At 58.8% G+C, this 230,686-nt stretch carries 151 protein-coding genes, 2 tRNA genes and 2 pseudogenes (2 of these 155 only partly in view); 81 read left to right on the top strand and 74 right to left on the bottom strand.

Annotated features, from left to right (window positions below; genetic code table 11):
- The 4 genes from Enr13x_RS25855 to Enr13x_RS25840 all read left to right on the top strand — a co-directional run.
- Positions 1 to 851 carry the 3' portion of an aldehyde dehydrogenase family protein gene (locus Enr13x_RS25855; protein ID WP_231743788.1) on the top strand. Its footprint begins 670 nt before the window's first position, so only the last 851 of its 1,521 coding nucleotides appear in the window; the start codon falls outside the window, past its left edge; the stop codon is at positions 849 to 851.
- A 71-nt stretch (positions 852 to 922) separates the two neighbouring features.
- A complete protein-coding gene (locus Enr13x_RS25850; RefSeq protein WP_145389680.1) occupies positions 923 to 2,512 on the top strand; it encodes a phytoene desaturase family protein in 1,590 nt (529 codons plus the stop codon).
- A 46-nt stretch (positions 2,513 to 2,558) separates the two neighbouring features.
- A complete protein-coding gene (locus tag Enr13x_RS25845) occupies positions 2,559 to 3,383 on the top strand; it encodes a lysophospholipid acyltransferase family protein (RefSeq protein WP_145389679.1) in 825 nt (274 codons plus the stop codon).
- Positions 3,380 to 4,546 (top strand): glycosyltransferase, encoded by a 1,167-nt coding sequence (locus Enr13x_RS25840; RefSeq protein ID WP_145389678.1) that lies wholly within the window; start codon positions 3,380 to 3,382, stop codon positions 4,544 to 4,546. Before Enr13x_RS25845 ends, Enr13x_RS25840 begins: the two co-directional genes overlap by 4 nt.
- Positions 4,547 to 5,041: 495 nt before the next feature.
- Here the strand turns inward: Enr13x_RS25840 and Enr13x_RS25835 are convergent, their stop codons facing one another.
- From Enr13x_RS25835 to efp, 4 genes are all read right to left on the bottom strand, one after another.
- The gene (locus Enr13x_RS25835; RefSeq protein ID WP_145387615.1) at positions 5,042 to 6,037 is read right to left on the bottom strand and encodes an IS110 family RNA-guided transposase; all 996 of its coding nucleotides are present in this window, start codon (positions 6,035 to 6,037) and stop codon (positions 5,042 to 5,044) included.
- Between the two features lie 530 nt (positions 6,038 to 6,567).
- The gene (locus tag Enr13x_RS25830) at positions 6,568 to 7,992 is read right to left on the bottom strand and encodes a class II fumarate hydratase (protein WP_145389677.1); all 1,425 of its coding nucleotides are present in this window, start codon (positions 7,990 to 7,992) and stop codon (positions 6,568 to 6,570) included.
- 214 nt (positions 7,993 to 8,206) lie between these two features.
- A complete protein-coding gene (gene mgtE / locus Enr13x_RS25825) occupies positions 8,207 to 9,553 on the bottom strand; it encodes a magnesium transporter (RefSeq protein ID WP_145389676.1) in 1,347 nt (448 codons plus the stop codon).
- The gene (gene efp, locus Enr13x_RS25820) at positions 9,554 to 10,123 is read right to left on the bottom strand and encodes an elongation factor P (protein WP_145389675.1); all 570 of its coding nucleotides are present in this window, start codon (positions 10,121 to 10,123) and stop codon (positions 9,554 to 9,556) included.
- Positions 10,124 to 10,282: 159 nt separating this feature from the next.
- Between efp and epmB the strand changes: the two genes are divergently transcribed.
- Both epmB and Enr13x_RS25810 read left to right on the top strand, forming a co-directional pair.
- On the top strand, positions 10,283 to 11,326 hold the full coding sequence (gene epmB, locus Enr13x_RS25815; RefSeq protein ID WP_145389674.1) for an EF-P beta-lysylation protein EpmB: 1,044 nt from the start codon (positions 10,283 to 10,285) through the stop codon (positions 11,324 to 11,326).
- Positions 11,327 to 11,487: 161 nt separating this feature from the next.
- Entirely contained in the window at positions 11,488 to 13,122 is a 1,635-nt protein-coding gene (locus tag Enr13x_RS25810; RefSeq protein ID WP_145389673.1) for an ABC transporter permease subunit, read from the top strand.
- Positions 13,123 to 13,226: 104 nt separating this feature from the next.
- On the opposite strand, the gene Enr13x_RS25805 is transcribed toward Enr13x_RS25810, so the two are convergent.
- Positions 13,227 to 13,898, bottom strand: coding sequence for a glycine zipper domain-containing protein (locus Enr13x_RS25805; RefSeq protein ID WP_145389672.1), 672 nt, complete (start codon positions 13,896 to 13,898; stop codon positions 13,227 to 13,229).
- A 617-nt stretch (positions 13,899 to 14,515) separates the two neighbouring features.
- Here Enr13x_RS25805 and Enr13x_RS25800 point away from each other — a divergent pair.
- Complete coding sequence (locus Enr13x_RS25800; RefSeq protein WP_145389671.1) at positions 14,516 to 16,969, top strand: YidC/Oxa1 family insertase periplasmic-domain containing protein; 2,454 nt, start codon at positions 14,516 to 14,518, stop codon at positions 16,967 to 16,969.
- Positions 16,970 to 17,159: 190 nt separating this feature from the next.
- On the opposite strand, the gene Enr13x_RS25795 is transcribed toward Enr13x_RS25800, so the two are convergent.
- Positions 17,160 to 18,461, bottom strand: a complete 1,302-nt coding sequence (locus tag Enr13x_RS25795) for a PHP domain-containing protein (protein ID WP_231743787.1) — start codon at positions 18,459 to 18,461, stop codon at positions 17,160 to 17,162.
- Between the two features lie 211 nt (positions 18,462 to 18,672).
- Positions 18,673 to 19,434, bottom strand: a complete 762-nt coding sequence (locus Enr13x_RS25790) for an exodeoxyribonuclease III (RefSeq protein WP_145389670.1) — start codon at positions 19,432 to 19,434, stop codon at positions 18,673 to 18,675.
- Between the two features lie 183 nt (positions 19,435 to 19,617).
- On the opposite strand from Enr13x_RS25790, the gene Enr13x_RS25785 reads away from it, so the two are divergent.
- A complete protein-coding gene (locus Enr13x_RS25785) occupies positions 19,618 to 20,370 on the top strand; it encodes an RNA polymerase sigma factor (RefSeq protein ID WP_145389669.1) in 753 nt (250 codons plus the stop codon).
- 131 nt (positions 20,371 to 20,501) lie between these two features.
- Complete coding sequence (locus tag Enr13x_RS25780) at positions 20,502 to 22,361, top strand: serine/threonine-protein kinase (protein ID WP_145389668.1); 1,860 nt, start codon at positions 20,502 to 20,504, stop codon at positions 22,359 to 22,361.
- A gap of 33 nt (positions 22,362 to 22,394) precedes the next feature.
- On the opposite strand, the gene Enr13x_RS25775 is transcribed toward Enr13x_RS25780, so the two are convergent.
- Together Enr13x_RS25775 and Enr13x_RS25770 are read right to left on the bottom strand one after the other, a co-directional pair.
- A complete protein-coding gene (locus Enr13x_RS25775; protein WP_145389667.1) occupies positions 22,395 to 23,144 on the bottom strand; it encodes a ThuA domain-containing protein in 750 nt (249 codons plus the stop codon).
- A 209-nt stretch (positions 23,145 to 23,353) separates the two neighbouring features.
- A complete protein-coding gene (locus Enr13x_RS25770) occupies positions 23,354 to 24,718 on the bottom strand; it encodes a DUF4912 domain-containing protein (protein ID WP_145389666.1) in 1,365 nt (454 codons plus the stop codon).
- A gap of 978 nt (positions 24,719 to 25,696) precedes the next feature.
- Here Enr13x_RS25770 and Enr13x_RS25765 point away from each other — a divergent pair.
- The 10 genes from Enr13x_RS25765 to Enr13x_RS25720 all read left to right on the top strand — a co-directional run bounded on the left by Enr13x_RS25765 (position 25,697) and on the right by Enr13x_RS25720 (position 33,927).
- Positions 25,697 to 26,071, top strand: coding sequence for an AtpZ/AtpI family protein (locus Enr13x_RS25765; RefSeq protein ID WP_145389665.1), 375 nt, complete (start codon positions 25,697 to 25,699; stop codon positions 26,069 to 26,071).
- A 115-nt stretch (positions 26,072 to 26,186) separates the two neighbouring features.
- Positions 26,187 to 26,627: a hypothetical protein gene (locus Enr13x_RS25760; protein ID WP_145389664.1), complete on the top strand. Its 441-nt coding sequence runs from the start codon at positions 26,187 to 26,189 to the stop codon at positions 26,625 to 26,627.
- Between the two features lie 20 nt (positions 26,628 to 26,647).
- Entirely contained in the window at positions 26,648 to 27,694 is a 1,047-nt protein-coding gene (gene atpB, locus Enr13x_RS25755; protein WP_145389663.1) for a F0F1 ATP synthase subunit A, read from the top strand.
- A 105-nt stretch (positions 27,695 to 27,799) separates the two neighbouring features.
- Positions 27,800 to 28,030 (top strand): ATP synthase F0 subunit C, encoded by a 231-nt coding sequence (gene atpE, locus Enr13x_RS25750; protein WP_390621001.1) that lies wholly within the window; start codon positions 27,800 to 27,802, stop codon positions 28,028 to 28,030.
- A gap of 119 nt (positions 28,031 to 28,149) precedes the next feature.
- On the top strand, positions 28,150 to 28,830 hold the full coding sequence (atpF, locus tag Enr13x_RS25745) for a F0F1 ATP synthase subunit B (RefSeq protein ID WP_231743786.1): 681 nt from the start codon (positions 28,150 to 28,152) through the stop codon (positions 28,828 to 28,830).
- A gap of 33 nt (positions 28,831 to 28,863) precedes the next feature.
- The gene (gene atpH / locus Enr13x_RS25740; RefSeq protein ID WP_145389662.1) at positions 28,864 to 29,490 is read left to right on the top strand and encodes an ATP synthase F1 subunit delta; all 627 of its coding nucleotides are present in this window, start codon (positions 28,864 to 28,866) and stop codon (positions 29,488 to 29,490) included.
- An 86-nt stretch (positions 29,491 to 29,576) separates the two neighbouring features.
- Positions 29,577 to 31,091 carry a F0F1 ATP synthase subunit alpha gene (gene atpA, locus Enr13x_RS25735; RefSeq protein ID WP_145389661.1) on the top strand — a complete coding sequence of 505 codons (1,515 nt, stop codon included), beginning with the start codon at positions 29,577 to 29,579 and terminating at the stop codon, positions 31,089 to 31,091.
- Between the two features lie 40 nt (positions 31,092 to 31,131).
- Positions 31,132 to 32,016 carry an ATP synthase F1 subunit gamma gene (atpG, locus tag Enr13x_RS25730; RefSeq protein ID WP_145389660.1) on the top strand — a complete coding sequence of 295 codons (885 nt, stop codon included), beginning with the start codon at positions 31,132 to 31,134 and terminating at the stop codon, positions 32,014 to 32,016.
- 72 nt (positions 32,017 to 32,088) lie between these two features.
- Positions 32,089 to 33,537 carry a F0F1 ATP synthase subunit beta gene (gene atpD / locus Enr13x_RS25725; RefSeq protein WP_145389659.1) on the top strand — a complete coding sequence of 483 codons (1,449 nt, stop codon included), beginning with the start codon at positions 32,089 to 32,091 and terminating at the stop codon, positions 33,535 to 33,537.
- 3 nt (positions 33,538 to 33,540) lie between these two features.
- Positions 33,541 to 33,927, top strand: coding sequence for a F0F1 ATP synthase subunit epsilon (locus Enr13x_RS25720; protein WP_145389658.1), 387 nt, complete (start codon positions 33,541 to 33,543; stop codon positions 33,925 to 33,927).
- Positions 33,928 to 34,067: 140 nt separating this feature from the next.
- Here the strand turns inward: Enr13x_RS25720 and Enr13x_RS25715 are convergent, their stop codons facing one another.
- The 4 genes from Enr13x_RS25715 to Enr13x_RS25700 all read right to left on the bottom strand — a co-directional run bounded on the left by Enr13x_RS25715 (position 34,068) and on the right by Enr13x_RS25700 (position 39,195).
- Complete coding sequence (locus Enr13x_RS25715) at positions 34,068 to 35,258, bottom strand: tetratricopeptide repeat protein (RefSeq protein ID WP_145389657.1); 1,191 nt, start codon at positions 35,256 to 35,258, stop codon at positions 34,068 to 34,070.
- A 28-nt stretch (positions 35,259 to 35,286) separates the two neighbouring features.
- Positions 35,287 to 35,886, bottom strand: coding sequence for a DUF456 family protein (locus tag Enr13x_RS25710; RefSeq protein ID WP_145389656.1), 600 nt, complete (start codon positions 35,884 to 35,886; stop codon positions 35,287 to 35,289).
- Between the two features lie 46 nt (positions 35,887 to 35,932).
- Complete coding sequence (locus Enr13x_RS25705; protein ID WP_145389655.1) at positions 35,933 to 37,576, bottom strand: hypothetical protein; 1,644 nt, start codon at positions 37,574 to 37,576, stop codon at positions 35,933 to 35,935.
- Between the two features lie 209 nt (positions 37,577 to 37,785).
- The gene (locus Enr13x_RS25700; protein WP_145389654.1) at positions 37,786 to 39,195 is read right to left on the bottom strand and encodes a polysaccharide biosynthesis protein; all 1,410 of its coding nucleotides are present in this window, start codon (positions 39,193 to 39,195) and stop codon (positions 37,786 to 37,788) included.
- A 259-nt stretch (positions 39,196 to 39,454) separates the two neighbouring features.
- On the opposite strand from Enr13x_RS25700, the gene Enr13x_RS25695 reads away from it, so the two are divergent.
- On the top strand, positions 39,455 to 39,943 hold the full coding sequence (locus tag Enr13x_RS25695; RefSeq protein ID WP_145389653.1) for a hypothetical protein: 489 nt from the start codon (positions 39,455 to 39,457) through the stop codon (positions 39,941 to 39,943).
- Positions 39,944 to 40,001: 58 nt separating this feature from the next.
- Positions 40,002 to 41,246, top strand: coding sequence for a M20 family metallopeptidase (locus Enr13x_RS25690; protein WP_145389652.1), 1,245 nt, complete (start codon positions 40,002 to 40,004; stop codon positions 41,244 to 41,246).
- Between the two features lie 19 nt (positions 41,247 to 41,265).
- On the opposite strand, the gene Enr13x_RS25685 is transcribed toward Enr13x_RS25690, so the two are convergent.
- The 4 genes from Enr13x_RS25685 to Enr13x_RS25670 form a co-directional block, all read right to left on the bottom strand.
- Positions 41,266 to 42,210 carry a CHAD domain-containing protein gene (locus Enr13x_RS25685; RefSeq protein ID WP_145389651.1) on the bottom strand — a complete coding sequence of 315 codons (945 nt, stop codon included), beginning with the start codon at positions 42,208 to 42,210 and terminating at the stop codon, positions 41,266 to 41,268.
- 130 nt (positions 42,211 to 42,340) lie between these two features.
- The gene (locus Enr13x_RS25680) at positions 42,341 to 42,928 is read right to left on the bottom strand and encodes a hypothetical protein (RefSeq protein ID WP_145389650.1); all 588 of its coding nucleotides are present in this window, start codon (positions 42,926 to 42,928) and stop codon (positions 42,341 to 42,343) included.
- Positions 42,929 to 43,166: 238 nt separating this feature from the next.
- A complete protein-coding gene (locus Enr13x_RS25675) occupies positions 43,167 to 43,886 on the bottom strand; it encodes a hypothetical protein (protein ID WP_145389649.1) in 720 nt (239 codons plus the stop codon).
- Positions 43,887 to 44,249: 363 nt separating this feature from the next.
- Entirely contained in the window at positions 44,250 to 44,948 is a 699-nt protein-coding gene (locus Enr13x_RS25670; protein ID WP_231743785.1) for an AraC family transcriptional regulator, read from the bottom strand.
- Positions 44,949 to 45,532: 584 nt separating this feature from the next.
- Between Enr13x_RS25670 and Enr13x_RS25665 the strand changes: the two genes are divergently transcribed.
- Together Enr13x_RS25665 and Enr13x_RS25660 are read left to right on the top strand one after the other, a co-directional pair.
- Positions 45,533 to 48,709, top strand: coding sequence for a PSD1 and planctomycete cytochrome C domain-containing protein (locus tag Enr13x_RS25665; RefSeq protein ID WP_231743784.1), 3,177 nt, complete (start codon positions 45,533 to 45,535; stop codon positions 48,707 to 48,709).
- A 3-nt stretch (positions 48,710 to 48,712) separates the two neighbouring features.
- A complete protein-coding gene (locus Enr13x_RS25660; protein WP_145389647.1) occupies positions 48,713 to 50,116 on the top strand; it encodes a DUF1501 domain-containing protein in 1,404 nt (467 codons plus the stop codon).
- A 668-nt stretch (positions 50,117 to 50,784) separates the two neighbouring features.
- Here the strand turns inward: Enr13x_RS25660 and Enr13x_RS25655 are convergent.
- The 7 genes from Enr13x_RS25655 to Enr13x_RS25625 all read right to left on the bottom strand — a co-directional run bounded on the left by Enr13x_RS25655 (position 50,785) and on the right by Enr13x_RS25625 (position 61,632).
- The gene (locus tag Enr13x_RS25655) at positions 50,785 to 51,603 is read right to left on the bottom strand and encodes an SH3 domain-containing protein (RefSeq protein ID WP_145389646.1); all 819 of its coding nucleotides are present in this window, start codon (positions 51,601 to 51,603) and stop codon (positions 50,785 to 50,787) included.
- Complete coding sequence (locus Enr13x_RS25650; RefSeq protein WP_231743783.1) at positions 51,600 to 53,582, bottom strand: BatD family protein; 1,983 nt, start codon at positions 53,580 to 53,582, stop codon at positions 51,600 to 51,602. The genes Enr13x_RS25655 and Enr13x_RS25650 overlap by 4 nt, the downstream gene beginning before the upstream one ends.
- Before the next feature lie 5 nt (positions 53,583 to 53,587).
- Positions 53,588 to 57,283, bottom strand: coding sequence for a VWA domain-containing protein (locus tag Enr13x_RS25645; RefSeq protein ID WP_145389644.1), 3,696 nt, complete (start codon positions 57,281 to 57,283; stop codon positions 53,588 to 53,590).
- 1 nt (position 57,284) lies between these two features.
- Positions 57,285 to 58,316 carry a VWA domain-containing protein gene (locus Enr13x_RS25640; protein ID WP_197455358.1) on the bottom strand — a complete coding sequence of 344 codons (1,032 nt, stop codon included), beginning with the start codon at positions 58,314 to 58,316 and terminating at the stop codon, positions 57,285 to 57,287.
- Positions 58,309 to 59,370, bottom strand: a complete 1,062-nt coding sequence (locus Enr13x_RS25635) for a DUF4381 family protein (RefSeq protein ID WP_145389642.1) — start codon at positions 59,368 to 59,370, stop codon at positions 58,309 to 58,311. The genes Enr13x_RS25640 and Enr13x_RS25635 overlap by 8 nt, the downstream gene beginning before the upstream one ends.
- A 179-nt stretch (positions 59,371 to 59,549) precedes the next feature.
- Entirely contained in the window at positions 59,550 to 60,440 is an 891-nt protein-coding gene (locus Enr13x_RS25630) for a DUF58 domain-containing protein (RefSeq protein WP_231743782.1), read from the bottom strand.
- Between the two features lie 205 nt (positions 60,441 to 60,645).
- The gene (locus Enr13x_RS25625; protein WP_145389640.1) at positions 60,646 to 61,632 is read right to left on the bottom strand and encodes an AAA family ATPase; all 987 of its coding nucleotides are present in this window, start codon (positions 61,630 to 61,632) and stop codon (positions 60,646 to 60,648) included.
- A 157-nt stretch (positions 61,633 to 61,789) separates the two neighbouring features.
- On the opposite strand from Enr13x_RS25625, the gene Enr13x_RS25620 reads away from it, so the two are divergent.
- Positions 61,790 to 62,626, top strand: coding sequence for an FkbM family methyltransferase (locus tag Enr13x_RS25620; RefSeq protein WP_145389639.1), 837 nt, complete (start codon positions 61,790 to 61,792; stop codon positions 62,624 to 62,626).
- A 402-nt stretch (positions 62,627 to 63,028) separates the two neighbouring features.
- Positions 63,029 to 64,096, top strand: coding sequence for an alpha/beta hydrolase (locus tag Enr13x_RS25615; RefSeq protein WP_145389638.1), 1,068 nt, complete (start codon positions 63,029 to 63,031; stop codon positions 64,094 to 64,096).
- A 435-nt stretch (positions 64,097 to 64,531) separates the two neighbouring features.
- Here the strand turns inward: Enr13x_RS25615 and Enr13x_RS25610 are convergent, their stop codons facing one another.
- From Enr13x_RS25610 to Enr13x_RS39120, 6 genes and pseudogenes are all read right to left on the bottom strand, one after another.
- A complete protein-coding gene (locus tag Enr13x_RS25610) occupies positions 64,532 to 65,224 on the bottom strand; it encodes a phospholipase D-like domain-containing protein (protein ID WP_145389637.1) in 693 nt (230 codons plus the stop codon).
- Between the two features lie 36 nt (positions 65,225 to 65,260).
- A complete protein-coding gene (locus Enr13x_RS25605) occupies positions 65,261 to 67,528 on the bottom strand; it encodes a sulfatase-like hydrolase/transferase (protein ID WP_197455357.1) in 2,268 nt (755 codons plus the stop codon).
- A 567-nt stretch (positions 67,529 to 68,095) separates the two neighbouring features.
- The gene (locus tag Enr13x_RS25600) at positions 68,096 to 68,686 is read right to left on the bottom strand and encodes a YdeI/OmpD-associated family protein (protein ID WP_145389635.1); all 591 of its coding nucleotides are present in this window, start codon (positions 68,684 to 68,686) and stop codon (positions 68,096 to 68,098) included.
- Between the two features lie 4 nt (positions 68,687 to 68,690).
- Positions 68,691 to 69,875, bottom strand: coding sequence for a hypothetical protein (locus Enr13x_RS25595; RefSeq protein WP_145389634.1), 1,185 nt, complete (start codon positions 69,873 to 69,875; stop codon positions 68,691 to 68,693).
- A gap of 75 nt (positions 69,876 to 69,950) precedes the next feature.
- Entirely contained in the window at positions 69,951 to 71,435 is a 1,485-nt protein-coding gene (locus tag Enr13x_RS25590; protein WP_197455356.1) for a sulfatase, read from the bottom strand.
- 498 nt (positions 71,436 to 71,933) lie between these two features.
- Positions 71,934 to 72,257: pseudogene (locus tag Enr13x_RS39120) on the bottom strand (IS4 family transposase); the annotation flags it as partial.
- Between the two features lie 589 nt (positions 72,258 to 72,846).
- Between Enr13x_RS39120 and Enr13x_RS25575 the strand changes: the two are divergent.
- Positions 72,847 to 73,224: a hypothetical protein gene (locus Enr13x_RS25575; protein WP_145389631.1), complete on the top strand. Its 378-nt coding sequence runs from the start codon at positions 72,847 to 72,849 to the stop codon at positions 73,222 to 73,224.
- Positions 73,225 to 73,634: 410 nt separating this feature from the next.
- Here Enr13x_RS25575 and Enr13x_RS25570 read toward each other — a convergent pair whose 3' ends face one another.
- From Enr13x_RS25570 to Enr13x_RS25555, 4 genes are all read right to left on the bottom strand, one after another.
- Positions 73,635 to 74,426 (bottom strand): hypothetical protein, encoded by a 792-nt coding sequence (locus tag Enr13x_RS25570; RefSeq protein ID WP_145389630.1) that lies wholly within the window; start codon positions 74,424 to 74,426, stop codon positions 73,635 to 73,637.
- A 14-nt stretch (positions 74,427 to 74,440) separates the two neighbouring features.
- Complete coding sequence (locus Enr13x_RS25565) at positions 74,441 to 86,704, bottom strand: putative Ig domain-containing protein (protein WP_231744444.1); 12,264 nt, start codon at positions 86,702 to 86,704, stop codon at positions 74,441 to 74,443.
- A 1-nt stretch (position 86,705) separates the two neighbouring features.
- Positions 86,706 to 88,292: a hypothetical protein gene (locus Enr13x_RS25560; RefSeq protein WP_145385934.1), complete on the bottom strand. Its 1,587-nt coding sequence runs from the start codon at positions 88,290 to 88,292 to the stop codon at positions 86,706 to 86,708.
- 134 nt (positions 88,293 to 88,426) lie between these two features.
- Positions 88,427 to 92,815 (bottom strand): Ig-like domain-containing protein, encoded by a 4,389-nt coding sequence (locus Enr13x_RS25555; protein ID WP_315857112.1) that lies wholly within the window; start codon positions 92,813 to 92,815, stop codon positions 88,427 to 88,429.
- A 439-nt stretch (positions 92,816 to 93,254) separates the two neighbouring features.
- Here Enr13x_RS25555 and Enr13x_RS25545 point away from each other — a divergent pair, with 439 nt between their 5' ends.
- Complete coding sequence (locus Enr13x_RS25545; protein WP_231743739.1) at positions 93,255 to 94,175, top strand: ISAzo13 family transposase; 921 nt, start codon at positions 93,255 to 93,257, stop codon at positions 94,173 to 94,175.
- Between the two features lie 14 nt (positions 94,176 to 94,189).
- On the opposite strand, the gene Enr13x_RS25540 is transcribed toward Enr13x_RS25545, so the two are convergent.
- The 9 genes from Enr13x_RS25540 to Enr13x_RS25500 all read right to left on the bottom strand — a co-directional run bounded on the left by Enr13x_RS25540 (position 94,190) and on the right by Enr13x_RS25500 (position 115,770).
- Complete coding sequence (locus tag Enr13x_RS25540; protein WP_145389627.1) at positions 94,190 to 101,893, bottom strand: tandem-95 repeat protein; 7,704 nt, start codon at positions 101,891 to 101,893, stop codon at positions 94,190 to 94,192.
- Positions 101,894 to 102,476: 583 nt separating this feature from the next.
- Entirely contained in the window at positions 102,477 to 104,117 is a 1,641-nt protein-coding gene (locus Enr13x_RS25535; RefSeq protein WP_145389626.1) for a Glu/Leu/Phe/Val dehydrogenase dimerization domain-containing protein, read from the bottom strand.
- Between the two features lie 207 nt (positions 104,118 to 104,324).
- Positions 104,325 to 107,051 carry a hypothetical protein gene (locus Enr13x_RS25530; RefSeq protein ID WP_145389625.1) on the bottom strand — a complete coding sequence of 909 codons (2,727 nt, stop codon included), beginning with the start codon at positions 107,049 to 107,051 and terminating at the stop codon, positions 104,325 to 104,327.
- The gene (locus tag Enr13x_RS25525; protein ID WP_145389624.1) at positions 107,052 to 108,527 is read right to left on the bottom strand and encodes a sulfatase family protein; all 1,476 of its coding nucleotides are present in this window, start codon (positions 108,525 to 108,527) and stop codon (positions 107,052 to 107,054) included.
- Positions 108,528 to 108,590: 63 nt separating this feature from the next.
- Positions 108,591 to 109,883: a glycoside hydrolase family 117 protein gene (locus Enr13x_RS25520; protein WP_145389623.1), complete on the bottom strand. Its 1,293-nt coding sequence runs from the start codon at positions 109,881 to 109,883 to the stop codon at positions 108,591 to 108,593.
- 74 nt (positions 109,884 to 109,957) lie between these two features.
- Positions 109,958 to 111,547 (bottom strand): alpha-L-fucosidase, encoded by a 1,590-nt coding sequence (locus tag Enr13x_RS25515; protein ID WP_145389622.1) that lies wholly within the window; start codon positions 111,545 to 111,547, stop codon positions 109,958 to 109,960.
- 163 nt (positions 111,548 to 111,710) lie between these two features.
- Positions 111,711 to 113,741, bottom strand: a complete 2,031-nt coding sequence (locus Enr13x_RS25510; protein WP_145389621.1) for a glycoside hydrolase family 127 protein — start codon at positions 113,739 to 113,741, stop codon at positions 111,711 to 111,713.
- Between the two features lie 281 nt (positions 113,742 to 114,022).
- Positions 114,023 to 115,114 (bottom strand): sugar kinase, encoded by a 1,092-nt coding sequence (locus Enr13x_RS25505; protein ID WP_145389620.1) that lies wholly within the window; start codon positions 115,112 to 115,114, stop codon positions 114,023 to 114,025.
- The gene (locus Enr13x_RS25500; RefSeq protein ID WP_145389619.1) at positions 115,111 to 115,770 is read right to left on the bottom strand and encodes a bifunctional 4-hydroxy-2-oxoglutarate aldolase/2-dehydro-3-deoxy-phosphogluconate aldolase; all 660 of its coding nucleotides are present in this window, start codon (positions 115,768 to 115,770) and stop codon (positions 115,111 to 115,113) included. The genes Enr13x_RS25505 and Enr13x_RS25500 overlap by 4 nt, the downstream gene beginning before the upstream one ends.
- A 130-nt stretch (positions 115,771 to 115,900) precedes the next feature.
- Between Enr13x_RS25500 and Enr13x_RS25495 the strand changes: the two genes are divergently transcribed.
- Together Enr13x_RS25495 and Enr13x_RS25490 are read left to right on the top strand one after the other, a co-directional pair.
- The gene (locus Enr13x_RS25495; RefSeq protein ID WP_197455354.1) at positions 115,901 to 118,135 is read left to right on the top strand and encodes a transglutaminase family protein; all 2,235 of its coding nucleotides are present in this window, start codon (positions 115,901 to 115,903) and stop codon (positions 118,133 to 118,135) included.
- Between the two features lie 188 nt (positions 118,136 to 118,323).
- Positions 118,324 to 119,607: a lactonase family protein gene (locus Enr13x_RS25490; RefSeq protein ID WP_231743781.1), complete on the top strand. Its 1,284-nt coding sequence runs from the start codon at positions 118,324 to 118,326 to the stop codon at positions 119,605 to 119,607.
- Positions 119,608 to 119,689: 82 nt separating this feature from the next.
- Here Enr13x_RS25490 and Enr13x_RS25485 read toward each other — a convergent pair whose 3' ends face one another.
- Positions 119,690 to 120,916 carry an outer membrane protein assembly factor BamB family protein gene (locus tag Enr13x_RS25485; RefSeq protein WP_145389616.1) on the bottom strand — a complete coding sequence of 409 codons (1,227 nt, stop codon included), beginning with the start codon at positions 120,914 to 120,916 and terminating at the stop codon, positions 119,690 to 119,692.
- A 611-nt stretch (positions 120,917 to 121,527) separates the two neighbouring features.
- Here Enr13x_RS25485 and Enr13x_RS25475 point away from each other — a divergent pair.
- Positions 121,528 to 122,784, top strand: a complete 1,257-nt coding sequence (locus tag Enr13x_RS25475; protein WP_145389614.1) for a hypothetical protein — start codon at positions 121,528 to 121,530, stop codon at positions 122,782 to 122,784.
- Between the two features lie 93 nt (positions 122,785 to 122,877).
- On the opposite strand, the gene Enr13x_RS25470 is transcribed toward Enr13x_RS25475, so the two are convergent.
- Positions 122,878 to 123,969, bottom strand: coding sequence for a hypothetical protein (locus Enr13x_RS25470; RefSeq protein WP_145389613.1), 1,092 nt, complete (start codon positions 123,967 to 123,969; stop codon positions 122,878 to 122,880).
- Positions 123,970 to 124,044: 75 nt separating this feature from the next.
- Positions 124,045 to 125,748: an outer membrane protein assembly factor BamB family protein gene (locus Enr13x_RS25465; RefSeq protein ID WP_145389612.1), complete on the bottom strand. Its 1,704-nt coding sequence runs from the start codon at positions 125,746 to 125,748 to the stop codon at positions 124,045 to 124,047.
- Between the two features lie 170 nt (positions 125,749 to 125,918).
- Between Enr13x_RS25465 and Enr13x_RS25460 the strand changes: the two genes are divergently transcribed.
- From Enr13x_RS25460 to Enr13x_RS25450, 3 genes are read left to right on the top strand one after another with little or no spacing between them, the layout of a single operon-like run.
- The gene (locus Enr13x_RS25460) at positions 125,919 to 126,815 is read left to right on the top strand and encodes an AAA family ATPase (RefSeq protein WP_145392696.1); all 897 of its coding nucleotides are present in this window, start codon (positions 125,919 to 125,921) and stop codon (positions 126,813 to 126,815) included.
- Between the two features lie 13 nt (positions 126,816 to 126,828).
- Complete coding sequence (locus Enr13x_RS25455; RefSeq protein ID WP_145389611.1) at positions 126,829 to 127,860, top strand: Gfo/Idh/MocA family protein; 1,032 nt, start codon at positions 126,829 to 126,831, stop codon at positions 127,858 to 127,860.
- A gap of 44 nt (positions 127,861 to 127,904) precedes the next feature.
- Complete coding sequence (locus Enr13x_RS25450; protein WP_145389610.1) at positions 127,905 to 128,255, top strand: P-II family nitrogen regulator; 351 nt, start codon at positions 127,905 to 127,907, stop codon at positions 128,253 to 128,255.
- 311 nt (positions 128,256 to 128,566) lie between these two features.
- Here the strand turns inward: Enr13x_RS25450 and Enr13x_RS25445 are convergent, their stop codons facing one another.
- Both Enr13x_RS25445 and Enr13x_RS25440 read right to left on the bottom strand, forming a co-directional pair.
- The gene (locus Enr13x_RS25445; RefSeq protein WP_145389609.1) at positions 128,567 to 129,391 is read right to left on the bottom strand and encodes a hypothetical protein; all 825 of its coding nucleotides are present in this window, start codon (positions 129,389 to 129,391) and stop codon (positions 128,567 to 128,569) included.
- Positions 129,392 to 129,689: 298 nt separating this feature from the next.
- Positions 129,690 to 133,697 carry a DUF7133 domain-containing protein gene (locus Enr13x_RS25440; RefSeq protein ID WP_231743779.1) on the bottom strand — a complete coding sequence of 1,336 codons (4,008 nt, stop codon included), beginning with the start codon at positions 133,695 to 133,697 and terminating at the stop codon, positions 129,690 to 129,692.
- 315 nt (positions 133,698 to 134,012) lie between these two features.
- Between Enr13x_RS25440 and asnS the strand changes: the two genes are divergently transcribed.
- Complete coding sequence (gene asnS, locus Enr13x_RS25430) at positions 134,013 to 135,407, top strand: asparagine--tRNA ligase (protein ID WP_145389608.1); 1,395 nt, start codon at positions 134,013 to 134,015, stop codon at positions 135,405 to 135,407.
- Positions 135,408 to 135,585: 178 nt separating this feature from the next.
- Here the strand turns inward: asnS and Enr13x_RS25420 are convergent, their stop codons facing one another.
- Positions 135,586 to 136,746 carry an acyl-CoA dehydrogenase family protein gene (locus Enr13x_RS25420; protein ID WP_145389606.1) on the bottom strand — a complete coding sequence of 387 codons (1,161 nt, stop codon included), beginning with the start codon at positions 136,744 to 136,746 and terminating at the stop codon, positions 135,586 to 135,588.
- Positions 136,747 to 137,025: 279 nt separating this feature from the next.
- On the opposite strand from Enr13x_RS25420, the gene glgP reads away from it, so the two are divergent.
- The 4 genes from glgP to Enr13x_RS25400 all read left to right on the top strand — a co-directional run bounded on the left by glgP (position 137,026) and on the right by Enr13x_RS25400 (position 142,712).
- Positions 137,026 to 139,248, top strand: a complete 2,223-nt coding sequence (gene glgP, locus Enr13x_RS25415) for an alpha-glucan family phosphorylase (RefSeq protein ID WP_145389605.1) — start codon at positions 137,026 to 137,028, stop codon at positions 139,246 to 139,248.
- Between the two features lie 48 nt (positions 139,249 to 139,296).
- Positions 139,297 to 140,427, top strand: coding sequence for a glycerate kinase (locus tag Enr13x_RS25410; RefSeq protein ID WP_145389604.1), 1,131 nt, complete (start codon positions 139,297 to 139,299; stop codon positions 140,425 to 140,427).
- A gap of 171 nt (positions 140,428 to 140,598) precedes the next feature.
- Complete coding sequence (locus Enr13x_RS25405; protein WP_145389603.1) at positions 140,599 to 140,781, top strand: hypothetical protein; 183 nt, start codon at positions 140,599 to 140,601, stop codon at positions 140,779 to 140,781.
- 665 nt (positions 140,782 to 141,446) lie between these two features.
- Complete coding sequence (locus Enr13x_RS25400; protein ID WP_145389602.1) at positions 141,447 to 142,712, top strand: DUF1559 domain-containing protein; 1,266 nt, start codon at positions 141,447 to 141,449, stop codon at positions 142,710 to 142,712.
- 293 nt (positions 142,713 to 143,005) lie between these two features.
- On the opposite strand, the gene Enr13x_RS25395 is transcribed toward Enr13x_RS25400, so the two are convergent.
- A complete protein-coding gene (locus Enr13x_RS25395; RefSeq protein ID WP_231743778.1) occupies positions 143,006 to 144,211 on the bottom strand; it encodes a multiheme c-type cytochrome in 1,206 nt (401 codons plus the stop codon).
- A gap of 198 nt (positions 144,212 to 144,409) precedes the next feature.
- Between Enr13x_RS25395 and Enr13x_RS25390 the strand changes: the two genes are divergently transcribed.
- The 3 genes from Enr13x_RS25390 to Enr13x_RS25380 all read left to right on the top strand — a co-directional run bounded on the left by Enr13x_RS25390 (position 144,410) and on the right by Enr13x_RS25380 (position 149,395).
- The gene (locus Enr13x_RS25390; protein WP_145389601.1) at positions 144,410 to 145,852 is read left to right on the top strand and encodes a tetratricopeptide repeat protein; all 1,443 of its coding nucleotides are present in this window, start codon (positions 144,410 to 144,412) and stop codon (positions 145,850 to 145,852) included.
- Positions 145,853 to 145,989: 137 nt separating this feature from the next.
- Positions 145,990 to 148,524 (top strand): polysaccharide biosynthesis tyrosine autokinase, encoded by a 2,535-nt coding sequence (locus tag Enr13x_RS25385; RefSeq protein ID WP_145389600.1) that lies wholly within the window; start codon positions 145,990 to 145,992, stop codon positions 148,522 to 148,524.
- A gap of 430 nt (positions 148,525 to 148,954) precedes the next feature.
- Positions 148,955 to 149,395 (top strand): universal stress protein, encoded by a 441-nt coding sequence (locus tag Enr13x_RS25380; protein WP_197455353.1) that lies wholly within the window; start codon positions 148,955 to 148,957, stop codon positions 149,393 to 149,395.
- Between the two features lie 186 nt (positions 149,396 to 149,581).
- Here the strand turns inward: Enr13x_RS25380 and Enr13x_RS25375 are convergent, their stop codons facing one another.
- The 3 genes from Enr13x_RS25375 to Enr13x_RS25365 form a co-directional block, all read right to left on the bottom strand.
- Positions 149,582 to 151,432 (bottom strand): Xaa-Pro dipeptidyl-peptidase, encoded by a 1,851-nt coding sequence (locus Enr13x_RS25375; protein ID WP_197455352.1) that lies wholly within the window; start codon positions 151,430 to 151,432, stop codon positions 149,582 to 149,584.
- A 752-nt stretch (positions 151,433 to 152,184) separates the two neighbouring features.
- Entirely contained in the window at positions 152,185 to 153,669 is a 1,485-nt protein-coding gene (locus Enr13x_RS25370) for a DUF1501 domain-containing protein (RefSeq protein ID WP_145389598.1), read from the bottom strand.
- 1 nt (position 153,670) lies between these two features.
- Positions 153,671 to 156,001 carry a PSD1 and planctomycete cytochrome C domain-containing protein gene (locus Enr13x_RS25365; RefSeq protein WP_197455351.1) on the bottom strand — a complete coding sequence of 777 codons (2,331 nt, stop codon included), beginning with the start codon at positions 155,999 to 156,001 and terminating at the stop codon, positions 153,671 to 153,673.
- 429 nt (positions 156,002 to 156,430) lie between these two features.
- Here Enr13x_RS25365 and Enr13x_RS38245 point away from each other — a divergent pair, with 429 nt between their 5' ends.
- The 25 genes and pseudogenes from Enr13x_RS38245 to Enr13x_RS25260 all read left to right on the top strand — a co-directional run bounded on the left by Enr13x_RS38245 (position 156,431) and on the right by Enr13x_RS25260 (position 184,327).
- Entirely contained in the window at positions 156,431 to 156,628 is a 198-nt protein-coding gene (locus Enr13x_RS38245; protein WP_197455350.1) for a hypothetical protein, read from the top strand.
- A gap of 1,847 nt (positions 156,629 to 158,475) precedes the next feature.
- On the top strand, positions 158,476 to 158,622 hold the full coding sequence (locus Enr13x_RS38240; RefSeq protein WP_197455349.1) for a hypothetical protein: 147 nt from the start codon (positions 158,476 to 158,478) through the stop codon (positions 158,620 to 158,622).
- 750 nt (positions 158,623 to 159,372) lie between these two features.
- Positions 159,373 to 159,519 carry a hypothetical protein gene (locus Enr13x_RS38235; RefSeq protein WP_197455348.1) on the top strand — a complete coding sequence of 49 codons (147 nt, stop codon included), beginning with the start codon at positions 159,373 to 159,375 and terminating at the stop codon, positions 159,517 to 159,519.
- Positions 159,520 to 159,718: 199 nt separating this feature from the next.
- Positions 159,719 to 160,030, top strand: a complete 312-nt coding sequence (locus Enr13x_RS25355; protein WP_145389595.1) for a hypothetical protein — start codon at positions 159,719 to 159,721, stop codon at positions 160,028 to 160,030.
- Between the two features lie 48 nt (positions 160,031 to 160,078).
- The gene (locus Enr13x_RS25350) at positions 160,079 to 160,510 is read left to right on the top strand and encodes a hypothetical protein (protein ID WP_145389594.1); all 432 of its coding nucleotides are present in this window, start codon (positions 160,079 to 160,081) and stop codon (positions 160,508 to 160,510) included.
- Between the two features lie 410 nt (positions 160,511 to 160,920).
- Positions 160,921 to 161,841: a tyrosine-type recombinase/integrase gene (locus Enr13x_RS39105; protein ID WP_231743777.1), complete on the top strand. Its 921-nt coding sequence runs from the start codon at positions 160,921 to 160,923 to the stop codon at positions 161,839 to 161,841.
- Complete coding sequence (locus Enr13x_RS25340; protein WP_261344210.1) at positions 161,760 to 163,268, top strand: IS91 family transposase; 1,509 nt, start codon at positions 161,760 to 161,762, stop codon at positions 163,266 to 163,268. Before Enr13x_RS39105 ends, Enr13x_RS25340 begins: the two co-directional genes overlap by 82 nt.
- Before the next feature lie 112 nt (positions 163,269 to 163,380).
- Positions 163,381 to 163,899: a hypothetical protein gene (locus Enr13x_RS25335; RefSeq protein ID WP_145389592.1), complete on the top strand. Its 519-nt coding sequence runs from the start codon at positions 163,381 to 163,383 to the stop codon at positions 163,897 to 163,899.
- A gap of 375 nt (positions 163,900 to 164,274) precedes the next feature.
- The gene (locus Enr13x_RS39100) at positions 164,275 to 165,195 is read left to right on the top strand and encodes a tyrosine-type recombinase/integrase (RefSeq protein ID WP_231743776.1); all 921 of its coding nucleotides are present in this window, start codon (positions 164,275 to 164,277) and stop codon (positions 165,193 to 165,195) included.
- Entirely contained in the window at positions 165,114 to 166,127 is a 1,014-nt protein-coding gene (locus Enr13x_RS25325; RefSeq protein ID WP_261344209.1) for an IS91 family transposase, read from the top strand. The genes Enr13x_RS39100 and Enr13x_RS25325 overlap by 82 nt, the downstream gene beginning before the upstream one ends.
- A pseudogene (istA, locus tag Enr13x_RS39905) lies at positions 166,085 to 167,179 on the top strand (IS21 family transposase); the annotation flags it as partial. The gene Enr13x_RS25325 and the pseudogene istA, both read left to right, overlap by 43 nt.
- Before the next feature lie 355 nt (positions 167,180 to 167,534).
- The gene (gene istB, locus Enr13x_RS39900; RefSeq protein ID WP_390621100.1) at positions 167,535 to 168,443 is read left to right on the top strand and encodes an IS21-like element helper ATPase IstB; all 909 of its coding nucleotides are present in this window, start codon (positions 167,535 to 167,537) and stop codon (positions 168,441 to 168,443) included.
- A gap of 50 nt (positions 168,444 to 168,493) precedes the next feature.
- Positions 168,494 to 169,207: a transposase gene (locus Enr13x_RS25315; RefSeq protein ID WP_145389590.1), complete on the top strand. Its 714-nt coding sequence runs from the start codon at positions 168,494 to 168,496 to the stop codon at positions 169,205 to 169,207.
- 25 nt (positions 169,208 to 169,232) lie between these two features.
- Positions 169,233 to 169,607, top strand: coding sequence for a hypothetical protein (locus Enr13x_RS25310; protein WP_197455345.1), 375 nt, complete (start codon positions 169,233 to 169,235; stop codon positions 169,605 to 169,607).
- A gap of 495 nt (positions 169,608 to 170,102) precedes the next feature.
- The gene (locus tag Enr13x_RS25305; protein WP_145385934.1) at positions 170,103 to 171,689 is read left to right on the top strand and encodes a hypothetical protein; all 1,587 of its coding nucleotides are present in this window, start codon (positions 170,103 to 170,105) and stop codon (positions 171,687 to 171,689) included.
- A gap of 120 nt (positions 171,690 to 171,809) precedes the next feature.
- On the top strand, positions 171,810 to 171,956 hold the full coding sequence (locus Enr13x_RS38230) for a hypothetical protein (RefSeq protein WP_197455344.1): 147 nt from the start codon (positions 171,810 to 171,812) through the stop codon (positions 171,954 to 171,956).
- A 105-nt stretch (positions 171,957 to 172,061) separates the two neighbouring features.
- Positions 172,062 to 172,814 carry a HEAT repeat domain-containing protein gene (locus tag Enr13x_RS25300; protein ID WP_145389589.1) on the top strand — a complete coding sequence of 251 codons (753 nt, stop codon included), beginning with the start codon at positions 172,062 to 172,064 and terminating at the stop codon, positions 172,812 to 172,814.
- 717 nt (positions 172,815 to 173,531) lie between these two features.
- Positions 173,532 to 174,080 carry a hypothetical protein gene (locus tag Enr13x_RS25295; protein WP_145389588.1) on the top strand — a complete coding sequence of 183 codons (549 nt, stop codon included), beginning with the start codon at positions 173,532 to 173,534 and terminating at the stop codon, positions 174,078 to 174,080.
- A 1,943-nt stretch (positions 174,081 to 176,023) separates the two neighbouring features.
- Positions 176,024 to 176,530: a TIGR03067 domain-containing protein gene (locus tag Enr13x_RS25290; RefSeq protein ID WP_145389587.1), complete on the top strand. Its 507-nt coding sequence runs from the start codon at positions 176,024 to 176,026 to the stop codon at positions 176,528 to 176,530.
- Between the two features lie 90 nt (positions 176,531 to 176,620).
- Positions 176,621 to 177,124 (top strand): hypothetical protein, encoded by a 504-nt coding sequence (locus Enr13x_RS25285; RefSeq protein ID WP_145389586.1) that lies wholly within the window; start codon positions 176,621 to 176,623, stop codon positions 177,122 to 177,124.
- Positions 177,125 to 177,312: 188 nt separating this feature from the next.
- Entirely contained in the window at positions 177,313 to 177,765 is a 453-nt protein-coding gene (locus Enr13x_RS25280; RefSeq protein ID WP_145389585.1) for a hypothetical protein, read from the top strand.
- A 207-nt stretch (positions 177,766 to 177,972) separates the two neighbouring features.
- The gene (locus tag Enr13x_RS25275; protein WP_145389584.1) at positions 177,973 to 178,404 is read left to right on the top strand and encodes a hypothetical protein; all 432 of its coding nucleotides are present in this window, start codon (positions 177,973 to 177,975) and stop codon (positions 178,402 to 178,404) included.
- Positions 178,405 to 179,207: 803 nt separating this feature from the next.
- Entirely contained in the window at positions 179,208 to 180,242 is a 1,035-nt protein-coding gene (locus Enr13x_RS25270) for a hypothetical protein (RefSeq protein WP_145389583.1), read from the top strand.
- Complete coding sequence (locus Enr13x_RS25265) at positions 180,239 to 181,213, top strand: CsgG/HfaB family protein (RefSeq protein WP_145389582.1); 975 nt, start codon at positions 180,239 to 180,241, stop codon at positions 181,211 to 181,213. Before Enr13x_RS25270 ends, Enr13x_RS25265 begins: the two co-directional genes overlap by 4 nt.
- A 3-nt stretch (positions 181,214 to 181,216) precedes the next feature.
- On the top strand, positions 181,217 to 184,327 hold the full coding sequence (locus Enr13x_RS25260) for a hypothetical protein (RefSeq protein WP_145389581.1): 3,111 nt from the start codon (positions 181,217 to 181,219) through the stop codon (positions 184,325 to 184,327).
- A 163-nt stretch (positions 184,328 to 184,490) separates the two neighbouring features.
- Here Enr13x_RS25260 and Enr13x_RS25255 read toward each other — a convergent pair whose 3' ends face one another.
- Genes Enr13x_RS25255 through Enr13x_RS25245 form a run of 3 tightly spaced genes read right to left on the bottom strand, consistent with a single transcriptional unit; the run spans position 184,491 to position 189,405 of the window.
- Entirely contained in the window at positions 184,491 to 185,807 is a 1,317-nt protein-coding gene (locus Enr13x_RS25255) for a hypothetical protein (RefSeq protein ID WP_145389580.1), read from the bottom strand.
- A complete protein-coding gene (locus Enr13x_RS25250; RefSeq protein WP_145389579.1) occupies positions 185,804 to 188,776 on the bottom strand; it encodes a serine/threonine-protein kinase in 2,973 nt (990 codons plus the stop codon). Before Enr13x_RS25250 ends, Enr13x_RS25255 begins: the two co-directional genes overlap by 4 nt.
- Positions 188,773 to 189,405 carry a sigma-70 family RNA polymerase sigma factor gene (locus Enr13x_RS25245; RefSeq protein ID WP_145389578.1) on the bottom strand — a complete coding sequence of 211 codons (633 nt, stop codon included), beginning with the start codon at positions 189,403 to 189,405 and terminating at the stop codon, positions 188,773 to 188,775. Before Enr13x_RS25245 ends, Enr13x_RS25250 begins: the two co-directional genes overlap by 4 nt.
- A 609-nt stretch (positions 189,406 to 190,014) precedes the next feature.
- On the opposite strand from Enr13x_RS25245, the gene Enr13x_RS25240 reads away from it, so the two are divergent.
- A complete protein-coding gene (locus tag Enr13x_RS25240) occupies positions 190,015 to 190,233 on the top strand; it encodes a BON domain-containing protein (RefSeq protein WP_197455342.1) in 219 nt (72 codons plus the stop codon).
- Between the two features lie 163 nt (positions 190,234 to 190,396).
- On the opposite strand, the gene Enr13x_RS25235 is transcribed toward Enr13x_RS25240, so the two are convergent.
- On the bottom strand, positions 190,397 to 191,704 hold the full coding sequence (locus tag Enr13x_RS25235; protein WP_231743774.1) for a hypothetical protein: 1,308 nt from the start codon (positions 191,702 to 191,704) through the stop codon (positions 190,397 to 190,399).
- A 113-nt stretch (positions 191,705 to 191,817) separates the two neighbouring features.
- Positions 191,818 to 192,561 (bottom strand): penicillin-binding protein activator LpoB, encoded by a 744-nt coding sequence (locus Enr13x_RS25230; RefSeq protein ID WP_145389576.1) that lies wholly within the window; start codon positions 192,559 to 192,561, stop codon positions 191,818 to 191,820.
- Between the two features lie 414 nt (positions 192,562 to 192,975).
- On the opposite strand from Enr13x_RS25230, the gene Enr13x_RS25225 reads away from it, so the two are divergent.
- Entirely contained in the window at positions 192,976 to 193,434 is a 459-nt protein-coding gene (locus Enr13x_RS25225) for a hypothetical protein (protein ID WP_231743773.1), read from the top strand.
- Between the two features lie 192 nt (positions 193,435 to 193,626).
- On the opposite strand, the gene Enr13x_RS25220 is transcribed toward Enr13x_RS25225, so the two are convergent.
- The 3 genes from Enr13x_RS25220 to Enr13x_RS25210 form a co-directional block, all read right to left on the bottom strand.
- Entirely contained in the window at positions 193,627 to 194,976 is a 1,350-nt protein-coding gene (locus Enr13x_RS25220; protein WP_145389575.1) for a DUF2201 family putative metallopeptidase, read from the bottom strand.
- Positions 194,973 to 196,061, bottom strand: coding sequence for an AAA family ATPase (locus Enr13x_RS25215; protein ID WP_145389574.1), 1,089 nt, complete (start codon positions 196,059 to 196,061; stop codon positions 194,973 to 194,975). Before Enr13x_RS25215 ends, Enr13x_RS25220 begins: the two co-directional genes overlap by 4 nt.
- Before the next feature lie 604 nt (positions 196,062 to 196,665).
- Positions 196,666 to 197,373 carry a hypothetical protein gene (locus Enr13x_RS25210; RefSeq protein WP_145389573.1) on the bottom strand — a complete coding sequence of 236 codons (708 nt, stop codon included), beginning with the start codon at positions 197,371 to 197,373 and terminating at the stop codon, positions 196,666 to 196,668.
- Between the two features lie 89 nt (positions 197,374 to 197,462).
- Between Enr13x_RS25210 and Enr13x_RS25205 the strand changes: the two genes are divergently transcribed.
- From Enr13x_RS25205 to Enr13x_RS25180, 6 genes are all read left to right on the top strand, one after another.
- Positions 197,463 to 198,410 carry an alpha/beta fold hydrolase gene (locus Enr13x_RS25205; protein ID WP_231743772.1) on the top strand — a complete coding sequence of 316 codons (948 nt, stop codon included), beginning with the start codon at positions 197,463 to 197,465 and terminating at the stop codon, positions 198,408 to 198,410.
- Positions 198,407 to 199,282, top strand: a complete 876-nt coding sequence (locus Enr13x_RS25200) for a triphosphoribosyl-dephospho-CoA synthase (RefSeq protein WP_145389572.1) — start codon at positions 198,407 to 198,409, stop codon at positions 199,280 to 199,282. The genes Enr13x_RS25205 and Enr13x_RS25200 overlap by 4 nt, the downstream gene beginning before the upstream one ends.
- A 49-nt stretch (positions 199,283 to 199,331) precedes the next feature.
- On the top strand, positions 199,332 to 199,826 hold the full coding sequence (locus Enr13x_RS25195) for a 6-pyruvoyl trahydropterin synthase family protein (protein WP_145389571.1): 495 nt from the start codon (positions 199,332 to 199,334) through the stop codon (positions 199,824 to 199,826).
- Positions 199,827 to 199,996: 170 nt separating this feature from the next.
- A complete protein-coding gene (locus Enr13x_RS25190; protein ID WP_145389570.1) occupies positions 199,997 to 200,257 on the top strand; it encodes an acyl carrier protein in 261 nt (86 codons plus the stop codon).
- A gap of 61 nt (positions 200,258 to 200,318) precedes the next feature.
- On the top strand, positions 200,319 to 201,062 hold the full coding sequence (locus Enr13x_RS25185; protein WP_145389569.1) for an alpha/beta hydrolase family protein: 744 nt from the start codon (positions 200,319 to 200,321) through the stop codon (positions 201,060 to 201,062).
- Entirely contained in the window at positions 201,059 to 201,655 is a 597-nt protein-coding gene (locus Enr13x_RS25180) for a GNAT family N-acetyltransferase (protein ID WP_145389568.1), read from the top strand. The genes Enr13x_RS25185 and Enr13x_RS25180 overlap by 4 nt, the downstream gene beginning before the upstream one ends.
- 30 nt (positions 201,656 to 201,685) lie before the next feature.
- On the opposite strand, the gene Enr13x_RS25175 is transcribed toward Enr13x_RS25180, so the two are convergent.
- The 6 genes from Enr13x_RS25175 to Enr13x_RS25150 all read right to left on the bottom strand — a co-directional run bounded on the left by Enr13x_RS25175 (position 201,686) and on the right by Enr13x_RS25150 (position 214,182).
- Positions 201,686 to 206,983, bottom strand: a complete 5,298-nt coding sequence (locus Enr13x_RS25175; RefSeq protein ID WP_145389567.1) for a DUF4011 domain-containing protein — start codon at positions 206,981 to 206,983, stop codon at positions 201,686 to 201,688.
- A gap of 486 nt (positions 206,984 to 207,469) precedes the next feature.
- The gene (locus tag Enr13x_RS25170) at positions 207,470 to 209,032 is read right to left on the bottom strand and encodes a sulfatase family protein (protein ID WP_145389566.1); all 1,563 of its coding nucleotides are present in this window, start codon (positions 209,030 to 209,032) and stop codon (positions 207,470 to 207,472) included.
- 23 nt (positions 209,033 to 209,055) lie between these two features.
- Positions 209,056 to 209,829, bottom strand: a complete 774-nt coding sequence (locus Enr13x_RS25165; protein WP_145389565.1) for a hypothetical protein — start codon at positions 209,827 to 209,829, stop codon at positions 209,056 to 209,058.
- Positions 209,830 to 210,605: 776 nt separating this feature from the next.
- Entirely contained in the window at positions 210,606 to 211,910 is a 1,305-nt protein-coding gene (locus Enr13x_RS25160) for an HTTM domain-containing protein (protein WP_145389564.1), read from the bottom strand.
- On the bottom strand, positions 211,907 to 212,803 hold the full coding sequence (locus Enr13x_RS25155) for a hypothetical protein (RefSeq protein WP_145389563.1): 897 nt from the start codon (positions 212,801 to 212,803) through the stop codon (positions 211,907 to 211,909). The genes Enr13x_RS25160 and Enr13x_RS25155 overlap by 4 nt, the downstream gene beginning before the upstream one ends.
- 200 nt (positions 212,804 to 213,003) lie before the next feature.
- A complete protein-coding gene (locus Enr13x_RS25150) occupies positions 213,004 to 214,182 on the bottom strand; it encodes a TIGR03000 domain-containing protein (RefSeq protein WP_145389562.1) in 1,179 nt (392 codons plus the stop codon).
- Positions 214,183 to 214,516: 334 nt separating this feature from the next.
- Here Enr13x_RS25150 and trpS point away from each other — a divergent pair, with 334 nt between their 5' ends.
- Both trpS and acpS read left to right on the top strand, forming a co-directional pair.
- A complete protein-coding gene (gene trpS, locus Enr13x_RS25145) occupies positions 214,517 to 215,500 on the top strand; it encodes a tryptophan--tRNA ligase (RefSeq protein WP_145389561.1) in 984 nt (327 codons plus the stop codon).
- Positions 215,501 to 215,567: 67 nt separating this feature from the next.
- Positions 215,568 to 215,945 carry a holo-ACP synthase gene (gene acpS, locus Enr13x_RS25140; protein ID WP_145389560.1) on the top strand — a complete coding sequence of 126 codons (378 nt, stop codon included), beginning with the start codon at positions 215,568 to 215,570 and terminating at the stop codon, positions 215,943 to 215,945.
- Positions 215,946 to 216,066: 121 nt separating this feature from the next.
- Here the strand turns inward: acpS and Enr13x_RS25135 are convergent, their stop codons facing one another.
- Entirely contained in the window at positions 216,067 to 218,967 is a 2,901-nt protein-coding gene (locus Enr13x_RS25135) for a tetratricopeptide repeat protein (protein ID WP_145389559.1), read from the bottom strand.
- 199 nt (positions 218,968 to 219,166) lie between these two features.
- Between Enr13x_RS25135 and Enr13x_RS25130 the strand changes: the two genes are divergently transcribed.
- Entirely contained in the window at positions 219,167 to 220,465 is a 1,299-nt protein-coding gene (locus tag Enr13x_RS25130; RefSeq protein WP_145389558.1) for an outer membrane protein assembly factor BamB family protein, read from the top strand.
- A 117-nt stretch (positions 220,466 to 220,582) separates the two neighbouring features.
- Here Enr13x_RS25130 and Enr13x_RS25125 read toward each other — a convergent pair whose 3' ends face one another.
- Positions 220,583 to 221,425 carry a TrmH family RNA methyltransferase gene (locus Enr13x_RS25125; protein ID WP_231743771.1) on the bottom strand — a complete coding sequence of 281 codons (843 nt, stop codon included), beginning with the start codon at positions 221,423 to 221,425 and terminating at the stop codon, positions 220,583 to 220,585.
- A 158-nt stretch (positions 221,426 to 221,583) separates the two neighbouring features.
- Here Enr13x_RS25125 and Enr13x_RS25120 point away from each other — a divergent pair, with 158 nt between their 5' ends.
- Together Enr13x_RS25120 and Enr13x_RS25115 are read left to right on the top strand one after the other, a co-directional pair.
- Positions 221,584 to 222,750, top strand: coding sequence for a GNAT family N-acetyltransferase (locus tag Enr13x_RS25120; RefSeq protein ID WP_390620997.1), 1,167 nt, complete (start codon positions 221,584 to 221,586; stop codon positions 222,748 to 222,750).
- Positions 222,751 to 222,931: 181 nt separating this feature from the next.
- Positions 222,932 to 224,269 carry a beta-ketoacyl-[acyl-carrier-protein] synthase family protein gene (locus Enr13x_RS25115; protein WP_197455341.1) on the top strand — a complete coding sequence of 446 codons (1,338 nt, stop codon included), beginning with the start codon at positions 222,932 to 222,934 and terminating at the stop codon, positions 224,267 to 224,269.
- Positions 224,270 to 224,413: 144 nt separating this feature from the next.
- On the opposite strand, the gene Enr13x_RS25110 is transcribed toward Enr13x_RS25115, so the two are convergent.
- Positions 224,414 to 224,486 (bottom strand) — tRNA-Lys (locus Enr13x_RS25110).
- Between the two features lie 106 nt (positions 224,487 to 224,592).
- Positions 224,593 to 224,681: transfer RNA gene (locus Enr13x_RS25105), tRNA-Ser, on the bottom strand.
- Positions 224,682 to 224,952: 271 nt separating this feature from the next.
- Here Enr13x_RS25105 and Enr13x_RS25100 point away from each other — a divergent pair.
- Entirely contained in the window at positions 224,953 to 225,921 is a 969-nt protein-coding gene (locus tag Enr13x_RS25100; protein ID WP_145389554.1) for an FAD:protein FMN transferase, read from the top strand.
- 138 nt (positions 225,922 to 226,059) lie between these two features.
- Complete coding sequence (locus tag Enr13x_RS25095) at positions 226,060 to 226,299, top strand: hypothetical protein (RefSeq protein ID WP_145389553.1); 240 nt, start codon at positions 226,060 to 226,062, stop codon at positions 226,297 to 226,299.
- A gap of 52 nt (positions 226,300 to 226,351) precedes the next feature.
- On the opposite strand, the gene Enr13x_RS25090 is transcribed toward Enr13x_RS25095, so the two are convergent.
- The 3 genes from Enr13x_RS25090 to Enr13x_RS38225 all read right to left on the bottom strand — a co-directional run.
- On the bottom strand, positions 226,352 to 227,317 hold the full coding sequence (locus Enr13x_RS25090) for an SRPBCC family protein (protein WP_145389552.1): 966 nt from the start codon (positions 227,315 to 227,317) through the stop codon (positions 226,352 to 226,354).
- 498 nt (positions 227,318 to 227,815) lie between these two features.
- Positions 227,816 to 228,865 (bottom strand): hypothetical protein, encoded by a 1,050-nt coding sequence (locus Enr13x_RS25085; protein ID WP_145389551.1) that lies wholly within the window; start codon positions 228,863 to 228,865, stop codon positions 227,816 to 227,818.
- 155 nt (positions 228,866 to 229,020) lie between these two features.
- On the bottom strand, positions 229,021 to 230,686 hold the 3' portion of the coding sequence (locus Enr13x_RS38225; protein ID WP_197455340.1) for a hypothetical protein. The gene runs 179 nt beyond the window's last position; only the last 1,666 of its 1,845 coding nucleotides appear in the window; the start codon falls outside the window, past its right edge; the stop codon is at positions 229,021 to 229,023.

Below are 230,686 nucleotides of genomic sequence, written 5' to 3'. Positions count from 1 at the left end.
GAAAGGTGTTGCACGGCGCCGCGGACACGTTATCCGCCTCCATCATGGAACTCAGCGGCTGCGATGCCGTGATCGCGTTGCCGGACGTAGACGAGCGGCGATTGATGGACGCATTGCGGTTTGGGGTGAGTTTCAACGGCAGTGCGACCTGCATCGCGCCGAGGCGATTGATCGTTCAACGAGACCAGCATGATGCGATTGTTGACAGGCTGCGGGAAACACTCGCTGATCTGTCAGCGATAGCCGTCCATCCGGCGGCCCGTCACTCGGTCGCCGACCAGATTGAGCTGGCGCTGGAGGCCGGTGCCGTCGACTCGACGGGGCGATACTGCGAAACCAGGCTGCGAGATGAGGGAACGATGTATCCGTTGTTGTTGGACCAAGTCACCGAAGACCACGAAATCGCATCGGCGGACATTTTCGCGCCGGTGCTGTCGGTGATCTCGGCCGACGGCATCGATGATGCGATTCGGCTGGTCAATGATTGTCCGTACCGGTTGGCCGCCGGCGTGTTTGGGCCGAACTCGGCGGCGGCCGACGTGGCGACCCGATTGAATGTCGGTACCGTCACGGTCAATGACTTGATCGCACCGACGGCGGACCCGCGATTGCCGTTCGGCGGGCGGGGGCAAAGTGGATTTGGGGTGACGCGTGGACCGGAAGGCTTGCTGGCGATGACCGCGGCCAAGGTGATCAGCCGGCGACGCGGGTCGATCGCGCCGCATTTGCGGCCCCGATCCGAATCCGACCAACGCATCCTACACGGTGTTTTGCAGCTCATGCACGGTGGCGGAATCCGAAAACGACTCGCCGGGTTGCGGCGGATGGTCGGGGGCGTCAAAAAGAAGTAAGCGACCAGCGTGTGCGGCCAAGGCTTCCTCCCCGGCTATAGTCCAGGGTACCCATCCCATCGAGATCAAAGATGATTGCAGCCGATTCCAACAGTTTGAACGTCATCGTCGTCGGTAGCGGCTTGGCGGGTTTGTCGAGTGCTTGCGTGTTGGCCGCTCGGGGACATCGCGTGACCTTGTTGGACAAGAACGATTGGGTGGGGGGGAAAGCCGCTCAGCACTGCGCCGACGGCTTTCGATTCGACATGGGGCCGACGATCTTGACCGTGCCCAGTGTGCTGAAACGCGTCTTCGCCGAAGCCGATCGCAAGCTGGAAGATTACTTGGAGATCTTGCCGCTGGACCCGCAATGGCGCTGCTTCTTTGAAAGCGATGGCAAGGGCGGCAAGGTCCAAGAAAACACGGTCCTGGATTTGGTTTCCAGCACCCCCGAAATGAAAGCCCGGCTGAAATCGTTCACCGGCGGCGATGCGAACTCGGAGGGCTATGAAAAATTCATCCAGTTGAGCGAACACTTGCACGGCGTGTCGGATCGATTTTTCTTCTGGCGATCGATCGGCGGTCTGGGCGACACGATGGACGTCGGCGGAGCGTTTTCGTTGAAAGTGCTCAAGGATGTGTTGTCGTTAAGGATGGGGAAAAGCGTCGCCTCGGTGGTGCGGTCGCACGTTCCCGACTCCCGGGTCGCCCAGATGATGGACCACTTCACCCAGTACGTCGGTTCGTCGCCCTACGCGTCACCGGCCGTGCTGTGCAGCATCGCCCACATGCAGACCGAAGAAGGGATTTGGTATCCGGTCGGAGGAACCCGCGCCGTTCCCGAAGCGCTCTGCAAACTGGCCCTTGAGTTGGGAGTCGAGGTCCGCACCGGCGTCGACGTGATGAGGATTCAAACCAGCGGCAATCGGGTGACCGGGGTGATCACGGCGTCGGGTGAGACGCTGCCGTGCGATGCGGTGGTCAGCAACTGCGATGCCGTCCGCACCTACCGCGAACTGCTGCAAGACACGCCGCAATCGGCCAAGTTTGAAAAGAGCAACGGGTATTCCCCGGCTTGCAGCGGCGTCGTGCTGTACTTGGGGCTGAACCGACGATACGAGCAACTGCTGCACCACAACTTTGTGTTTTCCAAAGACCCCGAGACGGAGTTTGAATACATCTATGATCGCGGCGAACCGGCTCCCGACCCGACCGCATATGTTTGTGCCCCGGCAATCAGCGAGCCCGAGGTGGCGCCGCCGGGTTGCGAGTCGTTGTACATCCTGGTCCACACGCCGTATCTGCGCGAGCATCATGATTGGAAAAAAATGCTGCCAGAGTATCGCGAGGTGATACTCGACAAGATGGAATCTTGCGCAGGGACCAAGGGGATTCGCGATGCGATCGTGCACGAGTCGGCGCTGACGCCGGAAGGAATCCACAACCGCTATCGCGTGCTCAACGGTGCGATCTATGGGCTGGCCAGCCACGGCAAGTTTTTGGGCGCGTTCAAACCGGGCAATCGACGCAAAGATCTCAGCGGACTGTACTTGGCCGGCGGCGCCGCACACCCCGGTCCGGGCATGCCGATGGTGATGATGAGCGGCTGGATTGCGGCGGATTCGCTGGACCAGGATGTCCGCGGTGGCAAACTGACACCGCTTCGAACAAGTACAACTTGAATCTGTTCTCCTGACCACACCGACACCATTGCCCCCAACGGACTCCATGACGAAGGCTCGTGTGCGAGAACCGCAGGGCGACGAATTGCTGGTCAAGAAATCGGCCGCCTGGTTTCTGGGCGGCTTCCACGCTTTCTTGCGACCTTATCTCCGTCGTCACTTTCATTCCATCGCCATCGATCGCTCGACGCACCCCGCGGTCGACTTTGCCAGCGACGCGCCGTTGATCGTCTACGCCAATCATCCTTCGTGGTGGGATCCGCTGATCGCGCATTTCCTGCACCGGACGCTGTTTCCCCAGCGTCACTTCTTTGCCCCGATCGATGCCGATGCCCTGGAACAATACCGCGTCTTTGAAAAACTCGGCTTCTACGGCGTCAAACTCTCCAGCACATCGGGGGCCGCGTCGTTTCTTAAGAAGAGCGTCTCCATCTTGAATCAACCGGACTCGGCCATCTGGATCACTCCCGAAGGTCGGTTCGCCGACGTGCGTGACCACGGCGCCGAACTGATGCCCGGCCTTTCGCACCTGTGTAAACGGTCGGACCATGCCGTTGCGCTGCCGTTGGCATTGGAGTATGTGTTTTGGGAGGAGCGGTTGCCGGTTTGCCTGGTTTCGCTGGGCGTGCCCTTGCGAACGGGCGATCATCCGGAGTGGTCCAAGCCGGACTGGGCCAAACACTTGGCCGGCGGGCTTCGCGACGCCCAGACACGGCTGGCCGAATTGACGATCTCGCGATCGTGTGAACCGTTCGACAACCTGCTCAGCGGCACCAGTGGAAGTGGCTGGGTTTACGATTCCTGTCGGCGTGTCAAAGCGATGCTGACGGGCAAGAGTTTCAAGGCCGGTCACGGAGACCAATTTCAATGATCCTGTTTCTGGCGATCGTCGCGTTGGTGTTGACGAGCTTTCCAGCCGCGATGTTCGTGGCCAACCTGCGGCTGTTTCAATGTCTCCGCACTGATGACGATCCTTCCTCCAACACGGATCCCAATTCGGCATCGCCAGTGTCGGTACTCGTCCCCGCGCGTGACGAGGCGTCCGGAATCGGCGATTGCATCCGAGCGGCCTTGTCGAGTGACAACGTTTTGATCGAAGTCATCGTGCTCGATGATGAATCGTCGGATTCCACCGCCGAAATCGTGACCGGGATTGCCCAGTCCGACCAACGCGTGCGACTGATTCGCGGCCGGCCGTTGCCGACCGGGTGGAACGGAAAGCAACACGCCTGTCGGCAGTTGGCTGATGCGGCCACCAGCGACCGATTTGTCTTCATCGACGCCGATGTTCGTTTACAGCCCGACGCGTTATCGCGATTGATGCGGTACCAAGATCAAACCGGCGTCGGACTGCTGAGCGCGTTTCCCCACCAAGTCACCGGGACGTGGTCGGAGAAATGGTTGATCCCGATGATGCATTTTATTTTATTGTGCTACCTGCCGTTTTCGCGAATGCGCTCCCATGCCGACGCCAGTCTCGCCGCCGGTTGCGGGCAACTGTTTCTTTCCACACGCGATGCCTACAACACGGCCGGCACGCACGAAGCGATCAAGCAATCGCGGCACGATGGAGTGAAATTGCCGCGAGCGTATCGATCGGCGGGCATCATGACGGACGTGGTCGACGGGACCGAGCTGGCGGATTGCCGGATGTACCGTGGAGCGGCGGAGGTGGTTCGCGGGGTGCTCAAGAACGCGATCGAAGGGATCGCCAATCCGCGCCTGATCGTCGTGTTCAGCGTCTTGCTGCTCGGCTGCAGCGTGCTGCCGTTGGTTGCCCTGGTGGTTTCGATGGTGGATCAGAATCCGGTCGCGATTGCGGTTGCAACGGTGGCGCTGGTGTTGGCCCACGTGCCGCGACTGGTCGCGGCAGCGCGGCTGCGACAATCGTGGTTCGGAGCGTTGTGCCACGTGCCGGCGACGATGTTTTTTGTGGTGCTGCAGTGGATTGCATTCGCCAATCACATCGCCGGACACCAGATCGCCTGGCGAGGACGAACCGAATCGACGATCCAAGGACCGTCGGGAGGATGAATCGCGGTCCTAGAAAGTGGCGTATGCTTCCAGCTTGCGATTCCGGCATCGACAGGCTGGAGGCCTGTCCCACTAATTTGCGCTCGTTCCAAGGCTCGGGACGTCGATTGTATTACCGACGGGGAATTAATAACAAACGGGCACCCTTCTCCCCCACAAATCGTTAACAAGCTTGCTTGTCGATTTGTGGGGGAGAAGGGCTGGGGATGAGCGACGGTCTTAAATTGTGGCAAGAGGTCAGATCGAAAATCTTGGATTTTTCGATTCCGAGATCCAGTGTGGTCAGGGGCCAGCCCCCGAACCCCCGAGATTTTCTTAGGCATTGCGCCGGTGTTCAATGATTTTTGGAAATTTGGGTGACGCGATTGTTGCGCAGCAGTAAACTTGAGCCGCTGGGTGAAACGCAACAGGGCTCTGCAGAGATGCAACCGTGCCAGGGATAACTCAGTCGCCGGTGTGTCAATGACGCATCGAGCACGTATGGCGACTACGGTCCTAGTTTAGCGACGGTGCCGTAGTCGCCTTTTGCTCCTTCTTCGCATTGACCTGAGGGTTCTTCCATGATTCGCCGCAGTGAATCATGTTGTTGAGAATCGTCAGGAATTTGCGCATGCTCGCTACCAAAGCTAACTTTTTGATTTTACCTTTGGCGATAAGCCGATCGTAGAAACGTTTGATGACTGGGTTGTGTTTCGTTGCAACCAGTGTCGCCATGTAGAGCACGCTTCGGACTTGTGAACGTCCACCTCGGACCTTTCGTTTCTTGTCGCTCTTGCCTGTTTGGTTGGCCAACGGAGCAACACCGACAAGTTTGGCAATTTGACCTCGGTTGAGTTGTCCCAGTTCTGGCAGCTCGGCCAGGAGTGTCGCAGCGGTGACTGGACCAACTCCACTGACGCTGAACAAGATTTCTACTTTGGGATCGACTTTACTGAGGTCCTTGAGCATCTTTTCGATGCGTTTGTCGAGGCTTTTTAGCTGCTTTTTCAGGTGCGAAATCGTTTCCTTGATTTGTTGAGCGGCAAACTTGTCACGGGTTTGACTGAGTCGGTTTTGCTCCTGGGAGAGCAAATCTTTCACTTGGGTTCGACGCCGCACTGTTGAAAGAAATTCTTTCTCTTGCGCCGTGCGAGGAGGTGTCAGATGGATTTCCACATCTTCGCCAAAACGGCGGATCATGAATGCATCGATCACATCGGTCTTCTCCAAATAGCCATGCCCTTTGGCAAAGTCACGGACCTGCCTCGGGTTGGCCACGCAAATCGGTACACCAGCGTCGTGAGCAGCCTCCACAATCAGATATTCGTAGCCGCCAGTTGCTTCACAGACAACCAATGTATTTTCAGTGTCTTGGATTCTCTTGAACAGCTTTTTGCTGATCGCTGAAATCGTGTTGGGCAATTGTTTGGCAATCTTTCCTGCGGAGTCATTGACATCAATTTTGTCTGACGCGACGTCAATACCAATGACACGGTTGTACTTCTGTTTCATAGTTAAGTCCCATCCTAGTGAATACGATCTGACCACATGCGATAACGCGATTGGGTCGATCAAGCGACGGTTCGGGTTCAAAACGAACTGCTGTGCGACTCAAGCTCATCCACGGCGTTGAATACCACCTAGGGGAAATTACGATCTACACAGCAGTGTTGGGAAACCGCTGCAGGCAGCCACCCAACATCGACAGCCCAAACGATGATCAAATCGCCTGGAATTGCCAGTCAGGCGAGATACTAGGGGGCTGGTGAATCGACGTTGGAACCCACATCGCTCGTCGTCGAGCACACGACCGGGAGGCTGTCCTCGATGCCATTGCGGCACAGGTGTGTTGCCCCTCACCCCCAACCCCTCTCCCCAAAAAACTCTCGACGCTTCGCGACTTCGGCGTTTTTTGGGGAGAGGGGAGCCAGTGTATTTCTTAGGTATCCGTCAGTCATACAATCGACGTCCCAGAGGATCACAGACAGTAGCCCCGGATCGCGATAGCGTATCCGGGGGGCACAACGCAAGCGGCGAAACGCTCAGCCCTGCGGCTCGGTCATCTTCCACGGGTCGAGCGCATCGGCCAGTACGTCTTCGGCCAAGATCCCTTTTTCCAGGCACAGCTCGCGGATCGTCTGGCCGCTCGCGAACGCTTCCTTGGCCAGTTTCGCGGCCTGTTCGTAGCCGATCAACGGATTCAAGCTGGTGCACATCGACAGACTTTGTTCGACCGCGGCGTTGCAGGATTCCTCGTTGGCCTGCATCTCCTCGACACAGAATTCGACGAACGCATTGGCACCGCTGCTGAGCAGGGCGATCGATTCGAGCACGGTATGGGCCATCACCGGCATCATGATGTTGAGCTGGAAATTGCCGCCGGCGGCGCCGCTGATCGTCATCGTCGCGTCGTTGCCGATCACGCGGGCGGTCAATTGCATCATCGACTCGCACATCACCGGATTGACTTTTCCGGGCATGATCGAGCTGCCGGGCTGCCGCGTGGGGAGTTGCACCTCATAAAATCCACAGCGCGGACCGCTGCCCAGCCAGCGAATGTTGTTGGCCAGGTTGAACAGCGTTTGTGCGATGCACTTCAATTCGCCGTGCGATTGAACCAAGGCGTCGCGTTGGGCATTGGCTTCGAAATGGTTGACTGCGTCGATGAACGCGATGCCCGTTCTCTGTTGCAGTGCGGCGGCGACGCGGGCGCCGAATTCGGGGTGGGTGTTGATTCCGCTGCCGACCGCGGTTCCGCCGACGGGCAATTCCAACACGGCATCCCGCGCCACTTTGGCCCGCGTGATCGACAATTCCACTTGCCGGGCGAATCCGCCGAACTCTTGACCGAGTCGCAGCGGGGTGGCGTCCATCAGGTGGGTGCGTCCGATCTTCATCACCTTGTCCCAGGCTTTGGCCTTGGTGACCAAGGACGCGTGTAGCGATTCCAGCGCCGGGATCAATGCGGTCTGGATTTGGACGGCGGTGGCGACATGGATCGCGGTGGGGAAGGTGTCGTTGGTGCTCTGCCCCATGTTGACGTGGTCGTTGGGGTGGATCGTTTTATCCAACGCCATCCGATCACCGCCGACGATTTCGATCGCACGATTGCTGATCACTTCGTTGACGTTCATGTTGCTGCTGGTACCGCTTCCGGTTTGGAACACGTCGATCGGGAATTCGGCGGCCAGTTTGCCTTCGATCACTTCTTCGGCGGCGGCCAGCATGGCGTCGACTTGTGAATCCGTCAGCGGGTTTTTGCCGCTGCCGGTCAACTTGCCGAGGTCTCGGTTGGCGACACCGCAGGCGTGTTTGACCATGCCCATCGCGCTGATCATGGTTTGTGGCAGTCGCCACCCGCTGATCGGGAAGTTTTCGACGGCGCGTTGGGTCTGGGCGCCGTAATAGGCGTCGGCCGGCACCTGAACGTCACCCATGGAGTCGTGTTCGGTTCGATAATCCGTCATGGCAGCTGCGGTTCGGTTGGGGGGGGAGAATTGAACGAACCGAAGTTTACCGTCAGCGCAATGACTTGAGAATTGGTGTGCGGGCACGCACGCTCGTTGCTTAGCAACGAGCGGAATAGAAGTGTCGGATCTCTTGCAGTGGGATAGGCTTCCAGGGAGTCATTTCAGCATCGACAGGCTGGAAGCCTATCCCACTTTTTCTTCCGTGCGTTGCTTAAAGCATGACCCGCGCGATGTTGATGTAGATCACGATCCCCAGGATGTCGACGATTCCGGCGACGAAGGGGTTGCTCATCATGGCGGGGTCCAGGCCGAGTTTCTGGAAGATCAGCGGCAGTGCGGCGCCGAAGAAACATCCGACGATGATCACGGCCAGCAAGGTCAGCGGGATCACCAAGGCGGCAAAGGGTGTCGGCGCCATGAAGATCGCGACCGAATAGCCGATCGTGGAAAGGAAAACGCCCAGCACGCAGGACACCACGATTTCACGCTGCATCACGGTGCGCCAATCCGTCAACTCCAATTGACCGCCGGTCAGCGCGGTGATCACCAGGGTCGCCGACTGGCTGCCCGAGTTTCCGCCGGCGCTGATGATCAGGGGAATGAACGAGACCAGCCAGATATAGTTTTGCAGTTCTTCGTGATAGTGTTCCAACGCGAACGCGGTCAGCAGCGCGGCGAAGAACAAGATGATCAGCCAGATGCCCCGTTTCCAGGACAGATTCAGCAAACCGATCCGCAAGTAGTCTTGTTCCAGCGGTTCGACGGCGGCGATTCGGTGGGCGTCTTCGGTCAATTCTTCTCGAACGACATCGATCACGTCATCGTGGGTGATGATGCCCAACAACTGACGTCCCGAATCGACGACCGGGATCGCGAGCAAGTTGAATCGCTCGACTTTTTCGGCGACCGATTCCTGGTCTTCGTCGACTTCGGCGACAATGACATCGGTTTCCATCATTTCCCCGAGCGTTCGATCGGGATGTGATAACGAGGAAACGAGTTGCCGCGTCGACACGATCCCCCGCAGCAGGTTGTCGTTGTCGACGACGTACAGGTAGTAGATGGTTTCCAGCTCGCTGGCCTGTTTGCCGAGTTCCTTGAGTGCCTCGGCGACCGTCAGTGACTCGGCGAGCATCGCGACTTCGGACGTCATCAACGCGCCGGCGGTGCCCTCTTCGTAGGAACACAGTCGCAAGATGTCGCGGCGGTCTTCGACCGGCAACAGCGGCAAGATCGCCTTGACGCGTGCCGGGGAGAGTTGCTGGATCAGGTCGACGCGGTCGTCCGATGCGATCCGGTCCACCAGCGTGGCGACTTCGCGCGGCTCCTGGCCTTGCAACAGATCGACTTGTCGCTGTTCGTCGAAGTAGGAGAAGATCTCCGCACGCCGATCCAGATCCGCGTACTGCAACACCGACCACAGGTCGACGTCATCGAGCCCCTCCATGAACTCCGCGGTCCGTCCGGGATTGAGCGCCGTGCAGAACTCGACCAGCTCGGCCGAATTGCTTTCGGCCAACATCTCTCGAAGTTCGGGCAGCAGGAGCGGGTTGACCATTTAGTTGCTGACGCGTTCGCTGTACTCGCCCGTCCGCGTGTCCACTTTGATCACATTGCCGGTCTTGATGAATCCGGGAACGATGAACTCCGCACCGGTTTCGACCATCGCCGGCTTGGTCACGTTGGTTGCGGTGTCGCCCTTGGCGCCGGGGGCACAATCGGTGACTTCCAGTTCGACCATGGTGGGCGGTTCGACGATGATCGGGTTGCTGTTGTACGTCGTCATCGTGCAGATCATGCCGTCCTTGAGGTACTTCCAAATGTCTCCGGCGACATTCTCGGGCACTTCATATTGCTCGAACGTTTCCTGGTGCATGAAGACGTAGTCTTGACCTTGGCGATACAGGAACGACACGTCGGTGGTCTGAACGTCGGCGGCTTCCAACGAATCGCCGCCTTTGTAGGTTCGGTCCAGGGTGGTGCCCCGAATCAAGTTCTTCAGTTTGCACTTGTAAAGCGCGTTGCCTTTGCCCGGCTTGACGAACTGCATGTCCGTCATCAGGTAAGGTTCTCCATCGATTTGGACTTTCAGCCCTTTTCGGAAATCGCTGGTGTTGTAAGTTGCCATCGGTTTGTCCGGCTCCGTGATACAGACTTCTGCGGGGGCGATCAGGAGTTTCAATGACTCCCATCGGGGCGAGAGTTTACCGAGCAGGGGCGGTTTTGTCCCGACCGGGTAGAAGCTAGTTTTCTCGAACCATCCAGAAACCGCCCCGGGAACGGATTCATGCCACCCCCTGATTGTTCGTCCACCGCCGCGCCGCAGAAAAACGGTGACCCTTGCTCCGCCGCCAACACCCGCCCGGTCGGCTGGCAGCAGGCGATGAAACGCGCCATCCGCTCTCAACGCGAGCTGCGCCGCGTGCTGGGGATCGCGGCGGACCCCCAGGCGGAGCGGGCGGAGGCGTTCCCGACGTTCGTGCCCCTGGAACTTGTTTCCCGAATCACCCCCGGCGATCCGGGCGATCCGATTTTGCGCCAGGTCCTGGCCACCGCGGACGAACTCGGCGATCAGCCGGGGTTTGTATCCGACCCCGTCGGCGATCTGCAGGCACAGCGAGGCGGCGGGTTGTTGCACAAATACGACGGCCGCGCACTGATCGTCACGCACGGGGCCTGTGCGGTGCATTGTCGCTATTGTTTCCGACGCGAATTCCCCTACCTGGAAAACGGATCGCGGAAACAGTCGTGGGCGCCGGCCCTGCGGTACATCCGGGACGATGATTCGATCGAGGAAGTGCTGCTCAGCGGGGGCGACCCGTTGACGTTGACCGATGACGTGTTGTCGGGCTTGGTCGAACAAATTGAAGCGATCAGCCACGTCCGCCGGCTGCGGATTCACACCCGGCTTCCGATCGCGATCCCGCAACGGGTGACCGCAGAGCTTGTCGACCGGCTGGACCGTTCTCGCTTGGCCGTCTGGGTCGTCGTGCACAGCAATCACGCCCAAGAAATTGATTCTCACGTCGTCGCGGCGTTGGACCGGATCAGGCGTGCGGGGATCTCGGTCCTGAATCAGGCCGTGCTGCTGGCCGGGGTCAACGATTCGGTCGACGCACTGGCAAACCTGTCGTTGAAATTGGTCGATTCGGGCGTCCTGCCGTACTATCTGCACCAACTCGATCGCGTCCGCGGTGCCCGCCATTTCTGGGTGGACATCCGGCGTGGCAAACAGCTGATGGGCCAGTTGCGGGCGCGGCTGCCGGGCTATGCCGTTCCAAAATACGTGATCGAGCAGGCCGGCGAAAACTCCAAGACTCCGATCGCGTAGAATGTCGCACGTGCGGGATCGGCTTCCAGCCTGTCATGCGGTGGGATAGGCTTCCAGCCTGTCGATGCAGGACTGGAATCGCCGCCCGGGAGTCTCGCCCCCATCGACGCGTGCCCCATGCACGCGTCGGCAAGTCCCGTGATACGGAAATCTTTTCATCCATGTACGTCTTCGAAAATCCGGTCCTCCAACGCGAATTGCTGGTCAATCTGCGGACTAAGCGAGCGTTCGTGTTGCTGGCGGTCTACCAGTTGCTTTTGGCGACCGTGGTCGTCGCCGCTTGGCCCTCGGATCAGCGACTGGATCTGACGTCCAACCCGCCTTCGGCGACCAAGTTAGTCAACCTGTTTTTTCTCGGTCAATACGTGATCGCTTCGCTGATGGCCCCCAGCTTTGCGGCGGGCACGATCGCGGGTGAAAAAGAACGCAAGACCTATGAGATGTTGTTGGCCAGCCCATTGCGGCCCGGCGCGATCATCATCGGCAAGGTGGTGGCCTCGTTGACTCACATCGGCATGCTGATCATCGGTTCGCTTCCGATCATCGTGTTGTGTCTGCCGCTGGGCGGCGTGAGCGTCTATGAGGTGCTGGCCGCTTATTTGGGATTGATCATCTCGGTGGTGCTGTTCGGCGCGATCGGCGTGATGGCCAGCAGCTATTTCCCGCGGACCAGCAGTGCGTTGGTGGTCAGCTATTTGGCGATTTTGCCGTTGGTGATCGGGGCCTGTCTGTTCTGGGCGTCGATGGCCAGCGAGGGTGACTTGCGGCTCAAGATTTCTGCCATCGTCTTCCCTGCGTTCGGGCTGACCGCGGTGATTCTGATGGGTGCCGCCGCAGCCGGACGCATGCTCTATCCGCCGGACGTGGGCAGCGAAGGCAAGGAGGTGATCGATTTGGAACGTGAAGCGGAAGAGGCGGTCGGGTTGGTGATCCAACCGGACCAGTTTCCCGATCGATTGTTCGCCCCGCCCCGGAAAGACGAAATGATGGCCGACGGCGCGAATCCGGTCTACGACAAAGAATTGCACAGCGAGATCTTCAGCCAGGGCACGTTGATGTTGCGGCTGGTGATCCAGATCAGCATCTTGCTGGCGATCCCGATGATGGGCGTGTTCCTGTTCTTTCAACAACAACACGCGGCTTGGTTCGGCGTCTACGTGATCGTGTTCAACATGCTGGTCGGGCCATCGTTCTTGGCCAGCAGCATCACCAACGAACGCGAGCGTCAGACCTTGGACCTGTTGCTGACGACGCCGCTTTCGCCCGTCCAGATTCTGTGGGGGAAATTTGTGGTGCGGTTTCGAATCAGTTTCGTGCTGACGTCTTTTCTGATGTGGCCGTTGATTCTCGGTGCGGCGCTCAACACGTCGTTTTGGTCCAACGGATTGACGGTGCTGGGCATGTTTTTGATCATCGCCGCGGTCTGTTTGGTCAACTGTGTGATCGCGCTGGCGTGCAGTCTGTTTTCACGCAAGTCCTCGATCGCATTGCTGACGACCTATGCCGTCCTGCTGATGCTGTATGTCGCACCGCCGGCGGTCTCGACGCTGACCAGAACGTTGGAAATGTCCGCCCCGGTGATCGCCCAGGCCGATTGGACCGGAGTGGCGAGCCCGTTTTCGGCGTTGTTCGCACTACCGCTGAACGAAGAAATCGCGCCGGAGAACCCGGAGGTGAACGCCGGGAAATTGCACATCGTGATCGGCTACTTTGTCTTTAGCGCGACGCTGGTGATGGCGATCACCGCAGCCATGGTGCTGCGTTTGAGGGTGCGGCAAGGCCTGTCCGACGGCTAAGTGGGATAGGCTTCCAGCCTGTCAATGTTGAAAGGTGCGATAGGCTTCCAGCCTGTCAATGCACCACGCCGACAGGCGGAGAACCCGTCTCACCAACGCATGCCCTAATGGTGGCGGTAATAATACATCGGTCGGCGGCCGTGCCGATAATGCGGCAGCGGGTAATGCGGCAGGGTGTGTTGTTCGATGATGATCGGCGCCGGACGATAGATCCGCTGCTCGACAACCGTCGGCGTGGGGCGGGCGGCGGTCACGGGTGCCGGGGCACGTGGCGGTCCGACCGTTTGCAAGGCCGTGATCACGTTTTCGCTGACGCCCTGCTGGTGTAACGCAATGATGTCGGCGACCACGAGTTTGCCGAGATAGCCGCGTTGCCGAACTTGGTTGATGATCACCTGGTCGCTCAATCCACTTCGCGACATCGACACCACGTCCTGCAGCGTGACGGCGGATTGCTGGACCGCGGCCTGCTGCTGGGCGGCATACTGTTGTTGCTGGGCTTGGTAATACGCCGCCCGTTGCTGTTCCAGTGCCGCTTCCTTGTCGGCGGCGTTGCCCAAGATGCCTCCGGCGACCGCGCCGACGACGCCACCGATCGCGGCGCCCGCGCCGGCTTCGTCGTTGTGATCCCCGATCAGTCCCCCGGCGATCGCGCCGGCGATCCCGCCGAACGTCGCGCCGCGTTGCTGATTCGCCTGGGCGAATGCATCGCCGGGGGTGCAGATGGCGATCAAAACCAGGGACAGAAACAGGCCGAAAGGTCGTGTGGAAGTCATCCGTGAGAATCCATAGCCGAGAGGGAAATTGGCGTGTCGGGGAATAGCAGAAGGGGCGTGGAGGCGTCAATCGAAGTTCGCAGGACCAGAAAGCTCCTGATCGCATTCGCCCTGGGGGGCGTCGATTGTAGAAGTGACCAATTGGATCGTAGCGAACGTCGCGAGGACATTCGCAGCGCCGGCCCTCTCTGGCGTTTGCTTGCTGCGCAAACGCCGTCTCTCCCAGCGGGAGAGAACCTAAGTTGGTGATCGAATCCTGCAGAAAAAGAATCGACGTCCCGAAGGGCGACACCATCCGTTGCCGCGTCGTGCCGACGTTCCCCGGGTCGCCGGTGGAGTCGAGCAGATGGCGAGAATTTGCTCGTCCGGCCAGGCAATTTTCTCCGAGTGTTCCGATTTCAGCTGGTTCTGGCGTTTCCGCCCAGTCTTCTTGCCGGCTTCGTCTTCCCAAGATCCGCCTTGGGGGCCAGAATACGCGCCCGGAATGCCCGTTTTCGCCCCCTTTGAAACCACCGCAAAACAAATTCCCTGGTGTTCCGGATTGAATCCTGGCGTGTCGAACCGCGTCAAATCACCGCCGGTGGACTTCCCTACATCTCAACCCAACCGGATCGATCGTGGATCGCCGCACCTACACGTTTGTCGTCGCATCGGCGGCATTCCTCTTTTTTTATCTGTCCCTCCGCGCCGTCGTCGCACCGCCCCAGCCCGAACAGGGGCCGCTGGCGGACCAGGCGGCGGAGGTGACCGAGCAGGACGACGAGAACGCTGCGGCCGGTGAGCCGGTTCCCCCCACTAGCGAAGAAGTCTTGGGGGACGGCGATGCGGAGACCGAAGAGGGTGGGATCCAGTCGACCAAGGGGGCGACAAAGTGGTTCACCATCGGTTCAATGGATCCGGCCGACAAACAGAATCTGCTGATCACGTTCCGCAATCAGGGCGGGGCGATCGAGCGGATTGAGATCACGACCCGCAACGAGGAAGGCCGATTTGCATACCGTCGTGTGGACACGCGAAGCGGGTATTTGGGGTACTTTGCCGGCCGGACGAACGCACAGATCGACGGGGTCACGGTCAACGTCGTCGGCCCGGGGACGCCCGCCGCGCTTGCCGTCGCCACCAGCGGTGAAAAAGGGATCCAGGTCGGAGACGTGATCGTGGCGATCGGCGAAACCCCGATCTCCTCGGTCAACGACATCCAGGAATCGCTGGTGACCACCAAACCGGGCGAGACGGTGACCGTGGAAGTCGTCCGCGGCGGACCGACCGCGAAAACGCTGCTGTTTGATGCCACACTGTCTGAACACCCCCTGGATTTGATCCGGCTGGCAAACTACGGGGGTGAAGACGCGATCCCGGGCAATCTGGCGCGTCTGTCCTGTCTGGTCACCCTGGCTCAAGTGGGCCGCAAGGAAATCCCCATCGGCGAGCGTTCGCTGCAAACCTTGGCCGACCCGGAAACCCAAATGTGGACGGCCAGTCAACAAACCGGTGACGACGGCAGCCAAACCATCCGCTTTGAGACGACGATCGGATCCAAAGCCCTGCAGCCGATCGGCGGCGAAGCGGTGCGGATGACGCGATCGTTTACCCTGAATCCGCAAAGCTATGTCGTGGACATGGACGTCGAGGTCGTCAACCTCGGCGCGACCGCACAAAACCTGGCGCTCCGATTGGAAGGCCCCAACGGGATCACGCCGGAAGGTTGGTGGTACAGTAATAAGATCAGCCCCAATTTCAGCGGTGCCGCCGCCCGCGACGTGGTCTATCGCACCACCGCCGATGGGCATCGTCTGGTCAGCGGGATGACGCTGCTGAAAGAAGCACGCAACGACCCCAAGGACCCCAATTACGCAATCTTTGCCTCCGACAGCGGCGAGGCAGGCCGCGCGTTGGACTACATCGGCGTTGATGCGCAATACTTCGCCGTCGCCTTCATGCCGCCCGAGGACAAGACGTCACTGGGGGCTTACGATCGAGCCAGCGGGACGATCGTTGCCGATGAAGAGGACGTGGAGAAACACAAAGAGCGAGCCGTCAACGTCTCGTATTTCTTGAACGGCAAGACGATCGAGGTTCCTCCGGGGCAAGCGTTTGGTCAGTCGCTGCGGATGTACGCCGGCCCCAAAGAACCGGAGTTGCTGGAGCAATATGGGATCGGTGACTTCGTCTACTACGGCTGGTTCTCGTTCTTTTCCAGTCTGCTTTCGGGACTGCTGCATATCCTGCAAAGCATCGTCGGCAACTACGCCGTCGCCATCGTTCTGCTGACGGTGATCGTCCGCGGTTGCATGTTCCCGCTCAGTCGCAACGCGGCGGTCAATGCCCAGCGGATGCAAGAGTTGGCTCCGGAGATGAAAAAGATCGCGGAGAAATACAAGGACGACATGGAAGGCCGCTTGAAAGCTCAGCAGGCCCTGCAAAAGCGAGTCGGGTTCAATCCGCTGGCCGGTTGCTTGCCGATGTTTTTGCAGTTGCCGATTTTCATGGGGCTGTACCGGGCCCTGTCGGTCGACATCGACCTGCGGCAAAAACCGCTCTGGTCGCCCAACGGCTGGGCGTCCAACTTGGCCGCCCCCGATCAATTCATGTACTGGGGCGACTGGATGCCGGAATTCATCGCCGGTCGCGGCACGGGATGGCTGGGGCCTTACTTGAATATCTTGCCGATCTTCGTCGTCGTGCTGTTCATCACACAGCAAAAGTTGTTCATGCCGCCGGCCACGGACGAACAGACCGCGATGACTCAAAAAGTCATGACGATCATGACGTTGTTCATGGGACTGTTTTTCTTCCGCGTTCCGGCCGGCCTGTGCATCTACTTCATCGCCAGCAGCATGTGGGGCATCGGCGAACGCTTGCTGGTCAAGAAGACCCTGCCCAAGGGCAAGCACTTTGACCTGGACGCCGACGGCGATGTGATCGATGCGGTGGCCACCAAAAAAAACGCGGGCAGTGGTAAGAAAACGCTGACCGAAAAATTGCTCGACCAGGTGAACCAGAAACCGCCGGAAACCCCGGTCGCGCCGCCGAGCAAACGCAAGCGTCCGCCAAGCAAGAAGAAACGGTAATCGGCCGCTCGTTGCGAAAGTGACGGACTTGATCGTCGCGGAAGTCGCTAAGCCTTTCGCAACGCCGGCCCTCTCTGGCGTTTGCTTGCTGCGCAAACGCCGTCTCTCCCAGAGGGAGAGAATCTAAATGGGTTGCCAAACGCTGCCGTTAAACAATCGATATCCCCCGGCAGCGACGTAACATCAACCGCTACTTCGACCAGCCGACCGGCTGGGTCCAAGCCTGTTGCATCTGGTCTTTAAAAGACGGGTCGACGTGCGGCTGGTCGCTGGTGACCAACGCCCGCACATACAGCTCCTTGCCAGTCATCTGGTAGCTTGCCGAGGTTCCTTTTTGCGAGCTGACCACGACGCCGATCCGATCGTGATCTGTTGCGTCGCCCTTGAGCGTGGCGATGAAATCCGTCCGATAGTTCACGCTGTCTTCAGCCAGAATGTCGACCGACAATTTCCGAGTCGATTCGTCGAAGCGGACATCGTCCAGTGTGACGCCGCTGGAGGCATAGAAGTCGCCGCGCTTCATCGCTTGGATCAAGTGCTCCGGCGTCAGGAAGCGGCTGCGAACCATCACCCAGCCGCGGCCCGGGCGTGATCCCGGTTTGCCGTGGTACTCGTGAGAGTCGTCGGTGGCCAGTCCCATGATCGGTGCGACGCCGGCGATTCCACAGCGGATCGCGTTGATCTGGTCCCACATCTGCTCGATGCTGGGGTGGTCTTTGTCGCCCAGTTGATTGACGCCGGGGTGACCGTTGTAGACTTCGAAGAATCGCTCCGACACCACCGCGGCCAAGTCTTCGGCGGTCATCGCGTAACCGAAGTTCGGATGATTGATATGCGGCAACACCTCTCGCCCGTGCGCCTTTTCGTGTTCCAAGATGATTCGCAGGTTGTTCTGCATCGCTTCACGCACCGTCGCGCCGCCGGCCGGCGCGATCGCTTCGGCCAGATTAGTTGCGTTGATGTGAACCGGCTTTCCTTCGGACCGATCGCTGATCTCTTCGGCGGGGATCATGATGAACCGCCCCCGCTCCTCGACCAGATGGCGAAACTCATCGAGTGGTTTCAAACGCACTTCTTGATCACGGGTTTCAGGATTGGCACGCTGTTGCACCCAATGATCCCCGAAACGTTCTCGATAGCGACCGACGATGCCGGCATCGCTGCGGGCGACGATCTTTTGGACACTCATCCAGCGTGTGCCTTCACTCAGCACGTTGTGATCGGTCAGGGCAAGGAACTGGTAACCCTGCTCGCGATACCAATCCGCGATCATCTCGGGAAACTGGTCTCCGTCGCTCCATAAGGAGTGTGTGTGCAGGTTGCCCTTCCACCACCGCACCTGGTCGTTCATCACGGGGTCCGCGCAGGTGGCGATTGCGGGGAAGACGCCCAGGGTGGCGATCATCAAACAAAACAGTCGGTTCATGGTCAGTGTCGATTCGTAGTAAAAGTAGATTCCGCTGGTTCCCAGGCTCTGTCTGGGACCACGCATTTCTTGGAAGCTCGGGACGTCAATTGTATAAGTGGCGGAGTTGATCGTCGCGGAAGCCGTCAAGACTTTCGCGAGCCGCCGGCCCTCTCTGGCGTTTGCTTGCTGCGCAAACGCTGTCTCTCCCAGAGGGAGAGAATCTAAATCGGTTGCCAGATCCTGCAGTAATACAATTGACGTCCCCCGCCTCCCGATCGGTCCTTGCACGGCTTCGTCACGGCACCAGCGTCAATTCGACCGGGCAATGATCCGAACCATAGACATCGTGATGGATTTTGGCACCGGCCACACGATCCCAAAACCGTTTCGACACCCAAAAATAATCTAAACGCCATCCGATATTCTTTTCGCGTGCGTTGGAGCGATAGGTCCACCAAGTGTAGTTGCCGGGGCCTTGATCGAACTGGCGAAACGAGTCGATAAACCCCGCCTTGGCGATGTTGTCCAACCCGGCGCGTTCTTCGTCGCTGAAGCCTGCGTTTTTGCGGTTGGCCTTGGGGTTCGCCAGATCGATCTCTTGGTGGGCGCAATTCACATCCCCGCAAAAAATGACGGGTTTGCGACGGTTCAATTTTTTGAGGTACGCCAAAAACGCGGCATCCCACCGCTGGCGATACTCCAACCGCACCAGTCCACGCTGGGCATTGGGGGTGTAAACATTGACCATGTGGAAATCGTCGAACGTCGCGGTCACCACACGGCCTTCCTGGTCATGTTCTTCCTCACCGATCCCCAGCACGGTCTTGCAGGGAGCGACTTTGCTCCAGATCGTCGTGCCGCTGTATCCTTTTTTCGCCGCGCAATTCCAGGTCTGGTGGTAGCCGAGACCATCGGCCCAATCCAAATCCACTTGCTGCGGTTCGGCTTTGGTTTCCTGCAAACACAAGATGTCGGGCTGCTGGTCTTCGACGAATTGGCGAAACCCCTTGTCCATCGCCGCGCGGATACCGTTGACATTCCAAGAGACCAGTTTCATCGTTCAATTCTTCGAGTTCGGCGGAGCGGGCTATCGGGGCGGAAATCGTTGGATGCTAAGTCAGTCGTGGCGCGCTGGCAAGAACCGAGCGCCCTGGTCCACCGCGAAGGAGTCATCGAGCGATCATCTGGCTACAATAAACGCCGCCCTTCGTTTTCGCCGCTGCCCCACCTCCCCTGAATCATGACACTTGCCGGACGCCTTCCCTCGACGCGCTGGAGTTTGGTCGTTCGTGCCGGCGAGACCTCGGGGGATTCGTCGGTTCGTCGTGTAGCGCGGCAATCGCTGGAAGAACTTTGCGAGATCTATTGGCCCGCACTCTACGGATACCTGCGACGCCGCGGTCGATCGCGTCAGGATGCCGAAGACCTGATTCAGGGGTTCTTTGCCAACTTGCTTGAGCGGGAATCGATTGCGGCCGCCGATGCGTCGCGAGGTCGCTTTCGCGCATTTTTATACACGTCGCTGGACCATTACGTGGCCAACGAGCACCGTCGCGAACACGCGCTGAAACGGGGCGGAGACGCGACGACGTTTTCGATCGACTGCGGATCGTTGGACGACGTCGATCGGTCGTTCTCGGCCGACGCCCTCGCCGATCACGCGGGAGACCCCGCCACGCTGTTCGATCGCCAGTGGGCGCTCTGCCTGATCCGTCAAGCGCTTGCGGAACTCGAGCGGGATTACCAGGCCAAGGGCAAAGGGGAGTGGTTTTCCAAGCTTTCCCCCATGTTGACCTCGACCGACGCCGACGGGCCGTCACGTCAGCAAATCGCCTCCGAGTTGGGGCTGTCCGCGACGGCCTTGAAAGTCGCGATCCATCGGTTGCGGGCGACGTATCGACAACGCTTACTCGATGCAGTCGCCCAAACGGTTGAAAACCCCGAGGATACAGGTCGGGAGCGACAGTGCTTGTTCGATGCACTCGGCGAGTGAATCGCCGGGCCTGATTTCTCCGTTGATTCTTTTTTCCGCTGATTGCTTTTTACTTCTGTAACCCGGCCCCAAAACGTGTGTAGGAGACAACAGAGAGCCCGTTCCTGCCCCTCCGAACTCACGATTGCACGATGACCGAGACACCCTGTCCCCGCTGCGGCACGCCGATTTCCACCGATTCGGCGTCGAAGGATTCCGCTGATCTGGTGCAATGCCCCCGCTGTTTGCTCCGACCGCCTTGGGACAAACCGCATCCGGTGGCCATCACGCTCGGCCCCGGCCAAAGTTTTGTGCCGCCATCGATCGAAGAGTTGTCCGAACAGATCACCGGCTATGAAGTCGAAGCGTTGATCGGCCAGGGGGGCATGGGCGCGGTTTACCTGGGCCGGCAGAAGTCACTCGATCGCGCCGTCGCGATCAAAATTCTGCCGCCGCAAATTGCCGAACGCGCGGGGTTCCGCGGGCGATTTGCCCAAGAAGGCCGGGCGCTGGCAAAATTAAATCATCCCAATATCGTTGCCGTCCACGACTTCGGCCAAGCCGGCCCCTACGCGATGCTGGTGATGGAGTTGGTCGAGGGGGCGAACTTGCGCGAGGTGCTCGCCCAAGGCAGGCTTTCGCCGGCTGAGGCGTTGGAGATCATTCCACAACTCTGTGACGCGCTGTCGTACGCGCACGATGAAGGCGTCGTGCATCGCGACATCAAACCGGAAAACCTATTGTTCGATAGTCGAGGCAGGTTAAAGATCACCGACTTCGGCCTGGCCAAGCTGGTCGCCAATAAGACCGCCGCCGATACCGAGGACGGCACAACCGCCGATCAGGATTCCCGCGTGCCCGATCCGACACAGGGCGTGGTGGGGACGGTGCACTACATGGCACCGGAGCAATTGGAAAACCCCAGATCGGTCGATCACCGCGCGGACATCTACGCGCTCGGCGTGGTGTTCTACGAAATGCTGACCGGTGAATTACCGATCGGCCGATTTGAACCGCCCAGTCAATGCCTGAACGGTTCGGCTCTCGAGCAATCAAGCAAGATCGCGATCGACGTGAGACTGGACGACGTGGTGCTGCGGGCGCTCGAAAAGCATCCCGAGAAACGCTACGCCTCTGCCTCGGCGGTGATGCATGACATCGATGAAATTGAAAAGCATCCGAGACCGTCCGGCCGTGACCACACGCTGCCCAATGACCACCCTCGACGCGTCCGCGAAACGATTCACCGCGCGGGTCAAACACTGGGTGAATTCGCCGCAACATCGGTCGAATCGTCCGGCCAGTGGATCTCACACGCCCAAACAAGCTGGCTGCGCGATCCTCGCGTCGAGACACCGGCTTATGTCGGCGTCGGGATCCTTGCCCTCGGTATTTTCGGTGGGTTCTTCTTTGGAAATGGCCCCGGCAACGGCGAAGTCGGGGCTGCGTGGTTTGCCCTGGCTGCAATCTTGGCGATCATCTTGTCGAGAATCTCGCTGGCCCGCGAGTCGGAGTCCGAGGGCGGGCATCCGATCCTGGTCAGCCGGTTTGTCCTCGGCGCGCTGTACTTGCTTGTCGCCGTTCCGATCCTCATCGCCCCGGCCATCGCCACGCCTGCGCTTTGGATGGAGATCTACGACGATCCCAGGGACATCGGACGGCTGGGCTGGCTCCGGGACTGGGTCCAAGTGGTCTCGCTGACGGTCGCGGTGACCGCGACAGCCTGGCTTGTGTTGCTCGGCGTGCACGTGGCGTTTCCACGGTTGTTCACGACCGTCTTTCGCCCCTTCGTCGGCGCGCTCTCCCGTGTGACCGCGATTTCACTGGCCGTCTTTTTGGTCACACTGATCGCCGCGGCCGGCTTCCTACTTCGCCAGATGCCCTACCAAAGCTACACGCCGGGCATTGGAGTCGCCGAAGCCGACTGGGACAAACTTTCGCCGCGAGACTTCAGAGACATGCAGGATGAACTCATTGAACGAAGACGCGCCGAACAGACCTTCGAACGATAGCGGGCCACTGCTTCAGCAGCGACCTGCGCGCTGTCACTTGCCCGCTGCCCAAACCGTGCCGTTGACGATCAGGTTCAGAAACACCTTGTCTTCAAATGTCTCGTTGGAGTGGCCGTACGTCGTGCCGAACACACGTGCTTTGCCGTACTGGTTGGTCCAGATCACGGGGTGCTCCGAGCCGTCCTTCTCACTTTTGCTGGTCGCCAAGGCGGTCGCGCTGGGCCACAATTTTTCGATGATGTAAAGCTCATCGAACTGGATCACGTGCCCGTCGGGAAACGACTTCATGATCGGGTGGTCGGTGGCCTTCACATCGACCTTGTACGAACTCTTGTGGTCGTGACGTTTGCTGGTCACGCCCAGTAGTTGGCGCCAATCATCGATCGCCGCGTCGCGGTAGGTGTGCATGGCACAGTGGATCACGACCGCGGGCAATCCTTCAAAGTGCGGCCCGGTGATGGTGCGGATGTAGTCGGCATCGGTCGTCTTGGCGAAGCACTCGTTGTGAATGCAGACGTCGAAGTTCTTGGCCCAATCCGATTCCCGATAAAAATCAATTTGAGCATCGGTGCCGTTGCCGCCCTCGTTGACCACCGTCCAATTCGCCGCGACGCCCGCTTTTTCAAAGGCCAGCTGCAAGGACTTGGTTTGAAAGTCATAGTCGTGGCAGCAACCGCTGGTGATCAGCAGAATACTCAGCGGTTTGGAATCGGCGGCCTTGGTGGTGGCGGCGAGAAAGAAAAGACAGACGAGTGTCAGGGAGGTGAGAAGAGTGCGTGGCATCACGGTACGTGGGGTATCAGAGTGGTTGGCCACACGCACGGAGTGAAAGCGGTGGGCGGATGACTTGGATCGCGCCGGAGTCGGCGACGCGATGCGGATTGCGGCAGCGCTCCCCTCACTTCGATCGCCCCTCCCGGGAGGAAGGGGGGTCGTTCGTTCAGTGCCGCGTCTAGAGATGGCAGGCTAGAAGCCTATCCCACTGGGCCGCGCTACATGTTGTCCTTGACGTCAACGGCTTCCATCACTTTGGTGTTGCGTTCGACGGCGATCACGGTGGTCCGCTGTCGCATCCCGTCGCGGCTTTCGGCCGTCACGGGCAACACCTGGCGCTTGTCGGGCAGCTTCATCCGGACGGTAAACGTTCCGTCGCTCTGCAGTTTGACGGGGCGTCCACCGAGCGAGACCGACGATCCCGAGGCGGTTCGGCCGAAAACGATCAGCTCCGCGTCGACTTCGAACGGCAGCTTGCTTTGCCGCAACAACGTCGGATCGGCCGTCAATTGGCCCTGCGAACCGCGCGTCGGCATCGAGCGATGCAGCCGCTCTTCGAAGATTTCTTTCAAATCGCCGCCGTCGGTGTCGTAGCCACCGCTGAGCGAGTAGATTCGTTCGTAATCGTCGGCGATGTCATGCCAGTGCTCGTCCAGTCGCTCGCACTCGCCCGGGCTGGGCGTTTCGACGATGTTGCTGCGGCAGATCGAATGAAACTGGTCATCGGAGGTGATGTAGCCGATCGCGACGCGGAATCGAGTCGGCGGATTTTGGACATCGACGTACCAGGTGTCGACGCCGCCGTGAATCGGGATGTCGCGTTGGACGGTTTCGGCGATGTTGTTGGCGACGTCTTCGACTTCCATCACCCGCAGCACGGGCTTGGCCGTGTGCCAGCGTTCGGCCAACGACGACTCGGCCCGGGCCACGCTCGCCCGCGTGATCTCCCACGTCGCTTGCAGCCAATAGGAATCGCGAACCATCAAAACGATGCGGTCGCGGTGGGGCTCACCGGCCCGCGTCCGCTGGGGGCCGTTTTGAACGGCCGAGCCGCCGACCAGAGTGCCGGTGGAAAGATCGCGGTGTTTTTCCGCCTGCTCTTTTTGCCGACGAAGTTGTGCCCGAATCCGCGCGGTCTTTGCCGACACTTTGGGGGCCCGCATCTCCGGCAGCGGTCGGTCGTTGAGCGAAACGTTTCGCCGCGACCTCGGTTTGGTGCTGCGCGACGCCTTGGCGGCCGCGGGCCGCGAGCTGGACATCGACTTGGCCTTCGACGCAACGCCCTCGCCGTTCTTTTCCGCTTGGGCCTTGGTCCGCCGTGCACCGCCCGACGATGGACTGCGTGACGCTGTGCCGCGTGACGAACTCGACTTCGCCGTCGCGTTGCCGCCGGTGCTCCGCGACGGAGAGGAAGAGGAGGTCGAGGAGGATTTCGATTTTCGACGCAGCCGCCGCTGGGTCTTGCTGATCGCGTCCACCAGCTCTTCCTTCCGCATGCCATGCCATCCGGCGATGCCATAGTTCTTGGCCAGAGCGGCGAGTTCACGCCGCGTCTGTGACTTGAGATCTGCCGTTTTGATCAAAGTACTATCTCCAGATGTGCTTGTCGTGCTGGCCAGCCGCCCGTGAACCTTGCTGCATAACATTGCTGCAATCCACGAGTTAAGTCGGCGTTATCGTTTTGACTCGTTCGCTTTCCGGCGGGGCAGCGATCATCGCTGCGACGTCCTGGGGAAGAAACGATTGGAAAAGCACAAACCTCGAAGGGTCGGCCCATCCGCGTCTTGGTAGGTAGTCTGCTGCTCATCTGATTTCCAGAAACCGGTGCGTCTTCCCCCGAAGAGAGGGGAGTTGGCGGGGTCACCTTGCCGCTCAGGAACCATTAACGGAGCAATCAACACCGCAGTCATTATGCCAACGCTTTGGAAAAGTTCCAGAGTCGTCCCGGAGGATTGACGGGCTTGTGACGAGATTTTGCCCGCAAACCGCGGGAAAGACTGGGAAAACGAGTGCAAATTTTCTGCGGATTCCAGACGCTAATGTAGACGGCAAGTCTATTTTGGGGCACCCAGGGGGCTGCTCTCCGCCGCCACATGGGCATTAAGTGAAGTGATCTGTTCACCAGTGGAGTTGTCGTCACCCTCCGGCACAGGAGTCTGTGCAGCTGTAGAGTTGCCCTCCGGTTCGGGGGGTGTCGAAGATAACTTGGGTGGGGGGGGCTGGCGGCTGTCGCTGAGCGACTCCGAGTCACGTGGGCCCTCCCCGCTCCGAGCGTAAGCTTCTCCGTCACCCTCTCGGAGGGAGGGTGGGCTTCTGGGCCGGTTCGTGTGGTGGTGCTCTCCGCCTCTGTCCCGCCCCCCCCGAACTTCGGTTGCCGGCAGGTGCGGCTATCGGTCGCCCCTCCTATCCCTGTCCGGCTCACCAATCACACTCTACCCGCGTCACGTGGTGAAGCAGACTCCGCCGGGCCGTGATCGAGCAACGCTTTGATCCGGCGCGGAAGCAACTGGTCGACTGATAGGCGGTCAACCGGACTTGAGATCACTGAACAAAGGTGCACAATGCCGGAGCAAGATCGGTCGTCAGGGCGATCGGACCGGCGGCGAGATCGCACCGGCGAGGTGTCCGGCGCCGCAAAGGACCGGGCCCCGATTTGGATCCGCCTGTCCGGTGCCGGCCTGGAGCTAGCCTTCATCACGATCGTGTTTGGTGTCATCGGTGCAGCGATCGACCGCCACCTGCAATCGGCCCGCCCGACTTGCTCGGCCATCGGCGGATTACTCGGTTTCACCCTTGGCATGATTCGGTTCATCCGCTTGGCGACTTCGATCTCGAATCTGCAACGGCAGATCGAGCAAAGCCGGCCGGGCGGCGACGAGCCTGGCATGACACCACGTGACGCGTTACCGCCAGACAAGAGACGCCCGAACGATTGAACGAGCGAAGGGCGTCTTCTTTCACGGCGTCCCGAACTCCACCATTCACACCGACACCGTCGGACCGTATTCCGTTGACTGGCCTAATTCGTTGACCGCCCTTCGCTTTCCCATCTTGAACACCTCCATGGTCAGCAGTCGGCCTTACCTGTGCTGCCTCGTCGCGATCGCGATTGCGTGGGCGATCGGGATGTTGGCGTGCTGGGCGGTCGTTGCCGGCGGCCTGCTGACGGTCCACGCGTCGCTGTTGGTCGTCATCGGCCTGGGCAGTGGCGGAGTCGCCGTTGCCGGCGGATTGCCGGGGGTTGCGGCCGAGATGCTGCCGAGTCGGGGCGAGTCACCGGCGCGGATCACGTTCGGTTTTTCTGCCGGAGTGATAATTCGGTTGTTTGGCACTGTTGCACTCCTTGGTCTGTGTAGTTATCACTTGCCCGCCGCCAAGAAGGAAATCGCGGGAATGATTCTCGCGTGGTACGTCTACCTGACTTCGATCGACGTCGTCGCCCTGGCGATGCTTTTGCCACGCCGAGACCGAGCGGCCACCACAAGAAGCTAAATAGCCAAGCATTCAAATCAATGAATCTGTTATTCGCATCTGCCGATGATCCACTTTCGCACGTCGTGCCCCACGCGTTGCATCACGAGCCGCTGTTCACGGTGAACGTGGGTGGTCCCGAAACGAACATTCCGGCGTTGTTTATCAAGGACGGCCAGTACAGTTTTTACGTCACCAATCATCTGATGATGACCGCCGTCACGGCGATCGCGGTGATGCTGGTGTTTTGCTACGTCGCGACGAAGATTCGCGTCAAGGGCGAAGGCCTGCAAGCCTACCAGACCAAGGGGCGACTGGCGCAGTTGTTCGAGACGGTCTGCTGGTTCATCCGGGATGAGGTCGCACGGCCGAACTTGCACGAGCTGACCGACAAATACATTCCGTACATATGGACGGTGTTCTTTTTCATCCTGTTCTCCAACGTGCTGGGTCTGATCCCATTCGGCAGCGGCCTGCACATGGCCGGGCTGATCTGGAGCGACCACGCGAGCGACTACGGCCATTTCGGCGGCACGGCGACGGGCAACCTGTCGCTCAACGGGATGTTGGCGATCTGCAGTTTCGTCGCGATCTTGTTCATCGGGATCCGAGAGACCGGTGCAAAGGCCTTTTTCTCCCACTTCAACCCGATCGGTTGGGACGGTCCCAAGGCAATGTCCTTCGGCCTCGGATTACCGCTGTATGTGTTGGAGTGGTTGGGGTTGCTGATCAAGTGCGTCGTGCTTGCGATGCGGCTTTTTGGGACCATGATGGCCGGCCACCTGGTGGTCGCGGCGATCGTCGGTCTGGTGTTCACGGCCGCCTCGGTGTCACACCTGCTGGGCTATGGCGTCGGCATCGCGGTGGTCATCGGCTGCATCGTGCTGACGTTGCTGGAGTTGTTCATCTGCATGCTCCAGGCCTTCATTTTTACCTTCCTGACGGTCCTGTTTATCTCGACCGTTGCGGCACACCATGGCGACCACGGCCATGAACACGAACACGATCCGTTGAGCGATGAATCGCAAATGGATCTGGATAAGTTGATTGAACCGTCGCGGCTGGCCGGATTGGCCGATGCGTCATGAATGACTAACCCTTTGACCTTTCCCCTTTTTTGTGCGTCCGTTCCTTTGCGAGAAGACGGGCGACGAGAGAATTCTAGGAGCGAACCTGAGATGTTTGAATTCGCAATGATGCTGGCTCAAGAGGCTGCAGAATTTGGCAAGATGGGTGTCGGTATCGGCATCGGCCTCGTGATTTTGGGTGCCGGCTGGGGCATCGGTCGTATCGGTGGCGGCGCCGTCGAGGCGATCGCCCGTCAACCCGAAGCAAGCGGAACGATCAGCACGCAGATGCTGATTTCGGCCGCACTGATTGAAGGTGTGACCGTGATCGCGTTGATTTTGATGTACCTGCTGTAGTTCGCACGAACTGTAACAACTAGAGAGATCGGCCGCGTGTTTCGGTCGGTCGCCTCGCTTTCGCGGCAGTGAAGCCGAGGCGGCACTCCGATTCTGGTTGCCCACCCTTAGGTAATTTGATGTCGTATATGCGTTTTGCCTTGATGGCTATCGCCGTTTCCTTTGTCGCCGTGGGGCCACCCGTGGCCCTGTCCCCGGTGTCGCTGTCCCCGATGTCGGTGCAAGCCGCCGAGGCCGCTGCGGAGTCGTCCGAGGGCGGGGCTGATGATGGCGAGGCTCATGATGAGGGTGCGCACGAGCCACTGCCGCCCATCCTGTCGTTCGACCCCGGTGCGGCGGTCATCAATTTGGCGATCTTTCTGGGGACCTTTGCGGTGCTCGCGAAGTTCGTTTGGCCGGTCATCCTGGGCGGCTTGAAGGCTCGCGAGGAAAAGATCGCCGGCGATCTGGAGCAGGCCCAGGCATCCAACCGCAAGGCGGAAGCCACCCTGGCCGAGTACCAGAAAAAGGTGCAGGACGTGGCTAACGAAGCGCAGGGGATCTTGGCCGAAGCGCGACGTGACGCCCAGGCGAACGCGACAAAAATTGTCGAGGAAGCCAAGGCCGACGCGCAGCGACAAGGCGAGCGTGCCGTGGCGGACATCGAAACCGCCAAGAAAGTGGCGCTTGCCGAAATCGCCAGCCAAACGTCCGTGCTGGCCATGGGAGTCGCCAAACAGGTCGTCGGTCGTGAACTGAACCCCGAGGATCACGCCGAGTTGATCAAGAAAGCGCTCGAGCAGGTCCCGAGCAACAACTGATCCGAGCCAGGCGAACCACCTTTGGAATTAGCGATGGATACTCCCGACGACGTAAAACATGAAACGGTGATGGACACCGGAGCCGAGCAGCTGGGGAAAACCTACGCGCAAGCTCTGCTGGCTGCCGCCCAAAAAGCGGGGCGGACCGAACAGATCGTCGATCAACTCAACCAGGTGGTCGACCAGTACCTGCGCAAGAGTCCCAAGCTTGCCGCCGCGTTCGCTTCGCCGCGAATCGATCTTCACGAAAAGCATCGGGTCATCGACAAGGTCTTCGGCGGTGATTTCGATCCGTTGCTGTTGACGTTTTTGAAGGTGATGGCGTCGCGAGGTCGACTGGCCCACGTCGCGGCGGTTCGGGAGGGCGTGTTGACGTTGTTTGACGAAATGAGCGGCCAGGTGCTTGCGAAAGTCAGCACGGCGGTCCCGCTGGACGACGCCCTGCGGGCATCGATCAGCGAAAAACTGGGGACCGCGACCGGAAAGAAAGTTCGACTTCAGGAAGTCGTCGACGCCGACTTGATCGGCGGCATGGTGATCCGAATCGGAGATACGGTTTTCGACAATTCCGTCGCCAATCGCTTGAATGGCATCGCCAAACGAGCCAGCGAGGGATTTTCGGCCAAGATCGCTGAGAAATTCGATCAATTGACCCAATAACAATCGGAAGCTGCCTCCGCCTGATCGGGCTCCGCTTCCACAATCGACCTATCAAAACCACAAACACTCTGACGCATTAGATTGCCATGAAATTTAGCAGCGATGAAATCGCATCGGTCTTGCAACAGGAGATCGAAAACTTCGACAGCAAGATCGACGTCCGCGAAGTCGGTACCGTCCTCGAAGTCGGTGACGGGATCGCGCGTGTGTATGGTCTTTCCGGTGTGATGGCCGGTGAGATGGTGGAGTTCCCCAACGGTGCGATCGGCCTGGCGTTCAACCTGGAAGAGAACAGCGTCGGGGTGATCATTCTCGGTGACTACCTGACGATCCAGGAAGGCGACGAAGTCAAGGCGCTGGGGACGCTGTTGAGTGTGCCGGCCGGCGATGCGGTCGTCGGACGTGTCCTCGACCCGCTCGGCAACCCGTTGGACGGCAAAGGCCCCGTGCAATCGGACGTCACCCGCCCGGTGGAAATCATCGCGACCGGTGTCGCCGAGCGGCAGCCGGTGACCCAGCCGATGCAAACGGGGATCAAAGCGATCGACGCGATGACGCCGATCGGCCGCGGTCAACGGGAGCTGATCATCGGCGACCGGAAAACCGGCAAGACCGCGATCGCCATCGACGCGATCTTGAATCAAAAGGGTCAAGACGTGAAATGTTTCTACGTCGCCATCGGTCAGAAAGACAGTTCGGTCGCCGGCGTCGTCGACGTGCTGGAAAAATACGGTGCGATGGAGTACACGACGGTCGTGGTCGCCGGGGCCAGTGCACCCGCCCCGCTGCAATACGTCGCGCCCTACGCCGGGACCGCGATGGCCGAACACTTCATGTTCAACGGCGGCCATGCCTTGATCGTCTACGATGACTTGAGCAAGCAAGCGGTCGCCTACCGTCAAATGAGTCTGTTGATGCGTCGCCCGCCGGGCCGCGAAGCATTCCCCGGTGACGTGTTCTACTGCCACAGCCGTCTGCTGGAACGGTCTTCCAAACTGTCCGACGAACTCGGCGGCGGATCGATCACCAGTCTGCCGATCATCGAAACGCTCGAAGGCGAAGTTTCCGCGTACATCCCGACCAACGTGATTTCGATCACCGACGGCCAGATCTACGTCCAGCCCGACCTGTTCTTCTCCGGCGTTCGCCCGGCAATGAACCCCGGGATTTCGGTCTCTCGCGTCGGCGGTGCGGCCCAGATCAAGGCGATGAAAAAAGTCGCCGGCGGCTTGCGACTGGACCTCGCGGCGTTCCGGGCCTTGGAAGCGTTCGCCCAGTTGGGAACCGACCTCGACCCGGCCACCCAAGCCCAATTGGACCGCGGTTACCGGATGGTCGAACTGCTCAAGCAACCCCAGTACCAACCGCTTTCGGTCGCCGAACAGGTCGTCAGCTTGTTTGCCGGTACCCAGGGTCACCTGGATGACGTTGAAATCAAAACCGTCCAGCAATGGGAAAAGGATTTCTTGCAATTCATCAACGACAAACACAGCTCGTTGCTGGAAACGCTGACGGAGAAAGGCGAGTTGTCCGACGACATCGTCAGTGCCCTGGAAGCTGCCATCAAAGATTTCAAGGCCGGCTACACCCCGACCGCCTGATCCGATTCACTGAAACCATTCCGTCACCGTTTAACGATTCATGGCCAACGCAAGAGCGCTTGATAAACGACGCAAGTCGATCCGCAACATCCGCAAGATCACGCGGACGATGGAGCTGATCGCAACGGCGCGATACAAGAAAGCGATGGACCGGGCACAAGCCGCGACCGCCTACACCGAACAGATCACTCGGATCGTCGGGCGGTTGGCCGCGTCCGGTCTGGATGTCCAGCATCCGTTGCTCGAACAACGCGACGAAATCAAGAACGCGCGGATCCTGGTGCTGACCAGCAATCGCGGGCTGTGCGGCGGTTACAACGGCTCGGTCCTGCGGGAAGCGATGCCGTTGATCAAGGAATTGAAAGGCTCGCTGCCCAACGTTGATGTCGACGTCAGCGGCAAACGAGGCGTCGATGGACTCGCGTTCCGCGGCGTCACCACCGACGAAAAACACCTCAACTTTGAAGACCAACCGGCCTACGCCGAGGTCGAGAAAATCGCCGAGTCGTATCTTTCCCGATACATCACCGGCGAATTGGACCGGCTGGACGTGGTCTACACCAAGTTCATCAGCACGTCCAAGCAAGTCGCCACGGTCGAAACCCTGCTGCCGCTCGGTTCGCTGGGCGATGACACCGAACCAGACGATGCCGGTGGCACCAACGTCGAATACGAATTCCTGCCCTCGGCGGAAAGCATCCTCGAAGAAGTCGTCCCGACCAGTTTCAAAGTCCGGTTGTTCAAGTGTTTCTTGGACGCCGCGGTCAGCGAACAAGTCGCACGGATGATCGCCATGAAGGGCGCGACGGAAAACGCTGGCGACATGATCAAACAGCTCTCGATGACTTACAACCGGGCCCGACAGAGCCAGATTACCGGCGAGATCATGGAGATCATCGGCGGCGTCGAAGCTTTGGAAGGTTAAATCCACACACTCTGGTGACCGGTCGCACCAGGCGGCCCGCCCCACAACACGTTTTTAGCGAAGAAGAATAGCATGTCCACCGCAACCGAAACTCGCGTCGTCGGCAAAGTCACGCAGGTCATCGGGTCGACGTTCGACGCCGAATTCCCCGAAGGCCAAATGCCGGAGATCTACAACGCTCTGGAAGTCAAGAGTGAGCACAAAGGGGTCTCGATCGACCTGGTTGGCGAAGTCCAGCAACACCTCGGCGGCGGACGCGTCCGCGCGATCGCGCTGGGCAGCACCGACGGCATGATGCGGGGCATGGACGTCGTCGACACCGGCAAACCGGTTTCGGTCCCCGTCGGCAAAGAAACACTCGGCCGCGTCTTCAACGTGCTCGGCGAGCCGATCGACAAACGCGGTGATGTCCAGGCCGAAGATTACTGGCCGATTCACCGTCAGGCACCGCCGGTCAATGAACTGTCCACGAACACCGAATTGTTCGAAACCGGGATCAAGGTCGTCGACCTGTTGACCCCCTTCGTCCGCGGCGGTAAAGCCGGTCTGTTCGGTGGTGCCGGGCTGGGCAAGACCGTGATTTTGACCGAGTTGATCGCCCGGATCGCCAGCAGCCACGGCGGTTATTCGGTCTTCGCCGGTGTCGGTGAACGGACCCGCGAAGGCACCGACCTGTGGTTGGAAATGCAAGAGACCGAAATCGGTCAGACCGGACGCAAGGTCATCGAGCAGACCTGCATGGTGTTCGGCCAGATGAACGAGCCGCCAGGATCCCGTCTTCGCGTCGCCCTGTCGGCGTTGACGATGGCGGAATTCTTCCGCGACACGACCGGAGCCGACACGCTGCTGTTCGTCGACAACATCTTCCGTTTCTCCCAAGCCGGTTCGGAAGTCTCCGCACTGCTCGGACGGATGCCTTCGGCGGTCGGTTACCAACCGACGCTGGCCACCGAAATGGGTGCCTTGCAAGAACGGATCACGTCGACCAAGAAGGGTGCGATCACGTCGGTCCAAGCGGTCTACGTTCCCGCGGATGACCCGACCGACCCCGCCCCGGCAACCGCGTTCGGCCAGTTGGACGCGTTCATCTATCTGGAACGATCGATTTCGGAAAAAGGGATTTATCCCGCGATCGACCCGTTGGCGTCGAACTCACGAATTCTGGATCCGCAATACGTCGGTGATCGCCACTACGCAATCGCACGTCGTGTTCAAACCACGCTGCAACGCTATCGCGAACTTCAAGACATCATCGCGATTTTGGGCGTCGACGAATTGAACGAAGACGACAAGACCATCGTGCACCGTGCACGCCGAATCGAACGATTCCTGTCCCAACCCTTCCTGGTCGCCGAAGTCTTTACCGGAAAGGCCGGTGAGATCACTCCGCTGGAAGACACGATCCGCAGCTTCGAAGAAATCTGTGACGGCAAGTGGGATCACCTGCCCGAACAAGCCTTCATGTACGTCGGGTCGATCGAACAGGCCGAGGCGCAAGCCAAGAAGATGGAGAAGAAATAAGCCATGGCGATACGCTGCATCGTAGTCACGCCCGAACGCACCGAATTGGACTGCGAAGCCGATTCGGTGACGCTGCCCATGTACGACGGATTCCTCGGCGTCCTGCCCGGACGAGCCCCGATGATCGGTCGGTTGGGTTTCGGCACGCTCCATCTGGCCACCGCGGCAGGTCCGCAGCGGTATTTCGTCGACGGCGGCTTCGCCCAAGTCGAAGGCAACGTCGTCAGCGTGCTGACGGCACGCTCGATCTCGGTCGATCTGTTGGACGTCGGAGAAGCCGAGGAGGCGCTCGAAGTCGCTCAAGAGATGCCGGCTTCGACCCCCGAATTGGCGCAACTGAAGGACACCGCCGTCCGACGCGCCCGCGGGCAACTTCGCTCGGCACGCTAGTGCTGTGTCCAGGATGAGAAGTGGGGTAAGCTTCCAGCTTGCCGTCTCGTTTCACTCGTGAAACGCAAGCTGGAAGCTTACGCCACTTTCTTGACGACCCGAAAACTTAGACCGGTAGGGCATGCTGTGCATGCCTGCTGTCACGCACAGCGTGACCGACGCGCTACCGCGACGATCCCGGCGACGTCCTGACCGCGCTCTTGTCGAAGCGTGCATTCGTCCAGCACCTCGATCTGCCAACCCGTTTCGGCGATCACGCTGCGAACATAGCTCGGCGAATGAAGGTACCGATGGTTCCGCGACACAACCACGTCATCGGAATCGCTGCATTCAATCGTGAATGCGAATCGGCCACCGCGGCCGATTCGGCTGTGCGCCGCAGAGAAGACCGGTTGCAAATCGCCCAGGTAAATCAAGACGTCGGCGGCGATGATCAGGTCATACTCGGCTGGCCGCGACAAGAATTCAAGCACATCGGCGCAATGCAGCGCGTCATAGAGGTTCTTGTCCTTGGCCTTGTCCAACATCCGCGGTGACAAATCGACGCCGATCAACTGTCCTGCCATCGGCCGGAACGGTTGGCCGCAAAGTCCGGTGCCACACCCCAGATCCAAGACCCGCAAGTCGCTCCGCGATTCAAACCGGTCGACCGCGCGATGCAGCAGTTCAGGCCCCGAATAGCGTAAGGTTCCCAAGTGCGATTCGAACGTTTCTGCGTAGCGATCAAACGTTTGGGTGACCATCGAAGAAGGGGCCACCGCCGGCGGATCTTTCCCTGTCAGTGACGACAGATTGAAGCGGTTTTCGAGATTGTCCGGATCGCGTTTGACGAGGATTTTACGTGCCGTGATGGCGTCATCGAGATCCCCATGCCGTTCTGCCGTCTCGGCGAATTCCAACAGTATCTCGCTGTGATCGATGCCGGCCACGATCAGCTCACGATAGCACTCCAAGGCCCGAGCCAGTTGTCCCGATCGGCCGGCGACGGCAGCCAAACCGCGGAGGGCGTCGAAGTACTTGGGACGCAACGCGATGGCACGTTCAAACGCGGCGATCGATTCATCCAGGTCTCCGGCGTGGGCACCGATCACGCCGAGCAAATAAAATGCTCGGTCGAACGAAGGATCAAGCGACGTCGCTTGCTGGCAACAGCGGCGCGCTTCCTCCAGCTCGCCGCTGCCCAGATGGGCTTCGGCCAAGGCCCGAAACGCCGCGGCCGATTGGGGCGTCGAGCGGACGACCTGCTGCAAGATCGGAATCGCCTCGGAACGTCTGCCCGTCGACAACAGATCGAGAGCCGTTTGGAGCAATGCGTCGGTGGTTTCAGGCATGGCGACTTGGATGAACGGGCGACGTGGATTAAAGGAGGACGGCGGCAACGACAAGGATGACGATCAACAGTCCCGCCACCACTTTTCCAAGCGTGCCGAAGGTTCGTCCCCAGAAGGTGGAATGCCCGACCGACCAGTTTTCTTTCCAGGATCGGCCGTCGGACCACTCGCCGTACATCGCCCCGGCGGCGGCGCCGATTCCGCCGAACAGAATCGCCGCGATGACGGATCCGACGACCGGTACGGGGACACCCACGACCGCGCCGATGATCGCGCCGGCCATCGATCCGATGATCGAATACAGCGTCGATTTGCGACTCGCCCCGGCCCGCTTGGCGCCGGCCGCACCGGCAAAAAACTCAAACAGCTCACCGACCAATGCGATCGCAAATCCGGCCAACACCGGGCCGTAACCGATCGCCAAACGGCCGGTCGCCGGTCCCAACCAGGCGTACAGCGCGATCAGCAACACACCGATCCAATTCCCCGGCAGCGCGATCAGGTTCGTGAGCCATGCGACCGAGCAACCAACGACCAGCGCGATCGCCAACAGGACGACGCCGGTCGTTTCCAGCCACGGCGTCCATCCGTCGGCGGTTTCAGCAAAGATCAGCGCGGCGGCGTTCATCGATCCTGATGCGGAATTAAGCCGTGCAGACGTTTGAACCGTGCCACTAAATTTCGTCGATAAAGACGTAACCCGGTTTCATCGTCAGGTACCACTGACGCCACTTGCGTTGCGCCTGGCGGATCTCCGCGTTCGTCGGCTTGTCGGGCATCCCGAAGCCTTCGAACTTTCGGCTGATGAAGCGTAATCCGTCACGGGCATAGGCGCGGACGGCATGATCGGGATCGCTCAAGGCATAAATCAGTGCCGGAACGACGCGCAGGTCATCGCTGGTGCCGAGCAACCTTGCGGACACCCGCCGTGCCTGCCAGGACCTGCTGCCGCGGACGAGGCGTTCCAGGCGGTCCAGCTGTGCGGATCGTTCGACCGGATTGGTGGGCAAGACGGCACGGTCGGCGAGCGCTTTTCCATCCAGATCATCGGCTCCATCGCTTTCGAGCAACTCCAGCATTTGAGTGACCGACTGGGCCGGCGCCTTGGTGATCACCTGCCCGCCGACCAGTTCCGCATTGCTGACATCATCGCCGAATTGGTAGCCGCCGATGGCCGATGCGCTGGCCCCGGTTCCCAGGGCTTTTTGGGTACTGCGAATCAGGAACAGGATGGCAAACGCGGTGCTCAACGGCGGTGAGGTGTGAGCCTTGATCTCCCAGCCCCCCGACTCGGCCGATTGCATTTTGATCAATTCGCCGACGATCCGGTTGTACCACGCAGGGCTTTTGTTGGCGGGAAGTCCTTTGGCGATTTCGACAAAGCTCTCGTAGCGTTCGGTGGTGTAAGCGGTGTAGAAGTACCAGTAGAGGTTGCCACTGAACTTCTCCGGGTTTTGTTGCCGCCACCGCTCCATGTATTCGCAGGGGCCGAGCAGCCGTTGGGGCGGCACTTTCACCGTCTTTCGTCGCTCGACGTTGACATCTTCTTTGTAGATCTTGACCGCTTTGGGCAAGCCGACGATTCCCGGTTCGTCATCGACCACCGTATCGCCCCAAACCCGCAACGCATCACCGCCGATCAGCAAGCTGGCTGCCCCGGCCAACGCCATCGACATGCCGGTTTTCTCCTGTCGCGCCAAACCACCGTTGACCGGGACTTTACCGTGATAGGGCCACGGACCATTGATGTCCTGAACGGCGATCAGCCAGTCCAACGCGGCCTTGACACGGTTGTAATCGAGTTTAAATCCATGTCGATCAAGGGTCCAAATCGCGAGGATCGCGTACTGAGTCTGCGAAACGTCTCCCTCCCGATCCTCCGGATACCCGTACCCGCCGTGTGGCTTTTGGTTCTCGTCATAGAAACGCTTGAACATGGCAAGTTCGTTGCGATACCGCGTGGCGCTGATTTCGCACAACAACATCACCGATACGGCGCATTCGTAATGCGATTTATGTTCGGCCTTGCGGGTCGTCTCTTCGGCAAACTTCTTGGCCTCCTTGATCCCCCGTTGCACCAAGGCGTTGGATTCGTCGTGTTCGACCTTGAAGTGGGCGTACGCGCAGATAACGATTTCGCCCGGGTTGTTCGAGGGGTTCTGTTCCAGGAACTTGATCCCGCGATCGACCATTTGCACGATCTTGGGGTCGTCCGGCGTGTAGGCCTGCAGATCGGGGGCGGCGATCAACCCGCCGCAAACGACCGCGAAAGCCGCGAGCAACCGAACAGGTTTGCCAGGGCGGACGAAATGCGTCATCTGGAATCTTCCGTTGGGGTCCAAAACTGCTAAAACACCGCCCGTTCGGACGGTTCTTCTCGGGGGCGTTTGGGGAGGGCACCGCAAACGCGAACCCACACAAAGCTAACCCACCTGTGAAAGGCGATCAATCCAATCCGTTTCGAACAGGAAACTCGCCGATCAGGCCCGATCACAAAAACGAGTCGAACCGGTCGCACCGCTTGATTCTAACCCAATCCCCCGGAATTCTCCATCTGAGAACCGTTCTCGTCGGATCGACTTGCCCCCTTTTCGATCTGCCGGAAATGTTGATCGTACCAGCGACACATCAGCGACAGGGCGATCGCGGAACCGCCGAATGTCAGCGTCATCGACGCTGCGATCCATTCCACACGGCCGGAAAGGGCTGAAAAATAGGCCAGGGCCGCCAGCGTCAAACCGCTCGGCAGACTGACCCGCCAGATGGGGTCAAATTTCTGTGCCCGAATGAACATCGAAAAGCACTGCGTCAGATGCATCGGGATCACCGCCACGGCGAAACAAGCACACGCGGTGATCGACAAAAATCGACTGACGATCTGCTCGGTCGGCGGCCACTGCAATGCGTTCAACAGCACTAGTGAGACACAGAAACTCGTGACCAACGCGACCAACAACACGGTCGATCCGATCGTCACGCGTTTGAAGGCAAGGTTTGATTCGACCCGGCGCCGCTCAGCGATCAGCCGACCGAACTCCGGTGAACGCGTTCTGACATACACATAGGCGACCATCATCAGGTTGCTGATCACCTGCCACGTCATCCCATAGCGGCCCGCGATTTCCGGGCCGTGCGCATCAAACAGTACCGGCAGTATCGGCAGAAAGGCCAGGTAGCGGACGATCGACTGAACTCCGATCCGCCATTGCAACGGCCAGATCTCATGTCGCCAATCAAAGTGATTCCGCGGGGTGCGAGAGAGCTGTAAAAAGAACACGCGGTAGCGCCATCCGACCAACACGAGCTCCCAGGCCAACTGCGTCGCGATGGACGCCGCGGCGGTCCAGAGGCCGGCTCCCGTGACAAGGCAGATCCAGACGACGAAACTGCCCAACACCGTCTGTCCAAGCCGATACCGATTGACCGTTCGGACTTGATCACAGCCTTCCAAAATGGCGATCAGCGGGGCCAAGGAAAATGCCATCCCCGAAAGCACCATTGCCACGGCCAACGGCGCGAACGCGGTTTGAAAAACATCTTGACGCCCCAGCAAAATGGCCCCCGCGGCGACACCGACGAGAACCAGGGTCACCGACGCCACCAGGAACCACACCGTCGCAAATCGAACCATTCCCGACAACCGTCCCCGCGCCCTCCGCGGAGCATGAAGGTAACCGCGTCGATCAAATCGTGCCTTGGCCGTCTCATGACTGGCCGCGTGAAGCAGCGTGTTGATCAGCCCCGCGTCGGCAAGGGATTGAAGTCCCGTCAGCGTCAAGATCAGGTAGTAAACGCCTTGTTCGTCCGGTTGAAAGCACAAGGCGATCAAGACCGTTGTCACCACGCCGGACGGGATCTGCCACATCCGCGCCGCCATCGCGTACGAAACCGCGCGATCGACGCCGAAATGCCGCAGGAAATCTCGGAGGAACGACATGCCGGCGGCCAACGGTAGCGAGCGGAAAAAGGGGGGGCACCCTCCATCGAAGAGTTGACAAAGCACTACGTCTGAAGTGCGCGATGAGTTCACCCCCGGACACCGCAGCCCGTCTCCCCCCTGTCGAATGATGCGGTCATGTCGGACAAGCGAGTGTTCCGTCTCGATCGGGCCAGCCGGAAGCTGACCCGCCCCACAGACGGTACAATGTTGGCATTCATGTCGTGCGGCACCCTTCACACGTTCGGGAGACAGGACCATGTTGTTTCTAATTCGAGCCACCTCGGCCATCGTGTTGCTGTGGGCGGTCGCCGGTTGCGGTGGCGATCCAACCGTCGTGACCACCGAAGACGGAGAGGAGGTCACGGTATCGCAGTCGGGGGACGGGGTGGACGTCACGATCGCGAACGACTCGGGCGGCCAAACCCGAATCCAAGCCTCCTCCTCCGGGCTCAGTCTGCCCGACGAGTGGCCCGACGACTTGGAAACGCTGCCGGGGATCAAGGTGATGACGACCGCCACCACCCCGCAAGGCCTGATGGTTTCCCTCGAGTCGCCCAAGTCCAGCAGCGAAACGATCGCCTTTCATGAACAAAAACTGCGCGATGCCGGCTGGGAGATCCAAATGAACATGAAACAACCCAACGGAGGCATGTTGAACGCGACGAAAGGCGAGCGAAGCGTCAACGTCGTGGTCTCCACCAGCGACGAAACGACCGCCATCAACATCGTCTTGGGATCAAAGTAACTGTGGCGCAAGCTTCCAGCTTGCGTCTCGGCTTTCAGAAAACCAGGGACACCGAATCGTGAACAAAGCAACCGCAGGAAAGATCTTCAGCTGGTTGGCGACACATCAGGATTCGATGGTCAAACTGACCCGCGAAACCGCGCTGATCGAATCGCCCTCGGCCGACCCGGCGACCCAAGGCCCCGTGTTCGATCGATTCGAGGCCGAATTGAATTCCATCGGGTTCCGCTGCCGGCGTTATCCGGGCAAGACCTCCGGTGGGCAGTTGCTGGCGATGCCGGGTGACCCGAGTTCGCACACCCACCGACAGTTGCTGCTGGGACATTGCGACACCGTTTGGCCGGTCGGCACGCTGGCCAAAATGCCGGTCGAGTCACGTGATGGGCGACTGCACGGGCCCGGCGTGTACGACATGAAAGCGGGGCTCGTCCAAGCGGTGTTTGCCATCCGTGCATTGCGTGAACTGGGGATGAGTCCGTCGGTCACGCCGGTGTTGTTGATCAATTCGGACGAAGAAATCGGCAGCGGTGAATCAGCCTGGCGGATCAAAAAGCTGGCCCGGTGTGTCGATCGGGCGATGGTGATGGAGCCATCGCTGGGGCCGGAAGGGCGGCTGAAGACGGCGCGCAAGGGCGTCGGCCGGTTCGTGATCACGATCAGCGGCAAAGCAGCCCATGCCGGCTTGGATCCCGACAAGGGAATCAGCGCGATCCTGGAACTGTCCCACGTCGTCCAGGCACTGCATGCACTCAACGATCCCGAAGCCGGCACGACGGTCAACGTGGGGATGATCGATGGCGGTGTTCGCCCCAACGTGGTTGCCGCCGAAAGCCGTGCGGAAGTCGATGTTCGAGTCCGCACCGAAGCGATCGCGCGGCGGGTGGAACAGGCGATCTATGCGATCGAGCCCACCGTGGCCGGAACGCAGATCAAGGTCAGCGGAAAAATCGATCGCCCACCGCTGGAGCCGACGCCACGCAATCGAACGCTTTGGCATCGCGCCCAGGAAGCCGCCGATGCGTTGGGGTTTGAAGTACGTGAAGACGCCGCGGGCGGAGGTTCCGACGGCAATTACACCAGTCTGCACACCGCGACCTTGGACGGTTTGGGCGCGGTCGGTGATGGAGCCCATGCGCTGATCGAACATGTGATCGAAGACAAGATGCCCGAACGCGCGGCGCTGTTGGCGTGTTTGCTGATCGGGGCGCCGGTCTCCGATCGCGACAGCCCGCCCGACCCCAACGCCTGGGCCGAATCCGTGGCGCCCACGTGTGAGGATTCCACCAACGCAGAAGTGACTTGAACGGACCGACGACTTTGAATCACCCGGCATCCTGCAAAATTCGTTCAACCGAACGCTCGAGCTGGCCGGAAAAGCTCGGTGTCCACCAATCTCGAAACCTCTGCTCCGCCTGTTCCATCATTCGCCCTTCCTTTCGAGCAAGCGTTTTCAATTGTCTCGCACGACTTGACTTGGTTTCCCTTCGCGCCAATCGTTTCATCCGTTCACGGGCAATCGAATGGTCGTGCAACTCGCCCAACAGCTCTTGGACGTTGCAAACGACCGGATAGATCTGGGTGCGAATCTCCGCGGGCAAGACGTCACCGAGTAACTCGACGGTGTATCGGAATCGCTTCGCCTGGATGCGAAATCGATGCAGTTCGTCGATGCGGTCCAGATCGCGTTTGGCGTGCTTGAAGAAACACTGCGAACGACGAGCAAGCTGCATCGTTGCGAATTCTGCCAAGTCCATTGGGGACTCACAGGAGATCGCCGCGAGCAGCTTCTTCACGCGTCTGGCCAAGCGATCGTGGTCGATCAGCTCGCGATTCAGCTTCGCAATCGATTTCCGAGCCTGGTGCCGCAACGGCGTCAAGCGTCGGACCAGCCGTTGGTGTTTTCGTGAACCCGAATCGCGATAGCGCAGGGCGAGCACATCCAGATCCCGTGCCACACCGGCAACCCGACGAATGCGCTTCATCCGGCGACCCATCCGACGCGCCTGTTTGTCGCTCAGCACGTCTTTGTACAGTTGCAACGCTGCGATGACCCGTCGCGTGCTGACGCGCAACTGATGCACGTGCTCGATCGATGCATCCGACCGCGAACTCGCCCGGGGCAGATGGTACAGCACCGCCGCCAGCCGGCTGGTGAGGGTCAGTCGAGCGGCGGTGGCGACGCAGCCTTCGGCGTTTTCCAGGCGGACCCATTTGCCCGAATCCTTCGGGGGCACTGCTGGTTTGGATGGGTCGCGTTGGGAAGACATGGAGACGAGGAAAACCGCATTCTAGGATTCAGCTGGGCGTCACATCGTGAGGCCCTATTGTACTCCATCGCAATTGTACTCCATCGCATCGCGCCCCTTTCCGGCAGCACGAAAGGATCGGCGGCCGGGGTCACTGGAGATCCGTAAATCGCTTTCGAATCCTGTCCAGCTCGTGGCGGTACCCCTCCGCGTCACCGAATCGACAAAACAGACACTGCCGCGTGTGGCAGCCTTTCACCCGCCGGGCATGTTTGATCGGGCACCAGTATTGCTCGGTTCTGGAAGCGATTTCGCGCGCGTAGGCCAGTACACCGTTGGCGTAACCGCAGTACACGCAGTTCAGTTTTTCGATCGCATTGAGATAAGCCAACTGGTGCCGATCGATGACCACGTACTCGTGTCGGCAGACCGCCGGGATCCGGTAGACGGGAAAGCAAACCCACTGGTAGACCGTCACGAACAAATCGAGCATCGAAACGGGGATCAACAGCGCGTAGATCACCGGCGCAGTGAGCACCGTCATCACCGTCGAATCGAGCATGTAACGCCAAAGGGATTTTGCAAAGACGCGATGACGACGTCGGAGATCCGCGTCGAAGACCACATTTTGATGTTGGCGTTCGTCGGTGGGTTCGCCCGACGAACCGTGGATCTTGTCCGCCACGCTGCGTTCGAGTGCTTGAATTTCCACGATTAGCTTTTCAAGAGGGTGACTCATCCGCGTCGGACTGCTGATTGAAAGAGGGCGTTGATGGAAGGACGCGGAGTCTGCAAGACGATGTGCTCCCAGGCGGAGCCTTACGCCGCTAACACCTCCTAAAACACAGGAGAGAAATCGTTCACTGCGTCAGGCGGAGCCCGTGAACAAGTCAAAAGACCAAAAGCGCGCCCGAGGGCGCGCTCTCGTCTTGGTCACCGATGGGGACGTGCGAAGACGCACGTTCGGTGGTTTCCATTCAATCCATCATCGCCATTTTCGCGAATTGGATTCGCTCGTATTCTTCGTCGGGCGATTGCAGCAACGCTTGAACGGATGGATCGATCAAGCTTTCCAGCCACTGTCCCGGTGGAATGTCATGGGAACGTTCGGCGAAGCAGTCAAAGGCGTTGAGGAAGACTTCTTCGATGATGTCCGAGACTTGAAAGGGGTGCTCCAGCCGCGAGCCGATTTCGGGGTAGCGTTCGACCCAATGGCTGATCCGCGACGCCAACGAGGACTCGAAAACATCCATTTCATGGCGAAAGTGTTGGTAATCGTCATCGCGGACGGCTTGGACGATGGCTTCGACATTGATTTCTCCCAGGGGGGCGACATCATGTCGGGTGCCCGCGGCGAGTTTCTCGGCCTCCTCGCCGACCCGCATCTGACGTTTGTAGGCGCGAACCTTTTTGGTCAGTTTTCGGATACAGCTTTCGAATGCCGGATGCACCTTGCGGTGGCGTTCGCCGGTGAACAGCATTTTCCCGGAGAGCCCTAAACTGGTTTTGACGTGGTAGTCACGCGCTTTTTGATGGTAGACGACCGTGATGTGCAGATCTGACACAGGGAAGTCCGCCACCAGGTTGCGCAACGTGTGGAGATCGAGTTCCATGTCTTCGATCTCGTCGGCCGACAATTCGCAGCCTTTGGTGTCCAGTTCAATTCTTAAGTTGTAGCTCTCGTCGGAAAACGTCATTGTTTAGCTCCTCTGCAACATTTTGATGCGATCTTGTACCGGCCAAGCGTCTCTGAGTTGCACGCCTGATCCGACACGTCGCGCGACAGCAACGCCTGCTGTCCGTGATCGCACTCAGTCGAGCAAAGCCTGTGCCGCGTTGGGCGAAACCGCACGCTTTGTGAGCTTTTCTGAATCAGGCGATTCCGATCGTGATGGCGGTATCGCGATCGCACGGACGGACCAGTCGTCGAGTCCCCTCGCCAGAGAGGCCGTGCAGTTTTCTCACGCTGCACAAGTCTTGGCTCCTTCCGCCACGATCAAACCCGTCACCTATAAAATCGACTCTCCTACCAGGAGCGTGACTTTCAAAGCGGCTCGACGTCACTCGCTGCTGGATTTTACGAACTGGCGGCGGTAGGCGGCGGGCGTGATGCCGGTGACTTCACGGAACCGTTTGGTCAGATGACTTTGGTCGGTGTATCCGACGTCCACCGCGATCTCCGCAAGCGTTCTGGAGGAAGTCGTGAGAAGATCGCGTGCCGCCTGAACTCGGATGCTGCGCAAGTATTGCATCGGGGTCATCCGCAGCAATTGCCGAAAGCGTCGATTGAAGTGCGTCGAGGAGAGCCCCGTCAAACTGGCCATCTCCGCCATCGAGATCGGTTCGTTGTAGTGCCGTTCGATGTGCCGTGCCGCGGGCAACAATTCCTGTAGATGCCGCGTCAATTCCTGTTGATGCTCGATCCGGTACATCGCCCCGGCGATGCCGATGACTTCATCGTGAGCATTGAACAACGGGGTTTTCGTCGACACGTACCAGCGCGGGGTCTGGCGGCGATGCAGCACCAACCAGACCTGTCCGGGCAGCGGCTGGCGACTCGACATCACACGTCGATCCTCTTCGATGTAGGCCTTGGCCAGCAGCGGCGGATGCAGGTCGTGGTCGGTCTTACCGATCGCCTCGGACTCGTCGGCCAGCCCATGGTTGTCCAAGAACTGTTGGTTCACCTTGACAAAACGGCTGTCGACGTCCTTGGCGTAAAAATATGTCTGCGGCAGTGCGTCAAACAGTGCAATCAACGACTCCGCGAGAGGTTGTTTCCGAAAAAACTGTTCTTGGAATGGGGGTTCTTCGCGGATTTTAGTGGCTGCTCTCGGATACACGGGGAAGGTTTTTTGAGGGATGACTGCGATGTCCGATGGTTCTGTTCGGTCTGATGGCGAAGCCAGCTGTAGCGGAGACGGGCTCTGCGGAGGAGCAACCCGCCTAGGAATCACCTGGTCTGCGATGCGGCGAAGGTGCTTCGTGCCCTCCACCGGCCCGCGCGTCGCCGGAGGGGCGTTTGAACCGAGCGGTTGTCGTCCAACACCCATTCGGACATCGCAGCAATGCCTCGAAAAACCTGGGGCTTGAGTGATTAGCCATTAAAATCCACGAAGAACCTGGAATTGGTGGGAAGGTGTTCCGGTCATGGTCAAAATCTACCAAACGCTTCGAGATCCGTGCAAGAAGTCAGGGGCGCGAGAAGGTAGACTTGGGGAAAGACACGCAAGCTGGAAGCTTACGCCACTCCGGCTTGCGGAAGACCGAAATCGCAAGCTGGAAGCTTACGCCACTCCAGCATGCGGAATGCCGAATTCGCAAGCTGGAAGCTTACGCCACGATGATGATTCCCCTGACGCGAGTGCTGTTGACGTTTTTGATCGCCCTGCCCGTTGCGGCGGTCGGCGAAGACCGCGTCGATTTTAATCGCGACATCCGACCGATCCTGAGCGAGAACTGTTTGCTCTGTCATGGCCCCGACGAATCGAGCCGCGAAGCCGATTTGCGACTGGATTCATTCGACGATGCGACCGACAGCGGCGCGATCGTCCCCGGCGAGTCCGATCAGTCTGAATTCGTGCGACGCATCACGAGCGATGACCCGGACGAAATCATGCCGCCGCCGGATTCCGAGAAACAACTCTCGGCCGAAGACGTTGACCTGCTCCGGCGCTGGATCGATCAGGGGGCGGAATACCAACAACATTGGGCGTGGCGGTCGTTGGAACGCCCCGAAGTGCCCGCTGCTGCAGACGGCCCGGGGGTGTCAAGTCAAGGGCGGGCGGCCGCTGCGATCGACGCCCTGTTGGCATCCGGGTGGGCCGAACAGGGCGCCTCTCCGGTTCCCATCGCAACTCCACGAGAACGATTGCGGCGACTGAGTTATGACCTGCGTGGCTTGCCGCCGACGGCCGCGGAAGTGGCGGCGTTTGAACAAGACCCAACCGAACGAAACTTTGTTGACATTCGCGATCGCTGGATGTCACAGCTTGCTTACGCCGAACACCAGGCCGTCCGCTGGCTGGATCTGGTGCGGTGGGCCGATACCAGCGGGTTTGTCAGCGACGAACCGATCGCGTCGGGCGCCTACCGAGCTTGGGTCATCAACGCGTTCGATCAAAATATGCCATTTGATCAGTTTTCGATCGAGCAGTTGGCCGGCGATTTGCTTCCCGATCCCAGCGACGACCAATTGGTCGCGTCGGGATACAACCGCATCGTCAACACCAATTGCGAAGCCGGTGCGATCGAGAAAGAGCAGTTGTACAAGCTGAAGGGTGAACATGTTCGAGCGCTGGGCACGGTGTGGATGGGGATGACGACCGGCTGCGCAGAATGCCACGACCACAAATTTGACCCGTTCTCTGCCAAAGACTATTACAGCCTGGCCGCATTTTTTGATGACCTGGTTGAAGCCGGCGTCTACACGCCCGGCGATCGTCGCGAGCCGCTGCACTATGTCCACGACGATGCCGCATCCGCGCGGCGAGATCGCCAGCTCGCGAAATCGATCGATCAACTGAAACAGACCATCGCCGATACACCGATCGACGACATCGAGGACTGGGAAGACACGATCCTCGCCAAACTGAAAGATTCCGAATCCCGCACCGATTTTGTCTGGGTTCCCGCTCAGATTCCGGCGGCCCGCGTTGTGGAAGGGAGTTTTTCTGTCGCGAACTTCGATGGCCGTTTCGCCCGCCAGACCCACAGCGCCCCCGGACGGCTTCACCGGCATCATGCCGCCGAATTGATGACCGGTTACTTGAATCCTGGGGGACAAAAAACAGACGAGACGAAGGACGCTTGGTACGTCGATGTCTGGATTGATGAAGACGACCGCCCGGACATGATCGGCTTCCAAGTCTCCAATGGTGACTACGGACGACTGGGGTGGAACACCGCCAACTACGAAACCTATTACTGGGGTGATGACACGTCGGGCGAACTGGCCGAGCGACAACGATGGAGTGATCCCGGGCGTGTCTTGCGGCTCGGGGACCTTCCCCAGCAGTCGGGTTGGGTACGTTTGCGGGTCCCCTTCAGCAAACAGATTCCACCGGTCGGCGGCAAGACCTTCGAACGCTGCGGGATGGCTTGGTTGCACAGCGGCGGCCGCGTGGGCTGGGGGGACAGCGGGTTGGAGCTGCGAACGGACAAGACGACCGCGCTCGCGCTGGGTGAAACTGCCGTCCGTCGCTGGTGGCAACAACCCATGAACCGACAGGTCTACCAGAGTCGTACCGCATTCGTCGCGTCGGCGCTCAAGACCGCCGTGGGAAAGCGGACGGAACTGCAGCGAGAGATTGTCATCGATGCGTTTCGTGAGCAAACTCTGCTCGAACAGATGGCCGAATTGCGAAGCTTGGAATCGGAACTCTTTTTGATGCGTGCGACCGCGATGCCCGTGCTCGTGTCTCAGCAGGCACGCCAGCGGAAGACGACGCGACTGCTCAACCGCGGTGATTATCAAGACGAATCGGGTCCGATCGTCGCGCCGGCGTATCCGGAGTTTTTGAACGCAGAAGAGGTTGCCGAACGATCCGAACCGTTGACGCGTCTGGATCTGGCACGATGGCTTTTCTCAGACGCTCACCCGCTGGTCGCACGCGTGGCGGTCAACCGGCTCTGGCATCAGTTTTTCGGCCGGGGCTTGAGCGAGACGCTTGAAGATTCCGGTACCCAGGGCGATTGGCCGTCCAACGTGGCCCTGCTGGACTGGCTGGCGTGCGAGTTTCGCGACAGTGGTTGGGACCGCGACCACATGGTGCGATTGTTGACATCCACCCAGGCCTACCAACTCAGCTCCATCCCATCGGAAGATCTGCGCGAACGTGACCCGGGGAATCGTTGGCACGCCAGACAAAGCCGTTTCCGTTTGAATGCCGAAAGTATCCGCGATTCGGCGTTGCACGCTGCGGGGCTGTTGCGTGACACAGAGGAAATTCCCACCGAGAGTTTCTTCCCCTATCAACCGGATCCCTATTGGTCACGTTCGGACAAGGTCATGTATGGAAGTCGTCACATGCTTTGGGAAACCAGTCCCGATGCGGCGCAGTATGATCGCAGCCTTTACACCTTTTGGAAGCGTCAGAACATCCATCCGACGATGTTGGCGTTCGACGCCCCGACGCGTCAGGAGTGCACGGCGAAACGGAACATCACCAATACACCAGGGCAGGCACTGTCGTTGTTGAATGATCCGATCTTTGTCGAAGCGGCGCGGGTGCTGGCGATGCGGATCTGTGACGCCTCGGATCGCAGCGATCGAGACCGGATCGAATCGGCGTTCGTGTTGTCGTTGCAACGTCGACCTTCGGCGGGCGAGATCGATGTGCTGGAAAAACTGTTGGCCCATCAGCGTGCCCACTATCGAAACGCGACCGACGATGCACAACGATTGGTTTCGATCGGTCAATCCCCGCCTCCTTCGATCGACGACGCACCCGAAATCGCGGCATGGACCGCGGTTGCGCGTGCCATCTTGAACCTCCACGAATTCCTGACCCGGTCCTGAACCATGAATCATCCCGACATCCTGGACGTGACGCGCCGCCATTTCTTTGGACGATCCGCCAGCGGTATCGCCGCGGCGGCGCTCGGGTCGATGCTCGGCGAACCATCATCCGCCGCGTCATCGTCCCAGCGATCGTTTCCGAATCATCCGCCCAAAGCCAAGCGGGTGATTTACCTGTACATGTCCGGCGGGCCAAGTCAGTTCGAAACGTTTGACGACAAACCCATGCTCCGCGAACTCAACGGGAAAGCGATCCCAAAGTCGTTGACCGATGGCGTGAAGCTGGCCTTTCTGCAATACGAGGCACTCAAATGTTTCGGGACAGACGTCGGATTCAAACCGTGCGGGAAATCCGGCCAAAAAATCTCCAATCTGTTGCCGCATCTCCAGACGGTCGCCGACGATCTTTGCGTGGTTCGCACCCTGCAAACCGATCAAGTCAATCATGACCCCGCGCACACGTTCATGAACACCGGGTTCAGTATCGCGGGACGACCCAGCATGGGATCTTGGTTGTCCTATGGTTTGGGCGCCGAAACCGAAGACTTGCCGAACTTTGTGGTCATGCGAAGCGGTCCCTTGGGCCAACCCATTCCGACCACGGCGTGGCACAACGGGTTCTTGCCGGGCAAACATCAAGGCGTGGAGTTCTACGGCAGTGAGCAACCCCTGAACTATCTGAAATCTCCCACCGGCATCAACGCGACCAGTCAAGCCGAGACGATCCGGTCGATCGAATCGCTCAATCGGCTCCACCATGACCAAGTCGATGATCCCGAGATTCTGACGCGGATCAATCAGTACGAACTGGCGTTTCAAATGCAGACCAGTGTGCCGGAACTGGCGGAATTCTCGTCAGAGTCGGCGACCACGCGTCAGCTCTACGGCGTCGGTGAAAAACCGGACGGCAGCTTTGGTTCCAATTGCTTGATGGCGCGCCGGATGGCCGAACGGGGCGTTCGCTTCATCCAGCTTTATCACACCGGATGGGATCATCACAGCGGCGTCGTCAAAGGCATCACGGCGCGAACGAAGGAGGTCGATCAAGGTTGTGCGGCCCTGTTGAAAGATCTGAAACAACGCGGCATGCTGGAAGACACGCTTGTGATCTGGGGTGGCGAATTCGGCCGCACGCCGATGTCCCAGGGAGGTAGCGGACGAGACCATCACACCAAGAGCGGTCCGTTATGGATGGCCGGCGGGGGCGTGAAACCGGGATGCAGCTACGGCGCGACTGATGATTTCGGATTCACCGCAACCGAAGATCCCTTCCATGTCCACGATTTCCACGCCACGGTGTTGCACCTGCTGGGGATCAACCACAAACGACTGACGTTTCGCTACAAGGGGTTTCACTTTCGGCTGACCAACGTGCACGGCAACGTGATTGAGAAGGTGCTGGCGTGACGGCGCAGGTGGGTTGCGGGTAGGAGGCGGGAGCCTCCGTGACAGTGTGTTCCCAGGCGGGAGCCTGGGAACAAGTTGTCGCTCGTTCCAAGGCTCCGCCTTGGGACGCGATGTCGGTGTGGCTCCCGCCACACGCGGTGTGCGGATAGGAGGCGGGAGCCTCCGTGACAGTGTGTTCCCAGGCGGGAGCCTGGGAACAAGTTGTCGCTCGCTCCAAGGCTCCGCCTTGGGACGCGATGTCGGTGTGGCTCCCGCCACACGCGGGTTGCGGGTAGGAGGCGGGAGCCTCCGGGACAGTGTGTTCCCAGGCGGGAGCCTGGGAACAAGTTGTCGCTCGTTCCAAGGCTCCGCCTTGGGACGCGATGTCGGTGTGGCTCCCGCCACACGCGGTGTGCGGGCAGGAGGCGGGAGCCCAACGCCGTGAACGATTTGTAGCGACAGGGCGCAAGCGGACTGTCGGTTGAGTGATTGAGCCGCGACGCGTAAGCGGCCGGGCATCCAGGCGCCCGCCCGAGGCCTTACGGCCAGCGGCTCACCAATTCCACTCAATCGACAGCCCGCGAGCTCTCCGGTTCCTTGGTATTGCCAACACACCGGAGGGCTCGCGCCCTGCCGCTAAAAAATCGTTCACGGCGTAGGGCGGGAGCCCGGGAACAAGTTTGGGAGGATTACGAGGCGACGAGGTCGATCGCGGACGCCGGCAGCCAGGCCTCGCGACCGTCGGACAATTGCACGCGCACCCAGTCGTCGCGGTCGTCGATGATCGTGACCTCCACGCCGCCGGGCAGCGGTTCGCGAAACGTTGCGGGGGCGTTGATCGAATCGGCCGACCGTGCGGTGACTTCGGGAAGCAGCACCACCGCGGCTCGTTCGGTTGCATCACTGCGAAGCATCCACGTTTTGGCGAGCACGCCAATCCAGACGATCAGAAACACGACAGCCAAGTTGCGTGCCACGGTCTTGTCCGTTCGCAAATAAACTGCCGCCAACACCATCACCAGCACGAAAACGACCGCGGCGATTCCATTCCACTGGCGGACTTGAATCGTTTGCATCCAATCAAAAAAGGACCCGAATGAAATCGCATCCGTGTCCGGAACGGGAACCCAATCGGGCAGCAGCGTTCGGGCGAATTCGAGGTTCTGGCGCGCGCGCCGATGATTGGGAGCGATTGCCAAGGCACGGCGATAGGCCAGGATCGCGGCACCAAGATGCTCCGCTCCCAATGCCGCATTCCCCTGATTGAAATACAGGTCTGCACTCGGCGGTTGGTCCGGCGTTTGAGACCGCTGGTCGGAAATCACCTGCGTGAACAAGGTTTCGGCGCGGGCAAAGGACTCCAGTCGTCGATCGCGTTGGGCCTGGTCCAAGGCCGACCGGTAGGCCTGGATCGCTTGCTGCAACACGTCGTCGGCTGTGTCGGCAGCCGTTGCGGCGCCGCACAGAACCTGGATCAAAACGAACAGAAGAGCTGTCGGCCGCATCATGCAGCTCCGTTGCTTGGTTTCAAGGTGTCGATGGCTGCCAAGGCACGCCCCAACAGGTCCGGCGCAATCCTTGCATCGGCGTCGTCACCGGGTTTGTAGGCGATCGCTTCGCACTGGGCAATGATCGTCTGGATGGTCGAACGGTCCGTGTCGGGGAATTCAAGATGAGCCACGCGGAGTGCCTCGGCAATTTGTAGGGCGGCTTCCTTTTCCGGTAATCGCTCGGCCGCGGCGATGCGTCCCCGTTGAGCCCGCACGACAGCCGAGGCTTTGCGAACCGCCGGATCGACCTGGCGCCGCTTTCGATCCACCAGGGCAACGATCAAACAGGCCGACCCCAACGCGTATCCGGCCCATTGGAACGATGGACGGGCCAGCAAGCTGGTGGAGCCGGTCAACAGCCGTTGCGGATCCCGTTCGATCGCCAAGTCGGCACCGCTGAGTGTAAAGCTGCGTGGCCCGCTGGACCGAGATGATTCGGCGGCTGGATCGTTCGACGCGGTGTCACCAGGTGCATTGCCGGACTGATTGCTGACGACCGCGTCCGCGCCGACGACCTGCGCCGGCATGACACGCAACGCAATCGGCTCCGACCGCGTGGTTTGGTAGCGTTCTTGTTCGGCGTCAAACCAGGAATACGCGATCGATGGGATTTCGCTGATGCCTTGATCGAGCACGCGGACCGAGACGACAAACTGCTTGCCGTCCTGATCGTCTTGCAGAACACCGGTCACGTCGCCTTCGGGCAAACGGAAGTGCCGGGGATCCAATCCACCATCGGCGGACAGCGGCGGCAGTGTCGCCCCTTCGATATTGCCGTCACCGCGCAGGTGCAGCGTCAATCGAATCGGGTCTCCGACTCGAACGACGGTGCGATCGGCGGTGACATCGAGCGAAAATCCGTTTCCGACGGCACCTGAAAAGCTTTGGGGCCGGCCTGCGCTGGGGAACGGTTTGACTTCGAACGTCAACGGTTCGCCTGCGGCGCGAAACAATTCGACTTTCGCGGGGCGACGGCGACTGCCGAAGGCTTCTTCTAGCAACGAGCCGCCGAAACCGAAATCATCCATCGGGGATCGCCGACGCTGGTCCCACTGTGTGACCCACTGGATCGTCGCGGTGATCGGCGCGATTTCGTACGTTCCCGGACGGTTGGGAATCAACGTCCGCTGTGCCGACACGACCGTGAATTCCTTGCCGTCGACCGTTTTGCGTTCGGCCGTGGCGGCCAGGGAGATTGGGCCCGCGTCGGTCTCGATCGGCAGTCGCGACTCGCCCCGCTGAGCCGCCCGGTCGGGAGCGAATCGAAATCCGTCCAACATCGTCCCATCGATCGACAGCTGATTGACGTCGTCGGTGTCGCCGGCGAACCACCATTGGATGGTGACCGGAACGCGTTGATCGGGATAGGCCGAATCGGGCAGTTGCAACTTGATCCGCATGTCGTCCGTCGTCGGGACTTCGGCGAAGGACAGGGTGATCGCGTCAACACGCTTTTCGGTGCTGCCTTGGGTGATCAGGAACGGACCGATTTCATAGTCCCCCGGTTTGTTGGCCGTGACACGAAATTGGATGGTGTGCGTCACCTGTTGAATCCGTCGGATCTGCGCGCCCGACTGAAACATGCGCTGAACGATTCGCGGGCTGATGCCTGCTAATCGAACGCGCACATCCGGCGAAGTTGATTCGGCGACGCATTGCGGTGCCGGTTTGGCTTCCAGTCCATCGACGGTCAACTGGACGATCACGCTGACGCCGACGTAGTGCGGCGGATCTTCGGTCGCCACCTGGACGCTCACGTCTTGGGCGACGGCGGTGGTCGCCAGCAACAGCAGGACCATCCACGATGTGAGCAAGGGGCGGAGCGGGACTGTCTGCGCCACTGCCGCCACTGCCGCCGCTGGAGGATGGAAGGCCGACACTCTGGCGAGCCTCGCGACGAAACTGATTTTTGGTTCGTTGTTGACAGGCAAGTTCATCGTCATCACCAATCCTTTTCCACCGGTATCTGGCCCGCACGCTGGCGTTGGTCCTTGTCGCGACGTCGTTGTGCTTCACGGTCTCGGACGGCTTGCAGGACGCGTGACGGATCCATTTGCGCGTCTTGTTCTTCGTCTTGCTCTTGCGGTTGGTTCTGGTCGGATTGCTGCTGCTGTTGTTGCTGCTGTTGTTGTTGTTGATCTTGATCTTGGTCTTGTTGCTGATTCGATGGATCCTGCTGTGGCGGCTGCAATTCTCGCAGCGCTTCGATCAGCTTTTCGAGTGCCAGGTCCTGCGGCGGTCGTGCCTGGTCGATCTGCGGCTGGTCACCGCTGAGCTGTTCGGACGCCTTGTCCATCTGTTCGGTGGACTCCCTAACCAGCCCGGCCGCCTTCGCTGCCTTTTCGGCGTTCTGCTGGATCATTTGCTGCTGTTGCGGATCGACGGGATTCGCTTGTGCGCCGGAGTCAGGCGGTTGGTCCGTGGCGGCCTCGGCCTGTTGTTCTAAGGCCGATGCGATCTGCTGGGCAATCTCGGAGAGATCTGTTTGTCGCGAGGCGAGTTCGGCTGCGTCGGCGCGTTGACGTTCGGCTTCTGCTTCCGATTCCAGCTCCAACGCGGCCATTTGCTCGGTTTCATCATTGATCCCGGCCTGCCGCTGCGCGGTTTCTCTCAGGTGTTCGACGATTGAGAAGAACAGGCGACGGAGATCCTGCAAGGTCTCGACGGCGGCTTCGGCATGGCTTTGGGAGAGCGCGTAGGGTTGTGGCGTTTCGGCGGTTGAAGCCGGGGAAGAACCGGAGGGCTCGCGCCCTTCCGCTAACAGGGGAGGTTCATCGGCGTTCGGGGTTTCGGCGGGCGATGCTTGGGAAGGACCGGAGGGCTCGCGCCCTTCCGCTAACAGGGGAGGCTGATCGGGGGCCGGCAAATCCGCGACGACGGCCTTCATTTGTTCGCTGGCACGTTCGGCCAGTTGCATCGCAAGGGTCAGTCGTTGAAGTTCCTGGGACGGTTCCGCGCTTGTTTGGTCGGTGGATTCTTGTTGGGCGGATTCGTCTTGTGAAGCTTGAGCTTTTGTGGTCGCGGCGGCAATCTCGTCTCGCAGTCGCTGCATGCGTTGCAGGTTTTCAGCCTGGCGCTCGGTGATGAAGTCGACGAACTGCTTGGCAACGTCCGGGTCTAGCGTTTCGCCAGCCGGTGATTCGTCAGTCCCTGTATCGGCCGGTTCCGATTGACCGACCAACTCCGCCAACGCGGTACCGATTTCCTGTTCGGCGGCGTAGGCCAACTCGATCAACGTTTTCAGGTCCGCAAACTGTTCACGGGCTCGTTGCAGTTCGGTGATCGCGTTGACCTGCTGCTCGCTTGCGGCAGCGTATTCGGGGAAGGCGAGTTTTTCGTTCGCCGCCTTCATCGCTTCGGTGGCCGCGATCAAGTGGGGCATCGCCCGGCCGAGTTTCTCAAAAAAGGCTTGCTGTTCGGCGCTGATGTCGGTTGGGGGATCGTCTTGGGATGTGCTCTCCAGGCCGGCCGCCAGGCGGTTGGTCAGCTCTTCGGTGCGACCGGTCAAATCGGCTTGACTGTCGGACAGAAACTCCTGATCGATCCAGCGGGGGATGTCGGGAGAGTCGTCTTGTCCGCCGACACCTTGGCTTTCGATCGCTTTGAACGCCGTCTGTTGTGCCGTCTCGGCGATGTCTCGCGAAAGACTGTCCAAGATCTCCAGCGGATCGCGCAGTTGATCGCGGGCACGTTTCAGCTGGTTCAATCCCGTCGCGGCGCGGCGAAAACCGCGGGATGCCTGGCGACGACGAAGTTGGCTGCGTGATTGACCGATGCGTTGGCTGCCCTGGTTCAGGTAACTGAGCAGACCGTTCAATTGCGCGATGCGGATGTTCTCCTCCGGCGATCGATCGGCTTCCGCTTTCGATTCCAGCGTCTCCAATTCACCGGCGGCTTCGTCGACCAATCCCTGCAGGTCGGACAACGCGACACGTTGATCGACGGCCAGTCGTTGAAATTGGGACCGGTATTGGTCGGCAATGTTCGGATCGTCGCTGTCGGCAACGTGTTGGACCAGCGCGCGAAGGTTGCCGATGGTCTGGCGTTGAGCGGTGATCAGGGCGTCCAGCTTGGTCGCCAGGTCTTGATCATCCTGTTTCATCAGTTGATCGCGGAGTTGCGTGATTCGCAGCAAGACGACTTCCAGATTGTGACGTGCGTCATCGGCGTCGCTGCGCAATCGGATCGCGTCGCGGAACCAACCGGCGGCGCGCTGCAGATGTTCGAGCGCCTGTTCGGGTTCCGCTTCAATCACCGAGTCGGCGCGATTGATTTCCACCCAGCCCAGGTTGTACGTCGCGCGAAACCGAACCTCTCCGTCGCTGCCGGCTTCTCGACGGGCTTGGCTGAGCAACCGCTCCGCTTCATCCAAATCACCGCTCAGCCGATCGAGGCCACGGTTGTAGGTTTCTCGAGCATCGACCGGTTCGTCAGCATCGACCGGTTCGTCAGCGGTCGTCGGGGCGGTCGCAGACACGGTTTGATCCGGTTTTGTTTGCTCTGCGATCGCGACGCGGGGGATCAGCATCGACAGGATCATCAGCACCAATGCAGCCTTGGCGACGGAGTCCGTCGGCGCTGCTTGCGGCGCTGCTTGCCGCGCTGCTTGCCGCGGTGCAAACGCATCGGGGGGGCGACGGTGGCCGAGCACGACGGCGGCGATCATCAGGATCAGCCCGGCCAGGATCATCCACTGGAACGCATCACGTCGGATCGCCCGGCCTTCGGCGGACAGTTCGCCACGGACCAGCGGTCGGATATGCGCGTCATAGATCGATTTTAAATCCAGGCTTCCCGTTCCCGCGGGGATATAAACGCCTGCGGTTGCCAAAGCGAGTTCGCGTAGTGTTTCTCCATCCAAACGCGTGACGACGGGACGGTTGTCCGCGTCAAGCACCTGTTGCTGCACGCCGGTTCGTGGATCGGTGATGCGAATCTCGCTGCCCGCTTCATCGCCCAGGCCGACGGCGACGATTTTGATGCCACGTTCGATCGCGTCCTTGGCCACATCCAACGGGTGCGAATCGTGGTCTTCACCGTCGGTGATCAGAAACACGACGCGGGAGACATCGCTTTCGGATCGAAATCCATCCAAAGCTTTCCGCAGCGGTTCCTCCAGCCGTGTGCCGCCCCGCCCGACGCTGTTGGGGCCGGCGCCGTTGAGGACCAGTTTGAAGAACCCATAGTCCGGTGTCAGCGGGCACAAGACGCTTGCCCGGCCGGCGAACCCGATCAATCCGACTTGATCGCCATCTAAAAACGTCAGCAAGTCGGTGATGTCGGCTTTGGCACGATCGAGTCGATTCGGGGCGACATCTTCGGCCAGCATCGATTTGCTGACGTCCAGGCAAAACATGATCTGCGCACCGACACGCGGCGCCTTGACGTACGTCAATCCGAATTGCGGTCGCATCAGCGCCAGAACAAAACAAACCGATGCCAGCCCCAACAGCAGCGTCACCACGGAGCGACGCATCAATGACGAGCGTGAGACCAGGCGCGGTTGCATGACGGGCGAGAGGAAACGCGAAAGCGCATCACCACGTCGCTGCTCCAGGTAGAGCAGTGTGAGGACGGTTGCCAAGACGACCCACAGGGCCGCCGACCAACCTGGTGTTGCGAATCGAAAATCCGACATTTTACGGAAGCGTCCTGAACAAACTGGCTTTGGAAGTTGCCGCCGCGCCGACCAACAACAGCCCGGCGAGCAAAAAGGATCGGTAGTGTTCGTCGTATTGCAAGTAGCGAAACTCGGTCACTTTGGTTCGTTCGAGCGCGTCAATCTCCGCGACCACCCCACCGAGTGATTCGCGGTCGGTGGCGCGGAAATAGCGACCGCCCGTGGTTTCGGCAATCCTTTTTAACGTGTCTTCATCCAGTTCGACATCGAAAAGCCGCAACTCGGTCCGACCGGTGAAGGGATCCTGAACGGGAAACGGCGCTCGCCCCTGGGTTCCCGCGCCGATGCAATAGACTTTCACGTCGCTGGCCGCGGCCACCTCCGCCGCCTGTTTGGGGTCGACCACACCGGCGTTGTGAACCCCGTCGGTCAGTAGGATCGCGACTTTCGACTTGGCCTTGCTCCGCCGCAGCCGCTCGACCGCCAACGCCAATCCGTCCCCGATCGCCGTGCCGTCTTCTTCACGCGTCGAAACGGTTTCCAGATCATTGACCATCGTCGTCAGATTGCCGTGATCCAAGGTCAGCGGACAGAGGCTGTCGGCATAGCCGGCAAAGGCGATCAATCCGATCGTGTCATCGGGACGCCCGTCTCCGGCTGAATCGCCTTCGCCCAAAACAAAACCGCGAAAGACGTCTTTGACGACACTCAACCGATCGACACTGTAATCATCTTGGACCAAGTCGCGGGCTTGCATCGAACCCGAGCGGTCCAGCACCATCATGATCGCGATGCCTTCGCGGCTGACTCTCGTTTCCGCATCAGGCGTACGCGGTCCGGCCAGCGCCACGGAGACCAGCAACGCCGACAACGCCATCAACAACGCGGGAAGGCCGGCCAGTCTTGCACGCAACGACCGTGGCGCGGCCTCGGCGATCGCGACCGATGAGTAACGAATCCGCGAAGGGTTGTGACGGGCCAGCCAAAACACGAAGGGGGCCAGCAGTGCCAGCAGCAGGAACGCGGGATCGCGCAGTTCGATCTCACCCATGAGCGGCCTCCTCGATCTGGCGTTTCGGCGCCGCGTCTTCTGGCGGCACCTCATTCTCGGAATCCGACTCCGACTCCGGAAACTCGTCGTTGATCATCGGGGCATTCTCGCGCGTGTCTTCCAGGAAACGCTGGACGTTGCCGATCGCGCGTTCGATCTCCTCTCCCGACGGCTGGGCGCGGGCAAATTTCACCAGGTCGGCTTGGCGAAGAAACTCGCGCAGCAAGCTTTGGTGGTCCGCCGAAAAATCCGGCGACTGACCGATCGACGTCAGGAATTCTTCGGTCGTCAATTCGGGCGCGCGCATTTCGAATCGGTCTTCGATGTACTTGCGGATGATGTAGGACAGTCCGACATAAAATTCATCGATTTGCGGTCCCGTCGATCGTGGATCCCGCAACAGCTTGCTCAAACGCGTCGTTGCGACGTCATAGGCCGATCGCCGGCGTTTGCGTCGTCGTGCTGCCGCGATGGCTCGCCAGAGCAGCGGCAACGAGACCAGCGCGAGTATCAGGATCGCAGCGAAGATCGGCCATCGCGATGGCGCCGGGGGCTGGATCGGGGCCAACCGTTCCATCGGCGGCTTCAGATCGACCGCCGCGTTGTCCGGCAGCACCGAGGCGACTTCGAAGGGAATGCGATCGGTCAGCACTTCGTAAGCGTCCAAGCCCTCCGGAGCTTGTTGCTGGCCGGGGCGACGGTCGACGTATTCGATCAAGATCGGCGGAATCACGTGCCGGCCTGACGATGGCGGATCCAGGCGGTAGGTCTGCTTGGCAACCGTTCGTCCCGCATCATCGATCGTCTCGCGTGGCGCAAAGTCGACGATCGAAAAACGATCCAACGCATCCCCGAAATCAGGCATCAAGACTTCGACGTCCTGCTCAGCCGTGACCTGAATCGAAAGTGTCACGGTGTCGCCGATCACCGGCGCTTTCGGTTCCAGCGTCACGTCGATCGACACCGGGCCGGATTGCCGCTGTTGAACAATCGATTCGGCCGACGCGACAGGCGTCAGGAGGACGCAGAGTAGGAGGACGACTAGCGCATTCACCAACGAAGCTGTCGTCACCCTCCCTCTGGGAGGTCGTGCAGGTCGAAAGTCACCCTCCTGGCAGGAGGGTCGAGCGAAGCGAGGGGAGGTCGATCGGTGAATCGCGGCGTTCACGTTACGCTTGATGGTCGCCCCCAGCCCGTCTATCAAGATTGGTCTTGCGGCTTGTTGTGGATCCATCATCGCATCCTCCGTTGACGCATGCGGAAAAACTTGACCAGCGGATCGACGACGTCGCCTTGGGCATCGATGTGGATGAAATCGATTCCGGAACGGCCGAAAGTGCGGCGCAGGTCTTCGACGCGTTTTTCGGCGGCCGCGGCCAGGTGATCGCGAAACAGTTTGGATCCCGCATCGCACTGAACCACGCGACCGGTTTCGGCGTCTTCCAGGTTGACCAGGCCGACGCTGGGGAATTCCAATTCCTTCGGGTCGGTGACCAACACCGCGATCACGTCGTGCTTGCGATTGGCGCTTTGCATGGCTTCCAGAAAACCGTCGCCCAGGAAGTCGCTGATGACAAAGCAGATCGATTTCCGCGAGGTGACGGACATCAAGAACTGCATCGCACCGGCGATATTGGTCGCTTGACGCCCGGTTCGCCACCAGGCGCGGCGGCGTCCCAGCGGCAGCCAACGGCGTCGCTTGGGCGGCGAGCGGGTTTCCACGTTACCGTGCGCCAGGACTTCGCGAATGACCCGCAGCGAATGCCGTTGGCCCTTGCGCGCGGGGATGTATTGTTCGATCGCGCCGTGGAACAGGGTCAACCCGATTTTGTCGTCGTTGAGCGTCGCCGAAAACGCCAACAGCGCGCTCAGTTCTGCCGTCGCGTCTCGTTTGCTGCGTTGGCCCGAACCGAAATCCTGGGACGCGGACACGTCGGCCATCACCATCAGCGTCAATTGGCGGTCTTCCACATAACGTTTGACAAACGGTTCGCCGATCCGGGCGGTCACGTTCCAGTCGATCGTGCGGACGTCGTCGCCGGGGATGTACGGTCGAACTTCGTCGAATTCGATGCCGCGGCCTTTGAACACCGAGACGTACTGGCCGGCGAGAACGTCGGCCACTTGGCGACCGGTTCGAACTTGGATCTCTCGGACTCTTCGAATGACTTCGCGAGGCAACATAAAAAGTGGCGTAAGCTTCCAGCTTGTGAAGAACGTAGGATAGGCTTCTCGCCTGTCAATGCAGCGTGGGATAGGCTTCCAGCCTGTCAATCCGGCGTCGACAGGCTGGAAGCCTATCCCACTTGTTTCCGGTCAACACGATGCGTCACGGCACCGGGACATTGTCCAGAATCTGGCGAATCACGTCGTCGACCGATTTGCCTTCGGCTTCCGCTTCGTACGTCAACACCACACGGTGTCGCAACACGTCCGGTGCCAAGGACTTGATGTCATGTGGCGTCACGTAACTGCGTCCTTGTAAAAACGCGTGTGCCTTGCCGGCTTTGAGCAGGAAGATCGAAGCGCGCGGGCTGGCTCCCATTTCGATCATGTTTTCCAGCGCCGCGACCCCGGATCCGACGGCATCGCGTGTGGCACGGACGACGTCGATGCCGTAATCGCGGACCTTGTCGTCGCACCAGATCTTCTCGACCACCGCACGGGCTTCCAAAAGTTCCTCCGGCGAGGTGACGGCCGAAATTTCTGGGATCGCTTTGCCGCCGGCCATCCGGTCGACGATCTTTCGCTCGTCCTCACGGGACGGGTAATCGATCTTGGTTTTAAGCATGAAGCGGTCGACCTGGGCCTCGGGCAACGGATACGTCCCCTCCTGCTCGATCGGGTTTTGCGTCGCCATCACGAGGAACGGCTGCGAAAACTTGAAGGTCTCGGTGCCGATGGTGACCTGCCGCTCCTGCATCGCCTCCAGCAAGGCGCTCTGGACCTTGGCCGGGGCGCGGTTGATTTCGTCGGCCAGGATCAGGTTGGAAAAAATCGGCCCGCGTTTGACGCTGTAAGTCGCTTCTTTGGGATTGAAGACTTCGGTGCCGATGACATCCGCCGGCAGCATATCCGGGGTAAACTGAATGCGTGAAAAATCGGTCCGGATCGCCTGGGCCAGACTGCTGACGGTGAGCGTTTTTGCCAGCCCGGGGACGCCTTCGAGCAGCACGTGCCCCCCGGTCAATAATCCGATCAAGAGACGCGAAACCATCGTTTCCTGACCGACCAGCAGTCGCCCGACCTCGTCCGCCAGCCGGTTGCACATCTGTGAGTACTTGGCAATCTGTTCGTCGATTTGGGGTGCGTTCATGGTCTCCGCAGTGAAATCCGCAATGAAAATTTGCAGTGAAAACGGTGCATGTCACTTCGGCCGGCATCCTGACCGGACGGCCTGAAACGGTATTACAGACGGAAATACGTAAAAGATCAATCTCCGGTTCGACGGCGACCACCAGAGGATAGCGAAAATGGAACGAGTCACAGATCTGGGCCACTGGAACCAATTGGTCAAAGGCCGCGACGGCTGGTTCCTGGTCAATGCCAATGACATGTATATCGGTCGATCGTTGATCAAATACGGCGAGTTCTCACCAGGCGAAATGAAACTGTTTCGACAAATCGTCAAACCGGGCGACGTCGTGGCGGAAATCGGTGCGAACATCGGTTCCCACACCGTCGGACTGGCACAGCAGGTCCAGCGGCAGGGGCGGATCCTCGCGTTCGAACCGCAACCGGTCGTGTTTCAGAATCTGTGCGCCAATCTGGCCCTGAATGGATTGACCCACGTGGACCCGTTCCACTGTGGGCTCGGGGCCGATCCCGCCACCACGGTGGTGCCCGACATTCGCTACGAACAAGAAGGCAACTTCGGCGGTTTCTCGCTGAGCACGCGGTATCGCCAAGGGACGCCCGTGCAGGTGAAACGATTTGACGATGTTTTTCGCTTCCCCCGACTGAACCTGATCAAGATCGATGTCGAGGGGATGGAAGAAGCGGTGCTGCGGGGGGCCCGCGGAAGTATCGAGCGTTTTAAACCGGTGCTGTACGTCGAGAATGACCGCGTCGAGCAGTCCGAACCGCTGATTCGGCTGATCATGGAACTGGGCTATCGGCTCTGGTGGCACACACCTCCGCTGTTCAGCGACGACAACTTCTTCGGTGATCGGGAAAACATCTTCGGCAACATCGCGTCCCTGAACGTCGTTTGCTTTCACCAAAGCGTGCCCGTCGTGCTCAATGGGTTTCAGGAAATCGTCGACCCGGAGAAACATCCGCTCGGAAAGGATCGGGATGGGGGAGGTTGAAGATGCAGGGATGTTGTCGTGGGGCAGAACGATGGGGGCAAGGAGACAAGGAGACAAGGAGAGAGGGAGACAAGGAGAGAGGGAGTTGAGTGGCGCAATCGAGCGGAACAGGTCCCCTGGAGGCGTCGCTACCACAACATCATTCTGCCACAACATCGTTTTGCCACAACATCATTCTGCCACAACATCGTTTTGCCACAACATCATTCTGCCACAACATCGTTTTGCCCCTGTCGTTTTGCCCTCGCTTGACGCTTCTTGCACATTCTCTTGCGCCTGCCCCCCAAAAAAAATCGGCAATGGATCACTGCCTGGGCAAACAGAGTGAATGGTTCAACGTTACATTCGACCCGCAAGCAAGTTTGACTCCCCGATCCCATCCTTGAGAATCTCCCCTGAAACATGAAATCACAAACGAGCATTCACGTCACGTCCGTCCCCGCTTTCCTGTTTTTTCTGCTGGCGTCCATCGCACTCCCGAAGCCCGGCTTGGCCGAAGACTACCGTGAGAATCCGGGGACCGAAGGCAACGGCGATTACACGATCGGTCCCGACTACCGCATCGATCCCGACTTGACCGATCGCGGCAATCCCAAAGGCAAGCTGTTCGAGTTTTCGATGCGTTTGGCCGACAGCAAGATCTTTCGCGGTGACGACAAAACCCTGGACCCGAAGAAGCCGGTACGAACTGAGCGGAAGATCTGGGTCTACGTTCCGGATGCGTATCGCGACGGCACCAAGGCCCCGATCCTGGTCACGCATGATGGCCCCAGTCGCCTGGATCTGGTCCGCCATGCCCTGGACAACTTGACGATTTCCAAGGATCCCGATCGTCGGCTTCCCGCTTTCATCGCGATCGCCGTGCAAAACGGTGGCAACGATAGTTATGGCAGCCAACGAGGCCTGGAGTACGACACGATGTCGGACCGTCTGGCCCGTTTCATCAACGATGAAGTGTTGCCGGCGGTGCTCAACCACCCGGAAATCAAAGCGGCCTATCCGAACATCGCCTTCACGGAGAACCCCTGGGGCAAAGCGGTGATGGGATGCAGCAGCGGCGGCGCGGCGGCACTGACGATGGGCTGGTTCCGTCCCGATCTGTTCCGCCGTCTGATCACGTATTCGGGCACCTTCGTCGACCAGCAAGACCACGATGCGGCCGAAGAAGCCGAGTACCCGCTGGGCGCCTGGGAGTATCACTCGGGCCTGAAGTTGATCCAGAACAGTGAAAAGAAACCGCTGCGGATCTTCACCCACGTCGCCGAAAACGACAATCGGGCGAACGATCCCGAAGAAACCTATCACAACTGGGTGATGGCCAATCGACGGACCGCCGCGGCGCTAAAAACCAAAGGCTACGACTATCGATTCGTCTTCAGCCGCGCCTCACGACACTGCGACCGCCGCGTCTTCGAACACACCCTCGCCGATACACTGGTCTGGATGTGGCGAGGCTACAAAGGGGAGTGACGAGGCGTGATGGGGGCAAAACGATGGGGGCAAAACGATGGGGGCAAAACGATGGGGGCAAAACGATGGGGGCAAAACGATGAGAAGGCAGAATGATGGGGTGGCAGAATGATGGGGTGGCAGAATGATGGGGTGGCAGAATGATGGGGTGGCAGAATGATGGGGTGGCAGAATGATGGGGTGGCAGAATGATGGGGTGGCAGAATGATGGGGTGGCAGAATGATGGGGTGGCAGAATGATGGGGTGGCAGAATGATGGGGTGGCAGAATGATGGGGTGGCAGAATGATGGGGTGGCAGAATGATGTTGTTTCGATCTGTTGCTCCACCCTAACTCCTTGTCTCCTTGTCTCCTTGTCTCCTTGTCTCCCTCTCCCCCTGTCTTCATCATTCTGCCCCGTATCATTCTGCCACACCTCTTCCCCACCTCCCCCCGCTACCGCCCCAACTCCTCCCAAAGCTCATCGAACGCCCTGCGAAACGCCCCCAGCAGCGCCGTGTCGCCGGTGACGATGAAGTTTTCCTCGTTGTACTTCGCCGCGCTTCGCGTCCAGTTGTAGCTTCCCGTCAACAGTTGTCGCTTGTCGAAGATGGCGAACTTGTGGTGCATGTGATAGTCCGTCCGGTCGACGCGGACGGGGACTCCCAGACGTGCCAATTGGTCGATATCGGAACCCAGGTCGGTCGATTTGTCGTTGTCGGAAATGATTCGGATGGCGACGCCGCGTCGGTGCGCGGCGAGGATCGCGTTTTTGATCCGGTCGTCGGTGATTGTGAACACACAGACGTCCACCGCCTTGCGCGACGAGGTGAACAACCGGTTGATCTTGCCGACGCAGGCGTCATCCGGACTGAAGAACGCCTCGGATCGGATCTCGCGATCGCCGGCTGACTCCCTGGGCACCAGGACCTTCAGGGCGTTTTCCAGCCAGTCGATCAGTTCCGCATCGTTGGGGCCGCCGAGTTGATCGCGTACCAACTGAAAGGCGAAGTTGCGGGCATACGCCAGTTGCCGGTCATCGTCAGCAAATTTTTCAACCACTTTCGCGAGCGCCCGCTTTTCACCACGGGTCAGCCGGTAATCCTCCAGCGTGATCTTCAGCGCGTCTTCAATCGATCCATCGGACATGGCCGTGAAACTCCTGTTGTTCGTTCGGGGGTTGGATCAATGACAGCGCAGCGAGACGTGGTCTTCGTCATACACGATCGTGAAACGCGTTCCGTCGGCGGCCACGACTTCGCCGTCCGGGTTACTGAAGGAGCCGACGATTCGGTTGGCCGCCATGACGGTGTAGGTTTGCCCAGGAATCGGCTTGAATCCGTTGCCGGTCGTCACGACCAATTCGCCTGCCAAGGTCGCGGTCCCATGGATCTGCACCGGTGCGTGGTTTTGCCCGATATCGGCGACGCGGAGCGTGCCGTGCTGCAATTGGTGATAGTCAGCGTGGATGCTCAATTGCGGGCGTTCGGTTCCGACCAGGTTGACCAGACCGTCATTGTAGAGCGTGCCATCGATCGTGCCGGCCCCGGTGAGTGTGCCGTCGGGCAAGACTTCGATCCAACGCAGCGTCGAGAGCGTGCCTTGATTGAGCGTCAACGATCCGCCGGCTGCGATTCGAATTTCGTTGCGTCCGGTCAGGTTCACGTCCCGCCCCAACTCCAACGACTGGGCTGCGTTCTTTGAATCTCCGCCGCGGATCTGCAGCCCCAGAAACTGCAAGTCCTGATCGGCGCGGGCGATGTTGGGACGATCGCCGTTGTTGTCGATGCGAGCGGTCCAGGACAATTGCGGAGCACCATCGTCGGTCATGTACGTGACGCCCGCGTTGGCGTAGCGATAGTCGGACCAGTTGGCCGCGTCGGACGTCGACGCTCCGTCTTTCCCCGTCCAATGGTGATAGGTGTTGGCGAATCCACGAGGCTCATCGACCCGTTCGCCCAGCAACAGCGTTTCGAGTTCTTGGACCAGTTCGGGATGCGCCGCGGCGATGTCGTTGGCTTCGGCGTGATCCGCATCAAGGTCGTAGAGTTGGAAGCCCTTTTTGGTGCGAACCAGTTTCAGATTGCCACGGATGATGGATTGCCCGTTGCCGGCTTCGTGGATGATGAAGTCGCGTGTGCGTTGTTGGCCCCGGCCGGTCAGCGTCGGCGCCAGGGACACGCCATCGATGCCCAGCGGCGGCTTGGCGCCGGCGAGTTCACAGAAGGTTGGCAGCAGGTCGGTCACGTCGACGACACGATCGACATCGGTGCCAGCTTTCAGAATCGATTGGTCATGAATCATCGCCGGCCAACGCATCAGCAACGGCACGCGGATGCCGCCTTCTTGAATGCTGCCCTTGGTCCCGCGCAGCCCGCCGTTGGCGTCGAGTTCGACAAGGTTCTTGCCGCCGGGGCCACCGTTATCGCTTTGAAAGATCACCAGCGTGTTGTCGGCAATCGAATCGGATGTGTCGCCGTCGTTGTTCGGGTCTTCCAATGCCGCCAGGATGTTGCCGAAGTGTGCGTCGATGCGGGTGACCATCGCCGCCCACTGCCGGGTTTGGTCGGCAAGGTTGGCGTAGTGCGGATCGTTGGCGTAGGCATGGTCCCAGTCTGGCAGGCGTTCGATTTCACCGAACGGGGCATGGGGGATTTGCACGGCCAGCAAGCCAAAGAACGGTTGGCCGGATCGATTGTAGTTGTTTGCCTGGTCGCGGACGAAGTCTAACGCGGCAAAGGCGTAGCAGTCGTCGCAGTACGCGGTCTTGGGATAGTCGGGGTGATCTTGCAGGGCCGGCGTGTTCGGATAGTTCGCGCGACCTTGGTAGCGGGCCATTGAGTTCGGGATCAGCTCGATGCCGCCGACGGCACCGGGTGATGCGGGCGCGTTCCACAAGGTCGGTTGAAAAAACGTGTGCGCCCGGACGTGGTGCAGTTCGGCAAGAACGTGTCGGTATCCGTGCGAGGTCGGCAGCGTTTGCACGTTGTCGATGACGGGATTGGCTTGGTCCTTGGAGCCTCCGTATCCCCATTTCCCCCAGTATCCCGTCACGTAGCCGGCTGCCGACAACGCATCTCCCATCAAAATATCGTCCGCCCGCATCGCCTTTTTGGCGTTGTTGGGATCATTGCGATCGGCGAACGTGTGGCCTTGGTGGAACCCCGATTGCTGGGACGATCGGGCGGGGGAACATACGTGGCATCCATAGCCGCGTGTGAAGTTCAATCCGTGGGCGGCGAGTTGATCCAGGTTCGGCGTGCGCACCGAAGCCAAACCCTTGGCACGGCGATCGGCTTGGCCGTTCGGTCCGATCGACCCCCAGCCCATGTCATCGACATAGAAGTACAGAATGTTGGGGCGTGGGGCATCGGCCCTTAAACTCGAAACGCCAACGCCGAACCAGAGACTGGAAATCGCGGTCAGCGCAAGGAACAAAGAGAAGTGTTTCATCGGTGCATCCGGGAGGTCGGCTGACATGCAGGTTTCGATCCGCGATTAAAGTCCGACAACGATTGTAAATCAATTTGCCCCACCATTGCGCCAGTTGAATCACTCCGCCAGAAAAATGGCCTGGACGACGGTTAGACTGATGAAAATCCTGTGACGACACGTTGGTGCCCCATTTCGAGGTCGAAATGGGGCATCGAGCATACGTGTTGGTGTCTAGGCTTTAGCCGATCCTCGTGGCCTGGGTGACGCCGAGGGATTTCAATTTTATGACTACCGGATTTCTAATCGATGCACGGGCACGCCTCTCCCCCACAAATCGACAAGCAAGCTGGTTAACGAGAGAAGGGGAGAATCTGACCGAATGGGTGAGAGGTGGTTGTCGGAGGGGTGTACGACGTCCTTTCTAGGTCGTCGCGCAGAGCCCCACGGGCGACGGCCCGGAAGGGCCATCGTACATCCGAAAAGCGATCGCCTTAAGCCGGACGGTCTCTCAAGGCTGGACACCAACGGTTGGGGAATCGGTTTCTAGCGACGCCCGCGGAATCGAGTCCTGGCGTCTGTCGCGATTCAACGATACTTGTCATTCAGCCCCTTTCCTTGGGCGATCATCGGAAGGATTTTTTCGAGGCGTGATGCTTTCGTCGTGTCGCGTTTGGCATCGGCGATGTAGTCGGCGTATTCACGTTGCTTGCCTGGGGTGAGCTGGTCAAAGGCGGTCCTGGCCGTCTTGTTTCGGGCCAACGCCGCCTTCAACTCCGGCGGGATCGTCACGGGCTTTCCACGCACGGGCTTGATCTCGTGTCCCTCAATCTGCAATTGGGTCGCTTCCTTGACGTAGGCTTTGATCGTGCGGGGTTTGATCTCTTTCATCGACGTCAAACGCCACTGACGCATGGCTTTTGTTTTACCGTCTTGGGCGTTGATCAAAACGCCCTCGGGGTCGGACAACAAGCCTCCCTGGAAGAACCATAACCCGAAATAGGATTGGAACGCACCGATTCCGACCAGGTTCTTGCCCTCGTAGGTATAACAGGGCGCGCCCCACTTCACCGTCTCGTCGAGTTCCGTCGACCGTAAGATCTCGCGAAGTCGTTTCAATTCATCCTGCCAGCTTTCAGATCCGGCAATGAATTCATCCACGGTCTTGAAGCGTTTCACGGTGCTACTTCGTTTTGGTTCGCGGTGGTGTCACCGGCAGATCCGCGTCGGGCCCATAAAGACTCGGGTATTTTTCGGCCAGTTGCGCCTTCAATTCAGGCCGGTTGGCCAGCGCGCCCCTTCGCCGGCGAACGTTCTTTGCGTCGTCCACTCCCGCCAACGGGGCCGCAGCGGGCATGACGCGCGAGTCCCAACCGGTCAGATCCGACGGTTTGACACCTTCGTAATAAAACGCGCCGTTGGAATACGGGGTGGGGGCGTAATCACCGACGAGGCTGACGTCCAGGTTCGGTTTGATCGTGTCCTCCATGCCGCACGCCCACAAGCACGCGTTGACGAGAAACCGACGCCCGTCTTCGCTGAGCAGGTCTTCGGAGGCGCCGAACGAGGCGTAGACGACCCGCGCGTTCTGCTTCTTCCCGGAGGGGGCGACGTAGGAGTCGCGTGCCCAACCCGCGTTGACCAACGGTTTCTCGGTGTTGATGTCATCGCTGGGGCCAAACGTGTTGAGCACCTGGACTTCCAGCAACTCGGCGGCATCGGCCGGCGGGTGCGATTTGTAGGCACCGGAGTAGGCGTGAATCTGCTCGACGCCGCGGAGGATGGGATGGGCCTCGGCGCCGGCGACCGGCGTGATTCGGCTGCCCATTTGATGGTTCGTCCCATAGTGGCTTTGGCCGCGTTCCTTTTCCCAGGTGTTGCCAAAAACCTGTTCGCCGAGTCCGCCGTGGTAGTCATCGCCGGAGTAGTTGTAGTTCAGCTTGGCCCATTTTCCTTTTTGGCCGTTGAAGCAGTGCGTCGAGGTTCGCACGCCGACGACCGGGCCGCCGCGTTCGAAATAATCGACCAACAGATCGGCTTGTTGATCGGGCAGATTCATAAAACGGGTGAAGAAGAACAGCATGTCGGCGTCCTTGAGGACTTCCATCCCGGGCACCAATCGAGCCCCCGGCTTGATCGAACCTTGCTCATCCACGCCGAACAGGACGGTGCAGCGGAAGCCATGATGTTTGGCCAGCATCTTTGCCAGCGCCGGACACGTCTGCTCCGAACGATACTCGTGGTCATTGGCGATGAACACAATGTGTTTGCCCTTGCCGATCCCTTCGGTTCCTTCATAGACCAGCGGTTCGGCCATCGTCGGTGAGACGGCGAGCAAAGTGACGAGTGATAAGATCCAAGCTTTCATCTGTGATGTCGCTCCAATGAGTTGATTGAAAAGTGTACGTTTCGAATGTGGATCGATCGGAAGTGGAATCGGCGACTACCGGTTCTTGTTGGGGGCCGAGCGTCGACCGCCGCTGGATTTGCCGAAATCGGGATTCAGCTTGGTCGGGATAACCGCCTGGGTGTCTGACTGCCATTGCCGAAGGTGCTCCAGCATCTGGGCCGCTTTTTCGGGATTGGATTTGGAAAGGTCGTGTTGCTCGCCGAGATCGGAACGAAGATTAAAAAGCTGGACCGAGTCGTCCTCGAAGAACTGGATCAATTTCCAGTTTCCACGACGGATCACGCTGCATGGCGTCGCCCGCCAAACCATTTGCTCCGTTCCGAAGACCGGAATGACCTGATTGTATCCGGCACCGGACAGGTACAGCGGATAGTGCCAGAAAATGTTGCGTTCGGGAAGGGATTGCCCCGACAAGAGTGGCAGCCAGGATTTGCCATCGACGACCTGGGTGGTGGGCAGCGTCGCACCGGCCAGATCCGCGAACGTCGGCATCAAATCGACCCCCGTGATCGGCGTGTCGCACGTACTGCCCGGTTCGACCACGCCGGGCCAACTGACGCAAGCCGGAACGCGGATGCCGCCTTCGTAAAAGGCGCCCTTGGCCCCCTTGAGCGGTTCACACCAGGTGACCCCGGAAGCACCGCCATTGTCGGACGTGAACATGAACAGTGTGTTCTCCGCCAAACCCTGTTGTTGGAGCTTCTCGCGGATGCGGCCGACGCTGGTGTCGACCGCTTCGATCATCGCCGCATAGGTCGGATTCCACTTGCGATCCCAATCGCGACTTTCCAGTTTCTTTTCGTACTTTGCGACAACCTCTTTACGGGCCCGTATCGGCGAATGCACGTCCCAATGGCAAAGGTAAATGAAGAACGGATTCGAGCGATTCTGGTCGATGAACTCGCAGGCCGCATTGGTCAGGTTTTCGGCGACGTCGATGTTGCCGTAGAACTTTTGGCCAAGCCCGGCGCCCAACCCATTGGTGTCGTTGACATCGAAACCCTGGCCATCGGGACCGAGGTGCCATTTGCCGAAATGGGCGGTTTTGTAACCGGCGTCATGCAGTACTTCCACGATCGAAACCACGCTCGGCGGAAGGGCGCCCTTGGACGGAAACACGCCATCGCCCTTCTTGTCCTTGTTGCGTGGAACCAGGAACTTCATCTTCGAGGAGTCTCCCTTGGCCCTCATCCCCGGCGTCCACATCTGGGTGCGAGACACGTACATGCCGGACATGATGCAGGCGCGTGAGGGCATGCAATTGGCCGCCCCGGGGTACGCGGACGTGAACTCCATGCCGGATGCACACAGCGCGTCGATGTTTGGCGTTTCATAGAATGTTGCGCCGTTGTAACCGACGTCCGACCAGCCCAGGTCGTCGGCCATGATGTAGACGATGTTGGGACGATTCGTCGACTCGGCCATTAGGAGCGCCGGAGACAGGATCGGCGTCAGCAAAGTTGCCGTGGCTAGCAGCGCGAGGCGAGCGGTTCGGCAAAGCAGATGATGTGATGACATGGGGCGGCAACCGGAAGATGTTGAAACAACGAGCCGAACCATCCTATTCGATCATCATCACGTCTGCCGCGTCCCTCGACACTTCTCAAGAAATCTTGGCAAGATTCACGACGGATCGCACGAACCGATCGAGCCAAATGGAGCGCACCTCTTTGTCGTGCCGAGTCGGATGGTGAAGTTTCTGCCTCACGAGATGCTGTGAATCCCCACAGCACCGGCAGACGTGTTGGTGTCTAGGCTTTTGCCGATTCTTGACTAGAAAAGGGGAAGGGAGCAATAGTGTTCGGCCCGGCGTTTGCTCTGTTGCATGAAACGGCGGGGTCAGACGCTTAGAAGGAAGGGGCGATGCTATACGGCGATGCAGTGGATCGCCAAACAGCACGCATCTTACCGAGCGCGCAGCATCGACGCCGGGTGAATCATTCTAAAACGACTCCCCGTATCGCTTGTTAGAGATTTTTTGCAGACTCCGACTTGGCAGCTTTCGCTTCCGCGACTCGCTTCAGAGAACGATCCCAGCGAGGTCTTTGACGAGCCGAGCCGCTTTTGCACCTTTGCCAGTTCGCTCGCCTGCGTGAGCGCTCGCAAGCTCGACACGGTCGGATTTAGAACGTACAGCAACACAAGCATGCAGTATTGATCGTAGTGCAACTTGCGATTGTCGGCTGTGTCACGCTCGCACTGCTCGTCGTGCAGATGCTCCAACAATGGCTGAAGCATCTCAAAGTACTTGAGCCCTTCAATCTTCAGGTCGGGCTGCTTCTCCGTCGTCTCCGGACGATCAGCCGTAGCAGCTTGCCTGCGTTTTCGTCGCTTCGGTCGTTTCTTGGTCGCGGTTGCCGGTGAGGTCGTAAGTGAAGCTTTCGGTCTGGTCGAGCGTGTCGTCCCAGTGGTCGATGACTTCATCGGTCAGACGACCAACGGCGTCGTAGGTCCAATCGTAAGTGGTTGGATCAGAGAGGACCGGAGCGGTCTGCGGATCGTTGTCGTGGTCGAAGGCGAAACGCTTGGTGAGTTTGGTTCGTTTGCCGTCGGCGCGGACGTCGTAGTCGTATTCAGCGAGGGTGTTGCCCGATTGGTCGGTGTCCGTTGGGTGTCCAGACGGCCGAGGGCGTCGTAGTCGTAATCCGTCGTGATAGAGTTGCCAGTTGACGCATCGACCACGGAGTGGTCGGCGACTCTACCTTGCAGGTCATAGGCGTAGTCGGTTTCGAGTTGCTCGACGGAGTTTGCGGACTCGGTGCCCATGTCCAGACGATCGTCCGCCGCCTTTATTCCCCCCCCCCTTCCCCTTTTCTAGTCCTCGGACAGCGTCGCGAAGAACTGTAACCGTCGCCTGCGAGCAGCATGCATTCTGATTGCCAAGAATCTGATCAAGTGCCATCCGTTCTATCGTGGCCTTGCCGCAGTCATGAAACGGCGTGGCATTTCTACGGCAGATCGTCAGTGCCGAATCGCCAACCGTGCCAACCGAATGGTGTTTCAAATCGTCAGCGGACGACAGGTCTGGCGCGGCAAAGGAGTCGATCGAGACTACCTACTCTTCAAGCTTCGCGAATTCCATCGCAAACACGGCACACCACTCGACGCGACCGTGGCCGACATGAACGAAGCGTTTAAGTGGCTTCCCAAAGCGACACATGGCGAAGAATCCAAGACGCCGCTCGCAAAGTTGCGTCGTGAGAAACGTCGTGGAGCAGTATCGATCGGGGACCTATTGATTCCATTACTAATCCGCCTTGGAGTCTGCCAAGAATCTGAGTTAGAATCGAATTCGTCCGAAGCTTAGGGTCTCCGTTGGCTTGTCATCGCTACGCAAGTGGCACACTGAAAACATCGATCTGATCCCGAGGGCAGGCGCGGCTGCGCGAGCAGCTGCAGTCAACAAGCCCGTGGCAAAAGCGTGGTGCTCTGTCAGCGGTTCAAACGCCGGATAAGACAGTGTGAGGCTCCTAAGCTTCGGATATCTACCAGGGTGGCGAGACTGAACCATCCATGCTGAGAGAGACGTGCCTCAGTAGCCGACAAGCCATTGGACTTTGAGTCGCAAAAAAGTTACCGTGAGGTAATGCCGCTACCGGTTCGCGCGCTTTGCGCAAACCTGAGCAAAACAAAGTTCGGTTATGACAGTGCTTTTCTAGTCCTCCGTCTCAATTCGGCACAAAGTGCGATGTCAAAAAGGCCGGTCACAATTTTTCGCTAAGAATTGAAAATTACCAGTCGATCTATCAGCGTATTGGGAATGTCGAATTTGACTCGTTCATGAGTGGCGAAAAGCAAGACAACTGATACATCGAGCGCCAACTTGCACGGAAGATAATCCCGTTTCCCAACTGTCTTTCGAAACATCCGGCCAACTGAATCAAGTGATCGCTGGAACTTTTCCACGGCATTATCGCGTACCGAGTCTAGCAGGTTCACTAATAAGAGTTCGTATGTGTTCGGACTGCCTACGCCAATATCGGAGAGTGCCGATTTGGCAGCTCGGCCGTGCCCACACTGGGAGAAGCAAAAATAACGCCAAAAACCATCCGATGCGAACCATTCGCATGAGTCAGTAGTGACGTCTGGGTGAAGGAAACTGCTGAAGCGATGGAAGGCATCCCAATTTCCAAGCAAACCGGCGGCCAAGTGGGCGGGCACCAATTCCTCAATCCATTGTTGGTATCGATTATTGAGGTCCCTGTTAGATAGCGATCCATTCAACGATACATTCGGCACGATTCGGTCTCGCCAGCCTCCAAAGAAGTAGTCTTCGCACGCGGACAATGTCTTGGTAGACCAAAGCAGACACTCGGAGCGCTCTTCAGCTACAAATTTGGCGAGCATGATTTGCCATGAGTAATTTGCGATGGTCTTCTTAACTGACTCATTTGTATCAGCTTCTGGAATTTGCAGACGTTTCTTCAACGCTGACTCAAAGTATGAGATGTCCAGGTCTTCGGCAGGCCATCCGATTCTCGATGCTATCGTGTCACGATATTCTTTCATTCAAGTACTCACTATTAAGGATTGTATGAAATTGCGCCCAACTGCGAATAGTTTCTCAGCTCGAATGTTGTCTCTCCCACGGTTTTTGCTCCTTTATCAACAGGCGTTTTTGTCAGCAACACTTGAACTCTGCGCTCGTCAATGGCGTCTTGCAATTCCAGTCCCCACTTTCGGAATTCACCACCTTTGTTGATTAGCTTCGTGGCTTGACGTTGAATCCACTGTTGGCTCAATTGCTCCCCATGCTTGGTGATGCCGAGTGTCGGAGAGGATCCCTTACTGAAACCCTTGGCTTCTGCAATCACAAACTTGTCGCCGTTCTTGTAGAGGCCATCGATCCCACGATATCGAACAATAAAATCATCCAACGGTTCAAGTCCCAGCTTCTGCGCCGTTTTTACTGTGCCGAGTTCCCCACCAAGCTGCACAAGTTTTTCATCTGGAACGTAGTCATCAAGTTTTTGAATATAGGTAGAAAGTAGTTCTCCTGCGTCATCTAGTCTTCCTTTTCCACCTTGAGCCAGAACCGTTGCGAGATCGCCTCCCGAGCCGATCACTAACCTCCCGGTAGTTCCGAGCACGTCGAAGCTCTTTCCCAGAATTTTCGCAATTCCCGCACCAGGAATCAAAGACACAAGTAGTCCAGCCAATAGTGGAAAAGGGACTGACGATCCAATAGCAAGCAGCGACGCTGCGGTCACCGCGTCCGCTAGTGTTGCGGTCCGATCAATAGCAACGACTCCAACTGCAGCCGTTTTGTTGTTTCTGATCAAATTTCCTAAGGTCGAAACCACACTACCGATTGCGGCAGCGAAAAACTCTCCAGTCGGATCAAGTCCCTGTATCGGATCCCCATGCACATAGGCGTACTTGTGCAGCGACTGCGGGTCTTCCAGCCAACCCGAGAACGGGTCCAGCCGATTGAACCTTCCACTCACCGGGTCGTAGAACCGCGCCCTGAGGTACTGCTGCTGAGCTTTGGCATCGAAGTGCTCGCCGGAGTAGCCAAGGCTGCTCAATCGCTGCAACACGGGCACTGAGACGCCGTCAGCGCCGTGCACGGCGAGCATCTCGCCATATGCGGCGAAGGTGAAGACTTGGGCGATTGACTCAGCGGTGCCAGCGAGGGCGTACAGCACGCGAACGCTGCCATGGCCGTCGTGACCGAACACATGCGTCTCAGTTGTGCCGCCCTCGGTGACGGTCTGAGCGATTTCATCACTGCCGAACGTGAAGTCGACCTGCTTGACCACCGCGCCCTGGTCGTCGTAGGTCGTTTCGCGAATCGTCTGTGTGTAATCGGCGTGGTTGTGGTGGTCGGCCAAGAAGGAGGCTTCAGACGTCAGGCTCCAGACCTCAGCAGCGAGGTCGGCAGACAGTGTTGTTCCATTTTCGGAAGTGAGCGAGACGCGGTAGGACTTGCTGTCGTACTCGTAACTGGCACGTTCGCGGGAGTTCAACACACCCGCCGCGTCGTAACCTTCGTTGACGACCGCGTTCATGCGGCCTTGCAGGTTGTAGGAGAAGAGTTGCGAGCTGCGAGTGACGAGTGTCGAGGTGGAGGCGACCGTCTTGGACGTGTTCTGCGTGTGATCGTAGGTGTACGTCGTCGTGGTGTCATTGTTGTCATCGACCAAGTCATCGAGGACTTCATCAATGAGTCGGTCATTGGCGTCGAAGTTGTAGGTGATGGCCTGGTCGACGCCGTCGTTTCCGTGGTCACGTTCCAAGCTGACGCGGTTGCCGGTGAGGTCGTAAGTGAAACTCTCGGTCTGGTCGAGCGTGTCGTCCCAGTGGTCGATGACTTCGTCGGTGAGTCTGCCAACGTCGTCGTAGGTCCAGTCGTAAGTGGTTGGATCAGAGAGGACCAGAGCCGTTTGCGGATCGTTATCGTGGTCGACGGCGAAACGCTCGGTGAGTTTGGTTCGTTTGCCGTCGGCGCGGACGTCGTAGTCGTATTCGGCCAGCGTGTTGCCCGATTGGTCGGTGTCCGTTTGGGTGTCCAGGCGGCCGAGGGCGTCGTAGTCGTAATCCGTCGTGATGAGGTTGCCAGTTGACGCATCGACCACGGAGTGGTCGGCGACTCTACCTTGGAGGTCATAGGCGTAGTCGGTTTCGTGTTGCTCGACGGAGTTTGCGGACTCGGTGACCGTGTCCAGACGGCCCAGGGCATCGTAGGTATACGCCGTGCTTCGCTCAGGTGTTGCGCCCGGAAGTGCCGAAACTGCCGTGCCGACGGGGTGAATTTCCGTCGCCGTCATGCGGCCCAACGGATCGTACCGATAGTGCAAAACGCCTTCTTCGGAGACTTCAGCGAACACGCGGCCGAGATCGTCGTAGGCCGTCGTTTCCGAACGCAGGACGTTGCCCGCCGAATCCAGCTTGGTTGCCTGAGTTCGGTGTCCCAGGCCGTCGTAGCCGTATCGCCAAGTCTCGTCGGCCGTGCCGATGCCGTTATCGTAGGCGGCGACGGACTCAAAATACCGCCGCTCGCTGAGTCGTCCCGTCGCCGGTTCGTAGACGTTTTCCGTCACCACACCTTCAAACGAGACATGCGTGGCCTGACGACCATGGTCGTCATAAGTCATCGTCTCGGTAAAGGCCGCGGAACCTGATCCGAGATCCTGAATCCAGGAATCCAATTCGATCTGGTCGGCAATCGCACCGTCTGTTCCAAAGCCGATCGGCAAGGTTCGTGACACCTGTTGTCCGCCGGAATCGTAGGTGAACCGTGTCTCGCGAAGGAGCGGATCGATGATCGTTGCCTGTTGACCAAGCTCGTCGTAGGCGTATTGGTATTTCGGTCTGACGAGTTGATCGGCCGACAGGGGATCGGGAACCGCAGGCAGTTCAACGGATGTCAGCTGGTCCCGGTCGTTGTATCGATAGAGCTTCGTCGGAATCAGATTTCCTGATCCGTCAACGTACGATTCTTCAACATCCGACCAAGTTGCAGTCGTTGCCCCAGAAGTCTGCTGCATTTCGGCGACCAATCGGTTTTGATCGTCAAAACGACTGGTGACAAATGAATCCACCGTTCCCGAGGAACGCGAGGTCGTATCGGTAAGGCTGTCATAGTGGATTGTCCCGCCGGTCACATAGTCGGTCCGGACAAGATTCCCTTGGACATCACGGTGGGAAACCCTATCGACCGACTGATCGTCTTCGACCGCCGTGAGAGTTCCCGTGTCGGTGATCACCTGGACAAGCCCCGATCTTTGCAGTTGGAGGCGACCAAGTTCGTCGTATTGAGACTCTGTTCTGAGCCGGACGAGCGTGTCCGTGCCGAAGCGCGCATCGAGTCCGACCACCGCCGCAGCCAGAGGGTGTTCGAGCGAAGCCGACAAACGCCCCGCGGAATCGTACAGAGTGTCCCGAATCGTGCCTGGCGTCAGTCCGATCGCTGCGTAGGAATCTGGGTTACCCAGATGCAAATCAAATTCAGCTGGCAACGTGAGCACTGCGAGTTCGTCGGCGGAGAGCGCGGTTGTCGGAACCCGGCCGGTGATTGTTCGCGCGACTCGGCCTTGGGAATCGTAAAGCGTTTCGGAGGCCGAGAGGAGTTCGCCGGGATCGGTGACGACAAAACCCGGATGAACGTCTCCGGAAAGGCCGGCAGAGGGTTGAAGCTCAACAGATCGATGTCGTTCCACAGCGATCTGTCGCCCGAAGTCGTCATAGACATACTTGGTTGCCGGGGCCGAGGGAGTGGACGCGCCGTTGTCCCCAAGTGCCGTTCCGATCGGCAACAGGAAGGCGTCGGTTTGGTATTCCACACGTCCTTCGGAATCGTAGATTGTTCGAATAACCTGCCAAACGGCTTCCGACGCGCCCGATGGCAAGTATTCGGTGCGTGATTCAACGGCATTCCCATATTGATCGTAGACCGTTTGACTGCGCTGACCGAAGGAGTCGACCGTTTCACTCGATCGACCGAGGTCGTCAAAGGTAAAGGTGCTGGTCGAGATCACTGATCCCGCATCGACCAGACTGGAAGCTTCGAAGCCGTCTACCGCGTCGATATCGATATCCAGCCCGATCAGACGGCTGGTCGATTCGACGCGGCCGTAGCTGTCGTAGACGGTCGCGGTGCCCGTGATTTCGGCGACTGGCGTGGAAATGGGGGCAGAGTCCGACGAATAGATTTCGCGGCCGAAATCGTCATACACCGTTTGCTGAACCAGTTGGACGTCATCTCCAAACTCATCGACCGTGTTGGTGATTGTCTGGATTTGATTGCCGGCAAAGTTGTAGGTGATCACCGATCCCAGACCGCTGGAATCGGTTTGACCGACCAGTTGTCCGCGATCGTTGTAGTCGTAGTCGGTTTGGTCACCACTGGAAGAAACAAACTCGGTCTGCAGACCGTTGACATAGACCGACTCGGTCCATGAGATCAAATTCACAGGACTCGCCGTGTTGACAGCGGTCGTCGAGAATCCGTTGGTATCCGTCGAAAGGTTGATGTCCAGATCGGCGTACTGTTCCGTGCGCGTGGTGCGGCCGGATTCGTCGTAATACTGCATCGATCCGGTCGCGATCGACGCACCGGGTTGCTGCACGTTGGTGGCGATTTGCCGGCCGGCGGCATCGTAAACGGTGCGCCGAACCACGCCGCTTGGGGAGGCCGATTCGATTTGTCGGCCTGCCGGGTCGTAGGTGTAGGTGGTTTCCCGGCCGTACTGATCGATGCTAGCGGTCAATTGGCCGGCGGCATCGTAGCGGCTTTCGAGTCGTGGATTGTCCGTATCATCCGCGGGCGTGTTGTCGGGAAGCACGGTAAATTCGATCCGGCCGAGCTCGTCGTATTCGTAGATCGTCGTGCGACCGTACACGTCAATGTCCGAGTAAAGCCGACCGGCGATGTCGTAGACATTGGACGATCGAACGTTGTCAGTCGAATCAAGCGGAGTAAAGTCGGGTACGAGTTCTGCGAGCACATTGCCTGCGAGATCATATTCGGTCTCGCTACGACGCCCCAGATGATCGGTTGTCGCGACAACCCGTCCGAACACGTCGTATTCGGTAGTTGTCGTCCCTGTGAATGTGGAAACGTTGGTCACGCGACTCTCCGGATCTCGTTGATAGACCGTCGTCCTGCCAAAGACTTCTTCCCGGCCCGTTTCACCGAATGCGTTCTGAGTGGTTTGCGTTAGCAACCTTCCTAACGGAAATGCAGGGTCAGCAATCGGTTCGTACGTCGAGTTGACAGTGACAAAGTTGGATACTCCGAATTCGTCCTCTCCTTCGATGCGAATGCTTCGTGTGTAGGTTTCAAAACCGGTTGCGGCCGTGAGGTAGAATTCCTGTAGGCCGTTGTAACCCTGTTGATACTCTCGTTCGAGCGTAACAGCATCCCCGCTGGGATCAATCGTCGTGCGGGTCTCCAATATCTGCTTGCCGAGCAGCGAGGGCATATAGGGAACGCCGCCGAGCTCTCGTGTCGCCATGGTCGTGACGGTCGTTTGGCCGAGGGGATTGGTGTGCGTGCGGACACTGCCATCGGCAAAGTACGTCCAGTAGGACGTGTTGCCCAGCGGGTCGGTTTCGCTGGTTTTTCTCCCTATCGCATCGTATTCGTAATGCGTTCCCCGTCCGAGCGGGTCTATTTCAGAGAGCAGTACCCCATCACCACGGAAGTCGCGAATCGTTTCGCCACCGAGTGCGTCGACCGTACGAACTGGGAATCCGCCCCAGTTGTATTCGTGCATCGTCGTGTTGCCGAACGCATCAATGATTGTTTCGGTCTTCGCCTCCTCATCGGTGCGAGTTTCAATTCGCCGCCCCTCGGCATCGATGATGACGGATAGACGGCCGCCTTCGTCATCGAACTCGTATTCTGTCAGACGATTTCCGTTTTCATCAAACACGCCGGCCAGTTTTTCTGTGTCGCCATGGTACTCATAGTGCTCCACGCGACCCGATCGGTCCGTAAAGGATTCCAGGCGTCCACGGGCGTCATAGGTGTAGTTGATTGAATTCCCGAGCGGGTCAACGATTTCGGCAATGCGACCACTGGGGTCGCGGTTGATCAGGACACTTGCACCGTTTTGTGCAATGAACCCGTCGTCGCTCATCGTGACAACACTTCCATCGGTTCCTTCGACCGAGATCGCTTCTCCGCTATCGGGATTGAGGTGATAGACGGTGCCATTTCGGGTCCTCACTTGAACGAATTCGGTTTCTCGGCTAAACGTTTGATAGCTTGCTTCGCCATGGCGCGTGAAGATCAGATATTCCCCCTGAACGTAATAGATGGGAGTGTCTGGTACGAGCAACGCGCTGGTTGTCCCCGGATCGGGTACCCATTTGACGTGGGACATCGGCGGCGATGACGACAATGCGTTGGCAGGTTCCGGCTGGAAAGTCCAACTTTCTGTCGTGCCATCAACGTGTGTGAAAACGGCCTTGTCTCCATAGCGCAATGGGATTCTGTCGTCGAACGTGCTAAACGAAGTGTCGGCGTGGAAAATTTCCAAACCCGCGCCGGGAAGTCCGAGTCGCCATCCCGGCCCAAGCGATTCGTCGTTTGCCCATTTGTCCGAGCCCCGATTGCCGTTTCCGAGGCTATCGTAACTCCTGATGATCGGGATCGGAGAGGACAAGAACGGCACCGTCAGATCCGTAACCGCGATCGTTAGGTTCCCGAGTTTGAGATCCGAGTCGACTTCGATTCGGACATCCGCCGTCGAAGTATTGTTGGCAACGTCGGTCGCGGAGACGACAAGCGTATAGGAATCGTTCGCCAGATTGGTCGTGTCGATTCGGGCTACCGCGTCGGCAACAATCTCGGGAACCAGGTTGTTGACATCGCCGGTCGAGTGGCTGAGCGTGATCGCTGCGCTGCCGTTGGATGGATAGAGTTCGACCAGAACGTCAACCAGCCCGGTATCGTCGGTCACCGTACCGATCACATCGGTCGGAGTTGACAGGGAACCGGAAGGCTGCGTCAGCTGAACGGTGGGGTAACCGTCGTCTTGCAAGTTCAGGATCGTGACATCCTTTCGTGCCTCAACGGAGTTTCCGGACGTGTCGGTCGTCGTCGCCAACAACGTGACCACTCCGGTCAAGGCCACGGACGTGTCGATCGAGGCACGTCCGAGGTGGTCAACGGGAACAGGAATGTTCAACTGTTGAACGGTCGTGCCGTCGTCCAACGATTCGATGACCAGTGTCGTCTCGGCGATGGCTTGATTGTCAACGGCATCAATTTGGACTGCGATCGTTTGATCGATCAGCGCTTGATCGCGATCGGTGTACAACGCGATCGTCGGAGGCGTGTCGTCGGTGATGACGTCGATCGTAAAGGTTTCAGTCGACGTTGCGATTGTGTCGGTGACTGACAAGGTGACCGAATACGGCGAATCGTCCACATGATCGATGGTGGGGGTCCATGCGATGCGGCCGATGTGATCAACCACGATCCCGAGATCAATGGAATCGTCGTCCAGCGAGTAGTACAGAACGTCACCATTTCCGTCGCTGGCCCCAGCTCGGAATTGCATTGTTGAATCAATAACGATCGTCTGTGGTCCGATCGGGTCGATGACGGGCACCAAGTTCCCGAACTCGGTCACGCCCATCAAGACGTTCTGAAAGGCGGTTTGTTTGCCGTCGGATGCTTCAAACCGGAACGGCACAAGCTGCTGAATGTAGGCGGAGCTTGGAGTCCATTCCATAATCTGCGTCACCGGATCAAACGTCGCGCCGGGAGGCGCCGTGGTCATCGAGTAGGTGATTGTGTCTCCATCGTCGTCGTCGGCCGCGACTTGATAGGACCACAGTTCTTCGATCTTAATCCGCTTTGGCGGTGTGCTCGTGAATTCGGGAGGCGTATTGAAGAGTTCCTCACCGTGATCTTCGGGCAGCGATTCGACATCAAACTGCATCCTGATTTCCAGGCCGAGTTCGTCCGTGACTCGAAGATCGATCTCGCGCCGGCCCTCCATCAAAGGGAGCCAATCAATCACTCCGGTGTCCGGATCGATGTTCAGATCGCCAAGTTCGTCGGCTGTTGTACCGGGTCCAAGCGAGAAGGTGAGCTGGTGTCCGTCGGGATCGCTGGCGCTGACCGCATATCGGTAGGGAACCAAGACGGGTGTCGTTACCTCGCGGATTGGGGCCACAGTGGGTGGTCGATTGACGTTGATGACATTCATCGTCACCGTTTCGAGATCCGAAGCCCCGAGCGCGTCGACGACCATCACGTCAAACGTATATGTCCCGACCTGTGATGCGAGCGGTGTCCAGTGGGCACGGCCCGTGGCCGGGTGAATCTGCATGCCGCCCGGTTGGCCATCGATCACATAAGCCAATGTGTCACCGTCGTCGTCAATTGCAATCACGTGTCGTTCATAAAATTCGCCAACGACCGCGTCAATAAAGTGCGCCGATTGGATCCGCGGCGGCGTGTTAGCCGATCCGTTGATCGCCGTCAGCGTATAGGTCTTGTCGACCGTTCCGTTGGGATGGCCGTCGGAGACTGTGACGGTGAAAGTGTGGTCACCGCCTTGGTCGGCCGCAGGTGTCCAGGAGATCACACCGTCGGGCGAAACCGACAAACCCGTCGTGGTTGAGGTCAGGCCGTAGGTCAACGCGTCGCCTTCGGCATCAAACACGTCCAACACGTGTCGATATTCGCGGCCGATCGCGACTCGTCCGGAGATTTCGGAGCGAATTTCTGGCGGCGTGTTGTCGGGGTTTACCGAAACATTGATCACGTAGTCTTGGAAATCGGCCCCCATCCCGTCGTCGCGAACCCAAATCGAAATCGGTACCGATTCTGCCTTGGTCGGAGTCCACTCCAAGAGACCCGTTTCGTAGTCGACGATGATCTCGTTCATGTACGGCGAGTTCACCAGATAGGTGAGCGTATCTTCCGGATTTGGGTCCTGTGCGATTACCTGATAGATGTAGGGCTGGCCGACCACTGCCGAAGTGACGGGCGGCGACTCGATGACGGGAGGTTGGTTGTACTTGCCATTGATCGCAATGTCGTAGGGCTGAATGTCGAAACCACCATGCTCATCCTCTACTCGGATGGTCACATAAACAAGATCCGGCGCCGAAATCGGCGCGGTCCAGCGGATCGCTCCGGTTTCGGAATCGATCGTCATCTCCTCGGGAGACTGAAGCAGTTCGAACGTCAAAGAATCACCATCCGGATCGTTGGCCACGACGTCATATTCGTACAGCCCCAATCGTGGCGCGACATCCGGAGCAATCGAGGTGATCTCCGGTTTTTGATTGTTTGAAGTGCGAGCGCTGATTGCAAAGTCAACACTCGCGATCGTTTGCCCAACCGCAAGCGTCACGGTATGCCAAGCCCCTGCGGAAGTCGACGCGATGTCGTCCTGCCCGGGAACGACCATGACGACGTGATCGCCCGCGGGAAGCGTGTCGAACTGGTAGCTGCCGTCGACCGTCGAACTGACCTGCACTTCATCGGCATCGGGAGCCTGGTTTCCGTTGACATCGATAAACACTGGAATTCCGGGCAATCCAGCCTCCGTCACCGATTTCACACCGTCGCCATCAAGGTCGCGGAAAACAATGCCCGAGATCGATGCGGTGGAGTCGCCGGAAGGTTCCAGGGTGAACATTTCATCGTCGGAAAGACCAAGGCCATCGTCAACCGCGATCGTAAAGCTCGCATCAGTCGTCAGGCCAAGGGGCGGCGTCCACGAGAACAGACCCGTTGCCGGGTCAATGGCCGGCTCGTCTGCACCAGAAAACCCGCCATTGCCAATGATGGTGTAGTGAAGGATGTCTCCTTCATCTGGATCGGTCGCGCGAACCTGATAGTGCTTGGTTTTACCGGCAACGTAGGTCGCAGGGGCCGTGGAGGAAATCAGAGGAGGCCGATTGTCGGGTTCCGATGAAACTCCCAACGTATAGGGCTGCTCGGTTGAGTTGCCTGCCGTATCGGTCGCCAACAACACGATCGGATACGATGCAACATCATTCGCATTCGGTGTCCATGTGATCTCCGCGGTGCCGTCACCGGTCGGTGTCAGTTGCATTCCACCGGGAACGGTCATTGTGGGATCAAACGAGATTGTCACCGGCAATCCAGCCAAGCTCTTGGCCGCCACGTCGTAGCGATACGCCAGATCCATGACGGCCGACGTCACCGGATTGGTCAGGAAGAACGGGGCCTGACCCTCAATCGGCGTCAGCACCGACAGTTGGTAGTCCTGCACGCCGACCGCACCTTCGGGATCGGAAACCTCCAGGACGACGTTATGAAGTCCGAGGTCGGAAACCGATGAATTCCAGACCAGCGTCGGGCCGGATGTTCCCGTCGCTGGCACCAGTGACATCGCATCTGGCCCGGCGGCGATGCGGTACGTTAAATCGTCTCCGTCGGGGTCTTCGGCGCGCAATTCGTATTCGTAAACAGATCCAGCGACCGTAGCAGTGATCGGTGCCGACTTGAATTCTGGCGGCGAATTCGGTTCACCGATCAAGACCAGATCGTAGGTGAATTGATTACGTTTCGGCACCAAAAACTCAGCCGTTCGCTGCTGAGTCCATTCGTTCGGAGAGAGAGTTTCGTCGGTAACGTGATTGCTGAAGTCCAGATAGGGAATTCCGTCAAGCGTGATCCCGTCAAAGTTGTCCAACGACACCAAATTCGACGAGAAGTTCGTAAACCCGAGCAGGAGCGGAGTTTCGAACTCACTGGACGACAGGTTTTGGACCGAAAGGTCGACGAATAAGCGGTCTTCAGACTCCGACCAAGATGTCGTCGCGTAACGAACGCCAAAGTCACCGCTGTTGGCCGAGTCGATTTGCGAATCGACGTAGTCCAACGAGTAGCCTTCGATCGTAACCGAGGTCGATGCCTCTTGACCATAAATATCAATCGCGGTGAAGTCGAACGGATTTTTCCCGCCATAGATTGGCGCCGCGTAAAAGAAGTTTCCTAGCTCATCTAACGCGTCGACGGCCGATCCGTTGACCAACACTGCGGCGATCGGTGCTGTCGAAAGGCCGGCTGTCGCCATGCCGGTGATCAAGACCGTGTCACCTGAGACTGCATCAAAATCGATCGTTGGCGAAGAAATTTCGATTTCCGGGGGCGCGACAATCCAGGACTTCGATGCAGTGGCGGTTTCCGTTCCCGCGACGGCCGAGATTTGATCCGTCCCTTCACTAATTCCTTTGTAGTGGAAGACCGCGAAACCGTTCTCGTCTGTATAGGCAAACCCTGCTGCAGCGTTGACGCCTTCGACCTCGAACTGAACGAGAATTCCGCCCATTGGGTTGTCCAATGCGTCCGCAACGCGGGCGACCGCATGTCGCGTCGAGTCGACTCCGGCGACTTCCGTTGGCGGATTGATCGTGATTGATTCAATGTCACCGATTGAAGAAAGTGATTGACCGCCGATATACCCGTAGGAGTCATAGAAATCAATTCCATAGCTCGTCACTGAAATGGGCGTCTGGCTTGATATGACATGTTCACCGACCGTGATTGGGACTTGCGCCCCGGAAAATCCCGAGTCACCGATCGAGACGAATAGCAGAGGATCGACTGCAACGTCATCGATCGTGACGCCGGCGATCGCTGAAGACTGGGCAATGATGTTGACATGGTTCGTTTCGAACGTCTCGGTAGGCGTGCTGACTACGATTTCAGTCAAGTATTGCTGTGTCGGCGGCAGCAGCACCATAAAGGGATCGCCTTGGGTCGTGCTGTGATAGGCTGCTCCATTGGCGTATTGGCCGACAAGGATTGGCTTGTCGGAGCTGATTTCTGCAGGACCGTCTATGATCGTTTCGTAGAATTCGCCTTGGTCGAGCGCTGCAACGATTGTTCCATTGACTGTGACAGACGTATCGTCTTCATTAGCTAAGAATCGAAATGTGTCACCGCCGTCGCGACCGGCGAACGGTATCGACAAGAACGACGATCCCCAAGTTGACGTTGGGGGAAGTTGCTCGACAAGGTGATCGCAGGCAGCAAATGTAGTTGGAACATTCGCACATTCATTTCCGCTGAATACCGCGATCGGTTTATTGGAGGCAATCAGAGTTCCGGTCAGATCATCGTTGTCCATTCTCCGACGCAACTGGTACGTTTGCCCGCGGTGGAGTGTGATCGTGTACGGATCCGAGTTTTCACCCTCTACATCAGCTGGTGGATCGATTTGGATCTCTGTATGGTCTTCCGTTGCAACGACAGCAAATTCCGTTGCTTGGCCGTAAGGATGATACGGATTCTGGTCGTAGACTGGGTGGGTGCATTCCCATTTAGTTGACGCAAAAATCACGTTAATCGTCGGCCGAAAGGAGTTGTTGGTCAGTGGCTTCAACTTTGCAGCTCATTGGACGAGGCTCCCAGTGCCAACTGTCGCTTGCCTGGGTGCGACGGAATTCGGCCAGCTCGCCGATTGATTCATCCCAACGATTAGGAATCAGATGAGCGCGAACTTGAAGCATCTGCTCCGCGTTTTCGCTTTTCCAAAACATTGCATTGCTCTTTAGACGCAAATTGATCACGCGGCGAATGCTGCTTTCGATCGCCCCGCTACCACAAGGGATTCCGCTGCGACGATAGGCAGGGTAACTCAACCGACCCGCTTCACCATGTCGGCAAAGGTAATGGATTTCTGTTTCCAGTTCTGTGGCCGATTTTCCGACGCGTTCTAGGCCGGCGAGCTCATCAACCACTCGCCGCCATTGACCGTTTCGCAGCAGCGTTCGGTACTGACGATAAAGCCCCTGGCGGACGTCTGCGTCGAGCCCAAGCGAAGCAAGCGCTTTGGAAACGTGATGCACCGCATGGCAGCAGTCCAAGACCTGATGCGTGACGACGCTCGTGAGTCCCGCATATTGAATGATGCGATCAATACGATCCCAAATCCAGGGGGCGCCATCGGCGACGAACGTCACGCTATGTGCCTCCGCGGCTCCGAGCCGATGCAGATGCATCGCAACCAATTCGGCGATCGCGTCGGGCCCAGTCAGGGTGCCATCGATCGTCGCTTCATGCTCCTTCACCATCCGCCCCTGCTCGTCGTGAACAAAAATCGTCATCAGTTTAGGCTCCCGCCAGTCCGCTTCAAACGAGCGTGCAGGTTTCTTTGCCGAGCGTCCGGGCGAGTCAGCTTGCCCCTGAGCGACATCATCGCTTGACGCATTGGAAGTCGATGCAGGTAGCATTTTGCCGCGTATTTTCATTCTTCCGCCATCAATTTGCACCGACACTCGTTTCCCGGCCAATTCACCGGTGCTCGCCAACTTGCCCTGCCGAAACAGTTTGAGCCGATGCCGTCGTAGGCGCAATAAGCCGTCGCCAGATTGATAGGCGATCCGTTTGACCGCCTTGATATCAAGTGTGATACCATCGCGAACCAGTTCTCGGTGAGCCACTTCGATCGAAGGACACAATGCCACTTGGCGTGCCACGCGACTCTCCAGCGCGGGCGAGACGCCTTTGCCGAACCCGAATTGAGCAAGCGAAACATGCAAGCCGACGCGGGGCGAATCGTCTCGACCAAGCAACTTTTTCTTAGGGGCACAGTAGAGCGCTGTGGCCCAGAACAGCATGCCGCCGAGCAATCGAACGGCGACCCTAGTCTCGCGCCCTTTCTGAAGCGGTCTTGAGAAGTTGACCCGACTCGATTGGCATGCTTTTTCAAAACCTTTTTCGATCATGGTCGCGGAGATCAGCCCGGCGACGACCATGTCCGCACCGCGGGCAAAGGCATCATGGATGGTTCTTTCCAGCGTTGCGAGTTGCTCGGGATGATCTGAGATCCGTTGTTTCCAGAGCGTAACTTTGGGAACCAACTGAGCGTAAAAGAGCGCGAGCATTTCTTCAGCCGACTCAATCCGCTCACCATTCTCTTGCCCCATGTCTAGTCCTTGCATTGTCGTCGGCATCCTTGCTAGGCGAGTGGAAAATCATCCTTGAATCGCCCAAGATACCGTCAACACCGGATCCAGAAACAGCAGCCAAGCCCCCGACGGGTTGCTAGCAAAAACGTCAACTAAATGGGAATGCACCCGACTGGGTAGGTAAGCACGTTATAGGTATTGCCGAGTGCTTCCACGGGGAAGCCTAAATATCCATCAGTTTGCGCCTCCGAGAAGTTCATTCCGTAGACCGCAACAGGAGCGTCGGCGGAAACCCTGATCGCGTTGTTGCTAAACCCGCTCAGCGGACCGCTAAACTGCGCCGTTGAAGGCAGTTCGACGGTAGAGACCCCGGTTTCGTCCAGTACGAACTCATCTGTCCAGTCCAGTCCGGGGATTTGAACTTGCCCGCTTGTCCCTTGCTTACCGGTTATTGTGATCGAAATGTAGGGATCAACATTGTCGATCTCCAATCGGCTGTTATGGGGAAACGTAAGCCAGAACTCGGTGCCAAGGTTTCCAGCCACACCTTGCAGTTCGTCGATCACGAGAGCTTCATCGACGACAACCAAGGTGACCGTTCCTATGTCGGTGTCGTAGCCGTCCGAGACGGTATACGTAAACTGGTCCGGTCCAATAAAACCGTTTGCGGGCGTGTACACGAACGTTCCGTCTGTCGCGAGTGACAGTTGACCGTTCGTAGTTGTGGTAAGAACTGATGCGGCTAGGGCATCACCACCGGCATCAAAATCGTTTCGCAGAACTCCCCAAGTCGACGTTGATGCCGAGCTCCCACCGGCAGAAAACTCCTGACCAGCAGCTAAGAAATACTTGTCGGGTGCGGCGATGGGCGCCGTGTTCGGGTTGATCGTGATATTCACGGTCCCAATTGAGTACGCCGCACCGTCAAAAATCCGGTAAGTGAAGGAATCAGACAGAAACGATTGACCGTCGTGATGGTAGTTAAATGCCCCGTCATCAAAGAATTCAATCGATCCATTGGCCGGGGCAGATTCCAGTGTGACGATAAGCTGATCTTGATCGCCCTGCGTGTCATTGTTCAGCACTCCGTCGGATGCAGAAACATGAAGCACATTGTTGCGATCAACCGAATAAGACTCATTGTTTGCAACCGGCGGCTGATTCTGCACATGCATGTTGATCGAAGAAACCGTGCTGAACTCAACGCCGTCAAATACGTCGTACTGAAACGTATCTGTTCCGACAAAATCAAGATCTGCCAGATAGGTAAACTGGGCACCATCAAGCGTCAATACACCGTGTTGCGGTGGTTGAGTGATCCGATAGGTGAGCGAGTTACCGTTTGCGTCGTATCCGTAAAGTGTCAGCGGCTCGTAAATGTCATTCGTGGTGTATGACTCTGTGATGAGCTGCCCGTGATGGACGTTGTACCCGGCGTTCTTGCTTATCGGGGCGGCGTTTGTGACGTTGACGTGAATCGTGGCTGGATCACTGTATTCCGCACCGTCAAACGCGACAAATTCCCACGGGTCTGGCCCTTCGTACCCAAAGTCAGCCTGATAGGCCCACTGGTTTCCATTGATAACAACGGTTCCGTGCTGCGGAGGAATTGTCACTTCGAACTCAAGTGCGTGCCCATCGCTGTCAGATGAAATGAACTCCAGGGGGTACCATTGGTAGTCATCGGCGTCTTGGTATTGGCTAAGTAGGTTGCCGTGGACGACAGAGTAGTACCTTGTATACACACGAGGCTTTTGGTTGGTCACATTAATGCTGACAGTGACGGGGCTGCTGGAAGCAGTTCCGTCACTGGCGACGAATTCAAATGTGTCAATGCCCAGGTAACCGAGATCGGGCAAGTAGGTCCACTCGTCTCCATCGAGCGTCACGACGCCATATTGAGGATCAGCATGGATTGAAAACGTGATCGGATCTCCGTCTGCATCCGTCGCTGTCAGCTTCAATGGATGCGGATCGTTATCTCCATCTATCCATTCGTCCAGCAAGATGCCATGTGGCGTCGATTGAGTCTGGCTACTTGCTACCGGTGCGTTGTTAACAACGTCGATCGTCATCGTAATGAGCGTTGTCGCGGCTCCGTCGAACAGTGAGTAAACGAAAAAATCTTGACCCGCGAAATCTTGGTCAGGTGTGTAGGTCCAGATATCTCCATTCAGAGTCAAATCTCCATTGCTTGGTGGGGAGTCAATGGCGATCGCGAGTGAGTCGCCGTCGGGGTCCGTCGCAACGAGCCGAAGTGGTTCCGGTTCGTCGTCATTGTTCAAATAGTGGTCAAGGATTCCATTTCGAGACACGGACCAAGTCTCTGCATTTCCGGTCGGCGCCTGGTTTGTCACATAGATCGTGATGGTTGCCGTGTTACTGTAATCGGTGCCGTCAAACGCTCTATATTGGAACGAATCAGTTCCCACAAAACCCGCCGCTGGATCATAGCTCCAGCGGCTTCTCGGAATGACGGCCGCAACACCATTAGCGGGCTGCGCGGTTATTTCATAGGTGAGAGTATCCTGCCAATCACTGTCGTGGCCGAGCAAATATAGACTTCGCCAATCCCCATCATCGTCCCATCGATAGAATAGCTCATCGTGTATCGCTGATCGCGTGTCATCGTAGGCCACCGGGGGCGTGTTGGTGGGCGGATCTGCAATTCCTTCCGGTGAAACGTTGCCGGGAGCAAGTGGAGCGGATCCCGTGGCCGATTGTGTCCCGGACAAAGTTGTTTGTCCGTCTTCATATCGGAATACGGACAAATCACTGCGGTCGACGACCCAAAGATCAGTTCCACCGCCAGGATTTAGGGTAATTCCGCTGGCGTCTGCATTAACGGGGTCCAATTCCCATTGCCCGAGAAGCGTCCCATTGGTGTCATAAACGAAGACCTTGTCGGCAACATCATCCGTCACCCAAATCGTCATCCCGTCGGTGGTGAGGCCGGTTGGGCTCTGATTTGCTCCATCGAGTAAGAACGAAGATCCCGGTGCAAGATCGCCGGTGGTAATCGAAGCCGACTGACTGAATCGATGGACGGCGTTGGATGTCGATTCAACGACCCAAATATCGATCTCATCGGTACCGATGCCGGAGGCTCCGCTGATACCCATCGCCGTCCAGTTGCCCAACGCTAGTCCTTCACGGTCATAGGCAAATACTTGGGTGGTTGAACCGCCGTCTTGGAGAACCCAAAGGCGGTCGCCTGCAGAATTGCTGGTCGCCCCGATCGGAGTTGTATTGCTACCGTCGAGAGATTCGCTGTCTGTCCAAGTTGAATCGGCTCCGTACCGAAATACGTCGCCGTGCGTGGAATCCACGACGTAGAATTTAGTCGCGACGACACTGATTTCGACCGTCGCGACATTGCTGTCGAGTGTTCCGTCGCTGGCTTGATAGGTAAACGTGTCCAGCCCGCTAAACCCGGCTGGCGGCGAATACGAGAAGGTCCCGTCGGGATCAAAGGATAGGCTTCCTCGCGGCCCGGAGATTACCTGGACGGTGAAATCATCGCCGTCGGGATCGTCATCGTTGTCACGCACGCCTAGCCCATCAACCGTTAGCGTGTTACCGGCCGCGATCTTGTACGTGTCGCCAAATGCTATCGGCGCGTCATTGACCGGAGTGACTGTGATTTGGATCGTCGCATCATTGCTGTCAACCGCTCCATCGTTGACGCGGTAGTAGAACGTTTTGATCCCATGAAAGTCGACAGGAGGCGAGTAGCTGAACGCTCCATCAGCCCCAATCCCCAGGTAGGCGCCCATCGGATTGAATTCTTCAACCGTTAATGGGTCATTGTCGCGTTCGATATCGTTGGAAAGGATTCCGTCGATTCCTGAAAGTGTGATCGTGCCGTCTTCGGGGACGCTATAGAAGTCATTGCCCGCGATCGGGGCATCGTTGATGTTCTGTACCGTGATCGTGACCGTTGCGTGATTTCCAAACGCTTCGCCATCGGACGCCTGATAGACGAAGGTGTCCGCGCCAAAGAAATACGAACTGGGCGTGTATGTGAATCCGCCGTCGCTTTGAAGATCAACGGTGCCCGAGTTTGAGTTGATCAAATGGGCGGTCAGCGTGCCGCTGTCGATATCGTAGTCGTTGCCCAAAACTCCCGAAGCCGAATCGACCGTCAACGAGGTGTTTTCCAAGGTCACGTAAGTCGCCCCCGTCGTCGGATCATCTACCGCGGTGGGCGCGTCATTGACGGCAGCGAAGCTGACCACCACTTGTGCCGGAATACTGTTCAAATTGCCATCGAATGCCAGGTAGTGGAAAGAAGCATCACCGACGAAGTCGGTGTCCGGTGTGAAGGTCAAGGTTCCATCAAAGTTGTCGACAATCGATCCATGTTCGGTCGTGAATCCGGATGGGGCATCCTCGTAGACAGAAGCGGACAAAGTCTGTCCTTCTTGATCAAAATCGTTGCCAACCAGTTGCGCCGGCGTGATCACCAGGGGCGTGTCTTCGAGACCGCCTAAGAGATCGTCGCTGACCGTCGGCGCGTCATTGACCTCCACAATATCAATCGTGACGGTAGCGATTTGGGAATCGGCTTGACCGTCGTTTAGACGGTAAGGACCGCCGGAACAATTAGTGTCGCGGGTTTTCGCTGGATGGGGTAGACTTTCCGCGTCTCAATCCACCAGCGAGGGTGCCAAGGATGGCGTTTGTATTCGAAAATCAGCTTGACGATCTGGCTGCCAAGCGAGCAGTCGATTTTTATTCAACCTTGTCCGAAAAGGATCGCCGTCGGTTCGCGGCTGTCGAGGCACAGCGTCTCGGGCGAGGAGGTGTACCGTACATCAGTCAATTACTGGGCTGCTCGACTCGCACCATCGAACGAGGTATCGCTGAGCTCGATCAACTCTCCAATGATCCGGCGAAAGGTAGGATACGGCGGCCAGGTGCTGGACGAAAAAAAAGATCGAAACCGATCCCGACCTCGAAGACAATCTGAACGAACTATTGAGCGTTCGTGTTGGAGGCGATCCTGATGAGCCCGACGTGGTTTACACAAACCTGGCCTCCACTGAAATGGCTGAGAAGGCGGCCGAGGCCGGCACCCCTGTGAGCGACAAGACGGTCTCCGCTTGGCTGAATAGCTTGAAGATCGGTTTTCGAAAAATGATCAAAACTATTTCCGGTGGCTTGTCAGCGGATCGCGAGCAGCAGTTTGATCTCATCGCAGGACATGTGGAGAGCTATCAGGCTGCCGGCAATCCGGTCTTTTCGATCGACACAAAAAGCAAAGAATTCCTGGGCCGTCTTTACCGGGCCGGTCGCATTCGCACCACAGAGCCCATTGAAGCGTTCGACCACGACTTTCCGAGTTGGGCTGATGGCGTTGTGATTCCTCACGGAATCTACGACATCGGACGAAATGCTGGGCACGTCAACATTGGACTCTCTCACGAGACGAGTCGCTTCGCGACCGATAGCCTCAAATGGTACTGGAACCGGATAGGGAAACGTTGTTATCCGGATACCAATTCCATTTTGCTATTGTGCGATTGCGGCGGTAGCAACTCAGCTTCAAAATACATCTTCAAGCACTACCTTCAAAAGTTGGTCGACACGATCGGCATCGAAATTCGGGTAGCCCACTATCCAAGCTACTGTTCAAAATACAATCCGATTGAACGCCGTTTTTTTCCGCATCTTGGACGTGCTTGCTCCGGGATGCTTTTCGATAAGTTGGAAACAGTTGTCAAGTTGATGCGGAACACATCGACTCGGACCGGCCTTCGCACTACGGTCAACGTCTTGCGAGGGTTGTACGAGACGGGTGAGAACGCGACCGCAACAATGAAAGCAGCTCTGCGTACAGTTTTTGACGAACAAATACCGAGATGGAACTATCGATTCTCGCCAATTAACCGACACTAATTGTTCCGGCGGTCCTAAGTGAATGAATCGGTCCCAGAGAAGTGCTGATTCGGTGTGTAGTCAAAGGTCCCATCGCCATGCCACGTAAGCGATCCGTTGGTGGGAGAGGAAAGTCGGGTCACAGTAAGCGACGCAAGGTCATGGTCGACGTCATGGTCGCCTTCCAGGACCCCGATTCCACCGACTGACAGAACCTGGTCTTCGTCTACGGAATACTGGTCTGAGGACGCCACAGGTGAGTCGTTGACGGCATCGATCGAGAGCGACACGACGACTACCTCGGAACTCCATTCTCCGTCGGTCGCGTAGTATTCAAACTGAAAGGGATCATTCGAGTCCGCTTGGGGAGTAAATGTGAATGATCCGTCGGAATTAAATTGAAGCCGTGAATCTGACGCACTGTGCAGGACCGCGACAAGTGGGTTTTCTTCGGGATCATTGTCGTTAGCCAATACTCCGAGCGCAGGAACAATAACTGGCTCGTCCTCTGGACCACTGTAACTGTCCGGACTTGCAACCGGAGCATCGTTAACTGCTTCAATTGTCAGGGCAACGGTCACCCAATCGGAGTGGGCAACTCCGTCAGATGCTCGATAGGTGAAATGGTCCGGGCCGTTGTAGTCTTCCTCCGGCGCGTAAGTAAACGATCCGTTGGTTTCCAGTGTCAACGTTCCGTGGGAGACATCATCTCCCAACTCGGCGATCAGGCTGTCCTCGTCGATGTCGCTGTCGTTATCGAGCAGACTGGATAGTGGCGAGAAGGCCTGATCTTCCGTCACATTGAACGATTCCCCGACCGCGGCGGGGCGATGTGTGACGTAGATCGATGCCGTCGCTGCCGCGGCTGAATCTACCGTCCCGTCGTTGGCGGTGTACGTAAACGTGCTCAACCCAGCGAATCCGCTATCGGGCGTGTAAGTGAACGATCCATCCGGTGCGACATTGACGTTTCCCTCCGTTGCCGCCGACACGTTGGTTGTCGACAAGACATCAAAGTCGGCATCCAAATCGTTGGCGAGCACACCGGAAGCGTCGCCAACAGTCAGGATTCCGGAGGGCTCCCAGATATAGACGTAGTCTGGGTCGTCGATCACCGCCGGCGCATCGTTGATGGCGGTCACGACGATGTCGACCGTCACAATTTCGCTCTGGTAGACGCCATCGCTGGCCCTGTAGGTGAACGAATCTGCGCCATTGAAATTCGGAACGGGTGTGTAAACCAGTGTTCCATCACCTTGGTCCACCAACGACCCGTGCGATGGCAAGGTCACATCCGTCACCGACAACGTACCGCCATCGACATCGATATCATTCGCCAGCAGGGTTGACTTGGAAATGGTCAACGGAACGTCTTCGTCGGTCGACCGTCCGTCTCCGACAGCAAACGGAGCGTGATAAACGTTGATGGTAAAGGTCGCAGGATCGGACCACGCCGATCCATCTCCGCCTTCAAACTGAAAACTGTCCGAGCCAAAGAAGGTGTGGTCCGGCGAGTACGTAAACAATCCGTTCGCATCTACCGTTGCCACGCCGTTGCTCGCTTCACCTCCGGCAGCAAGTCGCGTCGTGATCTGATCGCCGTCCACGTCAGAGACCAGCTCGATCAATCCAGGGGATCCGAGGGCGAGTGTCTCGACCACATTCTTTCGAAAAACGAAGTCCATCGCGTAATCGTTTGCTTGCGGGTAATCGTTCACCGGTGCGTGATTTATCGTGACGGTGCCCGGGGTGGACACATCTTGTCCGTCTGTCGCCGCGAAAGTGAAACTGACCGTCCCATGGAAGTCCTGTGCGGGCGTGTACTCAAAACTGCCGTCAATTTCCAGTGTTACGCTACCGTAAACCGTGCCTTGGTAAGTCGGCTGAGACATCAGGACGGCAGTGAACGAAGGTGAATCAAGGTCTGCCGCGCCAGTCAGCACACCGTCCGCTGCCTGGCTGACCGGCTCGTCTTCAAGAATGTTGTAGATAAAGTTCTCTACCGTTGGGGCGTCATTGGCGGGCGTCACGGTAATTACCACTGATGTATCGCTCGTGGTGAATTCTCCGTCGGTCGCCTGGTAGACAAAACTGTCGATGCCGTTGAAATCTGGGTTCGGCGTGTAGGTGAAGGAACCGTCCGTCTCCAACTGCAACGTCCCGTTGGTCGTCGAGCTCACCAGATTCGCACTTAACGTAGGGCCATCAGGATCGTCATCGTTATCCAAGACTCCATCCGCGGCGACGTAGAGTGGAACATCTTCTTGCGTGGAATAGTTATCGGCAGTGGCGGTTGGCGCATCGTTTTCCGCCTGGACGTTGATCGACACGGTGACGCTGTTGGAGTACAGGTTTCCATCAAAGGTACGATAGACGAATGTGTCAGTGCCTTCAAAGTTCGGATCGGAGTCGTAGGTAAAACCGCCGTCGCTTACCCAGTCTGTGATCGTTCCGTGGCTTGGGCCGCTGACGATTTCGGCTGACAGGAGGTCTCCATCAACATCGAAATCATTGCCAAGCAGGCCGGGGTTGGCCACCGTTAAGACTGCGTCTTCGGTCACGGAGTATGAATCATCATCTGCTTCGGGAGCATCATTGACGGGAGCGACATTGATGTGGACAGTCGCCTCGTCAGAAAATGCGTTTCCATCATTGACACGGTATGTGAAAGAGTCCGCGCCCGTATGGTGCTCGTTCGGGAGGTAAACAAAGGAGTCACCGGGGCCTCGAGTCACGGTTCCATCTGTCGCATCGGTGACCAGCTCGGCGGTAAGAATATCATTGTCCTGATCCGTGTCGTTTGCCAGCACGGTGGAAAGCGCAATGTCGAGTGTCGAGTCTTCGGAAGTGTTTAGCAACGGATCGCTGGAGTCGTCCACTGCGACCGGAACATTGTTGACGTGAATCGTAACCGTCGCCAACGTCCCTGGGGCGGCATCATTGGCACGGTACGTAAAAGTGTCTGCCCCGGAAAAACCACTCGACGGGGTGTACCTAAACGAACCGTCCGGCTGAACTGTCACCGTCCCTGCATTGGTTGATTCCAACGTTGAGTGGAGTAGATCTTCTTCGACATCAGAATCGTTACTCAAAAGCCCTTCGCTAGGCCCAACGATCAGCGGATTCGTGCCATCAAAAGTGAAATGGTAGATGTCGTCTTCCGATAACGGGCTGTCATTGACGCCGGCAACGGTGATGGTTGCCACCGCGGGTGACGAATAAACATGGCCATCCCACAATCGATAGGTGAAGGTTGTCGTACCGGAAAAATTCTGATCTCCCGTGAACGAGAATCCTCCATCGGATTCGAATGAAAATTGCGACGCATTGGCGGGCGGTGAAATGACTTCGGCGATAACCAGATCTGTTCCGTCGACGTCGTAGTCATTGGAGAGCACGCCGTCGGCTTCGTTTCGAATTAGCTGTGTGTCTTCATCAACCGAGAAGGTATCGTCATTGGCGACCGGCGCATGATCGACAATCACCGTGACGCTTGCCGGGGTACTATCCAATACAGAGTCATTAGCCACATAGGTGAACGTGTCTGTGCCAAACCAATTCGGATCAGCCGGCTGATATGAGAACGAACCATCAGGATTGATGGTGGCGACACCGTGATTCCCTTGAGAAGCGAGCGTGGTTTCCATCAGGTCTCCATCAACATCGTCATCATTCAGGAGCAGTCCTGCGGCAGCAGAGACAACCAGCAAATTGGCTGCATCCGCAACGTACAAATAAGGACCGTCATCGGTCGCAATGGGCGCATCATTAACGGAATGAACATTGATTGTGACGGTGACAGGCTCACTCTGGGCGAATCCGTCGTTGGCTTCGTACCAGAACGTGAATTCGCCGTCAAAATCGGCATCCGGTGTGAATTGGTAGTCTCCTCCGCCGATGTCGGCGACCACCCCACCCTCGGAAAAGCCGAGCAGGTTGAACGTCAGGTCGTCCCCGTCAACGTCCAAGTCATTGGCAAGCAAAGTCGAACCGGCGAAAACCAGCGCTTGGTCTTCGGTGGCCGACAAATTGGCGTCAGCTGCTGCCACCGGCGCGTCGTTGATCGGATCGACAGAGATCCAGACTGTTGCCGTTGCAGTTTCACCATCTGGATCTTGCGTTTCGTAGCTAAAACTGTCGTTGCCATTAAAGTCGGGGTCCGGTCGATACTGGAAGAAACCGTTTGGATCCCAGCTCTCGATCGTTCCGTAGTCGGGATTATCTACGATTTCGGTAACTGATAGCACGTCGAAGTCGACATCCAAGTCGTCGCTGACAAGCCCCGCTGCTTCGTCGACAGTAAGCAAATGGTCTTCGGCGACGTTGTAGGCATTGTCAATCGCCTGCGGAGCATCATTAATGTTGACCACATCAATTGTCACCAAGGTCGCCGATCCACTGGCGTTTCCGTCGGTCGGATAGTACCAAAACGTGTCCTCGCCGAAGAAGTCGTCTGCAGGTGTGTAGACGAATGAGCCATCATCCTCAACCGTGATCGTCCCGTTCGTTCCACCTGCGACATGAACCGATGTCAGCGGGTGATCTTCGGGATCATCATCGTTAAAGAGGATTCCGGGTGCAGCAATCGCCAGCGGCGTCTCTTCGTCGGTCGTGTAGGAATCCTCTTCAGCAACTGGCGGATCGTTGACCTGCGCAATGTTCACGGTCGCCGTGATGGGGGCACTGTAGTCGTGCCCGTCGAACACTTGATAAGTGAACGTATCAATTCCGTAATCGTTCGGATTGGGCGTGTAGATAAATGAACCGTCCGAATTCAGAACCGCGTTGCCTTTTGTGCCGGCGCTGAGGGGGATCGCGATCAAAAGGTCATTTTCAACGTCGACGTCGTTGGCAAGCACACCAGGGATCGGGACATCTAACACGACATCTTCGTTCGTGTTGTACAGGTCCGGCTCTCCGCCAATGTCATTGACGCTTTGGATCGTAATGGGAACGGTGATTAGACTGCTGGAATCCTTGCCGTCGTTGACTTGCATGATGAAAGAGTCTGAGCCGTTAAAGTTCTCCGACGGGGTATACGTGATTGAACCGTCTGTTGACCAAGTCAAATCTCCATGTTCTGTAGGAGCGATGACAGAAAGAGCGAGATTGTCTGGCGGGTCGTCAATGTCATCGGCATAGGCCAGAACACCGGGAATGCTTAGCGTCAACGTTTGGTCTTCATCGACATCAATCGAGAATCCCGTGATCGTGGGGGCATCATTGACCGGTGTGACATTGAATACGACGGTCGCGGTACTGGAGCTTTCCGCGACGGAGTCGTAAACGGTGTAGACGGCTGAATCGATTCCGTTGAAATCGCTGACCGGAACGTATCGAAGAAGCAGTCCGTCTTGGATGCTCACCTGGCCGATCGTTCCCGTGATGTCTACTGCAGTGATCGAAAGCGCATCGTCCCCGGCCAAAAAGCTGGTGTCATTCGCCAAAACATCAAAACTGGAGTCCGTTGAGTCTTCTAGAAGGTTAACGCTATCGTCGTTTGACCTCGGGTTGTGGCTTGCCCTTAAACGAACGTTCGATCCGCTGTCGCCATCATTGTTGATCATTCGAAGCGTCAGCGTGTACTCGGCGCCGGCCGGAAGAGAGGAAATGTCAGCGGTCACAAATCCGACCTGATCGGTCACTCCAGTAGAAAAAGCGGGAGACTCCCCCTCGGTGTGATTGAAAAAAGAGTCACGACTGGAACGAAACGGTTCGATGACGGGATATCCCTGATCATTCAAAATTGCCACTTCGAAAGCGTCGTTGATTCCGTCTGCGTCCGTCGTATTGAAGTCAGCTTCGTATTCGAACCGAAACTCTGACGGATCCTCCGGGATCGTGATCGTTCGAGACATCGAAACGTGGAACGAATCTCCCTCGTGAATCCTTAGGTATTGCGTCTCATCTACCGTTTCTTCCGAAACGTATCCGGAGGCGAGATTACTTCCGCCGAACTGTTCGATGTTCCAGTCGCCAACGTTTTGGGCCGAGGTACCGGCGAGCGTGATGATCCCCCCGATGTCAACCATTGCTCCCGGGTCAACGATGACCCCGTTGACCTGTCCGTCAGCGTCTCCCCGCCCGCCATCCTGTAGATAAACAGTGATGACATTGCCATTGACGACAGCTCCCGTTTGGCCGTCGAAACGAAACGGTGCGAGTGTTCCGCCGATTGCATCTTGTTTGTAATACGCGTTGGGGCTAGCCGATTGCGGCAGAATGATGTCAACCGTCGCCGCCCCGCCCGGTCGGACAAGAACCTCAAAATCAAACATTCCGAACGGAAGCGATATGTCACCTCGGTTCGCATCAAACGACGACAATGCGCGGACGTTTCGTAGAGGCGCACCATGGGCGTCAAACGTGACAAACTCACCGTTTTGAGAAGACGGTACCGTTGCAACTCCGGCTTGAAGTCGGTCCAGTCGTCCATCGCCGTTGGCATCACCGTTCCGAGGCCCGTTCAATTCGACGGCATCATTGACTCCGTCCCGGTCCAAGTCGTCGCCGAAGCCCACACTAACGGGCGCACTTCGGTAAGGCGTCTCGTTGGAACGACTCGCAACTGCAAAGACCGAATCACCAGGCAAGATAGACGCGTCGATCACGGCCCGAAAGTCACCGTCTATTGCCGTCGTCGAACCGACATGCACATGCCTCGGCGTGTTTCGCAGAACGGGATCCGTTAGCCTTCTCGCAGTAGCGATCTGAAGCTCAGACCGCTTGACCACATAGAAATCGACCGACACGTTGCCTTCGGGAGCGGAAGCTAGCGATTTTCCCGATGCGCTGCGCAAATGCCCTTCAACAACAATTCGTTCATAGTCCCCAGCCCGAACCTGTTCGGCACTCGTGATCACAACGGATTGTTGATTTGTTGAGAGCACCGTGTCGCGGTTAACGTTTCCAGCAACTCCTGTTCTCGGACTCGCGGCGTCTGCGGAACCATCATTGATTGAATCGTCGGCGGACTCACGCGATTGACCGATCGACGCTGTCCCCGAATTGGTGCCACCAGCTTGACTTTGGCCGCCCTGCGATACTGTCGCGGAACTCGTTGCATTCGAACCAGCGGTTGCGGCCACTGAATCGCCGTCGGTCTGAGCTGCATTACCGGAGGAACCGCCTGCTGGTGTTTTGGATGCGTTTCTTCCTGAAACGCCTAGTTCGGTACCTGCACGGTCAACCACGTTGTTTCCGACCGAGCGAGGAGGGTTCGCGATCGAAGCATCGGCGGAACCGGAAGAACTTACAGATGAACCGCCGCGAAGTTCCTTAGAAGCATCGATCGTGCCCTGGCCGAACTCACCTTCCGGCAGATAGCCACCGAAGGACGATTGAGAAAACAGCTCGACCGGAGGTTGATTTCCATCGCCATGGAGTACGATCTGATTAGGCTCCGCCGATTGAATCGTTCGCAGGGTAGACTGCGTTTTGTCGCCAATCTTAGGGACTGAGCCATCGGGGTTAACGGAGGCGTTCGGATCATGCGCATCAGTAGCAGCATCATCTTTCGAAGATCTGTTTAACTGGGATTGAGACGCTTGCTGTGTTGACAAACCGGAATTCGATTCACTCAACATCAATGCTTCGATCGCGTTTCCCAAAGCCGGTTCAGCAAGGGGAATAACACTACCGGCGGCAATTCTCGTCTCAAGTTGTTCCGCAAGATAAGTACGACGTTTGATTCTGTTTTCAGAAACCTTAAGCGATGATCTTTTGCGAGATTTGCCCATCCAATACTCCGGCTGCCGATCCAAGGTGTGGCATACTTAACGCGGGCAATGTTACTAGCCGGGAACGAACGAGCCTGCATCATGGCGTTACGAAAAACAACGATCAAAAACTCAATAGGACGACTGAGACTTCCTGAATTCCGCTGTTTTTTGCGATGTGAAGTTTTGGCGACCGAAAGGCGAAGATTGATGCGATAGCCTCGCGCAGCAAACCAGCTCCCCCGACAGGACCCAAACCTGCGACAGCGTGGTTAACAGACACGGGTGATAAATCTGTGTCGCACGCATTGTCGTGCCGAGTCGGATGGTGAAGTTTCTGCCTCACGAGATGCTGTGAATCCCCACAGCACCGGCAGACGTGTTGGTGTCTAGGCGTTGGGGACCGTCCAGCTAAGGACGACCGGTTCTTCGAGTGCGATGGCCCTTCCGGGCCGTCGTCCGCTGGACTCCCGGCGACGACCTGGAAAGGACGTCGTACAAAGGACGTCGTACAAAGGACGTCGTACAAAGGACGTCGTACAAAGGACGTCGTACATCGGTCCGCTGACCGCGTTTCACTCAATCGGCGCGATCACCCGGCGTGTTAGGGGAACAGGCCGCGGGCCAACTTGGCTTGCTCGACACGCTGGATGCCTTCGATCAGTGCGGCGGTTCTCATGTCGATTTTCTGTCGTGCGGACCGGTCGAGCGCGCGGCGAAACGCGTTGAGCAGGATCGTGTGCAGCCGGCTGTTGATTTCGTCCAGCGTCCACGTGTAGTTCTGCGTCCCCTGGACCCACTCGAAGTACGACACCGTGACGCCGCCGGCATTGCCGACAATGTCGGGTAGCACAAAGACGTCTCGGTCGTGCAAGATTTCATCGGCCTCCAACGTGGTCGGCCCATTGGCACCCTCGGCAAGAATTTTGCACTTGATGCGATCGGCGTTGTCATGCGTGATTTGATTCTGCATCGCCGCCGGCGCCAGGATGTCACAGGGCAATTCGAGCATCTCTTCGTTGCTGATCGCTTCACCATCCGGGTAGCCGGCCAACACACGGTTCTCGCGGGTGTAGGCAAGCAGCGACGACACGGACAGACCGTGTGGATTGTAGATCCCGCCGGTGACATCGCTGACCGCGACCACCCGCGCCCCCAGTTCCTCCAAGAACCGCGCGGCGTTGCTGCCGACGTTGCCGAACCCCTGCACAACGACCGTGCTGCCCTTGAGATTCATTTCCAGGTGCTCCGCCGCGGCCGCAATCAAATACACGAGCCCACGTCCGGTCGCTTCGCTGCGACCTTGGGATCCACCCAGGACCACCGGTTTGCCGGTCACGACGGTGGGGACGGTGTAGCCGATCTGTTGGCTATACGTATCCATCATCCACGCCATCACGCGTTCGTTGGTGCCCATGTCGGGGGCCGGGATGTCTTTGTCCGGACCGATCATGTCCAGGATTTCGGTGGTGAAGCGGCGTGTCAAACGTTGCAGTTCGTGACCCGTCAAAATCGTCGGGTCGATGCGGACGCCTCCCTTGGCCCCACCGAACGGCAACCGCATCAAGGCGCACTTCCAGGTCATCCACATCGCCAGTGCCGAAACCTCGCCCAAGTTGACGTCTTCGTGATACCGGATGCCTCCTTTGGTCGGGCCCATGGTCAGCAAGTGTTGCACGCGATAGCCGAACACCGTTTCGACTTCCTGGTAGTCATCGCGGCGGAAGGGAAACGTGACCGTCATGGTTCGCTGCGGAAACAACAGTCGTTCGCGCAGGTTGTCATCGAGTCCCACAATTTGTGCGGCCTTCAAGAACTGCTGTTTGGCCAGCTGGTACATGGGAGATTGCCACTCCGCCTGCTCCGCCGCGGTGCGTTGAATGGCGTACCGAAGCGCACGGGCGAGTCGATTGCCGTCGATTTTCCCTTTGACCAGGTACGCCTCCGCTCCCTCCTCCACCGCTTTGGCGGCGAGGGTCAGATCATCGCTGCCGGTCAACACCACCACGGGGACATCACCGGCGGATTGAAAGACACGGAGAAACGTGTCCAGGCCCTGGCTGTCGGGCAGCGTCAGATCCGAGAGGATCACGTCGAACGAACCGCGTGAGATCGCGGCGAGTGCCTCGGCGAGCGTTTCGACCGTCTCCACCTCAAACGGAACGACGGCCTTGGACAATAGCCCCTTGATCACCATGCGGTCGACCTGGCCGTCTTCTATCAGCAAAACCTTGGCAGACGCCATCGGAGCACTCCTTGTCGAAAACAGGCACGAGAGCCGACCGCCTGCGTTTCGCAGGACGACGCGCCGGGGTCACTTGTTGAGTATGTACCCTTGGAGAGTCCCCTGCAACAAAACGAGAGCGTTAAAGACGAAGACGATGACGAATCGGTCGAACCTGGCTGTGCGAGATCGTGTTGTGGCGACTGATGCAAATCGCCGGCTGGCAGCTTATCCCTCGTCAACGGGCAGGGTATGAACTTGTTTGACCTCAGACATTTCGTCGCGATGGGCGAGGACCAGGACTTGTTCGCCCGGATCGACGTCGACCAATCCGCTGACCACGATCCTGCCATCATCCAGACTGGTCGTTCCCCGGATCGGGCGTCCGTTCAGGTCCAGGATCTGGACTTCGGCATCGGGAATCGTTTTGATTTGAGGGAGCCGACTGGCAGGCAGACGCCCCGTTTGCGAGGCGGTCGTTTGCAGCGATCCTCCGCCGCGCGGTGTTTGCTGTGGCGGATCCACCAAGTTGCGGATTCGCAGGTCGATCGACGGATCTTCTTTTCCAGGGTCGAACTCCATTTCCAAGAAGTTCCAGTAAAACGGTTCACCGTCGGCGTGCGGCGACAGGTTCGGATCAGAAAACTCTTTGTGATACAGGCAATGAATCGTCAGATCGCGTCCATCGACGTCTTTCATCTGGGGGCCGAACCCCGGAATCACGCCGCGACCCCCGCTGCGACCGATCGGGCCAAAACTGGATTCGATCACGCGATGGGTCTGGTTGGTCATGATCGAACCGTTGTGGACGTCGCCGTAAACGGTCACGACGCCGTCGCGCCCGCCCAGCAACTCCAGCACTCGATCGGCGCCGGCTTTGACCCAGCCGGCGTAATCGGCGGTCACTCGATCGCGTTGACTGAACTTCATCGGGTGTTTGCCGCTTTCGAAATCGCCCCGTCCGCCGGTCCAAATCGTGTGCAAGCCGTTGATCCCCGTCAAACACATCAATCGGGAAGAATCAGTGGCGAGCAGTTCTTGTAACCAGGCGAATTGTTCTTCGCCCAGCAGGCTGCGTGTCGGGTCGGTGCGGTCATAAAGGCTTTTGAAGGCACCCCAGCCATGCTCGCGCCAGACGTCGACGTTCTGGCTGCTTCGCCACAATCGTGAATCCGTGATCACGAACGTGAAGTCGCGATGGGGCATTTTCCAAGCCCGCCACTTCTTCGGATTGGCCAACGGATCAACCTCTTCGTCGCCGGTGATCAGGTGGTGGACGATTTGGAAATTGCGGCGCATGTACGACGCGTCTTGCCCCAGCCCATCTTGTCGCCGAATGATGATCTGCTCGGGCCCTTTGACATCGTCCATGCCGTAGTCATGGTCGCCGGGATTGATCACGTTCCAGTGGCGCATCAATTGCCAACGGCTGGTCGGTCCACAGATCGATTGGGTGACGATCTTGTAGGCGTCATCGGTGCTTGGCGGATACAACACCAGTTCCATGTACCAAACGTCGTCTTCCCAGACCATCACTTGAAAATCGTACGCCTCCAAATGGGCGTAGGCGCCCTCGGTCGGTTGGTCGCGAAACTGCCAAACGTTGTTGCCGCCGGTGATCGTGTACCCGTTGACCGTCTTCTGTTGCAGACCGCTGGTGATCGCGTGGCAGGACAGACCGCAGAGCCGATAGGGCGCGACGAGTCGGGGTAGGCGTCCGACATAGTTTCCACTCTCCGGTACGTCGCCGACCAATCCCGTCCCCGGGCCGACGGCGTCCGTGCCGATGCGTGGATCCGCCGTCACGTCGCCCCCATCTTTCCAAACGGTGTAGTAGAGGTCTGCGGCGCCGGGGTTCTCGGGCAAGACGGCTTCGATCACGGCCGTGTTGCGACGAAAGTCATTGTTGATGATTTTTGCGTGACCCGCCACGGACACCGACTTCCATCCGCTGGCCGGGCGCTCGGACGTTGCGATTCGGAGTTCCGCTTGTTTCCCATCGCTTTCGAAAATCCCAACGAAGCGAACCGTCCACTCGCCGGCGTCGTTTTTCTGTAGCGTGTCACCGAGTGCATAGCAGGCTAGGCAGGGACTAGTTCGCACGGTGAGCGGCGGGGCCTGCTCCGCTTCGATCGTCAGCGCATTGACGCTAAAGTCGATCAGCCCACGTCCCAGCACTCCGACATAGCCTTCGGTTTGGCCGACGGAAATCTGTTGTGTCAATCGAACGGTGTCGCTACCGCGCGACAGCACGATTGACAGCTGGGCGTGTTGGCCATCGGGGACTACATCGACTCGCAAGTTGACGAGATCGCCCGACGACAAATCAAACGCCTCGCGCTCGGCGCCGACTTGTTGCCGCCCGGCTCCTCTCGTCGCTTTTCCACGAGAGATCACATGGAGTTTTCCGTCGTCCGACCAAGCGATCTGAGTCGCATTGGTGACCCTGTTGAAACTTTCCAGCAGATTCTTTGACCCGATCGCAATCCCCATCAGCCCATCACCGCGCTGGTACATCTTCCACGCAGGGTCATCCCCGTGGACCGGATCGGCAGCGTCGGCGTGGTAGACAAATTGGGCGTCGATCGAATACCGGCCGGTCAGAAAGTGATCGCGCCGATACAGAATTCCCGCTGGCAGTGAGGGATCGTACTCCGTCTCCATCACGCCGCCCTTGGATTCAGAGTGGAACGGAAATCCCGTCCGGCGGGCGCGATCACCGACGTTCGACAACCGGCGACGCAAACGACCGTTTTCGATTTTCCAATAACCTGGATTCAACGATTCCCACTCGGGCGGATGAACCAGTGAGTCTTGCCGGGGGAATGTGATTTCGGTCGCGCCAGACTTGGACGCGGCGGATGCCAAGCCGGCGTGCGCCACGGTCATTCCCGCCGAAGCCAGCGCGGCGGATCGTTTGACAAATTGACGCCGATCAATCGGTGAGTCAGTCATTTATTTTCCTTCGGAGGCCCATTGCTTCATCAGCGCGATGTTCTTTTGGACCGTTTGTAGTTGCTTGGGATCGAATTTTGGCAAGCTCAGTCGATCGGTGTAGACCTTCATGTCGCTGTCGTACATTTGTTCCGATTCGGCCCGTCGTCCTTGATCGCCGGTTTCTTCCATCCAGACGTCCAGCCGTTGACGCATCTCTGATAGCTTTTCGGCAAACTGCGGATCGCCCGCCAGATTGTGAATTTCATGCGGATCGTTCTTCAGGTCATACAGCTCTTCGGTCGGTCGAACGTCGCGAAACAACAACGCTTGCGTGTCGTTCAACTTGCCGGCCGCGTGCTCTTCGCGCAGTGCAATCAAGATCGCTTTGGCGTCCTTGTAGGCACAGGGTTGCAAGTAGGGCCGATCGGGCAGGAAGTTGCGAATGTACTTGAAATCCTGGGTGCGGACGCTGCGGATGTGGTCGACGGTTTCATCGCAACGGTCTCGAGCGGCGAAAACGGCTTCGCGCGGGGTGTAGTTGTCGGCCAAGATGTCTCGGGCCTGCATCGAGTCGGGGATCGCGATGCCTGCGGCGGCGAGCGACAACGCGGCGATGTCAATGTGCTCGACGACATCTTCGCGAACGGTGCCGGCGGGAATCCCCGGGCCGGCGATCACCAGCGGGACGTGCAGCCCTTCGTCGTACAGAAATTGTTTGCCGCGGGCGTGGCTGATTCCGTGGTCGGTCATGAACAACACGATCGTGTTCTCAAGCACACCTTCGTTTTCCAGCCGGGCCAGCACCTCGCCGACCATCACGTCGGTCATGCGAACTGAATCCAGATAGGCCGCCCAGTCACGCAGCAGATCGGGATGATCGGGGTAATAAGGCGGCAAACGGACGTCGCTGATGGGCGTGCGACTGCCCAGTGTTTTCTCCGCGGCCGCAGAAACTTTCTCCCACCCCTCGGCGTCTTTGCCACGCAGCTTTCCGCCTTGCGTTTGGATCTGGGCGAAGAACGGTTGTCCTTCGTTTCGTGTGGCCCAATCGTTGGAGTCGTAAACGGATTTGTCCCACTGGAAGTTGTAATCCGTTTTGCCAAGTTTGCCGTTGAGCGGCCAACCGGTGATCGACGTGTGGTAACCGGCGTCCTGGAACAGCTTGGGCACCAGTTCGATGCCGTCGGGAAGATTAATTTTTAATTCCCCTCGACCACTGCGGTGATGATGTGCGCCGATGCTGGTTTGGTACATGCCGGTGATGAATGCCGATCGGCAGGTCGAACACACCGGTGCGGTGACGAAGGCGTTTGAGAATTTCACACCGCGTTGGGCGAGCCGATCGACGTTGGGCGTTTGGATCGCGGTTTCACCATAGCAAGAGAAATTCGCCGACATGTCATCCGGGATGATCCAAACAATGTTGGGGCGATCTTCGGCAACCAGCAGTGGCGATACGGTCAGAAGGCAAACGAGCAGAACGGTGCGGAGCATGTTTCAGGGAGCCGTCAGTGGAAAGGGAAATGCGGTGCACCCATTGTAGAAGCTTCAACGCGGCTATTGTTCCCTCAGCTTCTTGTTCTCGTTCTCGATTCGTGCTTTTTGTGCGCCGCTCAATCCCTGCCGAAAAAACACGTCGGGTTTGTGATAATCGCCGGTGCGTTTCATCGCCGGATCGTCTAAATCCAAGCTGAGGTCGCAATCAAACCGGGCCAAAATCGCGTGGTTCTTGTCCCAGGTGGAGACGTTGACGAAGTGCGAAAGTCCCCACGTGATGCCACGACCGTTGCGGGTGTCGGTGAACGCGTCCGGAATGAACGGGCCGCCCGCATTGGGCATCAGCGAAACGATCGACGCGATCTCGAAATTGACACCATCCTTGGCGTATTGGATGGTGGAATGTTCCAGCCCGTCGCGGATCACAAACGCTGCGATTCCGTCGCGGAAGGGAAACAGCGTCGTTTCATGACCGGAGTTGATCACGGGGTTGAGTGGATGTTTCTCGAACGGCCCCAAGGGATCGTCGGCGATCGCCAGCCCTTGCATCCTGACCAGGTTCGGATTGCCGTCAAAGTCCGACTTGTAATACAGATAGATCTTGCCGCGGTAAACCAACGGATACGGATCGTGGATGGAAAACTGGTCCCACTGCCCGGGGGCTCCGTTGGGGACAACCCTTTGATGGTGCGGCGTCCAGGGGCCGTCGGGGGAGTCGGACGAAGAGACCGCAACCGGGCAGTCGTCACCCCGTTTTCCGCTGGGTTCGCTAAAGCCCTGGTAATAGAGGTAGTACTTGTTTTTCCAAACCAGGATGTCGGGCGTGCTGACTGATCGCCAGCCGATCAAAGGCTTTTTCGGTCGCGCTACCGCGATCCCTTGTTCCCGCCACGTGAATCCGTCCTGGCTGGTGGCGTACCAGATGTCGGCCAGGTCCCAGTCACTCGACGGAAGGGTGTCGGTGTATCCGTCGGGACCTTGGGGCGGCGCCGGCGTGTCGCGTTTGGTGTACCAAACATAGTACTTGCCGTTTTCGAAAATCACTTTGGATGGATCGCGACGCGAGACCGTGCCGTCGCCACCGTGATCATCAAAGCCCACCAGCGGGGTGTACTTGAATCGCGTGTAGAGTTCGTTGTGTTCGGGGCGCGGGGCGGGATACGCGGAATAGTTGCGCCGCATCGCGGCGCTCAAGGGACGGTCGGGTTTGCGCGTCGGCAGCACAAACGGGAAACCGTCGTCACCCTGGACAATTGAGTCGCCCCGACCTGGCCGGGATTCGCTCTTGATGTCCTGTGCGGACGCGAACGTTGCGAGCGAGCCGAGTAGCAGAATCAATGATCGTCGCAACATGAGCACTGTTGGGGGCGCGGCGTAAACGTGGCGTAAGCTTCCAGCTTGCGATACTTGCGATGCTTGCCATCGACCTATCGGGTGACTTTCAAGACATAGGCGTACTCGGACGGCTTGGTCGTCGGCAGTTGCACCGAGAGCCCGTTTTCGTCACGCGACCATTGCAGTTTTTGGTCCGATCCCAACATCGTGATCGACGCGATTTCACCCTGATAGTGTTCGCTGTCGCTGGCCAGCGTCTTGACCGTGATGCGGCCGCTGGCCGGCCATTTCAACCCGGTGACGTACAGCGTGTCGCCGCGGGCGGTGAATCGAAGATCCGCCGCGGTGAACGGTTTGTCTTTGGATTCCGAGGTGTGACCGGTGGAAACAGCGGTCGGGCCTTCGCCGAACGTTTTCCAGTACGTCGTTTCGTAGATCGATTCCCCGTTGATCTTCAGCCAGCTTCCGATCGCTTTCAGGATCGCTTGGTCTTCTTCGGGGATCGTGCCATCGGCGCGGGGGCCGACGTTCAACAACAGGCAACCATTTTTGCTGACGATATCGACCAGATCGTTGATCAATCGTTCCGGGGTCTTGTAACGTTGGTTCCGAGTGTACCCCCACGAACTGGCGCTGACGGCGGTGTCGGTTTGCCAAAAGGGCTTGCGAATCTCGGCCATCTTGGATCGTTCTTTGTCCAGCACGGCGGCCGATTCGGGGAAGGCTTCCCATTTGTAGTTGATCACCCCCGCCTGGCCAGATTGTTTCGACGATCGATTGTAGTAGTAGGCCGCAAACTGTTTGAGGTGATCGGCGAACGGATTGTTTTCGTAATTGGTGGTTTGCAATCCGGGAGTGATCCCAAAGTCGAACCAGAAAACGTCGGGTTGATACTTGTCGACCAGCTCACAGGACCGCGCCAGCCAGTCATCTTTGAACTGTTCGTCTTGGGGGACGAAGTGACTCTTGTAGTCCCACGCGTCGGCTTTAAACAGAAACGGCATCGGACGACCGTACAGATCGGCGTATTGCGGATCGGCGTTGTCGAACGACTTGTCACGGACGTAGTACATCCAGTTGAACGCACGGTGGCTGCTGACACCGAACTTCATGCCTTCGTTGCGAACGGCGACCGACAACTCGCGAATCACGTCACGTTTGGGCCCCATTTCCGAGGCATCCCAGCGCGTGAACGAGCAATCGTACATCGGGAATCCGTCGTGGTGTTCCGCCACCGGGATGACGTAACGCGCGCCGGTTTCTTTGAACAGCTTTGCCCAGCACGCCGCGTCAAACTTCTCCGCCTTGAACTGCGGGATGAAGTCTTTGTATCCAAACTTGCCCTGCGGTCCGTACGTCTTGATGTGATGATCGAAGAAGTTGTCGCCACGTCGCGGAAGATTGATGTACATCTGCCGCGGATACCACTCGCTGCCGTAGGCGGGAACGCTGTACGCGCCCCAGTGGATGAAGATTCCAAACTTGGCGTCCTTGTACCACTGCGGGATTTTGTACTGCTCGAGCGAGGACCATTCGGGCTGAAACGGTCCCTCGGCGGTGACCGCTTGGATCTTCTCAACGGCCGGGGCGACCGCCGGATGTGGCAGGGTCGCGGGGTGCGGTTGCTCGGCGAAACCGCAGCACGTCATCATGGCGACAAGTGCAGTTGCGGTACACGTCATGCTTCTCGAGAACATCACCAAACTCATGGGGAACGAGGTTTGCGGCTGCTTGGGACAGGGAAAACATTGTCGCACAGGCGGAGAAGATTCCCAGAGCCCGATCGGGATTTGCCCGTCAATTTTTGCCACATACGCTGAATCGGAGGGGGAATGAACCTCGACTCTATTTCCAAACCAGCGGCAACCAGACCGTCATTTCGCTCCTGCCTCGATTGGACCATGCAAAGTAGGGCACGAATTGGGTCTTTGCGGTCATCCAAGCCGGCTTTTTCAAGGTTTGGTACATGGCGTCTTGTGGATGGGCGTGCAGCAACACGTTTCCGGTCAAGGTGGTCATCCCGCCCAGGAACTTGGGCTGGTCGTGCGTTTTGAGTTCGATGTCGGTTGGCAGGTGGACGTCCAAGATCTTGGTGTTCTCTGGCAGATCGGGTGACTCGATGCAGTACACGACCGGGCCACGTTTGATCGCCGCCTGATTACGAATCTCTTCGATACGGGGATGGCCGACCATCAACTTGGCCTCCATCGGCATATCGATCGCAATCACATCGCCGGCTTTCCATTGTCGCTTGATCGTGGCGTACGTTCCTGGCCGCGTCGCGACGCCGAGATCCTTGCCGTTGACGCGGACGTCGGTTGCTTCGGCCCAATCCGGAATTCGCACCAAGATTTCAAACGGTGCTTGTTTGCAGGACTGGATCGTGATGTTGACCGCGCCATCCCAAGGGTAGCGTGTGTCCTGGGTCCGTTTGAGCGTCGATCCATCGAGCAATGTTGTGTCGAGTCGATTGCCGCCGTACAAGTTTACCGCCACACCGTCTTGCGACAGGCTGTACGCCCAGCCGGACAACTGGGCCACCGTGCGGACCAGATTCGGCGGGCAGCAAAAACATTCCAGATAGGGTTGTCGATCGGGGGTTTCCGTGACCAACGCCGAGTAGTCGCGGGCACCATGGATCACACGTAGCGGGTTGGAATAGAGGTAGTGGGTCCCGTCCGCACTGATCCCCGACAGGCCGCTGTTGAACATCACCAGTTCCATGATGTCGGCGTACTTTGATTCGCCGTGAATCCCCAACATGCGCAAGCTGAACATCGCGTTGCAAAGGTTCGCACAGGTCTCGTTGTAGGCCGTCAAGTTGGGCATCGTGTATTCGCCGATGAATGCCTCGTGGACAAAATCGACGCGGCTGGACGCACCGTGATGTGTTTGGCCACAAGCGCCGGTGATGTACATTTTTTGGTGGACTACGTTTTCCCAGAGCCGGTCCAGGGCATCGATCAACGCCCGTTCGCCCGTTTCCGCGGCGACGTCGGCGGCACCGGCATAAAAATAGAGCGCCAACACGGCATGGCCGACCGCCTCGGTTTCTTTGCGCAGCGGTTTGCGTTCCTGAACCATGTCGCCGACCATTTTGAATCGCACCGTCTCATCGGGCTCCGGGGGCGATTTCCCGCGCATGTTGATGAAGATCTCGGCGAGTTGCAGATACCGTTTGTCCTTCGTCGTGCGGTACAGCTCGACCAGTCCCATGATTTGCGTCTGATTGAACCCGAACCGCGCCAGCGCCTTCGGTTGTGGCTCGAACAGGTCATACAGGTAGTCGGCATGCTTGACCGCGATGTCCAAAAAGTTGGTCTTGCCGGTGACCCGATGGTGAATGCAGGCGCTGGTCAGTAGATGTCCGCTGTTGTACAGCTCGTGATACTGTCGATTCGAGAACCGTTTGAGTCCGGGGATGGTGATTTGCGTCGACAGGTAGCCATCGTCTGCTTGGGCATGCCCGATGACCGTGATGATCTCGTCGAGTTCTTCCAGGATTCTCGGATCCTTGTTGATGGCGTAGACATACATGGCGGCTTCCATCCATTTGTAGAAGTCACCATCGTGCCAGTGCATGCCTTGGTGTGTGCCCTGTTTGAGACCCGCGGCAATTTTGAAGTTGTTGTACGCATGCCCGCGGTCTCCCTTGAGCAGCATCCCCATGTGCGGCACCATCACCTCTTCGCACAGTTTGAACTTGTCGGCCCAAAAGCCTGACGTCCATTGACAATCGCCGATGTCAATACTCTTCAATTTGACGTGGGGGCTTTCCGCGTTGTTGATCACACCTCGCTGCTGCGCCTGTGCCACGTTTGTCTGAGACAGGCCCATCAAAGGCAGGCTGAATAGAATCAGAAGCAAGTTTCTCATTGGACCGTTTACCCTAACGCTGTGAAGTAATTTTTCCCTGTGTTTCTTTAGGTTTTAGCGGCAGGGCGCGAGCGGGCGGTCGTTTTCGTGAGCCGCGACGCGTAAGCGGCCGGGCACTGCGACGCTGCCCGAGGCCTTACGGCCAGCGGCTCACCATTGACTCAGCAGATCCCAACTAAATCGACAGCCCGCGAGCCCTCCGGTTCTTCATCTTTGCCAATACACCGGAGGGCTCGCGCCCTACCGCTAAAAAATGCTTTACAGCGTAGCGTTTACCCGTTTCATCGGACCACGCGTCCCGATGCGGAGCCGCCCATCAGGGCCTCCACTTCGCTCCGCGTGGAGAAATTGAAATCGCCTTTGATCGAATGCTTTAGACAGGATGCGGCGACGGCGTAGCTCAACGCCGTTTGCGATTCGCTCAAATCAGCTGTCGTCAACGCAAAAATCAGCCCCGCGGCGAACGCGTCGCCACCGCCTACCCGGTCGACGATGTTTTTGATTTCGTAGGGCCGGTAATTGCCCTCCGCGTCGAGCGGCGCGAACACGGGTCGGTCGGATGCGGCGTCATAGAGCATCGCGCCCCAGTTGTTGTGTGTCGCCGAAAGGCTTTCGCGGAGCGTGATGGCGACCTTGGAAACGTTGGGGAATTGCGTCGCGACTTGGCGCGCCACGTCGGGATAGCGTGACGTGTCCAACGCTCCGGCGTGGACGTTGGTCTGGCCGGCTTGGATGCCGAGCACGTCGTGGCAATCTTCTTCGTTGGCGATCACCACATCAACGTAAGGCAAGATCGTCCGCATGGTTGCCTGAGCCAGCTGACGCGGCGATTGGGTGGCGTCCCATTTCCACAGTTTGGCGCGGAAGTTCAAATCGATTGAAACCGTCGCACCGACGGCTTGGGCTTGTTGCGCCGCGGCCAACGTCGCATCGGCCGCGCCCCGCGAGAGTGCCGGCGTGATCCCCGTCAAATGCAACCACTGGGCTCCGTCAAGGATCCCGTCCCAGTCGTACCGGTGGGCCGGCGTGATCGCGATCGCCGAATCGGCGCGGTCATAGATCACGTTGCTGGGGCGTTGGTTGGCGCCGGTTTCCAAAAAGTACAGCCCCAGTCGCCCTTCGTCGGTCCGCAACACGAAACGGGTGTCGACACCCAGAGCGCGGATCGAATCGATCGTGGCGTCGGCCAAGGCGTGCTTGGGCAGCGCGGTGACGAAGCGGGCCGCACCGCCAAAGTTGCTGATCGATTCGGCGACGCTGGCTTCGGCTCCGGCATAGGTGACTTCCAACTCGCGGGTCTGGCGAAGCCGCAGGTGCCCCGGTGCCGCCAACCGACCCATGATTTCTCCGAACGTCACGACCACTTGATTCATCTGCGTTGTTCCTCTTGTAATTTGCTCATCACGGCGGCGGCTCGGGCGCTGATTCCCGCCCAGTCTTCGTTGTCCACCAAACCTTGTTTGACGATCCATGATCCGCCGACCGTCGGCACATTGGGCTCGCGAAGATACATTGACATGTTTTCGGCGTTGATCCCACCCAGCGGAAAGTATTCGATGCCCAGGTGTTTGTAGGGAGCTGCCAGGCTGCGCAGGTAGTGGACGCCTCCCATCGCTTCGGCCGGAAAAAATTTGACGAAGCGACAGCCCTGTTCGATCGCCGCTTCCAAATCCGATGGCGTCGCGATCCCCGGGGCAAAGGGCAGGCTGATGTCTTGCGCCGCGCGGACGACGCGCGGGTTCATTCCCGGTGCGACACCGAAATCTGCGCCCGCGGCTTTGACCTCGCGGACCGATGCCGGACTCAAGATCGTCCCGACTCCGACCAGCATCTCGGGGACTTCGGCACAGATTTCGATCACCGCCGCCATCGCCGCCGGTGTGCGGAGCATCAATTCGATGGCGTTGATCCCCCCGTCCAACAAGGCTTTTGCCAGGGGCACCGCCTGTTCCACTTTGTCGACCGAAAAACCGGCGACAACGCCGCATGTTTTCAGCCGATGCAAGATCTCTTTGGGAAACTCGACCATCAATCCTCAACCTCCTGAAATGCGTGGAACCGTACGGGGCGCATTCGAAGCGAGTCCGCATCCGTCTTCGCATCGACTTTTTCATCACGTCCAACCTGATGATCCGTCGGCATCCCGCTATCATAGCGGCATGAACGATTCTTCTCTGCAAGGAGCGACAGTGTACCGACTCGATTTGATTTTATTGGCCCTGCTGACGACGACCGCGATCTTCACGGCGTCTCCCCTGACCGCTGACGAACAATCCCACCAATCGTTGATCGCCAAAATTCGCCCTTCGGTTGCGACGATTCGGGTCCAGGGGCGTGACGGGAAACCACTGGGCATCGGGACCGGATTCATCATCGATTCCGACGGACTGGTCGCCACGAACTTTCACGTGATCGATGAAGGGCGTCCCTTTACCGTAGAGACAGCCGGCGGCAAAAAACTGAGAGTGCTCGGCGTCGAGGCCTCGGACGTGACCAGCGATTTGGCAATCATTCGCGTCGATCCCGGATCCACCGGGCTGCCGGCGCTCCGGTTTGCCGAAGACGAAACATCCCAGCAAGGCATCCGCGTGCTGGCCTTCGGCAATCCCCTGGGGCTGCGCAACAGCGTGGTCGAAGGCATCGTGTCGGCCAGACGTGAAGTCGAAGGCCGCGAGTTGTTGCAGTTGGCGATGCCGATCGAACCGGGAAACAGCGGCGGCCCCCTGGTCGACCTGGACGGCCGTGTCCATGGCATCATCAACATGAAATCGTCCATCGACCAAAACTTGGGATTCGCCATCCCGATCAGCCAACTGGTCGCATTGCGCGAGAACCCGAATCCGGTCACGATCGATCGCTGGGTCCGGATCGGTCGGATCAACGCGGACCGATGGACGCCGGTGATGGGATCCCGCTGGCAACAACGCGGCGGACGAATCGTCGCCTTGGGCCAGGGCAACGGTTTCGGCGGACGTTCTCTGTTGCTGTCCAAACGGGAGGTTCCCCAGCGGCCCTTTGAAATCGCCGTGATGGTCCGGCTGGACGACGAATCCGGAGCGGCCGGGTTGGCGTTCCACAGCGACGGCCAAAACAAGCATTACGGTTTCTACGCCAGTGCCGGACGCCTGCGATTGACATGCTTTCGCGGGGCCTCGGTCTATTCCTGGGACATCCTCAAAGAAGTGGAAACGGAACACTATCTGCCCGGACAATGGAATCAATTGAAGGTGCGTGTCGAAACCGACAAGATCTCCTGCTTCGTCAACGGACGTCTGGTGATCGAATCCGACGATCAACAGCTCACCGAGGGTCAGGTCGGGCTGGCAAAGTTCCGCGAGACCGAGCCAGAGTTTTCCGGCTTCCAACTCGGTGCCGCGTTGCCGTCACCGATGTTGTCCGAAACCGCCGAACGCACGCTTGAGGAACTTGAGGTGGCGACGCTGCCACTGGATTCGATCGGAACCGATCAAATTCACGAACTGGGCAAGTCCGGCGATCTGGCATCACGCGAATTGACGCGACGGGCGATCGAGCTGGAAAAACAGGCCGAGCGACTGCACCAGTTGGCCGACGACGTCGAACGCGCCGAGACGATCGGTCGCTTGAGCGGACTGGAGCAAACCGACGCCGATCAACGTCTGCTGATCGGATCGCTGTTGATCGCAAAACTGGACAGCCCCGATTTGGATGTCGATGCCTATCTCGCTCGCGTCGACGAAATGGCACAAGAAATCCAGGACACCCTGAAGGAAGACGCGTCGGCGACCGAGAAACGCGACGCCCTGCACCGGTATCTGTTCGAAGAGAACGGATACCATGGCAGTCGAAGCGAATACTATCACACCGCCAACAGCCACCTGAATCGCGTCATCGACGATCGCGAGGGGCTGCCGATCACGATGTCCGTCTTGTACATCGAAATCGGACGCCGGCTGGGGATGAAGGTCGAAGGCGTCGGCTTGCCCGGGCACTTCGTGTCCAAACACGTCATCGATGACAAAAACGAACAGTTGATCGACGTGTTTGAACGCGGCAAGTTGCTCAGCCGCGACGACGCCAACGAGATCGTCACGCTGCACGCCGGACGCCCGATCCGCCCCTCTGATTTGCAAGCCAACACCGACATCGAAATCCTGACCCGAATCCTGAACAACTTGATCGGCGTCGCCGGACGTCAGAACGACGGCGAGGCCATGCTCCGCTACTGTGACGCCATCGTTGCGGTCAATCCCGGCCAGGCCCGATACCGCATGTTGCGGGCCCAATTACGAGGGATGACGGGAAGAATCAATCTGGGTCTGGAAGACGTCAATCTGCTGCTGGAAAAAGATCCACCGGAACTGGATCGCAGCGAAATTGAACGGCTGCGTTCGGCGCTGAGAGACAGACTTTGAGGATAGGAAGATTTTGTTGGTCAAAATAGGGGGGCAGCCGCGTAGGGCATGCTGTGCATGCCGACGCTCAGCCGCGTAGGGCATGCTGTGCATGCCGACGCTCCGTCAGGCACAGCCTGACCTACGCCTACTCCTTTCGATCAGAATGATCGCCTTGCCTTTGTAACCTTCCCACCCTTCTGCCACTTATGAAGATGAATCAACTCTCCCGATCTCGACGTTCGTTCTTAAAGACTTCGGTCGCCTTGGCCGCGGTCGGCCCGGTTGCCGGTGGTGTTGCCCACGCAGAATCCGATGCGCCGCCGTTGATCGCCTATGTCGGCACGTTCAGCTCGCCGCTGCAGGATGTGTTGCCGACGCAAGTGGATCTGCCGCCGGGCAATGGACGGGGGATCCATCTGTTTCAAGTCGATCGCCAGACGGGAGAGTTGACCGAGATCGGCACGCAGCGGATGGGGACAAGTCCCAGTTGTTTGGCCGTCAACGCTGCGGGAACACGGCTGTATTCTGCCAACGAAACCGATCGCGTCGGTGAGGGTAAGGAAGGTTCGGTCAGCACGTTTTCGATCGACCGATCCAGCGGCAAGTTGACGTTGATGGGCACCGTGCGAAGCGGCGGCGCCGGTCCGACCTATATCAGCATTCATCCCAGCGGACGGTTTGTTCTGGTCGCCAACTATTTCGGCGGTAGCGTTGCGGTGCTGCCGGTCAACGCGGACGGGCGTTTGGGTGAACCGGTCCAGGTCAAGCAGGACACCGGCACGATCGGACCGACGCGAGCAACCCACGCGCCGGCGGGCAGCTTTGCCATCAGCGGCCACGATCGCACCCACGCCCACATGATTCAATCCGATCCGTCGGGAAAGTATGTGATGCACGCCGACCTGGGCTTGGACAAGCTCTTTCTCTGGCAGTTCGACGAGCAAACCGGAGCCTTGACCCCCAACGATCCGGCGGCGATCTCATTGCCACCGGGAGACGGACCGCGACATTTTCATTTTCACCCCAACGGACGCTGGTTTTATTCAATCCAGGAAGAAGGCTCGACGATCGTCTTGTTCGACTACGATGCGGACGCGGGGCAGTTGGCCGCGCGACAAACCGTCTCGACCTTGCCGCCGGGGTTTGTCGGCAGCAATTTCTGCTCCGAGATCTTGGTGTCTGACGATGGCGGATTCGTTTACGCCGGCAACCGCTTGCACGACAGCGTGGGAATCTTTGCCGTCGGCGACGACGGGGAGCTGACGTTTGTGGGCGAAGAGTGGACGCGCGGGAACTATCCACGTAGCTTCAGCTTTGACCCGACAGGCCGATTCTTCTATTGCCTGAACCAACGAGCCGACCACATCGCGATCTTCAAAGTGAATCGTCAAACCGGCGCGCTCGATTTCACCGGCCACTACGCCGCGGTCGGCAATCCATCACACATGGTCTTTCTGGACCTGGCCGCTCCGCCACGTCGAACCGAGTGAATCGGGCTCCTACATCTTTTGACCCGCCGGTTTCCACTGCACCGGAGGACCGGAGCATCAACAAGCCGTCCGGGCCATGGCGTCACGGCTGGATCAGATACAAGTCAGACTTGCTGCGCAGGATCAGTTGGTCTGCGACGACCGCCGGTGAGGCCATGAATCCGTCGCCGAGCGTCGTTTTTGCCAGTTCCTGGTAGGTCTCGCCGGGCTTGAATGTCAGGATGTCGCCTTCGGTGCTGAAGCAATAGATGCGGCCATCGGCATAGATCGGCGAGGCGGCGAAGGAACCGCCGGCTCGTTCTTGCCAGACGACGTCTCCGGTTTTCGGATCGCGCGCCGAGATCACGCCGTCGTCGCTGTTCATGTACAGCACGCCGTCGACGAGCAACTGGGACGATTTCTTGGCGACACTCTTTCGAGCAGACCAGGCGATGTGTGTCCCCGTCACGTTTCCTTTGCCGTCGGGGCTGACCGCGATCATCGACCCCATGCCGTTGGTGATGAACACCAGGCCGTCGCCGTACAGCGGACGGGCCGACGCGTTCATGCCTTCGTGGTAGGCGGTCCAAAGGGGGTGGCCGTTGGACGGGTCGTAGGCGATCGTCGCGACGGCACTGGGGTAGACCAATTGTTCCTGGCCGTTGACGGTGATGACGTGGCCGGTGCAGTAGGCTTTCATCCGGTCACCGTCGTTGGTGCCGTAGTCGATCTCGCGTTTCGTTTTCCAAACCGTCTGGCCGGTTTCTTTATCCAGTGCCACCACATATTGAACATCGTATCCGTCATACGCGATGAACAACTTGCCGTCATGCAGAATCGGCGATGACGCGGGGCCGCGGTGGTGATCACATTCCAAATCCTCGCGTTTCCAGATGACGTTTGCGTTGGAGGTGTCTAAGCAGGCGGTCAGGTAGCTGCCGAAGTGGATGTAGACGCGACCGGCTTCGATCACCGGCGTCGGCGTCGCGTAGCTGTTCATCGGGTGGCAGAACGCGGGGGTTTCGTTTTCCAGCAGGACCTTATCGTGCACGATCTTGCCGCTGTTGCGATCGACACAAATCACGGACATCCGGGTGCCGTCGTCGGTCGCCGTCGTCAGCCAGATCTGGTCGTCCCAAACCACCGGCGAGGACCAGCCTTTGCCGTGAATCGGAGTTTTCCATTTGACCACCGACTGGTCGATCGTCACCGGCAGCTTTGCATCAGTGGCATGGCCGTCCCCCGATGGTCCTCGAAACTCCGGCCAATTGGATGCGAATGACGTGACGGTGAAACCGACCACGATGAGAACGGCGACGAGGTAGCGCATCAGTAGGTGATCCAGAGCGATCGGGTGGGGAGAGTTGGAAGGCGGTGCCAGGGTGCATCATAAGTTGCCCAAGGCGCGTTCTCAACTGCACCGCCAAATTCGAGAAAGATTCGCTATACTCGATTCATGAGCAAACCCAAGCCCGAGCCGATCCTGCCCGGTCAAGTCACGGACCTTGCCAAAGCGGTCTTGAAACAGGACCGGTTTCCGCAGTGAGCGCGAAGGGAGTTGGCGCGCCGGTTGTTGATTTGCACGGAAATCGGATTGGTCAAAAAATGCGGTGGTCAAAAAATTGAGAATTCAGCCCGTGGCGGACGGCGAGGCCGATCTGCCGCCATCTTTTGACCAACCAATCTTTTGACCAACCAATCTTTTGACCAACCAATCTTTTGACCAACCAATCTTTTGACCAACCAATCTGTGCGCCGACCCAGTGTGCCGCGACGCTTGAGCGTTTCGGCTCGCTCCCCTCGCCTGCTTTTCCGCCCACGCGATTTACGGTGTCGCTAAGATAGACTGGCGAGTGCCTGGCAACCGGCGTAGACTCGCCAGAGAACTCGCCCTCGTGTGGCATCTCCCCCGCCTTCCGGTCCCAATCGACCCCACCTCCGATGCATGACCTCAAACCACTCCGGCTGCTGACGCTCGCGTTGCTCGTGGCCGCCCCTTCGATCTGCCACGCCCAGTCACGCCTGGACGAGCCGCCGATCAATTACACCGAAACCAAGGGTGACAATCGCGTGACGGCGATGATCGACAAAGTGGATTCGGGGGAATTGGAATTGGTCTATGAAGACGGATACGGATACCTGCGATCGATCCTCCGCGAGTTGGAAGTCCCGATTTCGTCCCAAGCACTCGTCTTTTCCAAGACCAGTTTGCAGACCGGACGGATTTCACCGACCAACCCCCGGGCGATTTACTTTGGAGATGAGGTTTATGTGGGCTGGGTTCGCGGCAGCTCGTTGCTAGAACTCTCGGTGGCCGACCCCAACCTCGGTGCCGTTTATTACACGATCCAGATGGCTCCGCGACGACCGTACATGCGGCGCGAGAACTTTCGCTGCCTGGGCTGTCATGAGAAAACGGTCGATCACGGCAAGATCCCGGTGCACACGGTTCAAAGTGTGATGGCGCGTCCCAGCGGCAAGATTAATTTGCTGCTTGAGACATATGTGACCGACCACACCAGTCCCTTGGAAGAACGTTGGGGCGGTTGGTACGTGACCGGCCACCATGGATCGATGAAACACATGGGCAACGCGTTCTTGGAAGGCGAAGCACTCGTTTCATTTGGTGAGTCCAGCGCGGAAACACTCAGCCGCCAATTTGACCTTTCACGGTGGCCCGTCGCCGGCAGCGATATCGTGGCCTTGATGGTTTTGGAGCATCAGGTGGAGATGCACAATCGGTTGACCGATGCGAATTATGCCGTCCGCCGAGCGCGTTACACGTCGACGGATTCACCGGGCCAGCGGGCGCAACTGGAATCGGTGATCGATGAATCGGCCAAGTTGGTCGTCGACCATCTGTTGTTCGTCGATGAAGCGAGGTTGGAATCCGAGATCAAAGGTTCGGAGCGTTTTCAGCAGGACTTTGTCGCCAAAGGCCCGATGACCGGTGACGGAAAATCATTGCGACAGTTCGATCTGAAGAAACGTCTGTTCCGTTTTCCCTGCAGCTACACGATCTATTCGCCGGCCTTTGCGGCGCTCGATGAGCAATTGAAAGCGAAGGTCTATGAACGGCTGTGGCGTGTGTTGAACGGGCAAGACGATTCCGACGCGTATCGTCACTTGAGTTCGGACGACCGTGCGTCCATTCTCGCGATCCTGCGTCAAACGATCGACGAATTGCCGACGTCCTGACCTCTTTTCCGCGGCGATTGTGGGCCAGGCTTCCAGCCTGTCGTTTTCGCCATGACAGGCTGGAAGCCTCTCCCACTTATTCTTCTGACGGTCCTAACGCACCGAGCGTTCCCCCGTCGGGCTCGCCAACGTCGCGAACTTCGCGCTCGTTCGCCGCTTCCAAATGAAACCGTCCAGTACGTAGTGTGTGATCTGCGGAACGGCCAACAGCGGCACCAGGATCAATTCCACCGATTCAAGATTCCACGGCGTGCCGAACAACCAGGACCGCTGGTGCCAAACGCCGCGATCCCAGACCAGTTCTTCGACGTAGGCCAAGATCCAAATCAGTCCGATGAAACGCGACAGTCGCATCCCCACCGAGGGCAGCGCTTGTGATTGCGTTGGTGTGGCTGTCTGGTGGTACCAGTAGACCAGGACCATGTAGGGAATCCCGTGAATGATCACGTTGGTCACGGTGAACGCATAATCAGAATTGAACGTGATGATTCCCAGATACCAACACACCGCGGTTGTCGCCACGACCAGATCCTTGCCGGGGTTGAATCGACGCCTAGTCACCGCCAACCCGATCGCTTTGACGACATACGCCGCCATCGCCGACCAGTACAGCGGCGCCAGGTAGAGTGACCAGTCCAGCGAAAACGAGGCGAAGTCATCGGGGCGAAACCACCAGAATTCCCGGGGCAGGTGACAGTGCCAATAGACCAGCGGATACACGGTCGCCAGATAGATCGCGGCGGTGTCGATCCGGCGGCCCCAACGATTCGTTTCGCCGGCTTTGTTGCGATACAGTGCCACCCAGCCGTATTGCTGGCGGATGAAGTGGAACACCGCCAAATAGGCCAAACAGCGCCAAAACACGTCGACACTTTCGCTGTACAGGGCCCAGCTGATGGCAAACGCCAATCCGGGCGTCAACGCGTACAACCACGGTCGCCGTGCCAGTTCGGCGCGATCGAAATAGACGCGAAATCCCGTCGCGTAGACGTGGGCGACATCGATCAACAGAATGGCGACCACCCAGGCCCAGCTGGGCGTGTCCTGGTGCAGCCAACCGAACACACCGCCGACGCCGAGCATCGCCAGGGCCAGCAGCGCACTGCCACCGAAGGTCATCAGGTCGACCGACCGGCTGAACAGCCAGGGCGTCGGCTCGGCGGCAGATGCGGTCGATGAGTTCATGTCGGCCCCCGGTGGCGTAAGCTTCCAGCTTGCGATTGCAGTTCGAATCGCAAGCTGGAAGCTTACGCCACTGTTTTATTTCTGTGGCAACTGGAAACAAATCGCTTGGCGGTCGTTTCGGACCAGCACGTGACGGCCCGCGACGGTGGGGATGTTCCAGGTCTTCGAATCCAGTGCGGGCATGCGAAACAGTTCGTGATAGTCATCGACGGACGCTTCGACAAACACCACATCACCGGTTTCGTCCTGGACGACCAACACGTCACCGACCAGCACCGCTTGTCCCTGCCCGGCGCGGCGTCGTCTCGGTTGCGTCCAGTACGTCGTCGCGTCATCCAAGTTGACCGCCTGCAGGGAACCGTTGCCGATGCCATAGCCGACGTCGCCGGCGACACAGGTGTGATTGAATTTGGTTTTCAAAACACGACTGCTGCGCCAGACATCCGACGTCGTCCATCCGGAACCTTCCTTGGTCACGCTGACCAACACGCTGCCTCCGCTATAGCCTTTTCCGACCAGTAAACGGTTCTCTTTGACGGGCACCGCCGACGAACAATTCGCTCCCGTGTTGGTCGAACCGGGCCAGGGAAAGGTCCACAGCACGGTGCCGTCGTGGATCTGATGTCCGCTGACGGTTTTCTCGTTGACCGACACGATTTGACGTTCGCCGTCGAGTGTCGCCACGATCGGCGACGCGTAACTGAGTTGGTCGTCACCGGCCTGCCACACCACATCTCCGGATTCCGCATCCAGCGCCACCAGTGAGCGAACGGGTTGATCAACGCCGGGACCGCCGAGGCTGGTGACACACAGACCGTCGACCAGCAGCGGCGAGCAGGCATAACCCCAGGGTGCGGCGACCTCAAACGCATCTTGACCGCTCCAGCCGGCCAGTTCCAACAGGTTGCGGGTCCAGTGCACGGCCCCGGTCGATCGATCCACACACCACAAGAACCCCGTCGCCGTGGTCGCGTAGACTCGATCGCCCTGGATCGTCGGCGTCGAACGTGGTCCGATTCCGCCGAACTGATTCTCGTGCCGGCCGGCGTGTTGTTGCATCCAAACCAACTCGCCGTCGGAAAGACGATAGCAGGTCAAACATTCCTGGTCGTCACGTTGCTCCAACGTGATCGCATGCTCGCCGGCCACGGCGAAGGACGACCATCCCTCGCCGATTCCCTGGTCCCACAACACGTCCACCTGCGACAGGGACGTCGGCGTGGTAAATCGGCGTTCGGGGTAGACGCCGTTGCGGTTGGGGCCCAAAAACTGGTGCGACGTGACGGCCGGCGTGGGGGTCTCGGTCGCTGTTTCAGACGCCAGGTCCTGGCCCTCCGTTTCGCCGGTGTCGAGCGCGCCGGGTGGGACCGATTTTAATTCGCGTGGCGTTTCGCCGGCGAACCGCCAGCGGAACAGCGGCAGCATTTCGCCGCTGAAGCCATCGAATTGAAACGCCGTCCAAAACAAGGCGACGGCGGCCACGGTCACGGTCGGGACTCGCCAGCGGTGACCGGACCAGCTTTCCAAGCGATGGAAACGATACAAGACGTACAGCGAGGCGATCGACAGACACGCCAATCCGATCAAGTTGGCGTTCTGGTGATCGAACGACGGCGCAAAATATTGCGCCACGGCCGTGATCAGGACGGCCAGGGCGAACGCGATCGCGGCGTTGACCAACTTTGGCTTTCCGGTCGCAGCCCCATCGACCGACGGATCGCGATCGGTCGATGAATCGTCACGATTCTCGTTCGGGGCCTGTTGAATTGACTCCGCCATGGGCTCATTTCTCCAAAAATCATTTCGGCAGCAGCGTTCTCGGCCGTGGGTTCCGCCACCGGTCACACCTGGGTTAATATGGGCGACCACTGATTCGCCGTCCCTTCCCCGATCTTGTTTTATCGATGATGCAGCATGCTTACGAGACCGCTCGACGGCTGCGGGAAAACATGGAAACGGTCATTCTGGGGAAAAACGAAGCCGTTCGCTCGATCGTGTTGACTTTATTGGCCGGGGAACACCTGCTGCTCGAAGACGTCCCCGGAGTGGGCAAAACGCTCGCCGCCAAGGCGTTGGCCGGCAGTATTGATACCGAATTCAGCCGAATTCAGTTCACACCGGACCTGTTGCCCAGCGACATCACCGGCAGCTCGATTTATCGCAGCGATACCCGTGAATTTCAATTCACGCGGGGGCCGATTTTTTCCAATGTGGTCCTGGCCGACGAAATCAACCGCGCCCCACCGAGGACCCAATCGGCGTTGCTCGAAGCGATGAGCGACGGACAGGTCTCTGCGGACGGAACCACTTACCCCCTGCCCCAACCCTTTATCGTCGTCGCGACACAGAACCCGTTTGAGTTCGAAGGCACGTACGTGTTGCCGGAAAGTCAAATGGACCGGTTTTTGATGCGGACGAGCATCGGTTATCCCGAACGCGACAGTGAGCGAATGGTGTTGCAATCGCATCGCAGCGGCGAACCCGTCGATTCGATCAAGAGCGTCGTGACGGCGGACGAGGTGGTGGCGGCGCAAGCGGCCGTCCGCTCGGTGCGTGTCGACGAATCGCTGCAAGACTACCTGCTGGAAATCGTCGCGCTGACGCGGACGACCGACGTGTTTCGATTGGGGGTCAGCACCCGTGCGGCGCTCAGTTTTTACCGTGGTTGCCAAGCCCGCGCGGTGACCGAACAGCGCGACTTTGTCACGCCCGACGACGTCAAATCGCTGGCCGTGACCACGCTTTCCCACCGCGTGCTCGTCGATGACTTTTCCGCCAATTCCAGTCGCGACACCGTCGAACAGCTGATGGCGGAACTGTTGCGCAGCATTCCCGTCCCCGTTTAATCCCAAGTACTCGATGACTGCTTCCCCCACCGACTCCGCACCCACCCGCTTCGGCGTGATGGGCACGGGCCGAATCACACGTCGTTTGGTTGCCGATCTGCAATCGACCGATGCGGTGTCCGTCACTGCGATCGCCAGTCGATCGCAAGAGCGGGCGGATTGGTTCGCCTCGCAATACGGCATCCCCGCGGCGGTCGAGGGTTACCAAGCGTTACTCGACCGCGACGACATCGATGCCGTCTATTTGTCACTGCCACCGTCCTTGCACGCCGACTGGTGCGTGCGGGCGGCGGAGGCGGGAAAACACATCCTGTGCGAAAAACCGTTGGCCACCTCGGCCGACCAAGCCAACCAGATCGCCCAAGCCTGCCAGCGATTCGGCGTCCGCTGGTTGGACGCCACCGGTTGGCTGCATCATCGACGAACCGCAGCGATGCGGGCGCTCGCCAGCGGCGGGCGACTGGGACGATTGGGACACATCACAGCCGCCGTTTCCTTTTATCGACCGTTTCAGTCCGGCGAACATCGCTTGGATCCCGAATTGGGCGGCGGCTGCTTGCTGGACCTCGGCTGGTACACCGCGGGGCTGGCGTGTTACTTTGCCGGCCGCAGCCCCAACCGCGTTTTTGCCGATTGCATCGAAGAGAACGGTGTGCCCCTTCGCACCAACGCCATGCTGTGGTTTGACGACGACCTGACGGCCAGCTTTTCATGCGGTTACGATACCGCGACACGAAAATGGTTCGAAGTCGCCGGCAGTGACGCTTCGGTCATCTGCGACGACTTCACACGCCCTTGGGCGGAACGACCGACTCGGTTTTGGGTGCATGACGCCAACGGCGAGGTGCAGGCCCACGAATCGTCGGATCGTCAAGAACAACGGATGATCCAGGCATTGATCGGCCAGCAGCCATTGGAAGCATTCAATCAGCTGGCGTTACAAACCCAAACGGTCTTGGACGCCTTGGCCGAATCGGCTCGGCTCCGGCAACCGGTTCCGGTGCATGCGGACGTCAGTCCCGACGCCCCCTCTCCTTCCTGCTGAATCGTTCCCCAACGATCTAAACTACACCGCCGAGTGGTTTCATCATGCGTGTCGTCATCGCGATCATCCAACCCACCAAACTGTCCACCGTGCGTGACGCCTTGCGCGAACTGCAGTTGGATGACATCACCGTCTGTGACGCGATGGGCTATGGCCGCCAGCATGGAAAATCGGCACTGTTCCGCGGCAACGAATACAAAGTCGACTTGTTGCGCAAAGTCGCGGTGGAAGTTTTGGTGCACGAGGACGAACTGGAAACCGTGATCGACGTGATCAGCCGCAACGCGCTGACCGGATCGCGGGGGCAGATCGGTGACGGAAAGATCTTCGTCCTGCCGGTGGCCGAAGTCATCGACATCGCCAGCCCCCCGCAGCAGTACGGTTCGGCGGGTTGAGCCCGTCGGTCTCACCGCACCGGACGGCTCGCGGGCTGTCGGTTTTGTCGGATTCTGCTGAGTGAATGGTGAGCCGCTGGCCGTAAGGCCCCGGGCAGCATCGCAGTGCCCGGCCGCTTACGCGGCGCGCGGCTCACAAAAACGACAGCCCGCAAGCCCCCTACCGCCAAATCGAGAAGCGACGTATCCCAAAATGGCTCCCCTCTCCCCCGATTCCTGACTCGCTTAGGCTCGCCAGGAATCGGGGGAGAGGGGAGCCAGAGTGATTCATGTTCCCTTCTCGATTTACCGGAGAGCCTTACGGCGGTGGATCAGTGTGTCGGTGGGAAGACGAAGTTCTTGAAGGTCGCGGTGACGGGAATCGGCTCTTGACGCCGGTGAACGCTCCAGTAGGGCTTTCCATCCAACTGGGCCTGGAGCGCGTAGGAGGTCATGGGAGCCAGCGCCACGTGCCACTGGGCGTCCGAAGTCGCAGCCTGGTCGCCCTGGGGCGGGCGTGCTTCGATGATCACGAACAGTTCCGGGTCGGTGCCGTGGGCGAACACGAACACGGCGCCGTCGATCGTCGTCTGGTCACGGTAGCGTGCGATCGGTGTCGTCATCATTCGCAACCGGTCCTCGTCGCCGCCTTCAAAATCATCGCTTGCCGAAAAGCGACGGACGAGTTGACGCATTTGCCGCAGGCGCGCCGGCTCTGTCGCCGCAGGCCTGGCCGCGTCGGGAATCGGTTTAAAGCTGACGCCGGCCTCGGCGGGGGCCCACGCCGCACGGCCGTTGTATTCAAACCTCAACGGTCGTGTGGAGAGTGATTGAAACTCGTGCAACCAGACATCATCGGTTTGGGGAATGATAAAGATCTGTGCCGCAGCAACGGGGCGTTTCTCGTTGTCTTCCCAAACGAATAACCCGCCGTCGACGACGCCGCTGACCGGGTTGGTGAATCGCAACACAGGCTTGCTGCGAAACGTCACCGGTTGTCCGCTCGATTTTTCTCCGACGGTCACCTGATACGACGAGCCCGTCTTCTGCATGTAAGCCAATCGTTCCTCCGCACTGTCGCTCACGCTGGCGACTTTTCCGACCTCTGAAACCTGACACGCCAGCAGAAACAGAACGAGCGACGTTGCGGTTGCCATGCATTCCCCCAAGGCTGGAAAGAAACAGAATTTGAAACTCACGCCACATTTAAGTCGGCATGTCTATATTGGCGAACGCGGAAGGAGATGTCAACCAATTTAGATTCTCTCCCTCTGGGACAAACGGCGTTTGCGCAGCAAGCAAACGCCAGAGAGCGCCGGCTCTGCGAAAACCTATGCGACGCACGGAAAATGCGTGTCGGGTCCTGCCAGTGGGATAGGCTTCCAGCCTGTCATTCCAGCATCGACAGGGCGGAAGCCTCTCCCACTTATTTTCCGTGCGTTGCTTCAGAGTCCGCTACGGCCGCGTTGCGATTTCGGCCGAGGGGACGACGCCCAGGTAGGCCATCATGTCGCTGATCTCCTGTAGCGTCAGTTCGTCGATCAGCCCGCTGGGCATGATGCTGCTGGTGCTGGGCAGGATTTGGTCCACTTCCGACGCTTCGATCATCGCGGTGTTGTTCCTGGCGTCACGGACGACCAGCGTGCCATCGGATTGTTCGCTGACCATGCCGACATAGACTTTGCCGTCCAGGGTCAGGACTTTCTTGCTGGCGTATTGGTCGCTGACGACGTGCGCCGGGTACAGGATCGATTCGACGATTTCGCGTTTGGTGAACCGCCGCGCGATGCCCGACAGGCTCGGGCCGATCGATTCGCCGTAGTTTCCGAATCGGTGACATTGGGCACAGCTGGCTTTGGTGTACGCGGCTTTACCCGCCGCCGGGTTTCCCACGCGACCCTTGTCGCTATCGAGATACGTGACCAGTTGTTCAAAATCCCAACGTGACTCATCGGCCTTGGGCAGCACAGCCGGCGGGCGATCGGGATACACGCTGGCGTACCATTTTTGCCACGGACGCATGGATTTCTTTCCACCGGCCGGACGTTCCATTCCGGTCCAGTGTTCCAGCAATTGTTCGATTTTTTCAAACGGCCGTTGGTCTGCTTCGGCGCGGACACCGAGCAAGATCAGATGACGCAGTGCCATCGGGTCGTCGGTAGCGACGTCGACCTGTTGCAGCGCGGCGACGACGTCTTCACCGGCCTCGTCGTCCAGAATGTTCAGACTGCGGACCAGGTAGTCCCAGTTTTCGCCTTCGGGGTGGACCGCCAAGGCCATCGAGATGACGGCGCGGCGTTGTGGTTCGTCTCGCCAAAGTTCACGCAAGTACTCTTGGGATGCGGGTTCTTCGGACGACGCCAGCAAGGCGACGATTCCCGTCCGCAGCCGTCGCTGGACGTCACGGCCGTCCTGGTTGTCGCGAATCTTTTTGTCCAGTGACAACAATGTTTCGGTCGTCAGTGCATCGATCGGCTGTTTGACTTTGTAGATCGCCGCCAAGGCCGCGTTCTGCCAAACGTGTCCCTGTTCCAGGATGGCTTGCAAGTCGTCGGCGGACAGCGTCGATGCAAAGTCACGGGTGACGTTGGTCATGTACATCGGCAGCGAGCCGGCGGTCGATCGGTTAGCCGCTTTTTCAAAGAATTTCAGGATGGCAAAGCGTTGTTTCGCGTTCCATCCATCGGACATCGATTGCAAACACATCGCCACCAGGGTGCGCGTCTCGTGCGGCGCATCGGATTCCAGATACTCGATCGCACGATCGGCCAAGGACTCGGAACTGAGGTACGTGGCCAGCCGAATGACTTCGTGATTGATTCTCGGTTCGCCCGCGGGAAACTCTTCGGCGATCTGTGCCCCCAGCGGAGCCACCTTGGACGGATCCAGTCCGCTGCGGTGCAGCGTCACCTGGCACAGTCGCAAGACATCGATGAAGTCGGCGTCGCTGAGGAATCCGGTCATCATTTCGCTGCAGCGTTCCAAGACCGCCAGGGCCGTTTTTTCGCTGTGGTCGACATCCACCAGGGCCAGCATGCCGACGATGGCGACGCGTGTTTGGTCGGTACCGAGCACTTCGTCGCGGAAGGTTTCGGGGGGCATTCGTTCGAGCAGTTTGCGGCCGACGAACGCCAGCGTCCGGTCACCGCTTGCGATCACCTCGTACAGGCCGTCGACGTTGTCGGGCGTGATGTTGCCTCGCAACATCGCTTCGCATGCCGCCCGTCGGACTGCCGGTGCGTCGTCGACCAACAGTTCCGCCAGGCGTTTTTCACCGCGCGGCCCGGGGGCTCGTCCCAGCATCAGCGCGGACTTGGCACGCACCAGTTCGCTTTCGGCTTGACTGAGTTCCAGCAACAGATCTTCGCTGGGGATGGGGCCGAACAGTTGCATCAACGTCATCGCGCGGACACGGTAATCCGGCGGGTTGTCGTCGCTGTAGGCCACTCCGGCGACCAGTTGGTTCCAGCTGTCACCGAGTTCGCTTTTGATCGAGGCGATTTCTTGACGTGTCCAAGCCGATTCGATTTGCGGTTGGCGAATGGCGGCGGCGATTCCCGTCCCGAGTTTGTTCATCCGGTCGGGCACTTCGCCTTTGTAGATGACGCGATACACGCCGCCGGCGGTCGACCGGCCTCCGGTACAGAAATACAAGCCGCCGTCGGGGCCGACTTCCAAGTCGGTGACGTTGAGCGGTTGGCCTTGCAGGAAAACTTCGCTGTCGGCCACAAAGCTCGCCCCACGCGGTTTCAGACGCACATTCAGGATTCGACCTTCGCTCCAGTCGGCCAGGAACAGAGTGTTTTGATAACGGACCGGAAACGCGTAGTGTTCGTAGCAGACGCCACCGGTCGGGCTGCCGCGTCCGGTGTCCAGCATGTCCGGCAAGCGGTCGTAATAGTACTCGGGCCATTTCGCCCAACCGGTTCGCCAACCAAACTCACCGGCTTCGGTGACATCGAAGACGGCATTGGGGCGATACCATGCGGTGTCCACATCGGCTTCCATGTCGGCATCGTGGACGAACATGGCGCCGCCGGAGTGGAAGACGATGTCGTAGGGATTTCGCAGTCCGCCGGCGACGCGTTCGATGACGCTGCCGTCGATGTTGGTACGGACGATGGTTCCGCCCGGTGCCTTGATGCCTTGACCGTGACCGGCGGGGTCTTCATAACGCGGCAACAAGTCGCCTTCGTAAGCGTCACGATAGGTTTGTCCGTCGCCGATTTCGCCGGCCGCTTGCACGTGGCTTCCCAGTGCGACGTAGATCATGCCGTCGGGGCCCAATCGCAAACCGTGCGGGCCGTGTTCACTGGGACGGGCCGGGCGACCGGCCGCGTCGACGAATTTGACGATCGCTTCGACCTGCTCCAGCGTTCCGTTGCGATCGCTGTCGGACAACTTGTACAGCGCCGGGCCGTCGGGGCCATCGCCGGTGACAAACACCTGACCGTTGAGTGCCAGAATGCCCTGACACGATTTGACTTTGTCGCAATACGTGCGGACGGTTTCGGGAACACCGTCGTCGTTGTCATCATAGGCCAGCAACAGCGGCCCGTTTTCTTTGGAGATCAACAGATGACCGAACTCGTTGAACGTCATCGCGATCACCGATCCGATCTTGTCGTCGGACAGGATGCGTTGGACGCCGAATCCTTTTTGAATTTGAAACCGTTCGCGCTGTTGGGTCGTCGGTGGAGCCGGTGGGGCTGTTTTCAACGGTTCGTTCGGCCCGGCCAGTCCGCGGGACGCCATGATCGATTTTCCGGCGCTGGCTGCGATCGGAGAGGGCGGCGGTGAAGGGGCGGAGGATGGTGCGGCGGCAACGGAGCGTTCGGGTTCGGTTGCGACGCGATCCCAAGGGGCGGTATCGCCGAGCGGGCCGAACGCCGCCGCCGATCCCCACAAACGATCGTTGAAGACGACGGTTTCCCACAGTTCGCTGTCGTCGGTGCTGGTTTTCCAAGAGGCGTCGGAGCTAAACGTGAACCACTTGTCGCCATTTTCCGGCCGCACCGAAACGCGTGCGGCCAGCGCGGCGGTGTCGCCGCGACGGTTGCGGACTTTGACCGCGACGATGTTCCGTCCGACCTCGAAATACTCGCTGACATCGTATTGGTCGACCGTCCGGGACGACTGGCCGGCACCGATCGAGTGCCCGTTGACGAACAGTTCATACTGGTCGTCCGCTGCGATCTCGATCCGCGCTTCGGCGGGGACGCGAAGGTTGATCGGTTTGCGGAAAAAACACTCCGCTCCCACGGCGATCGGCTGTTCCGCCGTCGTCCCGTGGGCCCAGATCCATTCCGCCTCTTCCGCCCGGGTGTTGCCGGCTCCGGCCAGGACCATCGACGCGACCAAGGGAATCAACGCGGCGATCGTGATTCCCGCGGGTCGGCGACGAAGAAGTGAATGACGTGAATTCGAAACTGGAGTTCGATTTTCGTTCCAACTGCCGTCCATGGCGCAATCATCTTGTGGAGGGGTGTGCGACAAAATACTTTGGCAACATAGGTGGGGCGGGGAAATCGATGCAAGATCGATTCCCACATTGCCATCGCCCCGATGGACCGGTAGGGTTCCCCGGCCGTTTTATCAGCCCTGTCACGCAACGCTGTGAAGCATTTTTTAGCGGTAGGGCGCAAGCCCTCCGGTGTTTTGGTAAAGATGAGAAACCGGAGGGCTTGCGCCCTGCCGCGAACGCCTCGCAAAACGCGAGGAAAAAATGCTTCACAGCGATGCCTGTCACGACTCGTTTCCCCATCGAAGTGCGCCGCAATGAGTGATTGGATTCCCGTCAAACAAGCTCGTCTTGCCGAGTCCTCCGGCCGTCCCTGTGAGATCCGCGGCTGGGTCCGGACACGCCGTGATAGCAAAGGCGGATTCAGCTTCATCGAAATCAACGACGGATCCTCGCTGGGCAACCTGCAGGTCGTCGCGCCGGCGGAGCTGGACAACTACGCCGGCGAGATTCAAAGGTTGACCGCCGGTTGCAGCGTCGTCGTCCGGGGCGAATTGCAAGCCTCACCGGCCAAGGGCCAAGCCACCGAACTGCACGCCAGTGCCGTCCGCGTCCTGGGCTGGGCCGACCCGGAAACCTATCCGCTGCAGAAAAAACGGCACTCGTTCGAAAAACTGCGTGAATGGGCGCACCTTCGCACCCGCACCAACACGCTGGGTGCGGTGATGCGGGTCCGCGACCAGATCTGTCAATCGATTCACCGCTTCTTTCATGAAAACGGTTTCCTGTACGTCAACACGCCGATCATCACCGCCAGTGACTGCGAGGGTGCCGGCGAGATGTTCCGCGTCACCACGCTGGACTTGGAACGGCTGGCGAAGTCCGGCGGACCGGTGGATTTCAGCTTCGATTTCTTCGACAAGCCGACCTTCCTGACCGTTAGCGGGCAACTCGAAGGCGAAACCTATGCGACATCGCTGGGACGGATCTACACCTTCGGGCCGACCTTTCGCGCCGAGAACAGCAACACGAGTCGGCATCTGGCGGAGTTCTGGATGATCGAACCTGAAGCGGCGTTCTTTGACTTGGCCGACAACATGCAACTCGCCGAGCAGTTCCTCAAACAGGTCTTCTCCGAATGCCTGCAGTGTTGCGAAGAAGACATGGCGTTCTTTGATCAACGGATCGAGAAGGGAAAGATCGACCAGATCCGTGGCGTGATCGACAAACCGTTCGAGCACATGACGTACACCGAAGCGATCAAGGTGTTGGAAACATCGGGACAGAAGTTCGACTATGACATCGCCTGGGGCAGTGATCTGCAAGCCGAACACGAGCGTTATTTGACGGAGCAGCACGTCGGCGGTCCGTTGATTCTGACCGACTATCCGTCGACGATCAAACCGTTCTACATGCGCGTCAGCGATGACGAAAAAACGGTCGCCGCGATGGATGTGCTGGTGCCGGGCGTGGGAGAAATCATCGGCGGCAGCCAACGCGAAGAACGCTTGGATGTGCTACGCAAACGGATGGCCGAACAATCACTCAGTGAAGACGAGTATGGGTGGTACGTCGATTTGAGGAAGTATGGGACGGTCCCGCATGCCGGATTCGGCCTGGGCCTGGAACGCGCTGTTCAATACGTCACCGGGATGGCGAACATCCGCGACGTGATCCCGTTTCCCAGGACGCCGGGGAGTGCGGAGTTTTGAGAGGGAGACAAGGAGACAAGGAGACAAGGAGACAAGGAGAGGGGGAGACGGGGAGACAAGGAGACAAGGAGACAAGGAGACAAGGAGAGGGGGAGCTGCCGACTGCCTACTGCCGACTGCCGACTGCCTACTGCCGACTGCCGACTGCCGACTGCCAACTGCCTACTGCCAACTGCCCCTACTCCAGTCCCGCCAGTTCGCAGAGGTGTGCGTCGGCGACCGGTTGGGGGCAGCTCCAGACGAGAAAGAACAGCGCCTGCTGGCACCAGCGTCCGACCGGATGATCGATCATCATCCCGGCTCCCTTGGCGGTCGTCATGGCCGCAGCGGTCGTTCGTTGGACCAAGCCGTTGGCCAGTGACCGGATGGCGGCCGAATCATGCCCGCTGTCTCCGCCTGCGGCCGATCGAATCGTCTGGTGCAGCCGTTCGTGTTCGTCATCGAATCGATCGACGATCGGAATCAGATTGCTTCGCCGGCCGGATTCGTCTCGCAAGTAGTCCAACGCAGCGTACGACAAACCGAGTGCGAGTGCGGAGGTCTGCAATCCGCCGGCACCGGTCGGGGCGCCTTGCCTCTGTTTCGCCGGGGCCAAGACATTTTGACGAGGTCCGGACAGCACATGCTGACCGGGGACGAAGACATCGTTCAGCTCGATCGCGTCGGTACAGCTGGCGGACATGGCGACCATGTCCGCACCGCGGCCGGCCCGAACGCCTGCGTCCGACGGCCTGATCAAGGCCAGGATTTGTGTCGCGTCGTCACACGTCGCGCCGACGACGACGTATCCGACCGCGGGGGCCCCGGTGACCCAGGGAATGATTCCCGACAGCCGATAGCCCCGCTGGGCACCCCGCTCGGCCCCCAGTTCATCGCCCTGTTCGCCGCCCTGATGAACCGGCGCTGCGACGACGGCGGGACGCCCCAGGTGCAAGCGGCTGGTCGTCAAATGACTGATGCCCACCGACGCGATCGTCGTGCCATCGAGCAGCCTCGGCAGCACGGACTCTTGCAAGCGGCTGGCGGCGTGGCCGCCCTCGGCCAACCGATCCGATGCCGCGATCCGTTTGATCGCGCCGACATGCTGGGTGATCACAAAGGTGGTCAACAAATCCGCACGGGCCAGCCCGATCAGGGTTTCGGTTTGGTCCACGGCGGTCCACGCCCGCGGGTCGGCCTCCGTCGGCGCGAGTCCGCTCAGGCCGCGAAAGATGCCCTGTTGCCCGCACCGCAACAGGGATTCCGCCGGCCAGTCACTCGTCGTCCGCCACCTGGAAGCCTGCGACGCAAGGGTTTCCAACAGAGACTTGAAACCGGGGATTGTGGTGGAATGACGCATGTCGGGAATTTGCGAGAGGAACCAGGGACGGGATTGCCTGGACGGGGCTCGTTAGGTTGGACGTTTTGCGGCGATTTGGCAAGGTTGCGGGGAAAATCAAACGGCTCGACGACGCCCCAGCTCGGAAACTTTGGAAGATTGCCCGCCACTGCGACGACCGTTGCTTGATTCGCCGGGGCAAGTGGTCGACAACAGAGACCTGAGCCGATTCAGAACGTGCGCCGCGTGCGACGCCGAATTCTCTCCACTGACTTCTCTACACTGTGCGACGGGACCGCTATGAGTCAAACCGAACTACCGCCCACCGAAAGTGTTTCCCCTCGCCCTCCGGCGGGCCCGTCGGATTTCTTTAGCGAACTCAGTCATGCCGACGATTTGTATGGCAAGCTTTGGACGCTCGCCAACAACCTTTGGTGGAGCTGGCATCCGGAATGTGACGCGATCTTTCGTGACGTCGATCCGATTCGCTGGCGACAGCTCGGTCACAACCCGGTGGCCCTGTTGCGTGAGATGACGCCGGAGCGGCTGGCCGACCGCGCGGGGGAATTGGTGCTGCACAGCCGTATCAATTACGCCTACCGTCGACTGCAAGAGTACCTGACGTCCTCGCAAACATGGGCGTCGACCAACGCCGGCGTCTTGGGGGCCAAGCCGGTTGCCTATTTTTCGGCGGAGTTTGGGATTCACGAATCGATCCCGATCTACAGCGGCGGGTTGGGCGTGCTGGCCGGTGACCACATCAAAAGCGCCTCGGGGCTGGGCGTCCCGTTGGTCGGCATCGGGCTGTATTACAGCCAAGGTTATTTTCGCCAGTACTTGGACGAAGACGGTTTCCAAGGTGAAGATTACCTGGAAACGAAAATCGAGAATCTTCCGATTCAGGCGGCGTTGGATTCCGACGGGCAGCCGCTGACGGTGGCGATCGACACGCGGGATGGGCAATTGTTTGCCAAAGTCTGGTTGATGCACGTCGGACGGGTGCGTTTGTATCTGCTCGATTGCAACGTCGACGGCAACAAGCCGGAAGACCGCGAATTGACCAGCCGTTTGTACGGTGGCGATGAACGCACGCGAATTCGTCAGGAACTGGTGTTGGGCGTGGGCGGCGTCAAGGCGTTGGCCGCGCTGGGGATCGACCCCGGCGTCTATCACCTCAACGAAGGGCACTCCGCGTTCGGCGCCTTGCAAGTCGTCCGACAGTTGATGGACAACGACGGGATGACGTTCGAAGACGCCGTCCAGCTATCGGCCCGCGCCACGTGCTTCACCACGCACACGCCCGTTCCCGCCGGACACGACCGTTTTCCGCCCGCCTTGGTCGAAGAGCACCTGGGGCCGTTGCGCGATGCGTTGGGCATCAGCCAAAAAGAATTGCTGGCCCTGGGCCGAGTCGACCCTGACAACGACAACGAATCGTTTTGCATGACGGTGATCGGGTTCAAAATGAGCCGATGTGCCAACGCCGTCAGCAGTCTGCATGGCGTCGTCTCGCGCCGCATGTGGCAATCGATGTGGCCCGACCGCGCCGAGAATGAAGTGCCGATCGGACACATCACCAACGGCGTCCACGTGGCCAGCTGGTTGGCCGTGCAAATGCAAACCTTGTACGACAAACACTTTCACACCGACTGGAAGCACCGGTTGCAGGAACCCGACGCCTGGCAAGCGATTCACGACGTGGATCCCGGCGAACTGTGGGAAACGCACAATTCGCTCAAACACAACTTGATTTCGTTTGTGCGTCGTCGTTTCAGTCGACAATGCCGACGACGTGGCGAAAGTGACAACGTGGTCGAGGCGGCGCGACACATCCTGGACCCGCGGGTGTTGACGATCGGATTTGGACGCCGATTCGCGACCTACAAACGTGCGAATCTGCTGTTCAGCGACATGGATCGGATCGCCGAACTGCTCGGCAACAGCGACCGTCCGGTGCAATTGATTTACGCGGGCAAGGCGCACCCGAAAGATGAACCGGGCAAGAAATTCATTCAGGAGATCGCCAATCTGCGGCACGACCCCCGCTTCGCCGGTCGCGTCGCCTTCGTCGAAGACTATGACATCAACGTCTGCCGTCATCTGATCCAAGGCGTCGACGTGTGGTTGAACAATCCCCGTCGCCCCTTGGAAGCCAGCGGGACGAGCGGCCAGAAAGTCGTGCTCAATGGCGGTTTGAACTGCAGCATCCTGGACGGCTGGTGGGGCGAAGCCTTCAACGGCGGCAACGGCTTTGCCATCGGCAACGGTCGGTCACACGTCAGTGACGAAATCACCGATCGACGCGACGCCGAATCGCTCTACCAAACGCTGGAAGAACAAGTGATCCCGTGCTTCTACACACGCGACAGTGATGGGCTGCCGAAGTTTTGGATCAAACGCATGATGAACAGCATCAGCACCTTGGCCTGGCGATTCAGCAGCCACCGCATGGTCGCCGATTACACCGCAAAATCCTATGTCTGGGCCGCCGGAGGCGTGACCTGTGAAATGCGGTATCGATGAGATTTGAGATTTGAGCTTTAGTTGTCCGTTTCCGCCGCGTGGGCTCCCATGAATGTCTTGATCATCCCCGACAAATTTAAAGGTTCACTGACAGGAACCGAAGTCATCGAAGCGATCGAAGCGGGGCTGCGCCGGTTCGACTCGGGTGTCCAAACCCATTCGATCACCGCATCCGATGGTGGTGACGGGTTTCTTGATGCGATTCGCAAGAGCGATCCGTCCGTCGCGGCGATCGAATGCGAGACCACCGACCCGCTCGGTCGTCCGATCCGGGCGGAATATGGGTTGGACGCAAGCCGCGGCACGGCATACATCGAAATGGCGCGGGCTTCGGGAATGGAGTTGCTGAGTGCCCAGCAGCGCGACCCCTCGCGGACGTCGACGCTGGGGACCGGCACGCTGATCGCCGACGCCTTGCTCCGCGGTGCAAAAACGCTGTACATCGGCCTGGGCGGCAGCGCGACCAACGACGGCGGCATCGGAATCGCCGAAGCCCTCGGCTATCGGTTTCTCGATGCCGACGGTGCGACGCTGCCGACGACCGGCGGATCGCTGGATCAAATCGCTTCGATCGATGCGTCCGACGTGCTGCCGGAACTCTCCTCGGCTCGCGTTTTTGCGATCAACGATGTCGCCAACCCCCTGCTCGGCCCCGAAGGCGCAGCGGCCGTCTATGGACCGCAAAAAGGTGCCGACCGAGAGATGGTCGCGCGACTCGATCGCGGGCTGGATCGGCTGCAACAAATCGTTCGACGCGATTTGCAATTGGATGTCGCGGACGTTCCCGGAGCCGGCGCCGCCGGGGGAACCGGTTACGGGCTGAAGGCTTTTTTGCACGCCGAGTTTCTCTCGGGAATCGAGTTTGTGCTTTCGTTGACCGGGGTGGAATCCCTGCTTTCCGGCGGCACCATCGACTGGATCGTCACCGGTGAAGGCAAGATCGATGATCAGACCGCCTACGGGAAACTGGTCCGCGGGGTTGCCGACGTCGGAGAAAAGTACCGCGTGCCGGTCGCGGCACTGTGTGGCGTGTTGGCGCTGGAGAAGGCATCGGTCGAGGACCTGGGGCTGACCCGCGTGCGACAGATCCACGACCCGGTCCGATCGGTGGACGAAACGATCCGCCATGCCAAAGTATTGCTGATCGATGCCGCGGAGCAATTGCTGAAGGCCGGCTAGTGCTTCATCAGCTTGTAAACTGAGTGTGCCGCGGCGGCGCGCCGCTCGCTTTGTGGCCGGCGGTGGGTTAAGGTGAATGGAAACGTGGCTGGCGCAGAGGGCATCCGTTCAGGTACGTCCCTTTGCCCTGCATGCGTGCCCTGACTCATTTTATTCTGAAAGGTTTGACCGATGAAAAAGTTTGCTTGGTTGTGGATGGCCGCCTTGTGTTTCACCACGCTTTCGTTCACCGGATGCGGTGGCAGCGGCGACACTCAGGTGATTGAAGCCCCTGCCGTTGAAGAGGAAGACGAGGCGATGGCGGGAATGACGGAAGAAGAATACGACGCTGAGATGGAAAAATCGATGCAGTGATCCTGGACCGGACGTCGCAGTCAGGCTGCGACGACTTTCTGATTCGTTGATGGCGAACCGCGTCGGCGCTGGTCGCATGCCGGCTGATTGGACGCCAAGCGGGGTGTTTTTGTTAGCGGAAGGGCGCGAGCCCTCCGGTCTTTCACGGTGTTTTTGAAGCGCGACCGGACGGCTCGCGGGCTGTCGATTTAGTCGGGATCTGCTGAGTCAATGGTGAGCCGCTGGCCGTAAGGCCTCGGGCAGCGTCGCAATGCCCGGCCGCTTACGCGTCGCGGCTCACAAAAACGACAGCCCGCTCGTGCCGTTCCGCTAATACCTCAAGAGCCGAACTAAGTGCCATCGTCTGCTGGCACCAGCGTCTGGCCCCGACTCCTGGCCCCGACTCCTCGCCCGCCCGCTGCCCTGACTCAAACCGGGGGCGGGAATCGCCGCAGTCTGACGCGTCTTCTCTTAACACTGCACTCATGTGCAGCTGCGACAGCGATTCCCTGTCGGTCCCCCACTTTTTCCAGACGGCTGCGTGGGCGGGGTGCTGATCGCCAACCCCCTCCGCTATTCCAGGGGGTCGGTTTCGCGAAAAAAACATCTTTTTCGTTAATGGCGTGGATTTTTTTGTTAGGATTGCACCATCGGTATTCTCATCACCTTATTTTCAGGAACGGTCTATGAACCAACGATCCAAACGGACTGCGGCGTTCACGCTTGTTGAACTGCTCGTTGTCATCGCCATTATCGGTATTCTTGTCGGATTGCTGTTACCAGCAGTCCAGGCGGCCCGGGAAGCAGCTCGCCGGATGAGCTGCAGTAACAATTTCAAGCAACTCGGAATTGCGGTCCACAACTACCATTCCGCGTTCAAGCAATTGCCCGTCCATGGGGGCGGAACGGGAATCGGTTTGCAAAACAATCGCTGGTGGCGACAGGGCAACGATGCCAACCACGAGTGCTTGAGTGCCCTGGTCCCGCTGACGGCATTCTTCGAACAGCAAGGGATTTGGTCAGAAGTTTCCAACCCGAGCACGAAGACGGTCACCGGCGCGGCGCCTCCCGGAAACACCGGTTTGACCAGCCCGGCGCGTTGGCCTGCGATGGGCCCCAACCCGCGCAACTTCTCCCGAAACCCGGGGTACATCCCGTGGTCGACGGAAATTCCAATGCTGCGTTGCCCGAGTGATCCCGGGACGGGGTTGCCCGCATTGGGACGGACGAACTATGCGGTGTGCATGGGCGATTCGCCGAGTCCCTGGCACCACAACTACAAGACGGGCGACTTGCGGCCCAACGGATCGGGTGGAGTCCAGAACTTTAATTCGGTCAGCCGGGGTGCCTTCATGGTTCGCAAGGCGGCGAAGTTCCGTGACATCCTGGATGGATTGTCCAACACGATCGCCATGGGCGAAATCAAAACGGACTTGGGTGACCGTGACATCCGCACCGCAGCGTCTTGGAACCGTCGTGGCGGGAACCAGGTCAACAACAACCCGTCCTTGTGTGCGGACAACAACGAGATCGACCCGGAGCGTCCCAAGTACTGGTGCAATGGTGGAGCGGATTGCACCAACCCCGAAGTGCTCAGCCAGAACAACCACGAAGCTCGCGGTGCCGGCTGGGCGAACTTCCGAGCCCACTGCACGCAGGTCTTCACGGTATTGCCCCCCAACCGCGAGGTTTGCGTCGGGCAGTGGATTGATGGTCCCGGCACCATGCCGCCGAGCAGCAACCACCAAGGCGGAGCTCACGTGTTGATGGTCGATGGTGCCGTGGTCTTCATGACCGATTCGGTCGAAGCAGGGAATTCACGAGCCGGTGCGGTTCGACGCAATGCGGGCGGCGGACCGAGAACGCCCGGTCAAGTCAGCCCTTACGGATTGTGGGGCGCGTTGGGAACCAAGGCTTCCGGCGAAACGATTGAAGAGCAACTGAACCAGTAAGCGGTTTCTCGTTCGCTTCGAATTCAAACGCATCCTCGCCCATCACGCATGGGCGAGGATTTTTTTTGCGCGGTCGCTGCTTCGCCGCGACCGGGGATCGCCTGAAGAGACCGTCCAGCTTAGGCCGATCGCTTTTCTGATGTACGATGGCCCTTCCGGGCCGTCGCCCGTGGGGCTCTGCGCGACGACCTAGAAAGGACGTCGTACACCCCTCCGCCGACCACCTCTCACCCATTCGGTCAGATCATTCAGATTCGTCGCGTTTCGCGCTCGTCCTAAGCTGGACGGCCCCTTTAGCCGCCCGCGTCGCCGGCCTGCAGCGGATCCCTTTGGACTCGAATCCAGTGGTCGTGGAACTGCAGCCCTTCGTCCAACTCAACGGCCGGCATGTGACATTCGATGCAGCCTGATTGCGGTGAAACCGGACAGGCGACATGCTCGGCAACGTCATGCTGGTGACAATTGATGCACTTTTGCTCGTGCTCGAATGGTTCAACGGCCTGGATGGTTCGGTGCGGGTTGTGGCAGCTGGTGCATTTCAGTTGCCGATTCGATTCCAGATAACAGCGGCTGCGCAACAGCCCGACCGGTTGAAAGCGTGCCAACAGTTTCGGGTAATCTCGGATCTGTTTTTCGGAGACGCTGCGTGGTAATCGGTGACAATCTCCGCAAAGCTGAAGTTCCGACTCGGTGTCCCAGGTCGGTTGACCGACCGAATAGGGAGGCGGCGAGATGGGGTTCGAACGCGCCGCGCGCACATGTTCGCTGCCCGGGCCATGACACTTCTCGCAATTGATGCTTGGGACCAGGTCGACAATCGTTTCGTTGACGATGTTTGCGCTCGTCGTGTGACAATAGATGCATCGCTGCAGTGGTTCGCCCCGCGATGAATCACCAAAGTATTCCAGCGCATCGCCGGGTGTCTTGTTCGCATGCCCCGGCGTCAGGGCGAGGCGGCCGCCGGCATAGCAGGTCACGCGGTGTTCGATTCCCTCGGTTTGCCCGTCGACCGCCGTGGTCAGCGTCAGAAGGGTTTGGGCATGGTGCCCCGAACCCAACGCGTATTGCAGTGGAAAACGATCCTGTTCGAACCGCTCCGGCAGCGAGACAGACAGTCGGCCCTGTCCCTCAGCATGCTGTCCCTCGGCATGCTGTCCCTCGGCATGATAGTGGTAGGTCCCGAACGATTCGCCCGCGTCGAATGACTGGCCGCCAAACGTGTCGGCAAGATCGGTTTGCGAAACCAGGTGAAAGGTCAATGCATGACCATGCTCGGCGTGCAAGGCGAAGTTCTCGGCATGGCATTCACGACAAACCTGGCGACCGACCCGCGTGGGGGCGGGTGGCGCATTGCCCGGCGTGTCACCCGGCGTGACGTTCGCCCGATCAGCAACGTGCGGGTCATCATCGTGCGGGCCGCCCTGTGATCCGCGCATCGTCGCGAAACCGATCAGAATCAAACACGCGCCCGCGATGGGAAGGATCAGTCCACGATTCACCCGTTTCACTCCCAAGGGGGGCCGTCCAATCAATTTCACGCTTCGACGACCGAATCCAACCCAATCCAATCCAATGGTGCGGTGATCCGGCTCTATCCGTCGAATCGACGACGGACTTTCCAATTGTGTCGCAAGGCGATCCGACCGACAATCAAGGAAACGCCAGAAAGCAAGAATACCAACTCGGGGAACGATCGATTGAGATTGCGACACCACCACACGATCGTTGTTTCGGCGTGCCTGCTGCTGTCGGTTGCCGTGGGCGGCGGTTGTGGCAATAAACAAACGCCATCCGAACCGGCGCATCCGCGTCCGACCGATGCGGCGGGTCCTGGCGTGCCGGATCCTGGCGTGCCGGGTGAGCCCCCCGCCAACGCGTCCCCCTCTTCGCCGACGCAGGCGACGCCGCAATCCGTCGAGCCGATTGCCGAGCCATCAGCAACGGATTCCAGCCCGCCGCCGGATCCGGCGACGCTTCACAATCAGGCGATGCTGGCGTTGCAAGCCGGACAGGATGACCAGGCGTTTCAATTGGCGCGACAGGCCATGCGTCTGGCCCCCGAGGACCCGCAGGTGGTTTTTCTGATGGCGATGGTCTTGGGCAATCGCAAGCGTTATCCGGAGGCCATTGCGATGCTCGACGAATTGGCGACGACGACTGCCGAAGTTCGGCTGCCCGTGCTGGGGCAGACGGCGGAGTGGATGGTCCGCTTTGGACAGTATTCCCAAGCCGAAAAGCGCTATCGAAGGCTGCTGGAGCAAGTGCCCGACGCCGTGATGGTGCATCGCAATTTGTCACAGTTGATGCTGCGGCAAGGGCGACGCATCGAAGCGGCCGAGCACCTGATCACGCTCTGCTCGCTCGGCGACATCCGGGAAGACGAGCTCAGATCATTGCTCTCGATCGCTCACCCCTTTCCCGGTGACGCGGCCGAGGACAGCTTTGATCCGATCGGAATGTTGGGCAGGGCGCGGGTGGATGTCAGCCGCGATCAGTGGGCGTCGGTCCGATCGCGGCTGGAAGCATCCCCAGTCCGCAGTGCCGAAGCAGACGCCTTGCTGGGAAGAGCGTATGCCCAGCTCAACGACGGCGAGGCGCTGGACGCATGGATCGACCGCAGCTGGATCGACCGCAGCGGCGAATCGGTCGATCGATATCCCGATGCCTGGCTGGCCAGGGGCGTCTGGGCGGCGCTTCACGGCGACCACGCGGCGGCCGTCGGGTCGCTTGCCGAATGTGTGCTTCGCGATCAAACCGATCACCAAGCCTATGCGTTGATGAGCCAGTCGCTGCGTGCGTTGGGGGCGGTCGACGAAGCGGAGGCGACCAGCCGCAGGGCCGAGACGATTCGGAAAACCGACACGATCGGCGCCGCGATGGCAGCGGAGGAGACACGCGATGCCGCTGCGTTGGCGCAGCTGGCCGAATTGCTGCAACAACTCCGTCGCCCCCTGGAAGCGCTCGCGTGGCGTGGTGTTCAACTCGCCTACGCCGGAGAAGCGGGGGCGATCGCAACGGCGGATGCACAGCGACGCTTCAATGAAATCGCACAGCAACGCAGGCAATCGCTGCAAGCCGACCGCGGGCAGGCGTCTCGGCAATTTGTGCTCTGTGGTGTCGATCTGGATGCGCTGGACTGATCCACGGTGGTGAGGGAAATCCGACATCAAACCGCGGGTCCGCGCGTCATCGGTTTGACTAATTTCGCCCTAGAGTCAACCAGGTAATCGCACTTGCCACCCTCCCGCCTCGTTGCCCCTAGCCTCTGCCACCTTCCATGTTGGAACCCTCGCCTCCGCACGTTCATGCTGACACCTTCCATGCGAGGCAACCCGATGACATTGGACGATTACAAGGTGAACCGATCGGGACGGTCCTGTGGCGTTACAAATGGTTGATCGGGGTGTTGCTACCGATCGGAACGCTGCTGGGGTACTGGGTCAATCGTCAGAAACCGATGACCTATCGTGCGACGACCCGACTGATGTTCAAAAGCGACACGCCCTTGACGCTCGATACGTCCACCGGCATGGTCCGCGGTGGAATCCCCAGCGGCAATCTGATGCAATCGCTGATCAGTTCCGATGCGATCGCCGGTCGCGTCCACTTGAACGAACAACTGCGGTCGATTCCGGCGTTACGGGAGCTGACGAACGACCAGTTCATCGCCTTGGTGCGTCGTGGGATTCGATTTCAAACCATCACGGATTTGAAAGATTCTCGCGACCGTCTGATCGCGGCGGTCCATTTTGACGGCCACGATCCAGAGGTCTGCGTCGCCGCCGTCAACGCAGTCAGCGATGCGATCCGATCGCACTTCCAAGAAGAACGTGAGCTGCGGGTCAATGAGTTTGAGCAATTGGTCAGCCAGGCTCAAGAAAAACTCTTGCCTCAACAGGCCGAATTGGAGGAAGCCTACAAGACGTTTCGTGAAGGCGCTCCGCTGGAATGGGATCCCAACGGTCAGGTCGTCAATCCCCATCGTCAACGCCAGTTTCAACTGCAATCGTTTCGCGATCAACTGGAACAGAAGCAACGTCAGCTCGACTGCGAATTGCGTTTCGCCGAGAGCATGAGGAGTCGCCACAAGAATCCGCTGATGGTCGCGATGATCATCGGTCAACTCAGTGATGTCTTTGAAGACTCGCGGTTGATGCTCAACGGGCGTTCATCCGGCAGTCTGGCAACGGACGATCTGGAGATGCAAAAGATCGAGGTGGAAAAGAAGCTTGTTCCGCTGGTGATCCGGCGGGAACAACTGGAGATGGCGTACGGGCGATCGCACCCCGAAGTCAAATCGATCGTGATGCAGATCGAAAGTTCACAAAGCAAATTAAACGAGTTGATCGCCCAGGTCGACCGACGCCGCAAAGAGCTGAGCGAACAAAGTCAACAGATCGACGAGGCGGACGGATCGACACAAGCCCAGGTGGCGCGTGCCGGTGAAGCCGTCGACGCTTACATTCGCGGATTGAGCGAACGTTTGCGTGTCGCCAACGAAGACCTGAGCGAGGTGGACCGGAAAATCGACACCGAAAAATTGGCCGCCGACGAGCTGAAGAAATACGAAGACACCGACGCCTCGTTCCGCCGACGCATCGCCAGCCTGCAAGGCATGTTGATCCAACTGGAACAGCAACTGGCGGCCCTGGAATTGATCGACATCAACGGCGGGATCCTGGTCGAACCGCTGTTGGCGACCGGTAAAGCGCATCCGACCGGCCCCGACTTAAGAAAAGACGTAGCCGTCTTCACCATGCTGGGACTCGGTCTGAGCGGGCTGTTGGCGCTGCTGCTGGAAGCCGGTGCGAAAACTTTTCGCAGTGCCGAAGCGATTCAACACGAATTGCAGGCTCCCGTGCTGACGCACATTCCCTTTGACGCCGGACGCAGCCACAAACGAAAGCAGATGCCCACCGACTCGATCGCGCGACTGGATCCGAAACTGGCGGTGATTCATCGGCCGCATTCACCGGCGGCCGAAGCGGTGCGTGCCGTCCGGACCGCCATGCTGTTGGACCGCCGACAAACCGACAGCAAGGTGTTCCAGATCACCAGCCCCTTGCCGGGTGACGGAAAAAGCACGCTGGCGGCCAATGTCGGGTGCTCCATCGCTCAGTCGGGAAAACGAACGCTTCTGATCGACTTGGACTTGCGCAGCCCGAGACTTTCGCTGCGTTTTAATCTTGAAACCAAGATTGGCTTGGCGAACGTGCTCAACGGTGAATTGGGTGTCGCCCAGGCGGTCCATCAAACGCCGATCGAGAACCTGGACATCCTGCCGTGCGGTCCGCTGCCGGCCAATCCCGCCGAAGCGCTGACGTTGGCCGAACTGGCCGACGTCTTCCAGTGGGCGCGGGCCAACTACGACTTCATCATCGTCGACACGCCGCCCCTGCTGATGGTCAGCGACCCCACGATCGTGACCACCTATGTCGATGCCGCCATCTTGGTGATGCGGATCCGACGCCGTTGCAAACCGAATGCGAAAGAAGCCGTCGCGATGCTGCGGTGGACCGGATCACGGGTGATGGGCGTGGTCATCAACAAGTTCACCGCGCCCCACTCCACCGCGTCCTACCAGAGCAGTGCCTGCGGAAGCTACCAGTCGATCGGCTACGGATACGGCGACAGATATCGCCGCCGTTATCAGCGCGAAGTCAACGCCCAGGACACCTATGTCGTCACCGGCACCAAGAATCTGGAACGCGTCGATCTCGTCGCGCCGAGCAAGGCCAGCCAGCCGGGGAAACCGCACCTGCACCAAGTCGTGCCCCAGAACTCGTCGCCTGGTCCCCTGCCCAAGAACTAGGACCTGACGCACCACTCGTCCGGAACCGTCCTCATCTGCCCCCCCACGACGGATGAGCATGCGACACGTCATTGACAGCAAGGCTCCAGGTTTGGAGGTCGTGCCGTTTTTTAAGTCACTCTTCTGGACAGGCATTGGAGTCTACGCATCTTGCGTCACCCTCCCTGAAGAGTCTCCTAAAAGGGAGGTCGACTTCAAGTCTTGCGACTTGTGTAGACACCAATGCTTGGGGGAAGAGTGACGAAACTCCTTTCTTTTCGCCTCATCCGCAGAATCTGTCGGTAGAATTCTCTGTACAAGTGAGACCGAGCCGGCGCAGTACTGCGTTTCCAACAAAATCACCGTTTGCAAAACTCGCCGTCCGTTTAGATTGCCACGCGGATGCTCGAGAACGCTTTTGTTTCTACTACCGACTAAGGAGGATGCCATCGTGAGTGATTTGACGCCGATCTCGGAGATCTTGGTCCCCGTTGACTTCAGCGAGTGTTCCCGGCGCGCGTTGCAGTATGCCATGCGGATCGCCGCGGCGAGCAATGCACACATCCACCTCTTGAACGTGATCGATGATCCCACGCTGATCCACCAATCGACCGATCAAAAGTTTCGTGACCGACAGGCCGATAAAATCGAAGAGCAGTTTCTTAACGTGATGAGCCCCGAAGATCGGGCGCGGTTCAGGACGACGACCAGCATTCGCTTCGGGACGGCCTATCACGAAATCGAAACGTACGCCAAAGAACAGGACATCGAATTGATCGTGATGGGTAATTCCGCCCGCTCAAGTCTCTCCGACGCCATCCTGGGCAGCGTTTCCGGGCACACCATCCGTCACGCGGTCTGCCCCGTCATGACGGTCACCCACCACTGCTGACGAGCGATCGGAAAACAAGTGGGATCGGCTTCCAGCCTGTCATCCGGGACGACACCGTGGCCTAAGCATCTAGCTTGCGAGTCCCCTGTGATTCATCAGGCAAGCCGGTGGCTTGCCCCACGATCCAACAGAAACAACACACGCGCCCACTAATTCCTCGCGCGTTGCGACGAACGTTTCCTCCGGTCACAGCGCCTTTTTGAACGCCTTTTTGCCTCCGACCACGGGCAATGAAATGGACGTCGCGTCCAAGTCGATCGTCAATTTCGTTCCGGGAGTCGGGTGCAGCGTGAAGTCTTTGTCGCTGGAAAAGATCATCAATCCGATCTGTTGGCCTTTCGCGATGACTTGATCATCGGGCTGAAGATCAAACGACACCTCGTAAAACGTTCCAGGCACCAACGGTTCGCTTTCCGTCATCGAGCGTCGGTTTTGAGGATCCGCCCAACCCCGCGTGATGATGTTGTCGGTGATCTTGGCGTTCTTGCCGTTGTTCCACGGCAACGAAACCAGCCAGACCGACAGATTGGCGGCGGGTTTACTGCTGGCCAGTTTGATCGTGATGCGGGGTGTTCCGGAGAGATGAATCGGCTCCTTCAGCTCTGGCGTCATGTAGATCAGTCGGTGCTCGGTCCATTCGGCTTGTGCCAACGATGCTCCGTCGAATGAGAAATTGTCGACCAGCGATTCGGTGCCGGCGTCTTCAGCGGCTTGCAGGCTCAGCGATCCCCGTTCGGGTGCACCGCCGGACAAATAAAACGTGACCGGCGAAGCGTCCGGGTTGGGGTAGTCGGAATACGACGTCGGTTTGTCCTGCTTGTCGCCCTCGCGAACGATCCACGCACGCGGGTCCTTTTCGACACCGTTTTCGACGCCGTGCAAATAGCGGGTGAACCAGCGGTTCATCATCTTGATCGGTGGTGGTCCCCCGTGCCCGCCCTGATGAAAGAACGCTTGCGTCGGCACGCCTTTTTTCTTGAGCGCCTCGTAGATTCGAACGCTGTGCTCCGGGACGACATTCCAATCGTTGAAGGCGTGGGCCATCAAGACGGCGGCCTTCAACGGTTCCAGATCGTTCAAGTAATCTCGCCCCGCCCAAAAATCGTTGTAGTCACCGTTGACCCGATCAAAGTGCTTCAGCATCTCTTCATCGCGGACGTTGCAATCACAGTACTCACGTCGCGCTTCATTGCCGCTGTGAATGAAGTCGTACAGGTAGTCGATGTCTTCGCCCAGGTAACCGTACGGGTGACGCACCAGTCCGTTGGAGCGGTAGTAGTGATAGTACGACGTGTTGGGGGCGACCGGGATGATCGCTTCCAATCCATCCACGCCGGTCGTCGCCGCCGCCAGCGGAATCGTGCCGTTGTAGCTCGTCCCCGTCATTCCGACTTTCCCGGTACACCAATCCGCGGTCACTTTTTCGTCTCCATCGGGCGACGTAAATCCATCGGCGCGTCCGCACAGCCAATCGATCACCGCCTTGGGCGCCAGCGACTCGTTGTCCCCCCCGACGGTCGGGCAGCCTTCTGAAAGTCCGGTTCCGGGAGACGACGAATGAACCACGATGTAACCACGCGGGACCCAGTCTTTTTCGTGCCGCTTGGAAATGATCGGACGCATCCCTGTCCGCTCGACGGCGTCAAAGTGCTTGCGTTCCGGGGGCGTCGCGCCGAGTTCCTGTCGTGGGTTCCAAAAGTACTCGTCTCCCTTCGCGCCGGTGCCGGCAAAGTAGGGACTGGAGTTATAAACGACGGGCAACTTCAACCCCTCGCTCTCGGTTTGCCGCGGACGCGTCACGCTGACGTGCATCCGATCCAGTTTGCCATCGCCATCGGAATCAAACTCGGTTTTGACCCACAGATCATGCCGGATCCAATAGTCCGAATCCTCAAACGCTTTGACCACCTGGGCCTCACCGTCCTTGAACACCGGCTTGGCCGGATCGGCGGCGATGCCGACAGATCGACCCGCAAGGAGGAGCGTGAAAATGAAAAGTGTTGAAAGGATCGGACGTGCTAGACGCAACAAAAGCATGATGGATCTCGTGGTGATTCGAACCGGACGGATTGTTCGCTGTGGGTCGTTTTAGCGTATTCAAAAAGACCGTCCAGGTCTGCGACAATCCTGCCTTTGATCAGGAACAAGGGGTGGTCAAAAAATCGTTTGTCAAAAATGAAGTGGGGGGACCAGACGGTCATCAAGGTCTTAGGTTCTTCGTCAGGCTGTTAGCCCCTTGGTGAGGTCTGACGTTTGGCATTAGCCAACGCGCGCCCCATCATTTTACCCCGAATCATTCTGTCATTCCTTTCCTGATCCACACGTCGTGAAAGGACTCGCTGGCTGGAAGGAGAGGCCGGAAAATTTTGGCGGCAAGAAGATCGCCACGCACCACGTCGTAGGCGTAGGTCAGGCTGTGCCTGACACCCCCCTGGCATGCACAGCATGCCCTACTGCAGCGTCTATCGGTAGATGTCATGCGAGAGAGCCATGGACCGTCTGGCAATCGGCTTCCCTGGATCGATCGAACAGACGATCTCCGGTACCACAGCAGTGGATCACACCCACGGATGGCAGCGCGTACCCACGGATCCCAGGCTGCTTTTCATCCGTGGGTTCGCTCTGCCATCTGTGGGTTCATTTAAATCGGGCACTCGGGGCTGTCTTCAGGCTGACGCTTCCAGCGTCGCACTGCAACCCGCCGGTTTGACTCCGCGATCCAATCAGACGGATGACCGGCGCATGACGTTTACCGCTAGACGGTCCACTACGCAGCTCTTCTTCCCCCCTCACGACCTAACAATGTCGTCAATCACGTTGCCGTGGACGTCGGTCAAGCGGAAATAGCGGCCTTGATAGCGGTACGTCAGCTGTTCGTGGTCGATGCCCAACTGGGCCAAGATGGTGGCTTGCAGGTCGTGGACGTGGACGGGTTTTTCAACCACGTTGACGCTGTACTCGTCGGTCTCCCCATACGTCATCCCCCCGCGAATGCCTCCGCCGGCCATCCAGTACGTGAAACAATTCGGGTGGTGATCGCGTCCGTACACCTTGTCCGTCAGCTTGCCTTGGCAGTAAACCGTCCGTCCGAATTCGCCGCCCCAGATCACCAGCGTCTCATCGAGCATGCCGCGTTGCTTGAGGTCACTCAGCAAGGCCGCGGTGGGTTGATCGGTGTCACGACATTGGGAGGGGACTTGTTTGGGGGCGTTGTTATGGGCGTCCCACCCGCGGTGATAGAGCTGGATAAATCGCACGCCGCGTTCGGCCAACCGCCGCGCCAACAAACAGTTGTAGGCGTACTTGCCGACTTGCGTCGCCTGCGGCCCGTACATGTCCAGCACGGATTGCGGTTCATCATTGACGTCGATCAATTCCGGCACGCTCATTTGCATCCGATACGCCAATTCATACTGGGCGATCCGGGTGGCGATCGTTGGGTCGTTGAACTTGTCGGCGCGGTCTTGGTTCAATTTCTCGACCGAATCGAGCATCCGTCGGCGTTGGGTGCGTGTGACGCCGGCGGGATTGTAGAGGTCCAAGATCGGATCGCCCTGACCGCGGAACTTCACGCCTTGAAACCGCCCCGGCAGAAAACCGGCGCCCCACAATCGATCATACAGCGGCTGGCCGGCTTTGGCCGATCCGTTGGACGTCATCGCGACGAACGCCGGCAGGTTCGCGTTTTCGGTGCCCAAACCATAATTCACCCAAGCTCCCATGCTGGGCCGACCGGCGATGACCGATCCGGTTTGAAACAACGTTGCGGCGGGATCGTGGTTGATCGCTTCGGTGTGCATGCTTTTGATCACACAGATCTCATCGACGACCTTGGCCAAGTGCGGCAAGGTCTCGCTGAGCCAAATGCCCGATTGCCCGTGCTGCTGGAACTTGAACGTGCTGGGCGCGACGGGAAACGAAGTCTGGCCCGATGTCATCGTCGTCTTTCGCTCGGCCGGATAGACCGACAGCGGCACTTCTTCGCCGAAACGTTTCGCCAGATCCGGTTTGTAATCGAACAGGTCCATTTGCGACGGCCCGCCCGACTGGAACAGATAGATCACGCGTTTGGCCTTGGGAGCGATCGACGCAAAGGCCGACGCACCTCCCGCCGGCAATCCACTCGCTTCGGCCGCACCGAGCTGATTGCCCCCGCCGAGCAGATAGTCTGCACCCAGCAGGGTCCCCGCCGCGATCGATCCCAGCCCCAACGATCCCCCGGCCAGAAACGCGCGTCGGTTGTGTCGTCTTTTGAACTCTTCCAAAGGATTCATCTCAATTCTCCGCAATGGCCTCGTCGAGGTTCAGGATCGTATTGGCGACCAGCGTCAGCGCGGCCAGTTCGCGACGGTCCAGCCCCGGCGTGTTGGGTGTTTCTCCGACCGACAGCAGACGCTCGGTCGCGTCGGCGTTCTGTTGGAAATCGTCGTGATAGACGTGGAAGTCATCGACCAGGACGGCCAGCTCATCCGCGCGCGGTTGCCGGCTGGTCACCAGCCGGAACGCCAACGCGATTCGCTGGGAAGGTGCCAGTCCATCGGGTTTCATCACCCGCTCGGCCAGATGCCGGGCCGCTTCGACGAAGGTGATGTTGTTCATCATCGTCAACGCTTGCAGCGGCGTGGTCGTTTCGTCGCTGCGGACGATACAGGTTTCGCGTGCGGCGGCGTTGAAGGCCATCATGGTCGGCGGCGGAACCGTGCGTCGCCAGTACGTGTACATGCTGCGTCGATACAGTTTCTCACCCGTGTCCTGTTTGTACTTGGCGTTCGAAATGCTGCTCCAAATCGCCGGCGGCATGTAGGGTTTAACCGAAGGCCCGCCGATCGAATCGTTCAACAGGCTGCTGGCGAAGAGCATCGAATCGCGGATCGCAAACGGCGAGAGACGTTTTCTTGGGGCTCGGGCCAACCAACGATTTTCCGGGTCACGTTCACGCAACGTTTCGGACGCCGACGACTGCTGACGATAGGTGGCACTGGTCACGACCAAACGGTGCATCGCTTTGACGTCCCAGCCTGTGCGGATGAATTCGGTTGCCAACCAATCGAGTAACTTCGGATGACTGGGCAGCTCTCCTTGCACGCCAAAGTTTTCACTCGTCTTGACCAACCCGACGCCAAAATGATGCTGCCACAGACGGTTGATCGTCACGCGTGCGGTCAGCGGGTGATCGGGGTCGACCAGCCAACGGGCGAGGCCCAGGCGATTGCGCGGCCAATCGTCGTTCCACGCCCCCAAGACCGGCGGCGTCGCGGGCTTCAATTTCTCCGACGTGTCCGGGTTGTCGTACTGTCCCCGATCGAGTCGATACGTGTCGCGTGGTTTGTCTAACTCGTGCAACACCATCACGGTGTCTTCGCCGCCCGGTTGCGGACGCGGCACCGAGGTTTGCACCACCTTGATTTTGACGGGCTCGGGGACGACGAACTTCAGCTCATCGTCGGCCAGATCCGGCCAGGACTTCGGCACCTTGATAAACGGTGGGCTGTTGCCGTTGTTGGGGCCGAGCCCGGCTTCATCGATGTTATTGAAGAAGGCGAACAGGCTATAGAAATCTTTCTGCGAGATCGGGTCGTACTTGTGGTCGTGGCAACGCGAACAGGTCATCGTCAGCCCCAGGAACACGGTGCCGGTAGTTTCCACGCGGTCGGCGACGTATTCGACGATCCATTCGTCCGGGATCGAGCCGCCTTCGGAATTGATGCGATGATTGCGGTTGAACCCTGTCGCGACTTGGGTCAAGAAATTTCGATCGGGCAGCAAGTCACCCGCCATTTGCTCGATCACGAATCGATCGAACGGCATGTTGTCGTTCAATGCGTTGATCAACCAATCACGCCACACCGACATGTAGCGCAGACGATCGTTCTGGTAGCCGTCGGTATCGGCAAACCGAGACGCTTCGAGCCAATCGACGGCCATGTGTTCGCCGTAGCGCGGCGATTCGAGCAATCGGTCCACCGCCCGCTCGTACGCGCCGCCGGTTTCGTCATTCAAAAAAGCATCCAGTTCTTCAATCGTGGGCGGCAAACCCGTCAGATCAAAACTGACGCGGCGCAGCAACGTCGCCCGGTCGGCCGGCGGCGATGGTTTGAATCCCTCCGTTTCCAACCGAGCCAAGACGAAACGATCGATCGGATTTCGCGGCCAGTGGGTGTCGTTCACCGCTGGCAGATCAGGGCGAACCGGCGGGATGAAGGCCCAGTGTCGGTCGTCCTCGGGCCAATCCGCTCCCTCGGCCAACCATCGTTTCAGCTTCGCTCGATCACCGCGTCGCAGGCGTCGATTGGAATCCGGCGGCGGCATCCGCACGTCCGGATCGTCGCTCGTCAGCCGCTTGAGCATGTCACCGGAGGACAGCACGCCAGAATCCAGTGCCTCCCGACGATCATCCAGGCGAAACCCGCCCTCGCGGGCATTGGCATCGGGGCCATGGCAGTGATAGCAGGCATCGGACAGGATCGGCCGGATGTCGGCGGCGAAATCGAGCTTGGCGGAAGATTGCGAATCGGCGGCCCGAATGGTTTCGGCAGTCAGGATGAAGCATCCAAGTCCAACCAGCAAGACGGTCGGTGCTACGACTGAAAGTCGGATGGGATTCACGGTCAGAAAAACTCTCGGGATGGGAGTGCAACCGGATCGGTCAGGCGGGGCCTGCTCGGTGGACAAGCGGGGGCGGTAGGCGAGCGAAACGCGGAAAACGCACTTCCCATGATACACCTAAACGAGCGGACACTCATACCGTTTTCGCATCGCTCGGGCTAGCTTCGTGCCGCTTCAAGCGAGTTTATTTGGGTTGGGATTTTGGATTCGCCCTGGCAGCGTCCAGACTGTGCCAACCTTTGCAATGCGTCTGCGAATTCGTTGGTGCGTTTTGCCGGCTTCGATTCCGTTGAATTCTGACGAGCCCCCCCGTGTGGCGCCGGCCGATGGGCATTTCATCATTCTGCCCCGAATCATTCTGCCATCCCTGGCCGGATTCCCACCGACGTAGTCGAACACCGTGCCCGAACAAGCGTTTTGGTCGAGACGATGAAGAAACGCGGCTCCAGCACAAGGTCAATCCGGCCGAGCATCGGCGGTGTCGGAGCGGGCAAGACATCCGTGGTCAAAAAATGGGATGGTCAAAAAATCACTCGCCGACCGGTCCCCTTTTTTGACAACCCATTTGTGGGCCACGACTCCCTCCAAATCATGGCCGCTTCCGTCGCCAAGGCCTGGCGCAGCTGACTCCATCCCGCGAAACCAGAGGCCCAATCTTGACCGCCCCGCCGCCATGCCCTACCATCGGGTGGCGGGAGATATTCCGCGGTCCAACCGAGGACTTTGTCCTATTCACCCCGGTCGGACCAGCAATAATTAATGGTTCGCGCTACTAACCGACGCCTGACTTCCCACGGAAACTGATTCGTGTGATTCGAGCTATTCGTGGACAATCTCGTTTCCGCTGTTTCGAGCATGGTTCGACGCCTGACATCCCGTCCGCGATTGGTGCGCTCAAAGGACGCCCATCTGATTTCATCTGACCTCCGTTTCCTGGGATTCGCATTTGATGTCATCGTTCGATAGGTGCGCGGTCGACTCAGCCGACGAAGACAAACCGACGCCTGTCGATCGAGCACGAGCACCGCGGTGCTGAGTACGAGCACGATCTAAGACAAACCGACGCCTGTCGATTCGAGAAAGAGTGCGAGTACCGCGATGTTGAGTACGAGTACGATACAAGACAATCCGACGCCTGAAGTGCCGACCGCTGATCGGGACACTCGATTTCCCGCGGCGATTCCGATCGAGTACATTGGCCGTCAACGACGATGGCGCGTGCCGTCGTCGTGGCCGGCCGCGCGAACCAGGTGGTGCACCGCAGTCGGCGAGTTGAGTTTGTTCTTGAGATCAGGTCCATCGCGCCGACGCGGTGACCACCGCCGTTCACGCTGCTAACCGACGCCTGACGACAGCGCCCACTTCTGCTTTCGCGTCTTCTCGCGTTCTTTTGTGGCAATTGATTCGCCGTCGTTTGATCGTGACTCGAAGGTCGCCCACCGGATGTCATCGAACCTCCGTTTACTGGGTTTCGCATTTGATGTCACAGTTCGATAGGTGCGCGGTCGACTCGGCCGGCGAAGGCAAACCGACGCCTGTCGATCGAGTACGAGCACGAGTACCGCAATGCTGAGTACGAGTACGATCCAAGACAAACCGACGTCTGAAGTGCCGACCGCAGATTGGGACACTGGATTTCCCACGGCGATTCCGATCGAGTAAATTGGCAAGCAGCGGCGATGGCTCGGGCTATCGCCATGGCCGACCGCGTGAACTAAGTGGTGCACCGCAGTCGGCGAATTGAGTTTGTTTTTGAGTTCAGGTCGATCGCGCCGACGCGGTGACCACCGCCGTTCACGCTCCCAAATCGTACTCGTACTCAGGCGTCAGCCGGTACTCGTACTCCTACTCGACCGGACGGCAAACAAACCGATGCCGGTCGCCCACGCTGCAGAACGTTGTGGCTGAACTCGGCCCACCTGAATTCATCGGACCTCAATTTCCTGGGATTCGCATTTGATGTCATCGTTCGATCGGTGCGCGGTCGACTCGGCCGAAGAAGACAAACCGACGCCTGTTGATTGCAACGCCGACAACCGACGCCTGAAGTGCCGACCACAGATTGGGACGCTCGATTTCCCACGACGATTCCGATCGAGTACATTGGCAAACAGCGGCGATGGCTCGGGCTGTCGTCGTGGCCGGACGCGTGAACTAAGTGGTGCACCGCAGTCGGCGAGTTGAGTTTGTTTTTGAGTTCAGGTCGATCGCGCCGACGCGGTGACCACCGCCGTTCACGCTGGTAACCCACGCCTGACGACAGCGCCCACTTCTTCTTTTGCGTCTTCTCGAGTTCTCTTGTGGCAATTGATTTGCTGTCGTTTGATCGTGACTCGAAGGTCGCCCACCGGATGTCATCGAACCTCCGTTTACTGGGTTTCGCATTTGATGTCACGGTTCGTTAGGTGCGCGGTCGACTCGGCCGGCGAAGGCAAACCGACGCCTGTCGATCGAGTACGAGTACGAGTACCGCAATGCTGAGTACGAGTACGATCCAAGACAAACCGACGTCTGAAGTGCCGACCGCAGATTGGGACACTGGATTTCCCACGGCGATTCCGATCGAGTACATTGACAAAGAGCGGCAATGGCTCGGGCTGTCGTCGTGGCCGGACGCGTGAACTATGTGGTGCACCGCAGTCGGCGAGTAGAGTTTGTTTTTGAGTTTAGGTCCATCGCGCCGACGCGGTGACCACCGCCGTTCACGCTGCTAACCGGCGCCTGACGACAGCGCCCACTTCTTCTTTTGCGTCTTCTCGCGTTCTTTTGCGGCAATTGATTTGCTGTCGTTTGATCGTGACCCGAAGGTCGCCCACCGGATGTCATCGAACTTCCGTTTCCTGGGATTCGCATTTGATGTCATGGTTCGATAGGTGCGCGGTCGACTCGGCTGACGAAGACAAACCGTCGCCTGTCGATGCCAACGCTGACAACCGACGCCTGAAGTGCCGACCGCTGATTGTGAAGCTGAATTTCCCTTCGCGATTCCGATCGAGTACATTGGCAGCGAGCGGCGATGGCACAGGCCGTTGTCGTGGCCGACCGCGTGAACTAAGTGGTGCACCGCAGTCGGCGAGTTGAGTTTGTTTTTCAGATCAGGTCATTCGCGCCGACGCGGTGACCACCGCCGTTCACGCTGGTAACCCACGCCTGACGACAGCGGCCACTTCTTCTTTTGCGTCTTCTCGCGTTCTTTTGTGGCAATTGATTTGCTGTCGTTTGATCGTGACTCGAAGGTCGCCCACCGGATGTCATCGAACCTCCGTTTCCTGGGTTTCGCATTTGATGTCACGGTTCGATAGGTGCGCGGTCGACTCGGCCGGCGAAGGCAAACCGACGCCTGTCGATTGAGTACGAGCACGAGTACCGCAATGCTGAGTACGAGTACGATCCAAGACAAGCCGACGCCTGAAGTGCCGACCGCAGATTGGGACACTGGATTTCCCACGGCGATTCCGATCGAGTACATTGGCAAACAGCGGCAATGGCTCGGGCTGTCGTCGTGGCCGGACGCGTGAACTATGTGGTGCACCGCAGTCGGCGAGTTGAGTTTGTTTTTGAGTTTAGGTCCATCGCGCCGACGCGGTGACCACCGCCGTTCGTGGCGGTAGACGTGGCTGCGATGGTCCAGCGCCTGTCGTCCATGCTGCTGATTGGTGCGCTTGAGGTTGGCCCACCTGATGTCGTCGAACCTCCGTTTCCTGGGATTCGCTTTTGATGCCATGGTTTGATGGGTGCGCGGTCGACTCGGCTGGCGAAGACAAACCGACGCCTGACGATTTCAACGCTGACGACCGACGCCTGACATGCCGGCTGCAGATTGGGACGCCGGAATTTCCCTTGGCAATTCGAATCGAGTACATTGGCAAGCCGCGACGATCGTTCCAAACCGGCGTGCCGACCGACGCCACGAACCCGGCGATGCACCCCAGCACACTCGTTGCCGCGAGACACAAGCTTTCACCCCGTTTCGATCATCACGCTCACGCCAACTCAATCGTAGAGGTCTGCGTGCGAGGTGATCGCTGATGTTCGTCGCCAAAGGCATTGCGTGCACGATTCATAGACAACGCAAGCATGCGATATTCTCTCTTCCAAATCCTTGCCACAGTGCTTGTCGTTGCACTTTTGCTCGCACTCTTCGTGAGTCAAAAGCGGTTTCGCATGCAAATCCGCGAGTACGAAGAAAAAGCCGTCAAACGCGAACGTCTCGAAGACAAGTTGGAAGCTGCGCTCTTGGATGCACTCGCACCAGGCGTGTCGCTAGACGAGTATCCTCATTACAGAATACTCGTAGACGACATCGTCACCGGTGCTGACCCGGAATTTAAGTTCTTGTCAAAGATTGTGGGAGAAATGATTGGTGAAGCACCGTCCGCGCTAGCCGACTGCGAATTCCATCTGTTTGATTATAAAGCGGGTGTCGATACCAGCATCTATGCAGTCATCGTGCGCGACAATCGATGTGTCGAAGTTACTTGGGTGGGAGCAAATATAGCGCCACGCTGAGCGGTAAGTACGACGCCTCATAGCTTGCTCCGATGCCGTACAATCGACGAACCATTGGATGCACACGGAGGCCTCGAGTGGCTCTTGGGTAGTGGTTGCCCGTCCGCTCGGCCCCGGTGATCCCGATCGTTGAACTTAATCGGCAGCGACTTCATTGGCGTGACCGTTTTCTCTTGTCAGTGCGGTGAGTGTGTGAGGGTCACAACGTGTCTGTCTTTCGGCGCGCCTGTAGGCGCTTTTGCGGTTAGCCAGTTGTGCGCGCTAGGCGTTCTTTCTGTCTCTTTCTTTAAGCCTTGCCTGGCGTTTTAACTTGCGCTTTTTGCTCGTTGACGCACCCTTGTTGTGTTCCCCGCACGCTGCGGCGCGAACTTCTTTTGAACTCTGTTTCACAACAAGGACAAGCAACCGTGATGTCACACAAAAAACGAACCTGCAAACTCACCAAGCGGCTCGCCGAAGACATGATGATCCGCAACATGGCCGAAGCCACCATCGACGCCTACACCTATCACGTGCGAAAGTTTGCCGACTTTATCCAAAAACCGCTCGACCAGGCAACCGTCGAAGACGTTAGAACCTTCCAGCTCCATCTGATCCGAGAACGAAAGCTTGCATACGGATCGTTCAACCAGGCCGTTTGTGCTTTACGGTTTTACTATCGCTACACCCAGCCCATGCCCTGGCCGGTCACGATGGTTCCCTTCGGCAAACGGCCCAAGAAGCTGCCTACCGTGCTCGGCCGACAAGAAGTCGACCAGCTGATTCAATGCACGGCCAATCTGAAACACCGAACCTTTCTGATGACGCTCTACTCCGGAGGGCTGCGGTTCGCCGAAGCGGCCAACTTGAGGATCCACGACATCGACTCCAAACGGATGATGATTCGAGTCGCCAATGGGAAGGGCAAAAAGGAACGCTTGATCCCTCTCTCACCGAGGCTCTTGAAAGAGCTCAGGATCTACTGGCTCAAGTACAAGCCGACCGACTTGTTGTTCCCGGGAAAGATTCCGGGAAAACCCTACGCCGACACCACGATTCGCAAAGCGATGAAGGATGCAGGGGAGAAGGCGGGGATCAAACGCAGGATTTATCCTCATGTCCTGAGACACTCCTACGCGACGGGACTGCTGGAAGCTGGCGTGGACCTGTTGACGATCAGCAAGCTCCTTGGTCACGCGAGCTTCATCACGACGATGGTCTATCTGCATTGCCGCCGGGAGCACCTGCACAGTGCCCCGAGTCCACTGGACTGGTTGCCGGTCAAGCAACTTCCGACTTACACGCCGCCGACGGAGAACGGCGAACAGGACGATTCAGGCAAGAAAAGCTAACCGTCCATCAACTCATTCGTCGCGGTGCTGAACGTTACGTCAACGAGCACCGCGACGGGGGAGCCAGCATGACGGTCCAAAGCGTGTTGGCCAAGACCAGCCTCTGCCGTACTTCGGCACTCGGTGGTCGTTGGTATCAGTGTGATGATTGTGATCGCCTGACGAAACGACACAACTCCTGTGGCGATCGGCACTGTCCGCAATGTAGTGGCGGAAAACGCCAGAACTTCTCCGATAGAGCTTCGAAACTGATCCTCGACGGTGTGAACTACTACCAAGTCGTCTTCACGTTGCCGGAGGTGGTCTCGACGATGGCACTGGCGAATCGTCAAGAGATCGCGGAGTTGCTGTTCCACTCTGCTTGGAAGTCTCTCAAAAAGACGGTTGAAACAGAACAGCAATATGAGCTCGCTGCGCTGATGGTGCTTCACACCTGGAACCAGAAGCTGGATGCTCATTGGCATGTTCACGCATTGGTTCCTGGGGCGGGGCCCAGTTTAAGCGATGGAGGTTGGATTAAAGCCAGGGCGCCGCAAGTCGACGGCTATGAAGATGACCGCCAGTACCTCGTCGATGCGATCAATCTTCGAAGATCGTTTCGGAAGATCGCGGTGGCTCACCTACAGCGTCTTCGTAAGAACGACAAATTGAAACTCGACGGCTCGCTGGCGTATCTGCAAGGTGACGAAGCCTGGGAGGAGATGATCGATCAGCTCGAATCAAAGGAATGGGTCAGCTACATCGAACCCCCTCCGACCGAAAGCAGTCGCGGCGAGCACGTGGTTCGTTACTTAACGCGTTATCTGACCGGTGGGCCGATCAGTGACTACCGCATCATCGCCGCGGACGACCACGAGGTCACATTTTGGGCCCGCGAAGGCCGCACCACCGGTGGTGAATCGCTTCAAGTTCCGTTCACTCTCTCGACATCGGAGTTCATCCGTCGCTGGTGCCTGCACATTCTGCCAAAAGAGTTGACCAAAACACGTCAGTTTGGAGGCTGGTCGAATACAAAAGCTGAAGAATATCTCGCGAAGTGCCGAGCGTCACTCACCGATGCCGACCGATCGCAGGCGGGGACTCTCGACTTGCTCTCTGATGAAGTCGACTCGGTCGAGGCCGAGCCCGAATCGACGTTGTGCTGTGAGCACTGTGGCAGCGAATCGCTTCGTCTGACGCACGAGTATGAGAAGCGACCGTGGAGCGAAATCTTCCGGCGGGACTCGAAAGATAGCCCACTTTGGTACCGCGAGAGTCAAGAAAAAGATGACATTCGCTTTTGGGACGGGGCAATGGGTGAGGGCTTTTCGGAATGGTACGCGTGGTATCTGAAAAGTGGCATTGAAAGTGCAAGGGAGCGGACGGCCCCCGAAACCGCACCCGAATCAAACGCCAAAGCTGGCACGCGGCAACTGCAGCTATTCTAATAGCGGTCTACCTGAACCCGGCCAAGTCGAGCCGACAAACTTCAACGCACGATCTATCCCTGCACGTCCCGTGCCCGGATAGATCGCATTTCGTTCGTCGTACTGAGACACTATGAACTCAAAATGTTTCCAAATTGCCGTGCTGAGCCTCTGTGGCGTGGCAGTAATTTGCGCAGTGTTGCTCGGACGTTGGAGTGATCCACTAGTAGATTTTCTGGCCCCTGACGCGTTGACCGTATACTCAATCGATTATCGCGACGCGGCACCCGGCGATTCGGATGGGGGCACAGAGCGTTTCCATGGTTTCGCTATTTTGGGCAAGGTGGAAATCTTGGATGTGGAGCGCCGGAATGCCATTCTTTCCTCGCTGCGAAACGGAATTCATAATGGCGACGGGAGAATGAAGAAGTGTTTTTTCCCGCGTCATGCAATTCGGGCGATTCAAGATGAAAACTCAGTTGAGTGTCTAGTTTGCTTTGAATGCGGCCAAATGAAGATTTGGTCGACCGGTCCTTCGATATCCACACTCCCAGTGATTCTCGAACAAACTTCAAGTGATCCGCAGAAGGTTTTTGATGAAACGTTGCGATCAGCTGGTATTCCAATCGCTAGATACTTGGCGATGGAGTGATTTGGAGTGCGACGAACAATCGAATGCACTGAAGTCGCCGAGTTGAGGTTGCTCTGTGTTAAGACTATTTCCGGCGACTCGGTGATTCGTAACGTTGAACTTAATCGGCAGCGACTTCATTGGCGCGACTGTTTTCTTTTGTCGGTGCGGTGAGTGTGTGAGGGTCACAACGTGTCTGTCTTTCGGCGCGCCTGTAGGCGCTTTTTCGGTTAGCCAGTTGTGCGCGCTAGGCGTTCTTACTGTCTCTTTCTTGGTGCTTTGCCTGACGTTTTAACTTGCGCTTTTTGCTCGTTGACGCACCCTTGTTGTGTTCCCCGCACGCTGCGGCACGAACTTCTTTTGAACTCTGTTTCACAACAAGGACAAGCAACCGTGATGTCACACAAAAAACGAACTTGCAAGCTCACCAAGCGACTTGCCGAAGACATGTTGATCCGCAACATGGCCGAAGCAACCATCGACGCCTATACCTACCACGTTCGCAAATTCGCCGACTTTATCGAAAAACCGCTCGGCCAGGCAACCTGCGAAGACGTTAGAACCTTCCAGCTCCATTTGATCCAAGAACGAAAGCTTGCCTACGGTTCGTTCAACCAAGCCGTTTGTGCTTTACGGTTTTACTATCGCCACACCCAGCCCATGCCCTGGCCGGTCACGATGGTGCCCTTCGGCAAACGGCCCAAGAAGCTGCCTACCGTGCTCGGCCGACAAGAAGTCGACCAGCTGATTCAATGCACGGCCAATCTGAAACACCGAACCTTTCTGATGACGCTCTACTCCGCAGGGCTTCGATTCTCCGAAGCGGCCAACTTGAGGATCCACGACATCGACTCCAAGCGGATGATGATCCGAGTCGCCAACGGCAAGGGCAACAAGGAACGGTTGGTGCCACTCTCACCGAGACTCTTGAAAGAGCTCAGGCTCTACTGGCTCAAGTACAAGCCGACCGACTTCCTGTTTCCAGGCAAGAAACCGGGGAAGCCCTACGCCGACACCACGATTCGCAAAGCGATGAAGGACGCCGGAGTGAAAGCGGGGATCAAACGCAGGATTTATCCGCATGTCCTGAGGCACTCCTACGCGACAGGACTTCTCGAAGCCGGGGTGGACTTGTTGACGATCAGCAAGCTGCTCGGCCACGCCAGCTTCATCACGACGATGGTTTATCTGCATTGCCGCCGGGAGCACCTGCACAGTGTCCCGAGCCCACTGGACTGGTTGCCGGTCAAGCAACTTCCGACGTACACGCCGCCGCAGGAGAACGGCGAACAGGACGATTCAGACAAGAAAAGCTAACCGTCCACCAACTCCTTCGTCGCGGTGCCGAACGTTACGTCAACGAGCACCGCGACGGTGCAGCGACGATGACGGTCCAAAGTGTCTTGGCCAAAACGACTCTGTGTCGTACGTCTGCACTTGGTGGTCGTTGGTACCAGTGTGATGATTGTGATCGGCTTACGAAACGACACAACTCGTGTGGTGATCGTCACTGCCCGCAATGCAGCGGAGGAAAACGACAGACGTTTTCGGATCGTGCTTCGAAGCTGATCCTTGACGGTGTGGACTACTACCAAGTCGTCTTCACGTTGCCGGACGTGATCTCGACGATGGCGTTGGCGAACCGCGAAGAGATCGCCGAGTTGCTGTTTCACTCGGCTTGGAAAGCTCTCAAGAAGACAGTCGAAACCGAACAGCAATACGAACTGGCCGCCTTGATGGTCCTTCACACCTGGAACCAGAAGCTGGATGCTCACTGGCACGTCCACGCGTTGGTCCCCGGTGCAGGACCGAGCTTGGTCGATGGGAGCTGGACGGAATCAAAGGCTCCGGCGGCCGCAGGATACGACGACGATCGCAAGTACCTTGTCGATGCGATCAATCTCCGGCGGTCGTTTCGCAAAATCGCGGTGGCTCACCTGCAGCGTCTTCGCAAGAACGGCAAACTTCAACTTGACGGCTCAGTTGAGTACCTGCGCTGTGATGAAGCCTGGGACACGATGATCGATCAGATTGAATCGAAGGAATGGGTGTCTAGCGGCGATTGGTTTTCCCGGCTGGCGACAATTAGAAATCCCGGTTTGAGGCCGGCTTTGGCAACGATGCCGGTGCGGTCAGCGACAATTACAATTCCCGGATTTTGCGATTCGGGTCATCATCGTAACTCCTTGTTTTCACGGAGATTGCGATGGTCACGGACGGAAAGGTTAAAGAACTGCGGCGTTTGCTAGCATCTGGCAAGTCACTGGCCGCATCGTCAAGGATGACTGAGATGGATGAGAAAACGGCAAGACATTATCGAAACGACAATCGGCTCCCCTCTCAGCGGAAGAAGCCGCGAGATTACCGGACTCGCATCGATCCATTCGCCGATGTCTGGAACGAGGTGCAGATCAGGCTTGAGGCCGAACCGCGACTGCAGGCCAAGACCCTTTTCCAGTGGCTGCAAGACCGCTATCCAGGCGTCTACCCAGACTCCACTCGACGAACCTTCGAACGTCGAGTCCGATTGTGGCGCAGTACAGAAGGTCCAGACAAAGCAGTGATCTTCCCGCAGGTCCATCATCCGGCTCGGGTTGCTGCGAGTGACTTCACCGTCATGAACACACTGAACGTGACCATCGCGGGCGTTTCGTTTGAACACATGCTCTTTCATTGTGTCCTGACGTATTCCAACGTCGAGTCGGTCTCTCTGTGTTTCTCCGAATCTTTCGAAGCGCTCAGCGAGGGGATTCAAAATGCGTTTTGGGAATTCGGCGGAGTGCCCGAGCGTCACCGCACTGATAGCCTTAGCGCTGCGATCAACAATCACTCTTCAAAGAAAGAACTCACTGCTCGCTATGGAGCGTTGATGGATCACTATGGCACCAAGTCAGAGCGAATCAACGTTCGCTGTGCGAACGAAAACGGCGACGTTGAGTCATCCAACGGTCATCTCAAGAATCGAGTCGACCAAGCATTGCTACTTCGCGGTAGTCGCGACTTCGCCAGTCGTGAAGACTACATGCATTTCGTTCGATCCCTGATCGTTCGCGCTAATGATGCGCGCTTAAATCGATTTGAAATTGAACGCTCGCATTTGCGACCACTTCCCGATAGTAAGCTTGATACCGATGACAACCAACAAGGCATCATCGTCGGCAGTAGCAGCACGATTAATGTCAAGAAAAACATCTATTCGGTTCCTAGCCGATTGATCGGTCAAAAAGTCGATGTGCGGATCGGTGCCGAGTGGATCGATGTGACGCATCACGGCATCCACGTGCAACGGATGCCACGACTTACTGGCGTCGGCGGATCGGCCATCAACTACCGGCACGTGATCGATTCATTGGTTCGCAAACCGGGAGCATTCGAAAACTACAAATACCGTCAGGACATGTTCCCGACGAGTCACTTCCGAATCGCCTATGACATGCTATGCGACGCTCACAGCGAGAAGGTGGCGGTGAGGAAGTATCTTGAGATCCTGCAATTAGCGGCTCGAGAAAGCCAAGATGCGGTGCAGAATGCACTGCGTCTTCAAATCCAATCGGGACAATCCATCGATGTCGATCAGGTTCGGCTGATGGTGAGTGAAGCGATCGAGATCAAGCCGGTGACCGACATCGATGTCAAAGCACCGAACTTGAAAGACTATGACGAATTATTTGACACGTTTGACAAGGAGAGTCCAAACGATGAATCAATCAACCACACGAAAGCCCCAATCGAAAAAGACCGAATCGTCGATACGGCAGCCTCCCAAGACCCCGCCCACGAGGACGAGCAACGAACGGACCGAGGAGCGGCTGAAGGAGCAGTTTCGCAGCTTGCGTCTGCCGATGTTTCGCGACCAGTTTCAAGCGACGGCCGACCGAGCAGCCGCGGAGGATCTCAGCCATGTTCAATACTTATCGGAACTGGCGGAACTGGAATGCCAGGCCCGCAACGAGAGTCGGATCAAGCGTCTAATGACCAACTCACGTCTTCCGCTGGGCAAGACATGGGAGACGTTCAACTTCGATCGCTTGCCATTGTCAGTGACACGACAACTGGAGAGTCTTCGGGAGGGATCGTTCTTGGATCGTCGGGAGAACGTACTGATTTTCGGTCAGCCCGGTGCGGGGAAGAGTCACGCGCTTTGTGCCTTGGCGAATCAACTCGTCCAGCAAGGCCGGAGCATGCTTCTGACAACGTGCAGCTTGCTGGTGCAACAGTTGCTGATCGCAAAGCGGGATCTTCGCCTGCAGAAGTACATCAAGCAACTGTCTCGTTTCGAGGGCCTGATGATCGACGACCTGGGTTACGTGCAGCAGAATCGAGAAGAGATGGAGGTGCTGTTCACGCTGCTGGCGGAACGTTACGAGAGAGGGAGTGTTCTGTTGACGAGCAACTTGGCGTTCAGCAAGTGGGACCAGATCTTCAAAGATGCGATGACGACGGCGGCGGCGATCGATCGCTTGGTTCACCACAGCGTGATCATCGAGTTGAACGTGCCAAGCTATCGCGTGGAAACAGCCAAGAAAACGAAGTCAGCTGGACGGTCAGCAAAGGCCTCTCAATAAAAATCGGATTCGTAATCGGGAATACTAGTTGTCGCTAAAGCGGAGAACCAATTGTCGCCGAACAATGGGTCAGCTACATCGAGCCCCCGCCGACCGAAAGCAGTAGTGGAGAGCATGTGGTTCGTTACTTGACGCGTTATCTGACCGGTGGGCCGATCAGCGACCATCGAATCATCGCGGCCGATGACCAGGAGGTAACGTTCTGGGCACGTGAAGGATACACGACGGGTGGTGAGTCGATTCAAGTTCCGTTGACTCTTTCGACAGCGGAGTTCATTTGCCGCTGGTGCTTGCACATCCAGCCCAATCAGCTAACCAAAACGCGTCAATTCGGAGGTTGGTCGAGCACGAAAGCGGTGGCGTATCAGCAACGCTGCCTTGCCTCCCTGAGTGCAGTCGACGGTGCGGAGGCTCGCATGGCCGTGATGGCTGCGGTGGAAGAAGCGGAGGCCGAGTTGGAGACCGAGCCGGAGCTATGCTGTGAGCACTGTGGCAGCGAGTCGGTTCGTCTGACGCACGAGTATCCGAAGCGATCCTGGAGCGTGATCTTGGGACGCGATTCGGAGTGTAGCCCAGGTTGGTACCGAGAGAGCCAAAAACTTGATGATATTCGGTTCTGGGACGATGCGATGGGGGAAGGTTTTTCGGAGTGGTACGAGTGGTATCTGAAAAGTGGCATTGAAAGTGCAAGAGAGTCCCCGGGCTTGGACGCCATGACCGAGACGACCGCAGAAACTGGCATGCAGCAACTCATGCTGTTCTAATAGCGTCCCCCAGATCGGCCAAGTCGTGCCGACAAACTTCAACGCACGATCTATCCGTGTACTCCGTACCCGGATAGATCGCATTTCGTTATTTGGCAAAAGGGCCGTGCCAGCACTTTCAGCCTACTCCAATACCGAAAACACCTCGCTGGTCTTGCTCCAACGCGAAGGCTACCGATGCTGGTACAATCCCGAAACGGAACTCTGCTGCTGCGAACGTGACGGCTGGGATTTCGCTGCCAATTCGTTCACTGAATTGCTCGGCGTCACGAAGATCTACGATTCGCATCAGCCAACTGAATACAAAGAATACTGGTGGAAGATCGACGAGCCAAGGCTTTTCGAAGATGTGCCTCAAACGCCCCCTGATTTCAATCCGGTGTGGCGCAGACAGGCGTGAAACCGAAAACCAATTCCTGCATCACGCAGCGGCGGCAATTGCACCGTCAGGCGCGGATTCGAACCCTCGCAATTCAACGTCATTCGTGAAAGCCAAATAACAATGCGGTGAACGGGAGCCGCCGAAGACGTGAGTTTTGAAATCATAGTTTTTTGGCGGCGGCCCCGTTACCGCTGCCGTTCACGCTGCTAACCGACGCCTGACGACAGCGTCCACTTCTTCTTTTGCGTCTTCTCGCGTTCTTTTGTGGCAATTGATTCGCCGTCGTTGGACCGTGACCCGGAGGACGCCCACCGGATGTCATCGAACCTCCGTTTCCTGAGATTCGCATTTGATGTCACGGGGGTGCATTCCCATTTAGTTGACGTTTTTGCTAGCAACCCGTCGGGGGCTTGGCTGCTGTTTCTGGATCCGGTGTTGACGGTATCTTGGGCGATTCAAGGATGATTTTCCACTCGCCTAGCAAGGATGCCGACGACAATGCAAGGACTAGACATGGGGCAAGAGAATGGTGAGCGGATTGAGTCGGCTGAAGAAATGCTCGCGCTCTTTTACGCTCAGTTGGTTCCCAAAGTTACGCTCTGGAAACAACGGATCTCAGATCATCCCGAGCAACTCGCAACGCTGGAAAGAACCATCCATGATGCCTTTGCCCGCGGTGCGGACATGGTCGTCGCCGGGCTGATCTCCGCGACCATGATCGAAAAAGGTTTTGAAAAAGCATGCCAATCGAGTCGGGTCAACTTCTCAAGACCGCTTCAGAAAGGGCGCGAGACTAGGGTCGCCGTTCGATTGCTCGGCGGCATGCTGTTCTGGGCCACAGCGCTCTACTGTGCCCCTAAGAAAAAGTTGCTTGGTCGAGACGATTCGCCCCGCGTCGGCTTGCATGTTTCGCTTGCTCAATTCGGGTTCGGCAAAGGCGTCTCGCCCGCGCTGGAGAGTCGCGTGGCACGCCAAGTGGCATTGTGTCCTTCGATCGAAGTGGCTCACCGAGAACTGGTTCGCGATGGTATCACACTTGATATCAAGGCGGTCAAACGGATCGCCTATCAATCTGGCGACGGCTTATTGCGCCTACGACGGCATCGGCTCAAACTGTTTCGGCAGGGCAAGTTGGCGAGCACCGGTGAATTGGCCGGGAAACGAGTGTCGGTGCAAATTGATGGCGGAAGAATGAAAATACGCGGCAAAATGCTACCTGCATCGACTTCCAATGCGTCAAGCGATGATGTCGCTCAGGGGCAAGCTGACTCGCCCGGACGCTCGGCAAAGAAACCTGCACGCTCGTTTGAAGCGGACTGGCGGGAGCCTAAACTGATGACGATTTTTGTTCACGACGAGCAGGGGCGGATGGTGAAGGAGCATGAAGCGACGATCGATGGCACCCTGACTGGGCCCGACGCGATCGCCGAATTGGTTGCGATGCATCTGCATCGGCTCGGAGCCGCGGAGGCACATAGCGTGACGTTCGTCGCCGATGGCGCCCCCTGGATTTGGGATCGTATTGATCGCATCATTCAATATGCGGGACTCACGAGCGTCGTCACGCATCAGGTCTTGGACTGCTGCCATGCGGTGCATCACGTTTCCAAAGCGCTTGCTTCGCTTGGGCTCGACGCAGACGTCCGCCAGGGGCTTTATCGTCAGTACCGAACGCTGCTGCGAAACGGTCAATGGCGGCGAGTGGTTGATGAGCTCGCCGGCCTAGAACGCGTCGGAAAATCGGCCACAGAACTGGAAACAGAAATCCATTACCTTTGCCGACATGGTGAAGCGGGTCGGTTGAGTTACCCTGCCTATCGTCGCAGCGGAATCCCTTGTGGTAGCGGGGCGATCGAAAGCAGCATTCGCCGCGTGATCAATTTGCGTCTAAAGAGCAATGCAATGTTTTGGAAAAGCGAAAACGCGGAGCAGATGCTTCAAGTTCGCGCTCATCTGATTCCTAATCGTTGGGATGAATCAATCGGCGAGCTGGCCGAATTCCGTCGCACCCAGGCAAGCGACAGTTGGCACTGGGAGCCTCGTCCAATGAGCTGCAAAGTTGAAGCCACTGACCAACAACTCCTTTCGGCCGACGATTAACGTGATTTTTGCGTCAACTAAATGGGAATGCACCCTGTCACGGTTCGATAGGTGTGCGGTCGACTCGGCCGGCGAAGGCAAACCGACGCCTGTCGATCGAGTACGAGCACGAGTACCGCAATGCTGAGTACGAGTACGATCCAAGACAAACCGACGCCTGAAATGCCGACCGCTGATTGGGGTGCTGGATTTCCCGCGGCGATTCCGATCGAGTACATTGACAAAGAGCGGCGATGGCTCGGGCTGTCGTCGTGGCCGGACGCGTGAACCAAGTGGTGCACCGCAGTCGGCGAGTTGAGTTTGTTTTTGAGTTCAGGTCCATCGCGCCGACGCGGTGACCACCGCCGTTCTGCCAAAGATGTTGGCCAACCGATGCGTCGATTCTTCCGATTTCGCATTGTTACTCTTTTGCTCTTGATACTCGCCGCATCTATCACTGCAGCGTGGATCGTAGACCGTGAACGCTTGCTAGCGAGAATTGAAGACGAGAATCATCCGATTAGCTACTACGTCGAGAAGCATTCGTACTGGAGCCCAGCGAGCTACCTTGGTGGTGATACGGACACATACGAATCGGAACTCTCTGGAAAATTGGCATTCAGTGGTAACAAAGTCGTTTCGTCACAGGGAATGGGGAGTCCAACATTGCGCCAACCCGACATCGCGACGCTGAACCAAACGATTGGGTTACTTGACTCTACGGATTTAGCAACACGTCTCTCCGCTGCTCGGCTACTGGCCTTGTACCTACAGGCCGTTTCGGGATCTGGAAACTTGGACACGGACAGCGTTTCCTCGCGTGTGCACTTTCAAGCTGTAGGAGTGAACCGCGTCCGTCAATTGATACGTGACAGCGATGCAGACGTACGCGCGGCAGTCGCACTGATTCTGGGGAACACGCTTTACGATCGCCACACGGTCACACTGATGAAGCAAACATTTGACGAGGAACAGGATCAGACTGTAAAGTTACATTTGGCTTGGGCATATTGGAAGATTGGACACAACTACGACAAAGCCGAGTACTACGTCAATCGGAGTCAGGGCAAGGCAGGACCATCCGATTCACCGAAGGACCGGGCGTTGCGTTTTGACAATGGAGACCACATTGCCGGTCCTCGGTGATCGGTGCCGTCTCGCGAAAAAGTCGTACTCGTACTCAGGCGTCAGCCGGTACTCGTACTCCTACTCGACACGGATGGCAAACAAACCGATGCCGGTCGCCCACGCTGCTGGACGTTGTGGCTGAACTCGGCCCACCGGAATTCGTCGAACCTCCGTTTCCTGGGTTTCGCATTTGATGTCACGGTTCGATCGGTGCGCGGTCGACTCGGTCGAAGAAGACAAACCGACGCCCGTCGAATCGAGTAGGAGTACGAGTACCGCGGTGCTGAGTACGAGGACGGCTTTCAGGCCCGGAGGGCCGGTAGAGTGTCTGCCGGTGGCGTCAGCCACCGGGGGTGGATTCAAAGGAATGCTCAAGGCCCAGCGGGCAGACACAATGCCCGGGCTTCGGGTGGACCGGGAGACCCATTGTGCCGGCCTTCCAGGCCTCAGCAAATCCGTTCTTTCGATTCCGGTGGCTGACACCACCGGCAAGCATTGTGCCAGCCTTCCAGGCTTCATCCCGACTCCAAAATGAAATCGGTACAGCAAGGGGAGTGAAATTCCCCACGGCGATTCCGATCGAGTACATTGGCCGTCAGCGGCGATGGCTCGGACTGTCGTCGTGGCCGGATGCGAGAACCATCCGCTCGCACACGCAGGCACGGAGTCGGCGTCAACTGAAAACTCAATGTCGTTCGCCATGCCGCGGTAGCGCGGTAGACGTTCGCTGGACAAGTGAATCTAAATCCATACGAAGCCGTTCTGCCAATTTCTGAAGCCTCGCGGAGGTTTTCTGTACTCAGCCCGTTTCGACCTGACATTGCATGCACGCGTTGGTTTGTCGGCGTATTCGGTTTGCACACAACGTTTTTGGTCGTTCACGCAGTAGTTCAGCGCGACTACACCTTTAGCGTTGAGCCGATTTATTGGCTCGCCGTTGCCGCTGGCGTCTATTTCCGCGTCCGATTTTTTCGATATGGTATCTTGATTGTTTCGCCGCTTTACATGGCTGCCGCGATTCTGATTCCAGTGCTTTGGGTATTTGGACGTTTCAACGTGTCGTGGCGTATTGGTGCAACGGACTACCCGACGCCATCGCCGTGGTTCGTGGCCTTGTTCGGCGTCACATTGTTTTGTACTTTCGCATACCCTTTTGTCGTGATGTTTCCGAAGCACGTGAACGTCTTGTTTCAGCTACCTCGAAAAGCCAGCGAACCATCCGATGCACCGATGGACCGGGCGTCGCGTTTTGACAATCGAAACTCATCTCTCGGTCCTTGGTGATTGGTCCCGATCACGCTGCTAGCCGACGCCCGACGACAGCGGCCATTTCTTTTTTTGTGTCTTCTCGCGTTTTTTGTGGCAATTGAATCGCCGTCGTTTGACCGTGGCCCGAAGGACGCCCACCGGATTTCGTCGAACCTCGATCTCCTGGGATTCGCATTTGATGTCATCGTTCGAAAGGTGCGCGGTCGACTCGGTCGAAGAAGACAAACCGACGCCCGTCGAATCGAGTTGGAGTACGAGTACCGCGGTGCTGAGTACGAGGACGGCTTTCAGGCCCGAAGGGCCGGTAGAGTGTCTGCCGGTGGCGTCAGCCACCGGGGGTGGATTCAAAGGAATGCTCAAGGCCCAGCGGGCCGACACAATGCCCGGGCTTCGGGTGGACCGGGAGACCCATTGTGCCGGCCTTCCAGGCCTCAGCAAATCCGTTCTTTCGATTCCGGTGGCTGACACCACCGGCAAGCATTGTGCCAGCCTTCCAGGCTTCATCCCGACTCCACAATGAAATCGGTCCAGCGAGGGGAGTGAAAGTTTCCATGGCGATTTCGATGGAGTACATTGGCACAGAGCGAAGATGGCACGTGCCGTCGTCGTGGCCGGACGCGCGAACCATCCGCCCGCACACGCAGGCACGGAGTCGGCGTCAATTGAAAACACAATGTCGTTCGCCGTGCCCGGTGACGGCCGACGTTGAACTTAATCGAATTGCTTTCCGCTTCGATGGTTGACGTGCGGTCACGGTGGGGCGGGGGGGGCGTGAGACTCCGGGCCGTAAGGCTGACGCCAGCTTCTTTGATCCTCTGGCCGTAGGTCGTCAGCGTTTGGGTGCGACGAGCGTTTTGATCTCTTGTGGCCCATCGAGTGATCCGGCGGCGCTCGACTCCCCCGTCACTCGCGTCGTGTGGTCCGAGGGTGTTTTTCTTTGACTCAAAGACGAATCCGATCGAACGCACGACGCGCCGATCCTTGGGAGTCGAGCGTCTTGGGATGTGCAAAGTGCACCACTGAGATCAAAACGCGGCATGCACCGCGACGCCGATGAAGTGCGTGCAAGTGACTCCCGAAGCGGATGGTTTGCGGATGGGCAGATCGGTCGGCGTGACCAAGCGCTGTGTAACGCGTCTTTGCGAGAGATTGCGTTGGCAGCCTCGTCAACTTCCTCAACGCGAATCGGGGCGGGTGTTCTGATGATGATCCGCGGGTGATGCACCGGTTGGAGATGGAGGTAGGAAAATTTTGGGTAGGAAAAGAGAGCATGGTGTTTGCCCGTTTGCGTCGTCTTTTACAATCCATTTTCCTACCCGAAATCTTCCTAACTTCCTGCTGCGTTCTGTGGGGCGGAAAAACGGCTTGCGGACAGTGATCGCTGCCGATTTTCCGGTTGGTCTTTGGGGGACCCTTGAGCGAGAGGCTGAACACGGCGGGGTGTCGGGATTTGCTGCGACCCCGTCCGGGGTCGAGGGGAGGATTGGTGGTTGGACCGGAGGTGGCGCTGCGCTGACCTCCGGCTACTCGCTGTGATCCCTTCGGGATGCCGGGGACGCTGCGATGGTGGCGTTGGGTTGGTGGTGCATGCCCGTTGGGGCACGAGGCATGTCGGAGTCGGTCCCACCTCTCGTCACCCAGCTCGAGTGCGTCTGGGCGCGAGAAACTGGCACTGTCTGGCCGGATCCGTTCTAATCAGCGTTCTGGCGGGCCCGACTGAAGGCCGGCAACGCTCTGGCGTCCGATGGATCCCCGTTCTTGCCAATGCGCCGATAGATTGCAATTCGTTACCCCGCTCAACATCGCCTGTAGCATCCTTTCCCCCATTTGCTCGTAACCGGACGCGAGAACCATCACGTCCGGCTTCGCAGGCACAGAGTTGGCGTCAATCGAAACCCTAATGTCGTGCGCCTTGCCGTGGTAAACGGTTATCGTTCGGCAATGAAGAGAGACTCAAAATGAAAACCGCTGTCGAATTCGCCATGGTCTGCATCGTGTGCTTGGTCAGCGCCGCGGCTCGCGCCGACGACCCAACAGACGACAAGTCGCGTTTGCAAGGTGTATGGGCCTTGTCGAGCGGTGAAACGAACGGGCGGAAGTTGGGTGAAGTCCTGCGAAAGAAGGGACTCAGCGATCTGAGGATCAAATTTTCCGGCGATCTGATGACAATGACTGGCTTCGGTACTCCCGACTATACGTACCAATTCACTCTTCAGCCGATGGATCAACCGAAAGGAATGAGGCTGGTCACCGTTGAGACTCATGGCAAGGCACCCAAGGGGTCGATTCTCCACTGCATCTACGAGATGAAAGGTGAGGAGCTACGGCTCTGCTTGCCGAGCGATTCGACCGTTGAGCGACCAAAGAAATTTGAGGCACCGAGCGGATCGCGTTTGTCTTTGCTGGTGTTAAATCGTCAAACCGATAACGACAATTCTCGTTCTGAGCCAGCGGATGCACGCTAGCCGGCTTGAGTTTTCTGGAAGGGGGGCGTCGCTGGCGGCGACCACGTGATCGTTACCTTACTCCGTTCTAGTGCATCCAGGAATCGATCGATGTCGATCACGTCAATCGATGGCGAATGGCAACTCGAACGGTATCGCTATCTCGTCGATGAGATTGCGTGGGGTGACGAAGAGGATACCGCATGTATGGCCAAGATTCAGGCTTGGCTCCGCGGCAATGGCGATGCACAGATTCCTGATGCCGTTCCGATGGCCGGGTTGGTTATGAAAATACAAGGTAACGCGTTTACTGAGGAGGTAATCGAATTCGATGCCTTAATGTTCGACGTTCGCGGCGTTCAGGTAAACGCTTACGTCCCCATGACAGGGACAGTCGTCGACCGTGATGGGCTAATGATCCTTGAACCGGCAGGCGTACCGGACTGGGCAACGCCGAATACAATGGACGCGTCCATCTTGCGATACGACGACGGCGACACCAAGGTTGGTGACCATTTGAGGCTGATCAATGACTGCCTGGTACGACAGGTCTCGGTGGTGACGGATGAAATCTATTTGGAGCGAATGGTTCTTGTTTACGGTCGTGTGCGCTGAGGGGATGACACAAGACCCCGTCCGGGAGCGTGGAGTCGAGTGGAGTGGGGCGTGGTCCGGAGGTGGCGCCGCGCTGTTCTTCGGCCACTTGCGGTGATCCTTTCGGGATGAAGTGGTCCGATCTTTTGCCTCCATCGGCGCATCATTATCGTTAGTCAGAAACCACGAAAACAGATTGGATCTAAGACATGAGCGACGAGGCCAACACATCACAAACACCTGCGCCCCGACGATATCAGTTTTCAATCGGGACGTTGTTGCTCTGGATCGCGATTGGCGCGCTCGCCGCGAATACCGTGATCATGAATCGTCAGATCACACGGTTGAAACAAGGCCTTGCGTCTCAGCAGCCCTTGTCTCCCAAGGAAGTCGCTAAGCAATTCGAGCAGAGCACCACACTCGGGACGGTGACGACCACGGTAAAAGACGTTCGCTACTCGGCTGAGGCTGAAGCATACCGAGTCAGTTTCTCATGGAATGATTCGGCGAGCGGCAAAACCTGGCACTCGGATGTTCGACTGGACCATGACGGATTCGGTGTGTACTACGGTCAAATTCGCAACGGACCGTTTATTCAACCACTGGGATACAAGGAGGCATTCCCGGTTGCTGTTACAACTCCGTCGTCTTTTGAGGACTAGCCGTCCAGAAGTCGACGAACCGGTAGGCACCACTCAAGATGGACGAGGAAAAAGGGTCAGGAGCCGTTTCGGAAGCTTAGGAGATTTGGCGAATTTCCCAGTCTCACGAATTGTCTCCTGACCCGTTTTCCTCTTCAACAGCAGACGTGATCACCCTTGAGCAATATCAACCTGAGTCCAACCGACCGCAAAATGACGGGGCCCAACATGAACCCCTACGCACCGCCGGCCACCGCAGGAGCAAAACTTGAACATCATTCAGGTATCGGCTCCCCAGCGATCGCGGCTGTGGCAGCGATTTGCGCGCTGGCCTTCGTTGCGTTTACCATTGTCTTGCTTCGATCAACACCAGGTGACCGCAAAGCTGGCATGATGTTTTTGGTGAACGCCCCCGTCCTCGTCCTGGTTGCGACGTCTGCCATCCGATCGACACGCAAGGCTGCGTATTTCGCATGCGCTGCTGCGGGCATTCAGGTCGTGATCACGGTTGCGTTACTGATGATGAGCGTCGGCGATGCTGAGCTTGTGATCGGTATCAACTTGATCATCATTTTGCCTTGCGTCGCAATCGCAACATGGGCTTGGCGATCCGATCGGCGCCACGCGCTCGCCATCTCCTCTTCCCAAATCGGCGGATAGCCAACGGTATCGGTCTCTGGGGGGCGTTTAGCCGAAGGCTGCGCTCGGTGGGGTGTTGGGATTTGCTGCGACCCCGTCGGGGGTCGAGGGGGAGGATAGGAGTCGTGGTCCGGAGGTGGCGCTGCGCTGACCTCCGGCTACTCGCTGAAATCCCTTCGGGATGCCGATTGTATTACTGACGCACTTCTCGTTCTACCGCGGCCGTGGTTTCACGCCAGCGGCGTGCCACACCAAAGCTTGGGGTCGCGATAGCGCACCCCAAGTTCCGGCCACCATTCGGCGGCCAACCCCAGCGGGGTTGAACAATACGTTTTGCCGGGTTCGCGCAGTTTGCCCCTCGGATCACGGCGCGTCGTTTGTTGAACCCCGCTGGGGTTCCAGTTCCCATTTCGCAACAACCCGGGGTGCGCTCCGCGACCCCGGGCTGTGTCGTGGCACCGCTCTGCGGTGTAGCGTTTCACTAGAAACGCAAAAGCTGCAGCAATAGAATCCACGTCCCCCGGGATGCCGGGGACGGTCGGCGCGTCGCAGTCGGGCTCGCAGAGAAGCTGACGCCAGCAGTCAACCGAAATGACTGAAGCGGAGATCAACGCTCAGCCCGACTCGTTTTCGTTTCACGCCTATCGATGATTTGGCGTACAATTTGGTGAACCATGCCATCGCAACGGAGCCGGTCTTGCAGCTTTGGTTCAAGTGGACCATCGAATTTCCCTGCCCGGAAACGGGGACCGTTGATGCGTTCATCCGTGACGTTACGTTCGTGTGTTCGGCGTGTTTCGAGTCGCCTGTTTACTGGAGAGATCATGAACCGCACCCGGTCAATCGGGCAGATTTGCGTCGTGCTTCTGGCGGCTTGCTGCGCGGCTGCAGCACGGGCGGACGATGCGCTGCAGATCGCTTGGCAATCGTCACCCGCGTTGTTCGCCAACCATGATTTCGATTATCGAATTCAATTGACCAGCCGGCAGGCGACGCGTGGGCGACTTTCTTGGCAATTGACGGTGTTGCATCGCACGCTGGGTCGCGGCGAGCAAAGCGTTGATCTGCAAGCGAGAAAAACAACGACTGTTGATCTTCCATTGCGGATCCCGCCGCTCCGACCGGGCGTCGCTCAAGAGGCAACGCTGCAGGTGAGTTTTGTCACTGCCGGTCAAGCATCAACCAGCGACGAACGAAAGCTGTGGCTGTTCTCACGCGATCCGTTTGCGGGGCGACAACACTGGCTGCAACGATTCGAGATTGAACTTTACGACCCAGTAGGCAAGACCGGCGAACTGTTTTCGCAAGCGAAGCTACCCTATCGGATGATTCGCTCGCTTGATGCGTTGGATTTGCATCGGCGCGGCGTCGTGATCATTGCCCCGGGAGTTTCTCTGAAATCGAAACCCGCACTGGCACAAACTGTATGGGAGCTTGCCGCCGGTGGGCGAATCGTGTTGTGGTTCGCCCCTCGTGATGGATCATTCGATTTTGGTTTTTCGGCAGAAAACAAAGCCCCCGGGAACCTCTCGCTCGCCGGGTCAACTATCGTGAAAGGGCTTGATCACCGGTTGGACCCAGGACATTGGAGCGACCGCGAGAGCGACACGATTGGATTTAGATTTGCCGCCCGCAGAAACCGACCGCAACTGCAAGTGACCTCGGGCGCGGACGGCTGGTGGTGGTTTGACGCCGAATTCGACGATCCCGCAGGACGTCTGATCGTGTGCGGCGGCGACTTGACCGATCGTTGGCAGGAGTCTCCGACACCGCGCTACTTGTTGGCCGCTATGCTGCAGTATGCGGACAACGAACATCACCACCGCACCCAACCACTCGACCGCCAGGATCTACCATGACCAATCGACTATTGATTCCTTGCTTGCTGTTGATGCTGGTCAGCGGTGGGCTGACGCGGCTTTCAGCGGCCGATCCGACCGTCTATCCGATGGCGGTGTTTCCGTTTCAACAGCGCGGCGTCGGCAACAGCGATCTTGGCGAGCAAGTCACCGTGTTGTTGACCGCCGAGTTGCTTGAGCATCCGGAACTGTATTTGGTCGAACGAGAAGATTTGACCAAGATCCTCGACGAACAAACGTTGAATGTTTCGGGGATGGTGGATCCAAATTCGGCGACCAAGGTCGGCCAATTGACGGGTGCAAGAATCCTGGTCGCCGGTTCGGTTCTGGAAACGAACGACAAACTCTACGTGGTCGCCAAAGTGATCGGTACGGAAACGAGTCGCGTGCTGGGCGCGTCGGTGAAAGGCAAGATGGATGGCGACCTGGATGACTTGGCCGGCAATTTGGCAAAAAAGGTCGCCCGCACGGTGATCGATCGCGGCCATGAACTGATTGCCGATCCGCCGCCCCGCATGGACCGCATCGCGGATCTGAAAAAGGCTGTCGGCAATCAACGCCTGCCCGATCTGTCCATCGACGTCCGGGAGCGACATGTCGGGCAAACCACGATCGACCCCGCCGCTGAAACGGAGTTGACGCTGTACAGCACCGAAGTCGGGTTCCGGGTGTTGGAGGCCCGCGAGGGAAAGCAGAACGATGCGGACGTTTTGTTGATCGGTGAAGCGATCAGTGAATATGCGGCCCGCCACGGTGACCTGGTGTCGGTGAAAGCCCGCCTGGAAGTCAAAGCGGTCGACCAAGAATCGGGCCAGGTGATCGCCATTGATCGTGAAGTCGCGATCGGCGTCGATTTGACCGAACAGATCGCCGGCAAGTCCGCACTGCAACACGCCGCCGCGAGCATCGCGTCTCGTTTGCTGCCCAAATTGGTCAAGCCAAAGCATCCGAACAAAAAGAAGAAGAACTGATTCATGGGCCGATACTTCCGAGCCATGCGGGGCCCGGCGGGCGCGATGTTGCTGATCGCTGCTGGGCTGTTGGCGACCGGCACGCTGATGGCGCAGCGCGACGATCGGAGTCAGCAACAATGGGCGATCATCGCCCTGCACCCCGATGCCGGCGGCCTGGCCGATTTGCTGACGGCCGAACTCTCTCAATCGCCCGACGTGACATTGGTCGAACGTGACCAGATCCGCCGTGTCCTCGACGAATTGAACTTGCAAGCGAGCGGGTTGGTCAGCCGCGGCGAAGCGACACGATTCGGTCATCTCAGCAAGGCGATGGGCCTGGTCTTGCTGGGATCAGACAGCCAGCAAAAATCACAGCCGCTGCGCGTCCGTTTGATCGATACGCGTTCCTCGGTCCGGTTGCTCGATCGGGTCGTCGCCGATGCAAGCTTGGACGATCAGGTGGACATCATTCGCCAGGCGTTGCTCGCTGCAGCTGCGCCCTTATCGGTCAGCGAAAAGCAATTGCGTTTCATCAGCGTGATGCCCGTGCTGAGCGCCGAGCCGGGCAATCCGATGCATGCGGAGTGTGACATGCTGACCACGTTGCTGTCCGCGGAGTTTTTTCGGCTGCCGGAATTTGTCGTGCTTGAACGCGAAGATTTGGAGCGTCTGACGGCCGAGCGCGACGTGAGCGGGATCGAGTTGAAATGGCGCGGGGCGACACGAATGCTGGAACTCGGCTTGCGTCGCAATGAAGCCAACACCGGATGGATTGCGTCCTGCCGCTTGGCGACCCCGGGCAACGGCAATCCGCAGCTCGTTGAGGTCCGCTGCGAGACCAAAAACATTGCCGAATTGCGCAGCAAGATTGTCGCCGAGGTGCTGAATCACGTTGGCGGGGAAGGCGTTGCTTACGATGCGGATTCTGCGGAACAGGAAGCCGCCCGCTTCGATCGGCAGGTGCAGCTGTTCCGCAGCGCGAGCGCCCGAGATCGAGAGATGGACGCGTACAAGATGGCCGAAGCTGCCTATGCCTTAGCTGCTAATCGCAAGCGGTTTGACGCCGTGATGCGGCACATCGTGGACGCCATTGAAGAGCATGCGAATGAAAAACAGTGGCTCTCCGCACTGCGTTTAGGGGTGCGTCATCAAGAACTGAAACTTGCCGACTTGCAAAAGAACGGATCCAGCTTGATTCGTATGATGACGCGGATGCCGCCGGAGGAAGTTCGGAAGCGGATGCCGGCTCCCAAGGGCTTTGTCGGCGTCAGCCATTACAGCCCTTCGTTGCGGGCAACCAATGCCCAAGAGCAAGCGTTACTCAACGAGATCCTGATCCTGCGACGCAACTACGTCGACCTCAAGCTTCGACGGGCGAAGGATCACCCGTTGCCGACGTTCATCTGCCTGCTGCAAAAGTATGACTTGGAATTGAACCACGAGTTGCCCGATGCCGATTGCGTTCGGGAAATCAGCGAGTTGATGCCTTCGGTTTATCGATCGGCTGACGAAGCAGGCATCAAACGTGAGATGAGTGATCCGTACTATCGTTTGCTGTTCGGGAAAATGATCAGCACACTGAGCAAGCTGGAACGCGTCAGGACGTCCCGCAGCACGACACCCAATTGGAAACGTTCGGATCCACAACTCTGGCTGGATCAATTGGCCAGGCTTGATGCGCCGCTCAGCCGACTCGCAAACCTGCGGATGCAACTGCACGAGCGCGGCGACGCGGGGTTGCAGGCGGCGACGAAATTGCTGGCCGAAATCAAAACCTTTCCGCTGGATCCTACCGCAGATGACACTTACGTCGACGTCCGCTTGCGAACACCGGCGTTTTACCGGTTGCCGCCGCAGCAGCGGCATGAGTACTTGTTGGATGTCCTGGTAGCGTGTGAATCACAGCAGGATCCTTCGCAATTGATTTTGCACGCCAATTCGTTTCGGATGTATCTGCAGCGGTTGCCGGAACAGGAAATGCGACCGATCGGGGCGCGGATCGTCGCGCTGTTGAATTTAGAGCATCCGACGAACAATCCGAGATCGAGGTCGCGAGCCTATCTGCTGGGAATTGCGAGCCGGTACGCTGCGATCGACCGCGGTCGGGATCAGTTGCGTGCGCGTCGCAATGGCGCAGATTTTACACTGGAGACTGCCCCGGGAGCTTGGCAGCAGTATGTCGCCCGCACCTTGCGTCCCAAACCGACCGGCAAGGCTTATGCGATCAAACATGTTCACTACGACAACCGCAAAGATGCTGTCAGCCGCGGTGGCGAACTGATTCTGTGTTGGGGGTTGCCATGGAAGGGCATGCAACTGGAACGACTGAATTTAGCCACCGGCAAGCAAACGCCGATCGGCAAGGAATTCAAAGGGGCCCCGGTTGCCTTTCGCGGCGTCCAAGTTTGTGTCAGCCCGAATGCGATCTTTGTCGCGTCGGACCCGCCCGGATTTACGATGGTGACCGAAGCGTTCACCCGGACCTTTACCAAAGAAGACGGTTTGGTCGAAGAAGACATTTGGAGCATGGCGTGGTGGGAAGATCGGTTGTACATCGGCTACAAGGATGCGTTTGGGATGTTTGATCCTGAGACGTTTGAGTTCCAGTTGTTGGCGTCGTCGTTGTCCGTGGAGCCGAAGAACCCGATCGACGGGCGTGGCGGTTTCTTCGTTCGTCAACTCTTGACCGATCGGGCAGCGGGTTGCATTTGGATGACGGTTCAAGACAACGCGAATGCCGATCGGACTGGATTGTGGCGAGTCAATCCGCAAACCAACACGTTTCACCGACTGTCCGACCGTTCGACTCAGTTGACCGCTGCACCCGGCGGTTTGTTGGTGCACAACAATCGCGCCCCTTACCTGGCATGGTTGCCGACAGGGACGACCACGCCGATTGAGTTGCCGCAATTCTCCCACGCGTCGGCGAAAACCCCGGGGCCTTCGCCGAAGTTGATTCGAGTCGGCGAACACGTGATCAGCGAGCGCGGCGGGTTGTTCACCGCGGACGGCACGTCGCATCAGGCTGCGGTGAAAGATCACTGGTCGCTGCTGCAATTCGCCGGCGACGGTATTGTGACGCACTACGATCATCTGCGCCGAACGCTGCATCTGATCGAGCGGAAGAAGTAGCGGGGCAGCGCTGTTCAATCCTGTTGTGTAACGTTGCAAAGCCTTGGTTAGCGGCAGGGCGCGAGCCCTCCGGTTCTTCATCTTTGCAAAAACACCGGAGGGCTTGCGCCCTGCCGCTAAACGATGCATCACAGCGTTACCCGTTGGGTAGCGCGACAAAGCACTACGGTCGTTTCAGCGTCGTCAACTTCAGTTTGCGATGCGGGTCGGTTGAGACGGTGTTGTTCGGCGTCCGGCTGCGGACTTTGGTCCAAACCGCGCCGGCCAGGATCAGGATCGCGGGGGCCGCAGCCAACTTGCGAACGGGGAAGCGGGCTGCGGAAAGTTCCGTTGGAGCCGACGGCCGAAACGCAACGGCGGCCGATGCGGTTTGTGGCAGCGTCGTTTCCGCGGCGGTTTGAACCGTGGGTGCGTTCGACTGAGACAAGGTTCCCAGGGCAGTCGTCGAGACGTCGGAAAACGTCCCGAATTCGAAGACCAAGGCAACTTCGAGCGACGTGACGGCGGCAAAGAGCGGCGGCTCCGGCGTGCCGGCATCGATTGAGTCTGTTGCGGAATCTCCATCTGATCGTGTGGCGGAATCGACGACCAACAGGTCTGGCTGGCCGGGCTGTCGACCGTCTTGCGAATCGGAATCGGCGTCGTCAGCCGGCGAGGACACGCGTTGAATGCTTGTGACGATGTATTGTGAATCCGACCGCAATTGAACGTCCGTCCAATCCGGTTCGGTTGCAACCCAGGTGGACGTCGTCGCCAAGCGAATCACCTCGCCTTCGCCCGGCATGTCGTCGGTCAGTCGTTCAAGCGTCTCGTGCCCGGTGTCGTGTCGTTCAATACGGAGTGCGGTTTTGGGCGGTTGGGTCAGCGTCGTTTCGGGAGTTGGTTCCATTCCAACGCGTCCGTCACGTTCACCGCCGGGTGGCATCGGATCGATCGACGGCAAGTGCGCGAGGGTTGGCATCACGGGCGAAGGGATGACTTCCGCCGGCGACAATTGATTGTCCGTGGCATCGGGGTAGTGGAAATAATCATAGTCGCCATCGCCGCGATCCACCTCGATGGTGATCGAATCACGGGCTCCGGAGATGTATTCCGCATCGATGGCGGCACCGAACAGGTCATCGGTCAAGATGGCGTCCACCATCGACGACCTGAGCAACCCGTCGTGCGGGACCGACGGGGTGTCGTAGGAGATGTTTTCGTCGGTGAACACATCAGCGATCTGCCGGGCACTCAAACGCAGGGTGCTGTCGGCTCCATCGCGGGCCGGTTCCAATCGGACCAACACGGTTTGGTGATTCGTGCCGGCCGGATGGCTGGTGTCCAAGCGGACCAAAAAATCGACCGCTTCGATCCCGGGGCCGGCGAGCAGGTTTCGCTGTTCACACTGTTCCATCGTCAGCCGTCTGCCGTCGCGATGATTGTGTCGCAGACGGCGTCGGCGGAAGCATTGATCGGAATTTGAAAATGCTTTGATCATTCTGATGGTTCGACAGACGTGAATGGATCAGCCAGCCTGATGACCTTTTGCAAGGTCGGATCCTGTCGTTTGGTTTCGACGTCGGCGAGCCCCGATTCGACGGCCATCTGCCAGGTTTCAAGCGTCGTGTTGACCCAACGCTGATTCAGTGGCAGCGATGAATCGCCGTCCCCGATCGCCGATTCGGCAAGCTCCAGTGCGACTCGATACAAATGATTCGGATCATCGATCCAAAGTGGTCTTCGTCGGAGCGCCACTTCAGCGGCCAAGTCATACTGCCCTTGGCGTCTTAAGAACCGACCATACTTGACAAAACTGGCACTCAGCCAGACTCGGAAGTCTTGGATTTGTGGTGCTTTTTCCGAGGCCCACGTTTGATGCTCGATGGCATCATGATAGTGTTTTCGCGCCCGTTCGGAATCAGATTTTTCCAAAAGTGGAGCCAGATTCGAGAGCACGCCGCCGAGCTGGGCTCGGTAGTGCGGCGATAATGGCGATGTGTCCACCAGTTCGGTGAGCAACGACTCGGCTTTTTCGAAATGGGTGACCGCGTCGGCGGACGAGTTATCGGCTGACGAGCCATTGGCCGACGCGTTATCGAGGGCTAGCAAAACTTGCCCCATGTTGTTGTGGGCGACCGCCAGTTGTTCTTTGAATCGGGGCGATGTGGGGGCTCGCAGGACCAGCGTTTGCTGGACATCGATCGCGTCTTGATAGGCCTGCAGTGCTTCGGCGGTTCGACCACGGCGGTTGAAGATCGCGCCGCGATGGTTGTAACAGGTCGCCAGTTCGGAGAGCGCCGCCAAGTCGTGTGGTCGATCTTTGACGATCGTCTTGTGCAAACCGATCGCCAGGCGGTTGTATCGATCCGCGGCGTCCAGGTCGTTGCCTGCAAACAGGAACGATAGCTGCGCGTAGGAGACCGCCAGTTCACGTTGGTATTGCAGGTTGTCTGGATCGACGTTCAGCAGTGCGGACTGCATTTCGATGGCTTGTTCGTAGGTCCGTCGCGACTGGGCGGTTTTCCCGGCGGCACGTTCCAAATTGCCGACGTTCACCAAGGCGGCGATTCGCAGATGTTTGATCTGCGTTTCATCCTTTTCCTCTTCGCCGAGCTTGTCGATGACGTTTTGAACGTGTTGGTATTCGGTTTCGGCTGTGGGGAAATCGCCTTGTTGGAACGCGAGTTCGCCCAAGTTGTTGTGGCAGACGGCAAGGTCGTGAACGATCCGGGCGCGGTTGGGATCGGGGTCTTGTTCGTCGGCATCGAGTAAGTCTTGGTAGAGTTGGATCGCGGTTTGGTAACAGTCGACGGACTCGGGAAACCGGCCCAATTGACGATGCATCGACGCCATCTGGGTGTTGCACAGGGCCAATGCGAAACGCATCGAGGCGTCACCGTCCATCTGATCGGCAAAGGACTGGTAGTCGGCCAACGTTTCCTGCATGATGGCTTGCCGAACGGTCTCGGTACCGGGCACGCCGGCGAGCTTTGTCGCCAGCCGCATTCCAAACCGGTCGACGACGTCGATCGCGGTTTGAAGATTCAGCTGTGATTGTTCGAAATTGGATTCGGCGGTCTTCAACGCCGCCTCGGTTCGGCTTTTCTCTTTCGACAGCAACATGGTGGCGGTGCCGGCGGCGAGCGAGGTCAGGATCAAGACGCCGACGATCGAGGCGACCAGGTTGCGGTGCCGCGTGGCCCATTGTGAAAGATGATCGATTGCGGAGGGGCGTTTGGCGAGCGGCGGTTTGCCGGCCAGGAATCGGGCCAGATCTTCCGCCATCGCGGCGGCAGATTGATAACGGTCATCACGAGGTTTTTGGATCGCTTTGAGCACGATGGTTTCCAGGTCGATCGGGATCGAGGGATTCAGTCGTCGGGGCCGTTCGGGTTGTTGGCGTTGGATCTGATCGAGCAGCGTGACGCGATCGGTTGCGGTATGGGGTGGTTCCAGGGTGAGCAGTTCGTAGAGCGTGACGCCCAACGAGTACACATCACTGATGTGGTCGACCAAGCTGCCACGTCCGGCGGCGGCTTCAGGACTCATGTAGCGAATCGTTCCCAGCAGATCTCCCGTCATCGTGATCGTGATGCTGTTTTGGCAGCGTGCGAGTCCAAAGTCGGTCACCCAAAGTTTTCCTTGTTGGTCGATCAGTAGATTGGAAGGTTTGATGTCGCGGTGCACGACGCCGAACTCATGTGCGTGCTCGATCGCGGTGGCCGCTTGTCGAATCAGCTCGGCGACCGAGTTGATGTGAGATTGGGAGCGAACGCTGTGTTGGGTGGAGAAAACGCCGTTCGGAATCGTGCTGCCGGAGGGGTTGGCGACGTTTTCGCCCGTGCCGTCGCGCAGGTTTCTCAGTTGCTCGATCGCCCGGTCCAAGGCCTGGCCGTCGATGAATTGCATGCTGTAGTAGTGGACGCCGCGATCGCATCCGACCGAGTGAACGGGGACGATGTGGGGGTGGTGCAACTGGGCGGCGGCCTGGGCTTCGTTCTTGAAGCGTATGATTTGTCGTCGATCCAGGACGGCCGCAAACGGCAAGACCTTGAGCGCGACCCGGCGACCGAGCGATTTCTGCCGCGCTTCGTAGACCACGCCCATGCCGCCGCGGCCGACTTCACGCAGGATCTCAAAATCGCCCAGCTCGTTGTGGCCGACACTTCCCGCGTCATCGGGATGCTCTTTCGGTCCCAGGTCGGCGGTCGCCTGGTGCACGAAGTCCAGACCGCGCAAATACCAGCGCAGCGGTTCGGCCAACTCAGCGTGACGTTGAATCAAGGTTTCCGGATCGGACGGACGCCCCTGTTCCAGATCGTCCAGGTAGGTTTCCAGGATTTTGGAGAGCTGTTCCTGTTGCTGTGGCGTCAGTGCGTCCAGTGGATTTGCCGCAAGCGTCGCCACCTCTTCACGCGGCACGCCGGAGGACGGCGACGGTTGGTCGTTCGCGATGACGTGGTTCATAGCACGCCTCGCGATTCGAGCCGCACCCGCAGCTGCGCGATGGCCCGCATCCACAGCATCCGCACGGCGCCTGCGGAGCGTTCCATCCGCGCCGCGACGTCGGGAAACGCGAGTCCTTCGATGTGCCGCAACAGAATCACGTCGCGGTAGTCGTCGGGCAGTTCGGCCAAGGCATCGGCCAGTAATAAACTTGCTTCATGGTTTTGCGCATCGGCACTGGGTGATTGCCCGCGGTCGGCGATGATGGCCACCAGCCGCGCGGTGGATCGTTCCAACGTCGCACCGATGTCGTCGAGCGAGACTTCGCGGCGAACGTCACGCTTTTCCGCCAACACGTGTCGCTGAATGATGTGTCCCAGGTTGTTCGTCAGGATCGTTCTGAGCCAGGCCAGGAATTGCTCGGGACAACTGCCTCGAAATTTGTCGAAATCCCGATGGGCTTCCAGCAACGTGTCTTGGACCACGTCGGAGGCGCTCGTTCTGGCTTGGAGTTTCCGATCAAGCTGTGTTCGCGCCAGCAGTTTCAGATAGTTCAAATACATCTGCAACAACTGGCCCAGGCAATCGTCTTGGCCGTTTTGTGCGGCCGCCAGCAATCGATTCGCTTCGCTGGTCGTGATACTGCTCATTGGGGGATCACATGCGATTGGGGGGCGATTGGGCGTAGGTTCAAGGCCTTCTACTTTGACACTGAAGGCGTTCGCGGAACGGCGCGAGCGGGCTGTCGATTGAGTCGGGATCTACTGAGTCAATGGTGAGCCGCTGGCCGTAAGGCCTCGGGCAGCGTCGCAGTGCCCGGCCGCTTACGCGGCGCGCGGCTCACAAAAACGACAGCCCGCGAGCCGTCCGGTTTCAGCTTGAAAGACCGGAGGGCTCGCGCCCTGCCGCTAACAAAAAACACTCCGCTTGGTGCCAAAGTAGATGGTATTGGGTGTGGGCCACGGGGATCGCAAGCTGGAAGCTTACGCCACGGGGAGCTTGGGGCACTGGTGATTTTGGCCTGACGGAATCCCTGCCGTCACGCGGATTCTAGAATTTTTGCATCGCAGCGGCGGCCGGCAATGGGCTGGCGAGACGAATGCCATGCCGGGCGGCGAATTTTGGATATTTCCTTCAATACGAGTGCGTTTTGCAGGAATCCGGACCCGTTTTACGCTTCTAAGGGTATGGTTCAGTTGGGAGACGACAGTCTGGGGCCTGGGCGTCTTCTTCCATTATCCCTTCTCTGAGTGCCACTTGTGATCGCTGATTCCACATCCGATAACCTCTGCCGACGCATCGAGGCGTCGGTGCAACGTGTCGTTGAAGTCCATGATTTTTCCTGTTCGATCGACGATGGGACCGTGACACTGCGTGGACAGGTTGAATCGCGTGACGATGCCATGATGTGCATCGTCGTCGCTCGCAGTGTCCCGGGCGTCGAGTCGATCGTCAGCGACATCAAGGTGCTCGTCTGAGCAGTCGGGTGATCAGGTGCACTGGAAACGTGGATCGGGATTGGCTGCGACCGCCTTCAAAAACACTGTACAAGACCGGAGGGCTCGCGCCCTTCCGCTAACAAAAAACGCCCCGCTTGACGTTAAGTTAGATGGCATTGGGCGCGAGCCGACAGGGCAGCGTTTAGGGGACGACGGATACGATCTGCTCGGGCGCGATGACGACGACGTAGTGATTGCGTCCGTCTTCGATCGTGACGCTGCGGCGTTGCGGCGGGGCGAACGACTGGCCGGTGAATGCCAAGGGCGACAATTGGATCTCGTGGGTTCCGACCGGCAGTTCGGCGCGGAGGACTTGGATTTCGCGTGGCAACAATCCCCAACAACGGGTGTCGGCTTGTTCCGTGGCGCTCCAGGCGTTGATCGCCGCAAACTCAAACGCCGCGGCCGCGTTGCCGGTGAGTCCGAGTGATTGGGCGGTGGCCACGACACTTGCCTCTTTGAGCACGCGTCGCGCGACGGCCCGGGCGATCGTCCACGGCATTTCGGCTTCGACCTTTTCCGCCGCCAATTGCCCGATGTCGGTGATCGTTTGCGTCGCGCCGAGCAGTTGCCCGCCGAAGGAAACGCCGATCGCCGCGAGTTCGCTGGGAGGGATTTCGACCTGCGGAACTTTGACACTGACCACGTTGGGCAGCACCGGTTCGTCGTCCTCGCCCTGTTCGTGATTGTGGACCGATCGCAACAAGGTCGATGCGATTTGCAGTGACGTGGTGGTCGTCGGCGCGACGGTTTCGACCAGCCGTGGGCCGTGGCCGACCATCGCGAACACGTACAGCACACCGTGGCCCGCGGCGCTGTGGGCACCGCGATTGGCCCGTTCGATATCGCCGGCCGCCGGAGCGAATTCTGGTTGAATGCTGCTGACGAGCCGAAAGGCTCGCTCGGCGTCGTCATAGTTCTGGTGCGTGGCCTCGCGCAATGTGCCTTGCAGATACGGAGCCAACGCGAGCTGCTGCTTGGGGGGTGGCGAGTCGGCGTCTTCTGCTTGCCGGTTCAATTCGGCTTGGCGGGCTTGGGCTTGCAAACAATAGGCTTCGGCATCGGTGGCATCGCCGGCCAGGGAGCAGATCGCCAGCATCGACCGCAACAGGACTTGTTCGTAGCCGGCCAATTGAAACGGCCGGACCCGATCATCGACCGCCAACGAGGCGGCGTCAATGACCGGCGCGGTGTCGGGCAAGGCGTCGAAGTGGTCGCGGAGTTCGCGCATCCGCGACTCGGCGGCCGAGACGTCGCCACGCGCCAATTCGACCATCGCCAGGTCAAGCCGGCTCGGGTGCCGGGTCCGTTTGGGGCCCTCGGCCAGTTCGCTCAAGAGCTTGTCGGCCGATTCCAGATCGCCCAGCGCGAACGCGTCCCTGGCCTGGCCGATGGAGATCTTGCTGGACCGACAGCCCGTCGCGACGAGTAGGAGGACGACGATCAGCACGGCCGCCAGCGGGCCGGTTGATCGAATCGGATCACGGGCGAGACCCGCCGTGACGAGGGGGCGTGCGGGCCGACGTGGAGGCCCGCCCCTGAAGAAGACGCGACGCTGCACGATCACCCGTCGGCCTGATCGAAAACGCCGTAGTTCCACCACTTTCCGGCGCGTGATTTCGAGTATCCCTTGCGGATCTTGGCGGACTCTTTCAAGAAATCACCGGTGTGCACGTTGACCATTTCCAAGGTCAGCGTGTAGTCCCGCTGGCTGGTTTTGTTGCGATCGGTGGTTCCGCTGGTGATGTTGGCGAACAGCAAGTAGTCGACCGGGGAGCCCGCCTTGCCCAAGACGGCGGCGAAGGCGTCGCGATTTTGGGGCAGGAACAACGCATCGGGCCGCAGTCGGGTTTCGCGGAGGGCGGTTTGGACCATCCGCCGGCTGATGCCGCGGAAATCCGCGTTTGAATTGATCTGGGAGTCGATCTGTTCGTAGAGCTGTTCTTTGAAATCGCCCAGTTCTTCGGCGCTTTTGTTCTCGATTCCGACGAAGCAGACGTTGGCCGGACCGCCGTTGAGGGTGGACGGGACGATGACGCCGTCGAGAGAAAGTTCGGATGGCGCTTCAAACGTCACCGGCTGGACCGTGGGGGGGCAGCGGGAGAGCAATTTGGCGACGGATTCTTCCACCAGCGGATTCCACGTCGCCGCACCGGCGGCATGGCTGCCGACCAGGTCCTTGTCGTCGCTGGCTAGCAAATGCCCGTATTGTCGACCGGCACATCCCGACGTTGTGGTCAGAATCGCGGCCAAGACGACCGCGGCGGCGGCTTTGGAGGCCGGCCGCAATGGGGTGGTAGGTTGCATGCTGAGTGGATTTACTGGGGGCGTTGGGGCCCGATGCAGATCGGAAATCCCGTTTTCGGGGCCAGAAATGCCGTCGGGGCCAAGAAAATTAGCTTGAGGCGACTTGTCCGATAGTGTGGACGTATCAAAATGTGCGTCCGCCGGACCAGATAGATCCGCTGCCGAGGTCGGTTGCCACGCGATTTTGCGGGGCGACAAACGCAGCGGGCTCTGTCACGCCGGCGGCGCCTAGTCTCTATCGGCACCGCAAGGTCCGCTGGTTGACCTGTTGCGGCCGTAAATTTTCTGACGCGTCGATGCCCGACGGGCCTAAGATCCCCAGTTACCCACGCTTTACGTCATCGTGGCCTGTCGGTTATGAATCCCCTGACGGAAGCCCGCTCCCCATTTTTCTTCGCATTTCCGGTTTCATCTATGAGTGTCGCTCTCGCCGATCCATCGGTCGCCAATCCCGAAATCGTGTCCGCGATTTCCCCCACCGCGGCTGAGAATCGACCCCATGACCGGTCGGCATCGCCCTGGACCGCCAGTCCCGTCGCATCGGACGACGATGACGACGACGATCTGGACGACGACGACGACGACGACGATGATGACGACCGCTTCGACGACGACGATGCCAATACCGACGACGTCGACGACGGCTTTAACGACGGGCTCGACGAAGACGACGATCTGGATGACTTCGACGACATCGACGAAGACGACTTCGATGATGACTTCGACGATGATTTCGAAGAAGAATTGAACGACGATTACGAAATCGAGATCGATGACGAAATCAGCGACGAGTTCGGCTTGAGCACCGGCAAAGACGACGACGCTGAAGACGACGTCGACCTGGAAGATTTCGAGGATTTTGAAAACGTTTGAGGCGGTGAGGCGGCGAGACACTCCCCGAGATCGACCGAAATGTGGAGTGCACACCGGTGGCCGGAGGCTGGCGAACACCGGCTGATGTTAGCGGAACGGCGCGAACGGGCTGTCGATTTTGTGAGCCGCGCGCCGTGTAAGCGGCCGGGCACTGCGACGCTGCCCGGGGCCTTACGGCCATCGGCTGAGAGCTTAGCGGGCCGATTCTTTCAAGAACGCCGCTCGACCCAGCGGCCGCAGTCCCTGGTGCATCTGCCGGTGCGTCGCTTCATCCTTGAACAGCCACAGGATCCGCGTCCGGGTGTTCTGTGGCTTTGGCGGTACCGGGGCGTAGCCGTCGGTGAAAATGATCAGTCCGTCGTAGTCGCGATGTTGATCGATGTAGTCGATGACGGGGGCGAAATTCGTGCCCCCGCGACCGCTGACTTCGAACGCGCTGCGGGCGCGACGCAGCGTCAGCGGTTCACAACGGACGTCTTCATCGAACCAGATCACGTCGACCGATTCGACACCGTATCGGAAGAAGTGGCTGACGACTGAAAAGCCCAGTTGCAGATCGCGATGCCCCATCGATCCGGAAACATCGACGGCAAACAACAGTTTGGTTGTGAAGTCGTAGCGGCTGCCCATCTGCGCGAACCCGTAGCGACGACTCGGTTTCATCCGCGTCAAACGCCGCCGCACCGAGAGCACGCTTTGGCGGAAATTTCGCAGCACACCCCGATAGTCCAATTTGGGATGAAGCGTCGCCATCAACTGCTCTTTGGCCTGCCCGCCGACCGTTCCCCAGCCATCGGATTGGGCCGCCTCGCGGACCGCCGCGTTGATCTCGTCCCGTTTCAGATCATCGTTGTCCCAGCGGCCCGTGTTTTCCATGCCGACCCGATCGGGATCGCTGTAGGCGTCCAGCGTGCTCGCCGCGTCGCTGCTCCCACTGGGTTGGCCGTCCGAATCGTCGGAATCGTTCTCGTCCGGACTGTCTTGGCCTGCTTCGCCTTCATCGTCGGGCTGGGGCGGATCCGCACGGTCGCCTGAGGGTTCCTGTTTCGACGAATCGTCTTTCGATGAATCCGGTGCGTCTGGATCATCGGGATCGTCATCGGCCGGTTCGTCGTGACTGGCACGCTCGGCGAGTTCACGGTAATAGAATTCGAAGTACTGGTTGTCAAAACGTTCGTCGCCCAAGACGTCGCGGGGCCGCGGGATCGGCAACTTGGTGCGCAGACATTCCTGAACGGTCAGATTGCTCGCCTGGTAGGACAATTCGGCCTTCGGTTGCTGTCTGGCGTAGGGATGGCCCAGCAGGATTCGCATCGCTTCGAATCCCAGCACCGATCGCAACTGGTCGCGTCGCAGCGAACGGATAAAGTCCGGGTTGAATTCGATCTTGCCGCGTCCGACACGAATCGTTGCCAGGCTCGGTCGCTCCACGACGTCGTGCATCGTCCAGGCGGCGAACAGCAGCGGTTCGGTCAGAAACCAGCTTTCCACCACCTGTGTGATCCGCTCGCGAGCGCTCGACTTGGCGAAGGACTGGCTCATTCGATCCGAATCCCTTCCATGTAGCCGGTCAACAATTCGGTCAATTCGATCGATTCGGAAATGAATTCCATCACCGATTCAAACTTGGGTTTCCCCAGCATCGAAACCAAATGGGCGACCGCTTCATCGAGTTTTCGTTTTCGCAACAGATTCAAATAACTCAGCAAGCCCGAGCGAGCTTTCGGTTCACGGGCGGCCGGGCATTTCCCGCTGCTGATCCACACCAGAATCTGTTCGTTGAGCAACAGTAACTCACTGAGCGACATTTTGCCCAGCGTCTTGCGCTGTTTGCTGAATTCCAGCAAGACGCCGGCCGGTGACACGGGCAACGGCGTCGCCAAGCTGCGGCGAAAGGCGTTGGCCGAGGCGGAACCGACGATGCCCGCGATCAGTTTGATGTGAGCCGCTTCCAAGCGTTCGATCGGTTCGATCAGTTTCGAAACCCGCGCCCAACCACGTCGGTCCGGCGTTTTGACCAAGCCCGACAGGGGCTCATCGCTTTCGCTGCCGATCCCGTGGCCATCAAGGAACTGGGGCTGTTTTTGGATGAAGCTGGTGATCCGCGCATCGATGTTTTCGCGTTCGGCCCACAGCAGCCAATCTTCGACCGTCGGGGCGAATTCATACAGGTTGAACCGCGAAACCAACGCCGGGTCCAGGTCGGTCAGTTGGTATTCATCGCCTTCGTTGACCGCCGAAACGATCACGCTGCCGGCGGGCAAGCGTTTTCCGGCCAAGGTCTTGTTGAGGGCCAATTCCATCACCGATTGCAGAATTTCTGGACGCGCCCGGTTGAGTTCATCGAGGAACAGCACGATCGGCTGGTCATCCTGGGGCCACCAGAACGGAGGCAGAAATTCGCTGCGTCCGGTGTGCTCGTCCTTGTGGAGCAGGCCGATCAGGTCCCCCGGATCGCTCATCTGGCCCAAGAAGAACGGCACGACGGTCATGTCTCGCTCGCGAAAATGATCGGCGATGATCTGCGATTTGCCGATGCCATGACGCCCCACCAGCATCACGTTCTGGTCCGAGGGCGTCAGTTCCAACAGCTGAATCAACTCACTAGCATCAACGCGAACGGCCAAGGGAAAGTCTCCAAAGGAAATGTGATGACGAAAACGGGACAAAGACGAGCGATCTCGTCGATGGAGTTTGATGCGGTCAGCGGATCGTTGTACGACGTCCTTTCCAGGTCGTCGAGGAGAGTCCCTCGGACGACGGCCCGGAAGGGCCATCGTACAGTCCAATGCGGTCGCCTTAAGCTGTACGACGTCCTTTCTCGGTCGTCGAGGAAAGTCCCTCGGACGACGGCCCGGAAGGGCCGTCGTACAGTTCAAAGCGGTCGCCTTAAGCTGTACGACGTCCTTTCCAGGTCGTCGAGGAGAGTCCCTCGGACGACGGCCCGGAAGGGCCATCGTACAGTCCAATGCGGTCGCCTTAAGCTGTACGACGTCCTTTCTCGGTCGTCGAGGAGAGTCCCTCGGACGACGGCCCGGAAGGGCCATCGTACAGTTCAAAGCGGTCGCCTTAAGCTGTACGACGTCCTTTCCAGGTCGTCGAGGAGAGTCCCTCGGACGACGGCCCGGAAGGGCCATCGTACAGTCCAATGCGGTCGCCTTAAGCTGTACGACGTCCCTTCAGGGAACAAACCACTGTACGCGTCAGGGCAATTCGAACCAGTCGCCCGCCTTAAAGCGTCTCGTGTTTGACCCATTGGACGTTCCACGGCAGTCGACCGACCGGCATGATTTTGAAACGCAACCCTTCGGCGTACAACTCACGCAGCGACTGGATCGTCACACGTAGCTTCGGCAGCATCTTTTCGAATTGCTTGAAGGGCACGCTGATTTCGATCAGGTCGTGTTTCGACAATTTGACGAACAGTTTTAATTTGACGGTGTCGCCGCTGGTCGCGAAATCGAACTTTTCCTCCTTGGCCAACTTCCTGACCTGGGCGATGATCGCTTTGGATTTGAACTCGCGGACTTTTTCGCGTTTCTTCTCGCCCGCGTGACGACGGGCATAACGCTCCAGCACGTGCCGGACGAACGTCTTGATTTCGTCCAAATCGCTGACCAACGCACTGTGCTGGCTCTCGCGGAACCGATAGGAATGAATCGTCAATCGGCTGTCGCTGTCGTATTCCAGTCGCAGCTCATCACTTCGCCAATAGTGGCCGTCGCTGTTCGGTTCCGGGATCGTGAATCGACACAGAGTTTTCGAGCGCGAATCCTTGTCGCCGGGATGCCGCGTGACGTGAACGCCTTCGATTTGACCGAGCAGCGTTTGCCAGTGTTTGGATTCTTTTGATAGATTCGCGCGATCGACCACGATCGCAGACTGACCGGAAAAGTCTTCGCGAAACAGCTTTCGGATCGATGGGGGTGGCAGTTTCATCGCCCGTATCCTACGAAATTGACTCGGGCCTGCACACAACGGCCCCCTGGCGACTTCCAAGCGAACCGAAAAACGGCGACACTACGCCGATGAGCGAACTTTCAGACCAATTTGACGCCCCGGTGAAACGGTTCCAAACCGGTGGTCACACGATGGCCTATCGAGACGTCGGCCCAACTGCCACGGACGGGTCGACTGCCACGGACGGGGCGACTGCGACGGACGGGGCGACTGCGACGAAGATGGCGCGGCCGACGATTCTGTGTGTCCACGGCAACCCGACGTGGAGCTATTACTACCGCGCGGTGGCGGAGCGTTTCGGGGCGGACCATCGAGTGATCGCGGTCGACCACCTCGGCTGCGGTAACAGCGACAAACCCAGTCAGACCGAATACGCATACACGTTGGCCAACCACCAATCCAATTTGGTCGCGTTGATTGAACATTTGGATTTGGACAACGTCGTGCTGCTCGCCCATGATTGGGGGGGCGCGATCGGCCTGGGGGCGCTGGTCCGCTGCAAACCTCGGTTTCGAGGCCTCATGCTGCTCAACACCGCCGCCTTCCCGCCGCCCTATGTGCCATGGCGAATTGCCGCTTGCCGGATTCCCGTCCTCGGCACGCTGGGCGTTCGCGGATTGAACCTGTTCGCCCGAGCGGCGATCACGATGGCGATGAGTCGCAATCGAATGCGTGCGGAGGTCGCCAAGAATCTCTTGAAACCCTATGACAGTTGGGCCAACCGCGTCGCGATCGACGCCTTCGTCCGCGACATCCCGTTTTCCAAGCGGGCGCCGACGTATCAGACATTGGTCGACTTGGAAAACGCGTTGCCGTCGCTGGCCGATCTGCCGTCGCTATTGGTCTGGGGGATGAAGGACTGGTGCTTTCGACCGGAATGTTTGCGGCGGTTCCAAGCGGTTTGGCCGGCGTCGACGGCTGTCGAAATCGCCGACGCCGGGCACTATGTGATCGAAGACGCTGCCGAAGAAACGCTCGACGCGATCGGTCAATTTTTGGCTGACAAGATCCAGTGACCGGTGGCTTGGCATCGATCCGTCGGGTGTGCACGCGACCGGCCGACGCGATCCGTTGGGCCTGCGTGCTGGAAGCGACGGCGCCGAAGGTCGGCAATGTTTCTCCGGGGCGTGACTTTGATGATTTGACATACCTTGATTTTGTCACCGCCGCCGAGTTGACCGCATCGGCCTTTGAACCGCTGCCCCTGTCGTTCAGCCACGGTGTGCTCGAAGCCTGCAACGCATCGGCTGAAAAACTCGGCACGAACGTCAACTTGGGGATTTTGCTGTTGCTGGGGCCGCTGGTCCAAGTCGATGCGGCTGATCAGCGCGTCCGGCTGGATCGATCGACATGGCGCGACGGTGTGATCGCGGTCTTGGACTCGCTGACCGCCGCCGATTCGAAACGGTTGTATGCCGCGATCAATGTCGCCAAACCGGGCGGGATGGGGCAAACAGATGAAATGGATTTAAGCGGGCCGCCGCCGCAAAATTTTTTGGCCGCGATGCGACACGCCGCAACGCGAGATCGAATTGCAAAGAATTACTCGGACGGGTTCGCTGACTTGTTTCAACATGTCCTGCCCGTTGTCCAGCAAAGCGTGCTCGATGAACAGGATTTGCTGAGCGGGCTGGTGCTGGCCCAGTTGCGGTTGCTTGCCGCGGAACCGGACAGCTTGATCGCCAGAAAATTCGGCGACGGTGTCGCTCGCGAGGTCCAGCGGCGGGCACGGTTTGACCACTGCGACGGAGAACAAGTGGACGCCTTCGATCGCTATTTACGAACCGGTACACTTGATCTGGCGGGACAATCCAACCGAATCAACCCCGGCACGACCGCCGATCTGATCGCAGCGGCCGTGTATGTGCTGTTGCGCGAAGCGTTGTAGCGGGGCTTCCCTCCTCTTTCCCAATTAAGTTTCGAACCAGGATCACTTCATGAGCCAGCCCACCTACCGTGTCGATGTGTCCAAGGAGCAGTTCGTTTTTTCGGCCGCCCACTTCATCACCTTCGCCGGCGACATTTGCGAACGCATCCACGGGCACAACTACGGCGTTCGGGCATCGGTGGAAGGCCCCTTGGATGAGAACCGCTACGTCGTCGATTTCATCGCCCTCCGTGACGCCGTGCTGGAACAGACCCAGGCGCTCGACCACCATGTGATCCTGCCCAGCGATCATGCAGAAATCCGAATTCGCAGCGATGACAAGGAGACGACGGCGAAGTTCCGGGATCGCCGTTGGGTGTTCCCGAACGAGGATTGCGTGATCTTGCCGGTGATCAATACGACAGCCGAAGAAATCGCGCGGGTGATCGCCGAGCGGGTACGGGCGAAAACGAAATCGCAATTCGGCGACGCGTTGAACTGGATCGAAGTCGCCGTGGATGAAAACCAAGGCCAATGGGGCGTGTGTCGATTGCCGTGGAAGTGATGTCGATGCCGCTCAGGATGCTGGTTTGGTTGCCTGTCATTCGCGACGCTCGTTTGGCACCGTTGATGACGATCGAGTACGCTAAGACGTGTCGACCGTTCGTCGTCTGGCCCCCGAAACGTGAGTCATCGGATCCATCGGACCGGTGATCTCCGATGGAGATGCTTCGCATGCTTGATTTCTTGTTCTTCTTCAGTGGGATTGCACTGATTCTTGCTTTGGTTCTGGCGTTGGAGGCCAAACGCAGTCGTGATTTTCGGCGACGGTGGCCGCCGATTTCGGACGATGAATTTGTCGCAAAATGTTCGCCCGGCACGAACCGCGAACGGGCGCTGAAGGTGCGTCGCATCATCTCCGAACAACTCGGACTTCCCTACCAGCGGATCCATCCCGACCAGAGCTTCATCGAGGACTTGGACTGTTGCAATTGATCCGTTCCCGCAGAGATCGCATCGTGTTTATTGGGGTAACTTCACCGTGATTCGGCGGACGATGACGCAAACGCTTCGGTTGATGGCGATGGTGATGATTCCGTATGTCGCCGTCGCGGTTGTTGTTTTCCTCTGCCAACGGTTCCTGCTGTTTCTGCCCTCGCACCGCGATGTCCCCACGCTGCTGCAGCCGTGGTTGGTCGAAAACCGTACGATTGGCTATTGCCGCGAAGTGCCCGAGGCACAGACCGTTTGGTTGATGACGCATGGAAACGGCGGTCAAGCGGCTGATCGCGATTATGTGCTCGACCGCATGTCCGACCAGGACTCGCTGTACGTGCTGGAGTATCCCGGTTACGGAGCGCGCGAAGGGAAATCGTGCCGCGACTCATTCAATCAAGCAGCGGCGGAGGCCTATCGGATTTTGAAGTCACAGTACCCGGACACACCCGTCTGTGTCCTCGGTGAATCGATCGGTAGCGGCCCTGCGTGTGAGCTTGCCTGGGAAGAAACGCCGCCGGACAAGATCGTGCTGGTGGTCCCGTTTGACACCCTGGCGAGCGTGGCGTCGAAACGATTTTTCTTTTTGCCGGTGCGTCTGTTGCTGCTGGATGATTGGAACAACGTGGACGCACTGAACGACTATCCGGGGTCGGTCGAGATTTTCGCAGCCACCGGCGACGAGATCATTCCCATCGAACACGCCAAAGCCTTGGCCAAGCAGATCCCCCGCGCCCGGTTCACTGCGATTTCGGGTGGGCACAACGACTGGTCATTCAATGACGACGTGAGGATTCGTCGATGACACAAGCTCCCAAACAGAATTTACCCTGGCTGTCGCCTGCTACGGTTCCGCAGTCGCTCCATACGTTGGGTTTTTCAATTGAGCCACTGAACGAGAGACACGCGGAATTGGACTTCAAGGCTTTGATGTCGTGTCGAGTGAGGCTGCGAGAGGAATTGCAGTGGAGCGAGTGGCCGCCAGAGGACTTTACGTTGAGTTTGAACTGGAGTGACCTTCGAGAACACCACGACGAGTTCCTCCGTGGCGAGGCGTTTGCCTACACAGTGCTCAGCTCAGACCGACGGAGTTGTCGTGGCTGTATTTACATTGAACGTTGTCATGAGATCGACGGTGCCCAACTGGCATACTGGGTCGTCGATGATGCGATCGAACTCGAAGCCCTGCTCGTCGCCGAGGTACTTCGATGGATCCATCAGACATGGAGAATTGATCGCGTTTTACTCCCGCTCCGTGACTCGAATGTTCGCGGAATTGAACTGGCTCAGAAGTGTGGATTGGAAGTTTCAAACCGGTTCACCGATGGTCCGCTTTCCAATCATCGTTGTTTTCTATCGGATTCGGGTGGCCGGGATCGTAAAGAGGAGGACCACTGAAATCAAGAAACGTCTGCGATGCAATATTGATCAATCGATGGGTGAGCCGTTGGATTGCCGCCTCGTCAGCAGGTCACGCAACTCTTGGTCCAAACGATCGGTGGCGCCGTCGGGATCGTACCACCAATCGCGCGACCAGACTCGGACGATGTTCCAGCCCAGATTCTCCAGCACCCACTGACGCGTCTTGTCGCGATCGCGTGCGGTGGCGGAGTTGCGGTAGGTGGCGCCGTCGCACTCGATGCCGGCCAGGTAGGTGCGTTTGTCGTGGGGGTCGCGGATCGCCAACGCGATACGAAAAACTGAAACGCCGACCTGCGGGGTCACGTCCCAGCCGCGTGAGTGCAGCCGATCGGCAATCGCCGCCTCCAATGCCGATCCGAACTTCGGCGTCGCGTCGGATTCCGGTTCCGGGCGATGAAATTCCGCGGCGCCTTTTTCGGCAAACGCCAAGAACGACTTCAGGTCCCGCACGCCGCGCGATTTCGAATTCTCCGCGGGCAGTTGATCGGCTTTAAACGACGAGAAAACAATCAACTCTTGGCGGGCACGGGTCACGGCGACATTCAAGCGTCGCTCTCCACCATCACGGTTGAGTGCCCCGAAGGTCAACGGAACTTTGCCGGATTTCCCCGGACCGAACGTGATCGAAAACAGCATCAAGTCCCGCTCATCGCCCTGAACGTTTTCCAGGTTCTTGACGACGGTGGGTTCGATTCGATCGTCGCTGAAGAACCATTCCAGCGATGGATCGTCGCGTTGGGCCTGGTCAAACAAATCCTGGATCAACGTTTGTTGTTGGCTATTGAACGTGACCACGCCGAGCGTCTTGCGGTCCGGTTCAGGCAATTCCAACCATTGTTTCATGCGGGCGACGGACTCGGCGACGATCGCTTCGGCTTCGATCGGGTTGGTGCGTGTCTTGCCGCGGTCGTACTGCGAATCCGGCAGGTGACGCAGCGTGACGGCGCTGTCGGTCGTTTCGGGCGAAGGAAACGTGACCAGTTTGTTGTCGTAATAGTGATGATTGGAGAACGCGATCAGCGATTCGTGGCGACTGCGGTAGTGCCAATTCAATTGCAACGTCGGCAACCCGGACGCTTTCGCCTCGTCGAGAATGCTCTCCAAATCACGCTCGTAGTCCTCCAGGTCTTCGTCGTCTTCGTCATCGTTGGATTTGCCAAAGAAATTGGTCGGCGGCAACTGGTTCGGGTCTCCGACGATGATGGTTTGGCGGCCACGGGCGATCGCTCCGATCGCATCCCAGGTTGTAATCTGGGACGCTTCATCAAAGATCACGACATCAAAGGGCGGTTGATCGGCGGGCAAATACTGGGCGATCGAAAGCGGTGACATCAACAGGCACGGGGCCAGCGAGGCGAAGTGCTCGGGCATCATCGAAACGAGTTCCCGGATCGATTTGCTGGGACGTTTCAAACCGATTTGGTGGCGGAGCAGCCCCAGTTCGGACTTGCGCGGCACTTCGCTTTGATCGGGCAATCGATGGGCCACCGATTTTCGCACCCGACCTGCAGCGGCACTGCGGGCCTTGGCATCCAGTTCGACAAATTCACGGATCGTGTTCTCGTGCTGGAATCGCTGGAACTCGCGTAGCACGTCATCGGAATCAATCACGCGCGGCAGCCACCAGCGGACGTACGCCAGGCGAAAGCGTTCGGCGACGTCGTGACAAGGAATCATGCCCTCTTCCGTCGCGGAGACGATGGGTTCCAGGCCGACTTCGCACGCCCGTCCGCGGACGGATTGCCATGCCGTCCAGCGTTGCAATTTGGTGCGGTTGGCTTGGATCCGTGCCGCCATCTCGACAGATGCGGTCAAGCAGTGGGTCGATTCGATGGGGTGCGCGCGACTTCCGGCGACGTGTTCGAATCGGCCCGCCGCGGTATCGAAGGCAATAAAGTCGTCCGCGTATTGTTTCACGACTTCAAACAGCGGAGTGTCCGAAGAACGCTTGCGCAAAAAGGGTTCCAGCGTCTGACGCAGTGTCTCGAACTGTGAAGCCGATTCCGCGTCTGGCTTGGCAATCCGACGAATGGTTTGCAGCAAGTCCTGACAACGTTGCAGGTGCTGGCCGATCGATGCGGTTGCCGAATGTCGGTGTTGCCAGAGGTGGTCGCGGCTGGCAAGCGGGTTCCGGTCGATTCGCGTGATGGCGCGTTGCATTTCGCGGATGGGCGTGAAATCGTTTGGCGGATCGGCAACGCCCAGCTTGGCAACACTCTGCAGCGACTTGATGACGGCCCGTTTTCGCAGGTACGACATCGGCCAGTACGATGCGACGGCGGTGTTCCAGTCCTGTTCCAGTTGGTCGACGGGGATGCGTCGCAAGTCGTCGTCGTCGAAGGTCAGGGCGCACTCGGCGGCGGCGCGATCAAAGGCGTTGATCGCATCGTCCAACTCATTGAGGTGTTCGGGCAAGTCATCCAACTGGTCGTCAAAGACCGTGCGGAAGTCATCGTTGACCGTGTCGGCCAGCTCGATCGCCAGCCGATGCAAATTGCGTAGGGTCGACAGTGATGCGTCGGCCGGTTGCGTCGTTTCCTGCAGCCCTAGCGCGGCGCAAAAACGCCGCAATTCTGGCCGGAAGTCATCGATGGTTTCGATCAATGTCTTGCATTGATCAAGCAGTTCTCGTTCCCACTGCATCGACCACTCGGTTCTCGTGACCGCGTCGAGCGGGTCCATGTCGATGACGGCGGCGTAGTGGAGCGAGATTTGATGGGCCAACGTTTCCAGATGCCGATAGGCGTGCTGGTCATGTTGATCATGGTCGGGCCAAGACAACTCGGCGGTTTCGAGCGACTGGCCGGCGACGGAGACCCCGATGGCTTGGTAGGCGGTCCAGCCGTTGGATGCCTGGCGATGAAGTGACCGGACGTAGGCGTTGAGCTGGTCGCGTGAGAGTTGCAGATCTTCGTTGATCTTTTTCCAAGACGTGCGACGTTTGATTCCGCCCTTTTGCCAGGCCTGATCCAGTTGACGCAAGAAACGTTTGCGCTCGGCTTTGTTGCTGTGCAGTTCGACGCAAAAATCACCCAGACCGTTTTGTTCCAAACGACGTTGGACGACGTCCAAGGCGGCTGTTTTCTCGGCGACGAACAAGACCGTTTTTCCGCTCGCCAAACATTGGGCGATCATGTTGGCGATGGTTTGACTTTTTCCCGTCCCCGGCGGACCGACCAGCACAAAATCGTGACCTTGGGCCGCGGCCATCACGGCGGCCAACTGTGACGAATCGGCATCCAACGGGTGAATCAATTCACGCGGTTCAAAACGCCCGTCCATTTCGTCTTGGTTTGGAATCGACGTTTCCACCTCGGGCTGAAAAGCGATTTCAGGATTGCGGACCAGGTGACGAACGACACGGTTCTTTTCCAGCTGGTCACTGCGGTCGACCAGGTCCTTCCACATCAGGTACTTGGCAAAGGAGAACGATGCGAGAGCGGATTCGTCCACGACTTCAAATCCGGGCAGCTCGCGGATCGCACGTCGGACGGTATCAAACACTTGCTGGACATCGACTCCGTTTTTGTCTGTCGGCAACGCTGATTCGAATCGCGACAAGTCGCAGTTGAAATCCCGCTTCAGCTTTTGAATCAGCGTCGCATTGAAACGAACGTCGTCTTCGTGATGTGCCAGGCGGTAAGCCGAATTGGCGTTTCGACGAAGCAATTTGGCGGGAACGAGCAGCAAGGGCGCACGAAAGCTGCGGGAATCGCTGGGGCGTTCTTTCCAGCGCAGGAATCCGACGGCCAGATAAAGCGTGTTCGAACCGCCTTCGGCCAGATCGTTGCGTGAGCTTCGGTAAAGGGTGACCAACCGTTTGGCCAGCTCTTCACCGCCGATGGTCGCGCAGACTTCGTTCCGCGCCAACGCCGCGTTGGCGTATTCAAGTTCCAGGTCTTCGAGATTCGTTTTTTGGTGGTGGGCGGTGTCGCGTCCCGCCGCCACGTTGGCATCGGGCAGCGAAACGAGTTTTAACTTTTTTCCACTGGAGAGCCGGTCTTCCAGCTTTGAGACCTCGGGACACAAAAACGGAATCGTCTGCTTGGTGGACTTAAAATTCAGCAGCCGATTACGCAGTGTCAGATCCAGCAGCTTTCGATGCCAGCGGTCGATGCGGCCTTCCGGTGTGATCGGTTTGGGTTCGATCGGTTCGTCGGTCGGTGAGGGAACCGACGGAGGCAGCGAAAGGCGGGGGGCCGAGGGGGCATCCTTCGTCTCGGGGCGGATTTCCGATTCCGCGTTGGTCGAGGGAAGCGGCTGGATCTTAACCATCCGCGCCCGTTCCACGTCGATCGCGGCGACGAAGCGGTCTTCGTCAGATTCGGCGAGCTGTTGCAATCCGGCTTTGATCGCTTCGTCAAACGATCGGGCCGGTCGGTGTGTGACGAGTGTGGTTTCAAAGACGATCAGTTCTCCCGCGGCGATCGCCTTGCGGACTTCGCAACAGTCCGGCTGGATGAGTTGGCCAAACGAGGTTTCGACCAACCAGGCACCGGCGAAACAGTGGTCGTGTTTCATCACGATGATCGGATGAAGTCCGGCGGCTTCGATCGCCGAGGCGAACAGCAGCGAACTGTCCAAGCAGGTTGCCAGTGAGTCGCGCAAGACCGTCGACGGGGGACGCGTCTTTTGGCCGCGCGATTCAAAACTTTTGGGCGGATTGGCGTATGTCAGTTGTTTGTCGGCAACGGCTGACCAGAGCGCCGAAACCAGCAAGTGGGCGCGTTTCGGATCGCGACTTTGGTAACCGTCTAACGAAGGCGAGAAACCGTGGCCGGCCAAGATCTCACCGGCTTGTTTGAGCAGGCCCGCGACGGCCGGATCGTTGGGCATGACAAAGGCCGACAGCAGTTCGCCCATCGCCGAAACACCACCCCATTCGTCTCGCGCCAGGATGCGGAGATCGGCATCACGCTGACAAAGGATCGTGTTCGCATCGCACAATGTGAACCGAATCTCGCCCCGCTCGGCTTCATTGAGCCGGTTCAGATAACCCGCGTCCAGATGGATGTCGTTGCCGTCGACTGTCAGCGTGGTGTCGGCGTCGATGCGGTCGATGATCCAGGTTTTCGGCTTGATGAACCCGGGCTCGGAATCCAATTTCAACCGCAGTTCGGTCAGCGGGCTCTGGGAGCGGTTTCGCACGCGGAGCTGACGCAAGACCGGCACCGAGTTTTGGTGGCTGGCAAAATTGACACTGCTGGACAGTTCAAAATCGATCGACGTTGCGCCGTCCGTGTGGTGGAAATCATCATCACTGACATCCAGCGAAGACGCTGGGTCGGTCGAGGAAGGAGTCATCAAAAACGCCCGTGCGAGGGTCCAGAATCAATTGATTCGCGGTACAAGTCGTCTTCCGCAACCGAATTCTACGCTCTTGCATCGTGGGGACGAGGATCCGGTAACCAGGATCCGATGCGTTTCCACACCCGGGTCGGGTTTTTCCGATTACGGAGAATGCGCGACGGGGAGGGTTCGGTGTGGCAAGGATTCGCTCAAGGATCATCAGTCGACCCTCCCCTCGCTGCGCTCGACCCTCCCTGCCAGGGAGGGTTGCTTCTTCACTTGGTGCGTAGGGGGTGGAAACTCGAGCGACCGCACGGGGCTGTCCGCGGATAGAGTTTGAATTGGCCCACGGATGGCAGAGCGTACCCACGGATGTGGGGCTGCTCGGATTCGAAGGCTCGACGGTTTCCGTTGCTTCGATTCTTCGTGGGATTAGCCGTTTGGCGCCAGCCGACGGGCACGCCATCGTTCTGCCCCGAATCATTCTGCCATCCCGGCCCCTCAATCCAGCGGCTGCGCTTCGAAATCGTCGGGGTTGACCCATCCGGCGGGAAGTTTTTCGCCGGACATGTAGCGTTCGTAAAAGCCCGCAGTGCTGGGGGACGTGTACTCGTAGGCGTCGAAGATGTCTCCGTTGCCGAACATCCGTGGATCGCCTTGTGCTTTCAACTCGGATTCCATCTGTTGGCGAAGCTCGGCGAGTTGGTCGGCGAACTTCGCGCTGGTCGCCAGGTTGTTGATGCAATCGGGATCGGCGGCGACGTTGTAGAGTTCTTCGGCGGGGCGTTTGCCGAAACAGAGGTTCCAAAACGTGGTCGCGGTCCCACTGCGGCGCAGCTGCAAGACTTCCGTCTTCGTCGCCCCGCCGTCACAGTTCAAGTACCCCGTTTCGGGATTACCGCCGGGCCAGCGATCGGTGGCGTAGTTGTGCAAGTACAGCAAGTCACCTTTGCGAATCCCGCGAATCGGGTAACCGCCGCGGTTGGGGCGACCGATGTCGTGGCGTTCTTTACCGACCAACACGTGATCGCGACCGGCGACCGGACCGGAGGCTTGGAAAACGTCGAACAAGTCGCGACCGCTGGTGGGTTGCATGATCGGGCCGAGCGAGGTGACGCCGGCCGCCTTCAAAAAGGTCGGCGCCAGACCGGCGAAATCGACGAAGTCATCGACCGAACGTCCGGGCGTCTTGATCCCTGCAGGCCAACGGATCGCCAGCGGAATGTGATTGGACTCGTCATAGGCTTGGCCCTTGGCACGTGGGAACGGCATGCCGTGGTCGCTGGTCGCGACGATCAGGGTGTTGTCCAGCTGGCCGGCGGCCTGGAGCGCATCGAGAATACGTCCCAGATGACGATCGTAGTGTTCGACTTCGACGGCGTAGTCCAACATGTCGTTGCGGACGGTTTCATTGTCGGGCCAGTAGCCGGGCACCTTGTCGATGTCGGTCGTTTTCTTCCCCAGTCGCACGCCTGATCCGTATTCATACGCCCGGTGCGGTTCGGTGGTCCCATACCAAAACACCCAGGGTGTTGCTTCGGGGGCATCGGCCAGGAAGGCTTCGAAGTTTCCTGCGTAGTCGTTGTTAGAGATGTGTGAGGTTGGCGGTTTGGCCTTTTTCTGGGAATAGGCTTTGCCGGTGATCGCGCGGCGGTTTCCGTCGGCGTCGTTGGCGATTCCCGGTCCCCAGCCCTTTCCGGTGAACCCGGCAAAGTAGCCGTCGGCGGCCAGGCGTTCGACATAGCCACCAAATTTGGCCGGGAAGTAGCACATGTGGTTGCCAGCTTCTTCGAGTTGCCACGAATAACGCCCGGTCAAAATGATCGCCCGCGAGGGGGCGCATTTGGCGTTGGGGGTGTAGGCGTTGTGGAACAGCAACCCTTCGCGCGCGATGCGGTCGAAGTTCGGTGTCTGGACCCACGGGCATCCGTACGCGCTGGCGTGGCCGTAGGACCAATCGTCCGCGATCGCCAACAGGATGTTGGGGCGGGCGGCGGGGTCGGCATGGACTGGGTTTAGCAAACCGAAGAAGGATGCAGCCAGCAGAAAAACAATAAGACGCATAGAAGATCCAGTCGGAACGAAAGTCAAAGTGGGAACTGTTTGTCGGCCATGGCTAGGTCGACGAACGAGAGAATTTCTTCTCCGCCATTTTCCCATACCATGTTTCCGAGCTGACGAAGCAGGTCGCGATCGACGACCCCGTCGTGAAACTTGATCATCTTACGAAAGTCTGCCGCGTCTTGGACTTTGCGTTCGAATTGTCGATACGGTGAAACCATCGGTGCATATTTGCATGCCAGTGCCGCTTCAAAACTTGGAATTTGGTGTCCAGATTTTGGATCAACAAGCACATGATTTCCGAGTACAAATTCGTGCAGCTTTCCCCACGGCAACATCAGATCGATCACCACCTTGGGTTGGTCTTTCTCGTCCAAGTCGCCGGGATCTTTGAAGCGGACGACGAATTCCATTTCTGCAACGACCAACGTCGGCCAGCGTTCCAAGATTGCTTTGACGGCTTTTTTCTTTTGGCTGTAGGGCACCAGCACGTCGACGTCCTGGGTCGCGCGCGGGTCACTCATGTAGCCGACGTACCCGTGCAGCCCCATCAGCACCCAGTTTTTGACGCCGCCCTGCTGCAGCGCCGCACAGACTTCGCTTGGTTTAACATCCATGGAATTCGGCCGGTGAAGTTCGCGGTAATCGGACGTGATCTTTTCGCTGACCCGTAGCGCGTCGGCATACGACGGCGGACGCCAGGGCGGGGCGTCGGGCGGCGCCGGCACGGCCCGCATCGCCGCTTCGCGGGCGGCGAGAAAGGCCGGGTCGGTGAAGTCAGAAGGGGCCGGATCGGCCATGAAAGCGACTCGTTTCGGGGCGTGAAAAGCGAGACACGATTCTAACAGAATCGGCCGGTTCAGATTGGAGGGCATTCCGTATGGGAAATGGAGAATGACCGCACGCCCCTCCCCTCGCTGGACCCTCGCGCACAGAGCTCGCGCACAGAGATCGCGCACAGAGCTCGCGCACAGAGCTCGCGCACAGAGCTCGCGCGGTTTTCAAGTGGTTGATTTCAAACGGTTTTCGTCACTCTCCTTCTGGGGGTTCTTCGTGGATTTTAGTGGGTGCTCTCGAATACTCGGGGAAGGTTTTTTGAGGGATGACTGCGATGTCCGATGGTTCTGTTCGGTAGGATGGCGAAGCCAGGTGAAGCGGAGACGGGCTCTGCGGACGAGCAACCCGCCTAGGAATCACCTGGTCTGCGATGCGGCGAAGGTGCTTCGTGCCCTCCACCGGCCCGCGTCGCCGGAGGGGCGTTTGAACCGAGCGTTTGTCGTCCAACACCCATTCGGACATCGCAGCAATGCCTCAAAAAACCTGGGTCCTGAGTGATTACCCACTAAAATCCACGAAGAATCCCCTCTGGGAGAGTCGAGCGTAGCGAGGAGAGGGTTCTCTTTGCTGCTCGGGACGCGACTCGGGCAGGTGGAGTAAAACTCGCGATTCATCGTTCGACCTCCCCTCGCTTCGCTCGACCCTCCTGCCAGGAGGGTGACTTTCAAACTGCACGACCTCGCTGCGAGGGAAGGTGATGGACTCCGGGGGGGCGATTCGCGGGAGTGGCCGGGCGTGCTCACTCGATCGTCGAATCGCCGTCGTCTTGCGATTTCCGGTCGCGGCGTTTTTGCACGATGGTCTTGATCTTGGCTTCCCGCTCACGCAGTTTTTTGACTCGCGCTTCGTACTTCTCTTCGCGTTTCTTCAGCGCCCGATAGCGGCGTTTCACGCGCGCGGCCGCGGCGCGAATCTTGTCGCGTTTCTCTTTCAGTCGAGCCCGTTCGCTGGCTGACAGGTCCGGGTTCTGAAGCTGCTCATTCAATTCCTGCTCGGCGGCTTCGACGTCTGCCACTTCGTCATTTTCGATCAGCGCCGCGGCCTCGTCGTCGGATTGGCGTTGATCTTTGCTTTGGAACAGTCGTGGCGACAGAAAGATCCCGTTGGCAAAGATCATCATCGATCCGAACGTGATCATGCCCAAGAACAGGGCGATGGAGGCATGAACGCCGACGGCAACGGCCAGCACAAACGGACGCGTCACCCGCGGCCAGATCAGCGCGCAATAGAAGACTTCCCAAAACAGTGTGGCATTGGAAAGCGCCGAGATGATGGCCGGGTAGCGTGACATCCACGTCATGTCCAACGACTGGTATTCGTAGTTCGACACGGCGTACCAAACCGCGGTGCCGTTCCACCAGGTTTCACCGCGCGCCTTGGACAACCCGCCGAACAGATAGATCACGCAGAGATGCAGTTGCAGCAACCGTGTGCCGATGTTGGCCGCAACGCTGGGGGAATCATCGGGCAACATGAACCGCCAAAACGCAGAGGTCGCACATTTGTCGGGGCGGCGTTTTCGAATCCAGGCGTCGATCGAGAATCGGCTGCCGCACGGCGTCAGCGCCAGGTACATCGTGGTGTAGGTCACGATCTGGTCGAGCCCGAACAGGGCGCCGGTCAACCGATGCAAGTACATCAATTGAAAGAACAAGGCCAGCGGAATGGTGATCCGCGTTCCCAGTCCGATCATGTACATCGCCGTCACCAGGATCGTGACGCCGTGGTGCAGCCAGATCACCGTGGGGCTGTTGAAGTACCAGAGATAGCTGCGCGCCCAATCGCTGGTGCCGAAGGCCCCGTCGTGTAATTGACGCGCCATGTCGTTGCTCATCCATGCGTCGGGGCCGACAAACGCCAGCAGGTCGCTGGCCAGGACGACGTGACAGTACAACAACATCGCTCCGGTCAGGATCCGCAGCACGCACAAGGTGTGGGGACGCGTCGGCGTGAACCAAAAACGATCCCAGGCATCGGCCCAACGGGACAACGCGTCGCCGAACGTTTCGCCCGTGGAACCTGCCGTCGCCGAACGACTGCTCATGACTGGGGCTCCGCGTTGAGGGTGGACGGCTCGGCCGGCGGCGCGTTGGGCGCCGGCGAACCCGATGCCGGGCGTTCGCCGGCGTCGGGATTGGCGCCGGCATCGGCGCCGACTTCGGGGGCGGGAATCACTTCGGTCGTCACCGGGGCCGGGGCGATTTCGTCGCTGAAGATCGGTTGGTCGAGCAAGACGTTGTACAGCCGGGGATCGTCCAGCGCGATCGGTTCTTCGCTGAATTCTTGCAGACCGGGCAATCCGTGCTCCAGCCGACGGATCGCGACTTCGCGGCCATCGTTGACGCTTCTCAAATGATCGACCATCGATTGTCGGATCCATTCGTAGCGTCCGCGGCGCTGTTGCCAAAGCTCGGCGGCGGGGCGATCGGACTGGAACATTTCGTCGGGAGGCCCCGGCGGCCAGTACGACTCATTCAGGAATTCGGCCAGCATGAAATGTCGGTGATACAACAGCCGCGGCCATTGGTCGTGTCGATCGGGATACATCCGCTCGGTCAGCGTGCCGTCGTCGTTGGTCGACGCCGCTTGGATCAGGTGACTCGGTCCCGGATCGGGGGCGAAGAACGCATAGCCACGGTCCATGTGTAGGAATTGGCCGTAGCCCGCAAACGGTCGGATCAGCGTACCGACCAGCGGCGAGGGACCATCCAGGCTGAAGGTCTGAAACGCCAGCGGCGGCAACCCGACCGCCAGCAGATGGAACAAGACCAGCCCGCTGACGATCAGCTTCCAGCGTCGCTGCACGGCTGCGTCGGCCGGCTGATCGGTCGGTCCTTCGGCATCGTCGTGCCCGGCGACGGGCTCGGGGCCCGACGAAGCGTCGTGTTGAGTGTGGCTGCTCGGGATGCGGCTACCCTGACTGCGTCGCTTGGACATCCGGATCATCAAAACTGGAGAAGACGGGCACGTCGCGAGGTGAACGGGACGTCGAAAAACACATTACAGACTAACCAAGCCGGGACGAATTTGTAGCCACGTCGGTCTTGGCGGGGCGAGTAATCTACACAAAAAAACGCCTGATCGGACGGGGCCGATCAGGCGCTGCGAAAAACTTGGCGTTGACTTCGGGGGCGCGTTTAGCGTTTCGCGACCGCCGAGGTATCGAAGTCGAAAGTCAGCTCGTTCGTGCTACCGGCGACGACGTCGATCGTTCGCTCACGCGACACCAGTTGCCCGTTGACTTCAGCGGTGACACGCACGGTGTAGTCGCTCCAACGATCGCCCGACTTCAATTGAGTCGTGCGGAAGGTTCGAACCATCCCTTTTCCGTTGGTGTCGTTGCCGGCCAGATTGACTTTCGCACCCGAGGGCACGTGCAATTTGACGACGGTGACCGTGGTCGGCTGAACCGGAGCCACGCTGGCGCTCAGGTCGTCCGCGGCGGGCTGATCGCCGGCCGGCGGTTCGAACACGACGCGTTCGTTGTCACCGGGGCGAAGTTTCACTTCACGGCTTTCCGTTTTCGTTTCGCCGTCGTGGTCATACGTGACTTCGACGACGTACGTGTACAGGTAGCCTTCTTTCAGACCACGCGACATGAATTGGCGAACCATTCCATCGCTGGTCGTCTTGTGGCCGTTGACCAACACGCTGGCCGCGTCGTTGGGGACGGCGACGGTCAGCAAGGCTGCGTCGTCGTCGAGCGCCGGCTTGACCGATTCGTAACGATCGTCGTCCGCAGCCGTCGGGGCTGACTCGTTGTTCGACTTGGTGTCCGCGAGCGAGTTCTTCAGCGGCGTGTACTGCTGGTAGGATGACTCGATCGACGAGGACTCGTAACCGGCCATTGCGACGGAGCTGGATCGAAGCCGGGTCAAGGGCACGGAGTAGCCGACGGCGGGAGACGCGTAAGCGACGCCACCGCTGCTGCCACCGGACGAACCGCCGCTGCTGCCACCGGAGGACCCACCGCTGCTGCCGCCGGACGAGCCGCCGCTGCTGCCACCGGAGGACCCACCGCTGCTGCCCGCGGCACGACGCGCATCGCGGTTGGCTTGAATGCGGGCCGCGAGACGACGCAAGGGGCCGACATAGCCGCCGGACGAACCGCCGCTGCTGGCGTAGCCACCCGAAGATCCGTAGCTGCCACCCGAAGACGCAGCACCGTACAGGGCCACTTGCCCTCCGCTGCTGCCGCCCGAGCTCGCGTAACCTCCGGAAGAACCTCCCGAAGATCCGCCGGCCGCGGCCAGGTCAGAAAAGCCCGCCGCAGCGATCAACACTGCCAAACAGACCGAAAATCGAAAACGCGTCATAGTTGTAAATACCCTCCGATCCCGCTGATATGAGTACGCCGGACAATCCGGCAGACAGAGGTAGGATAGCGGTACAAATGGGGCAATCAAGCAGATAAGGTAAAATTTGACGGCTGCGTACTTTTTGACGCAATCGCACATCTGGCGTGTCGGCAGTCCGTATCCGGACCCGGCCCGAAACGCGCGGCGCGCCCTGGGACACGCGTTCAGTTCGCCGGGCGGCGCAGAAAAAAACAGGGGCCCTTCTTCAAAGGAATCACGCAATCGAACACAATCCTGCCGGCATTCCCCCTGGACGTTACTCCACCCTAGTTTTTCCGACGGATTCTTCTCGATGACCGATGTTGCAACCCCCAAACGCGTGCTCTCGGGAATACAGCCCACCGGACGTCCGCACTGGGGCAATTACTTTGGTGCCATCCGTCAGTACATCCAACTGCAGGACGACCACGACGGTTTTTATTTCATTGCCGACTTGCACGCGTTGACGTCGGTCCGCGATGCGGCCCAGCTGCGACAAAACGTCATCGACATCGCGCTCGATCTGTTGGCCCTGGGCTTGGATCCGAAGCAGGCGACGTTGTTTGTCCAGTCGCAGGTTCCCGAAGTCAGCGAGCTGTGTTGGATTTTGCTGAGCGGCACCCCGATGGGGCTGCTGCAGCGCTGCGTGGCGTATAAGGAAAAGGTCGACAAGGGGATTCCCGCCGACGCCGGTTTATTCACGTATCCGGTTTTGCAGGCGGCCGACATTTTGGCCTATGACAGCCAGCTGGTACCCGTCGGCGCCGACCAGGTCCAGCACATCGAAGTCTGCCGCGACATCGCCGGACGGTTCAACCACCAGTACGGCGAAACGTTCGTGATGCCCAAGGCGAACGTGCTCGATGACAGCGCCAAGGTGCCGGGAACCGATGGCGAAAAGATGAGCAAGAGCTATGACAACACGTTGCCGTTGTTTGGTGAAGTCAAGTCGATTCGCAAACAGATCATGCGGATCACCACCGACAGTCGGCCGATGGAAGAGCCGAAGGAACCGGCCGGGGACCACCTGTTTCAGCTGTACAGCTTGTTTGCCGACCCGGGGCAGCGCGACGAGATGGCGGCGATGTACCGTCGCGGCGGCTTTGGTTATGGCGAAGTCAAAAAGGCGATCGCCGAAGCGAGCGAGGCATATTTCGCCGACGCCCGCGCGCGGCGCGTCGATCTGGAGAAAAACTTGGACTACGTCCACGAGGTGCTCCGGGCCGGTGCGGAGCGTGCCCGCACGGTGGCCGCCGACGTCTTGTTGCGCGCCCAACAGGCATCCGGGCTGAAGTAAACTACGGGGGTGTCCACTCGCTGGAGTTTTGTCGGGACATCCCCTTGTCGCCTGGATAGCCATCACCATGTCGATTGTTGCCACTGGCACTGAAATCGTCGAAACGGTGCGGATCGCAAAAATGATTGAAACGCATGGTGAGCAGTTCCTCGAGCGCGTTTATACCGCCGACGAAATTGAATACTGTGTGCAAACCGCCGACGCACCCGGCCACTTTGCGACGCGTTGGGCGGCCAAGGAAGCGGTCATGAAAGCACTGCATTGCCGACGACGTGGTGTCCGCTGGAACGAGATCGAAGTGGTCGTTCGTCCCGGCGCCGGGCATGAGATCGTGTTGAGCGGAAACGCGCTGCAGTGCGCCAGCGAGAACGACATCGCACTGTTGCACTTGAGCGTTTCGGCCTGTCGCACCCACGCGGTGGCTCACGTGATCGCCGAATCGTGATCGCCGATTGATGCGGGGCGGCGACGTTGCAAGACCGGAGGGCTCGCGCCCTGCCGCTAACAAATCTCTGCGGAGTCGTCCGGTGAAAAGTTGACGGAGCACTGGAAGCTTATCCCACACGCTATGGCTGCAGCAGTTTTTGATACTTTTCGATTTGCTCGTGCAGGTGCCATTCGTCGGGCTCGTCCAGCAAACACGCCGACTCGATCGCCAGCGCCTCCTGGGTTCGGCCCAACAGGTGCAGCACTTCGGCGAGCGTATCACGATAGATCACGCTGTCGGGTTCCAGCAGGACGGCCAGTTGGGACAGTTCGAGGGCTTCGTCGAGTCGTCGCTCGTTCATCGCCGCCGCCCAGGCCAGGTTGTTCAGCGTCGTGGCATCGGTGCGGAAACGTCTGATCTGGTCCAGCCCGTGATCCATCAGTCGATCAAATGCCGAATCGGCGAGTTGATCGAACCCCGCTTTTCTGAGTTCGGGCAGCATCCGTTCGCCGTAATCGATATTCATCGGATCGTACGATTCGATTTGATCGATCGCGTCACGCGCCAACGATTCGTCCGCGGTCTCGAGCGCGTGTTGCAGGATCGTTTTGCGAACGCTCAACGGGACGGAGATGAACGCGGTGTCGTGATACCTGGCTGTTTTCAATAAACCCAAGACCGCCAGATCGCTCCACTTGACCGCTTCGTGCGGATCGATCTGCAGGTCATCCAAGGCGGCCGGATGGGTTTCTTTCAGGTCATCGATCAAGCCGACGTAGGTGACTGCGACGCGAAAAAAATCGGGCGAGTCTTCACCGCCGAAACTCGCCAACACGGCCAGATCGCGGAGTGCTTCGATGGCGAGCTGGTGCTGGCCGGTTTGCCGTAGATGGTCCGCCAGTTCTTTACGAAAGTTCATCGAAGGAGACGTCAGCATCAGTCGCAGTCGGCTTTCTAATTGCTCGGCGATCTCGCGATGGCCGGCGCGTTTGGCCAGAATCCAACTGCCGACGATCGATTTGGCGTACGACAGCCCGTGATCGACGGTGATCAAGGCATTGGTCGGCGTGTACTGGGCGGTTTGGCGGGCGACTTGTTGCCATAGTGCTTCCGCGGCGCGATTGTCACCCTGTTCGGATTCTGTTTCGGCAGACGAAATCAACGCGTCCAACTCCCGGGCACGTGTCAACGCGGCAAGGCCTTCGCGGGCCAGTTCCACCTGACCCTGGCGAATGAACATGTCGATGATGTCCAGATCCAGTGAGATCTGTTCGACTTGCAGCGTACGACCGCCGCTGCGTTTGCTCTGTTGGTCGTGCAGCAGTGTATCGAACAGCGTTTCAAAATCTTCGGAGTCCCCAAACCCTTCGGGCGGTTTGCCGCGAAACAACTGGAACGTGATTCGGAATCGTTCGCGAAAATCACTTGCCGGTCGGAGCAATTTGATCTGATCGAGTACCTTGCGAAATGCCTCGGATTCGGTGTTGAGCGCTTGGGCGATGATATACTGGCTTCGCTGGGTCACGGCGTTTTCGCCGGGTGCGACCGCGACGTCGAGCATCCAGTCGAAGCGATTGATCAAATCAAGTTCGACAAGGGTTTGCTCTCGGAGCGATGCACCGTAGGGAGAAATGATCACTTGGCGGGGCGTGAGGCGACGATAAATTCGCCAGGCGTTGTCCGTGTCACCGATGTTGACCAGCAGTCGTGCCAAGGAATAAAGGCGTTCGATCGAGGGCGCGATGGACCCGGCCGGCAGGTTGGCTTGATCGATGTACGCGTCTTTGATCCAACCGTCCAGGTCGCTGGCGATTTGTTCCAGCGGGTACCCACAAAGCTGTTCGGCGCGTCGGAATCGGGACGCGGCGCATGCGACTTTCGCCGCGGCGGCGGGGTCGCGTGCGGCGATCACGTCGATGGCTTCGTCGACGCGGGCGTGCATCGCCAAGGCCCGCCAGCGGAGATCACCGATGGCGTCCGGCTCGTCTGGTTTGACGAAAATCAGTCGCGATTGGGCTTGGTCAAAGCGCGCCCGATCGCCGGTGCGTGCGGTGGCGGCCAAGGCCCACGCGTAGGCTTCGACGGCCGCTTCATCCGTGGCGGCGGTCTGCGCGGTTTCGAAGGCGTCGTCTGCGATCTCCGGCCAGCGGTCTGCCAGCATTCGCACGATCCGCAATAAGACGGGATCACCGGCCGAGCGGGCATGGGCGATCGCTTGATCGACGTCGCCACGCAGCATGGCGAATTGTGCGAGACAGATTTCTTGTTCCGCCGGGCTCCAAAGCGAAGCCGCGGTGGGCAGCGGGGCGACCGCGTCGGTGTTTTCGGCCGGATGCAGGAGGTGGTTCAAGTCGCGCCAGGCGGTCGCGACGTTGCGATCGATGGCGACCGCGTCGAGCAGTTTTAACAGGTCAGCCTCGGTCCCGGCGGCGAACGCTTTGTCACAATAAAACGGATAGCGTTGGGACAACAGGGTCACCACACGCTGCTTGATCTGATCAAACTCAATCGTCCCCGCCGATTCTTCGACCGCGACCAGGACGGCCTCAAAGGCGCCTTGTTCCAAGACGGACGCCAGCGCCGACGGGCTGCCGCGATCGAGCAGCAGTTCGGCCGGACCTTGGGCCACGCCCGGCAGCGAGGCGCTGCGCCACTGCTTGAGGATCCAGGCGGCCCGCTCGGCGACTTCGGGGTCCGCGTGGCGGGCCGCATCTTGGACCGCTTGTCGCGATTGTGTCCGCAGTCGCCACATCTCCAGCGTCGCACGTTGGCGATCGACGTAACGGTCCCGGGCCAGACTTCGGGGCTGGTCGAGTGCCCCGGAAGATTTTGTCCCGTGGTCTGCGTCGGCTTGCACTGCGGGGCTGGCTTGTGGCGCGGGGGCGGCTTGTGTCGCGGGGGCTGTGTCTTGCGATTGGACCGGCAACGGCGCCCACGCGATGGCGACCGCGAGCAGGCCAGTGACGACGGCGAGCAGGCCGGTGGCCAGGCCCGACGATCCGCAAAACCGCTTTGAATTTCGCAAACGCTGGAGTCTCATGTCGACGATTGTCATCAATGGGGAGTGGATGAGCCGAGTTTGCGGCCCGATTCGGTCGATTGCTCCGCCTGGAATGCACCGCGACCCGCGGTTGCTCTGGTATGATTTCACGACGTCCATCATAACAGATGAATCCGTCGTCTCTCAGACGATTACCCCACCCCATCTCCGCTTTCCCTGCTGCTCGAGGAATCCCGCCATGCGGTCGTTTCGATTCGCGTTCGTTCTGTTTGCCACCGCGATCTTGTCGGTCGGTGTCTCCTCCTCTTCATCCGCCGAAGACAGTCCCTGGCCGCAATGGCGTGGCGGCAAGCAAAATGGCGTCGCCGCGGGGGAGTCGTATCCGATCAAGTGGGGTGAGAAATCCGGGATCGCATGGACCACAAAACTGTCCGGCCTGGGCGGCAGCACGCCCGTCCTGGCCGACGGCAAGGCCTTTCTGACCGAAGGCGCCGAGGGGCAAAATACCCTGCTGGCGATCGATGTTCACAGCGGCGAGCGGCTCTGGACGACCGCGTTGGGCGACGATCGCGGAAACAAGCATCGCAAGGGCGGCGGCAGCAACCCGTCGGCGGTCACCGATGGCCGATCCGTGTACGCCTATTTCCGCAGCGGAGATTTGGCCTGCGTCGACTTGGACGGCGAGATTCAGTGGCAAGTCAATCTGCAAGACAAGTTTGGGGAGGACACGCTGTGGTGGGACTTGGGTTCCAGCCCGACTTTGATCAACGATCTGGTCGTCGTCGCGGTGATGCAGTCTGGTCCCAGCTACCTGGTCGCCTTGGACCGGGCGACCGGTGATGTGGCCTGGAAGGTCGATCGACGACTGGGGGCACCCGAAGAGGCGGCGCAAAGTTATGCGACGCCGATTGCGTTGGAAGATCGAGATCTGATCGCCGTGATGGGCGCCGACCACTTGACCCTTCATGCGGCCAGCGACGGACGTCAACTGGGACGCGTCGGTGGATTCAACCCCGATCAAGACAAGCGTTTTCGTTCCATTGCGTCCCCTGTGGTTCAAGGCGACTTGATCGTCTGTCCCTACTCGCGCGGGGCCACCGTCACGACCTGTCGAATCAGTGACGTCGTCGCCGGCAAGGGGCGCGACAGCATCGTTTGGCGCCGCGACGATCTTGGCAGCGACGTGCCGACCCCCGCGATCGATGGCAACCGAGTCTACTTCATCGCCGACGGCAAGGCCGCCAAGGGCACCGTCGCGGCGGTGGACCTGGAGACCGGAAAGACGCTTTGGTCGGTGCAGTTGCCGAAGTCCCGAATCGGGTTCAGCAGTTCTCCGCTGGTGGCCGGAAACCATTTGTATGTGACCAGCGAAGACGCCACGACCTACGTGATCGGGCCGCTGGATTCCAGTAGCCCCGAAGTCGTCCAGACCAATCGCGTGGCTGACAACGAACCGTTTACGGTGGCCAGCCCGGTGCCCGTCGATGGCGGCTTGCTGCAACGCACGCGGCACGCGCTGTATCGCATCGGCGAGTGAACGTATCGCATCGGCGAGTGAACGTCGCGCCGAATGGATATTCAGTGGGATAGGCTTCCAGCCTGTCATCCCAGCATCGACAGGCTGGAAGCCTATCCCACGTGCCAAACGCGAAATCTATTTGCTCCCGGCGACCTGACGCTGACGTTTGGCTTCGTACAGGAAAACGGCGGCGGAGACGGAGGCGTTTAAGCTGTCGATATTTCCTGCCATCGGAATCCGAATCGCATCGACGGTGCCGTCGGCGTCGCTTTGCCAGTGATCGCCCAGCCCGTGTGCTTCGCTGCCGATCACCATCGCCAACCGTCCCGTCAGATCCGCTTGCCACAGGGGACGTGACGATTCAACGCGGGCGGCGCAGATTCGGTACCCGCGCTCGGTCAGCCAGGCTTTGGCGTCGGCTTCGTCGGCCGTGGCCGAGGGCACCGAAAACACCGCGCCCAAGCTGTTGCGGATCGCGTTCGGATTGAAGCGGTCGGCTGCGGCGGGGCACAGGATAACGGCATCGGCGCCGGCCGCGTCGGCGCAGCGGAAGGCGGCGCCGATGTTGCCCGGTTTTTCGATTTGATCAAGGACCAGAACCAGTCCGGTTTCCGGCAGCCGCAATTGCGACAAGCTCCAGTCCGGGGCCGCGAATTCGGCAACCACGCCGCGCTCGGATTGGCCATAGGCGATTTTTTGCATCACCGTCGGACTGACGCTGACCAACGCCTGGCTCGCCGAATCGGTGACGAAGCGCTGGGCGTCGGATTGCGGGTGCGTCGATTGCTGCGAAGCGGGCATGACTGCATCGCCGTGATCGGCAACCACATAGATGCCGACCGGATCAAGCCCCGATTCGATCGCCCGCTGCGTCTCACGCCAGCCATCGACCAGGACGCGTCCGGCTCTCCGCCGCGCGCGGTTGTCCCGCATCTTGACCAGGTGTTTGACGGTCGGATTACTGGTGCTGGTCAGCAAGAGTCGACGATTGGGAAAAAGAAAAACGGACCGAATCGGGGGGAAGGACAGGGGCATCCGGGTGTGCCCGAGCGTGTCGGGAAGATAGTATCACGGATCCGGCGCGACGACAGGGCCATGGCGCCGGGCGGTATCGAGCGGAACGATTTACGGGATGGATGATGAACGATTCAACAGCGACCCCTGCGACAGCAAATTCCTCTTCAGCGATTCAGTGCACACCGGTGCGGAGTTGGTTCGACCGTCGGGCGTTCATGAAACTGGAACGCGAGCTGTATGCGGGCGATCCGAATTGGGTGACACCGCTTTGGAGTGAACGCAAGCAGTTGTGCGGATTCGGTTCGCACCCATTTTACAAGGATGCCGACAGCCAGGCGTTCCTGGCGCGCAAAAACGGCCGGGTGGTCGGGCGTGTGGTCGCCATCGTCAACCACGCCCACAACCGACACCACAAGGAAACCCGGGGCTTCTTCGGCTTCTTCGAATGCATCGATGATGTCGATGTCAGTCGCTGTTTGTTTGACGCCGCGGCCGATTGGTTGCGCCGGCAGGGGATGACGGACGTCCGCGGGCCGGTCAATCCGAGTCTGAATTACGAAGTCGGATTGTTGGTCGACGGCTTTGACACGCCGCCGACGTTTCTGATCCCCTACAACCACGCCTACTACGGTGCCTTGATCGAAGCGTGTGGATTTGAGAAATGCCAGGATGTGTTTTGTTATGACGCCACGATGGATCAGCTGGCCACCGTCGACCCCAAGTTGAAGTTTGTCATCGAGGAGTCGACGCGACGCTTCAAGGTCACCTGTCGCCCCATCGATCGTGCCCGATTCGACGAAGACGTCCAGGCCTTTTTACAGATCTACAACGAGTCGCTGCAACGGACCTGGGGCTACGTCCCGATGAGCCACGAGGAGCTGGTGCATCAATCCAAACAGTTAAAATTGTTGATCGTCCCCGAGCTGACCAGCATCGCGGAGATCGACGGCGAGCCCGTCGGGGCGGGATTCGGATTGCTGGATTACAACCAGTTGCTGATCCATATGAACGGGCATTTGTTGCCATTCGGATGGCTCAAGCTGCTGCGGGGGAAACGCAAAATCGACCGCTTGCGGCTGGTCAGCACCAACGTCTTGCCCAAATACCAAAGTTGGGGGCTGGGGTTGGTGACGCTGGCTCGGATTTTGCCCGATGCGATCGAGTTCGGGATCCATACCGGCGAATTCTCCTGGGTTCTGGAGAGCAATCGCCTGTCCCGGGGCACGATCGAGCGCGGCGGGGCGCAAAAGATGAAGACACAGCGGATCTACGACCGAAAACTCTAACGTGGCGTAAGCTTCCAGCTTGCGAAACCGTGGGATGGCAAGCTGGAAGCTTACCCCACTGCCCGCAATGGCAAGCTGGAAGCTTACCCCACGTCTAGCCATCGGGTTGGCGACAAATCATACTCGCGGCTCGATTTGTGCCTACTACCCGCTTCTCCCCAAAATGCCACCTTTGACTGCCATGCCACACGAACCGATCGTGATCACAGGGGTAGGGATTGTCAGCGCGATTGGCATCGGGCAAGCGAAATTCTTTGAGTCGTTGCTGGCAGGCCGCAGCGGAGTCCGATCGCTGGCCGACAGGACCGATGGTGAGGCAACGCCGGGGGCCGACGACGCGATCGACGGGGTTTGGGTCGGGGCACCCGTCGTCGATTTTCAGCCCAAGCAATACGTCAAGCCGCGTAAGGCACTCAAGGTGATGTGCCGCGAAATCCAGACGGCGTTCGCTTCGGCCCAACTGGCGATCGAGCACGCCGGGCTTTCCGATTCCATTCCCGCGTCGGACTCCGGCGCGATCCCCCCGCAGCGACTCGGTGCGGTCTTCGGCAGCGAGATTTTTTTTAACCCGCCGGAGGAACTGGCCGATTCGATCCGCGGTTGCCTGGATGAATCGGGGCAGCTGCATCCGGGGCGATTTGGCGAAACGGCGCGGCGCGAGGTGATGCCGTTGTGGATGTTGAAGTACCTGCCCAACATGCCCGCGTGCCAGGTCGGGATCTCGATCAATTCCCAAGGTCCCAATAACTCGCTGGTCCTGGGTGACGTCTCCGGCCCGGCGGCGCTGCTGGAAGCGGAATCGTATTTGCAACGGGGGATCGCCGACGTCGTGCTGGTCGGCGCCACCGGGACCCGGATCGGATCGACCCGGATGTTGTACCATCGCGATTCGCCCATCCCGGTGCGGGGCGAGCTTGCGATCGAGGATCTGTCTCGGCCGCATGATCCCAACGCCCCCGGTGTCGTCGGCGGTGAAGGTGCCGCGTCGTTGGTGGTGGAAACCCGCCGGCATGCCGAGCGACGTGGTGCCCCCGTGCTGGCCACCGTGCTCGCGACGGCTTCGCGGTTCAGTGCCACCGACGCGATTCGCAGCGGTCAACGCGAATCGGAACTCGATCCGCCGAACTCACGACAGGCCGGCACCGCGATCCGCCTGGCGATCCAGGCCGTGTTGGATCAGTCGGGGGTGGCGCCCGACCAGATCGGGTTGGTCACCAGTCATGCGATCGGGGACCGCCAGGCAGATGCGGGGGAAGCGGCGGCGCTGGCCGAGGTCGGGGTGACGTGTCCGCTGGTGGCGGTGTCGGCGTCGATCGGCCACACGGGAGCGGCGTCGGGAGTGATCGAGCTGGCCACCGGCGTGCTGTCACTTGCCGGCAACACGATTCCGCCGACACGGCACGACAGCACACATTCAGAAATTCAATTTCGCCAGACGCCGGAACCGCTGACGTCGCCTTTCGTGCTGTGCCTGTCCCACACCACCGACGGCAGTGCGATGGCCGTGCTGCTGGGCTGAGGGCGATTGCTGTTGTGAGCCGCGACGCGTAAGCGGCCGGGCATCCTGGCGCTTGCCGTCAAAGTAAATGGCATCGGGCTACGGCGGGCTGGTTCCGGGATGACAGGCTGGAAGCCTATCCCACTTACCCGAGAAAAGAAAAAGTGAGAGTGCTGGGACTTGAACCCAGGACCATTCGATTAAAAGTCGAATGCTCTACCAACTGAGCTACACTCTCATCACGACGTGGGGTGTAGCCCGCGTCTGTTATCGATGACCGCAAAACCGCCAGGGATCTGACGGTCACCGAATTTTTTTGAGGGTCTCCGTGGGAGACGCTCAAGCGGAGCGGACAGGATTTGAACCTGCGGAACGGTTTGACCCGTTCACCGATTTAGCAAACCGGCGCTTTCGACCACTCAGCCACCGCTCCGTACCCACCGTTCTTCGGTGACTCGGTGGGTCTTTCTTGAGGCGAGATTGTGTGGGATAGATCAATTCTTGGCAACCCATCGTTGTGCCTTCCCCGGGCGGAAATCATAGAGATTCAATCGGCCGAGCGGGTTCGGGCCTTTTTGGGGCGTCCGAGTCGCCGTTTCGATGGATTTTTGCGGTGGCCTTGACCGGTTTGGTCGATCGCCGACAGTTTAGACACGTGCAACCGAATCCCCGCCGCGTTTTTCCTGCTGACAACCGACGCCACGATGCTGACAACCATTTCACACCACGCGATGGCGGCTGAGTTCTCGGTGATTCTGCCGGAATCCGACGCCCCTCTGGTCGAGGCCGCCTTCGAAGCCCTGGAATTGCTCGATCGGATCGAAGCTGATTTGACGGTCTATCGGGACGACAGTGAGATTTCCCAGGTCAACGCCGTCGCCAGCGAGCGTCCGGTCACGGTGTCCGAAAGCACCTACCGTTTGATCCAACGCTCGATCGCGTGGAGCGAAAAGACGGCCGGTGCGTTTGATGTCACCGCCGGCCCGCTGGTGCGGGTTTGGGGGTTCACCGAGCGGCGGGGGCGAAAACCGACCGCCGCCGAAGTCCGAGCCGCGGTCGCCAAGGTCGGCTACACCGGCGTCCGGCTCGATGACGAACGTCGCTCGGTCGCCTTCGAACGGCCGGGGATGGAAATCAACTTGGGAGCGATCGGCAAAGGATACGCACTCGATGAATTGACCGAAACGCTCACCGCCGGCGGACTGAACAACTTCCTGATTCACGGCGGCGGCAGCAGTGTGATCGCCCGCGGCGACCAGGTCGCCGACAGCGGCCAAGGCTGGGCCGTCGGGATTTCGCATCCGACCAAGCCCAAGCTGCGTTTGGCCGGCATTCGCCTTCGCGACGAGGCGCTTTCGACCAGCGGTTCGGGCAAACAATTTTTTCACCACCGCGGCCGACGCTACGGGCACGTGATCGACCCCAGAAGCGGGGCTCCGGCCGGCGACCTGCTCTCGTTGACGGCGATTGCTGACAACGCCACCGACGCCGAAGCGTGCAGCACCGCATTTTTTGTTTGCGGCATCGACGCGATCCGGGCCGCCGCCGAAAGCGATCCGGGGCTGCCACGGATGATCGGTGTTCGCTCGGAAAATCGTCAGGATAGCGTCCGGGTGCTGCCCTTTGCAGAGTTCGAGTGGGTTGACCCGCCCTCCGACGACGGCTCGCGCTGAAATCAGTCTGGACGCCGCCGCGGTCGGGATCTTAGAAGGCAAACAAGAGAGTCAAGACCGGCGTGACGCGATGCCGATGAACCGATCGTCAGCCGCCCGCGCGGTCCCCCTTTTTTGAATAGTGAACGGATTCAACACATGAATATGAATTTTTTTCAGTGGCTTCGGGAAGGAGTCCGCCAGTCGGTGGTTCTCGGTGTCAGCGACGCGGTCGAGCAAATCGGTCTGCCGGAGACGGAACAGGAAGTCCAGCCCACCCTGGCAGCCTTGCTAGGCAATGATTCCGCCGCCACCACCACCACCCCGCGCCGCAAAACGACCGCCGCGGGACGCAAACGCCTGGGTAAATCGCTCAAGGAGATGAACCCGAGCAAGTAGTGGTCTCGGACTCGGGCGGTCACCTGCCGCCCCTGCCCGGCCGGACCGGTCGTCATTTCAGCGGAACGTAGAGTTCCGTCACCAACGCTTCCGGCGGCGTGTTTTCGGGGCGGTTGAGGTAGAATTCCACGCCGGGCAATTTACGGTTGACCTTACGTTTGCGGGCCCGCAAATTCTGGTGGGCCGCCGACCAGGCGTTCCCCAGATGCTCGTAGCGACCGGTATGGGTGATCTGCATGGCGTTGAAGCCTGGCAGGGAGCGCGCGATCAGACCGGGCGGCGCTGCGGTGCCCTCGTCCAGCACCATGCCGCTGGTGTAGGACAACGTTTGGGTCTTGATGTTCATGTCGTCGTAAACCGACAACCACTGGCCATCGGTGGCGATGCCGGCATCCGCCAGCGATTGTTGGACCTGTTGGAACGTGTCGTCCATCGAAGCGCCGATGTCGGCCAGCGTCGATCGGCCGGACTTTCCGACGATGTAATACGGCTGGCATTGAACGATTCCGTTGACCACGGTTTGTGATGCGACGTCGCCGGTCTCGATGCGTTCTTTCAGCATCCGCAGTCCGCGATCGAAATCCATGTTCATCAAGGACACCATCATCGACTTCATCCAGAACAGAAAAAACGGCAGCGAGCCGCGCATCGTCCAGCGGACCTGTGTCACTTCTTGGCCGGCTTCGTCCCTGCCTTTTTTGACTTCGAAATCGACCTCGGATTGCGACCGCCAAGGGCGCGTGAAACGCAGTTCCGCGTGCATGGTGCCGATCGATTGAGCTGTCGAGGGCGGATGCAGTTCCTGGTGCTCCATCTCGCCCGCTCCCACGACGGGGCCGTCCCAGCTGTATCCGCCACCGACCGCGGTCGGGTCGCCCTGCAGCGTGACGGTCGCGTCTTTGTCGGCCAGCAACCAGGGCGACCACGTTTTCCACGTCGCGAAATCGCTGAGGATGGCAAACACGGTCTCGGGATCGGATTTGATTTGCGTCGTACGTGAGACGGTGAAAGCGGGCATGGGGTGAAGCTCTTCGTGCCTGGGGCGATCGTGGCGGAAGGTGTCAGTTTAGCACGATGGACCGCGTTTTGATGGTGGCAAAACGATGGGGGCAAAACGATGGGGTGGCAGAACGATGGGGGCAGAACGATGGGGGCAGAACGATGGGGGCAGAACGATGGGGGCAGAACGATGGGGGCAGAACGATGGGGGCAGAACGATGGGGGCAGAATGATGGGGTGGCAGAATGATGGGGTGGCAGAATGATGGGGGGGCAGAATGATGGGGGGGCAGAATGATGGGTAACGCTGTGAAGGATTTGTTTTCTGTGTTTTACGAGGTGTTAGCGGCAGGGCGCAAGCCCTCCGGTTCTTCATCGTTATCGAAAGACCGGAGGGCTCGCGCCCTACCGCTAACAACTGCTTCACGGCGTTACCGAATGGAATGATAGAACGACGTGTGCGTGAGGGGCGTTGCTTGGCCGCTTGCGGATGTGTGCCGATTTGGGGCAAGAGGCCGTCACGCCGCTGGCGGCTTGCGGCGGTTCTTGAACCACTCGGCAAACCGGGCCCAAAACTTTTTGGGCATCCGTCCGGTGATCAATGCTTCGGTCCAGGTTTCGCGACTGGAATCAAAGTTGTGCCAGGCGGCTTCCAGATAGGGCTCCGACGACGCCGACAGCGTTTCGTAGAAACCTGTTTCGGAGATCGCCGTCAAGGCGTCGCCGTAATGGGCAAAGAAATGCTCATCGAGCAGGCTGCCGGCGACGCGCACGGTCGACAACGCACCCCGCGTGGACAATGACAAGCGATCGATGGCGAACATCGTCATCGTCGTGCTGACGTCCCAGATCCCGACGTGCGCCTGGCCGGCGGCGGCTTCCATTTCGTTCCACAGCCGTTTGATTTCGCTTTGCGGAATCAACTTGCGCGGGTCCACGTTCTGGATCTCGGCGGTGATTTGGGAGATCGTTTCCGTCATCGCCTCCACGCTCATCGGCGGTGCGTTGGCGGCGCCCGACGCTCGGGCACCGGTTTTTTCCAGTGCATCGACCAGATCCGAGACATGGTCGATGCTGGAGGTTTCGTCGATGATCCCTTCGCGTTTGAGTTCATCGCTGAGACGTTTCAGGTAGTGGCTCGATCCATAAGCGACGTCGTTGAACACCGCCAGGACCGTGATCGGTGACAGGTGCAACGTCGCCGCGCCGGCCAGATCCAACAGCCCGCCGACCGCCTTCTGTGCCAATTGGGCTTCCTCGGCATCGGCCGCGACCGCGTGCGGATTTTCGACACCGCCGACGTCGTGGATCATCATGTCCAACGCTTGCTGGACGAACGCCGAGTAGGTCTTGGACGATCGGAAGGCGGCGGGGATCAACCAGCCAGCGGTCTCGTTGACCAATCCTCCCACGACCGCCGACGCACTCCGCGCGGTCCGCTCCGGCAGCGACAACCCGTACGTCAACGTGCCGAACAGGGAAGCCGATTCGGCGACCTCGGGAACGCTCGCGTCTTTGTCGGTTTCGGCCGCGGTGGGTTGTGCGGCGGGTAGTTTGGAATCAGGCATGACAAGACCACACGAGCCCGTGAAGCGGTGTTGTGAAGTTGATTAGGAACGTCGGAACAATAAAGTGGGATAGGCTTCCAGCCTGTCATGGCGGAAACGACAGGCTGGAAGCCTATCCCACATTCAACACCCGTCACTTGTTGTTCCGGATTTGCTTAAGGTACCACCGCGCCTGCCAACAGTTGGACCAGCGGGACGTCTTCGGTCGAAATGATTCTGCCGATCGCCACGCAACGCGCCCCGGTCGGCACGCCGATTTCCGTTGACGATTCGATGTTTAGTGTTGACCCGTCGGCGAGTTCAAAAAACGTTTCGGTTTCCCCGGCTTTCAATCGTCCGATCAGTAACATTCCATCGGTTTGACGGCGTCCCCAGTCGACCCATTCGCTGCACAGCGGCTCCAGCGGTGTCAGCGCATCGGAATCAATCAGCGTCTCCAGCAGCTTCGCCACCATCGGGCTGTCGGATGCGAACTCCAGGCTACCGATCTGCGAAACCGAACGATAGGTCTGCAACTGCGCCAGCACCCGCTGCCGCGCCGGCCGGTCTTGCGACTCGTCCAACTGCCACTGACCGATCGCCTCGATCGCTTCCCGGCACGCTTGCGTCAACGCGGCGGTGTCGATTTCAGGGGCCGGGATCGTCGCCGTCTCGGGCGCTTCGGTTGGCAAACTTTCCGATTCTGGTTCCGTTGCCTTTGTCGGTTCGGGTGTGTTCGGTTCGGGTGTGTTCGGTTTGGGGGCGATGTCTGACTGTGCGCTGGTTTGTAAAACCGAATCGGCCGACGGGGGATCGTGGGGAAACGTAAGCGTGGCAGCATTGAGCAGCTCCGTTTCGCGTTCGGCCGCATCGGGTTGCGGTTGCCGATGGCGTTCCTTCCTCTGCTGTCTCGCCCGCATCGCGATCGTCAGTGGCGCTGGTTCCTCCGTCGTCGTTGCCCGCTCCTTCGCGATCGCTTCTCCGGTTCGCTTGATGCTTTCGATCACGTCGTCGACGTCCATGATGTCAACGTCCCTGATTTCGACGTGGCTGGAATCGGGGGCCGAGGAATCGGGGGCGGGTGTTTCCGCGGCGGGGCGATCGGACAAAACAAGACCGGCAACGGTTTCCGTCTGGGCCGTGCGATCAGCGGGTTGGCCGGAGTCCGCGTCGCCGGGTGAATCGATGCCGGTTGCATCGTCGCTGGCGGGGGACGTGTCGCTGGCGGGGGACGTGTCGCTGGAGGGGGACGTGTCGCTGGCGGGGGACGTGTCGCTGGAGGGGGACGGGGGAAGGGGGTTGGCGGCCGTGTTTCGGTTTCGATTCCGATCGGTTTGTTCTCGGGCCGCAACGGGCTCGGTCGATTGCCCGAACAGATCAAACACGACGTCGCCGCCGGACGCGTACAGAATCGCTGCGATGATCGGGACTGCGATCAAGGTCGGCGACGCGATTTTCAGCAGTCGGATCGAGTTCCGTTGGCGACGTCCCCAGTGGTGACGCTCGTAAAACGATTGATCGTCGTTGGCCAGTGGCACCTTCTGCTTCCGAGGCTGGTCCTCCATGACATTGAATTCGTCGTCATCGTGGTCGCCAAAAACGTCTGCATCGGAGATCGGGTCTTGGGGCTCCCAGCCATCGGTTGATTCCCAGGCGTGTTCGAGTTGATCGATCGATGGCTGCGGTCGGGGGGGGCCGGCGGAAAATTCGTCGTCATCAATGCCGATCAACGAGACGCCAGAATGGGACGCGAGTTCGTCCAGGTCGATTTCCGCATCCAGGTCGATTTCCGCATCCAGGTCGATTTCCGCATCCAGGTCAGGATCAACGCCGTCACCGTCA

The sequence above is a fragment of the Stieleria neptunia genome, from assembly GCF_007754155.1.
GTDB lineage: Bacteria > Planctomycetota > Planctomycetia > Pirellulales > Pirellulaceae > Stieleria > Stieleria neptunia.
This window is presented reverse-complemented; position numbering and strand designations above follow the sequence as displayed.

Excerpts from the sequence above, each read along its gene's own strand:
- Enr13x_RS25850 (WP_145389680.1), top strand. The coding sequence starts at position 923 with ATGATTGCAGCCGATTCCAACAGTTTGAACGTCATCGTCGTCGGTAGC.
- Enr13x_RS25845 (WP_145389679.1), top strand. The coding sequence starts at position 2,559 with ATGACGAAGGCTCGTGTGCGAGAACCGCAGGGCGACGAATTGCTGGTC.
- Enr13x_RS25840 (WP_145389678.1), top strand. The coding sequence starts at position 3,380 with ATGATCCTGTTTCTGGCGATCGTCGCGTTGGTGTTGACGAGCTTTCCA.
- Enr13x_RS25835 (WP_145387615.1), bottom strand. The coding sequence starts at position 6,037 with ATGAAACAGAAGTACAACCGTGTCATTGGTATTGACGTCGCGTCAGAC.
- Enr13x_RS25830 (WP_145389677.1), bottom strand. The coding sequence starts at position 7,992 with ATGACGGATTATCGAACCGAACACGACTCCATGGGTGACGTTCAGGTG.
- mgtE (WP_145389676.1), bottom strand. The coding sequence starts at position 9,553 with ATGGTCAACCCGCTCCTGCTGCCCGAACTTCGAGAGATGTTGGCCGAA.
- efp (WP_145389675.1), bottom strand. The coding sequence starts at position 10,123 with ATGGCAACTTACAACACCAGCGATTTCCGAAAAGGGCTGAAAGTCCAA.
- epmB (WP_145389674.1), top strand. The coding sequence starts at position 10,283 with ATGCCACCCCCTGATTGTTCGTCCACCGCCGCGCCGCAGAAAAACGGT.
- Enr13x_RS25810 (WP_145389673.1), top strand. The coding sequence starts at position 11,488 with ATGTACGTCTTCGAAAATCCGGTCCTCCAACGCGAATTGCTGGTCAAT.
- Enr13x_RS25805 (WP_145389672.1), bottom strand. The coding sequence starts at position 13,898 with ATGACTTCCACACGACCTTTCGGCCTGTTTCTGTCCCTGGTTTTGATC.
- Enr13x_RS25795 (WP_231743787.1), bottom strand. The coding sequence starts at position 18,461 with ATGCGTGGTCCCAGACAGAGCCTGGGAACCAGCGGAATCTACTTTTAC.
- Enr13x_RS25790 (WP_145389670.1), bottom strand. The coding sequence starts at position 19,434 with ATGAAACTGGTCTCTTGGAATGTCAACGGTATCCGCGCGGCGATGGAC.
- Enr13x_RS25785 (WP_145389669.1), top strand. The coding sequence starts at position 19,618 with ATGACACTTGCCGGACGCCTTCCCTCGACGCGCTGGAGTTTGGTCGTT.
- Enr13x_RS25780 (WP_145389668.1), top strand. The coding sequence starts at position 20,502 with ATGACCGAGACACCCTGTCCCCGCTGCGGCACGCCGATTTCCACCGAT.
- Enr13x_RS25775 (WP_145389667.1), bottom strand. The coding sequence starts at position 23,144 with ATGCCACGCACTCTTCTCACCTCCCTGACACTCGTCTGTCTTTTCTTT.
- Enr13x_RS25765 (WP_145389665.1), top strand. The coding sequence starts at position 25,697 with ATGCCGGAGCAAGATCGGTCGTCAGGGCGATCGGACCGGCGGCGAGAT.
- atpB (WP_145389663.1), top strand. The coding sequence starts at position 26,648 with ATGAATCTGTTATTCGCATCTGCCGATGATCCACTTTCGCACGTCGTG.
- atpE (WP_390621001.1), top strand. The coding sequence starts at position 27,800 with ATGATGCTGGCTCAAGAGGCTGCAGAATTTGGCAAGATGGGTGTCGGT.
- atpF (WP_231743786.1), top strand. The coding sequence starts at position 28,150 with ATGTCGTATATGCGTTTTGCCTTGATGGCTATCGCCGTTTCCTTTGTC.
- atpH (WP_145389662.1), top strand. The coding sequence starts at position 28,864 with ATGGATACTCCCGACGACGTAAAACATGAAACGGTGATGGACACCGGA.
- atpA (WP_145389661.1), top strand. The coding sequence starts at position 29,577 with ATGAAATTTAGCAGCGATGAAATCGCATCGGTCTTGCAACAGGAGATC.
- atpG (WP_145389660.1), top strand. The coding sequence starts at position 31,132 with ATGGCCAACGCAAGAGCGCTTGATAAACGACGCAAGTCGATCCGCAAC.
- atpD (WP_145389659.1), top strand. The coding sequence starts at position 32,089 with ATGTCCACCGCAACCGAAACTCGCGTCGTCGGCAAAGTCACGCAGGTC.
- Enr13x_RS25720 (WP_145389658.1), top strand. The coding sequence starts at position 33,541 with ATGGCGATACGCTGCATCGTAGTCACGCCCGAACGCACCGAATTGGAC.
- Enr13x_RS25715 (WP_145389657.1), bottom strand. The coding sequence starts at position 35,258 with ATGCCTGAAACCACCGACGCATTGCTCCAAACGGCTCTCGATCTGTTG.
- Enr13x_RS25710 (WP_145389656.1), bottom strand. The coding sequence starts at position 35,886 with ATGAACGCCGCCGCGCTGATCTTTGCTGAAACCGCCGACGGATGGACG.
- Enr13x_RS25705 (WP_145389655.1), bottom strand. The coding sequence starts at position 37,576 with ATGACGCATTTCGTCCGCCCTGGCAAACCTGTTCGGTTGCTCGCGGCT.
- Enr13x_RS25700 (WP_145389654.1), bottom strand. The coding sequence starts at position 39,195 with ATGTCGTTCCTCCGAGATTTCCTGCGGCATTTCGGCGTCGATCGCGCG.
- Enr13x_RS25695 (WP_145389653.1), top strand. The coding sequence starts at position 39,455 with ATGTTGTTTCTAATTCGAGCCACCTCGGCCATCGTGTTGCTGTGGGCG.
- Enr13x_RS25685 (WP_145389651.1), bottom strand. The coding sequence starts at position 42,210 with ATGTCTTCCCAACGCGACCCATCCAAACCAGCAGTGCCCCCGAAGGAT.
- Enr13x_RS25680 (WP_145389650.1), bottom strand. The coding sequence starts at position 42,928 with ATGAGTCACCCTCTTGAAAAGCTAATCGTGGAAATTCAAGCACTCGAA.
- Enr13x_RS25675 (WP_145389649.1), bottom strand. The coding sequence starts at position 43,886 with ATGACGTTTTCCGACGAGAGCTACAACTTAAGAATTGAACTGGACACC.
- Enr13x_RS25665 (WP_231743784.1), top strand. The coding sequence starts at position 45,533 with ATGATGATTCCCCTGACGCGAGTGCTGTTGACGTTTTTGATCGCCCTG.
- Enr13x_RS25660 (WP_145389647.1), top strand. The coding sequence starts at position 48,713 with ATGAATCATCCCGACATCCTGGACGTGACGCGCCGCCATTTCTTTGGA.
- Enr13x_RS25655 (WP_145389646.1), bottom strand. The coding sequence starts at position 51,603 with ATGATGCGGCCGACAGCTCTTCTGTTCGTTTTGATCCAGGTTCTGTGC.
- Enr13x_RS25650 (WP_231743783.1), bottom strand. The coding sequence starts at position 53,582 with ATGAACTTGCCTGTCAACAACGAACCAAAAATCAGTTTCGTCGCGAGG.
- Enr13x_RS25645 (WP_145389644.1), bottom strand. The coding sequence starts at position 57,283 with ATGTCGGATTTTCGATTCGCAACACCAGGTTGGTCGGCGGCCCTGTGG.
- Enr13x_RS25640 (WP_197455358.1), bottom strand. The coding sequence starts at position 58,316 with ATGGGTGAGATCGAACTGCGCGATCCCGCGTTCCTGCTGCTGGCACTG.
- Enr13x_RS25625 (WP_145389640.1), bottom strand. The coding sequence starts at position 61,632 with ATGAACGCACCCCAAATCGACGAACAGATTGCCAAGTACTCACAGATG.
- Enr13x_RS25620 (WP_145389639.1), top strand. The coding sequence starts at position 61,790 with ATGGAACGAGTCACAGATCTGGGCCACTGGAACCAATTGGTCAAAGGC.
- Enr13x_RS25615 (WP_145389638.1), top strand. The coding sequence starts at position 63,029 with ATGAAATCACAAACGAGCATTCACGTCACGTCCGTCCCCGCTTTCCTG.
- Enr13x_RS25610 (WP_145389637.1), bottom strand. The coding sequence starts at position 65,224 with ATGTCCGATGGATCGATTGAAGACGCGCTGAAGATCACGCTGGAGGAT.
- Enr13x_RS25605 (WP_197455357.1), bottom strand. The coding sequence starts at position 67,528 with ATGAAACACTTCTCTTTGTTCCTTGCGCTGACCGCGATTTCCAGTCTC.
- Enr13x_RS25595 (WP_145389634.1), bottom strand. The coding sequence starts at position 69,875 with ATGAAAGCTTGGATCTTATCACTCGTCACTTTGCTCGCCGTCTCACCG.
- Enr13x_RS25590 (WP_197455356.1), bottom strand. The coding sequence starts at position 71,435 with ATGTCATCACATCATCTGCTTTGCCGAACCGCTCGCCTCGCGCTGCTA.
- Enr13x_RS25575 (WP_145389631.1), top strand. The coding sequence starts at position 72,847 with ATGAAACGGCGTGGCATTTCTACGGCAGATCGTCAGTGCCGAATCGCC.
- Enr13x_RS25570 (WP_145389630.1), bottom strand. The coding sequence starts at position 74,426 with ATGAAAGAATATCGTGACACGATAGCATCGAGAATCGGATGGCCTGCC.
- Enr13x_RS25560 (WP_145385934.1), bottom strand. The coding sequence starts at position 88,292 with ATGGGGCAAGAGAATGGTGAGCGGATTGAGTCGGCTGAAGAAATGCTC.
- Enr13x_RS25540 (WP_145389627.1), bottom strand. The coding sequence starts at position 101,893 with ATGGGCAAATCTCGCAAAAGATCATCGCTTAAGGTTTCTGAAAACAGA.
- Enr13x_RS25535 (WP_145389626.1), bottom strand. The coding sequence starts at position 104,117 with ATGGCGTCTGCCAAGGTTTTGCTGATAGAAGACGGCCAGGTCGACCGC.
- Enr13x_RS25530 (WP_145389625.1), bottom strand. The coding sequence starts at position 107,051 with ATGACTGACTCACCGATTGATCGGCGTCAATTTGTCAAACGATCCGCC.
- Enr13x_RS25525 (WP_145389624.1), bottom strand. The coding sequence starts at position 108,527 with ATGCTCCGCACCGTTCTGCTCGTTTGCCTTCTGACCGTATCGCCACTG.
- Enr13x_RS25520 (WP_145389623.1), bottom strand. The coding sequence starts at position 109,883 with ATGTTGCGACGATCATTGATTCTGCTACTCGGCTCGCTCGCAACGTTC.
- Enr13x_RS25515 (WP_145389622.1), bottom strand. The coding sequence starts at position 111,547 with ATGACGTGTACCGCAACTGCACTTGTCGCCATGATGACGTGCTGCGGT.
- Enr13x_RS25510 (WP_145389621.1), bottom strand. The coding sequence starts at position 113,741 with ATGAGAAACTTGCTTCTGATTCTATTCAGCCTGCCTTTGATGGGCCTG.
- Enr13x_RS25505 (WP_145389620.1), bottom strand. The coding sequence starts at position 115,114 with ATGAATCAAGTGGTCGTGACGTTCGGAGAAATCATGGGTCGGTTGGCG.
- Enr13x_RS25500 (WP_145389619.1), bottom strand. The coding sequence starts at position 115,770 with ATGGTCGAGTTTCCCAAAGAGATCTTGCATCGGCTGAAAACATGCGGC.
- Enr13x_RS25495 (WP_197455354.1), top strand. The coding sequence starts at position 115,901 with ATGAACGATTCTTCTCTGCAAGGAGCGACAGTGTACCGACTCGATTTG.
- Enr13x_RS25490 (WP_231743781.1), top strand. The coding sequence starts at position 118,324 with ATGAAGATGAATCAACTCTCCCGATCTCGACGTTCGTTCTTAAAGACT.
- Enr13x_RS25485 (WP_145389616.1), bottom strand. The coding sequence starts at position 120,916 with ATGCGCTACCTCGTCGCCGTTCTCATCGTGGTCGGTTTCACCGTCACG.
- Enr13x_RS25475 (WP_145389614.1), top strand. The coding sequence starts at position 121,528 with ATGCATGACCTCAAACCACTCCGGCTGCTGACGCTCGCGTTGCTCGTG.
- Enr13x_RS25470 (WP_145389613.1), bottom strand. The coding sequence starts at position 123,969 with ATGAACTCATCGACCGCATCTGCCGCCGAGCCGACGCCCTGGCTGTTC.
- Enr13x_RS25465 (WP_145389612.1), bottom strand. The coding sequence starts at position 125,748 with ATGGCGGAGTCAATTCAACAGGCCCCGAACGAGAATCGTGACGATTCA.
- Enr13x_RS25460 (WP_145392696.1), top strand. The coding sequence starts at position 125,919 with ATGGAAACGGTCATTCTGGGGAAAAACGAAGCCGTTCGCTCGATCGTG.
- Enr13x_RS25455 (WP_145389611.1), top strand. The coding sequence starts at position 126,829 with ATGACTGCTTCCCCCACCGACTCCGCACCCACCCGCTTCGGCGTGATG.
- Enr13x_RS25450 (WP_145389610.1), top strand. The coding sequence starts at position 127,905 with ATGCGTGTCGTCATCGCGATCATCCAACCCACCAAACTGTCCACCGTG.
- Enr13x_RS25445 (WP_145389609.1), bottom strand. The coding sequence starts at position 129,391 with ATGGCAACCGCAACGTCGCTCGTTCTGTTTCTGCTGGCGTGTCAGGTT.
- Enr13x_RS25440 (WP_231743779.1), bottom strand. The coding sequence starts at position 133,697 with ATGGACGGCAGTTGGAACGAAAATCGAACTCCAGTTTCGAATTCACGT.
- asnS (WP_145389608.1), top strand. The coding sequence starts at position 134,013 with ATGAGTGATTGGATTCCCGTCAAACAAGCTCGTCTTGCCGAGTCCTCC.
- Enr13x_RS25420 (WP_145389606.1), bottom strand. The coding sequence starts at position 136,746 with ATGCGTCATTCCACCACAATCCCCGGTTTCAAGTCTCTGTTGGAAACC.
- glgP (WP_145389605.1), top strand. The coding sequence starts at position 137,026 with ATGAGTCAAACCGAACTACCGCCCACCGAAAGTGTTTCCCCTCGCCCT.
- Enr13x_RS25410 (WP_145389604.1), top strand. The coding sequence starts at position 139,297 with ATGAATGTCTTGATCATCCCCGACAAATTTAAAGGTTCACTGACAGGA.
- Enr13x_RS25405 (WP_145389603.1), top strand. The coding sequence starts at position 140,599 with ATGAAAAAGTTTGCTTGGTTGTGGATGGCCGCCTTGTGTTTCACCACG.
- Enr13x_RS25400 (WP_145389602.1), top strand. The coding sequence starts at position 141,447 with ATGAACCAACGATCCAAACGGACTGCGGCGTTCACGCTTGTTGAACTG.
- Enr13x_RS25385 (WP_145389600.1), top strand. The coding sequence starts at position 145,990 with ATGTTGGAACCCTCGCCTCCGCACGTTCATGCTGACACCTTCCATGCG.
- Enr13x_RS25375 (WP_197455352.1), bottom strand. The coding sequence starts at position 151,432 with ATGCTTTTGTTGCGTCTAGCACGTCCGATCCTTTCAACACTTTTCATT.
- Enr13x_RS25370 (WP_145389598.1), bottom strand. The coding sequence starts at position 153,669 with ATGAATCCTTTGGAAGAGTTCAAAAGACGACACAACCGACGCGCGTTT.
- Enr13x_RS38245 (WP_197455350.1), top strand. The coding sequence starts at position 156,431 with ATGAAGAAACGCGGCTCCAGCACAAGGTCAATCCGGCCGAGCATCGGC.
- Enr13x_RS38240 (WP_197455349.1), top strand. The coding sequence starts at position 158,476 with ATGCTGAGTACGAGTACGATCCAAGACAAACCGACGTCTGAAGTGCCG.
- Enr13x_RS38235 (WP_197455348.1), top strand. The coding sequence starts at position 159,373 with ATGCTGAGTACGAGTACGATCCAAGACAAGCCGACGCCTGAAGTGCCG.
- Enr13x_RS25355 (WP_145389595.1), top strand. The coding sequence starts at position 159,719 with ATGCCATGGTTTGATGGGTGCGCGGTCGACTCGGCTGGCGAAGACAAA.
- Enr13x_RS25350 (WP_145389594.1), top strand. The coding sequence starts at position 160,079 with ATGCGATATTCTCTCTTCCAAATCCTTGCCACAGTGCTTGTCGTTGCA.
- Enr13x_RS39105 (WP_231743777.1), top strand. The coding sequence starts at position 160,921 with ATGTCACACAAAAAACGAACCTGCAAACTCACCAAGCGGCTCGCCGAA.
- Enr13x_RS25335 (WP_145389592.1), top strand. The coding sequence starts at position 163,381 with ATGAACTCAAAATGTTTCCAAATTGCCGTGCTGAGCCTCTGTGGCGTG.
- Enr13x_RS39100 (WP_231743776.1), top strand. The coding sequence starts at position 164,275 with ATGTCACACAAAAAACGAACTTGCAAGCTCACCAAGCGACTTGCCGAA.
- istB (WP_390621100.1), top strand. The coding sequence starts at position 167,535 with ATGACGAATTATTTGACACGTTTGACAAGGAGAGTCCAAACGATGAAT.
- Enr13x_RS25305 (WP_145385934.1), top strand. The coding sequence starts at position 170,103 with ATGGGGCAAGAGAATGGTGAGCGGATTGAGTCGGCTGAAGAAATGCTC.
- Enr13x_RS38230 (WP_197455344.1), top strand. The coding sequence starts at position 171,810 with ATGCTGAGTACGAGTACGATCCAAGACAAACCGACGCCTGAAATGCCG.
- Enr13x_RS25300 (WP_145389589.1), top strand. The coding sequence starts at position 172,062 with ATGCGTCGATTCTTCCGATTTCGCATTGTTACTCTTTTGCTCTTGATA.
- Enr13x_RS25290 (WP_145389587.1), top strand. The coding sequence starts at position 176,024 with ATGAAAACCGCTGTCGAATTCGCCATGGTCTGCATCGTGTGCTTGGTC.
- Enr13x_RS25285 (WP_145389586.1), top strand. The coding sequence starts at position 176,621 with ATGTCGATCACGTCAATCGATGGCGAATGGCAACTCGAACGGTATCGC.
- Enr13x_RS25280 (WP_145389585.1), top strand. The coding sequence starts at position 177,313 with ATGAGCGACGAGGCCAACACATCACAAACACCTGCGCCCCGACGATAT.
- Enr13x_RS25275 (WP_145389584.1), top strand. The coding sequence starts at position 177,973 with ATGAACCCCTACGCACCGCCGGCCACCGCAGGAGCAAAACTTGAACAT.
- Enr13x_RS25270 (WP_145389583.1), top strand. The coding sequence starts at position 179,208 with ATGAACCGCACCCGGTCAATCGGGCAGATTTGCGTCGTGCTTCTGGCG.
- Enr13x_RS25265 (WP_145389582.1), top strand. The coding sequence starts at position 180,239 with ATGACCAATCGACTATTGATTCCTTGCTTGCTGTTGATGCTGGTCAGC.
- Enr13x_RS25260 (WP_145389581.1), top strand. The coding sequence starts at position 181,217 with ATGGGCCGATACTTCCGAGCCATGCGGGGCCCGGCGGGCGCGATGTTG.
- Enr13x_RS25255 (WP_145389580.1), bottom strand. The coding sequence starts at position 185,807 with ATGATCAAAGCATTTTCAAATTCCGATCAATGCTTCCGCCGACGCCGT.
- Enr13x_RS25250 (WP_145389579.1), bottom strand. The coding sequence starts at position 188,776 with ATGAACCACGTCATCGCGAACGACCAACCGTCGCCGTCCTCCGGCGTG.
- Enr13x_RS25245 (WP_145389578.1), bottom strand. The coding sequence starts at position 189,405 with ATGAGCAGTATCACGACCAGCGAAGCGAATCGATTGCTGGCGGCCGCA.
- Enr13x_RS25230 (WP_145389576.1), bottom strand. The coding sequence starts at position 192,561 with ATGCAACCTACCACCCCATTGCGGCCGGCCTCCAAAGCCGCCGCCGCG.
- Enr13x_RS25225 (WP_231743773.1), top strand. The coding sequence starts at position 192,976 with ATGAGTGTCGCTCTCGCCGATCCATCGGTCGCCAATCCCGAAATCGTG.
- Enr13x_RS25220 (WP_145389575.1), bottom strand. The coding sequence starts at position 194,976 with ATGAGCCAGTCCTTCGCCAAGTCGAGCGCTCGCGAGCGGATCACACAG.
- Enr13x_RS25210 (WP_145389573.1), bottom strand. The coding sequence starts at position 197,373 with ATGAAACTGCCACCCCCATCGATCCGAAAGCTGTTTCGCGAAGACTTT.
- Enr13x_RS25205 (WP_231743772.1), top strand. The coding sequence starts at position 197,463 with ATGAGCGAACTTTCAGACCAATTTGACGCCCCGGTGAAACGGTTCCAA.
- Enr13x_RS25195 (WP_145389571.1), top strand. The coding sequence starts at position 199,332 with ATGAGCCAGCCCACCTACCGTGTCGATGTGTCCAAGGAGCAGTTCGTT.
- Enr13x_RS25190 (WP_145389570.1), top strand. The coding sequence starts at position 199,997 with ATGCTTGATTTCTTGTTCTTCTTCAGTGGGATTGCACTGATTCTTGCT.
- Enr13x_RS25185 (WP_145389569.1), top strand. The coding sequence starts at position 200,319 with ATGACGCAAACGCTTCGGTTGATGGCGATGGTGATGATTCCGTATGTC.
- Enr13x_RS25180 (WP_145389568.1), top strand. The coding sequence starts at position 201,059 with ATGACACAAGCTCCCAAACAGAATTTACCCTGGCTGTCGCCTGCTACG.
- Enr13x_RS25175 (WP_145389567.1), bottom strand. The coding sequence starts at position 206,983 with ATGACTCCTTCCTCGACCGACCCAGCGTCTTCGCTGGATGTCAGTGAT.
- Enr13x_RS25170 (WP_145389566.1), bottom strand. The coding sequence starts at position 209,032 with ATGCGTCTTATTGTTTTTCTGCTGGCTGCATCCTTCTTCGGTTTGCTA.
- Enr13x_RS25165 (WP_145389565.1), bottom strand. The coding sequence starts at position 209,829 with ATGGCCGATCCGGCCCCTTCTGACTTCACCGACCCGGCCTTTCTCGCC.
- Enr13x_RS25160 (WP_145389564.1), bottom strand. The coding sequence starts at position 211,910 with ATGAGCAGTCGTTCGGCGACGGCAGGTTCCACGGGCGAAACGTTCGGC.
- Enr13x_RS25155 (WP_145389563.1), bottom strand. The coding sequence starts at position 212,803 with ATGTCCAAGCGACGCAGTCAGGGTAGCCGCATCCCGAGCAGCCACACT.
- Enr13x_RS25150 (WP_145389562.1), bottom strand. The coding sequence starts at position 214,182 with ATGACGCGTTTTCGATTTTCGGTCTGTTTGGCAGTGTTGATCGCTGCG.
- trpS (WP_145389561.1), top strand. The coding sequence starts at position 214,517 with ATGACCGATGTTGCAACCCCCAAACGCGTGCTCTCGGGAATACAGCCC.
- acpS (WP_145389560.1), top strand. The coding sequence starts at position 215,568 with ATGTCGATTGTTGCCACTGGCACTGAAATCGTCGAAACGGTGCGGATC.
- Enr13x_RS25135 (WP_145389559.1), bottom strand. The coding sequence starts at position 218,967 with ATGAGACTCCAGCGTTTGCGAAATTCAAAGCGGTTTTGCGGATCGTCG.
- Enr13x_RS25130 (WP_145389558.1), top strand. The coding sequence starts at position 219,167 with ATGCGGTCGTTTCGATTCGCGTTCGTTCTGTTTGCCACCGCGATCTTG.
- Enr13x_RS25120 (WP_390620997.1), top strand. The coding sequence starts at position 221,584 with ATGATGAACGATTCAACAGCGACCCCTGCGACAGCAAATTCCTCTTCA.
- Enr13x_RS25115 (WP_197455341.1), top strand. The coding sequence starts at position 222,932 with ATGCCACACGAACCGATCGTGATCACAGGGGTAGGGATTGTCAGCGCG.
- Enr13x_RS25100 (WP_145389554.1), top strand. The coding sequence starts at position 224,953 with ATGCTGACAACCATTTCACACCACGCGATGGCGGCTGAGTTCTCGGTG.
- Enr13x_RS25095 (WP_145389553.1), top strand. The coding sequence starts at position 226,060 with ATGAATATGAATTTTTTTCAGTGGCTTCGGGAAGGAGTCCGCCAGTCG.
- Enr13x_RS25090 (WP_145389552.1), bottom strand. The coding sequence starts at position 227,317 with ATGCCCGCTTTCACCGTCTCACGTACGACGCAAATCAAATCCGATCCC.
- Enr13x_RS25085 (WP_145389551.1), bottom strand. The coding sequence starts at position 228,865 with ATGCCTGATTCCAAACTACCCGCCGCACAACCCACCGCGGCCGAAACC.